This window comes from Pseudochrobactrum lubricantis, assembly GCF_041929865.1.
GTDB classification, from domain to species: domain Bacteria; phylum Pseudomonadota; class Alphaproteobacteria; order Rhizobiales; family Rhizobiaceae; genus Pseudochrobactrum; species Pseudochrobactrum saccharolyticum.
Genome location: NZ_JBHEEE010000001.1, coordinates 115,344 through 346,029 on the forward strand (window position 1 = coordinate 115,344; position 230,686 = coordinate 346,029).

Consider the following 230,686-nt stretch of genomic DNA (forward strand, 5'->3'; position numbering starts at 1 on the left):
AAAGCACCAGCGGATCAGGCAGAAAATCGGCAAGCCGCTCACCGGACAGGCGCGACAGCGGCCCCTCCCGCTTGCCGGTTTTGGTCGCAACCGCAACTGGTTTCGGTGTACTGAAAAACGCCAGAGCAATCACCAGAATAAAAAGCAGCACACAGCCTGCCGCAGCAAGGGATACGGAAACGCCCCAATAGCGCAGCAGTAAAAACAACGGCAAGATTATCAGTAAAGAGGACGCCGATTTACGCAGAGCTTTTAGCAATCTCTGCTCGCTACTCTCCTGTCTCCGCTCTCCGTCCGTATCTGATGCCATTATGTTTGAAACGCCGCCTTGCTGTTTCTGACCGGTAACCATAGATCTGAATGCCGCCTTTATGCCTGCCCTGTTGCAGCCTGCTATGTTCTATTCCAACAGATGCGCATATTATCTTTCCGATAGCAGCACAGTTTCACAGAATACATTTATTTTGCTGATTACAAATGTTTTTCCGGAAAAGCGCATAGTCCGCCCCGAAAGAACATCCGGACTATTTATGATTTATATTGCGGTTTTGTGACAATCCGGCCGGATGATTAAGCCTTCCTGTGCATAATGCGCCGGTAAAGTCTGCACAGTTCTTCTGTCGTCCTCAACGTGTTTTAACCCGCTCTCAATACGGCTAGGAAAATGCGGTGTTTTTTCCCAGTGATGGGGTGCAGTGAACATTTGATAAAATGCCCGCCATGATGCAACGGACAGTAGAAGCCAATATAAAGGCACGCCCCAAAGATAAAAATACCGGCGTTTTTCTTCATAACGCAGTGTCTTCTGACACAGCAAATGAAAGCTCAGATAAGCTGTCAGCAAATTCAGACCATTAAACAAAACCGCAGCCACAACCGACTGGTCGTGATAACCGGAGATTGTTAGAGCAACACCCCAAATCAGACTGACCAGCATAAAGGGATGCAGCAAAGCGGATAGCAGCAAACCTGTTGTATATAACAAGTAAAGGCTGAAACGTGCTGCACCTAACTGACGGCAGGTATGCACAGGCGAGCGCATATGCACCAGCCATGTCTGCATCCAGCCCTTGAACCAGCGGGTGCGTTGCGTTTTCCAGTCCTTATAATTTTCCGGTGCATCTTCAGTCGTCGGACGATTAATCACATCCACTCTGTAACCGAAGCGTGCCAGTCGCATCCCCAGATCGGCATCTTCCGTCACATTATAGCTGTCCCAGCCACCGACTTTCTGCAGCACTTTGCGCCGGAGATGATTGGATGTTCCGCCCAAAGGCATTACGGCACCACGACGGCTGAGCCATGGCAAAAGCCCGCGAAATAATCCTGCATATTCAAAAGAAAAATAGCGCGTCAGATAGTTACAGCTGAAATTTCCGATCACCAGCGGCGCCTGAAGACAGGCGAGATCACTGCCACTACGCCGGAACGCCTGCCATGCCTCCAGCAACTGATCGCGATGCGGCCTGTCCTCCGCATCATAGACGACAAGATATTCGCCACGGGCAAATTGCAGTGCATAATTCAGGGCTTTGGGTTTGGTACGCGGGCCAATAGAGGGTACTTTCAGAACTTCAAATTGCGCAGGTAATTTAAGCCGTGACAGCGCTGCCAGAGTTTCACTGTCATCAGCCTCGCAAATCAATTTGATATCCAGTTTTGCAACCGGCCAGTTCAAGGCACTGAGCGCCTGTATAAGCTGCCGCACAATCCCTGCCTCCTTATAAAGCGGCACCAGCACAGTATAAACCGGCAGATCATGAAGCCGGTATGGTGCCAGCGGCCTGATATGCAGCGGCCGTGCATTCCACGCCGCCAGAAGGCGAATGGTTACGCAGGCAAAGAAAAACAATGTCATGCTCCAATAGAGAAAGGCCAGACGGAAGCCGCCCTCCGTCAGAAACATCCATAACAGCCCGATAAGTAAGCCTGCGAAACAGAAACCCTGCCAGCCGTTCAGTACCAGACTGGCGGAAAGATGTGCGGGTGTCATTTTTTGTGCCCGTCCGGCAGCGGCTTTGCCATAACGGTTATGCAATAATGCCACCAATACAGAGGGCGGACAGAGTCTTAAACGCTCACGCATTTCAGGATATTGCCGCAAGTAGAATTTCAGCATCGCCAATTCCCGAAGATCCGGTGCCATATAAAGCAGGCTTTGACCTTTAGGCCCCGCAATTAATATATGGCGGATACTGTTGAGACGAGCCGGTCCGTCAAAAGGGCGCAACAAAACCTCTTCCGCATCCGGCGCATCATCATAAGTCAGCCCCGTCTCTTCAGCCCAAAGCCTGTAAAGTGCCGCTTCAGAAATTGCACCTTTGTACACGAGTTCATCATTAAAAGACGTATTATGCCGTGCAGCGCTGGCAAAGGCCGCAATAATATCCGCTTTACCCAATCCCGCCGCGACAAGCCGGACCGAGAATGCTGCACAGAGTTTTATAAAGCTTTGTGTAAACAACAAATGTAGTGTCATTCCGCCCCCGCGAATATTTAACCAAAATCAACTCAATTAAATTAGAAGCAACAAAACAAAACTATTTTGAAATTTACGATAAATTAACAATAATAATCATTTTAAAAAAATATCAACTGTAAAAAATACAATATACAAATCATTCAATTTCAATAATACCAACATTAATTATTGTTCAAAAAATAAATTTATTATTCACGCGGGTTCTGCTTTCTATAAAGAGGAGAAAATTTTATACTGAGCAAAATCCGGACAAACCAACAGGAGCTGCAGTCAGCCAATGCGCAATGATGTTCTTTCCGCCCCGCTCAAACGGGCGTTAAAATATTGCGCAGCCGTCAGCTCTGCGATCCTGCTGATACTCGCCTCCGGCATCTCGGCATCCTACGCCGCCCCGCCCTATCTTGCGGGAGATGACCAGAAACCGGCAAAACCGGATATTTCACAAAGAGCGCAGATACGTTTCCTGACCGGCACAGATTTTGCACCTTTCAACAGCCTCTCCCCGCAAGGACGGCTGAGCGGCTATCATATTGATCTGATCCGTGCGCTTTGTCAGGAATTGGCGATCACCAGTCGTTGCCTGATCGAAGCCCGCCCGTGGAATGAATTGCTTCCCGCCTTGCAGAAAAACGAAACTGATGCGCTGATTGCCGGACTGACACCGGATCGGGAAAAACGCACCACACTCAGCTTCACCCGCGCTTATTTCAGCTTGCCAGCCCGTTTTGTGACAGTGAAAACATCGGAACTGGCCGATAAAAACTTTTCACCTGACGGGAAAACAGTCGGTGTTCTCGCCGGTTCCGCCCATGAAGCCTTGCTGAAAACCTATTTCCCGAAAGCAAAAACCAGTCCTTATAGTAGCAGTGAGCTACTCTATAAGGATCTCAGAGATGGCAAAATTCAGCTGCTTTTTGGCGATGCAATGAGCCTGTCGCTCTGGATGAACCCAAACGCGACATCAGGCAAGGATGCCGCCCCGGACGGCTCCTGCTGCCGCTTTATTGGCGGCGCCTATCCGGCACCGGAGTTTCTCGGACAGGGAATGACGATTGCTTTGCGCAAGCAAGATGCGGATCTGCGTCTCGCCTTCAATAATGCACTCAATGCATTGGAGCGCAAAGGTGTGCTGGACGACCTGTATCTGCGCTATTTTCCGATCGATTTCTATTAAATAAAAATGAGCGCATCTCAAAAAAGATGCGCTCATCATCAAATTACAATTTGCGGAAACGCACGCGCGCACTGCGCTCAATTGCAGCAACGCTCAGCTCGTCAAGATTCCACAGATCACGCATCAGCTGCAGGAATGCCAGCTCTTCCTGTTCAACATGCAGGTCGGCTGCGGCCACTTCAACAGCCAGCGCATAGGCTGTTTCATAAAGTTTTTCCGGCAGGGCCTGATGGGCAATATCCAGAATACGATCCAGACCATCATCTTTGGTCAGCAATTCATAGCAACGTTCGGCAATTTCCGGCACTCTTTCATCATCAAAGCCGGTAAAAACCGGCAGGCGATGCACAAGATTTCCGATGGAGGACAATTCCGCATCTGTCATCCGCGTATCCGCAGCTGAAACTGTTACCATAATATAGATCAGCGCATCTTGCGGCGTGATTTTCATTTCCAAGAACTCCTGCATCGGCTTTTTTATGACTTTGAAACTATTCCACAGGGCTTAACAAGTGTTCAACTGCATTTCAGCCTGAGGATAATGCACACAACCCCCATCATTTTTGCATTACACACCCGCGCTTGCAAAGAAAGCGCATCATATCCCCCAGCGCTTGTAAAGAAAGCGCAGCACATCATTGACGAAACCCGCATCTCACCATAGACCTGTCTGTCCGTACCCGTAAAAAGTGCGGATATTTCAAACCAACACCTCCTATCAGGAAAGATATTATGACAACCGACCGCTCAAACCACATCGACCTTGCGCCCGACCTGATTGCGGCAGCAGCACAGGCGAAAGCGTGGCCCTTTGAAGAGGCTCGGAAAATCATAAAACGGTACGAGAAAACCGGCTTTCCCGAAGTCGTGATTTTCGAAACCGGCTATGGCCCGTCCGGTCTGCCGCATATCGGTACTTTCGGCGAAGTTGCACGCACATCCATGGTGCGCCATGCATTCCGCGTTCTGACCGAAGATAAAGTCAAAACCAAGCTCATCTGCTTCTCGGATGATCTGGACGGCATGCGCAAAATTCCGGAAAATGTGCCGGATCGTGCCGCGCTTGAACCAGCTTTGCAGCTGCCGCTGTCGGCTGTGCCAAATCCGTTTGGCGGCAACTATAAGAGCTTTGCGGATCACAACAACACCATGCTGTGCCGCTTCCTCGACACTTTCGGTTTCGATTATGAATTCGCCAGTGCCACGGAATATTACAAATCCGGCCGCTTTGATGAAGTGCTGCTGCGCGCTGCCGAGCGCTACGACGACATCATGGCCGTGATGCTGCCGACACTGGGTGAAGAACGCCGTGCCACTTACAGCCCGTTCCTGCCGATCTCGCCAACTACAGGTCGCGTGCTTTACGTGCCGATGAAAAAGGTTGACGCCAAAGCAGGCACCATCACCTTTGACGATGAAAACGGCGTGGAAACAACACTGCCTGTCACCGGCGGCAATGTAAAACTGCAGTGGAAGCCGGATTTCGGCATGCGCTGGGCCGCGATCGGCGTTGACTTTGAAATGTTCGGCAAAGATCACCAGACCAATCAGGCGATCTATGACAAGATTTGCGAAATTCTTGGTGGTCGTGCGCCGGAGCATTTCGTCTATGAATTGTTCCTCGATGATCTCGGCCAGAAGATTTCCAAATCCAAAGGCAACGGTATCAGCATTGATGAATGGCTGACCTATGCCCCGACCGAAAGCCTCGGCCTCTATATGTTCCAGAAGCCGAGAACAGCGAAGAAGCTGTATTTCGACGTGATTCCGAAGGCGGTGGATGAGTATTTCACCTATCTGGCAGCCTATGAAAAACAGGATTGGGCGGCACGCCTGAACAATCCGGTCTGGCATCAGCATTACGGCAACCCGCCAAAGGTTGATCTGCCGGTGCCGTTTGCCATGTTGCTGAACCTTGTCAGTGCATCCAATGCGGAAAATGCCAGCACATTGTGGGGCTTTATTTCCCGCTATGCACCGGGGGCGACACCGGCCACCCATCCGGAGCTTAACGCTCTGGTGGAATATGCCATCCGCTACTTCAATGATTTCGTGAAGCCGAGCAAGAAATTCCGTGCACCGGATGAAGTTGAAAGCCAAGCTCTGCGTGATCTGGATGCAGCACTGGCCGCACTGGACAACAGTGCAGACGGCACGACAATCCAGAACGCCATTCTGGATGTGGCACGCGTCATTGAACGCTATCAGGATCACAATAAGAAGAGCCCTGACGGCGGCCCTGGTGTGTCCGTCTCGTTCTTCCAGATGCTCTATGAAGTGCTGATCGGACAGGAACGCGGCCCGCGCTTTGGTTCATTCGTAGCGCTTTACGGCATTGATGAAACACGCGGTCTGATTGCCGAGGCACTCAAGCGCGCCTGAGACTTTAAATAAAAAGAAAAAAGCCGCGCTTCTCAGAAACGCGGCTTTTTTTATGCTCTACTGCTGGGGTGCAGGTGGAAACGGTAAATCCGGCGCGACCGGTTGTGCCGGCGTGGTGACTTCAGGCGCAGTTATATCAGGCACCGGATTCTCCGCAGGCAATGATGGTGCAGGCACAATACCAGCCGGATTATCTCCTGAGTTTTGCGGCATATCCGTTACCGGCTTGCGGCCAAAAACACCAAGCAGCATTTTCTCAGCCTGTGTCTGGCTGTCTGCATATTGGCCGCCGAAAGTAGCGCGCGCCCAGCCATTTTCCACCAGCCAGCGTGCAACATCCGTACCCGCCAATGTACAGCTTGTGCGGATCAGCTCCTGATTTTGCTCAACACCATCCATATTGCAGCTGACAGCACGACCACGCAGCCATGAACGAAATGCTGTGCGTGCCTGCATACCACATTGCCAGACGTCACCATTCACATCGGAACAGGATGCATCCGGCTCGACAATATCAATGCCGTTCAGCTCGATCGTGCGATTACCCACTGCCAGTCTGCCTGCAGCCAATGCCACAGGACGATAGAACAGACCGCCTGCGGCCGCCTGTTCTTCAGTCATTGTCTCAGATTGTGTTGCCTCAGGTGTTTTTTCCTGCACCGGCGTAGCCAGCCCCAGATCGCTCAAAGGCGGGCGCGGCTCTACGCGTTCCAGAGGCTTAGTCTGCATTTCGCCGGAAACATCAGGCAAAGGATTATCCGGCTGTGTATTGTTTTCTTCGCCTTCTGAAGAACCGGCAAGAGTACCGGACGGCAAACGCTCCGGCGGCATATCTTCCGGCAAATCGAAATTTTCGACAACAATACCGGTTTCACCGCTGCCTGATTCACGATCAAGCGCGCCGTAAAACGGGGCAACATAGGCGGCAAATAAAGTAGCACCAACACTGAAAGCAAGGATCGGCGGCAGGATTGTCCGAAGGGTCGCCGGTTTACGCATACTTACTCCTGTTCATTGTCATGCTTCTTCTGCTGCGGATTAATAGATTTTTCGCCTGCCAGCAATTGTGCAAATGTCATCACATCCATTGCAGTGACTTCCAAAATCTTAGCCAGAGATTCCGTTGACGGCCAGCGCGGCCTGCCATCCGCCGCAAAGCGTTTGGACTTATTAAACGTCGTCGGGTCAAGCCCGGCACGCCGTGCCAGACCGGATGGCGTCAATTGCGCCCGCTTTGCCACATTATCAATGGCTGACCAGAGTTCTGCATGGGTAAACATAAGTCATCCGAAGGAATAAAATCCTCATAAGTATAACTCAGCTCATACATCAGAACATCAACAAAAACGAAAATGGCGCAGAGATATCCGCGCCATTTTATCATTCCCGATCAAAACTGCGTGTTAGAGCATTTCCGGACGCAAAACCGGTTCCCACTTTTGCTGGAAATGCTTTAAGCAGCTTTATCCGCAGCCTTATAGGGATTGAAACGCTGATAGAAAGTCTCACCGCTCTCGGCCATATCGGTCAGGAGTTTTGGTGCCTTGAACTGCGTTCCGTAATCCTTCTGCAACTTCTTCGCCAGTTTGACGAAAGCTTTTGCGCCCATACCATCGATGTAAGACAATGTGCCACCGGTATAAGGTGCAAAACCGAAAGCGAGAATGGAGCCGACATCGGCTTCACGCGGATCGGTCACAATACCTTCTTCCATCACACGGGCAGCTTCCAGAGCGATAGTGACGAGAAAACGCTCTTTCAGCACTTCCACATCCACCTTGTCCGTATCCTGCTGCGGATAGAGTGTGCTCAGCTCAGGCCACAGATGTTTCTTGGCAGGCCGTGCCGGATAATCATAGAAGCCCTTGCCGTTCTTGCGGCCAAGGCGGTCATATTTATCCACCAGCGTATTGACCAGTTCGACATGGCGCGGATCAACGGCCTTGTCACCCAGATCAGCCAGCGTTGCCTTGAGAATTTTCTGCGACAGATCAATCGCTGTCTCATCATTGAGTGCCAGCGGCCCGACCGGCATACCGGTCATTTTGGCGGCATTCTCGATCATCGCAGGCGGCACGCCTTCCACCAGCATATTATAGGCTTCAGACATATAACGCAGCACGCAACGATTGACGTAGAAACCGCGTGTATCATTGACGACAATCGGCGTCTTCTTGATAGCGCGCACATAATCCAGTGCTGTTGCCAGCGCCTTTTCGCCCGTCTTCTTGCCCATAATCACTTCAACCAGCATCATCTTATCAACCGGCGAGAAGAAGTGCAGACCGATGAAATTCTTCGGGCGCTGTGAGACTTTGGCAAGACCGGTAATCGGCAGGGTCGAGGTATTGGATGCAAAAATTGCATTCTGCCCCAGCACCGCTTCCGCCTGTTCGGTTGCCGCCTGCTTGACGCCGCGATCTTCGAACACAGCTTCAATCACCAGATCGGCACCATCAAGCGCCGCATAATTGGCAGAAGGCGTAATCAATGCCAGCAGCTTGTCTTTATCTTCTGCTGTCATCCGGCCTTTCTGCATTTCCTTAGCAATCAGATCGGCAGAATGCGCTTTGCCTTTTTCTGCTGCTTCCAGATTACGGTCGATCAGCACCACCGGAATACCGGCTTTGGCAGTGACATAAGCAATACCAGCCCCCATGAAACCAGCGCCGATAACACCGATTTTCTTGAATTTGGTCGGCTTGATGCCTTCCGGACGGCGTGCGCCCTTGTTCAACTCCTGCAGGGATACGAACAGTGAGCGGATCATCGACTGCGCTTCAGTGGTCTGCAGAATATGCGTGAAATAGCGCTGCTCAATCTTCAGGCCGGTATCAAACGGTACCAGCAGACCTTCATAAACGCATTTGAGAATGGTCAGTGCCGCCGGATAATTGCCGGAAGTTTCACGACGCAGAATAGCCGTTGCTGCAGGCCAGAGATTAGCACCGGCTGCGGAATAAATCGCACCACCCGGCAATTTAAAGCCCTTCGCATCCCAAGGCTGCACCGGTTTCAGCCCGTTACGGATCATTTTCTTGGCGGTTTCCACCAGCTTCTTCGCCGGAGCCACCTCATGCACCAGTCCCATGCCTTTAGCGCGAGCGGCAGTGAGACTGGAACCGGTGGTCATCATCTGCAGAGCGTCTTGCTGATTGACCAGACGCGGCACGCGCTGCGTACCACCGGCACCCGGGAACAGGCCGACTTTAACTTCCGGCAGTGCCAGCTTCACGCCTTCCGCATCGGAAACCACACGGCCATGACAAGCCAGCGATAATTCCAGCGCCCCGCCCATGCAGGTACCGTTGATTGCTGAGACCCAAGGTTTTCCGCAGGTTTCCAGCTTACGATACAGGCCGGTCATACGTCCGACATTGTCAAACAGGTTCTGGACAGCTTTGTCAGCATCCTGCTTCTGCTCTTTTTTGAAGCGCGCCAGCATTTCCTGCATCATGGTGAGGTCGGCACCACCGGAGAATGTATCCTTGCCGGACGTAATCACCGCGCCTTTAATCGTGCCATCTGCCACAACCTGATCGATAATCTGGTCAAGCTCTGTCATCACCTCAACAGTCAGCACATTCATGCTTTTGTCAGGCATGTTCCATGTGACAACGGCAATACCGTCAGCGCCGGTTTCAACTTTGAAATTCTTGTAATTTGTCATTGGACTACCCTCCCTCACACACGCTCAATGATGGTTGCCGTGCCCATACCTGCACCGATACACAGGGTAACCAGTGCCGTCTTGAGATCACGCCGCTCCAGCTCATCGAGCACAGTGCCGAGAATGATTGCACCGGTTGCGCCCAGAGGGTGCCCCATGGCAATCGCGCCGCCATTCACATTGATTTTATTGTGAGGAATATTGAAAGCCTGCATATAGCGCAGCACCACAGCCGCAAAAGCTTCATTCAGCTCGAACAGATCAATATCCGAGAGCTTCATCTTGGCGCGATCCAGCAGTTTCTCTGTCACATCCACAGGGCCTGTCAGCATCAATGCCGGATCGGAGCCGATATTGGTGAAAGCGCGGATACGGGCGCGCGGTTTGATATCCAGCATCTTGCCCGCACGCTTGGAACCGACCAGCACACCCGCCGCACCATCAACAATACCTGATGAGTTACCGGCATGGTGAACGTGATTGATGGTTTCGACTTCCGGATGCGCCTGAATGCCGACAGCATTAAAGCCACCCATTTCCCCCGGCATCACAAAAGACGGATTAAGGCCGGACAAAGCTGCCAGATCGGTCGTCGGACGCATATGTTCGTCATGATCAAGAATAGTCAGACCATTGACATCTTTCACCGGAATGACGGAGTTTTTGAAATAACCCTTTTTCCAGCTCTCGCCTGCACGGCGCTGGCTTTCCACCGCATAAGCATCCACATCTTCGCGGGAGAAGCCATATTTTGTGGCGATCAGATCAGCCGACACACCCTGCGGCATGAACCAGCCCGGAAAACCAACCGACGGATCCATATACCAAGCGCCGCCGGACATCCCCATGCCGACGCGTGACATGCTTTCCACGCCGCCGGCAATCACCAGCTCGTCTGTGCCACCTGCAATTTTAGCGGCAGCGAGGTTAACCGCATCAAGACCGGAAGCGCAGAAACGCGAAATCTGCATGCCCGGTGCTTTAAAATCATATCCTGCTTCAAAAGCGCTTGATCGCGGAATAACCGCACCGGCTTCCCCCACCGGATCGACACAGCCGAAAATAATATCGTCTACTTTTGCAGTATCAATGCCGTTGCGATCACGCAGAGCTTCCAGCACTTTGGCACCAAGACGCACCGCAGGCACTTCATGAAGACTCCCGTCTTTCTTGCCGCGGCCGCGTGGAGTGCGCACATGATCATAAATAAAAGCATCAGCCATAGTTCAATTAACTCCCAATTTTTTAGTAACTGATCCAAAAGTCACCATGCCTTGGCTCACAAATGGCGATTTCTGCGCTTCCGGTGCTCATGTACCTAAAAGTACGACTTAAGCTCCGGTTCTCGAAACCACCATTTTCGCTCCGGCCTGCCGCTTTTTGATACAGCTACTCAAACCTTTTAACGGTGGCTTAAAAAGCATCTTCCGGCAGTGTCATCATCGTATCGGCACCAGTCTGAATGCGTGCTAAGCGCAATTGCGTTTCCGGCATGATACGCTCCATATAGAAACGGGCTGTGACAAGTTTAGCCTCATAATAGGCTTTGTCACCAGCACCGGCATTCAGCTTTGCCTGTGCGGCTTTCACCATTTTCGCCCACATATAACCGAAAGCGACCAGACCAAAGAGATGCATATAATCTGTTGAGGCGGCACCGGCATTATCCGGATTGGTCATTGCATTCTGCATCAGCCACATGGATGCGCCCTGCAGATCATTCAGGCCTTTTTTCAGATGTTTTGTGTAGAAAGACAGCGCTTCATCGCTGCGGTTTTCTTCGCAAAAATCGCCGATTTCCTTGAAATAGGCCATCAAGGCACGGCCGCCATTGGCAGGCAGTTTGCGCCCCACCAGATCCAGCGCCTGAATACCATTGGCACCTTCATAAATCATGGTGATACGGGCATCGCGCACATATTGGCTCATGCCGTTTTCTTCAATATAGCCATGACCGCCAAAGACCTGCTGCGCCATAACCGCATGGTCGAAACCTTTGTCGGTCAGCACACCTTTCAGCACCGGTGTCAGCAGCCCGACATGATCGTCGGCCAGCTGGCGCGCAGCTTCATCAGCAGAGTGATGGGCGATATCGGATTGCAGCGAGGTTGAAAGCAACAAGGCACGACCAGCTTCGTTAAAAGCGCGAATGGTCATCAATGTGCGGCGGATATCCGGATGCACGATGATCGGATCAGCTTTTTTGTCCGGATATTTCGCACCGGTCAGCGCCCGTCCTTGTAAACGATCGCGCGCATAATCAGCAGCATTCTGATAGGCGGTTTCGGCAATCGACAGACCCTGCAGCGCCACACCAAGACGCGCTTCATTCATCATGGTGAACATGGCACGCAGGCCTTTGTTTTCACCACCGATCAGGAAGCCTGTCGCGTCATCATAATTCATCACGCAGGTTGAGTTGCCGTGAATACCCATCTTTTCTTCAATAGAGCCGCAAGCCACACCATTGCGCGTGCCTGCTTCGCCATTGGCATCAAGATTGAATTTCGGCACGATGAACAGCGAAATACCTTTATTACCTTCCGGTGCGCCTTCAATACGCGCCAGCACCAGATGGATAATATTATCAGTCATACCGTGTTCACCGGCGGAGATGAAAATCTTCGAGCCGGTAATTTTGTAGGAGCCATCCGCCTGCGGCACAGCTTTGGTGCGCAGCAAGCCCAAATCCGTACCGCAATGCGGTTCGGTGAGGTTCATGGTGCCTGACCAGCGGCCTTCAATCATCTTGGGCAGATAAGCCTGCTTCTGCTCATCGGTACCATGCGTAATAATCGCCGCGATCGCACCCTGCGTCAGACCCGGATACATCATCAGCGCCATATTGGCCGATGACATATACTCACCAACAGCCGTATGCAGCAGATATGGCAGCCCCTGACCGCCGAATTCCTCCGGCGCGGCAAGACCAACCCAGCCACCGGCGCAATATTGGTCATAAGCCTCTTTGAAACCCTGCGGCACTTTCACAGAAGCATCGGGCAGACGTTCGCAGCCCTCACGATCCCCGCTATAATTGACAGGGAACAATGTCTGCTCGGCGAGCTTCGCGCCTTCCTGCAAAATAGCTTCAATCGTGTCTGCGCTCATTTCCGCATAAGACGACAGATCATTACGGGACTGGACGCCCAAAACATCATTCAGAATAAACTGTGTATCCCGAACCGGCGCGCGATAGACTGGCATGCACTTCCTCCAAGTTTGACGTCGGCAGATGATTGCTCTGCCGGAATGCGGGCGGAGGTACTCATGAAGACGCCACCTCTCCCGCGCGTTGTCATTCAAACATTCAGAACACAGACTGATCTGCATTCTGTGGTGCCGTTCTCTTTCTGCCCTGATACGACCGGACTCCTCTCCGGCAGTATCTGCTCGCTTTCCCATGCTACCTTAACAGCCTATCACGGGAGCTGTCTGACAGTATGCACTCTTGCGTGAAAACCGTCATTTTTATGAGACAGTAAAAAACTTTACGGCACCTTCGGACTCCAGCCTAATAAATTTTGACGTTTGCGTAAACGTCAAAAATAAAAATTCGTAATTTAAATTCCGCATTCTGCCACCGGCTGCACCAAACAGAGACCTCTGAAAAGGAAATACTGTTTAAACACCCCAAAACTGCTGCTCGATTCTTCAAAAATGGGTTTTTTGAATGAAAACCACAGTTTTTCAGAAAATAAATTTAGAATTCACACAGAAAAACAGATACATTTTTGCAACATAAGTAATTGTAAAAACCAATAAACAATATATAAAGAAAATCTAAAATATACTAAATCAATATAAAATTACTTTATTCTAAAATAATTTAACATTTTGATTTTCAATCAGTTAATACATTTTAAGTGTATTCACGCGTCCATTATTATGGAAAAACAAGATATTTCAGCAACCTGGCAAATATTGGTTAGCAATTCTTAAACTATAATTTTAGGGTGTTCATTAATTTTTTTACCAGTATGGTCAGTTCAAATTCTTTAACGAACGGACTTTTGATATGAAAAAAATCGTAGCCCTTCTCGCCATGACTATACTGTCCGGTCAGGCTTTCGCGGCAGACGCTATTGTTTCCGCTCCAGAACCAGCACCGGTTCAGGATTACACAACATTCAACTGGTCTGGCGCGTATATTGGTGCGCATGCCGGTTACGGCTGGGGTAAAACACGTGATGTGGATCATCCTAAGCCTGCAGATTCCCCTGAAAAAAAACTGAAAGGTGGTCTTGGCGGCTTGCAAGCTGGTTACAACTGGCAGTTTGATAACAACATTGTTCTCGGTGCAGAAGCTGATGTAACATTTGGTGCCATTAAGAAAAACTGGGATGGCACAGCTATTAATAAAGATAGCCCGTACTATACACGCGATAAGATTGGTACACACGGAACAGTTCGTGCGCGTCTCGGCTACGCAGCAGATCGTTTCCTCCCATATGTAACGGGTGGTCTCGCTTGGGCTGACGTAAAGCACACTCTCGGTTGCTATGATCGCAGTGCAACACTTTCAGGCACAGGTTATGCCTGCACTACAGGCTCCAGCGGTAATAAACCTGCCTTTAATACTGAAAAATCCAAAACTTCTGTAGGTTATACAGTTGGTGCTGGTCTTGAATATGCGGTAACTGACAACTGGACTGTAAAGGGTGAATACCTCTTTACAGATCTTGGCAAAAACAAAGTTACAATTGTAGACCCTAACTACCCGAATGCTCATTCAGAACGTAACTTCAAAACTCGCTTCAATGAAGTACGCATCGGCGTAAACTACAAGTTCTAATCTGCAGATCGTTAACGATCACAAGCGGAACTTAAAGCCCTGCCTCTATGAGGCGGGGCTTTTTTTATTAAATGAAAATTGCATTACATAAATCAGCATATCCTTAAAAACATAATCGTTTCAAAGTCCGCCTGCCACCCTTGCGGATATCCTGAGCACCAGTGTCTCTACCGGTTAATGAGAATGCACTCATTCTCAAACAAAGATAAAGTTAAGAATTATCACCAAAATTAACCGCTTATTTACCACGTTTCGACAAAACTGTGTCTGAGGCAAAATCTGTGTTTTGTGTGGTGCCTTGCAACCACCTCAACAAAGACCCTGCTTTGATCCGCCAGCAAGACCTGCAGGCGAAAACAAACGGACAATCTGACCAGCTCCTTTAAGGCGCACAGTTTGAAAAGTGTAAACGGCGATGACAAATCAGCGGTCTCCTCTCGATAATCTGAATATGCGCCGTGAGCGCCGTCCGCTTGCGTCGCTTGAGGAATTGAACCGCACTTTGTCCGCCCTTGAAAATCATCTTGTCGAGCGGCGCGAGGCGGAAGACTTTTCCCGTCACACACAGGCTGCCGATGAAACGGCATCACCTGATGCTCTTGAATTTCTTCGCAATGATCCGGCAGTTGCACCACGGGCAGCATCTGCACCGGCTTCTGCGGACAATCCGCACAAGGAAGCTCTGGCTGCCATTGCCGACGAATTACAGCGTTTGCGCGCCCGTACAGAACTGAGACAGGCAGCAGCAATCAGCGAAAAACTGCATCTGTCTGATACAGGTGTGCAGCACAATCCGGTACGCCTTTCCGCTGCCGACCGCTTTATCGCAGGCACCAGCAATCTGTCCGCCAATAACAGCCCGAATACCGATGCAATTATGCGTCGTGATTTTGAAGAACTGAAGCGGACTGTTGAGACTCTGGCACGGGAAGAATCCCTGCGCCGTATGAGCCATCGCTGGGATGCGCTGGATGAGCGCTTTGACAATTTTGAACAGCAGCAGACTGAAAAATTCCATGCAAGCCAGTCGGCACATATTGATCCGGCTCTGGATGCGATCACGACACGCCTCGATGATTTGCGCCATACCATTGAACAGCTGCCGGACAATCAGAGCCACTCCCTGCGTCAGCTGGACGAACGTCTGGATGAAATCAGCCGCGCAATTCTTGCGACCAGCTATCATCGCCAGCAGCCGGAGCAGGAAAACGCAGTTTTTGAAGAACTCGACCGCCGTTTTGCCGATCTGACCAGTCATCTGGACGAGCAATATCGCAACAGCGCCCATAAAACCGCGCTGAATGATGACCGCTTTATTCAGGCGCTGGAAAACCGCCTCGATCTCATTACCCGTCAGGTCTCGGAACAAACCGCTGTTTTGCAGGCTGTGCCTGCAGCACCGGCTGCCGATCAGCAGCTGATGCGCAATCTCGAAAAGCAGCTTGGTTTTATCACAGAACAGCTCAGCAAGCCGGAAAGCCTGCTGCCTGAACTGGCAGAGATCAAGCCGCGTCTCGATGTGATTGAACGCGCCATCGACATTAACCGCGACACAGTTCTGAGCGCTGCCCGTGAAGCCGCAGAGGAAGCCATACGTCAGGTTGTAGACAAAGGCCCTTCCCGCGACACAGATTTTGCCCGCCAGCTTGCCGATGATCTCAAGGCGCTGGAACAGCTGACCCGTGATACGGATGAGCGTAACAGCCGTACCTTTAACAAGGTACATGATACATTATTGAAAATCGCCGAGCGTCTTGGACAGATTGAAAAAGACAATCTGCAGAAGCCACCTTTTGCGCAGCCTTCGCGTCCTGCAGCTCAGTCGCGCGACCAGAATAATGCAACACGCTTCACCAGCCAGTTCTCTATTCCCGAATGGGGCAATGATCCGGAACCAACAACAGGCAATTCTTCTCGCAATGCAGCATTTTCCGCCGTGCCGTCACCGGCTGCGGCGGCTATTGAAGCTGCACGTGCCGCTGTCAAATCCGCTGCCAATCCTGCACCGGAGAAAATGGCTGCAGATACAGAGGCCGAAACAACCGGTACAGCACGCAAATCATTGCTGAGCGGTCTGGCTCAGGCTGTGCGCCGTTCCAAGCCAAACATCCCGACTTCGGCAACAACCGATGCTTTTGAGATTGAAGACGCGGATCTGATGACACTGGATACGCCGCCTGCGGCAAACCGTATTCCGGTCAAATCCGAAGAAGAAAGCACCGATCAGACCCTTGCGGCAATGCCGGATCTCAACGCCATTATCCGCCGTGTTCGCGATGAACAGCGTGGCCGCGGGCCGGATCATAATCCCTCCTCCGGCAAATCCGATCTTATCAGCGCGGCACGCCGTGCGGCGCAAGCTGCAGCGGATGAAACCGGACGCCTGCGCGATCAGAACCTGAGCGACGGTACTCTGGGCGGCGACATCACATCCGATGAAGACCGCACGACTGCTCCAGACAAGCCAAAGCGCTCCCTGCGCAAGCCGCTTCTGCTGGCTATCGGCGCCATCATCATTGCTGTAACCGGCTTGCAGCTTGGCAACAGCTATCTGACTGAAAAGCAGGACAGCGTTGTTCCGCAATCACCGGATTTGGCCAGTGTGCAGCCTGCACCGGTTAATACCGCTCCGGCTGTGATTGAAGACAAGAAACCTGCTTTGCCGACAATCACCACGCTTGATAATCCGGCGCAGTCGGAAGAGCAGACTGCATCCACGCTTCAGATTGCCAGCCTGAACCATGGTCCGGTTTATGACGGTACAGAAGCGCAGCCGCTTGGGTCACGCGAATTTCCGACAGAGCCTCTCTCTGCCAGACCAATGACCGGCAGCACGCAGGCCGTTATCAAACCTGTTGTCATTAATCCGCCGGTAGCAGCCGCGCCGGACATGCAGCCAATGCCGGAACTGCCTGCAAACAACACGCCGGTTCACACGGCTCAGGCTGAGACAACAACACCCGATCAGACGACAACGCAAAGCCTGCCACAAAAGAGCGAAGCTGCTGCAACGGCGAAACTGACCGCAGTGCCTGTAGTGCCGAAAGAAGCCGGACCAATTGCCCTGCGCAATGCTGCTGAAAGCGGCGATGCCCGTGCTCTTTATGAAATCGGTATGCGCTATACAGACGGCCGCGGTGTTGCCAGCGATTTTGCGGAAGCTGCCAAATGGTATGCTCTGTCTGCGGAACGCGGTTTTGCACCTGCCCAGTACCGCCTTGCCAATTTCAACGAAAAAGGCCTTGGTATGCCGCGCGATGCGATCAAGGCAACACAACTCTATGAACAATCCGCTGCACAGGGCAATGCCAGCGCTATGCATAATCTTGCCGTGCTCTATGCTATGGGGCCGGACGGTAAGGCAGATCATGACAATGCCGCCAAATGGTTCTTCCGCGCTGCAGAACTCGGCGTAAAAGACAGCCAGTATAATCTGGGTATTCTGACCGCTAAGGGTTTGGGTCGCACGCAAAATCTGGAAGAAAGCTATAAATGGTTCGCATTGGCTGCCAATGCCGGTGATACGGATGCGGCTGACAAGCGCGATCAGATTGCAAAATCCCTCAAGCCTGAACAACTGGAGCGGGCAATCAACCTGACAAAGCTCTGGAAGCCGAAGGACATGATTGAGGATGCCAACTCGGTCAGCATTCCGGATGCCTGGGCTGATGACAAAGCTGTCACTACAGCTTCCGTCGATATGAAGAAAGCCGTCCGTAATATTCAGCTGATCCTGCAGAAAAACGGTTATGATGCAGGCACGGCAGACGGCGTTATGGGCAACAAGACCAGAGAAGCGATTTCCGCTTTTCAGAAAGCCAATGGCATGAAGCCGACCGGCGAAGTGGATCAGAAACTGGTTGAAGCACTGCTCGCCAAAAACAGCTGATTTGCACCGGCAACAATCAGCAATAACAAGAAATCATACCCCTTTGCCGTGCTGGCAGAGGGGTATTTTTATGGCCGTTGCGTATAAAATTGCGGCCTAACTGCAACACCTGCCGCACACAATCTCTAGTGACCATTCAGGCTGACGGTTTCGCATCATCTTATGCACAGTGATGGTTTGACTTGGCGCGGCCAAAGGCGCAGAAAATTAACAGTTTTTTGCGACGATGGGTGTGTTGCATTCAAAAAGCACGCAAAAAACGACATCAGCATATGTATTTTCAGGTTTAACGCCGCAAATGGCGGTTAAACTCAGAATTCTGTCAGGTCACGAAGAATAACCGCCCGCCGCCATCGAAAAGCTGCAAAGTCTGACGATAGGCCGGGTATTATTTTCGGGAGAACTCTGCGGGGAGCTTAGCTGTACACCGGATAAAGGGATACAGATTTCAATCTCCGGCAGTGTCATAATAATGGTAGTGGGTCGTGGGTATTTATCTGCCAATAGCAGAAATTTCAGTCAACATGCTGGTTCTTCTCGGCATGGGGGCGGCTGTCGGCTTTTTGTCAGGTCTGTTCGGCGTTGGCGGCGGATTTCTGATTACTCCTCTGCTGATCTTCTACAATATACCGCCCGCTATTGCTGTTGCCACTGGCGCTAATCAGGTTATCGCCTCCTCCGTTTCCGGCGCGCTTACGCATTTCAAACGCCGGACGCTGGATTTCAAGCTTGGCATATTGCTGGTGATCGGCGGTCTTGTCGGTTCTCTGATCGGTATTTACATATTTTCGCTGTTGCGTGATCTCGGTCAGCTCGATCTGATTATCTCCCTGCTTTATGTGGTCTTTCTCGGCTCTGTCGGCGGTCTGATGGCCGTTGAAAGCTGGCGCACCCTGCGCCGCAACAAAGACGGCAAAGCACCGGATGTCCGCCGCTCGGGGCAACATAACTGGATTCACCGTATGCCGTTCAAGGCGCGTTTCCGCGCCTCGATGATCTATGTCAGTATTATTCCGGTACTGGCCATCGGTTTTTGTATCGGCCTGCTCTCATCCGTTATGGGTGTCGGCGGCGGTTTTATCATGGTTCCGGCGCTGATTTATCTGCTGCGCGTTCCGACCAATGTGGTTGTTGGTACATCGCTGTTTCAGATCACTTTTGTGACCGCATTCACAACGGTGATGCAGGCAACCAATAACCATACTGTTGATATTGTACTGGCCTTTTTGCTGATGGTCGGCGGCGTGATCGGCGCGCAATATGGCGCAAGAGCAGGACGCAAATTGCGCGGTGAACAATTGCGTATGCTGCTGGCATTGCTGGTTCTGGCCGTTGCTCTGCGATTGGCTTTCGGCCTGTTCATTCAGCCGGATAATCTTTTCTCCATCGGCTTTGCGGATGAGTAAGATGAAACAGATCATCCGCAAAAGCTTACTCGCAACCGTTTTGCTCACCGCACTGATACCGCTCCAGAGCGGTAATGCCGCGACACGGATAAAAGAGCGCGGACAGGAAATGGCTGCGGTCACCAATCTGCAGGACCCGCAGCAATTGCCGGAAACAATTGAGATCGGCCTTTCGACAGAAACGATTGCCATTGCCTCCAATTTCAGCGGCACCAATCTGACGATTTTCGGTGCGCTGGACAATGCTGATCCGCTGATCCGTAGGCAAGGACGTTACGATATTATCGTGGTGCTGGAAGGCCCGCAGCGTAATCTCGTCGTTCGTGAAAAATCACGTTATCTCGGTGTCTGGGTCAATGCGGATTCAGAAACATTCACATCTGTGCCGCTTTCCTATTCTCTGGCATCCACGCGACCGCTGCAGGATATTACCGACGAGAAAACCTATCGCCAGCTTTCGCTCGGCGTCAATTATTTCGCGCTGAACCCTGAATATGGCACGCTGACAGATCCGAATGCTATGCGCTTCGGGCAGGAGTTGCGCGATCTGAAATCCCGTCAGGGACTTTACAGCCAGAAAGTCGGCTCGGTCGAATTTGTTTCGCAAACCTTGTTCCGCGCAACACTGGCGCTTTCAACCAATGTGCCGGTCGGGCGGCATAAAGCCCGTGCGCTGCTGTTCCGCCATGGCGTGTTCATCGGGGAAGCCAATACCCACCTCAATATTGTCAAAGCCGGTCTCGAACAGCAGATTTTTGAGGCGGCGCATCAATATAGCCTTGCCTATGGTTTGTTTGCTGTTTTTCTCGCCGGTCTCACAGGCTGGCTCGGACAATTGTTGTTCCGTAAAGACTAGAGCATTTCACAGTCAAGTTGGATCAACTTGACGGCAGTGATAATGCGACCAAATAAAGAATTTAGAGCGAGCGCTATGATCCAATCTGGGCGTAAACCGCTCTAATTAGTCAGGTCGTAAAAAACGCGGATGTACAGTGAATATCCGCGTTTCACTGCGCAAATGCACGTCAAAACCACTCACATCAAACAGCCCGCGGAATGCCTTATCCAGCACATTAAGGCTACCCGTATAGGCACCAAATGCCGGCATGATCAGGCGGCACCCATTATTGACAAAACAAGAGCGCCGTACACTGCGCCCCTGCCGGATAATCTTTGCAGCGGGGTGCAAATGACCTGCCACCTCACCGGCATTGTCACCCGCAAGCGGCTCGTGCCTGAAGATCAGACCGCCAAGCCTGAATTGCGCCATGCTCTCCCCTTCAAGCCCCGCCGGATGCACCGGATCGTGATTGCCTTCAATCCATAACCATTGGCGGCTTTTCATCATTTGGCGAAGCAAACCGGATGCCTCATCCGCCAGTCGCGATGCTCCCTGACAATCGTGAAAACTGTCTCCGAGACTGATGACACATGTCGGCTGATAATCATCAATGATGGTCTTGAGCAGCTCTAATGTGACCAGCGTATCATAGGGCGGCAGCATCATGCCGCGCTTAGCAAAAAACGACCCTTTTTCCAGATGCAGATCAGACACCACCAGCGTCCGGTATGACGGCAGGTATAATGCCCCGCGCGGATCAAGATGACACAGCGTATCATTGATGAGAATATCCGCGCCGCCCTGATGCGCCTGCTTAATCACACTTGTCAATTTTCCAGTGCCTCACGGGTCATGTCTTCCAGCAAATCGTCATCTGTTCCGGCAACCCGTTCTTTGCCGATTTCCAGCATCACAGGCAATGCCAAAGGCGAAATATGCGGCAGGTTACGATGAACAATGTGATCGCGTACACGCTGCAACATTGTTCCGAGACGGGCAATGTCCAGCAGCCCCGCTGCTGCCTCTGCCCGTGTAGCCTGCAGTAAAATGTGATCCGGCTCGTGGCTGCGCAACACATCATAGATCAGATCGGTGGAAATCGTCAGCTGCCTGCCGGTCTTTTCCTTACCCGGATGACGCCGTTCAATCATGCCGGAAATCAACGCACAATTGCGGAAAGTGCGTTTTAGCAAATAGCTTTCATCCAGCCATGCTTCCAGATCATCCCCGAGCATATCCTGATCGAACAATGCGTCCAGCGATAATTCACCATCTTCCATCATCGCGTTCAGATCACGCGCCGCCCACAGCCCCAGCGAATAATCCGTTGCCACAAATCCCAGCGGCCGTGCACCTGCCCGATCCAGCCGTCGCGTCAGCAACATCCCCAATGTCTGATGCGCCAGCCTGCCTTCAAACGGATAGCACACCATATAAAACCGGTTCTGGCGCGGAAAAGTTTCGACCAGCAGTTCATTCTGTGCCGGTAACAGAGAGCGGTCACGCTGCAATTGCAGCCAGTCACGCACCTGATCCGGCAATTGCTGCCAGCTCTTATCATCCGCCAGCATCGCACGGACTTCCGAGGCCAGATAGGTTGAGAGCGGAAATTTCCCGCCCGCATAGACCGGCACTTTCGCATCCTCGCCGGAGGCCTGCGACACCAGACATTCATTGTCGCGGATACCTTCAAATCGCACAGTCTGACCTGCAAAAAAGAACGTATCGCCTTGTGTCAGCGTTTCGAGAAAATACTCTTCGATACGCCCTAATATCCGCCCTCCGCGCATGGAGCTGGCGGCGCTTCCTGCAAGTTTGCGCCCCTTACGGATCATGCGGATATTCAGTTCCGGTGCTTCAACAATCGTACCGATATTGAGGCGATATTGCTGGGCAACTTTGCCATTGCTGACACGCCAGCGCCCGTCCGGCATCGGGCGGATTTTTGCAAACCGCTCATAGACACGCAGCGCATAGCCACCGGTTGCCACAAAATCCAGCACACGGTCAAACTGATGACGGGATAAATGCCGATAGGGTGCTGCCGAGCATATTTCCGCGTAGAGCACATCCGCATGAAACGGTTCGGCACAGGCCATGCCGAGTATATGCTGCGCCAGCACATCCAGAGCCCCGTCGGCCAGAGGCGGTGTATCCTGCACCCCTTCCACATTGGCCACCAGCGCCGCATTGCATTCCAGCACTTCAAAACGGTTTGCAGGCACCAGAACCGCACGGCTTGGCTCATCCATACGATGATTGGAGCGCCCGATACGCTGTGCCAGTCTACTGGCACCTTTCGGCGCACCAATATGGATAACCAGATCGACATCACCCCAGTCGATCCCCAGATCAAGGGTCGAGGTCGCCACAACTGCACGCAGAGCATTGCGGGACATTGCCTCCTCCACACGACGGCGCTGTGTGGCATCCAGCGAACCGTGATGCAGGCCAATGGGCAAGGTCAGCTCATTGATACGCCAGAGCTCCTGAAAAATCCGCTCGGCCTGCGATCTGGTATTCACGAAAATCAATGTCGTGCGGAATTGCCGGATCAGTTCATAGACATCGCCGAGTGCATAGCCGGCACTGTGACCGGCCCATGGTATCCGCTCACCGGATTGTAATATGCTGATCTCCGGCTTTGCTCCGCCCTGCACAGTAACCAGTCCGGCCAGTGCAGGAGTATCGCCCTGCGCAACCAGCCAGCGACGCAGATCATCCGGCTCTGCCACTGTTGCCGACAGGCCGATTGTCTGTATCTGCGGTGCAAGATTGCGCAGCCGTGCCAGCCCCAGTGCCAGCAACTGCCCGCGTTTTGAAGTAACCAGCGCATGCAGCTCATCAAAAATTACAAAACGCAAATCCGCAAAGAAATCTGCCGCATCTTTGCCCGCCAGTAACAGAGCCAGTTGCTCCGGTGTGGTGAGCAATATATCCGGCGGTGCCAGTTTCTGCCGCTGCCTTTTATGGGCAGGCGTATCCCCTGTGCGGGTTTCAATAGTTACCGGCAGCACCATTTCCGCAACCGGCTTCGCCAGATTGCGCTCAATATCAACGGCCAGCGCTTTGAGCGGCGAAATATAAAGCGTGTGAATACCGGAACGGCGCGGCTGATTACGCACACCGCTCTGTGCACGCAATGTCAGATCAGTCAGTGCAGGCAAAAAACCGGCCAGCGTTTTACCGGCTCCTGTAGGTGCAATCAGCAATGTGGACTGCCCCGCCAGACTGCGCTCCAGCAATTCACGCTGGTGTTGGCGCAGCTGCCAGCCCTTATCCGCAAACCACTGTGCAAAGACAGCGGGCAGAACATCTTGACCGGAAGATTTATCGGCAGCGGATATTGGTTTCACAGGGTGAATGTAGGGTGCATCCCGACAGGTGTGAAGTCCCGTTTGTGCTTAAAGCGTCATGGATTGATCTCTGTTCAGACAACAGAAAACCGAAACTGTACCGGCTCAGCATTTTTGGGCAAGAAAGACATAACCATCGAGATATTCTCCGCGATCAAGACGCAGAGCAATGCGCTGATAATCCAGCAATTCAAAACGACTGACTTGTAATAAATTTTCGATATAGCGGGCAGAATGGGTAAAACGCAAAGACGGCTGCAAAATCATATCATCACATGAACCGTCTGAACTCTGCGCTTCAGACCGGTCATGTGTTTCCACCGAGAAGGCAAACACCCCTCCTCTCCGTAAACATTCCGCTGCCAGAGCAAAAGCGCGCTCCAGCTGGCCGATATAAATAAACACATCGGCAGCAAGGATCATATCCGGTTGTGGCAGGGCCTCATCGACCAGATCCGTCTTGCGGCACTGATTTACATCTGTCTTAATCAGCCTTGTATAGATCTGCTTCTCATCCGCCTTTTTCAGCATGGCTTCTGAGAGATCCGCACCGCTCAGCAAACCGCTGCGCTGATGGATTTCCTCTCCCATCAGACCGGTGCCGCAGCCCAGATCCAGTACATGCTGATAGCTGCGCTCCGGAAAATGTCTGGTAATCAGTTCCGCCAGTTTTTGCGGCCCGCAATATTGCAGCTTATCGACCAGAGATTCCTCGAAATCCGGTGCATAGGCATCAAACAGTGCCTCAATATAGGCAGGCGGTGCTGCATCCGGCGTTTCGCCAAGACCGCATTGTGCCAGCTTCAGTCCCGCGCCAAAACGGTCTTCAGGATCAAGCTTCAGCAGCTGTCGCCAGAGAGCCACAGCTTCATCTGTTTCGCCCGCATTTTCATGCATTTCGCTGAGCATAAACAGACCCGCAGGCCATTGCCGGAATTGGGATGTCAGATAATCAAGCGATTGGCGCATCAGGTCGGCTGCTGCGGAATGGTCTCCCGCCTCAGACATCATGACCGCATAATGAGCACGGTGATCCGCTATCAGATCACCGGAAGAGAAAAATGCCCGCGCCATTCTTACCGCATTTGTTGCAGAGCACGCGATATGCAGTGATGCGGGGCATTTGACAAGATATTTTTTTTGCAACCCGAACGGATTTCACACAGCCAAAACAGGTTCAATTTTAGTGCTCACGGCAAACAGTCTGCCGCATTGATCCGCACCGGCTATGGTCTTGTTTAAAGCTGCATCCGGCCTATGTTATTTCCATGCGTCCCGAAGAGCTGCTGCACCCTGCCCCTGAGGGGCTCTATTGTCCGGCCGGTGATTTCTATATCGATCCGGTGCGACCGGTTGACCGCGCGCTGATTACCCATGGCCATGCCGATCATGCCCGTGCAGGCAGTAATCATGTGCTGGCTACAAACCAGACGCTGGATATTATGCGCATCCGGTTTGGCGAGCATTATGCGCGCACCAGTCAGATCGCTGATTACGGAAAATCGCTCAGTATCAACGGTGTTACGGTCACCTTTTATCCAGCGGGCCATGTATTAGGTTCCGCACAGATTGCGGTGGAATATCAAGGAACCAGAATTGTCGCCTCCGGCGATTATAAACGTGTTGCGGACAAAACCTGCACACCCTTTGAACCCGTGGCCTGCGATGTCTTCATTACCGAGGCTACTTTCGGTCTGCCGGTTTTCCGGCATCCGCAACCAAGCGATGAAATTGCCAAGCTGCTGCAATCCTTACAGCTTTTGCCCGAGCGCAGCCATATTGTCGGCGCCTATGCGCTTGGCAAGGCACAGCGGGTCATCAGCCTGCTGCGTCAAGCCGGCTATGATGCCCCCATCTATCTGCATGGTGCCTTGGAGAAGCTTTGCCAATATTACCAGTCTCAGGGTGTTGCCCTCGGAGAACTCCGTCCTGCAACTTCAGAAACAGTACATCAAAAAACAGATTTCGCGGGCAGCCTGATTATTGCCCCGCCCGCTGCAATGGCTGACCGCTGGTCAAGACGGTTTCCTGATCCTGTCAGCTGTTATGCCTCCGGCTGGATGCGTATCCGCCAGAGAGCCAAACAATCCGGCATTGAATTGCCACTGATCCTTTCCGACCATTGCGACTGGGATGAGCTGACCGATACAATCACGGAACTCTCCCCTTCGCAAGTTTGGGTGACACACGGGCGCGAGGAAGCTCTTGTACGCTGGTGCACTCTCAACTCCATTGCAGCGAAACCATTGCATCTCGTCGGCTATGAAGATGAGGCAGATATATGAAAGCCTTTGCCGCATTGCTCGACAGGCTGGTGCTCACGCCGCGCCGCAATGAAAAGCTGCTATTGCTGACTGAGTATTTCCGCGCGCAACCTGATCCTGACCGCGGCTACGCACTAGCCGCGCTGGCAGGCACACTTGAGTTAAACAGCGTAAAGCCCGCACTGTTGCGTGCACTGACCATGACACGCGTCGATGGTGAATTATTCGCCTATTCCTATGATTATGTCGGCGATCTCGCGGAGACGATTTCTCTGATCTGGCCTGCAGCCGATAATGTGCAGCTGGTCAATGACTTGTCCCTCGGCACGATTATCACAACACTCCAGCAAACATCGCGCAATGCCGCGCCGCAACTGGTTGAGACTTTGCTGGATGCGCTTGATGTCTCTGAGCGATACGCTCTTTTGAAACTCGTCACCGGCGGCTTACGGATCGGTGTTTCCGCAAGGCTGGCAAAGCAGGCACTTGCGGATTTCGGTCAGGTTGAACCCAGCGAGATTGAGGAATTGTGGCACGGGCTGACCCCGCCCTATCTCAGTCTGTTCAGCTGGCTCGACGGCAGCAGCAGCAAACCGGAAAATGATAATCCGGCACCGTTCCGTCCCGTCATGCTGGCAACACCGCTGGATGAGGTTGAAACAGAGAAACTCACACCGGAGGATTTTGCGGCAGAATGGAAATGGGATGGTATCCGCGTACAGGCCGTCAGTGAAAACGGGGTCAAAAAGCTTTATTCCCGCAGCGGTGATGATATTACCCATGCCTTTCCCGATATTGTCTCAGCCATCCGTTTTGAAGGCGCTCTCGACGGAGAGTTGCTGATCCGTCATGCAGACGGCAAAACAGAGCCAGCCTCTTTCAATGCCTTGCAGCAAAGGCTGAATCGTAAAACCGTCACTGCCCGTCAATTGCAGGATTATCCTGCCTTCATCCGTGTCTATGATCTGCTGCATCGCGGCAACCGTCTCACCGGATCGGATTTGCGCAATCTGCCTTTTGCGCAAAGAAGGCAGCATCTGGAAGACTTTATCAAAGAGCTTGATCCGTCTTATTTTGATCTTTCGCCACTGCTCACTTTTCAGACATTTGCCGAGTTGCGGCACCTGCGCAACCACCCGCCTCATGCCGTGATTGAAGGGCTGATGCTCAAACGTACGGACAGCGTTTACAGTGCAGGGCGACCAAAAGGCCCGTGGTTCAAATGGAAACGCGATCCCTATATTATCGACGCGGTTCTCATTTACGCCCAGCGCGGTCATGGCAAGCGTTCAAGCTATTATTCCGATTTTACATTTGCAGTCTGGTCTGATGCCAGTGAACAGGCACAGTTACTCCCCGTCGGCAAAGCCTATTCCGGCTTTTCCGATGAGGAAATGAAACAGCTCGACCGTTTTGTACGGGAGAATACAATTCAGCGTTTCGGGCCTGTACGGGCTGTCAGGGCAGACCGGCAGCACGGGCTTGTTGTAGAGGTTGCCTTTGAAGGATTGAACCGCTCCACTCGCCATAAATCAGGACTGGCTATGCGCTTTCCGCGCATTTCCAGACTGCGCTGGGACAAACCACCTGCAGAGGCTGACATCATACAAAATCTGATGCAGCTGCTGCCGGATAATGCTCCGGTCAATTGATTATTCTACGGTTTTAACCCGGATTGTATAAATATCGACGCTTTTGCCGGTGCCGTTAATATCACTGGTCAGGACAAGACGACCGGAACTGTTTGCCGACGATACTTCAGGAACCGGAAGATCAAACAGCAGACTGCTTTGCTGGTCGGTCACATCATAGCGCTTGCGTCCGCAATCGCCCAGAGAGCCCAGATCGCAGCTGACAGACATTTGCACGGTTCCGCCGTCGTCGCTCCGCACCATGACTTCAAATGTCGCCTGCTTGCCTTCAAGCTGATCCAGCACACCCTGACCAATGTCAAAACTGGCCGTATCTGTTGCAGTCGGCGATTTAATACGGACATAACGGGCATTACCGGAACCGCCGATTTCAGCGGTAGCTTTTCCCTGAACAGAAATACGATCCGGCTGTGCAGGAGTAAAAATCGTCACCCAGTCTTTGCTGTCAGCCTCATTACCCTGCATCGCAGGACCGGCATTGCCGGATTGCGAAAGCGGTGCGTTTCCTACCGGCCCGATGGTGACAAAACTATTATAGAGCGACCAGCCGATCAAACCGGCAGTCACCAAAAATGCCAATGGCAGCGCCAGAGAGAAAATACGGGATTTTTTGCGTTTTTTAGGTTTTGCAGGTTGGCTGAGCCCCTGTTCATAACCCAGATCAGGCTCGGCCTCCGCTTTGCTTTTACGCTTACGGGAGCCCTTACCCTCAGAGCGTACATCACTATGATCAAGATCAGGAACGCCCAATCCGCCATCATATTGCGGCGCAGGAGCAAGCATTTCCTCATCAGAAACACGGTTCGCATTCGCACGCATTTCCTGTTCGATATGGGAAATTGCGGCCTTCAGCTTCTCGCGCCGCTCAGCACGTTGCGGGTCTGAAAGCTGGGCATTCGCGGCCATAGCGCGTTCATGCGCGCTCCAGACGGATTCATAAATCCGCTGGCGCATAGCCGGATCAGACGAATCCGCTTTGGTCAAAGCGTTGCGTATTGCACTTTCGATGCCCTGCAAAATTGTCCCTTCCTACTACCGGCTTGATGCGCTGTTACTCTTATTGATGCACGAATAAGCAGACCAACGCATTAACTTATTTTTAAGTCTTATGAAATCCTAACTATCACGGGGATATAAAAAGATTATATACGATCTTAACATATTGTTCCACAAAGACTATTTGTGCAAAAAACCTCTATTTCCGAAATATGCCGCACCAGCGCATCTTTAGTAAAATTGCCGGCATGGCATAAACATGTTCATTCTGCATATTTCACAGTAAATATTACATATAAGTCAACCGCCAAGCTTCACTGAACTAAAATGATGCGGTTTTTTATATTTTGCCTTTGACATCCTGCAATCCTTACCAGCAATATACCGTTTACGTTTACGTCAATTACGGGACTGCGACATGGCTCTACCGGATATTCTCAAAAACAATCTGCGCTTACCGGCAATCGGTGCACCGCTTTTCATCATCGCCAATCCTGCACTGGTTATGGCGCAGTGCAAAAGCGGCATTGTCGGTGCATTTCCCGCGCTGAATGCACGCACCGCCACACAGCTGGATGAGTGGCTGGCAGAGATTACCGAAGGGCTTCAGCAATATAATCAGGAGAATCCTGACCGGCCCGCCGCCCCTTTTGCCGTCAACCAGATTGTGCACCGCTCCAATCTGCGTTTGCAGCAGGATCTGGAATTATGTGTCAAATATAAGGTTCCGGTTGTTATTTCCTCTCTCGGCGCAGTGCCGGAAGTGAATGCTGCAATTCACTCCTATGGCGGAGTTGTTCTGCATGATGTTATCAATAACCGCCATGCCAATTCAGCCATCCGCAAAGGCGCGGACGGCCTGATTGCTGTCGCCGCAGGTGCCGGCGGCCATGCGGGAACACTGTCCCCTTTCGCGCTGATTGCTGAAATCCGCGAATGGTTTGATGGTCCTGTCGCCCTGTCCGGCGCTATTTCCAGCGGGCGTGCCATTCTCGCAGCACAGGCAATGGGCGCGGATCTTTCTTATATCGGCTCGCCTTTTATTGCGACCAAAGAAGCCAATGCCGTTGATGCCTATAAGGACATGATCGTGCAATCCAGCGCGAAAGATATTGTCTATTCCAATTATTTTACCGGCATTCACGGAAACTATTTGCGCCCGTCCATTGAAGCCGCAGGAATGGATCCGGATCACTTACCGGAGGCTGATCCGAGCAAAATGGACTTCCATAAAGCCACCACCGGCGCTAAAGCCTGGAAAGATATCTGGGGTTGCGGTCAGGGGATCAGCGCAGTCAAAGAAGTGCTGCCCGCCGGAGAGTTGGTGGAACGCTGGATTGAGCAATATAAAAAGGCAAAATCCGCGCTTTGCCAAGCTCAATAAGATCGTCAATTCGCTTCAGAAAACAGTACTATAGCTGAGATTTACTCCCTGATAAAATAAACAATCTTGTTCATTTTATCAGGGAGTTTTAAACTTCGAGAATGGCATAACGGAAACCGCTTCTTTTTGCTTTTGCGCCTTGCAATCAGAATGAGATTTCGCTATCACGCGCCCGAACAGACTGCATAAAATTATTGCATTCTGTGCGGGAGCATCTCCCTGCCGCTTTAGCTCAGTTGGTAGAGCACATCATTCGTAATGATGGGGTCACGTGTTCGAGTCACGTAAGCGGCACCATAAAATTAATAGCTTGCCTTATATTTCAATATTCTAAAACTAGCCCAGTAATCAGGGATTATCCGTGATTGTTAGGGGCACTAATAAACTGCCTTACAGAAATGCCCGAAACTGTTCGGGCAAATCAAGCCAGCTCTTATAGCCACAAAAACCCGAATTATGTTCAGATGCAGGTTAAAGGAACTGTGCCATCTTCGAACGCAAAGCACTTCACCGTCAAGTGGTTCAACTTGACGGTGAAATGCCCCAATACATCAATCTCTCTGAAAGTAGAGTGATTAGAAACGATAGTTCAAGCCCACTTTGATGCTGTGGTTTTGTAATTTATTTTCAGCTTTACGACCGTCGATTTTTGCGCCCGTACCACTTGAACTGACATTATGAAATCCGTTGAAACCTGGCGGGCATGCTGCAGGCCTGTTAACCCGACCGCATCGAATACGCTCATCATAGGGGGCAACGACACCTGAAGCTGCACCGTCGAAATTGAATGTTTTGGAACTAAATCTTGTGTAGTTATAATCAGCCTTTATCGACCATTTATCACTCAAAGCATATTCCATACCAGCGCCGAGTGTGAACCCGAGACGGGTTACCTCTTCCTGTTCAGAATAATTGAATTTCGTTCCTGTTCCACCCAACATAGACGATGTTGCACCGGTTGAAATATATTGATCCCGCGTCTGCACTTCATTCATCAGTGCTATTCCGCCCGTACCGTAAACAAACATCCTGTTGAAGGCGTAGCCAAATTTTGCCTTGGCAGAAGCCGCGACATCATACTGATAGTCCTGCACTGACTGGATGGTGCCATCCTTATAATCTGCGGATTCAGTTGAATAGGTTGTTTGATTGCCTGAAAAGGTTGGCTTTGAAATATCTGCTTCAAAGCCTGCAACAAAGCCGTTTGAAAACTGGTGATTATAACCTGCCTGCAATCCAAAGGACGCACCGGAGAGATCGAGTGCGGCCGATTCATTGGCGGCATAGGCATTGGATGTGCCATTCAGGGCTGTTGTTGTGCCGCTGAGTTTCGACCAGTCCGTGCCAATATTCGCCCCGACAAAGAAGCCCGTCCAGTCCGTGGTCATAGTTTCTGTTTCGCTTGTTGAGGTCAAGCCTGAGAACAGTGATCCGTCGCCACTATATGCCCCCTCAAGGGATGGCTTGATTGTGAGGTCAAACCGGAAAGTGCGTCCGGGCGCAGGCATCAGCGAGGCACTCAGCGCATCCATATAGTAGCGGTCAGTAACATTATCGACCGAGAAACGCATATGTACGTTTTCGTTCGGCTCATAGGTTGCATAGACATCAAGCAACACATAGGGATTCCAGCTGCCGGGGCGGATATTCGTTAAACCGGTTTCAACTGTACCATCACCGAGACCTTTCACCATACGCTTTCCGACATAGGTCATACGTCCGCCAAGGGTCAGTTTGTCGTCCAGAAAACGCCCCCCTAAATGAATGGCCACAGTATCCTTTGGCGGCACTTGCTGAACAGCAAAACTATTATAGATGCCTCCCGGCGCACAGGTTGAATGGCGTGCAGACATTACCCCTTCTGGTGCACAGAACATGACATGGGTATAATGGTTCCAGGCAAGTCCTCCGAAATACTGGCCAGTGTCATATTCTCCGGACACTTCGAAACCACGCATATCAGCATAGTCGAGATTGATGCGTCTCAGCCCACCGGTGCCTTCTGCCCGGGTGATGTAATCCTTGACGTGGTTGTCGAAATAAGCGGCATGTAGCCTGAGCTTATCGCCAGCCAAGAAAGCATCATCCGCCATGTAATTCATACCCAGTTCTACAGTGCGATTGCGCTCCGGACGGATAGGATTTTCATCAGGCTGTACTGTAAAGGACAGGCTGGTGAGGGATTCAAAAATGCTTGGCGATCGCAGAACACTGCCAGCCTTGGCATAGAGTTGCAGATTATCAACCGGCTCAATTTTGATAGTGCCAAGCGGCGACCAACCCGATGCTTCAGTCTCCAACGGTGAACCGAATATCAGATCACCGGCATTTGAGAGCTTTGGTGCACGATCAAAGGAATGAAAACGGGAGTAACGCAAACTTGGCGAAAGTGTCAGCCAATCAAGAGGCTGCCAGTCCATTGTGGCAAAACCGCTCCATTCCTCGCGATTGCCCATTCGTGGTGCGGGCGTAGTGCCAGCTGTACCGGCTGATGCAAATTCGTAGCCGCTCGGCAGGCCTACATTCTCTCTGGTGAAAGATGTGCCATAGTTCAATGAAAAATCACCAAGGCTTGTTGCGAACAAAGACGTATTGGAAAGCGTCGCACCCCAGCGTGTCTGGCCTGTATAATAATCAACGAGCCCGATCGGGTAGCCTGATGAATACAAAGATGAATTGATACGCAAATCCATTTTTGTGAGAAATGTATCAAGCCGTACATCAAAGAGGTCACTATCATCAGGCTTCCAGCCATAGCGGCCTGTATAAGTGTCCAGATCAATTTTATTAAGAAAGCCCTGATATGGCACACCGCCAAACAGAGATAATTGGGTTGGCATAATCTCGCCGTATTCGCTGAGATATTTGGTATAGCCAAGCTCCAGCGAATGTCCGCCATCCCAGCGAAAATTCCCTTTTAACATCCAGGATGTATTATCTGTCGATGTATTCAGCACTTCTTCGCCAGGGCGGAATTTGCTGAGGTCGGCATCATATCCATGTGTGCCCGCGTGGTAATTTCCGGTTTTACGTCGGGCATAGGCTGCGACTATATCGAAATTCTCGGATGTTTTTGCAATGGCAACGCTGCCATTACCTGATGTCGGGACAAATGCGCCGGGGCGATCCAAACCAGTATCATTATTGCTGCCTTGTCCCGCAGGCGTGCCGAGAGCAGGAACTGCCGAACTATTGGAAACAAAGCCTCCTTTGAGATGTGCACCAAAAGTCTCACCGGGCAGAAGAATATCCTCCGCCTTGATTGTGCTGATGCGTACCACACCACCCGTTGCGCCGGTGGCATCTGCACCGTTGCTTGGCCCTTTTTCAATAGCCATGCCACCAATGAAATCAGGATCAATATAAGAGCGTGATTGCGATCCGTTATAACCGCGATACACAGACACTTCCTGCGAAGCGCCATCCACGATGACCGGTACGCGCCCTTGCCCCTGCATACCGCGGATATTGACATCAACTCCGCCGGAGTTGCGCGATTCTCCGTTCAGAACGCCCGGAATGCCGGAAAAAATATCCCCCGGTGATGTGCCACGCCGTGCTTCGATCTCATCAGCGGATATATAGGCGCTTGATCCTGGCGTTTGATATGGTGCGTCCGCAGCGCTTATACCGGTTCCGCCCGAAATTGTAATTGTATCAAGGAGAACAGTACCTTCATCGACAGCGCCGAGACGATTACCGGACGTTTGAGCCGGATTGATTATCAGTGCGGTTGAAGCGCCGCTGAACCGATAGGTCAGATTTGTTCCTTCAAGAAGTTGCCCCAGCCCGCTGGCCGCTGAATATGTGCCCTGCAAGGTGTTTGAGCGGATGTTTGATGGTAACGCTCCGTCAAAGGCAACATCTACACCGGTGACCGCAGAAAAACGGACTAAGGCCTGTGCCAATGGTTGTGGAGGAATGGAGAAACTGTAAGGTGTTGTCGCCTGAGCAAAAGCATCTTTCGCCCCATATGGTACCAATGCAAGATATAATGCCGATGCAAGCAGTGTGGTTTTGAAGACCTGCTGGATTTTCGAGCCGGATCCGGTTCGTGTTACTATTGCCAGCATAAACGTCTCCTTCAAAAGATTTCGGCCATGTTAAAAGGCGCCTCTATCTATAAGGACGAAGAGCTGGTCGAAAAATCCCGGTCAAAAAATGGAAAAAATAAAATAATTTAAAGCGGACGAATAAGGGTGAGTAATGGCGTCCAGTTTTCGACGCGGACCGGCAGTACCTCGGCGAGTTTTTGCGTGAGTTGATCCGTTCTTTCAATATTGATGATCAGAGTTACCGGTCTTTGTGCCAATGCAGCATCGGTGACGATGATTTTTCCGCGCTGCCATTGTTCCAGCTCTTTGACAACCTCGCCAAGCGGACGGGAAATAAAGACAAGACGGCCATCAAGCCACGACAGCCTCGTATCAAGCTCAGCTGGTTCCGGAATGCTGAGATTGTTCCCTCGACTTCGCACCGCATAACGCTCTTCAACCTGTACGGACTGCGAAGGGGTCTCCACTCTGACCGAGTGCTCAGAGACGACGACACTTACGCCGTCATCTTCGTGGCGAACGGAAAAAGCAGTGCCAAGTGCTGTGGTGTTCACATGCATCGCGCTGACCGTAAAGGGACGTGTATTATCCGGAGCAACGTCGAAAAACGCCTCGCCGGCGATAAGTTTCACCAGACGCTTCTGCTCTGTGAAATGAACTGAAACCGAACTCGCTGACGACAGTCGCAGCTTCGATCCGTCAGGCAAAACTGCGGCTTCCACCTTACCGGTTGCACTATAATAATCGGGCCGGTTTACACTGAATTGATAGTACCCACCACCAGCTAAAAGCAATGCGAGGCCTGTAGCGCCACCCTTCAACAGTTTTCTCCGGGAAAGCTGCGTTTGTGACAGATCCGGCACCATGCCTGCACCGCTCCACAACTGTTCAAGCCGGGAGTATGCTTGCGCATGGCGGCTATCAACCTCCAGCCAGACTCTGAAACCTGCCAGTTCAGCCTCTTCAACATGTTCTTCCAGAAGCAATGCAAACCAATGTGCCGCTTGATTGGAAATATTCTTTTCTTCTGACTTAGACACAATTCACTTCCGGCAGATAAGATATCAGAGCGTTGAACAGAGGCCGCTTAACGTGGACGCATCCTGAAAGTATGAAGCGGTTTTCCGGCAAGACACGCGAAACAAAAAACGTCGGTCAGAAACGATCAAAAGATGATTTTTCAGCCTGCAAATTTTTAAGTGCTGTCACCATGTGATTGAATGCTGTTTTAGGTGAGATACCAAGCTGCACACCGATCTGAGCATATGTCATGCCCTCGATACGATACAAAATAAAGACCTGCTGTGCGCGTGGCGGCATGTTCGCGATAATCTTCTGCAATCGCAGGAGCTCTTCACGAGAAATGAGATGCTGTTCGGCAGATGGCGCATTATCCTGAACCCACTCAAGCTCTTGCACATCGACAATGACGGGAGCGAGTTGAAGTCGTCTGCGATAATCAAATGCAATATTCCGGCCGGTGCGTATAAAGTAGCCTTTGAGATCTTGGACATCGCCAAGAATGCCTTTTCGCTCCCACAATCTGACGAAAGTGTCCTGCACAAGGTCCTGTGTTTCCACACGGTCTTTAAGGCAGCCGTCAATGACCTTTGTCAGCCTTGTTCGTACGGAGAAAAACACCTCAACGAAATACGACCCATCCTTCTTGTTATGATCGACGGTTTGCAAGCGAGACTCTCTGAGGCAGATGGGTTTCAATTAATTGTTGAGTTATATAATCATGTTTTTTTCGGAAATTGAAGCCGTTTTCTGCTATTCGAAAAGTTTAATCACGAGCAGGAGTTATAAAGCACGGATATCTCGGCTTAACCGCTGCCTTAGGCATACCGGACATTCATACATCTTCGAAGCGGCGGGCGCCAAGTGACGGATACAGTGCCGAGACGGTTCTTTAGCCCCCGAAATAGCGTCGTCTGCAGTAAAATAGCGTTGCCTTTTCGTCGTTCTCACGAATATTGATGACCCGCCCGAAGAAGACGCGGTGCGTCGCCTGCTCAATGGCATTGGTGAGCTCGCATTCGAAACTTACCGATGCGTCGGCCAGTACCGGCACACCCGTGAGACCTTTTTCCCATTCGCCAAACACAAACCGATCCGCAACTGGCGTCTTGCCGCCAAAGACATCCGAGATCTCCTCCTGACCCGGCGTCAACGTGTTCACGCAGAAATGGCGCGCGTTGTCAAAAGCCGGAAAACACGAGCTTGTCCGATTGATGCAGACAAGAAGCGTTGCCGGAGTGTCGCTGACGCTGCAGACTGCCGAGGCGGTAAAACCGTAGCGCTTGCCGCCAAAAACAGTGGTGACGACGCTTACGGCTGAGCCGAGCCGCGACATGCCATTGCGGAATGCCGCCCTGTCCACGATTTCCAGAGGTTGATCAAATATATCCATTCGGTCCCCGTATCGGGTTGAAGTGTGGGAGATGGCCGCTAGAGCGTTTTACGTCCGGATTGGATCATAGCGCTCGCTCTAGATTCTTTATTTGGTCGCATTATCACGGGCGTCAAGTTGATCCAACTTGACATAATCAAGAAGTCAAGTTGATCCAACTTGACTGTGAAATGCTCTAACGGCCAACTCCGGAGTGCGGATTTCGTGAAACCGCGTATTTGTTCACTGAACAAAAGACATTGCTTGCAGCACGAGAGCGCCGTGTGCCAGACTTGGCACACAAAACTCGCCCTAACACTTTAAAATGAGAGCATAATTTTACCTTAAACTGATCCAGGTTTAAGGAATTATGCTCTAGGCAGTGAGTTCTCTGCGGACGATTTCTGCGCCCGCGCTCAAGGCCTGAAGCTTACCCATAGCGATGGGCCGGGAGAGCGGGGCCATGCCGCAATTGGTGCAAGGATAAAGCTTGTCAGCATCAACAAATTGAAGCGCTTTTCGAAGCGTTTGAGCAACTTCCTCAGGCGTCTCGATGGTATTGGATGCCACGTCGATGGCGCCGACCATCACCTTCTTGCCGCGGATAAGCTCAATCAGATCCATCGGAACGTGGGAGTTCTTACATTCCAGCGAGATCATGCCGATGCTGGATTGCTGCAGCTTGGGGAATGATTCCTCGTATTGCCGCCACTCTGAACCAAGCGTGCTCTTCCAATCCGTATTGGCTTTAATGCCGTAGCCGTAGCAAATATGCACGGCAGTCTCACATTTGAGACCTTCGATTGCGCGCTCCAGCGTAGCGACGCCCCAGTCATTCACCTCATCAAAGAAGACGTTAAAGGCAGGCTCGTCGAACTGAATGATGTCGACACCAGCAGCCTCCAGCTCTCTGGCTTCCTCGTTAAGGATTTTGGCGAATTCCCAAGCCAGCTTTTCGCGGCTCTTGTAGTGGGCATCATAGAGAGTATCGATCATGGTCATGGGACCCGGCAGGGCCCATTTGATCGGCTGCGTGGTATGCTGACGCAAAAATCTGGCGTCCTCGACGAAAACCGGTTTCTGGCGCGACACAGCCCCGACGACAGTCGGTACGCTCGCATCATAGCGGTTGCGGATTCGCACGGTTTCGCGCTTCTCGAAATCCACGCCGTCGAGATGCTCGATGAAAGTCGTCACGAAATGCTGACGCGTCTGTTCGCCATCGCTGACGATATCAATGCCTGCATGTTGCTGGTCGGCCAGTGACAGCCGCAAGGCGTCCCGCTTGCCTTCCAATAATTCCTCGTTCTGCAGTTTCCATGGCGACCAGAGTTTTTCAGGCTGAGCGAGCCAGGAGGGTTTAGGCAGGCTGCCTGCGGTCGATGTAGGGAGAAGTGTTTTCAAGATAGGTGACCTCTGTTTCGTTGCAGTCAGGCGACGTCGTAAGCGGACCATTGGTCGAGAACGGTCCGGTATGGTTTGATGAAGTTTTCCTCGGTGAATTTGCCCTGCTCCACAGCCAACCGGCTGCGCTCTTCACGATCGTAGACAATGCGTGTCAGCGAATAATCCCCGTGCTTCAAATTCGGCTGGTAAACCGCGCCTGCAGCAGCGTTGGCATTATAGATTTCAGGCCGATAAATCCTCTGAAACGTCTCCATCGTACTGATGGTGCTGATCAGCTCGAGATTGGAATAATCGCCAAGCAGGTCACCGATAAAATAGAAAGCCAAAGGCGCAACGCTGCCTGCCGGCATGAAATAGCGAACCTGCATCCCCATTTTTGCGAAATACTGATCTGTCGACGAGGATTCATTCTGCCGGTATTCTGTGCCCATTATGGGATGATGATTGTCAGTGCGATGATAGGTCTTGCTGGTCGAAGCACTGATGCAGATGACGGGCGCTTTGCCGAAGTGGGATGCATATGTCTCTGAGCGCAGGAAAGATTTGAAAAGTTTTCCATGCAGATCGCCGAAATTGGCCGGAATGCTGAATATGGGCTGGTTCTGATTGTGCTCGGGAAGAACAATACTGAAGTCGTAATCACGCACATAGGACGAGAAGTTGTTTCCGACGATACCGTCGATGCGCTCATTGGTTTTCTGGTCGACAATAGTTGTTTTAAGGATTTCAATCAGCGGGAATTCATCGCCAGCAATCCCCAACGTGACGGAAATAATGTCCAGCTCGACCGAATAGCGATCACCTTGGGGATTATCCCAATGCGCCAAGGCATTGAACCGGTTGTCGATCATCCGCAAGGTGTTGCAGAGGTTCTCACGACGACGATCGCCTCTGGCCAGATTGGCAAAATTGGTGGTGATGCGCGTGTTTTCCGAGGGAAGATAATCCTCGTTAAACGGAACGCTCTTGATAGCGAAATTGAAGTTCTGCGACATATTCTGCCCCAATGGAGTTGGGGGGCATGGGTCTGCGGACACATAGCAGTACAGGCCGCGATGCGGCCTCCGCTACGGCACACTGGGACACCCCGCCCGTGGACGTTCTTTCGCCAAGGCAGGTCTCCTGGCTCACGGGTCATCGCTTCCGTCCGTCTTCCCGGGTTAAATCCCAGTGACATGCTGGACGCCAGCTCGCCGCTTACAGTTGCGGGGGCAGCGCCGGCTTTTCCGCATAATACGGAGCACCGGCTTCCCTCTTAGCTCCGGCACGCTGCAGGCAACGACCGGAGAACCTAGGCATCTCTACCTAGCTGCAATCGCAACGAAGTGTCAAGCGCATATAAAGATATTTTTATATCTCCAAGTCTCAAAGTGTGAGCACACCTGCGCGAGCGAAGACCATTCAGGACTGAACCATTGCAAGCCAAAACGACGTCAGGAGAAAAGCAGACAGCCCGCACATAAGCAGCACCAGATTGGCAATGCCTTATGATCCGCCGCAGCCGCTATCCACCCGATGCAATGACTCAGGCTGTCTTGCTGTAATACCGATTTCCGCTGCGATTGATTTGGTCGTACAGAATGAGAGGGATAGACTATCCTTAGCCCCGATTATGACGGCATCACAAAACTTGCATAGCCATCGCCAAGCGTCTTGTTAAGGAAACGCGCATATTGATCATAGACATGATCTGCGGCCGTTATTCGCCCAAAAACCGGCGCTTCAAAAACCCTTATCGGGATGAGTGCCAAAGGCACGGATACCGGCGTCAATTGTGCGCCCTGTCCTGCTCGCAGTGTCGTGAGAATACCATACATTTCACCCGCAATACTCGGGCGCGAAAGCACCGCCATGCGGTACTGTCCGGACGTATTGGTCACAAGATAAACATGACCTGAGAGATGCGGAACGGAGACACATCCGTGCTGCGAAAATGACGCGTCGGTGCGCTCACGTTCTTCAAATTTCAGATGTGTGCTTCCGGCATCCCAGACGATATCCGTGCAATAAGCAAAAATATCGCTGCTATTACCAAAAGAAGGACGAAGCGTGAGAAATGTTCCCTCAAGCCAGGAAACGGCAGCGCGTGAATAGGCACCAAGTTCTTCCGCCGCATGTCCGTTGGCAGCGGCTGGCTTTGGCTTTTCTGTTTCCGCCTGATCGCGCAGTTCAAATCCCATCGCCTGCTCAAGCCGGATGATCGTCGCAAGCGTGAAAGGCCTGTGCCCTGAGAGCGCTTTTTCAAGTGTCGAGAGGCTGATACGTGCCTCATCAGCCAGATGCTGACGGGAAATCCTGCGGCGTGCGATCTCCTCGCGTACACGTTCAGCAACGCGGAGATTTAATTGCTCGGACAAAACCGCATCGGGCTGAGACATGAGAACTTCCTGAATCCGTACTTTCCTTCACAATTCCACACATAAGCGGAGCCTGCAAGGTGGCTTGCGGCAAAGTACGGACAAAACTTGGCAAAGCTTACGCTGGTGAGGAAACAGCACTCCGGCGCAAATTGTCTCCAGTTATCCGACAGATACAGGAGCTTATAATGTCGCCTGCCATCAGACACTCTCACAACAACGCAAGGGCAATCAGCCTGTCTCAGTTCTGCAAATTCATCTGGTTTGTGAATATGCTGTTACTGCCAATCCTGGCCGTTGTTCTTTCGCTTCTCAACGTAGCTTCCGCCCGTGCTGAACAGCCAGCCTATGTAACACCGAATGCGGTGCAAAGCGGCAGCCTGCTGCTGCAAAGCGGTGAAGCCGGCCAATATATCGAAGCACCACGACTTGCCAGTGATTTCAACATCAATGTCAGCGGCCCCACCGCCCGCGCCCGTCTCAGTCAGGTTTTTGAAAATCCGACCAATGGCTGGGTTGAAGGGCTTTATGTCTTTCCTCTGCCTGAAGATAGTGCGGTCTACTCCCTGAAGATGATCGTTGGCGACAGGGTTATTGTTGCCGATATCAAGGAAAAACAGGCAGCACGCGAAATCTATGAGAAGGCGAAAAGCGAAGGCAAGAAGGCTGCTCTCATCGAGCAACAGCGCCCCAACATCTTCACCAATGCGGTTGCCAATCTTGGTCCGAATGAAAAACTTGTCATTCAGATCGAATATCAGCAGGCCGTTCGCCTGAGTGACAATCACTTTTCTCTGCGTGTGCCGCTTGTTGTTGCACCGCGCTATAATCCTGAAAACAGAGACCCGATTGTTGAAACCGCAGATATTCAGGGCGGCTGGGGGCAGCAGAAAACAAAACCAGCGCAAGGTTCAGACAACGGAGCCATTGAAACACCCCTGATTATGCCGAATGAAGACCGCATTAATCCGGTGACAATCACTATCAATCTCAAAGCCGGTTTCCCCGCTGCCAATATTAAGAGCCTTTATCATCCTGTTAAGATCGATCAGCATGGCGAACTGGCCTCAACAATTACTCTGGATGGCAAGGCCACGGCCGATCGTGATTTCGTTCTCGAATGGCTGGCTGCTGAATCCGAAATGCCTACTGTCGGCCTGTTCCGTGAACATGTTGGCAATGACAATTATCTGCTGGCCTACATAACCCCGCCGCGCATCAAAAGCCCTGTGAATGAAACACGGGAAATCATCTTTGTTATCGACAATTCCGGCTCGATGGGTGGTACTTCGATCAAGCAAGCCAAAGCCAGTCTCGATTATGCCCTCTCCCGCCTGAAACCTACTGATCGTTTCAACGTCATTCGTTTTGATGACACGCTGACCAAGTTTTTCGATGACTCTGTTCCTGCCACAGCGCTCAATATTACCAATGCACGCGACTATGTCTCTGCACTTGAAGCGGTTGGCGGCACAGAAATGCTGCCTGCTTTGCACACAGCCCTTGATGACAGCCACCAAAAGAATGGCTTGCGCCAGATCGTGTTTCTGACCGATGGCGAGATCAGCAATGAACGACAAATGCTTGATGTCATTGCATCCCGCCGCGACCGCTCCCGTCTCTTCATGGTTAGTATCGGCTCGGCGCCCAACACCTATCTGATGAACAAAGCGTCTGAACTTGGCCGTGGCACCTTCACACATATCGGCGCGGTGGAAGAAGTTGACCAGCGCATGCGTGAACTGTTCGATAAACTCGAAAGTCCGGTTGTTACCAATGTAAAAACCAGTTTCTCACAGGAGGGTATCAGCCTGACGCCGGGTCTGCTTCCTGATCTTTATCAGGGTGAACCATTGGTGCTCGCTGCACGTACCAAACAGGTCAGCGGTACGATGACAGTTGAAGGCACAGTCGGAAACCGTCCATGGACAGTGACCCTGCCGCTTGATGCAGCCAGTCCGGCGGAAGGTATTTCCAAGATCTGGGCACGTCGCAAGATCGACGATGCTGAAGTGGACATGAAGCTCGGCAAGATCACCGAGCTGGCAGCCGATACGCGTATCCTCAGCCTCGCATTGGAGCACCATCTGGTAACACGTCTCACAAGTCTTGTTGCCGTCGATCAGACACCTAGCCGCCCAGCAAATACCCCGCTCACCCGCGCCGACATTCCTTTGCAGCTTCCTGCCGGTTGGGACTTTGAGACACTGTTCGGTATTCGTGCAGACCGCAGCGTGCTTGATCATGCCGATGCAGGCAAAGAGCAGATATTGGCTCGAGGCAAGAACCGTGCTGCCGCACCGAATATTCCGGCACCCGTCATGTCACTGCCGCAAACCGCAACTCCGGCAATGCTGAATATGCTTCAGGGATTAGGCATTATGTTTATCGGGTTTCTCATCTTCTGGTTGGCACGTCGCAAGGAGAATGCATGATGGGTATTCTTGTTGCAGAAGATACAAAGGCAAAGGGGCGCACTTTCGTGCGCTCCCCACTCATCTTTCTGTCGATTGCGGTGATGGCCTGCGGCTTTATTCTTCTCAGTCAGGGGCTGTGGATCCATGCAAAAGCCTATGCAGCTCAATTCCTGCTTGAGCGTGCTTTCGCCCAGAGTATTGCAACAGGTGAAAAGGTTAAACCGTGGGCATGGGCGGATACATGGCCGGTAGCACGTATCGAAGCGCCACGTCTGGCTGCATCAGCAATCGCTCTCAATGGTGCAAGCGGACAAGCTCTGGCTTTTGGGCCCGGTCATCTCCAGAACACACCCAAAGCCGGGGAGACAGGAGCGGCAGTTTATGCCGCCCACCGCGACACGCATTTTGCTTTTCTTAAAGATATTGAGAAAGGCGATCTTCTTCGCATTACCCGCACTGACGGCAAAACTTATACCTATCGTGCCACGCAAATGAGTGTTGCGCGTTGGAATGAGGCGCAGATCGATATTCACGCAGCGGGTTCTCAGTTGGTTCTTGCAACCTGCTATCCCTTTAATGCGGTTACACAAGGTCCGTTTCGTTATCTCGTTTATGCCACTTTAATCCAGTGATTTGAAATTGCTGCAGACAAGCAATTTTCATGGGGATACCGCACGACCCTGACATTTATGTTTCTTGAATGAACGATGGGATCTGTTCACAGCACAACAATGTCCCGTGATTTCAACAAGTTGTAATTCTCCTGAGACTTTGGCAAGGTAAGGTATCAACCATCTGATCGGGTATTGTCGGCGCAGGTCAGGCTAAAATCGACTGGATGTCGCCGGGTACAGAAATGGGGAACCTCTCCCGCCTTCTCAAATAACTTAGCTCTTGAGCATAATAAACCTAATCTGCCCTTCCTTCTCACACCCCATATTTCTGTCGATCACAACCGCTTGTTTCAAGTTCAAGAGCTGGTTTTAAAGAGGTAATGTTACCGTAACAGTCGAATTCTAAACATCACTCCAATTCGATGCTTCACCTAAAAGCAGGTGACATAAAGATGGAGATGTTCTTTGAAAAGAAAATTATCAAGAAAATTCTATGAAAAACCATTCGAAATTTTCGTAATATTCATCGGAATTTGCCTTGCAAATATTGTAAACAATCACAAGATTTCCACGCCATCATACGAAATCACAGACAAATCCATTTCAACAAATGGATTAAGTCTATGATTTACAAAAAGATCAGATCCGCAATAAATTTTATGCTTTTAACGATCATACCCGTATCTTTACTATGGGGGCCAATCGCCATAGCTATAATATCGAGAATAAATTCACTTTGATATTAATCGCTTAACCTGCGGGGAAGGTCAAACTCACGACCAATCCCCCGCCAGTCGCATCGGATAATGCCACCGATCCATTATGGGCGCTCATAATCTGGGACACAATTGCCAGCCCCATCCCCGCCCCTTCAACCGCAGTACCCGCCCCTCTCACAAAAGGCTTCAGCATACTGCTCCGCTCTGCATCGGAAATACCCGGCCCCCTGTCAGTAACGCGCAATATGCAAGGATGAAGCACTTCGATCACCAGCATTTCTGTTCCTTGCGCATGGCACAGCGCATTCATGATTAAATTATCCAGCGCCACCCGAAGAGCCGCCTCTGAGCCCGAAATGATTATCCGTTCTTCAGGTGCTTTGAACTCAATCTCCACGCCCTGCCTGAGAGCAGCCGGAACATGCTCAGCAACAATTTGACGAGCTGCATGCGCGAGATCAACCGGAGCAAATGCCAATGACTGGCCGGACAACCGCGCCAGTTGCAAAGAAGTCGTTACGATTGAAGCCAGACGCGCCGTATCCCGTATCAGAACATCGCGTATTGCCGGCTCTTCTATCTTTTCAAGTTTTATTCTCAGCTTGGTCAACGGCGTTCGCAACTCATGCGATGCACTGGCAAGAAAAAAACGCTGCGCTTCAAACGCATCATCAATACGCGACAGAGCCGTATTAAATGCAGCAACCATCGGCTTTAATTCCGAGGGAGTATCACGATCTGAAATACTGCGGCCATTGGGCAGACCGTCAATCTTCTCTGCAGAGTTTACAACCCTTCTTACAGGTGATGCGATAACACGCTTAACCGCTATCGCCGCAATCGTCGCCGTAGCGACCAGCACAACCCCAAGCAAATGATACAAGCCCTGAGAGCCTATCCCCCATAATGCAACGAAAATTGTTTGCACTCCGGTAAATGAAACACCGCCCAGCACAACAAATGCTTGAGGATTGGCGTCATCAACAAGGCGCAGGCCTTGATAGGTTACTTCACCCGTTGTGTAATGAAACTGAAATGAAGATATTTGATCAGAAACTGTATTAAGTGCCTTCTGAACAGACGGGGGTACAACCCCATGGGTTATCGTCTGAGTTCCGTCACTCAGCAAATACCAAAAATCCGGTTGCTGCTCTGCAGAAACAATAATATCGGCAGATATGCCGCCAATATTAAGTTTTAACTGACCTGAGGGCGTATAGGACTTACTGGACTGCAGTAGTTTTCCCAGAATATCCAGAGGTACAGTTTGCCGGCCCTCCGTATCCGAAGATAACAATAAAAACGTGAGTGTTAATATTGTACTGATTGTCATCATCAGCGCCATGCCGATAACAAGCATAACGACAACCGGAAAAGCGATGGAGCGCATGAATTTCATTCCTGCACCATCATGTAACCTATACCGCGTATAGTGCGTATTGTTACGTTGCACTTGGCTTCCCGCAGACGCCGCCGCAGTCTCGACACATGGGAATCTATGACATTAGAGCCCAGTTCATCATCAAGGCCATAAACGGAAGCTTCCAGATTATCACGCTGGACAACACGTCCCGCCCGTCTGATGAGCGCCTCTAAAATAGCAAGCTCACGTCTTGGCGTATTCATAATACTCCCCTCAACCATGGCGGAACGGTTGATAAGATCGAATGATAAATTGCCGAACTGCGTGCATCCGGTCTCATCCAGATTATATCTGCGAAGCACAGCCCGCGCTCTTGCAATAAGCTCCATTGGTTCAAATGGTTTACTGATATATTCATCCGCACCTTTATCCAGAGCCGCAACAATATCAGCAGGATCATCTAATGCTGTTAATATCAGGGTAGCTGGTCGCGGCCGAAGCTGCCGTAAAGTGGGCAGCAGAGACAGACCGTCACCATCCAGAAGATGACGGTCGATAATTGCCAGATCAAATTTGAAAGCAAGCAAAGCAGATTCTGCATCTGCAACGGTGTCAAATGTGTCCGCAACACCAATGGATGCCTCCATCATAGCCTTCAGCGAGGCCGCCAATTCACGATCATCTTCTACTATCAGAATATGCATGAGCCGCCATTGATATGATCAGAGTCAAATTGATTGCACATTGCGAACACCAACACTTTTAGCATGTTTTCAGGGCCGCTTAGCTGACCACATTAAAAACGTGCCAGTAAAAACGGACAACCGGAACTAGAGAAGATCCCCGCGGGAAACACCATATGCCGGAGGCGGATATGCCCTTCTCAAATGGTCTTTGTCGGACATATCCAAGCGCTGCACACATTGCGCATAGGCATCTGTTCCGGGAAGAAATCCGTATTCGTTACAACGGCCTCTATAGTCTGTTGTCTCGCAGCCCATCAGCGCCATCAGGAGACCTATCGCAAAATAATTACGCATAATATCCTCAATAAGTTTATATATGTCAGCACATGACCAATCCGGCCTGAACATTACGGCAACGTTACGTGGCAGGTGCCAAGCTATAAATAGTCATGCCGGTCAGGGAGTTGATTGCGCAGACAGGCTGTTTTGTTTTGGCGCAGAGAGGGATTTAGAGCCTTTATCCGTCCATGACGGAGGCGCTCCCAATGAAGCGCCGATCGCCCCCAAAACACCCGGTTGACGGCCGAAATTCTCGCAAAGAACCGATCCCGGCCTTCCGCCCAGTTTTGTGCGAATTTCATATCCGGACGGCAAACGAAGGTCAAAATTACCCGGCTCTTTACCCTCGATAATCAGTCTGGAAAATTCAGAACCAAAAGCCGCAGCCAAATCATAGGCATCCCCCACCTGCGACACACGCGCCTCACTGGTGAATGAGTTCGCCCCCTTCGACCAGACGATTGCCGCAACCTGAGCACCTTGCGGATCCGTAGCCTCCGCCTCAACAGCCAGTCCGCCCAACCCGAACGGCAATCGCGGAACCCCTACAGGTAAGGCAATGGCTGTACCGATAGAAATCGCCTTTGCAGCGCCCGCAATACCAGACTTTGTAGGCACAACATCGGTAATAACGGTACGGATTGTGAGATCAGCCGGCTCACCGGTAGGAACAATTTTATATTTTTCACTCAGAGTGTAGCAAACAGCGCGATCAATCGCATTTGCCAGCAGGGTTCTGTCCTGTACTTTATCAACGCGCCGTTCAGCAGAATTTATAAAGGACGTCGGAAATATACTTACGGTTCTTACTTTTTTTAACACGCCAAAATTCAAGTAAAGTTTTTTCTTGGCAAACTTTCCTTTCGGCTCACTTAAATTACTATAGGAAGTAAGAGTACCCCCCTCTTTTAAGGGAACACTCGCACAACCACTTAACAGGACGATAATCGGAAAATATTTTATCAGATTTGATGTATTTTTTTGTAACGCCCAAGTTATTGTTTTTCCGAAATTTATTTTGTTGCTCCGCACGACCGGTAACCCCGCTTTTAAACAGCAATTCGGGGAGCAACCTGACCTTTGTACCTTGCGGCAACATTACGCAAATTATAACAATGAATTTTCTTTGAGTGATTTCATTACAAATATCGTAATATTACGGTAATGTTCCGATGTTCTTTTTCAAAAAAATTGAACAGGTGCACAATGTACATAGCTCTTATGCTAATCATTCTTACAGTATATTTAATAATTCTGACCGGAATATTGTTAATAGCAATTTGAAAATTCCAGAGCAATAAACAGTTTATCCTCAATTTGCTTACAGATCTGCGTATTGCGCTCAATCATATTGCTCTATCGCTCCAGTTGCCGCCGCTTCTCAACCAAAAAATCAACGAAAACGCGCAGTTTTGCAGGCATCTGATCCCGTGAGGGAACATAGAGGTTGAAACCATCAAAGGGCGGACACCAATCTTCCATCACGCGTACCAGAGCGCCGGATGCAAGATGCTGACTGACAGCAAAGTCCAGATGCATCACCAGACCTATTCCCTGAAGCGCAGCATTCAGCATGACATCATCATTATTCGTGGCGAATGTTCCGGCAGGCTGGAACAGCCTTTCCTCCCCTGTAAGCGGATCGGTCAGTTCCCAGCGGAATACAGCTCCGCTACCCGACAGACGAAAACCGAGGCAATTATGCTGTGTCAGATCCCTGAACACTCTCGGCGGAGGATTAGCTGCAAAATAAGCAGGTGAACCAACCACGGCAAGAGAAACCGGCGGGGTGACCGGCACAGCAACCATCGTGTCTGTCACACTTTCACGCAGGCGAATACCCGCATCACAACCTTCCCGAATAATGTCCCCTAACCCGTCATCGACAAATAACTCAACGCGAACCTCAGGATACCGGCGGGCGAACTCTCCGAGATACGGCTCAATAAAATGATGCGTGACAACCCGCGGTGCGTTCAGCCGGATTTCACCGCTTGGCTTTTCGCGTGCCTCACCGACAGCGACGACCGCATGTGATATCATTGCAAGACCCGGTTCGATCTGGGAAAGTAATTTCCGGCCGTCATCTGTCAGCGATACCGAACGTGTCGACCGGTTAAGCAGACGAACGCCGAGCTGCTGCTCTAACATTCTGATCGTTTGCGACAAAGCCGATGGCGAAATACCGATACGACCAGCCGCACGAGTATAGTTCCCTTCGCGGGCAACCTCCGCAAAGGCAGCAAGAGCAGGCAGAAGATTACGATCCATTATACGCTCATTATGAATTACAGCTTCAAACTGATTGAAGGATGCCCCCATTTTTCCGTTAGGTCGAGTGGATTATGTTAAATTCATGAAATGAATATACGGAGCAAAATAATGAAGAAAATTGCAATCCTTGGCGCAAGCGGTCAGATCGCACAGTATGTGATTGATATGCTGGCAGAACGCGGCGACACAGAGATGACGCTGTTTCTTCGCGATGCGATGAAGCTTGGTCGGGATATTCCTGACAATGCCCGTGTGATTGAGGGCGATGTTCACGACACTGCCAAGCTGAGAGATGCCGTGAGCGGTCAGGATGTGGTTTATGCGAACCTTGCCGGAGATGTCGACGCGCAAGCCGCAGCCATTATCACCGCCATGAAAGATACCGGTTCGCGGCAGCTGATTTTCTGTACAACGCTTGGTATTTATGACGAAGTACCCGGCAATTTCGGCGCGTGGAACAACCGGGAAATCGGTGAATATTTACCGCCATATCGCAAGGCTGCCGATCTCGTCGAGGCATCAGGTCTGGATTATGTTGTTCTGCGCCCTGCCTGGCTGACTGATGCAGACGAAGTCACCTACGAAACAACTGAGCGCCACGAGCCTTTTAAAGGCACGGAGATCTCACGCAAAAGCGTGGCAGCCGTGGTCGTAAAACTAGCCGAAACGACCGGTGCACTTGGCAACCGCAATATCGGCATTAACAAACCAAACACCGGTGGTGACAAACCTGCCTTCATGTAAACCGGCCAGTGAGAATGTCACTCGCCTCCGGAATTAAGGAGATCACATCATGGAAACCGTGAAAATCCGCAATCACGATATGTATTGGGATATCGCCGCCGATATCCACTTCCCGCCGCATTTCGACCAAACGAAGAAATATCCGGCCATCATCAGCGCACATCCGATCGGAAGCTGCAAAGAACAAACCTCGGGCAATGTCTATGGTGCAGCGCTGGCCAAAGAAGGCTTTGTTGTCATCGCCTTTGATGCAAGCTTTCAGGGTGCAAGCGGCGGCGAACCGCGCTTTATCGAAGACCCGACACTGCGTGTCGAAGATTTCCGCCATGTTACCGATTATCTGGTGACGCTTCCTTATGTCGACGAAGAACGCATTGGTGTACTCGGCATTTGTGGTGGCGGCGGCTATTCAATCAATGCTGCAATGACTGAGCGCCGCATCAAGGCGGTTGGCACCGTTACCGGCGCGAATTATGGCCGTCTGATGCGCGGTAATTTCACTGCCCTTAATCCGATCGCCGCGCTGGAAGCAATGGCCAGACAGCGTACAGCTGAAGCGCGCGGCGCAGAGCTTCATGTTGACAATCTGCTTGCCAATTCTGTTGAGGAAGCCCGCGCTGCAGGCATCACTGATCGCGATCCGCTGGAGGCAACTGATTATTACCGCACACCACGTGGTCAAAAGCCCAACGGTCTGAACCGCTCGCTCCTGTCGCATCAGGCAGCAGCAGTGGGCTGGGACGCCTTTCATCTGGCGGAAGTACTCCTGACGCAGCCGCTTTGCATTGTGGTCGGTGATAAGGTCGGCGCATTCGGCGCCTATCGCGACGGCTGCGAGATTATTGAACGCGCGGCCTCCAAACAAAAGGAGCTTGTGGTTCTCGAAGGCTGGTCGCATTACGACCTGTATGACAAGGAAGAACCGGTCAGACTGGCACTCGCCAAGCTCGTTCCGTTCTACAAGAAAAATCTCTAAGCACGCTCAGGCGGCTTCTAACGTCACAATCCTGATGAATGTTACAATCCGTGCTCAGCAATATAAATCCTTGGAATTTTGAAAAATACCGCAGAAACAATACGGGCAGCTTTCGCTGCCCGTATTGTTATTATCCGTATAGTGATCCGGCTCAGAACTTGCCGATAAAATTCACAAACATGCCACGGTCATCAAGGCTCAGGTCACGCAGATCATCCGAAAAGCGGCCGAAATTATAACCGGCACCAACTTTGAAATTCTCGCCCACATGACGATAAACCGCTGCCAGCGCGCCAAAATCGGTAGTTTTGGCTTCCGGCATATGCATCACACGACCTTCAAGCAGCAGATCCCACTTTTTAACAACATGCAGATCGGCACGGATAACACCCAGATGGGCGGATGAACGCTGCCAGTCCTTGTCAAATTTATGATCATTTTCTGCCGGACGGTATTTCACGTCACCAATACGGAAACCGTATTTGGCACCGACTGAAAGCCACGGCACCAGATCATAGGTAAAGTCTGCCGACAGAATATGGCTGCGCTGTGCAGGTGCATAGCGATAGTTGGAAACACCGCTGCCCAGTTGACCATTGCCCGGCATGTCATAGAGCCAGCTATATTTGAACAGCGCGTTCAGGCGGTCATTTTCCACCGGACGATAGGCATAACCGAATGAGGCTTCGACATAATCCGTGTTCTGGAACGAAGTGACATCCGATTTCGTATCCGAGAGAACCGCATCCACACTGACCAGTGCACGCCAGTCCGGATTGGTTTTCCATGAATAGGCACCGGCCAACAGATAGGTGTTCTGGTCACGGGTATGATCGTCTGAGCGCTCGACACGCACTTCACCACGCAAACGACCGGTAATGCCGCGCTCCTCGTCCTTATAACCGATGGCCAGCGACGGCGCATAACGGTCAAAGTCAGAATATTCAATGCCAGAGGAATTTGTGGTGTCGTCGCGGACACGGCCACCTTCAAAACCACCGTCAAATGTCCAGACATTATCCGGCGTATAGACCACACCATAAGTGTGTGTCAGCGCGCTGCGTACACCAAACAAGTCATAATTACCTTCCGAATAGGCTGAAAGCACATCATTCATACGGCGCTTCACACCGCCGACAATGGCACCCTTATCACGGCCGATCAGATCATAGCTGCGATTGAGATCAAAGGCTCTGTCCGGATCAAGACGATAACCGACATAGTAATGGTCGTCGGCATTCGGATCATAGGTCAGAGCGGCCAGACCGCCGAGACCATTGGTGCCATAGGAGATCTCTGCCTGCGTGCCGATTGTATCGGTCAGTTTCAGTTCTGTACCAACACCGATACGATCATTACGTTTGATATCACCGGAGCGACCGGCTGTTACCTGCCCGAAGACATAATAAAGGTGATCATCATCCTGACGGTAATCAATACGCATACCTGTATCTACGCGGGAACCGTCATAGCCGGTTTTGCCTGAGCGGATAGCGGTCGGTGACATCAGTTCGGTGTAAGTCACACCAAATGACACTTTCCAGTATTCGTCAATCTCATGGCTGACGGAAGTCTTGCCTTCACGCTTGATCTGACCGTCCGCATCCCAGAAATCATCATAGATGAGTTTCAGACGGGTTTTGTCCGTCACATCCAGATCGGCATGAGCACCCCAGAGGCGTTTATCGACACTGGTATTGTCGAAAAGACTGGAGAAACCGGCTTCTTTTTCTTCATAATAGCCGCCGATTTTGCCCTGCACGCCGTCTTCCTGAATGTCGGCCAGATCAACCTGACCTTTCAGGCGCCATGCCAGAGCAGTGCGACCTTTATTACCTGTCGCAAGGGTGTTGCTATTGGTCAGACCACCATCAGTGGAGCGGGTAAAGCCAAAGCCCTGCCCGTCAGAACCGGCCACTTCTCCCTCGATGAAAGTGGTGTCGGAATGGCGCACACGAATATCAACGCCTCCGGCCTTCTGATCAGCAGTGCCCGTGGTTTCCTGATAGCCAGTCACACCCACACGCACATTTTCATTCAGCCATTGCTGGCCACGGCCACCAAGGCTGTAGCCGTCGAGATCACCGGCAACCGGCTCAAACTCATATTGTGCCAGGACATAGGTTTTGTTGCCGCCCAATGCACCGTCACGCACCGGATCAGATGTACCGGCAGAGGATGAAAGCGGACGGTTGAGGATCAGCACGCCCTGCATATAATCAAAGCGGTAATCTTCTCCGGCTCTGAGTGTACGGCGCTCAATAACGCGACCGGTTACTGAATCGCGGAACTCAACCGTAATGGTTTCAGAACCTTCAACAATATTCTGGCGGCGCATGAAATAAGCCGAACCACCGGTTGCCAGATATTCCTCATATTGCGGCAATGTATCCGGTTGGGCAGCATATAAATCAACTTCGGTTTTACGCTCGCCAAAGCTTGTTGTTTCTTCCGAACGGTAAACGCCCTGCGCACCATAAAGTGCCCGGTCAGAGCGCATAAACTCTGTGCCGGTGATGCGGGTTTTGAAATTACCCCATACTGCACGGCTGTCACCATGCTCTAAACGGACATAGAATTTACCATTGGTCGGTGCATCTTCCAGAAAAGTGGAATCGTCACCATAGACCGGATAATAATCATCCGGATCAAGCTTGCGCAGCAGATGACGCGGGTTCTGCTTGCCGAAATTACGGAACATCTTATCGAGTTCGTCATCGGTTGTGTCAGCAGCAGCCGTCAGCAGATACTCGCCTTTGATTTTACCTTTAAGATAAAATGCCAGACGGCCATTAGTCGTGGTGCTGTCATATTCACCCGGACGCACAGCTTCAATACCGCTGTCGCCGTTGCGCTTGCGAAGCGTAATGTCGGCCAAACCGACATAGAACCAGTCATTATCCGGAATATTAATATCGCGGTTAAAAGCCAGACCGTCGCCCTTCAACCCGTCATTAATGCCGACATCAATATCGTGATCGCCGGGACGCAAAATACGCTGCACCACGAATTTCTGTTGGCCGTCAACCGGAATAGTTTCGCCAAAAGCTTTGACCTTATAGCCATCCGGTACATTGGTGCCGTGAACTGTTACCGCACCGCCCTGCACGCGAATATTGCGGATTGCAGTTCTGTCTTCGCCCATCCCCGGCGCAACAGCTTCCGCACGATCGCCCAGAATGTCTTTCTTTTCGCTACGGCGCAAAGTCAGCGCTTCGGTTTCATCAAACCGGCCTTTTCCATCATAAACACGCAACACATAGGCATATTCACGCTCATCGCCTTGCACCGGCATCACCCATTGCGCTTTGGCATTGGTTTTCACCGGTACAACGGCTACCGGTTTATCGACGGATTTGCCGTCGCCGATTGCAAAAATGCGGATTTCCGAACGCTCAATAAAAGCCGGATAGTTGGTGGTTGCCAGAAACTCGACAGTTTCATTGGCGCTGTAACTACGGCGTACCGGCATGGTGGAAACATTGAGGATCGGCGATGCATCCAGACCATCAAATTTGATCTGAATATCAACGCCACTCAAATCCACATCGGTTTTGCGCTCACGATCAATCTGACGTGGTGCTTGCGCTGTTGGTTTGGAGGCACTGGTTTCAACCGTATCACCATCCACACTGATCATGAACGGAATATTGCCCGCATCGGCAGCAATACCTTTTTCGGTATTTTCGCCGATTGTCAGATGACGCAGCGAGCTGTCATCCGACATTTTACCGCGCAAGTCTGAACCTTCAATGGTTTCAGTCTTGGTTTGCGCCAAGACTGAAACGGTTGAGAACTGGCCTGTCATCAGTGCGGAACTGGCCAGAAGAGCGAGACGGGAGAAAGAACCGAGTTTGAACTGAGACATTTTCATAACCTTAAATTGCGTGGCGGTTTTCACTGAGCGGCTCATTTGCTCACCTCCACGCGTGTCTCGATTTCAAGCGGGTAGTTATCTCCTTTGCGCTTCCACAGATCAGCGATCTGCTTGCGGACATGTTTCATGCGCTGTTTGGCCAATGACTGTTCATTGCCTGCCATTTTGTAGCTCAGACGCAGAACCGAGATTTCCTGTTTCAGGATTTCCACGAGCTGTGGCAGGTTGTCAGCCCACTGCTTTTTCAGCTCGACGCGGTTTGCTTCAAAAGCTGCATCCTGAAGGTCAAGGCGAACAACACGGCTGATCGATGCACCAAAGTTCAGCTTGGTCATTTTACCGGCAGTCAGACGGACAACACGCGGGTTTTCAGTCGTCAGACGATAGCCTGTCGGCAGCGTGCGGGTATCAAGCTTCATGATGAAATTGGAACCGATGCGCTGATCCGGCATCGCTGCACAAGGCACATGGAAACGGCCATATTCGTCCGTTGTGATCAGCCAGCCTTTAACGGTTGCAACACGCACACCGGCCAGACCTTTTTCACCTTCATCCTGATAACCATTGCGGTTCTTGTCATCAAAGACAGTGCCGATGATTTCACCACAATCGAAAACAGGTTCAGACATGATCTCGACAATCGCCTGTGCATCAGGTGCAACCGGCTTGCCGTCCTTGTCCGTTACGGTGGCAATATTGATGTGCTTGCCGGGACCTGCCGAGCTCAGAACCAGCAGTTCAAGACGGATCTCTATCGTGCTGTTTGCGCCCATCGGCTGTCTATCAAAGCTGAGACGACGACCACTGATCTCCGGCTCAGTTTTTTCACCATTGACTGTAGCCGTTCCTTCAACATAGCGGAAACCGGAAGGCATAGTATCGATGATATTCAGCAAACCTACATTGCTCGACGAAGTGTTCTCAACCTTGATGATATAAGGTACGCGGTCACCACGACGAACCTGATGCAACAATGCCTGTTTGGTGATTTTTACCAATGAAGGCTCAGTTGCAGGCAGGTCGACTACCTCGTTATCTTCCTTGGACTCATATGGCTTACCATTGCGCTGGTCACCCTTGGCCAAGGCAATATTGGTCAGCGTTTCCGGAAGACCGGCAGTTGCATCAATATCAGCCTGTGACAGCACATAAGTTGCTTTGAAAGTCTGGCTTTCACCCGGTTTCAGGGTCACCGGTGCCGGTGTGATTGCCGACAATTTGTTGACACCGGTTTTACCTGCAAATAGCGGACCTTCATCCTGCACAGTCACATTATTGAGCAGCGCATTCCCCTTATTGGTAACATCGAATGTAAATTCGAGTGTCTCACCAACTTCCGGATAGCCGTTGCCGTTAGCGTCGTTCCATTCACCCTTTTTAATGATTTCCAGCTCAGGCAGCGGAGGCATAACCGGCACAATAGTCGGCTCGTCTGTATCCACTGTCGGCCCTGAAGGATCTTCAATGTCTTTCGGCGTGGTCGGATCGCCATAGGTGCCCTTCACTGTTGCCTGATTAACAACCTTTTCGGCGTCAATATCCGCTTCAGTAATGGCGTAAGTGGCTGTGAATACCTGCTGCTCACCCGGCTGCATTGTGCCAATGGTGAAGCTGTTTGGCGTGATACCTGCCAATGGATCATTCAGAACCACATTATTCAGCACCATATTACCGGTATTATGGACAGTGAATGTATATTCAATTTCCTGTCCGGTTTCTGCCGGTTCGGTCAGCTTGGAGTTCGCTTCCTTGACGACAGCAATGCCTGGCTTCTGCTCCAGCGGAACTTTGATTTCCTCTGAAACATCCGGTGTTACCGGTTTCTTGGTCTTATCGGCAGGGTCAACATAGTCACCGGTAACAGTGGCCTGATTGACGACTTCACCTTTTTCAATATCGGCTTGTGTGACTTTATAGGTTGCTGTCAGCGTGACCGCATTCGCATCCCCCGGCAACAATGTCGCAATGGTGAAAGGCATATCCGGCACGAGACCAACAAGCGGATCTTCCACAATGACATTGGTCAGTGTCAGATTGCCTGTATTGGTGACGAGAAAGGAATAGGTGATGACTTCACCTACCTGTGTCGGTGAAGAGAAAGCATGGGTTTCCGATTTGACAATCGTCACCGATGCCGAGGTTTCCAGCTCCACAACGGTTTTATCGTCATTGGTCAGATCAGTACCGGAAATATCCGTCACATCATCCGGCATACCGTTTACACTTGAGCCAAACACCTGTGCCGTGTTTGCAAAAGTACCCGCATCAATATCAGACTGTTTTAATGCATAAGTTGCAGTGAACGTATCTTCATTGACTTCACCCGGCTCCAACGGACCAGTCCAGCCGGACTGATTGACGACCTGCACATCGGTAACCAGATCAACAATGCGGATCTTTTCCAGAGTCACATTGCCGGTATTGTGAACGGCAAAGTTGAACTTGATAACGTCACCAGCCTTAGCAGGCTTCGGCAATGAAGACGCTTCAAGTGTTTTGACCAGCTTGATCGAAGGATCACGATCCAGTGGTGTATCGGTGCTGCTGTCATCCGTTACCGGTGTCTTGTCACCGTGCTCAGGAATACCCTTAACATCGGCGGTGTTTTCAACCTTACCGGCATTAATATCGGCAACCTTCAGCTTATAAGTACCGTAAACAACAGTCTGAACTTCCGCGTCATTGTCTTTAGCAGCGTTGACCGGCTGCAGAATCAAGTTTTCCAGACGAGTGACATCAGCTGTGTCGATGACAACGCCGTCGAGATGATCGGTCAGAACCAGACCATTAAGCGCGACGTTACCGGTATTGCGGATAGTGAAGCTGTAGCGAAGTTCATCACCGATCTTTGCCGGATTGCTCAGACCATCAAGAATAGCCACCTTCTCAAGGCTGATCGAAGGCTTATGTGCAAGAGGTGTTACAACTTCATTAGAATCCACCGGCGGTTGCGGGCCAGTCGGGTCTTCAAAATCAGCCTTGGCAGTGTTGACCACCTTACCATCATTCAGATGGTTCTGCTGGATTGGTGCTTTAACAGTAAATGTACCACTTTCACCCGGTGCCAATGAAGCAAGAGATGCCGGTGCGATAACTGCACCCACCAGCGGATCGCTGACTTTGATATTATAGAGAGTGACATTGCCCTCGTTGGTCGCCGTCACAGTCCATTCCAGCATATCACCGGCATAGGCTGGTTCCGGCACAACCGAGCTTAATGCCTTTACAAGCGTCAGCTTCGGATCGCGATAGGTCGGAACTTCTACTTCTGAAGGCGGTGTGGTGATCTTCTTGTCATCAGGACCATAAGTGCCGGTGGCCAGTGCTTTATTGACGACTTTGCCGGCATTAATATCCTCTAATTTCAGTAGATAATAAGCCTCAACAGTCTTCGTTGTTTTCGGTGCAAGTGTACCGATGTTAAAGACACCGCTATCCACCACACCAGCCAATTCATCTGTAATCACTACATTGTTCAATGTCGTGTTACCGGTATTGGTGACTATGAATTCATAGATAACTTTATCACCGACATTTGACGGGGTCTTAACCTCTGACTGCTTCAGTTTCTTCTCAAATTTCAGAGAAGGTTCACTCAATGGCAGGTCAAATTTATCTGTTGAAGTAACCGTTTGCGGTGTGCCGCCAATGTTACCCCAAGCACCTTCAGTCCTCGCTGTATTTTCCAGCGTACCATTATCAATGTCTGCCTGTTTGACGACATAGGTCGCTTTAAAGGCCGTATCATTACTGGCGCCAACGGCGAGTTCTGCAATCTTTGTATTCGCAGTCCAAACCAGACCAGTTTTCGGATCGGTTACAACCACATCAAACAGTGGTGTTTTACCGGTATTGGTAACTTTGAATGTATATTCAATCACGTCACCGGCTGTAATCTCACCAGTTCCGCCAATGCGTGCACCGGTTTTTTCCAGTTTAATCGCTGCTTCCGGCACAATATTAACGATGGTCGGCACATTCCGGTTCGGATAGTTTTCACCACCGGCTCTGTTGTCTGACTTGTCCGCAATGCCGGTTTTACCGGAATATTCACCGACTGCTGTAACGTCTGCCTGATTGGTCAGAACAAGCGGATTGGCTTTCCATGGTTTTTCCGGATTAACCCGCACGACTACAGTGGCAATCAGCGTTGCATTTGGCTGCAGCACGGCATTACCAACGATCAGCGTATTGGTTGCCCCATCAAAAGCAGACGACAAAGTGCCGCTGTTCGTGCTGACGGATGTAACCTTGTAGAACCCTGGCTGCGGAACATCGTCCGCTGATGGAGAACCAAAATTCTGTGCGCCACCATTCAGAACATCCGTCAGCGTGATGTCTTTCAACGGTTCCTGACTGAGGTTTTTGGCCGTGAATGTATATGTGACAGTATAAGTACCATCACCCGCTGAAACAGGTGCATTGGCTACCTTGCTCAGGCCAACCGAAGGCGTGACGTGGAGTGTGAAGTTATTTTCAACACTCTTGGAATCTTTTTCAATGACAACCGAACCAAGGGTTGTGTTGTTCACTGATGAGGTCTTGCTACTATTATAATCATTGATACCAGGCACAGAAACACCGGTTTGGTATTTGCTGCTGTTCGGCACATTGCTGTAGCTGACCTGATATTCACCGGCAGGAACGCCTGTGAAATTATAATTACCATTGCTATCCGTGATTACTGTAAAAGTAAGCTTCTCATTATCATGCTGAGCTTTACCAGTCAGAGTAACGGTCACACCGTCGACGCCGGCATCTATACCAGTATTGAAATCAGCTTTTTCGTTGAAATCGACGAAGATTTTACCGCTTACCGAACCACCGAGAACAGTTTTAACACTATCGCTAGATGTATTATTCGCTGAGTTTTTGTCGAAAGATTTTGTCGTGACAGAAGCGGCATTGGTCATTGCCTCTGCCTTCATATCTGTAATCTTGGTGGTAAGTTTAATGACTGTTTTTTCCGCCGGTTCCATATCACCGAGTTCACATCTGATCTGACGTGTACCGATAACACCGAGACACGAACCACCTTTACCGCTGGTAATCTCAGGAACTTCAGTCAGCACCATACCTTCCGGCAAAGTGTCTGTGAGAATAACTTCTTCAGCAACTTCGAGGCCGTCACCTGACAGACTTTCAACCGTAAGCGTCCAGGTAAAACTTTGACGCAGGTCAACAACCGGCTCGTTGGCTTTTTTGACAACGCTGACATCGGACTTCACACGAACAGTGGTTGTTTCATCATCCGCATTATTAGCCGGATTACGGTCATAGTTTTTCGCTGTTTCGTCTGAAGTTATTACAACTTTATTCTGATAAGTGCCGCGTACCAACGACTTCATTTGGACTTTGAATTGCACTTCAGTACCGGCTTTAAGCACCGGAATAGAGCAAGTAAGCGTTCCGCCTGCCTGCCCAGCATTCACATTTGCTGGTAAGCAGGTAAGGCCTGCGGACTGACCCTCTACTTTATCATAGGAAAAACCGGACGCCGGAAATGTATCAACAATATTGACATTATACGCATCCGACGGGCCATCATTTTTGGCTACAATCAGATAAGTTGTATTGGTGCCTTTTTCGACCGGATCATGTTGCTTACCATCAACCGTATCGGTTTTAGTCACCAAAAGATCAAGTGCAGGTGCAAGGATTTTCACCTTAACGCTGGCAGCATTGTTGGTCTTGTCTGTTTCTTCAGTCGTGGTGCTGACCGTTGCATTATTGACAAGCTCATCTTCAACCTGACCGGTTGAAGGCTTAACTTCAATAGCCACTTCTTTCTGGGTGCCGTTTTCGAGACGCGCCCATGTACAGGTGATGGTGTTATTGGCGGAAGTGACGACCTCACCTTCCTTGAGGCTTGTCGAACAGATTGCGCCATTTTCGGTAATACCAACGAAACGAACACCGACTGGCAACTTATCTTCAATAACAACATTGTCCGCACCGCTCAGACCGTTATCATTGACACGGGCAGCAATAGTATAAACCAGACTCTGCCCCGCAGGCGCACCAGTCTTTTCAGACGAGCTGGATTTAATAACCGTTACATCTGTCAGTGGTTCAACAGTGTAATCAACCGATGATTGATTATTAGATTGATTACCGTCCGGCGTTTCGGTGGAGTAAACAACAGCCGTATTCTTTTGCGCACCTTCGTCACCGGCAAATGTACTGATCTCAATGAACGGATAAGATTTACCCGCTTCATGAACCGGCAGACTTGCAATTGTACATTTCAGCTGAACTTCCGTAGCGCCGCTTGAAGGCTGCGTACAAACGATACCACTTGAGCTTGTCACTGCGATGGTTGCCTGACCACCCAATGGGCCGCCGACAATATTTTTCAACGTATCATCAATAACAACACCAGTTGCCAGTGCTTTGCCGTGATTAATAACTTCAAGCTTAAATTTAAGCGGATCACCGGCTTTGACAATTGCAGGTGTCAGAAGCGTCTTCCTGATCTCAAGATCAGCCAGAGTTTCTTCTTTTTCAGAACCAGCATTACCGCCGATTGAGTCAGTATTATTACCCAAGAGGTCTGATTTTTCTGCACCCTTAGGCCCTGAAACGGTCATCGAATTGGTAAACTTACCACTCTTCTCCATTTTCACGGTCAGAGTAACAGGTCCGGCAGTAGCACCCGGTTTCAACGGTTCTTCAGATGTATATTGATCCGTCTCGCAAACAAAATTACGGGGCCCAGTCATCGGCAATGCAGAACAAGTCCAACCGTCTGGTACAGCAACATCTGTTACCGTCATATTTTCAGGCAAATGATCGGTTATGGTCAATTTGCCGTCAAAGCCGGAATTACCAATATTCTTGCTTTTTAACGTATATTGATATTCTTCGCCGACAATGACCAAACCGTAGTCCGGCCCACCTGTTTTATCAGCTTCCAAATCAAAATATGGGTCAACAATACTCGCACCACCGTCATTGATGATGTTATTGCCCACATAGTCCACGTCTTCATTCTCAGATGTTATTGTCGCTTGATTATAAACAGGCGCACCGGCTCCCTTACCGTCATGGGTTGCCTTAACAGCTGTAGTATTAATTTTGATCGGTGCTTTATAGTTGCTGCCAGCGGAATTGGTATATTCACACACCACTTCTCTGCCGGTTAAAACACAAGCCCAACCGGTGCCAGCCAGATCTCCAAAACCAACAAATTCATAATTTTCCGGCAAGACATCTTTAATCGTTGCCTGTGAAGGCTCGTCACCGGCAAATTGTGGCGTCAAAGTAAATTCAACCGGAGAACCGGTTAGAATAAGACCTTGCGGTGAACGCACCTTGCTCAGACTCACATCCGTACCGGCAAGAACCTTCATATTTGCAAGTGCTTTATTATTTTCAACATTCGGATCAAGCGGCGAATTTCCAATCACTTTCGCATCGATCATAATGTTGGAGCTGTTTCCGACTGTTACCTGTCCGGAAAAGCCAAAATCCAGAGACTGGCCTGGTTCAATTTCCTGTTTGATTTCACAAGTGACAATATTGCCCGACAATGTGCAGCCATTTTCCATCGGCTGGTCCATCACAATACCTGCAGGGACAGGGAAGGTAAGTGTTGAACCCTTTGACGGATACGGGCCTTCATTTTTAACAGTCGCGGTAAAGTTAACTTTGCCACCGCCCTTAACTTCAGCAGGAGCATTCAATGTCAGGGCTAAGTCAGCGCCTTTGTTAACAGTAATGCTGCGGTTCTGTTCAGCGCCGTTCTTGGCAATTTTACCATTAAAAACGACAACACCCTCTTTCTGAGGGCTCAAACGGATTTTAGCGGTTACGCTTTCCTGCGGCTGAAGTATACGCACTTCACAGGTAATTATCGCATCGTTAGTCAGCTCTACACCAATGGCTGGCATTGGGGCGCAACCGCTGAAAACGTCCTTATCAACATCAAGGCCGTAAAACTTAACCGATGCTGGGATCGTAAATGCAACGCTCGTCGGCGTGGTCGGGAAATTATCACTGTTATTTACAGTCGCAGCAAACTCAATCTCAGTACCGGCCGCCAGCGGACTTTGTTTGTCAGCATTAATATTGAGTGTCCAGCCTGTTACGCTTTGCGCATAAACGCCAGACAGAGAGTTGAACATGGCAAAAATCGCCATGATAAACACTGTAAATAACCGTTTCATTTCGTCCCTAAAACCTATGCTTACACATCGGTCGGGACATAAAAGAAAGCGCTGCTCACCCGTGTTTAACAAAAACACAAGCGCGCAGAATCAATTACCCGCGAACTGAAAGTTCGCGGGTAATTAAAACATATTCGATTAGGCCCCCACCTTGATGAGGGGCACTACATGATTCGAAATAGTTAACCAATAATTAATTGATATTTTTGAATAATTTTTCCATGACGTGACTCTTAAGCACAAAAACGAACCTAAATGGAGGTTCTGTTGCATGGGAGACCGATCTCGCAAAGAACGCGATCATCCGCGACAAACGAATGGTTGGCGCAAAAGATAACGGACAGTACACTGCTGATTGAAACCACCCTGCTCAACCCCGCCAATGCTGGCAGGGCGTAAACCTCCCTCCCCGCATATAGTTTTAAGGGTTACTGTTTTGCGGGCAGGTATTCTCAGGCTTGCAGACAAGTCCCGTCTGCGCCAGCAGATCAGCCACCCCGTCACGCGCTCCCAGCCCCTCGGGATCGCAAAGATATTCCATGTGATCACTCAAATATCCGGCCATTGGTGCGCGCCAGTCCGGTGAAGTTTCGACCATCTGCTCAGCCGTATAAAGCAGATATTCGACATATGCCCCGTAAGCGGTGAGTTCTGTTTTTTTGCTGATCGAGCAATAATCAGCACGCGCCAGTTCTGGCTTTTGCACCGTCAGGTTCAGAAATTCTCGATATATTTCGCGCGCGGTCTGATCCCGCTGTATCAGGTCGGCCTGACCGACCTGATATGGAATAATAATCAGTGCTGAAAGCGCGGCAAAGGCCGTAGCAATTCCGCCCAAAGCGGCCAAGGGTTCAGTATTGCGCCGTAACCAGTTCCACATATTCAGACCTTGGGTTGTTCATGGGTTGCACAATGGATACCACCGCCAACCTCCCCTACCGGATCGATATTCAGTGTAACAATCTCGCGACCGGGATATAATTTGCCAAGTATAGCAGCAGCCCGCTCGTCGGCCTCACGATCTCCGAATTCCGCAGCAATCACCCCGCCGTTACAAACATAATAATTTACATAAGAAGACACAAAATCGCGGCTCTTCGAACGAATATCGTATGGCTCAGGCAAAATAACCATGTCCAGTTTACGCCCTTCGGCATCAGTCGCTGCGGCCAGAATGTCATGCGTCTCGAAGGAGGCAACCGACCATGGGTCTTCAGCGTCAATTTCATCGCCCATCTGGATCAGCAACTGACCCGGCTTAACGAAACGGGCAAGTGCATCAATATGATAATCGGTAATATCTGCACCAATAATTCCGGGTGCCCAGATCATCTTGCGCGCACCCATCGTATCCAGCAGCATCTTCTCAATTTCAGCTTTGCTGCCCCGATTGCGATTGGCATTGACGAAGCTGCTTTCATGAGCGATCAGCGTGCCGTGGCCATCGGTTTCAACGCCGCCCGCTTCCCCGACCAGACCTGCATCAAAAACCTGCAAGCCTAATCGTTCGGCTATCTGTGCAGCGATCTTACCGTCTGCACTGTGGGTCTGCTTGTTCCCCCAACCATTAAAATTAAACTGTGTGACGGCCAGTCCACCTTTTCCATTGACGACAAATGAAGGACCGGAATCGCGACACCATAAATCGTCAGTCGGAATGTCCCATAGCTCTACTTTCTGCGATACCAGCTTGCGAACAGCACCGTGATGCTTTGCTGCAGCCAGCATCACAACCGGCTCAAACTCTGCGATCGTATTGGCGATTTTCGCAATCGTTTTCTGAATATCATCAAGAAAATCAGGATCATCATAGACAACAGGATTAACCGGCCACTGCATGAAAGTGCGCTCATGCGGTTCTGTTTCTTCCGGATACCAAAAACCCGCAGCACGCGCTGATGCACCTTCCGCCTGCCCCCGACGCGCTTGCATCGACAGACCAACGGCAGCGGCGGCAGCACCCAGTAAAGTTTGACGGCGTGTCATCATCTTATCACCATGAAAATAAAAAAGGAAAATCGATATTTTAGAATGTATTTACATAAAGTAGAGCACCCTTAAGCGCTGTCAACGGATGTTGAACACATTCACGCATATTGCAGGGATATTTTTTGACACTGTGTCGGGTTCAATGCCGCACCTTCGGCGAGAGATGACGCAGTGACGGGTAAACAGCACATCATATTTTTACGTCAGATTGTCGTGATAAAACAGCAGCGAGACAATGAATGTCAAAGCACCAATCATAGCCAGAATAACAAGCTGGCGGGCTGTAACCGGCTTTTTTACGCATTGGCTGGCAATCAGCAGAATGACTGACCAGAGACAAGTAAAAAGCAGCAGGCACAGCGTATAGACAAATCCGGACAGGTCATATCCGCCACCGCCGATTGACGGATATTGCGGGGGTGCAGGATTGAGCAACAGATTTAAAAAGGCTGTGACAAGTATAAAGAATGCCAGAAGACTGAAAAACACCGTATTTCTCAATAGCATCCCCTTATTCCAGATATTCAACGCGGCTGTATGACCGCGTTGAATATACTCGCAGGTATCACGCGTCTAGGCCAGCTTCGGAATGGCATCCAGCAGCATCTTTGTATAAGGCTGCTGAGGGGCTTCGAAAATTGTTTCAGCCATACCTTCTTCAACAATCTTGCCGTGATGCATAACGATAATGCGGTCACAGAGGTGGCGCACAACGGACAGATCATGACTGATAAACAGCAATGTCAGGTTCAGTTCTTTGCGCAGCCGCAGGAGCAGATTGAGAATTTGCGCCTGAATGGACACATCAAGTGACGCCACTGGCTCATCGCAGACAATCACTTCCGGTTTCATCGCCAAAGCACGGGCAATGGCAATGCGCTGCCGCTGACCGCCGGAAAACTGGTGCGGATAGCGGTCTGCAAAGGCCGGATCAAGGCTCACCGCTTTCAGCCACTGTGCCACATAGGCACGGGCTTCGCTTTTTGTGGTCAGACCATGGGCAATGGGGCCTTCAGTAATTGACTGGCCGATGGTGCGGCGCGGATCAAGCGACGCAAACGGATCCTGAAAGATCATCTGAATTTTGGTCGTCAGTTTGCGTCCGTGTACATGGTCAGACATGACAGGCTGGCCGGATAGACGGATCTCCCCCTCAGTCGGCTGATAAATCCCGCAAACCATGCGGCCGAGCGTTGATTTACCGGATCCGGATTCTCCGACCAGTCCCAGCGCCTCCCCTCTGGCGATGGTCAGGTTGACATGATTGACGGCGATGACAGGTTTGCGTGGTTTGAACAGGCCGATTTTCTGGCCAAGCCTGCCCCAGACATCGCTTTTCCATTCAAAGCGTTTGACCGCATTGCGAACGGTCACAAAATCCGGTTTGACTTCCGTTACCGGTGTCGCGATTTGAAAAGATGTTTCTTCTTCATCTGTCGGCTTGCCCAGCATTTGCCCCGGTTTGGAGCGGGATGGCAGAGCATCCAGCAGACCTTGTGTATAAGGATGGCTTGGTGCTTTCAGCACTTCTGAAGCGGGGCCGGTCTCGACAATTTTGCCCGATTTCATCACGGCAATACGTTTTGAAATTGAGGCGACAGTTGCCAGATCATGGCTGATCCAGATCATCGAAATGCCAAGTTCGGCAACCAATGCTTTTACTTCTGTCAGAATTTCCGCCTGCACCGAAACGTCGAGTGCTGTGGTTGGCTCATCCGCAATCACCACTTTCGGATTGTGCAGCAGGGCTATTGCAATTGCCACGCGCTGGCGCATACCGCCGGAAAACTGATGCGGGTAGAAATCAACCTTATGTTCCGGATCAACGATACGCACACGGCGCAAAGCTTCCACACATCGTGTGCGGGCATCGCTGTCCGAAATAGTTTCATGGGCGCGTAGTGCCAGTGTCATCTGATCGAGAACGGTCAGCACCGGATTGAGTGTCATCATCGGGTCCTGAAAGACCATGGAGATTTCACGGCCACGCAATTTGCGCAACTCGCTTTCGCTCAAACCGACAAGCTCATGCCCCTCCAGTTTAATGGAGCCTTGCACGATGCGTCCCGGTTTGTCGATCAGCCCGATCAGAGAAAAACCGGTGATGGATTTACCGGAGCCGGATTCACCCACCAGTCCCAGAATTTCCCCGCGATCGAGATAGAAGGAAACACCATCGACCGATTTGACCGTACCGGCACGGGCTTCGAAATGCGTATGCAGATCAGTGACTTCAAGAAGATGAGCTGTCATTTGTTCAGCCTCGGATTAAGCTGGTCGCGGATCTGATCGCCAACGAGATTGATCGCCATGATGAGAATGATCAGTGCAATGCCCGGATAGATCGAAATCCAGTAGCGGCCGGACAGCAGATATTGAAAACCGTTGGAAATGAGCATGCCGAGAGATGGTTCTGTCGGCGGCAGGCCGACACCAAGGAATGACAGCGTTGCTTCCAGTGAAATCGCCGAGGCGACCTGTACTGTTGCCACAACAATGAGTGGCGGCATAGCATTGGGCAGAATATGACGGGTGACAATGAACCAGCCGCTCATCGGCACAGAAAGTGCTGCCTCGACATAGTCTTTATGGCGTTCTGCCGAGGCGGCGCCATGAGCGGTACGCACAAAATAGGCATATTGTGAAAAGACCAGAGCGATAATCAGCTGGCTTTTGCCCTGTCCGAGAAGTGCTGCCACCACAAAGGCCAGCAGAATGGCCGGAAAGGAAAGCTGCAGGTCGATGACGCGCATGATGAAAGCTTCAAAACGACCGCCGACATAGGCTGCCGTTGAGCCGACCAATGCACCAATGGCAAAGGCAATCGCACCGGCGAGCAGGCCCATTTCCAGCGAAATGCGCAAGCCGTAAAGAATGGCGGAGAAGAGATCGCGTCCCTGTCCGTCGGTTCCCAGAATATGGGTGTAACCGCCCTGACCGATATAACCGGGTGCACGGCGTCCGTCCCGCAACACAAGGCTGGAAAGATCATACGGATCCTGCGGTGCAATCAGCGGTGCGAAGACGGCCAGCAAAATGATAAGCAGCACTATAAAAGCGGCAACCATAGGCACCGGATGGCGTTTGAATTCTGACCAGAATTGTAATGATCTGCTGTTGAGCAATGACATTATTTGCCACCTCCCTGACGCATGCGCGGATCAAGCACGGCATAGGACAGATCCACAATCAGATTAATCGTGATGAAAAGCAGGGAAACCAGCATCAGATAGGCCACCATCACCGGACGGTCGAGTGAGGTGATACTGTCAATGATCAGCTTGCCAAGACCCGGCCATGAATAGATCGTCTCAGTAACAACGGCAAAAGCAACGGTTGAGCCAAGCTCCAGACCAAAGACGGTCACAAGCGGAATAGAGATCAGGCGCAGCACATGACGGCGCAGAATTGTGCGCTCGTTAATACCGGCGGCTCGGGCAAATTTAATCGTGTCGGTCAGCATGATTTCACGCGTACCGGACGCAGCCAGTCGTATCATCAGCGACAGTTTGAACAGCGAGAGATTAATGGCGGGCAATGCCAGATGATGCAGACCGTCAAGTGTCAGGAAGCTGACAGGAACACCGAGTACGGAAATTGTGGCACCGCGTCCGCCCGCGGGCATAATACCAAGCTGCACAGCAAAGACCATAATCAGCATCAGCCCGATCCAGAAAGTCGGAACGGAAAAGCCGAGGATAGACAGCGCCATAATAATTTTAGATGCCCAGCTATCCGGCTTGTAACCGGCATAAATACCAAGCGGAATACCGATGAGACTGGCCATGAACACAGCAGTCAGCGCCAGTTCGGCAGTCGCAGGCAGGCGTGATGCAATCAACTCAGAGACAGGCATATTATAGACGAAGGAGCGCCCCAAATCGCCATGAAGCAGATTGCTCATGAATTGCAGATATTGCTGCCATACCGGCAGGTCCAGCCCGTATTGGGCGATCACCCTGTCACGGATTTCCTGTGTCGCATCCGGTGAGATCAGTACATCGACAGGATTGCCGATGACAAAGACCCCCATAAACACCAATAGCGACATGACAAGCATCACCAATGCTGCCTGCCATAAGCGTCTGACAATAAATGCAATCATCAGCTATGCTCCCCCAAAAGCGGATAGTGGACAGTTTCCTCCCACCGTATCCGCTTAACTATTTCTAATGCCGGACGGGATTTCTCCTGTCCGGAAATTTATGATTATCAGTGCCAGCCGTTTTCCAGTTCAAAGCGGGTTTCACGCACAGCAACATCCCAGATCGCCAGCATGTCAGCATCCGGACGTTCAAAAAGGCCGTGATAATTGCCTTCGCAGCTCTCCAACAGCGCACGTTTGCGACCGGCGTCAACGCGTGCCATAGCGCCGAAATCAATGCGCTCTACCGCATGTTCCGGCTGCTGAACGCCTGCAAGACGTGTCCACGGAAAGTTTTCCATCCATGAGGCGTGCGAAGCGCGGCTGTCGATTTCCAGCACTTTGCCCATGGTTTGTGGTGCGCGCCACCAATCGTGCATTTTGACGCTGGCATCGCGGTTGCGATTCAGCCACTCAGACACAACAGTACCGGCAGGCGCATTGCCGCCATGTCCGTTGACGATCAGGATTCGGCGGAAACCGGCGTGGTAGATGCTGTCGAGAATATCTTCAATCACGCCAATATAGGTACGCAGGCTCAGGGATACCGTGCCCGGGAAGTCGGTGAAACTGGATGCAAGACCATAAGGGAGCACGGGAAATACCGGCACGCCCAGTGGTTCTGCGGCATCCAGCGATACTTTTTCAGCCAAAATCATATCAGTGCCGAGGCTGATGCGGGCATGTTGCTCAATGCTGCCGATCGGCAGGATACAGCGGTCGTCCTGTTTGACGCGCTCTTCAACCTGCGCCCAGTGCATGGCGTTAATATGCATGTGAAATTCCTCTCATTTCGAATGTGTTCCCGAGTCTGCGCTCATGGGTTTCTGAAAACTATTATCCATGAAAATATTTCGCAGACAAGTTCCAATTGGAACAAAAATTACGTTTGACATCCTTAAAACAAGCTATATCTTGTTCTGAATGGAACTTAATTGCTAAACTGTCACGGGGAGAAGTGATGGAGGAACGCGTAGCAATCGCTCTGTTAGAGGGGCGCGCGGGGCGTAGCGAGGCGGCGGACAGCCGCATCAGCGAAAGCGATATTCTGCATACAAAATTATGGGAAAATCCGTGCTGGCTGTCCTTTCGGATCAACTATCTGGCACTGCATTATAACAATCCGATCTACGGGTTGATCGGTACTGATCATGATCTGCTGCGGCCGGAATTTGTGGTGCTGTATTCGCTGTTTCTGCGCGACCGCACGACTTTGTCCGAAGTGGTTGCCGGTTCCGGCTTTCCGAAAAACACACTGAGCCGCGCCACTAAAAAGCTGACCCGTCTGAAATTGGTACAACGCGAGGGTGACAGTGATGACCTGCGCCGTGTTGTGCTGTGCCTGACCGATGAAGGGCGCGCCATTGTTGAAGCGAAAATGACGCCGATGCTGGAGCGCGAACGCCTGATGCTGGAAACACTTAGCCCTGCTGAGCGCATGATGCTTTCGGAATTGCTGACCAAACTGGTGATCGCCTCCCGCGAATGGCCGGAAACAATTGCCTCCGATCTGCCGGAGCGTGATGAAGAGTTTGAACAAGACTAATAAATGGGGACTGGACTATTCACATGAAAAAAACACTGCATGCTTTAATGCTTGGCACAACATTGCTTTTTAGCGCCGGACAGGTTTTTGCCGCCGATCTGGTCATGGCAATTAAAGCCGGCCCTGCCTCAATGGACCCGCATTTTACGGCGACCGCTGCCAATGCCGAGGCAACGAAACATATTTTCGATACGCTGATCCGCTCAGGCAACAATCTTGAGCTTGAACCGTCGCTGGCCGTGAGCTGGCAGGCACTTGATGATACGACATGGGAATTCAAACTGCGCGAAGGCGTGAAATTCCATGACGGTTCAGATTTTACAGCGGAAGATGTGAAATTCTCCATTGAGCGCATTCCGCATGTAACAGGGCCAAATCCGGCAACAATTTTTGTGCGCCGTGTTAAATCGGTAGAAGTTGTTGATCCGCTGACTGTGCGCGTGACCACAAATTCTGCAGCACCGACTTTGCCGAATGATTTTATCCGCCTGTTTATCACTTCACACAAAGCAGCAGCTGCCTATTCAACACAGGAAACCGCAGCGGAAGGCTTCAATACCGGTAAAGCCACGATCGGCACCGGCCCTTATAAATTCGTTTCATGGGCACCGACACAGGATCTGGTTCTGGAGCGTTTCGACGGTTACTGGGGCGGATCACAGCCATGGGATCGCGTTATCCGCAAGGAAATCCCGAATGATGCTGCCCGCGTTGCCCAGCTGAAAGCCGGTCAGGTTGATGTTATTTCCAAAGTGCCTGCCTCGGATGTCCCTGTGCTTGAACAGGATTCATCGCTGACGGTTGTCAAAAACGAGAGTATCTATATCAGCTATCTCGAATTTGATTTCCGCGAAAAAAGCCCGATGGTATTTGCCAAGGATGGCAGCAAGCTGGATAAAAACCCGTTGCTTGATCCGCGTGTGCGAGAGGCTTTTGATCTGGCAATTGATCGCGAGACCATTGTTGAATTTGCACTGGAAGGTATGGCAGCCGTACCGACACAATTGGTGACCTCCAATATTTTCGGCTATGACAAGTCGTTGCAGGCACCGGAATTCAACATTAATCGTGCAAAAGAGCTCCTCACAGAAGCCGGTTATCCGGATGGTTTCAAAATTACACTGAGCTATTCGAATGACCGTATGCCGAATGAGCTGGGACCTACCGTCGCCCAGATGCTGGCAGCTATCGGCATTACGGCGGATGTGAACGGTGTTCCGGCAGCGGTGTTCAATCCTGCGAAAACCCGCGGTGAATATTCGCTCTATATGGCGAGCTGGGGTACATTGACCGGTGAGGCTAACTATATGCTGTCATCGCTGATGCATTCCAATGAACCGGCAAAATCGCTGGGTGCGTTTAACGTGCGCGGCTATGCCAATCCGGAAATGGACAAGCTGATTGAAGATGCAGCCGCAGCGATGGATGCAGATGAGCGCCGCACTTTGCTTGAAAAGGCGAATAATCTGGTAGCAACGGATCGTCCTGATCTGCCGCTGGCGATCCAGCTCAGTGCATGGGCTGTGAAGAAGGACAAGGTGGAGCTGACACCGCGCGCTGATGAAGACACGCTGGCGATGAATATCAAACCAGTAAAATAAATGAATAAAAAAGGCCGGTTTAAACCGGCCTTTTTTATTAGGACTCTGCAAATAAATGACTTTTGTATATTACACTAATTGCCCCATCGGCATTAATGCACCGCGCTGCATCACCACCTGAGAGGCAACAGCATGTCCGGCTTTGACAGCCCCCTCAATGTCTTTACCGCTCAACAGCGCTGCCAGAAAACCGCCATTGAATGAATCTCCGGCACCGGTTGTGTCCACCGGTATGAGTGGCTCAATATCCGTGATCTGACGCATGCCACTGTCATCGGCAATCAGCATTGTGCCGCCACCGTTTTTAACCACAACGACCTGTGCACCGGCAGCGCGATAGCGGGCAGCACAATCCTCTAAACTGCGATCACCGAACATTGCCGCTTCATCATCAAAACTCGGTAAAACAATCTGCGCAACCGCTGCTGCCTGCATAATTGTTTCGCGCAAAATATCGTGGTTTTCCCACAAACGCGGCCTGATATTGGTGTCAAACACCACCGTTTTTCCGGAGCGGGCAGCATCCCTCAAATGAGAGATAAATACTGCCCGCTGCTCAGGACAAAGAATAGCCAGCGTGATCGCAGAAAAATATATGATATCGGCATCGGAAAAAGCCTTGGCGAGCAATGGCTGATTGACCGCCAGCAGACGTGCTGCCGACTGGTTGCGCCAATAGGTAAAATGCCGCTCGCCGTTCTCAACTTCGATCAAATAAAGACCAGCCTGACGCTGCGCATCCTCCTCAATATAGTCAGTACCGATCCCGTTCCGGTTCAGAAAATCTCTCATCTTGGCAGAAAAACTATCCGTACCGATACGGGTAAAATAGGACACATCCCAGTCCTGCACAGGCAGGCAAGCGCGCGCATACCATGCGGTATTTAAAGTATCGCCTGCAAAGCCAAGATGAAACTCACTGCCTCCCAGTGAGGACATTTCAATCATACATTCACCGGCAGACAAAAAGAGCTTTTTCTTCACCATTCCCCCGTCATGCTATTTGTTTGTCAGGTCGTTGCCCCGAGCTGCCATGGCACAAATTCATTGTCGCCATAGCCGTAAATCTCGCTCACTGTCTTGCGGCCGGAAGCAACAGCGATAATCTCCTCAAAGATGCGTTCGCCTGCCTGCTGAATACTCTCTTCACCGGTAACAATGCCACCGCAATTCAGATCCATATCTTCCTTCATATGCTCGTACATATCTGAATTGGTTGCGATTTTAATACTTGGCGCCGGTTTGAAACCCGAAACCGATCCACGCCCTGTGGTGAAACAGATGAGGTTACATCCCCCTGCCACCTGCCCTGTTACAGAAACCGGATCATAGCCCGGCGTATCCATAAATACGAAACCCGCTTCATCAATCGTTTCGGCATATTCATAAACTTGACGCAGCGGCATAGAGCCGCCTTTCGCCACGGCACCGAGCGATTTTTCAAGGATTGTGGTCAGCCCGCCCAGCTTATTGCCATGTGACGGATTATTATTAAGCTCATCGCCGTTGCGCTGCGTGTAGTCACGCCACCAGTCAATCCGTGACAAAAGCTTTTCAGCAATGTCCGGCCGCGCCGCCCTGCGGGTCAGCAAATGTTCAGCACCGTAAATCTCCGGCGTTTCCGACAAAACGCTGGTGCCGCCATGTCGCACAAGCAAATCCGATGCATAGCCGAGTGCCGGATTTGCGGAAATCCCCGAATAGCCATCCGACCCGCCGCATTGCAAACCGAGTTTAAGCTGCGACAAAGGCTGTTGTGTGCGCTGCGCCGCATTCACAACCGGCAACATAGTTTCAATCGCTGCAATCGCCGCTTCAATTGTCTTCCGTGTGCCGCCATATTGCTGGATGGTCAGCGTCTGCAAACGCTCGCCTTCTTCCAGCTTATAATGCTCAAGGATCGGAGCAATCTGGTTGGTTTCACAACCCAGCCCGATCAGCAACACGCCGCCGAAATTGGGATGACGGGCATAGCCCTGTATCGTGCGGGTCAGAACCCGATAGGCTTCCGATTGCGTATTAATCCCGCAGCCGCCCGCATGTCCGAGCACCACAACCCCGTCAATATTATCGTAGTCTTTCAAGCCGCCCATGCGGTTGAAATGATCCGCCACATATTGCGAAACAGTGGCTGAACAATTCACCGTCGCAATCACACCAATATAATTGCGCGTACCAACCCCGCCTGCACCGCGGTCGAAACCCAGAAAGCTGCGTCTTTCCGCTTCCGGAAACAGTTCCGGCTCCGCATAATCAACACAGAATTCATGCTCGTGCTGTGACGGCAGCATTGCCAGATTATGCAGATGCACATGCGCACCCGCAGCAATATCCTCTGTCGCGACACCAATCACATTGCCGTATTTGCGGATTTCCTGCCCTTTTGTGATGGGTACAAGTGCAACTTTATGCCCTTTGCCGATCAGATTAGCAGCTACAAGTTCACCACTGCCGACAGGTTCTCCGGCGCGGATTGTCACCCGAGCAACCGCCACATGGTCAGACGGATGAAGGACAATAACCGGACTGTTCTGACGGGTCATAGCTCACCCGCCCGCCTTTGCCGGACATAAAGCACCGGCATCCAATGCGGTGATCACACCACGCAATTCTGCAAGCCCGCGCAGCCGGCCGATAACCGGATAACCCGGTGTCACCTGTTTTGCCAGATCATCCAGCATACGGTGACCATGATCAGAGCGGAAAATAATCTTTGATCCGCTATCCCGCTTGCGGTCTTCCTCGACCAGCGCCCGCAGCAATGCAACCATATCCATGTCGCCTTCAAGATGGGCGGCTTCATAGAAGCTGCGTCCGTCACCCTGTCGCGTGGTTGCCCGTAAATGCGAGAAATAGATACGTGATGCAAAACGGCGCGCCATTGCAGGCAGATCAGTATCCGCCCGCACACCAAGACTGCCGGAACAGAAACACATGCCATTGGCCGGTGATGGCACCGCATCAAAAATCGCGGCATAATCGGCTTCATTTGAAGCAATGCGCGGCAGTCCGAACAGGGAGCGCGGCGGATCATCCGGATGCAGGGTCAGGCGCACGCCCAACTCGTCCGCAACGGGGGTCACTTCTTCCAAAAAAGCGATCAGATTTTGCCGCAGTTTATTGGCATCGACATGGGCATAGGTTTCCAGCTTGTCGCGGAAAGCCGGTATCGTCAGCGGCTCGGTTGTCGAACCCGGCAAAGCACTGGCAATATTGAAAATCAGCTGATTAATCTCAGCCTCGCTCATCGCCTCATAGGTTGCGCGGGCAGCAAGACGGTCAGCTTCAGAGTAATCCTGTTCCGCATTTTTACGCTGCAAAATATGCAGATCAAAAGCAGCAAAACGATCCTGATCAAAACGCATGGCAGTCGCGCCAGTTGGCGTTACATAGTCCAGATCGGTGCGACACCAGTCCACAACCGGCATAAAATTATAACAAATGACTTTAATATCATGTGCCGCCAAAGCCTCCATTGAGGCAATCCATGCGGCGATATCCTGTTTTGCAGCACCGCCTTCACGCTTGATCGCATCTGAAATCGGGATGCTCTCCACCACAGACCAGACAAGCGGGGTGCGGTCAGAAGGGGTATTTTCAATCAGCGTCTTGCGTTCTGCAATCTGGCTGGACGTCCATGCCTGTCCGATCGGCACATCATGCAAAGCAGATACAATATCTGTCGCTCCGGCCTGACGTACAGCATCCAAAGGCACACCGGCATCCGGCCCGAACCATCTCCACGCTTGACGCATTAACCCCTCCTCCGAATAAGTTTTTATATTTTATGATTTTGAAAATCTGCGGCAGCAGACGAACGCCTGATCAGACAAAGAAATCCGGATGGCTTTTCCGCAACTCGTCAATATCCGGCAGAACCGCGCTGAGATGATGCTTCATCGCCTTTATCGCTTCCGGTGCATCTTTAGCGGCAATGGCATCCCTGATAAGTTTATGTTCGCGCAAAACCTGATCCATACGCCCCAGCACCGGAACGGTCATGCGCCGTGCACGGTCGATCTGGATTTTCACAAGCTTCAAATGCTGCCAGATACCGGGATAACCGGCGATTTCCGCAACCGCCTCATGGAAAGCATCGTCTGCCTCATGAAACAGCCCCAACTTTTCACGGCTGGCATGGAATTGCTGCATATCAATCAGCTCATCCAGCTTAGCGACGGCTTCCGGTGTTGATGATAATGCCGCGCGTTCCGCCGTCGCTCCTTCCAGCGCCTGACGGATCACCACAGATTCCGGTATCAGATCAACCGGAATGCGCGCCACGAAAGTGCCGGATTGCGGGAAAATATCGACCAGCCCTTCTTCAGCCAGACGAATAAGCGCCTCACGCACTGGCGTGCGACTCACACCGAATTGCTCAATAAAAGTTTTCTCGTTCAGCGCCGTGCCAGGCAGCAGCTTCATTGCAACAATATCCGCCTGTAATGCGCGATAAATCAGCTTTGCTGCGGTTTCACGTCCTGCGGCAGGCCGCCTTCCTGAGGATATCTGCCCGAATGTCGGCTGCGTGTTCAATCTTGTTCTCCTGCCTGAATCTCAAGTCTTCAGGTCTTGTTTATCCGCTCGCAACTGCGATCCGAAACAAAAAATCCATGCGCTGTTGACATACTAATATATTATTATTTACTGTTCGCCAAGCGCCGGATGCAAATTCTGTACAAGACGGATCAAAAACCGCGGACAGAAAAAGCCGGACAGCAATGACGGGAAACAGGCCTCAAAGTCTGTCAGGGAGGAAAAGACCAGCAATGGCACTCAATCCGGATCGCCTTCTGCCTGCGGAGGCAGACAACCGCGCCATAGCGCGACGCTTGTTCGCATCGGTCGAAAAACTGCCGATCATCTCCCCGCACGGGCATACCGAACCGTCATGGTATGCGACAGATGCCGCTTTTCCCGATCCGGCAACCCTGTTTGTCAAACCCGATCATTATATCTGCCGTATGCTCTACTCACAGGGCATTCCGCTGGAGCAATTAGGCATTGCCCGTCTGGATGGCACAGCGGTGGAAACTGACAGCCGTACCATCTGGCGATTATTTGCAAAACACTGGCCTCTGTTTCGCGGCACACCGTCCCGCCTCTGGTTTGAACATTCTCTGGAGAGCGTTTTCGGCATCACAGAACGTCTCAGCGAGAACAATGCCGACCGGCTTTATGATCTGATTTCCGAGAAGTTGGCGACACCGGAAATGCGTCCGCGTGCGCTATATGACCGCTTCAATATTGAGGTGATCTCCACTACGGATTCCGCCAATGACCCGCTAACACATCATGATGCGATCCTTAGCTCAGGCTGGCACGGACGCGTTGTCCCCGCCTACCGGCCGGATGCAGTGGTTGATGCATCCCGTCCTGATTTTCAGAGTGAACTGGAAAAATTTATAGAACTGACAAATAATCCTATGACCTATCAGGGGTATTTGCAGGCGCACCGCAACCGCCGCGCCTATTTCAAGGCACGCGGCGCGACATCCACCGATCACGGTCACCCGACTGCACAGACAGCCAACCTTTCGGCAGGGGAAGCGGAAGCGCTGTTTGAACGCATCATCAAACAACCGGTCAAACCGGAAGATGCAGAACTGTTTCGCGCGCAGATGCTGACCGAAATGGCGCGCATGAGCATTGATGACGGGCTGGTCATGCAGATCCATCCTGGCTCATACCGCAATCATAATCCTCAAATTTTCTCTGCTTTCGGTTTTGACAAAGGTGCGGATATTCCGAACCAGACCGGTTATGTGAAAGAGCTTAAACCTCTGCTGGATGCACATGGCAATGATCCGCGCCTGACGCTCATTCTGTTCACGCTGGATGAGACGGCTTACAGCCGCGAACTCGCACCGCTGGCAGGGCATTACCCTGCCCTCAAGCTCGGCCCCGCATGGTGGTTTCATGACAGTCCGGAGGGGATCAGACGCTATCGTGAACTGACAACGGAAAGCGCCGGTTTCTACAATACTGTCGGCTTCAATGACGACACCCGCGCTTATCTCTCCATTCCCGCCCGCCATGATATGGCACGCCGTGTGGATTGCGCTTTCCTTGCCCGTCTTGTTGCTGAGCACCGCCTTGATGAGGAAGAAGCCTATGAAGTCGCTCATGACCTCAGCTACCGGCTGGCGAAACAGGCTTATAAATTATGACCGGAACACTCAATTCTCTATCCGATAAAACCCTGGCCGATCTGCCTGCAACTGTGGGCAAACCTGCCTATGACCGTTCTGATCTGAAAACAGGGATTATCCATTTAGGTATCGGTGCATTTCACCGTGCGCATCAGGCGGTGTATACAGAAAATATTCTGCAGGATGACCCGAGTTGGGGCATTACCGGTGTTTCTCTGCGTAGTCCCGACACCAGAGATGCGCTCGCCCCGCAGGAGTATCTCTACAGTGTTGCCGTGCGTGATGGTGCCGGTGAAAAACTGCATGTTATCGGCTGTCTCACCGATATTCTGGTCGCACCGGAAAATCCGGAAGCCGTGCTTCAAGCCATGTGTCAGCCGGATATCCGCATTGTCACGCTGACTGTGACCGAAAAAGGCTATTGCTACGCCCCCGCCAGTCGCACGCTGGATGAGAGCAACAGCGATATTATCCATGACCTGAAACACCCGCATGCACCACGCTCTGCACCCGGCTTTCTGGTCGAGGCTATCAGGAGAAGACACGCATCAGGACTACAGCCTTTCACAGTTCTCTCCTGCGATAATCTGCCAGCCAATGGTGAAACACTGAAGCGTGTGACTGTCCGGCTTGCCGAACTGACCAATCCGGAACTTGGCAGCTTTATCGCGGAACATGTTGCATTCCCGTCCAGTATGATTGACCGCATTGTACCGGCAACCACCGATCAGGATCGTGAAAGTGTCAGCCGTGCTTTGAACATGAAAGATCAATGGCCGGTCTGCACAGAACCGTTCAGCCAATGGGTGGTTGAAGATCATTTCCCTTCCGGTCGCCCTTCATGGGAAAAATCCGGCGCAAGTTTTGTCCGCGATGTCGCCGCTTTTGAGCTGATGAAGCTGCGTCTGCTCAACGGCAGTCACTCCACACTTGCCTATCTTGGCTTTCTCGCCGGTCATGAAACCGTATCCGCGACCATGGCCGCAGCCGGCTTTAAAACATTCATCCGTGCCATGATGGATGAGGAGATAACGCCGACACTGCCCGCTCTGCCGGATTTTGATCTTTCAACCTATAAAGACCAGCTGATTGAACGGTTCTGTAATCCGGCTCTGCATCACCGGACTGCGCAGATTGCTATGGACGGCTCGCAGAAACTGCCGCAGCGCCTGCTCAATACAATCCAGAACCGTCTTCTGGCCAGTCAGTCTTTTGACCGCCTCGCACTTGGTGTCGCCGCATGGATGCGCTTTGTGACCGGTAAAGATGAACACGGACAAGCTATCGACATTCGCGATCCGCTGCGTGATCAACTCTTACAGGCAACGGCGGGGCTCACCACTGCACAGGATATACTGAGTGCATTGCTGGCTTTTGACAGTATTTTCGCGCCCGAACTCGCCCAAAATGCACGTTTCAAAGCCGTCACTTTACAGCAACTTGAAACATTACTGACAAACGGCGCGGCTAAAACAGTTCAGGATTTCAGGTCCGTAAGTACCAAGGCGTAAAAACGGGATATTTTTTGCTTGCCCTGCAAAATTGATAGACTAATATATTAAAATAAAAGAACGGCCTTTCTGAGGAGGCAGGCCGTACAACCAATAAAATCAACGGGGAGGAACAGTCATGCATTTCACACGCAGACAGACATTGGGTGGTCTGGCAGCTCTTGCTACACTTCCGGCAACAAAGCTCTGGGCACAGAGCAAACTGGCACTGCCGACATCGCCGGTCGCAATCAACATTGTTGATGTCGCCGGCAATCTGGCGCTGACCCAGAAAGCAATTGAAAATTATGCTGCAGCTAAGCCGGAACTGGTTTCAAAAATTACTTTCACCAAAGCACCGGCACCCGAACTTCCGGGCAAGCTGAAAGCGCAGCAGGCCGCCAAACGTCTCGATATTGATCTGGTATTGACCGGCGCAGATGCGCTGGCTGCCGGACTGGAAATGGACCTGTGGGTCAAGCTGTTTCCTGACCACACCGCAGCCTTACCTGACCTGCAATCCATTTATCTGGAACCGGCATGGCGCATGCAGGCCTTTGCCAAGGATCACGGCGTTGCAGTCGTTTATTATCCGTCGGGACCGCTGCTCGAATATATGCCTGAGCATGTGAAAAAAGTACCAAGCAATGCGGAAGAATTGCTCGCATGGGCGAAAGAAAACCCGAATAAATTTGCCTATGCCCGTCCGGCCAATTCCGGCCCCGGCCGCACCTTCCTGATGGGACTGCCATATCTGCTCGGCGATACAGACCCGCGCGATCCGGTCAAAGGCTGGGATAAGACATGGGCTTATCTGAAAGAGCTGCATAAATATGTTGAATATTACCCGACCGGCACCGGCGCTCTGATGAAAGAGCTTGGCGAAGGCACCCGTCATATGACTGTGACCACAACCGGCTGGGACATCAATCCGCGCGTGCTTGGCGTCGTGCCTAAAGAGGCAGCCGTTGCCAAACTGGATGGCTTCCATTGGGTTGCCGATGCGCAGTTCATGAGCGTGCCGAAGGGTGTCAGCGATGAAAAACTCGCTGTTCTGCTCGATCTGATGAGCTTCCTGCTCACCCCTGAGCAGCAGGCTTATACCTATGATGAAGGCTATTTCTATCCGGGTCCTGCGGTCAAAGATGTACCGCTCTCCATGGCACCGCAATCCAGTCAGGATGCCATCGCGGAATATGGCCGCGCAGAATATGCCGACTGGATCGCCAATAATCCGGTGGAGCTGCCGCTTGATCCGGATGCCATGGTCGTTGCGTTCCGCCGCTGGGACGAAGAAGTCGCCAGCCAGCCAAAATAAAACCGGTAAACGACGGATGTCATCTGCCTTTCAGGTGACATCCGGCAATGAGGTATTCCATGCAACTTGCGTCACTACCCTTTGAGGAAATCCGGCTTGAAAAGCTCAGCCGGTCTTTCGGAGCTCATCAGGCATTAAAAGGCATCTCCCTTTCGATCAAAAAAGGCGAGTTTATTGCCCTGCTCGGCCCGTCCGGCTGCGGAAAATCCACAGCATTGAACTGTATCGCCGGACTGCTCGCGACAACGGGTGGTGGTATTTTTATTGATAAGACCCGTATCGACACCCTGAAACCGGAAGATCGCGGTTTCGGCATGGTGTTTCAGAATTATGCGCTGTTTCCGCATATGACTGTACGTCAGAATGTCGGATTCGGCCTGAAAATGCGCGGCACCCCCAAAGCGGAAATGAACAGCCGTGTGGAAGCCGCCATTGCCATGGTACGCTTGCATGGTCAGGAAGACAAATTGCCGGGGCAGCTATCAGGCGGCCAGCAGCAGCGTGTTGCCATTGCCCGTGCCATTGTGATTGAACCGCCTCTGGTTCTGATGGACGAACCATTGTCCAATCTTGATGCCAAGCTACGCTTGGAAATGCGTGCTGAAATCCGCCGCATTCATAATCAGCTTGGTGCCACAACAATTTATGTGACCCACGATCAGGACGAAGCGCTGTCGTTAGCCGACAGGATTGTGGTGCTTCGCGATGGTGAGATCCGGCAAGTCGGTTCCCCGGTCGAACTTTATGAACATCCGGATCATCTGGATGTCGCTGAGTTCATGGGCTACCGCAACCGCCTCTCCGGTAAAGTTATCGCCGAACAGAACGGCAAGGTGACACTCGATATCGGCAATGCCCATATATCCGGCACCGCACGGGTGCCGCTGACCGTCGGGCAAAATGCTGTTCTTGCAGTGCGACCGGATGATGTGAGCACGACAGCCGCAGACGCATCAACCATCCAATCAAATATTCTGGCTAAAGTTGAGACTATTGAATATCGCGGCCGCGATTTTGTCGGCACTGCCAGTACAGATAATGCACATGAACTGGTGTTTCACGCTTCAGCGAATGCAGCACCGGGCAGCGCTATCGCGCTGGCTATCGACCCTGCCCGTGCTCTTGTGTTTCCGGCGTGAGGTGACACATGAACACCTCTTCCGATCTTGAAAAACTGTCATTACGACAAAGGCTCGCCGTCAAAGGGATCGACGGTACAACCATGCTGGTTCTGCCTGCGGTTATCTTCCTGCTGGGGGTCTTTATCTATCCGTTCATCTATGGCTTGCTGCTCTCCTTCACCCCGCAAGAGGGGGAAGGTATGTTTGCCAATTATATCAAATTCTTCTCCGATCCGTTTTTGTATAAAACCATCGGAACGACATTGTGGCTGGCCATCCCTGTCACGCTGATCAGCCTGCTGATTGCTGTGCCGGTGGCATTCCGTGTCCGGCTGATGCGCCGTCAGCGCCTGCTCACCACCATTCTTGTTCTGCCGGTCACATTAGGCACGGTACTGGTGGCCGAAGGCTTGCTCAATTACCTTGGGCCTCAGGGCTGGTTTAGCCGCACGCTGATGTTTATCGGCCTTGTCGACAGCCCTTTAAAGCTGACCAATAATTACTGGGGCGTCTTCGCATCGCTGATTATTACCGGCTTTCCTTTCACCTTTTTGCTCACTTTGTCTTATGTCACCGGCATTGATCCGGCGCTGGAACAGGCGGCAGCAACTCACGGCGCCAAAAGCTGGCAGCGCTTCCGCCACGTCCTTCTGCCGCTGCTGATGCCGGGACTGGCAATTACCTTCTGCCTGTCCTTTGTGCTGGCCTTCGCAGTCTTCCCCTCCGCCGTGTTGCTTGGTGCTCCGGCAGGGCCGACACGCGTCATTTCCATTGCCGCCTATCAGGCAGCCTTTGAGCAATATGATTATTCAATGGCATCCGCTGTTGCCATGATTATGGCCACTGTGCAGCTCGCTATTGTCGCGGCAGTCCTTGGCATACGCAGTCTGTTTTATCGCGGCGCGACCAGCGGAGGTAAAGGCTAATATGATCAGAGATACCTCTATCGGATCCAAATTATGGATCACCGCCGTCTGGGTCATTGTTGCCTTTTTTGTCATCAACCTGCTGGCAATGATCGCAACAGTCGTGCTCTCGTCCTTTTCAACGCGCTGGCTCGGCACATGGCTGCCGCAGGCACTGACAACACGGTGGTACTTCACTGCATGGCGGGAGTTCCAGCTCGGTGATGTGCTGATTGTCACCTTCCAGATTGTCTTCACAGTTGTGGCTCTGTCCGGTCTGCTCGGCGTTACGGCAGCCTATGCGATGGCGCGCCGCAATTTCCCCGGCCGCAATCTGGTGATGCTGCTGTTTCTGCTGCCTTTGCTGGTACCGCCAATCACCTTTGGTATTCCGCTGGCAACTGTGCTCTATCAGGCAGGTGTCGGGGGGACATTCTGGGGCGTTGTGCTGGCCAATCTGGTGCCGACTGTTCCATTTGTTATTCTGGTGATGATCCCGTTCATCGAACAGATTGATCCGAAAGTGGAAGCCGCCGCCCATGTCTTCGGTGCGAATAAATTCCAGCTGTTCCGCTATGTACTGATGCCGATGCTGTTACCCGGCATTCTGGCTGCATTGCTGCTGGTGCTTGTCCGCACAGTTGCCATGTTTGAGCTGACATTCCTCACCGCAGGACCAACCAGTCAGACCCTTGTTGTGGCGCTCTACTATTCCGTTTTTGCCTCGGGTGTACGCTCAGTCCAGTCTATTGATGCCATGGCAGTGATCTATATGATTACAACTCTGGTATGGCTGCTGCTGGCACTGCGCTTTGTCAATCCGACACAGATTGTTGCCCGCGCCAAACAGTCTAACAATTAAAAATACACCCGCCGTCAGAGCATATGATCTGACGGCGGGTTTAGAGCGGTTACCGTTAAAATTTAAACGGTAAAATCGCTCTAACTCTTTGTTTCAACACGTATCTTATCTGATCGAAGCGGGATTTAGAAATCAGTCCGGTGGACTGATTTCCCCGCGAAGGCGCTTCACACTTTTCGGGATACGCTATAATTCTCCCGCTGCAATGGCGGGTAAGTTTCCGAGAGCGCTCTCAATCAACGGACGAATAGCGCTGTGCAAAATGTCCTGATTTTCGGTTTGCACCATAATCACATCGGGCAGTTTTAAAGCACCAACCAGCCCTTCTGCCTGAAACTGACTGCATAGCTGAGTAAAAACAGCCTGATTAGAAGTAAACGGCCCTGTCAGATACACTCTGTCAGGAAACAAAATGCGGCACATATTGCCCAGTGCCCGCGCCACAAGACGCGTTGCCAGCTGCATATCAGCATGATCTGCAAATGATGCATCCTGCAAATATCCGCCGATATCCTGCTCTTGCCCCAAACCTATCAGCTCATCCAGCCCCAGTTGCTGCAACAAGACCGGCAAAGCAACGGCTGTTTCCAGACAACCTCGGTTTCCGCAACCGCAAGGGCGATCCTGTAATGTATCGAAACGCCAATGGCCGATCTCACCAAAAGGCCCCTGATGGGCAATGCTGGCGACATCGCGGGAACAATAGGCAAGCCCGATCCCCCAGCCCCAATGCAATAATGCGGCTGTATTGACCGGCGTAGTCTCTGCTTTGAAATGTACATCCAGCTCGATATCCAGCTGGCGGAACAAACAGACAAGCGGCGTAACAGGGTTCAAGGCTTCAGCGAGATTAAAATCCCGCACCTGCGGCCAGCGGGATGTAATCAGCCAGACCCGTTTTTTAACATCAACAATACCGGCCACGAGAATTGTCGTGCCGACATGCACCATCATATCCGGTTGTGAAGCCCGCAATGTCTGTATCATTTGTTGCAGAAAAACCGTCATCTGCTGATTATCCGCATCATCATTCAAACGCTTTGTCTGCGAGGCAAGAATATTACCCTGCAAGTCCAGCAAAGCGCCTTCCACCAGATAGCTGGTCATTTTAATAACAGTGAAACCGACCCGCTTTGCATTCAATCGTACAAGTGTTCCGGGGCGCCCGCGTCCGCGCCTTTCCGCCACGTCTTCCGTTACAAAACCATTATCCAGCAAATCCGCGATAATGCGGGAGGTTGTCATGGATGTCAGATCAAGCGCTGCCGCAAGGCTGGCGCGGGACTGTCCATCCGCCTCCAGCAGACTACTGACAACACGGGCACAATCACGCTGATGCGCATCGGAAAAGCGGAGATTCTGAAAATTCTGCATAGCAACTCATCCCATATTATTATTTTGAATAATATTATTCAAAAATAACTTGCAAGCCTAAAATGAAGGTGTATTCTTTTAATCAGGAGGAGGCAGAGGTCATTGTCAGCTTAAAAAAGCGACATTACCGATCAGCCTTACAATCAGAGCTTTGCAGCCTGCGTCATGCGCGGGAATGCTGATGCTTTGCCTTTTAAAACGGGGAGAATGGCGTGGAAATACGTGTTTTCGACACGAAACAGCAATTGGGAGAGGCCGCGGCAAAACGTGGTGCGGAGGCCATCAGATCGGCACTGCGCAACAAGGGGAAAGCCTCAATTATTGTTGCTACCGGTGCCAGCCAGTTTGAAATGCTGGAAGTACTGATCCGCGAACCGGATATTGACTGGTCCAAAGTCACCGCTTTTCATCTGGATGAATATGTCGGCATGAAAAAGAGCCATCCGGCAAGCTTTCGCCGCTATCTGATTGAGCGCGTTGTTGAACCGCTCGGCGGTAAAGTCACACTTCACGAAATCAACGCCGAAGATAATCCGGAAGCAGAAACCGTCAGGCTCAGCGAGCTGATCATGGGTGAAACCATTGATGTTTGCTTTGCCGGTATCGGCGAAAATTGCCATCTGGCTTTTAATGACCCGCCTGCCGATTTCGAGACTGAAAAACCTTATATTATTGTTGATCTGGACGAAGCCTGCCGTCGCCAGCAAATGGGTGAAGGCTGGTTTGCCACACTGGAAGATGTGCCTGCTCAGGCTATCTCCATGAGCATTAAACAGATTATGAAATCGTCCCTGATCATTCTATCCGTGCCGGATCAACGCAAGGCGCAGGCTGTTAAAAATGCCCTTGAAGGATCAGTAACGCCGCTTCATCCGGCATCCATCTTGCAGAACCACAACAACACTGTGGCTTTGCTCGACACACAATCAGCATCGCTTTTATCATGCGCACCAAAGGCTTAACTGATCTTCAGGTTAACGGCTTTGCCGGTGTTGATTTCAACTCCGGTAAGCTTACCGCATCTGAACTCGACCATGCATTAGAAGCTATGCGCGCGACAGGTGTCACAGCCTGTTTGCCGACGCTTATCACTGCGGCACCGGATGTATTGCTGCAGCGTATTCAAGTGCTGGATAATGCCATTCAGCATAGCAGACTTGGCCGTCTGATGTGCTTAGGCCTGCATATTGAAGGGCCGTTTCTTAATCCGCAACAGGGTTTTGCCGGATGCCATCCGGCTGGCGTTATGACACCACCATATGCCAACCTGATTGATAATTTGCAGGCGCGGATCACCACACCGATCCTGCTGGTGACGCTGGCGCCGGAACTCTCCGGTTCTGAAGAATTTATTGCAGCGATGAAGGCCCGCAATATTCTCACAGCTATCGGCCATTCTGATTGTAGTTTTGAGACTGCGGCTCAAGCAGCCTCGGCCGGAGCCAGTCTTTCCACCCATCTCGGCAATGGCCTGCCGCAGCATATGCCAAAGCTGGATAATCCGCTGTTTGCCCAGCTTGCTGAAGATCGCCTCACCGCCTGCTTCATTGCCGACGGGTTCCATATTCCGCCGCAAGCGCTCAAAGTAATGATACGGGCGAAGGGGATTTCATGCTCCGTTTTGGTAACCGATGCGGTTTCCGCAGCAGCGGCGGAGACAGGCTTTTATCATTTCGCGGATATGCGGATTGAGCGCCATGACAATGGCATGGTCAAAAATCCGAATGGCGCCGGTCTTGCCGGTTCAACGCTGTGTCTCGATCAGGCCGTGCGCAATCTTGTGACATGGGGCATTGCCTCCTTTGATGAAGCAGTGCGCATGGCATCCGGTAATGTTGAGGCACTTCTGGCGCCTGTTCTCGCTGCCCGAGGCATTAAGCAGCCTGTGAGTTTCATCGAATGGACATCTGATCTGTTTATACGGAAAGCAACCTTTCCGGAGCATGACGCATAAGCATCAAAACCGCTTTACCTATAAAAATAAAAAAGGGGAACAGGATGAAAATCAATGATCTGAGAATGAACCGGCGCGTGCTGATTACAGGTGCATCTGCCACCGCATTTCTGGCTGGAAGCGGCTTAAGTTTTGCTCGCAAAATGCCGCTACCTGCCAAACCGGTCGAAGTGAAGCTGATGGATGTCGGCGGGGCTTTGTCGCTCGTCCAGCCTGCGCTTGAACTTTATGCCGAGCGCAATCCGGATAAGGTTTCCCGTATTGTGTTCCTGAAAGCACCGGTGACCGAACTGGCCGGCAAGCTCAAAGTACAGCAAAAGAGCAACCGCGTTGATATTGATCTTGTACTGACCGGCAGTGACGGTCTCGCAGCCGGTCTTGTCGAAGACACGTGGATGCAAATCCTGCCGGAATTTAATGAAACTTTCCCTGATATTGAGGCCAATTACGAGCCCGCAGCCCTGAACCTGCATAAAATTCAGGGTGCCGGTTACGGTGTGGTTGTCACCTATTACCCTTCGGGCCCGCTGCTCGAATATGCACCGGAGCGTGTGGCAAAAGCACCGGAAAGTGCAGAAGAACTGCTGGCCTGGGCAAAAGAAAATCCGGGCCGTTTCCTCTATGCCCGTCCGACAAATTCAGGCCCTGCCCGCACCTTCATGATGGGGCTGCCTTATATTCTCGGTGACAAAGACCCGACCGATCCGATCAACGGCTGGGAGAAAACATGGAGCTATCTCGCGGAACTCGGTGATTATATTGATTATTATCCGGCGGGTACCGGCGTAACTATGAAAGAGTTCGGCGAAGGTTCACGCGATATTATCGTGACCACCACCGGCTGGGACATTAATCCGCGTGCGGTCGGCATTGTGCCGGAGACAGCGAAAATCTCCACACTGAAAGGTTTCCACTGGGTTTCTGATGCCTTCTTCATGTGTATTCCGAAAGGCGTGAAAGAGGATGTTCTGGCGGTGACGCTGGATATTATGGCCTTCCTGCTCACACCGGAAGCACAGGCCTTTGCCTATAATGAAGGCTCGCTCTATCCGGGGCCTGCGGTGAAAAATGTGCCGCTATCCATGGCACCACAGCATAGTCAGGACATTATCAAGCAATTCGGCCGGCCTGAATATGATGATCTGATTGCCAATAATCCGATTGAGCTGCCGCTGAAACCGGAAAAAATGGTGCAGGCTTTCCGAAAGTGGGATGAGCTGGTCGGCGCACGCAAATCATAACCATTACACCTTCACCCCCAGACTGCGGAGCCTGCAGCCTTGTGTATCTATTCGATATACAGCGCTCTAAAGCTCCGCATTTTTTCCGGTTAAAGCGGATAGCATTATGACACAGATCCCGCAGGTTGCTCTTATCGGTGCCGGTTATCGCGGCAATGCCTATGGCGATATTGCCCTGAAAAACCCGCATCTTATGAAATTTGCCGCCGTCTGCGATATCAGACCGGATGCGGTTGCTGCATTTGCCAGCAAGCATGGCATTGCGCCGGAGAACTGCTTTTCAGACAGTATCACCATGCTCAACGCGTTCAAAAGTATTGATGCAGTTGTGGTTGCCAATCTCGACAAGGATCATGAAACTATTGCCGTTGCCGCTCTGGATCGCAAATTCAACGTGCTGCTGGAAAAACCGATGGCTTCCACGGTTGAAGCCTGTCAACGCATGGCGGAAGCCGCCGATCGTAACCAGCGCTTTCTGATGATCTGCCATGTGCTGCGCTACACACCGTTCTTTGCTAAAATCAAAGAGCTGATTGAAAACCGGACTTTCGGGACTGTGCAAAGTATCCGCGCTTCCGAAAATATCGGTTATTATCATCATTCGCACAGTTATGTGCGCGGCAATTTCCGGCGCTTAGAAGACGGCAGTCCGCTAATCTTGGCGAAATGCAGCCATGATATGGATATTCTGCACTGGCTGACGGATGAAACGCCTTTACGTATTTCCAGTTTCGGCAGCCTGAAACAATTTACTCCGGAAAATGCCCCGCAAGGCGCTGCGAAACGTTGTCTCGATGGCTGTCTGGTGGAAATGACATGCCCATATTCCGCACGCCGGATTTATCTGGGTGAACATACCGGCTGGCCGGTTTCCATGATCTCCGTTGACACCAGTCTTGAGGCACGCACGCAGGCGATCCGTAACGGGCCTTATGGCCGCTGCGTTTATCACAGCGACAATACAGTGGTTGACCGGCAGATTGTCGGTATTGAATTTACCAATAATATTACAGCCAGTTTTGAAGTTCATGCCTTCAACAAGCGCACCGAACGCCATATTCATATCGGCGGCAGCGAGGGAGAACTGACCGGTTGCTTTGAAGACGGCAGTCTGGCGATTAAATTCTTTGATGACCGGCCGGATATTACAATTCAAATTGAAACACTTGCCGGTGATCATATGGGCGGCGATCTGCGATTGATGGAAGATTTCGCCACTGCGCTACGTGCTCCTTATGGACATGAAATCAGAACCGCCGCTCAAAAATCAGTCACAAGTCATCTGATGGCGCTGACTGCAGAACAGGCCAGAGTGAGCAGACAGGTCATTGAGTTGTGAACTCCGCATGTGCTTGATCGCGCGAGGATAATATATTCAGATCATAATTATCTATGTTACATGAAGCATGTATTCCGGCATTGTATTGTCGGAATTATTGCGGAGGAAGCATGATGATTTGCAGAGTGATCAGTATAAGCCGGATCAAAAAAGAAGCTGTGCGCTTACTGGTGCTGCTACTGTCGGTTTTCACAGTCACTCATTCTGCTCTATCCCAAAATTTACCTCCCTATCAGGAACTGAGTACCAGACACATATGCGAAGCCACATCAGTGATGGCTGCTCCGGGGAAATCCCCTGCCCATATGTTGAAATCGGGCGAAGAGGTTCGGTTAAAGGACGTCACTTTCGGGGCAGATAATCTACCCTATTTTGCAATCGACTATGCAACCGGAACAGGCCTGCAACGTGCAACAGGTTTTGTGCCTGTAGAAAAAATCAGTCATTTTTGCGATTTCACCAAGCGTTCTGACAGCGGTCACAGTTTTCAGGCTCCTCCCAATACCTGCCATCTGATCGCGGTTAAAACAGACACGCTAACAGCTTTGAACAAGCAAGCCGTCCCTCTGAAAGAATATCGCCCGTCCATGGCCGCTTACCGATTGGCTGACGGTCAATATGCGCTTTCACTTGGCCTGCTGAATATTCGGGCAAGCGGGAATATTTTGGGGCGCGCCAGTGATCTTCCCGAAAACAGCGAATGCTCAACAGGCACCGAATTCATTGAAGCATTAGTAAAAAATGAAAAGGAATTTTCAGAGGGAGAGAATGATCGCTTTGCCTCTGTCTCCGACCGTCTTGCTGCTGCCCGCAACTTGATGGAGCAGACAGGAGATGCAGCTAATCTTAAGAAAGCCTGCGATCTGGGATTGAACGAAGCCTGCAGCAGCTATGCTGAAGCGATCTACAATATAGAAGATCCGGACGGCACTTTACCCGCAAAGGTTACACATTACGCTCTGATGGGCTGTATGGGCGGAGACATACGCGGCTGTCAGCTGGCGATCAACCGCACAGACAATACATTGGAGAATGCGCAGTTTCGCGCGGTCGAGGGCGGCACCGGCAATGCTGAAGATCTTGTACTGCCTGAACTTGCCAAGCCGGGCTGCGACGCACGTCAGGCTGTGAGCTGCATTCTGCTTGCCCGCGGCACCGCAACTTATACAAAGCCTACGCTTGCAGAGGCCGCATCGAATTTTACCGCGAAACTCACAGCATGCAGATCCGGTATTGCATGGGCTTGTGAAGAAGTTCCTGATGCCTTCGGATATGTTGTGCAAGCCCGTGGTGAATATACATCTGCAACAGCCGACGAGAATTATTCACTCGGATCATTGACCGAAGAAATTTGTACGCCCGGCCCGAAACAACCCAATATTGTGCACTGTAAACCCGCTTATTATAAATATCGGGATTTTCTGCAGGCAAACAAAACGCCGCCACTCACGGATACAAGAATTGCAAAAGCAAAAGGTTTGCTTGAACGCGGCTGTATCGCGGGTGATCCGGCAGCCTGTGCGGTACAATCCAAACTAACTGATCACTGGTCTGCTGAAGACCGGAATGCGGCAGCTGCCAGAGCAATCAAGTTGTGCGCCGGACAGTCTGACAAGGACAGCATTTGTGACAATCTTGGTGTTGCGCTTGATCCAAATCTCGAAACGGCAAAACCTGCCCAGCGCACACTCTACGACACGCTTGTTATGACATGCATGACAGACAAAACGTCCAACGGTCCGCAGGCGTGCAGCGCTGCGGTATCCGCCTATGCTTCTCTGGAAAGCACGGATCAGGTACACAATATTGAAACAATGCTGGCGAATGCGTGTAATAATGAAAATATCAATGGCTGTCAGACATTAGCATCGCTTATCGCTACAAAAGCGCAAAATAATCCGGAGACAAATCAGTCACCTGAGGAAAACAAAAGCGTCACTCTGTTATCCGTGCTGCGTACCGGTTGTCGCTTTGATGACAACCCCGCCAGTACCTGCCTTTCCTTAGCAGATAGTTTGAGCTCTGCCGGTGAAGTTAACGCCGCGATGGATGTCTACACCAAGACGTGCGGATATCAGGTTACTCACGCCAACGAAAGACTTGCGGATGTGCGTATTTGCTATGATGCAGCCAAATTCGCACTAAGTCAGAAGACCCGCTATGCCAGTGCACTGCAATGGTCGGAATTTGCCTGCAATTCTGCCGATCTGGGGCTGTCTCCCTATGCATGCAAACTGGCCGGAAATATCTATGCCTCAGGACTTGGTATAGAAGCAGATTTACAAAAAGCCGCTATAGCCTATCGGAACGGATGTTTTCATCCTTACATGAAGACGACAGATGGCGAGGCCTGCCTCAAATACGGAAATATGTTGCTGGAGGCGCATGATAACCCCGACAGCGCAGCCTCTGTAACACCTGACGATCTGCAAAATTCAGGTGACATGATATCAGAAGCTTCCAGAGCCTATGACATGGGCTGCATGGACAATATTGAGCAGGCTTGTCAGGCAAACCGGAAATTGCTGACCGACTGGAGCAAGGGACTATATTCCCATAACCGCGTGCAGTGCCGCGTTGAGGATGACCGTGGGTCTGTCTATTCCGACAAGATATGCCGTGAATTTTCATTCTACCAAGCTGACGGGCAACTCAAAGAAGAACGCCGTCAGATCAGGCTCGAAGTCTATGTATGGCCCGACGGTGACCGCAGCGTCGTCTATCAAAGAGATGGTACGTGGTTACTCAACGAGGTAACAACAGCCGGACTTCGCCATGTCGATGCAACAAAATGCTGGCGCAATCCGGTTTCAAAACGAAGCTTCTGTGTCAGTCCCCTTCAGGAGTAAGGTTTTTCGTTTTTGCCCGATGCAAATCTCACAGAGAATGTCGCTTCAGCTCCCGAACACAGACCAGCCCATGCGGCGGCACAGGATTTCCAAAGCCCGTGTGCCAAGCAGCGAGTTGCCGTGCTGGTTCAAGCCCGGTGACCACACAGCAATGGATGAAATACCGGGAACGATAGCGAGAATACCGCCACCGACACCGCTTTTGGCTGGCACGCCGACACGAAATGCAAAATCGCCGGAGCCGTCATAGTGACCACAGGTCATCATCAGCGCATTGATACGCAAGGCCCGTTCCACACTGACAATACGGTGGTTGCTGACAGGATTGCGACCGGATGCAGAAAGAAACAGCCCTGCCCGCGCCAGTTGCTCACAGGACATCGCCAAGGCACATTGGTGGTGATACACACCCAGAACATGAGGAGGCAGATTGTCGAGATTTTTGTTGGCTTTCAATAAATTGGCCAGCGCCGCATTATTGAAGCCGGTGCGGTCTTCTGCTTTTGCCACCACTTCATCAATATAAATATCGTCGTCTTCAGCGATGGATTGCACAAAACGTACAATCTCGCCGATCGTTTCACGCGGCTGATGCGAGCTCAGCAAAATGTCCGAGATAACAATGGCACCGGCATTGATGAACGGGTTGCGCGGCAGTCCTTTTTCCAACTCAAGCAAGACACTGGAGTTAAAAGGATCGCCTGAAGGCTCGCGGCCGACACGCTGCCAAATGCCATCCCCTCTTTTGCCCAGAGCCAGCGCCAGAGCAAACACTTTGGAAATACTTTGGATAGAGAATTTTTCCTGAGCGTCACCGGCAGAAATCAGCGTGCCGTCATGAAGCATAATGGATATGCCGAATTTCGCGGGATCAACCTGTGCAAGAGGCGGAATATAATCAGCGACTTTGCCACGGATACCGGTATCTTTGATTTCAGCCTCGATTTCATCGAGTACGGCGCGCAAACGCTGTTTCAACTATTTTACACCTTTGAGATACCGCTATTGCGTAACCAACAGTCATGAAAGCAGCGGTGACCGGTTTACACCGCATCACCGCCCGCTTGTGAGCCAGAATGGCTAAACAATGCCAGCCATTCTGTCCATTCTCAAATGCGCGATCTTTTAACGTTTAACGTCAAAATTACGGGTTTCCGGCATCATAAACATTGCCACAAGCGAAATCACACTGGTTGCAACCACATAATAAGCCGGTGCCACAGCACCAAAAATGCCGATCAGCCATGTGATAATAAACTGTGTGGTGCCGCCAAACAATGTCGCACCGATCGCATAGATCAGGGAAACACCGGTGGCACGCAGAGCAATCGGCATCATCTCAGGGATTGCCACAAGGCTTGCAGCACCTGTCATCGAGGTGAGCAGTGTAATCGCAGCGGTTACAATCAGCAGCACAGTCGCATCTTTGGATTCCGACAGCCAGAAGAACAGCGGGATAATAACGATCATCAGCACGATACGCGGCCAGATCATCACGCCTTTACGGCCGTATTTATCAGCAAGATAACCGGCAACGAGGGCGAAAATGAAAGTCATCGTACCGCCAAGCACTGTACCGGCCTGCGCCAGTGTTGCCGGCAGTTTCAGGGTCTGAATGGCATAGGTGGTCATGTAGTTGCCTACCTGTGTCGACACGGTGGTGGAGATCATCACCAGAATACCAAGTACCAGAAAACGGGTGTGATCAGAGAAGACCGAAGTCACAATCTGCGTACCGGTTTTATCGCTCGGCTTTTCCAGAGTTTCCGGCAAAGCGCGGCGGATATAAAGCGCAATCGGAATAAGTGCCAGCGAGACGAGGAACGGAATACGCCAGCCCCATGACACCAGATCTTCATGCGGCAGATACCATGACACCAGCACGCCCATCAGGCCACCGGCAACAACGGCGATACCCTGACTGGCAATCTGCCAGCTGGCATAAAGGCCGCGCTTGTCGCGTGGTGCAGCTTCAATAAGCATAGCCGATGCCGGTCCGACTTCACCGCCAAGTGCCAGCCCCTGCAACAGGCGGCACAGCAGAACGATGATCGGCGCGGCAATACCAATGGTTTCATAGCTTGGTGTTGCGGCGAGACCCAAGGTACCGACGGTAATCAGCGTCACGGTCAGGATCATTGCAGCGCGACGCCCTGCTTTATCCGCGAAAGCACCAATCAGAACGCCGCCAAGCGGACGGGTGAAAAAGCCCACACCGAAAACCGCAACCGAGGCCAGAAGGCTTGCTGTTTCACTGCCGAGCGGGAAGAAGGTCTGCCCGATATAAACCGCGAAAAACGAATAGACGATGAAATCGTAAAATTCGAGGGCGTTACCGGCAACGGCCGCAGCAATTGCCTTGACCGGTGGTTTTTCAGACTGGCCGGACAGATCGTCCGAAGCCGTATGCGGCGCGTGCATAACAGAAGCGCTCATGGTTATCCTCCAACAGATATAATAGTTTTAGTCTTTACGGCCTGTGGTGCCGTTCAGAAATTCCTCCGTCAAGGCCACCCAATAGGCGGCTCCCTCAACGATATTCGCGTCATTAAAATCGAAGCCGTCATTATGCAGCGCACGGCTCACAGGGCCCGGCTGATCGCCGTTTCCGAGGAAAATATAAGAACCCGGACGTTTTTCGAGCATGAAGGCGAAATCTTCACTGCCGGTCATCGGGGTGGTCTGCGCAACAAAATTACCCTCAGCGGCAAAGCGTTGACCGACCTCACGTGCAAACTCAGTTTCTTCAGTGGAATTCTGCAAGGCAGGATAGCCGCGAACATAATCAATATCGGCTTTAACGCCGAAACTCTGTGCCTGCGTGGCGACCAGATCACGAATACGGTCTTCAAGCAGATCGCGGACTTCCGGCTTGAAACAGCGCACCGTCAGTTCGATCTGTGCAGTCTCAGGAATGACATTATTCGCCATACCTGCCTGCATAACACCGACGGTAACGACAGCGGCATCCAGCGGATTAACATTTCGTGCGACAACAGTCTGCAAAGACATTACGATAGCAGCGGTTGCAACAATCGGATCAGCCGTTGTATGCGGCTGCGCACCATGGCCGCCGCGACCGGTGATCTTGATGGAAACACTGTCGGACGATGCCATCATCGCCCCGTCATAAAATTGCAACTGGCCTTGCGGGGAACCCGGCATATTATGAATACCAAACACGGCATCGCACGGAAATTTTTCAAACAAGCCGTCAGCAACCATACGGGCTGCACCGCTATCAGGCCGGCCATATTCTTCAGCAGGCTGGAAAATCAGATTAACAGTACCGTTGAAATTGCGGCGCTCGGCCAGCGCTTTTGCAGCGGCGAGCAGCATTGTTGTGTGACCGTCATGCCCACAGGCATGCATCACACCACTATTGACGCTGGCATAAGGCAGACCGGTTGCTTCCAAAATCGGCAGCGCATCCATATCCGCACGCAGACCAATGGCCGCTGAGCCGTCACCGCTGCGTAACTGGCCGACAATACCGGTCGTGCCGATATTGCGCTCAACCTTATAGCCCCATTTTTCCAGCAGATCAGCGACAATGCCACCGGTTCTGATTTCGTTAAATGCCAGTTCAGGGTGCTGGTGCAGATCGCGCCTCAGCGCAACAAACTCCTCAACATCGCGCTCAATCAGCGTTCTGATGTTTTTCATGACTCCACCCTCCTAGACTTAAAAACCATTACCGATGTTAGCTACGAGGTGCATTTTCATTTGTCCAATGCATAGTAAATTTGATAATCATGCATAACAGGCATACCAGTTTAGGAAAGTTTCATGAACATTCAGCAATTACGACATTTTATTGCGCTTGCTGAGAAAGGCTCTTTCACACGGGCAGCGGAACATGCGCATCTCACCCAACCGGCACTGTCGCGCAGCATTGCGCAACTGGAAGCCGAGCTGGGGATGAAGCTGGTTGATAGAATCGGCAAGCGCTGTGAAGTCACGGCTTTTGGCAATGTGGTGCTCGACCATGCACGCCGCGTATTATTCGAGACAGAAGAGCTTTATCGTGTGGTCAAACAGCAGCATGAAGGCAGTGCGGGAAGGATCAGGATCGGACTTGGGTCAACACCAAGCGCCCTGCTCACAGCGCCGCTTCTGAGCCGGTTTTCAACCACCAATCCGTCTTTGCATATTCTGCTGATGCGCGGTTCCATTCCGCTGCAGGTGCAGGCATTGCGGGAGAGAACTCTGGACATGCTGGTCGTGGAGATCAGAGGTGTGACGATAACCGCAGATCTGCATATTGAAATGCTGCCCGCATTGCGCACAGGTTTTCTGGTCAGTCAGGGGCATCCCTTGCTGCAAAATCAACAAGTCAAATTTTCTGATCTGCGGCCATGGCCATTGGCAACCACCATCCTCGCACCGGAGCAGATACGCAATATGGTCGCGATCTACGGGCCGGAAGCCCATCCCGATGAGAGCGTAACTTTCCACTCCGACGCGATTGACGGGTTGCTTCAGACTACATTGAGCAGTCAAACCATTTATTACGGCGTTATCGCACCGGCACATGAACTGATAACATCAGGACAACTGGTGGAAGTTCCTGTGCGTCCGGTTTCAGACACGTCGCAATTCGCCATCATTCGTCTATCCGGCCGTTCCCAGCCGCCGATGTTCCCCATTCTGCGTAATCTCATTCGCGAGAGAATGGAGGAATGGAGTGCGATTTGACGGCTTTACCGCCATCAGCAGCTCCGGTTCTTGACCATGCGCTTATTATTCTCCAGTAACAACACATACAGACAGTGCCGGAGCATCCCGTGAAAACCATTGCAATTGATTTTGAAACTGCCAATGAGCAACGTGGCAGCGCCTGTTCTGTCGGTCTGGCATGGATTGAAGATGGTCAGGTCGTGCGGGTTGAAGAGCGCTTTATCCGGCTGAAAACTATGCGTTTTTCCTCTTTCAACATTGCCATCCACGGCATTCGTCCGGAGCATGTGGAAGATGCCGGAGAATTTCCGGAAGTGATGGATGAATTCGCCGATGATTTTACGGGAGCAACAATGATTGCTCATAATGCTGCTTTTGATTTCAGTGTCTGGCGTGCATCTCTGGATCAATATCAGCTGAGCTATCCCGAACTGCATTATCTGTGTTCCGTCAAAATGGCACAAAAGGTCTGGCCGCAATTGCCGTCACACAAGCTGAATATTCTTGCTGATTATCTTGGGCTGAGCTTTCATCATCATAATGCTGCGGAAGATGCTGCGATCTGTGCTCAGGCAACAATCGCTATGGCACATTCTATAGGTGCCGCCACATTGGCGGACATGCCGCGCATGATCGGTATGCGTGCCGGACGTCTCTTTGCCAACGGATATGAAGCCTGCACCAGCCGCAAGAAATAATGATAGAAGTGCATATAAAAAGGTGGCGAACCACCTTTTTATCTCTCAGATACGTTTTGCAAGAGCGTTCTGCATGTAATCGGATCCACTGCACCCGCTCTATTTCTTTGTTTTAACGCATGTCTTTATCCCAAAACCGGTGCCCACTTTTGGGAGACATGCTTTAGCTATTACCACCGGCAGCCAGATAACGTTCAGCCAGTCGTGCCCAGAGGGCAGAACCAACCGGCAGATTTGCATCATTGAAGTTATATTTCGGATTATGCAGCACGGCTGAATCCATGCCATTGCCAAGACGCAAGAAACTGCCCGGCTTGTGCTGGAGGAAATAAGAAAAATCCTCGCTACCCGGGATCAACGGACAGGTTGAAACCTTGGCATCACCGATCAGCTCACGCGCAACTTCCGTCGCAAAAGCGGTTTCCGCATCGGAATTGACCACCACCGGATAGCCCAGCTCATATTTGATCTCAGCTGTTGCACCATAGGCTGCCACATGCTGCTCAGTCAGTTCGCAAACGCGCTTTTGCAGCAGCTCACGCACGACCGGTGAGAAAGAGCGGATGCTCACAGCCAGATCAACATCATCAGGAATAACATTGGATGCTTCGCCGCCGTGAATTGTGCCGACAGTGATCACCGCTGTTTCAGTCGGATCGACATTGCGGGCAACCACAGTTTGCAAAGCCATCACCAGACTGCAGGCGACCATCACCGGATCAACGGTCAGATGCGGGCGGGAGGCGTGGCCGCCTTTGCCGATGACTTTGATATAGGCCGTATCAGCCGCGGCCATCATCGGGCCGGAACGGGTGAGAATAGTGCCTTCCGGCGCACCCGGATGATTGTGCAGGCCGAAAATCGCATCGCACGGAAAGCGCTCGAACAGACCGTCCGCGATCATTGCCTGTGCACCGCTGATTTCACCGGCTTCTTCAGCAGGCTGGAACACCAGTGTCACAGTGCCGTTGAAATTCTGTGTCCGTGCCAGATGTTCAGCCGCACCAAGCAGCATGGTTGTATGGCCGTCATGACCGCAGGCATGCATTTTACCGGCCACTGTACTTGCATAAGGCAGGCCGGTTTTCTCCAGAATTGGCAGCGCATCCATATCGGCACGGATCGCAACGCTGCGACCTCCGGTACCGACAGTCAGCCGGCCGACAACACCGTGACCGCCGACATTGCGGGTAACGTCATAGCCCCAGCCTTCCAGCTTTTCAGCGACATAGGCTGCGGTCTTTTCTTCTTCGAAAGACAATTCAGGATTGGCATGGAGATGATGGCGTATTTCTTCCAATGCGCTGCGGCGTGGTTCAAGATCGGCGATACGGGCGAAATTATCGGACTGTGTCATGGTCTGCTCCCGTCCTCATAACGGGATCTCCTGTAATATTTATCGGCAGGCATGCTGCATTGCGGTCAGAGACTCAAACTACTGCACTATATATGCAAAACACGCCGGTTTTGTCTCCGGCGTGTTGTTTTTTATCAGATAAAACGACTGAGGAAGCTGCGGGTACGCGGATGCTGAGGATTTTCGATCACCTCTTCCGGTGTACCCTCTTCAACCACCTTGCCGCCATCCATAAAGATCACACGATCAGCAGCTTCACGGGCAAAGCCGATTTCGTGGGTTACCACGATCATCGTTTGCCCCTGATCAGCAAGGCTGCGCATGGTTGTCAAAACTTCACCCACCAGTTCCGGATCAAGCGCTGAAGTCGGCTCATCGAACAGGATGAGTTTCGGCTTCACTGCCAGTGCACGGGCAATCGCTACACGCTGTTGCTGACCACCGGAAAGCTGGCGCGGATAGGCATTGATCTTGTGGGACATACCGACTTTCGCCAGCAATTCCTTGGCCGTTTCTATAGCCTCGCTTTTGCTGCGGCCATGAACTCCGACCGGAGCCTCAATCACATTCTGCAAAACAGTCATATGCGGATAGAGATTGAACTGCTGGAACACCATGCCGATCTGGCTGCGCTGTTTGGCGATAGCACGGTCTGACAATGGCAGCAGGCGGTCGTTTTTATATTTATAACCGATCTGCTGCTCATCGACAAAAATCGAACCTTTGTCGATGGTTTCAAGCCGGTTAATACAGCGCAGGAAGGTGGATTTGCCCGAACCGGAAGGCCCGAGAATGACCACGACCTCGCCGGAGCGTACTTCCAAATCAATGCCGCGCAGCACTTCAATACCGTGAAAGGCTTTGTGCACATTATGGGCATGAACAAGAGGTTTTTGCATAGTGGTGCTCTTATCCATCATGCATTCTCCTGTATCTGAACCGGTGCTTCGTCTTTGACCGCATCGCCGCGTTCACCACGGTTATAATGACGTTCAATCGCACTCTGCCCGACATTCAGCACGGATGTGATCAGCAGATACCATACAACCGCCACCAGCAGCATCGGGATAACCTCGAATGTGCGGTTATAGATCGACTGAACGGAATAAAGCAGATCGGCCATGGCGATAACACTGACAAGTGATGTCGCTTTAATCATGCTGATCAGCTGGTTCCCTGTCGGCGGCACGATAGAGCGCATGGCCTGCGGGATAATGATACGACGCAAAGCGCGTGCCCGTGTCATACCGAAAGCGGCTGCGGTTTCGCCCTGCCCTTTATCAACAGACAACAGACCGCCACGGATAATCTCCGCCATATAGGCGGCTTCATTCAGCGCCAGACCGACAATGGCAGCAGTCAGCGGCGTGATGAGATCATTGGTATTCCAGCTGACAAGTGTCGGGCCGAACGGGATAGCCAGCGAGATTTTCGGAAACAAGGTTGAAAGATTGTACCAGAAAATCAGCTGCACCAGCAGAGGTGTGCCGCGGAAGAACCAGATGAACAGATTGGACAGCGAGCTTGCCAGCCTGTCCTGCGACATGCGGGCAATTGCCAGAATAAGGCCAAGTGCAACACCGATAATCATCGCCACAACAGTCAGACTGAGGGTGATATACAGCCCTTCCATCACCGTGGAATCAAAGAAATAAGCGGCAACGACCGGCCAGCCGAAATTCGGATTATTGGCGACAATAATACCGAAATCCAATGCCACACCAAGAACAACAGCCCACAGGATCACACGTTTCAGCGGAAAGGGTGCGCGCGCACGGGCGACGTCGAAACGTTCGACATCACCCACGGCTGCGCCTGAACCACGCAACTCACTCATTGTGCGGTCTTTCCGGCGAGATTGATACCGGCCTTGTCAATCATGTTCTTTTCCAGACCCCATTTTTTCATGATCGTGGCATAGGTGCCGTTGTCGATCAGCATCTGGATACCGTCACGGAATACTTCGCTCAGCGGAGAGTCTTTCGGCAGAACTGCGCCCTGATACAGGTCATCAAAGCCGTTTTTCTGGCCGGTTGCAGCCAGTTCAAGCTGACCATTGGACTGCTGAACAAAATAGGTCAGAGGTGCCTGTGATGAGAAGAACGCATCGGCACGGTTAGAGCGCACAGCCAGAATGGAGCTTGGCTGGTCATTATAAGACTGCACTTCAATCGGCTTGCCGTCTGCGGTGCATTTCTCATTCTGCTCCTTGATCACTTTTTCAGCCGAACCGCCAGCCATTACAGCAATGCGCTTACCGCAGGCTGTATCCAGCGATGTGATGCCTTCCGGATTGCCGTGCTTCACCGCGAAAACCACATATTCACGCACCCAGTCGACAAAATCATTGGCACCCTGACGGGACGGAAAGTCACCGTTCGGCCCAAAGCCAAGCTGGTAACGTCCGGCAGAAATACCGCTCAGAACCGATGGCAGGCCGCTGACTGTCGAATGGGTGATTTTGATACCGAGCAGCTGACCGAGTGCATCGGTCATGTCCGTCGCAGCGCCGTTCACGTCCTTACCATTGATGATCTGGTAAGGAGGGAAGGAACCGGAATTCACATCATTAATAACGCCGGCCTTGATGATGTCTTCCGGCAGACGGGCGCGCAGCGCCTCATTCAATGCCTGTTCCGGAATTTTCACATCCTCGGCCAAAGCCTGTTGTGCAAAAACGCTGCCAAATACAGCAGCTGCCAGTATAGTTTTTTTCATCTCACTCTCCCAATAGTTCAGAGCATTTCCAGCTTATCTTCCATGACAGGAAATGCTCTGTCTGTTTGTTTTTACGCGTATCTTATCCGAAAACCGCTTCGCACTTTTCGGGATACGCTTTGGCTGGCGCAATCACGCCTTGTTCGCATAAAACGGAAACAGTTCTTCAACGCTCAGTTTGCGCTGCAAAATACCCTGCAAATGCAATTCCTCAGCGAAATCATTGATCATCGCCTCATTGGCGGCGATACCGCTGACATTCCAGTTTTCCGGCAAATCCTGTGCACATTTCAGCAATTCATCGAGCATCCAGGGCGTGGTTTCCGCATATTTGCGGCGCTTTGCTGTCCACACACGCTGGCTTTCATCCAAGAGCTCGCTCAGCTCCTGCGCCACCCATGGATGTTCTGCCAGAATTTCCGGCTTGATACCCATCAAATGCATGCCCGGCACGTAACCGACATCATTATAATAGGCCAGCTCTGCACTGCGGAAATCGGCCAGCACCTGACGGAAACCGGAATTTTTGCCAAAATAACCGTCCGGCATAAAGGGTGTGAATACCGCATCCAGCACACCCTCGCGCAGGGCATCCATCATCGGCTGCTCGCCCGGCATGGCTTCAATCCGGCCTGCACGGCCAAAACCGTCCAGACGATCTGTAACCGGATGTGCTTCTGTCAGGCGGCCTGCATACCAATAGGCATCCTCAACCCCGATACCATGACGGCGCAGTGCTGCACGTGTCCATGTATTGCCGGAATCACGCCAGCCGGTGACGCCGATCTTCTTGTCTTTCAGCTGTTCAAAACCGGTAATACCGCTGTCTGTACTGGTGATGATGCAACGATGACGGAAACCGCGCATGATGAAATGCGGAATGCCGGTAATGCTGGTATCACCCTCATCACGCAAAGAAACGTAACGGCTGAATGACATTTCGGACGCTTCATGAGCCTCGTCTTCTCCCGGATGAGAAACCAGCGTGCCCACACGATCTACAATCACATCAAGCTTTTCAGAACGCACATCGCCCAAAGCCAGCGGCGTCAGATAATCCCAGTCACGCACAGCGATACGCAATTTAACCGGCATAAATATTCCCTCAAAATTTCCTCTGTACAAATGAAGTTAAATGTTCAAATTGAACCGATCAAACGTTATTATGTTACTGAACATTAAATTGGATAAATAGTTATGGTGCCTGATTTCTCCAGCGAGTGGTTTGCCCGCCACCTTGAAGACCGCACGATGCGCGGCATTGCCCGCGACATGGCAGGATTAATCAGACGCGGCGCCTTGCCGGTCGGCACTAAATTACCGCCGATCCGTGATCTGGCTTATGTTCTGGGGATCAGCCCCGCCACCATCTCCGAGGCCTTGAGCGAATTGCGTAAGCTCAAAATTATCAATGGCAAAGGCCGCAACGGCACATGGGTCAGCGGCGATCATTTTGCAGCAAAACCGGCACGATTGATGAGCTTCGGCAATTACGGCGATGATGTGCTGGATCTTTCAATGGCCATACCGGACACAGCTTTACTGCCATCGCTGGAACAGGCTTTGCGCCATGGTGCGCAGGCGGATGGTCTCAACAGCTATCAGCGTGTACGTATATTACCTGAGCTTGAAGAGGCCGTGCGCCGCGACTGGCCTTATGAGCCGGAAGCCTTTCTGGCCACCAATGGCGGCTATAATGCCACTTATACGCTTATTCATGCCCTTGTAACGCCCGGATCGTCCATCGCCATTGAAGATCCGACAGCCATGCGCCTTCTTGATATTCTTGAAGATTTCGGTGCTAAAATCATTCCTGTCACCTGTGACGATCAGGGCCCGCTCCCCTCTTCTCTGGCATCTGCTCTGGAGCAGAAACCTGCCGCGTTTCTGTTTCAACCACGGGTTCATTCCGTGACCAGCCATTGCATGAGCAAAGAACGGCTGATGGCATTGGGTGATGTTCTGGAAAGGCATGATACACTCATCATTGAAGATGACGGTGTTGCCGATATTGCCATGGCTCCACGGCAGACACTCGGCGCACGTTTTCCTGATCGGGTGGTCCATATTCTGTCTTATTCCAAGACTTTAGGTCCTGATTTGCGTCTGGCAGTTCTCTCCGGCTCAGCCAGCCTTGTTGAACAAATCCAGTCTTATCGTAGCTTCAGTTCCGGCTGGACAAGCCGCATTCTGCAGTCAGCAGTGGCGTGGTTGCTCAAGGATGAGGCAACTCAACATAGTCTGGAACAGGCAAAGCAGATTTACCGGCAGCGTGCCAGCCGTTTTCAGCAGGCATTGGCCGCTCACGGCAAAAACATTCCGGACAATCATGGTCTGTGCTGTCTGATGCCGGTAGAATCCGAACAATTTGCACTGATTACGCTGGCCGCCCGCAATATTGCCGTGGCACCGGGTTCCAAATTCTCCGTCCGCCCGCTGGCAGCCGTGCGCATTGCAACCAGCACATTACAGGATCATCAGGTAGAGGATGTCGCGCGTGCTGCATTTCTCGCCAGCAAACCGGCTTAGTAACGGCCGGATTTTACTATACTCATAAGACCTCTGCTCTCTGACATTCAGCAAAGGTTCATAAAACGTGAACTAACCATTTCCTCATATCGCCGAAATTTGCCATAAATCAGCAAATAATAAGCACCGGCAATTAAGTGTTATTTCGATCGGGAATTGACGAAATGCAACCTATGCAATTTCTGCCTTCCTAAGGAGAGGGATTATGAGTTTTCGTTCTAAACTGCTCGCAACAGTTGTTTTTCCGGCTTTCTCGGCTTCCATCATGATGCAGCCTGTTCAGGCCGGCACATCAGAAGCCCCGATCATCCTCGCACAGGAAAACAGCGAACAGCCGGCTGACGATCAGATGCTGCGTCAGCAACAGGCTGAGGAACAACAACGCGCAGCCGAAGAGGAAGCGCGACGGGCAGCTGAAGAGCAGCAAAGAGCTGCTCAGGAAGAAGCTGAGAGACAGGCCGCAGAACAGCAACGTGCCGCCGAGCAACAGCGTGCGGCCGAAGAAGAAGCCAGACGCGCAGCTGAAGAGCAGCAAAAAGCCGCTCAGGAAGAAGCTGAACGACAGGCTGCAGAACAGCAACGTGCCGCCGAGCAACAGCGCGCAGCCGAAGAAGAGGCAAAACGCGCAGCCGAACAGCAGCAGAAAGCCGCTCAGGAAGAAGCTGAACGACAGGCTGCAGAACAGCAACGTGCCGCTGAACAACAGCGTGCCGCCGAAGAAGAGGCAAAACGCGCAGCCGAACAGCAGCAGAAAGCCGCTCAGGAAGAAGCTGAACGACAGGCAGAAGAACAAAAACAGGCTGCAGAACGGGCACAGCAGGACGCTGCGGAACAGCAGAAAAATGCTGACCAGCAAAAAGTTATAGACGAAGAAGCAGAAAAGCAGGCCAAAGAGGCAGCAGAACAATCCAAGCCCAAGGAAAGCCCGGAGCCGAATCCAGCGCCAGAACCAAAGCCTGACCTTAAACCGGAGCCTGCGCCTCAGCCTACTCCATCCGAAGAAACACCTCCTGCACCAACCGAACAGGAGCCTGTAAAACAACCGGAAGAACAGCCTGCTCCTCAGACAACACCTGAGCAACCTGCCCCTCTGCCGCCTGCGACGGATGAAAAGCCTCAGGAACAAGAGGCTGAACCGGCCAAACAGCCGGAGCAGCCGGTGCAGCAGCCACAGCCGGAGCAGGAAGTTCAGCAGCCTGAAAACACACAGCCTGCCGAACCGAAAGCTGAAATTATTGACGAGCATACACCTGAGCAAAAACAGGAGATTGCCAAAGATCCTGCCAGCACAGATGAAACCATTGTTCTGCCCGTTGAAAACGGAGCCGCCATTCTTGACAGTGATAAGGATGCGGATAATTTCGGCGGAAACCAATCCAGAGAAGAGCGCCGTAAACAGCGTGAAAAACAGCGTGCAGCCGAGGAGCAGAATACGCCCCCGCCTGTGAATGATGCCGCTGCTCAGGTTGAAATTCCGGCCACGATCTCTGAAAATCTGCCGCAGCAGATTGAAGCCAACCTCAAAGAAGAAGGCACGCGCATCAAAGATGCACCAGCCTTTGTGGTTCCGGACACTACAAATATCATCAATAATACGGTTGTGAATAATACCGTTATTAACAACACGACAATCAACAATATCACCAATGTGAAAGTCGTTGAGGAAGTTGATAACCGCATCATTCTGGAGACGGGCGACCGCATCTTCGTCCGTGGCGATGATCGTCCCCGCCTGCGTCGTGATGCCGAGCGTTCCTATTATGATGAATTGCCGCGCGGCCGCCTGCGTGAAACCATTGTGCGTCCCGGCGGCTACGAGATCGTAACCATCTATGACCGTTACGGTGATATTCTGCAGCGCTCACGTATCGACCGTGACGGCAATGAATATCTGATGATCTATGCACCTGAATATGATGACACTCCGCGTGCGGCGATCTTCGATGTCGGATATGATCTGCCGCCGATGCGGCTGACCATTCCTGTCAGTGACTATATTATTGATGTCGCTGCAGATCCGGAACGTGACTTCTATGACTTCCTTGCTCAGCCGCCTGTAGAACGGGTTGAACGTGTCTACACGATTGATGAGGTTCGTCACTCCGCGCGTCTGCGTGACAAGGTGCGCCGTATCGATCTGGATACAATTCACTTTGCCACCGGCAGTGCCGAAGTTTCACTGTCGCAGGCCAAAACCCTGCGCAAAGTTGCAAGCGCAATGCAAAAAGTGCTCGCCAAAGACCCTGGTGAAACCTTCTTCATTGAAGGGCACACAGACGCTATCGGCTCTGACCGCTCAAATCTCGTGCTGTCCGACCAGCGCGCGGAATCCGTGGCCAGCCTGCTGACAGAAGTCTATGACATTCCGGCAGAAAACCTTGTAACGCAGGGATATGGCGAACGCTTCCTGAAAATCCGCACGCAAGCTGCCGAGCAGGAAAACCGCCGCGTTACCATCAGACGCGTGACACCATTGGTCCGCCCGGTTGCACGCAAATAAAATGCAAAAACAAGCCGGTCAGGCGTCAATTCCTGACCGGCATTCTGAAATTTACACCGCATCCTGCAAGATTCTACAGTAGTAAGAGCGACCACAACCCGTAAACTTTAGCCAGTAGATTTCACACTGACAAAGCTAAGCGGGATAAACGCCATGACTATTAAGAGTCTTCTTCTTGGCTCTGCTGCTGCATTTATTGCGGCAACCGGAGCGCAGGCCGCCGACGCTGTTATTGCGCCGGAACCGGAAGCCGTGGAATATGTGCGCGTTTGCGATGCTTACGGCGCGGGCTATTTTTACATTCCCGGCACAGAAACCTGCTTACGCATCGGCGGCTATGTTCGTTACGATGCATCTTTTGGCGATGATCCCTACACCGGCAGCAAGCTCGGTTATGTTGATGCGAATGGCGACCATCAAGACACTTGGGATAAACTCGCACGTTTCACTCTGCGCACCTATACCACTTCGGAAACCGAACTGGGCACGCTCAAAACTTTTACTGAAAACCGCTTCAACTTCTCAAATGGTTCACAGGGCGCCCATACGCTGAATTATGCTTATATACAGCTTGGCGGCCTGCGGATGGGGCTGGATGAATCCGCATTTCATACTTTCACCGGATATCTCGGCGACATCATCAATGATGATGTGGTTGCAGCCGGTTATTACCGCACCAATCTGATCAGCTACACTTTTGCCGGCGGCAATGGTTTCTCAGCCATCATATCGCTCGAACAAGGCGGCGATAAAGGGCAAGATAATTATTATGATGATGCCTCCGGTGTTTGGCTGCAGCGCGATTTCAACAACCGTATCGACAGCTATATGCCGCATGTTGTTGGCGGCCTGAAATTTGAACAGGGTTGGGGTGCTATTGCAGGCACTGTCGCCTATGACTCCAATCTTGAAGAATGGGCCGGTAAAGTTCGCCTTGATGTGAATGTAACAGACACACTCTCCCTGTGGGTGCAGGGCGGTTACGCTTCTTATGAAGAGAATACCGGCATGTATGGAAACTGGGGTGGGGACTGGGCTGTCTGGGGTGGTGCGCAGTACAAAGCAACCGACAATGCGACTTTCAACATTCAGGCTGCTTATGAAGATTGGGGCAAAACTGCTTTTGCTGCGAATGTCGCCTATCAGCTGGTTCCGGGTTTCACCATCACTCCGGAATTCAACTACACCACATGGAAAAAAGACCATCCTGTTCGTATTCTCAGTGGTGAAAAAGATGCTGTCGGCGGTGTGGTTCGCTTCCAGCGCTCCTTCTGATGAACAGTATTAAGGAGATTTTTCAACGATTATTCTCCTTAACAGACGTGGATATTTAATAGTTGTTCTGACCTCCAGTCTTTGAAAAACTAATAATGAAAGCCACGTTGGGAAGACACGGTGAAAAGGAGACTTTTCACCGTGTTTTTTTGTATCTGCCCCCTGCCGATCATTTATCTCCGGTGAGGCATTTATTAGCCGGATACAAACATATAGATTAACTTGATTATTTAAGTCATATTTACTACACAGCATAAAATTTCTGACAGAATCCTTTATGCGGCAGCGGTAGTTTTTGACCTGATAATGTGGAACTTCACCTCCCTTTTTAGAAATTACAGCGCAGAACTGCAACGTTTCCTGCGTCGCCGCGGTGCTGCCCAGGATGTGGCGGCAGACCTGACACAGGAGACTTTTCTGCGCCTGATGACCTCAGCACGTAAAAATAAATTTGCAACCCTGCCCGATAATCACAAAGCCTATCTTTTCCGTGTGGCGGCAAATTTGCAGACCGACCATGCCCGCAGCCAGAAACTGAACCCGTTGGCAGGCCACACCGCCGCATTAAGCGAAACATTTGCCGATCCCGCACCGTTGGCCGATGAAATTTTGATCAGTGCTGAATTCATGCGCATACTCGAACAGGCTTTGTCGGAAGTGCCGGATATTCCGCGTCGGGTTTATCTCATGCGTCTTGACGGCAAAACATTTGCTGACATTGCCCGTGAATTGCATCTGCCGCTGCAAACTGCCTATAGCCAGATGAACCGTGTAATGATCCATCTGCAATATCGCATCAGTCAGGCGGAAAACGGCCCGACAGGTAAACGCGCATGACCACCAAACCAGATATCAGCGACAATGAACACTGGAGCGCGGAGGCCGAACAGGCACTCGATCCGGTGATGCGCAGGACAATCGACTGGTTTACAGTGCTGAGTGACGGACAAGCCGATGAAGAGACAATAGCCGCGCATCAGCGCTGGATTGCAGCCGATCCGCACCATGCCGAGGCCTATAGAAAAGCGGAAATACTCTGGGCAGGTACAGCGCAGATGCACCGGATGCAAAAGCGCAAGACAACGCGCCGCATGAACCGGCGCAATTTCGGCAAGCTATTGTTGCTCGCCGCTTTTGGTGCAGGCAGCTATGGCGTGATGAAAACAATCGCATCGGATTTTCAAACCGCCAGCGGTGAGCGCCGTCTTGTGGCTTTAGCGGACGGTTCGCAAATCCATATGTCCGGCGGCACTGCTCTGTCCGTCAAAATAACAGAGACGCAGCGCATTATTATCCTGCATCACGGAGAAGCTTATTTCAGTGTTGCACGCGGTCAGGCGCCTTTCAGTGTTCAGGCCGCTTCCGGCCGTGTGACGGCTCTTGGCACAAAATTCAATATTGCTTTGCTCAATGATCTGGCTGAAGTTCTGGTGACATAACATGCTGTTCGCATTGATTATGCTGCACAATCCGTCACGTTGCAGCGGGGACAAAAACTCACTTATGAAAAGCAGCAGATCAGCGCCCCACTGCCTGCGGACGACCAGATTGATCTGTCATGGCTGGAAGGACGGCTGGTTTTCATCGACAAGCCTTTGAGTGATATTGTTCAGGTGCTCAATCGCTGGTCGGCAGAGCAGCTGATATTAATGGATAGCAGTCTTGCACAACGTCCGGTGACACTGGTCATCAATATTCAGGACATTGATACGGTGCTGACACAACTCACCCAAACTTTGCCGATTAAAACCCGCCATATACCGCTATGGGGCACGCTGATTTATAGCGCCTAGAGCGCCGTGTGCCAGACTTGGCACACATAGGTCGCTCAAACACTTTTAAATTAGCGGAAAACTGCTTTTTCAAATTATTTTTTAAAATATGATTATTTTTATCAGAAAATCACAAAAGCTTTCCGTCTTACAGTCAGAACCTGTTTGCTGATCTGGAGAAACGGAATGCCATTGCCGGTAAAAAGCGGAAACCTCAAAAAGCGTATGATTTTGCGTCCGCAAATCTGGGCCTGTTCTGTGGCGATTGCTGCACTCATCATGCCTGCGGCTCATGCACAGCAGCCTGAAGCAACTGCGACGGCTGCCGCAGAAGCAAAACGTGACTTTTCGCTTGCTGCACAACCACTGTCTTCCGCGATTGTGCGCTTTGCAGCGCAAACCGGCACGAATATTCTTGTTGACGGCACCCTGCCCGCCAATATCCGCACCGCACCCGTGCGAGGCAAGCTGAGTGTCGATGCGGCACTTGCACAAATGCTCAGCGGTACAGGCTATTCCTATCGCCGCAATGATGCGCGCTCTTTCACCCTGATCCGTCCCGGCACACAGAATGCAGCAAAGGCAGGTGATGCGGATGTGCAGCTGAATGTGATTACCGTCAGCACCGGCACGCCGAGTGTCAGCGGTCTGGTTGCCGGCAAAGATGCTCCTTATGAAACAACTGCGGCGGTAACCTCCATTGATGCGGCTACACTTCAGGAGAAGAATGCCGGTAATATTAATAATGCCCTGCGTGCATCCGCAGGCACATTTACCCGCAAGGCAATGTCCGGTGCCGGTGTTGCGGTCAATATACGTGGCATGGAGGGCTATGGCCGTGTGAATATGATGATTGACGGTGCCCGCCAGAATATCCGCGTGATGGGACATGGCGTGTCCGGCGGCTCTGCTTTTGTCGACAGTGATCTGCTCGCTGGAATGGATATGGGGCGTGGCTCTCTGGGTGGTGCTGCCGGTGTCGGCACGCTGGGCGGGGCGGCCAATTTCCGCACTCTGGGTATTGATGATGTGATCTTGCCCGGCAATTCCTATGGTGCCATGTCGACCATTAAATTCGGTAATAATGCCTATGACTGGTCAAGAATGGCTGCAGCCGGTGCACGCACGCAAAATGGTATCGGTTTTATGGGTGCTTTCAACCGTCGCGACTCCGGCGCACCGAAAAGCGGGGTGGATGAAAAAGGCCGCCGCCTGATCAATCCCAACCAGCAGGAAGATCTGAAGTCCGGCCTTGCCAAATTGGAATTTGGCAATGGTGAGGATCACAAGCTGCTGCTGGGCGGTGTCTGGTATAATAATAAATCCACAATCCGCAGTGAACCGCAGACCTATCGCAATCAGACTTATACGGCGCGTTATGATTTCACGCCCGATAATGACCTGATCGATCTGACCGTTAACGCCTATTATAATGATGCGCAGGTCAGATTTACGGAAGGAAATTATGCAGGGCAGTTCACCCGCGATAAGGGTATGGGGATTGATGTCACCAATCGCAGTCATCTGGATCTGACCAATGATATTGCGCTGAAACTGACCTATGGCGGCGCATACTATCATGATGATGTGACCAATGGTCAGTCCTGGGGCACAGGCGGCCCCGGAGACGGCAAAATCGGCATTGGCAGCCTGTTTACCGATGCTACTTTCTCCTATGGCATGTTCGATCTGACAACCGGCTTCCATTATGACACATTCCGGCTGCAGGGTGATGTTGCCAGAAAACGCGGCAGCGAAACCGTGCTAGAAGCAATCGACCGGTCTGACAGCAGCCTCAACCCGCGGGTCACACTGGCTGTAACACCTGTGGACGGCATCCAGCTCTACAGCACCTATGCGAAAACCTTCCGTCCGCCGACTGTGACTGAAACTTTCTTCCCTGGCGCACATGGCAAGACACCGAACCCGACCAGTCCTAATCCTGATCTCGAAGGCGAGACCAGCAAGGGTTGGGAATTCGGTGTGAATGTGCTTGAAAAAGATGTGCTGGCTTCCGGCGATGCCCTGCGCATGAAAGCCAATTATTTCAGCAATGATGTTGAAAATTACATCACATCGGGCCCTTACTCGATGAAGAATATGCCGATGCTGAAATTCATCAATATACCGGGTAAAACCCGTATCAAAGGTTTTGAACTGGAAGCCAATTATGACAGCGGTTTTGCTTTTGCCGGTATTTCCTACTCAAAAACCAAAACAGACCTGCCTTATGGCATGTGGTCGGACGGTTTTGGAATTGGCGAGCTGAACGGTCTGCCGGACTATACTGTGACCATTAATGCCGGTTTCCGCGCATTGGATGAAAAACTGACAATCGGTGGACAAATCCGCCGTGTTGGCAAGACCAAAGCGGTGAAACCGCCGATGGGACCTCAGCTGATTGATGTTGAAGGCTATATGCTTGCAGATGCCTATGCTTCCTACAAATATAATGAAAATGCGACCTTCTTTCTCAATATTGAGAATATCACCAATCAGGCTTACAAGCCTGCGCAATATATGGATGCACAAAAACTCGGCCGTGGCCGCACGGTTATCGGCGGCATGACACTGCGTTTTTGATCCGCATAAAAACATACGGAGCGCTGATGATACTTCAGCGCTCCGCTTAGAGCATAATTTTAAAGTGCCAGAGCGAGTTTTGTGCGCCCCTTGTGCGTCCAACGGGGGCACGGAGCTTTAGTGTGCAGTACCGACATAAAAATATGTACCGGCCATTGCACCGTTCAATCCGCAATAAGGCACAGTGCCGGAAGGCCCGTTTTCCGTGAGTTTCAAGACTGAACCTGCACGGGTCAGCTCTATCGTCCAGCCATTATCGACAGCAACTTTTCCTTTTGCTTCGCCGTCAGGCTCGACAACACCCTCAGCATTGCATGTCCAATAGCCTGTGACCTGTTCAGTGCCATTGCCGTCGAATGTAAGCTTGCCCGCTTTATCGGCAGAGATTGTGAGCAGCGCATTATTGTTACGCCATGTACCCTGCAATCCCGCCGGAGGTGTTGGCTCAACAGCACTGAGGATTTTCTCCCTGTTGGTCAGCGTGAACTCAAGCCGCTCAGTCAGCCTCTCCTGCGTTTGTGTGGTCAGAGTGAAAAGTTCATCTCTGTCTGCAATGAACTGCCGCTGATCATTCCTCAGGGCTGCGGCCGCTTCATTGTCCAGCTTCTTCAGCAATTCCGCATAGGTTTCAGCGAGTTTCTTATCAGCTGCAGCAATCACCGCAGATGCACAAATAGCCTTCTCGGCATCACCGGATGCTTTTGCACAATCAAAGGAAGGCGCCGCCTGAGCCGTCATCAAACCTGCGGTTAAAGCCGCCAGCACCCAGCCGGATTTATGCATCAAAGAAATCAGCATTATGAAAGCCTTTCAGTGCAAATATGAACCGGTCGTCTGACCGAATATCAACAACCTATACAAAAATGAATTTCCATAAAACCGCATCAGCGCATCACAATAGATTACACAATTTCATCAGCAACAATTTTGACATCGAAACAATAATTGCGAAATTATATCTTCCGGCAGTTTTTGTTGTTTCCTGTTGCGCCAGATATAAAAACAATGCTCTTTATGAGCCCTGTAAAATTTACGCCAACACAATAACATTATTGGAGTCGCGGTTATATGAGATATCGCAATATTACCCTCATTTGCGGTCTGGCTACTTTCCTGACCGTTCCGGCAGTTGCAGTCTCTGCTCACCCCCTGTTTGAAATAACAGCCGTAAACCGTGATGTCGTTCCCGCCGGTGTACCCGCAGCCTTTGAAGTTGCATTCCCGAAAGCTGCGCGCAGTGAGGCCAAAGTCACAGTCGGCAGTGATAATTTCCTTTTTGTGCCTTTAGCATTCATCCCGTTATCTGATACCCGTGTTGCCCTTGTAAGTACCGGTGCCAATGAATGCACCAGTCAGGCCTGTTCAGGTCTCAATGCTGTCCATTATCTGGACCATGATGCAGGCGAACCGCGATATCCCTATACATCTCAGGGTGAGTGGCTGAATGTCGGCATGACAGGCGTTGTCGGTAATCCCGCAGACAGCTGGGGATGGAGCGCAGATATTGCTGACGCGCCGGTTCTCTACACGGAAGGCGGTGGTGGCGGACAGGGACTTTTCTGCTCATTCGGCGTTCTGACCGAACTTGGCGCATCCGGTCCTGTTGAAATCGCACGCATCCCAGTCGCTTTCTCCGATGCCCGTGATGAAGCAACAGCCAAAGAAGTTACCAGCATGATTACTGCCGCTGAAAAGGGCAAAAGCATTACGGTTTCCTACAAGAGCGGATCAGAGAATTTTCAGGAAGTCTATAAGCGCGGCGCAGACGGGCGCTTCACCCTTGAAGGTCAGAGCCGCGTTCCTTCCTGCTGAACTGCCGGATGAAAACACCCGCAAACCGGCCGGAGGGGACTTCCCCTTCGGCAATTATATTGACCGCAATACAAAAATAATGTCTTTTTATATAAGCAATACTTAAAATCCAACATTCGGAACGGAGCGTCTATGGCAGCAGAAGGGCTTGGACAAACACTCGGACCGGCAGTGGTACTTCTCGCAGCAGGTGTGGCGGCTGTACCGCTTTTTCGCAGACTTGGTCTGGGCTCTGTACTTGGCTATTTCGCTGCCGGAGCTCTTGTCGGACCATCCGTTCTGGGACTGTTTACCGACCCTGCCACAATACTGCATTTCTCCGAGCTCGGCGTTGTCATGTTTCTCTTTGTCATCGGACTGGAGATGCGCCCAAGCAAACTCTGGACGATGCGGCATCAGATTTTTGGCCTTGGTCTGGCGCAGGTTCTCGGCTGTATTGCCCTGCTCAGCGGTGTCGGAATGCTTCTCGGTCTTGCGCCCGTCACAGCCCTGATTGCCGGAGCGGGTTTTGTCCTGTCATCGACAGCCGTCATCATGTCCATGCTACAGGAGCGTGGCGAGATCGCGACGCCTGAAGGACAAAAAGCCGTTTCCATTCTGCTGCTTGAAGATCTGATGATCGTACCTCTGCTGGCACTGGTGGCTTTTCTTGCACCCCAGCAGCAGGAGGCCAGCGGCCTGACTGGTATCGCAATTGCCGTCGGTGCCATTCTGCTGCTGATCGCTGTCGGACGATGGTTGCTTGATCCGTTTTTTGCCTTGCTGGCGCGCGCCCGTGCCCGCGAAGTTCTGACTGCCGGTGCCTTGATTGTCGTGCTCGGCGCCGCATTGCTGATGGAAGCCAGCGGCCTTTCCATGGCAATGGGTGCCTTTCTGGCTGGCGTAATGCTTTCCGGATCAAGTTATCGCCACCAGATTGAAAGCGACATTGAGCCTTTTAAAGGGCTTTTAATGGGACTGTTTTTTCTTGCCGTCGGCATGTCGCTCGATCTCGGCATTGTCGCAACCGACTGGCCGACGATCCTTCTGTTTCTCATTGCCTATATTCTTACCAAAGCCGTCGGAATTTACAGTGTTGCACGGCTTTTCGGATCAAGTCACCATCATTCACTGGAACGTACCCTGCTCTTTGCGCAGGGCGGTGAATTTGCTTTCGTGCTCTACACTTCAGCTTTCGGCAACGGCCTTATCGATGCCCGCGACAATGCGTTGTTTTCAACGGTGATTATTCTGTCCATGGCCGTCACGCCGCTGATCCTGCTGGCAGGCGCAAGATTTATGAAACAGGAAACCGCTTCCCTCGACGGCGTTGAGCCGGTTTGCAATCTGAAAGGCAAGGTTTTGCTGATCGGCTTCGGGCGTTTTGGGCAGATCGCATCGCAATTGCTGCTGGCACATCAGACAGAAGTCGCCATCATTGAGTCCGACCCGAACCGTATCCGTGAAGCGCAGAAATTCGGTTTCAGGATTTTCTATGGCGACGGTTCACGGCTCGACATTTTACATCATTCCGGCGCAGATGAAGCTGAAATCATTATGATCTGTATTGATGATCCCAAAGTGACCAATCACATTGTTGATCTGATTAAACAGCATTTTCCCGTTGCAAAACTTCTTGTACGATCGTTTGACCGAACCCATTCCATTGAATTGCGCAAGGCCGGTGTTGATTTCGAATTGCGCGAAACTTTTGAATCTGCACTGCTTTTCGGTATGGAAGGGCTGCGCCAGCTCGGTCTTGATGACGAAAGTGCGGTTGATACGCTTTATGATATCCGCAGCCGCGATGCCAAACGTCTGACAGAACAGGTTCAGGGTGACATTCTTTCCGGACGCGAACAATTGCTCACCGGCACTCCTGTGCCGGAACCGCTGACCCAACCGGCAAGAACAAGCACCACAGAAGATACGCCTCAATAACCGTCAGCATACATCAGACTTCACCGGAAGCCCGCTGCGGTTATTTTCACTTCCCGCAGGTTCATATTCATCTGGTTTTGAAAACGGGCAACCGCCGCATCACTGAGACGGCGGATCATCACTTTGTCACCGCGTTTGAGCGCATCAATATAGGCCGCATGCTGGACAAGAAAATTCAGCATTGAGGTTTCTGCGAGCGCCTGACGCTCATCATTACCCAAGCGGGAAAATCCCGGATTATTGCTCAAGGCCTGCCGGACTTGCTGCCGCACAGCACTCGCTTGCTGCTGATTATTATCGCTGCCATTGGCCATCATCCAGTTCAGGATCAGATAGGCAGCAATGGCATCAACCACATCGCCGGAGCGAAATCCGTCTGCCTTAACAATACTGACCCAGCTGGCGACCGGATTACGTTTGCGGAAGATTTCCCGCACTTGCTGTCCGGCCTGACGTCCCGATGTTTTTTCCACGAAATCCGTAAATTGTCTTTGCACCCGTAACGATACAGCCGGAGATACACGATAGGTTGTGGAAACCGCTCTTTGCTTGCTTTTCCTCTGCGGTGCAGGGCGCTCCCGCGCAGAGGGCATCATGTTATCGCGCATGGACTGATGCATCTGTCCGAGCGCATCGCTCGCCGCAAAATTCTGGAACAAATAATCCTGCGCCATGCCGGAATTCGGCACACCGAGGAACAGGATAACCGCCCAGCAGAGGCGTTTGCTACTCATGCAATCTCTCCGTATCACGTTGAGGAAAGCTCAGAATATTCAGACCATGGTAGCAGATGATTTTTCTGTGTCCATAAAGTGGCCGAAGCTTCATAAAAATCTATGGCCGCGTCTTTGATTAACGTCAGTTGAAACAATAAGTGTAATGTCACCACCGGAAAGCGCTGATATTGAATATTTTAGTCAATGGAACAATTTCACCTATTTCATGAGTTGAAACAGCTATGACAATCATTCGCAAAATACCGGTACTGAAAATCATTATTACAATTGCAACATTGTATAGTGCGCCGGTTTATGCGGCCAATATCACATTGGACAGTTTCATCGGTGCAACAACTGACATTGATGCTGCAAAGCTTGAAAAACTGGCCGTTGCGGTTGAAGCAAATCTTCCGGAAACAGCCAATCATTTGCAGAGCAATCTTGGCGGGCGCAAAGCCCTGCAACAATACGCATCTGCTATGCTGACACATGGGCAGGCAGAGCGTTTGGGCAAGCAATGGACGGGACTTATTGCGAATAGCGCTATGCTGGACAAGGCTGAGAAGAAAGACGGCAGCGTATGGTTTCCCCATGCAAAAGATGCCGGTTTCTTTGCCGGTGGCATTGCCGCAGCGCTCAGCCAATACCCTCAGACGACCGGAAATTTCAGCACCGGAGCCGGTCTGACTGCACCGGCAGCAGGGCAGGATATTGCGGAATGGTTCTCCCAATCTGTATCTGCGCTGTCGCGTCCGGCGCGTGCTGCATTCGACCAATCCCTGCGTGCCGCTGCCGTGCACTGAATATGTTGTTCGGGGAAAAGTTTAAAGATGACAAATATTTATCCCGCTTATAGAAGTGCGTAACAGCAAATTCCGTTACCATGAAAAGCGAGTCCGGATATGGCCTTCGACATCATTCTTTCTCAGGGCCGTATTGCCGACCGTACATCGGGCGCAATTCCCGGTGCCGCCCTCACCGCCGCTATGGTTGGGGAGCTCATCCCCGCAACGGCCACCACGGTCGGAACACCTTCACCGGCCAAAGAGGATGACTGGTCAGAGAGCCTGCCTCAGGCACATGACACATTAACTGCTATCAGCAATGCCGTGGCAAACAGCCTTCGCCAAAACCGGATACCGGTTTTGCTTGCCAATACCTGTTCAGCAAGTCTCGCCAGTCTGCCTGTGGCTGCCCGCGAACGACCGGACAGTGTGGTTCTGTGGATCGATGCCCATGGCGATTTCAACACCCCTGCCACAACCGGCTCCGGCTATCTTGGCGGCATGGTTGTCGCTGCGGCCTGCGGCCTGTGGGACAGTGGCTCCGGGAGCGGCTTGCGGCCGGAACAAGTGATTATTGTCGGCGGACGGGACATTGATGATGAAGAAGCTGCATTGCTGCAAAAAGCCGGTGTCCGCGTTATTCCGCCATCAGAAGTAACACCGGAAGCCATTATGAAAGCCACCGGCGATGCACCGGTCTGGATTCATGTTGACTGGGATGCGCTTGAACCGGGCTTTGTGCCTGCCGCTTATAAAGTGCAGGACGGCTTGCTGCCGGAACAGCTCCGCGCATTATTTGCAGCGCTGCCGCGTGAGAAAATTGCAGGGATTGAACTTGCGGAATTTGAAGCATCGGATGACGATCAGGCCAATGCCGCAGCGCTCGGCATCCTGAAAGAGATTGTCACTCCTTTATTCACAAAAGGGTAATGTCCAACCTGCTGACTACTCACAGGCAATCTCAGGGCTTAGCGATGACGCGCCGTCGCTTCTGATCGTGCTGCCTATGAATACCTGTATGAAAGCGCAGTTCCGGCAATTGCGCTTTCACTGACATAGCCTGTGCCGCCAAATTACGCGCCACCTCTGCACAGGCCTGTTCATAGTCAGCCGCTTCCAGCCATATTTCCAAGAGTTTCTGGCCGTGCTGTACAGTCCGGTAATCGCTGATGCCGGCCTTGGCTGTTGCCATCGCCTGCCGGATAAGATCAGACGGGATCATGCGCAATGTGCCGTCTGCTGTGCGCCAATAGAGAATATCATCGCAGCGCCCCTCAATCCGCTTCAGACGAAGACTGGCACAACCGCACGGACAAGGCTCTTTATCGGGGATTAATATATCCTCGAGACGATATTTCAGCACCGGCTGTGTCTCGCGCGTCAGATCTGTAATGATTGGAGCAAATGCGCCGCTGGCTTCATCAATGATATCACGCTCAATATGCATATAGGCTTCGTTAAGATGCAGATTACCGGCGCGGCAGGTCATGCCCAGAACACCTTCCGTGCATTGATAGACCTGATCGACCCGTATGCCAAACACCGCTTCAATCGCGCTTTTGTCCTCCGGCGACAGCACTTCCGCCACGGAGATAATACAGCGCGGGGCGATATTGATTATCCGCTCCTTCTGCGCCTGTGCCAGCAGACCAAGAATTTGTGCCGGTGCGATCAGCACTGTGGGTTGCTGATCCGCCAGTCTTTGCAAATGGCTGTTAAATGATTGTAACAGATCATAAAATTCAAAACTGATCAGCGCATTGCCCAGCCGCTCATAGAGCATATTATTGGCGCGCAGAAACAGGGACACACGCTGCCGCTGCAGAAATGACGGTGAAAAGCGCCCCAGCATCAGCGCAGCCCATAATGCCCGCTCCCGCTTGTTCGAGGCAAAAAGCCCGCGTTGTCCCGATGTGCCGGTGGAAAGCCCCACAGCAATATTGCGGATCATCGGTGCGAAATCACGCTCCTGCTCAGAGGTCAGCGCAATATGCAGTGCTTCTTCCTTAGTGATACCGACGGTGTTGATATCAGTGAAATGCTCCATCATCAGAGCTTTATTCATCAACGGCCAGTCAGACAGCGGCTTACCGGCATAAGGTGCATAAAAAGGAGAGCGCGGCATGATATTGCGGCGCAAATGCTGAAACGCCTTTTGCTGATGCTGCGAAATCGCCTCACGGGATGCAAAACCTTTGCCATATCGGGCACGGAGAAAGACGGTAAGCGGGTTCATCCTCTCTTCTCGCAACTGTTCAGAGGATAGGCTTCCATGCAATGCGAGGCCATAATCCGCACCTGCGGATTGGCCAGATGAAATGCGCGCAGCTTTGCAAAGGTCTCGATAAAAGCATTGCGGTCGCCAAGACGGCGTAAAGTCATATCCGGCGGCAACCGGTTTTGTCTCAGTGCTTCAAGGCTCCAGATCGCGTCCGCCACCAGAAAAATTGCGCCTTGTGTTGTGGCAGGCAGAAACAAACCTGTCTGACCGAAGCCATGCCCCGGAAGTTCCACAACCAGCGCCGACTGATCGCCCAGAAGGTCATAACCATTGCCGAAAGCCTCAAGCCCGTAAGTTGCAAGACTGACGCAAGGCAATGACTCGACGGCCTGCAAATTAAGAGACTGTAGCTTATCGCGGATGAGCGCCGGACATCCCGCCTGTAAAGTCGCAAAACGGGGTGCGGCGAGTTTCTCAATCGCCTGACGCGATGTTATCACCGGCGGCATTACAGGCAGATCGAACAGGCCCGACACATGATCGGCATGAAGATGCGAAAGAAAAACAAGATCGGGCTGAGCAATGCCACGCTTTTGTAACTGTTTTGGCAGGCTGTCATCAGCATCAAAGGTAACGGGTGTCAGCCAGCGGTAAATCCGCTCGGGAAAAGGTGCCGTTGCCTCTCCGAACAGCTTTCCGTACCCCGTATCAAACAGAATTGTGCCGCGTACCGGATGGCGCAGCACTGCAATACCGGCAGGAAAACGCCCGATACGCCACGGTGCACCGCGCTGCGTCATCGCCAGCGGCCCGCTGCAATAGCCGACATGAAAAGATGTAAAATCCAGAATGGTTTCAGAGATTGCCGGCATAATCTTTAATACCATCCTCAATCGCCACGGCTGGTCTGTATCCCAATTTTACCTGCGCTTTACTGATATCCAGTGTCAGACTGCGACCGAGCGATGCCACCGCCTGACAGGTCAGCACCGGCTCGCGGTCAGGTGCGAAAATGCGATGCAAAAATTCCAGCCCTTTGGCCAGCCGCATGGCATTACCATAGGAAATATGAATTTCACGCGGATGAGCATCATTTAATGCACAGACCGCTGCCAGCAATTCCGAGAAACGGTAAGCCTTGCCGGACGTGATATTGAAAACCTCACCGCAGGCATTTTCACTGAAACCGGCCAGCGCCATAGCCTGTGCTGCATCGGACACATGAGTAATATCGATCCGGCTTTGCCCGCCGCCGATCATTGGCACCCGCCCGCGGCGGATTGCCTGCAACAAACGCGGCATCAGTGAGCGGTCACCGGTGCCGTAAATCGCTCTGGGACGTAACGCACTGGTGCGCATAGCTCCCTGCCGGTCTGCGGCAAGCACCAGACATTCCGCTTCATATTTGGTACGGGCATAATGACTGGGAAAAATTGCAGGCAATTCCGCATCTTCTGCCAGATTAAACCGGTCTTCTCCGTTGGCATAAATACTCGGTGAAGATGCGAAGACAAACCGCGCCACATCCGCTTTGCGTGCAGCATCCAGCAGGCGCTGTGTCGCGGTTACATTGATCGCCTGAAATTCCTCCGCTTTACCCCAAGCTGTTGAAAGAGCGGCGCAATGAAAGACAATATCAACCTGCTGAAAGGCTTGCACCGGATAATCGGCGCGCAGGTCAAAAGGAATAAACTCAATCCCCTGCGCTTGCAGCAATTGACCGGCATACGCATCACGCCCCTGTGCCAGAACCTGATGTCCCTGCGCAGACAGATATTTTGCCAGAGTGTTGCCGAGGCATCCTGTTGCCCCTGTCACAAGTATCTTTGCCATTAATACCGCAATATTGTTCCGCCGATAGAAATCCCTGCCGAAGTACCGGCAAGCAAGACCAGATCATTGCGCTTAAGCCGTTGTTCCGTCACCGCCATATGCAGTGCCATCGGAATGGATGTGGCGATCTGATTGCCGAAACGCGAAAATGTCTGAATAACCTTATCCGGATGAAGTCCGATCCGTGCCAGCCCGTGTGTCAATGACGGGCCGCTCGCCTGATGAGGAATGATACAGTCAATATCAGCAATATTCAGCGCACCTTGCGCGAATAAACGCTTCAAAAATCGTGGCAGATAACGCGCTGTTACGCGGAAAGCCGCCTGCCCGTTCATGCGAAAATAAGAAGCATCCGCTGCCGCCACCGGATCAACCGCGGCTGATATTCGTGTGCCGCCACCAGCGAGAACACAGGCATCGCGCCCTTCCGAATAGGTTTCAAATCGGCTGGCAAGCAGACCTTCCCCGTCGGCTGTCAGCACAACGGCTGCTGCACCATCGCCAAAAATGGCGGCAACATCCGGCTCATTCCAGTCCAGACCGACTGAGGCAATATCTGCGGAAAAGATCAGTACATTGCGAGCAAGCCCCAGTTGAATTTTCATAGCGGCAAGATCAAGCGCCTGAATAAAACTGAGACAGGTTGCATTCACATCATAAGCTGCAATACCGGATTTCCCCAAACCCAGCCGGTGCTGAACCAATGTGGCCGTTGAAGGAATAACCTGCTCCATAACCCCGCAGGCGCCAAGGATAAGATCAAGCTCCTGCGGCGCAATACCGGCAGCATCCAGTGCCTGCAATGCGGCCTGCTCAGCCATGAAAGAACTGGTTTCCGCACCTTGCGCCACATAGCGGGCATTGAGGCCAAAGCGGTTTTCCACAGTACCGGACGGCCAGTCCAGCATCGCATCAATTTCCGTGGAGAGAACACATTTTTCAGGCAGATAAGCGCCGGTTCCTGCGATTTTCAACCCTGGTTTCAATCCGGGATTTCCCGCACCATTTTCAACGATGGCCATTGATACTCGCATTTAAATTATGGTGTTCCTTAACGGGGTCGCATGATAGCCGGCCTCCGTCAAGAGACGTTTTGTAACGGAGTTTAGTGACAATGACGGCAAAGTCAGGCTATTTAACGGGTCTGTGTTTCAGCGAAAGAGCATGTTTCGCAGACGGGAAATGAGCGGGAGACCGGATGAATTCGCTGTATTTGCGCCTTTGGGCTATGCTGACCGGCTGGGGTGCTGTCGGGCTGATTTACAGCCTGACCAGCAGTCAGGATCAGGCATCGGCCATCATGCTGCAACCGTCAGCGATTGATTTGTGGTTTGATTTCGACCCGAATGCTATCTGGCTATACTTGTCATTTTTCCCGCTGGTGGCGCTGGCATATCTGTTTTGCCCGCAAACACGGCTGATCTGGCTGGCGAGATCCATGCAGCTTTCTGCCTTAGGCGCAGGGATCATTTTCACTTTCTGGCCGACAACAATGCAGTTTCCGCCGGTTACACAGGATACATTCAGCGCCTCGGTTCTGAAATTACTGATCCAATATGATTCATTGCAGAACTGCCTGCCATCCCTGCATGTGACGCTCACAATACTGGCAGTCTGCGCGCTTTGGCAAAGAACGCATATTCTGCGCAGCTCCGTTATAGCGCTGTGGGGCGCAGCGATTACAGTGTCTATTCTGCAATTACATCGCCACCAATTTGTAGACCTGATCGGCGGAGCGGCTCTGGCTATCTGTGCAGGCCTGCTCACGCAACGGGTGCTGAATATCAGAGCGGAAATGGCTGTGAGGCGCGCCACATGATCGCTATTACCTTTCCGATTTTTCTGCTGATTATCCTTGTGCTTAGTGAAATGATTATCCTGAGCAAAACGGGCAAGGAAAAAGTCGACTGGCATGATGTGGTGTTCAACCTGAATTCCGGCCATCTGATGCTCTGGCTGTTTCGTGGTCTGGAACTTGCCTGTTACGGTTTTATCGTTGCAAATTTCAGCCTGAATATTGTGTCGGAGTGGTCACCGGTCTGGCTGTGGCTTTTTGCTATTCTGATGTGGGATTTCTGCTTTTACTGGCTGCATCGTCTGCATCATAAATTCGCGCTGCTCTGGGCCGTGCATGTGGTGCATCATCAGGGAGAGCATTTCAATCTGTCGCTGGCCGTGCGCAATTCATGGTATTCCTCCCTCGCCTCCATTCCCTTCTTTATTCCAATGGCACTGCTGGGCGTTCCGCTATCCGTCTTCATTACGGTTTCGGTGCTGCATTATGCCATTCAGTTGATGAACCACAGCGCTCTCACACCAAGACTTGGTTTTCTGGAATATATTCTGGTCACACCGGCACATCACCGCATCCATCATGTGGATGACAGAGCCTATTCGGACTCGAATTATGCAGGAAGTTTTGTGTTCTGGGACAGGCTGTTCGGCACCTATCGTCCAGATCTGCCTGAAACAGATTTCGCCTATGGCGTAAAAGGCAACAAATCTTCTCAGAACCCGTTTATTGCCAGCAATGAGCCTTTCCGCCAATATTTGCAGGCACGCAGAGAGAAGAAACAACAGAAAGCGCCGGATTTTGTCAGTTCCGGTTTTATTATCTTAAGCGGCGCGGTCATCCTGTTTGCGCTCGTTACCGGCTATATCTGGCTCTATGGCTATCAGCTCAGCCAATCTGTCACAGAACAGGCTTTGCTGTTCATTTTCCTCGCAACCGGCTCCATTGCTTTAGGCGGTATCAGTGAGGGCAGACAATGGGCAGTTCTAGGCTGGTTTGCGATTACATGGCTGATGCTGCTCAGTTTTGCCCTGTATTTTCAATGGCACGGCCTGTTCTGGATGATTTTTATGGCTGCCTTAGCCGCACACAGTACCGCAGTATTATTAGGCTGGGGACGCATTGCCGTAATCCACAGCGCTGACACCCTGAAATAATCTCTGCAACCTATCCGGTAAAACATCCGTCTTAGTCGCATTGACTCTCCGGCGAAGAAGCCGTATCGAAAGATGATTAATCGTTTAATCAAGATCGTCTTATGTCCGATTCCCTGCAACCAAAACAAACGGTCAATCTTAGCGATGTCGCTAAGGCTCTTGGCGTGTCAGTTGCAACGGTGTCCAATGCCTTGTCCGGCAAAGGACGCGTATCGGCCAGTCTTATCTCCCGCATTAAAACTAAAGCTGCCCAGATGGGTTATGTCCCGAGCCATACAGGGCGGGCTTTGCGCACAGGGCGCAACAGCGTGCTGGGTCTGGTCTTGCCGGATATTGCCAATCCGCTGTTTCCGCAGATTGCACAGGCGATTGAAGCAGCGGCTGCGGCTGCCGGTTATGGTATTCTGATTGCAGACTCGCGCGGCGATGTCAGTCTGCAGACAGAGGCGATCAACCGCTTGATTGAATATGGTGTCGATGGTCTGGTGATTGTACCGCGCCTTGGCACCCGCATTGCGGATCTGGATATTCCTGTCGCGGTGATCGACAGCCCTTCCACACCGGGCAACACGGTTGCGGCGGATCACTGGCAGGGCGGCGAACTGGTCGGCCAGCATCTGGTGTCCGGCGGACACCGTAAAGTGCTGCTGATCGGTAAAAATCCGGCCTCTATCGTGCAGAATGACCGCTTGGGCGGTATTCGTGCAGGATTAGGCAGACAGACAGACATTGATGTTCTGTGGATTGAACATCACGAGGCTGAATTCGGCAAAGGTGCCCATCTCAGCCTGAATGAGAAAATTGCATCCGGCACAACGGCCATTGCCGCCGTGTCCGATGTGCATGCCCTGCGTGCGATGACCGAGCTGTATCACAGCGGGTACCGCGTGCCGGATGATGTCAGTGTTATTGGTTTTGATGACCTGTTCTGGGCGTCAGGCATTACGCCTGCACTTTCCACCGTGCGCATGGATTTGCCGCGCATCGGTGAGATTGCCATTGCCTCACTGGTACAGGTGATTGAGAGCAAAAGTGAAAATCGCAAAGGACCGGTGCCGACTTTCGGCACATCCCGTGTGCCTATGACACTGATTGCCCGCCAAACATGCCGTTCTATTCTGTCTGATCACTCATCAGAGCATTTCCAGTATCAATGAAAACATCAGAAATGCTCTGTCTCTTTGTTCTTATCGCATTATCCGGACGAAAAACCGGTTCCCACTTTTTCTGGAAATGCTCCAACTCCGCAAAAGGACTTTAAAAGTGCTGAAGAAACTCATCGCCGCATCCACCATGGCGCTTCTGACCACAGCGTCTTACGCCGCTGACAAGACCCTGACCATCTCGGTTTACGCTTTTGCGCAGGATGATTTTAAAGAAATCCTCTACAAGCCGTTTGAAGAAAAATGCGGCTGTAAACTGGTTGTTGAAACCGGCAACAGCGTAGAGCGTCTGGCTAAAATGGAAGCCAACAAAGCCAGCCCAGTTGTGGATATGGCTGTTGTTTCCATGGCGGATGCGCTGCAAGCCTCCCGTGCCGGTCTGATCGACAAGATCGACACAGCCAAGTTGTCCAACTTTGACAAGCTCTACGACATTGCCAAAGACCCGAACAAAGACGGCATGAGCGTTGGCTACACCTTCTACGCGACATCCATCGTCTACCGCACCGACAAGATGAAAATCGAGTCCTGGGCAGATCTGCTGAAGCCTGAATATGCACCGCATATTGCTTTCCCGAATGTGACCACCAATCAGGGCCCGACAGCACTCTATATGCTGGAAAAATCCCTCGGCCATAATGAAGCTGATCTGAAAAACGCCATTGCTGCGGTTGGTGAGAAATCCAACGATATCGTAACTTTCTACGTTAAATCCTCGCAGCTCGTTCAGCTGATGCAGCAGGAAGAAATCTGGGCAGCGCCAATCGGCCGTTTCTCCTGGGCGCCTTTCACCAAGCTTGACCTGCCGCTCGGCTGGGCAACACCGAAAGAAGGCCAGACCGGCGGCATGAATGTGATGGTTGTTGCCAAGGATTCCAAGAACCGTGATCTGGCGCTCGAATTCATGGACTTCTGGCTCTCCACCGAAATTCAGACCAAGATTGCTGAAAAGCTGGTCGACAGTCCTGCCAATAAGGAAGTCAAGGTTTCCGACGAAATTGCCAATAATCTCACCTATGGCGAAGAAACCGCTAAAAGCCTTCAGCTCATTCCGTCCGATGTCGTTCTCGATAACCGTGACACATGGCTGAAAGAATGGAACGCCAAAATCGGCCAGTAATCCGGCCACAATAACAGCAGCTGCCCGTAACATTTTCAGTTCACGGGCAGCTTTCTTTTTTGATCTATGCCCCCGCCTCCAGCTAGAGCGCCGGGCGCCCTCTCGGGCGCACAAAGGTCGCTCTAACACATTATATTTACACCATAATTCCTTAAATTGTTTCAAATTTAAGGAATTATGGTGTAGGCCACCTGTCTTATAGGAAAGCTTATGTTCAACAACCGCACCGAAGCCATGTGGCTGGCCTTGCCGGCAGCGCTTTTCGCGGCACTTGTCTTCCTCGTCCCTGTTATTCTTCTGCTGTCTGAAGGTTTCAGATCGACAGAAGGATGGACAATTGCCCCATGGATTGATTTTTTCTCCGAGCCGATGAACCGCACCGTGTTCTGGCGTACCCTGCGGCTGGGACTGGAAGTAACCGTTGTCGCCGCGATTATCGGCTATGCTACTGCATGGGCGATTGTCGGCCTGCCTGCCAATTCTAAAGGCCGCATGATCGGCCTGATTATGCTGCCGACGATGATCTCGCCGGTTGCCCGTACCTATGCGTGGATCGTTATTCTCGGCCGCACCGGTATTATCAATCAGGCCCTGCAGGCTGTGGGCTTAAGCGATGCGCCGCTGCGTATTCTGTTCACCGAAACCGCAATTTTCATCGGTCTGCTGCAGCTCTTCCTGCCGCTAATGGTGATCTCGCTGATCAGTGCGCTGGAAAACCTGCCCAAAGATGTGGTGCCTGCAGCCCGTGTTCTCGGTGCCAGCTGGTTTACCGTTTTCTGGAAAATCATTCTGCCGCTGACCAAAGAAGGTCTGGTTGTCGGCGGTACTCTGGTTTTCACCGGTTCGCTCACCGCCTATATCACACCGGCCATTCTTGGTGGCTCCAAGGTTCTGATGCTGGAAACACTGCTTTATCAGCATGTAACCGTATCCAATAATTTTGCTGCGGCCAGCGTTATCGCACTCATTCTCGTCGTGATGAGTTTCGCCGCTAATATTCTTCTGAAGCGTATTGCGACAGTGAAGGGCAAAAAATGAACTCGAATTTGCTTTCACGGCTGATTAATCCGGCCAATCTGGTTCTCTGGCTCGTCATTGTCTTTCTGATCGGCCCGTTCCTCATCATCGTTGCCGCCTCTTTCTCGGCAGGCGACACACTGGCATTCCCGCCGCAGGGCTTCTCGCTAAAATGGGTTTATAAGGTCTTTACCATCGAGAGCTTCCAGCAGAGCTTCGTCACCTCCATGGTTCTGGCGGTCGGCGGAACTCTGGTGGCCTTGGCACTCGGTGTTCCGGCAGCCTATGCGATGGCGCGCTATGACATGCCGTTTTCTGAAACCGTGCGCACGATTGTCTCTTCGCCGATCATTGTGCCGGGCATCATCGTCGGCCTGGCACTGCTGCGTTATTTCGTGGTGCCGGTTGGCATGTCCATCACGTTGGCGCTGTTTCTGGCGCATACGGCACTGGTGCTGCCTTACGCAGTGCGCGTGGTGTCTGCCAGTCTCAACAATCTGCGCTCAGACATGGAAGAAGCGGCTGTGCTGCTCGGTTGCTCGCGCGCCGGTGCATTCTTCCGTGTGGTGATGCCGAATATCAAAGGCGGTATTCTTTCCGCTTTCATTCTCGGCTTTGTCACCAGCTTCAATCAGGTGCCGGTGTCACTGTTCCTCTCCGGCCCCGGTGTGCGCACCCTGCCAATCGATATGCTGGGCTATATGGAAATCGTGTTTGATCCTTCCATCGCAGCCCTCTCCTCTCTGCTTGCTTTTCTGTCCATGGGCATTGTCCTTCTCGCAGAACGTTTCCTAGGATTCTCCCGCTATGTCTGATCAAGCCTTTCTTACTCTCGACCAGCTGACACTGCGTTACGGCAACACCACGGCCGTGGATAAACTCAATCTCACAATCAACAAAGGTGAATTGCTGGCGCTGCTCGGCCCTTCGGGCTGCGGTAAAACCACCACCATGCGTGCGATTGCAGGCCTGATGGACGTGGCAGGCGGCACCATCCGTCTGGACGACAAAGACATTACCCGTGTTGCTGCCAATAAGCGCGAAATCGGGCTGGTGTTTCAGTCCTATGCGCTGTTCCCGCATCTCACCGTATTTGACAATGTTGCCTTCGGCCTCAAGCTCAAAGGTATCAAGGGTGATGAACTGCGCCAGAAGGTTGAAAGCGGTCTGAAATCCGTTGGTCTGGCCAAATTTGCTGACCGTAAGCCGCCGGAATTGTCCGGTGGTCAGCAGCAGCGTGTTGCCCTTGCCCGCTCGATGGTGATGGAACCGAAAGTGCTGCTGCTCGATGAGCCGCTGTCCAATCTGGATGCGCGTCTGCGTCTCGACATGCGCACCGAATTGCAGCGCGTGCAGCAGGAAACCGGCGTCACCATGATCTTCGTGACCCACGATCAGGCAGAAGCGCTAGCGCTCGCTGACCGTATCGTGGTGATGCGTGCCGGTGCGATTGAACAGATCGGCACACCGGAAGAAATCTACAATCATCCGGCATCGCGCTTTGTGGCTGACTTTGTCGGCTTCGAAAATGTCTATGCGATCCGCGACGGCAAACTCTATTCCGAAACTGGTGAAGTGCCGCTCAATGCACCATTGCCGAAAGCTGCCGGTCTGGCGTTCCGCCCGAAGATCGTCACGCTTGGTACCGGCCCGCTCAAAGGTATTGTGCGCGGCGCCGCATTTGCCGGGAACACCCGTGAATATGTGCTGGAAACACCATTCGGCTCAGTCAAAGCCGATGTTGATGCCGCTCTGCCTGCCTATGCACTGGGCGATGAGGTTGCCTTTGATCTGCCAATTGATCAGGCGGCAATTCTGGAACGGGAGTAAATTTCAGCATGGGTGTCTGGATTGATACGGATATGGGCTTTGATGATATCGCCGCCATACTGGTGGTGAAACATCTGGGTCTTGAAATCGACGGTGTGTCTCTCGTTTTCGGAAATACGGAACTTGGTCAGGTCTGCCGCAATGCGGCTGGTGCGACACAGGTTTTCGGCTGGGATTTTCCGATCTATCGCGGACGGCACAAACCGGTTCTGGCGGAGATTGAAACTGCCGCCGGAATTCTCGGTGAAACCGGCATTCCGACACTCGGCCTGAATTTACCTGTCTGCGAAGACAATACACAGGGCTGTGCCTTCACCGCCCTGTGCCACTGGCTGGAAAATACCTGCGGCACCAAGCGTGTTCTCGCGCTCGGCCCCCTCACCAATATTGCCGCACTGGCACTGGCGCGCCCCGATCTGGCAGCACGGATTGACGAGCTGGTCTGGATGGGCGGCGGCGTAGGCAAAGGCAATCACACGGCCTCAGCCGAGTTTAACGCTCTTGCCGATCCGGAAGCACTGGCAATTGTACTTGCCCATGAGCTGCCGCTGAAAATGGTGGAACTTGATTTCTGCCGTAAAACTCTCGCCACACCGGATGATGTGCATCCGATCCGCGCAGCCGGTGGTGCCAATGCCGCTTTGATTGCCGATATAACCGGCGGCTTTATCAATATTGCGATCTCGCGTGGCCGCACGGCCATGGCGCTTTATGATCCGGCAGCCGCTGTGGCCTTCGCCCGTCCTGATCTGGTGCGTTTTGACAGGGCGTTCATTGGTGCGGAACTTTGCGGCTCGATGACACGCGGCCGCACCGTGGTAGAAACCCGCTCCAGCCATGCCGCCTTCAACGCGGCCTATGCAGCTGACGGCGATGCGGAAGCCATTCTCGGCATTATTTTCGATGCCCTCAGAACAGAGGCAGCCAAATCATGACACATGCAGAACCCTTTGATCTGAGTTCTCCTGAACTGCGCCTTAGAGCAGCAGCCGCGGCACGCGGTGCAGAAGCTTTTGACAGCCTGATCATCAACGGCACCGTCATTGATATGGTGACCGGCGAACATCGCCGTGCCGATATCGGCATCACCGGCGCTCTGATTGCCTCCGTTCATGCACCGGACAGCCGCAAAGATGCGGCCAAAATCATTGATGCCAAAGGCGGTTATATCACGCCCGGTCTGATCGATACGCATATGCATATTGAAAGCTCGATGATCACCCCTGCCACCTATGCCAATGCTGTGGTGCCGCGTGGTGTAACAACCATTGTCTGGGACCCGCATGAATTCGGCAATGTACATGGCGTAGCCGGTGTTGACTGGGCAATTGCTGCGACCCGTGATCTGCCGCTGCGCACGATTATGCTGGCACCTTCCTGTGTGCCGTCCGCACCGGGGCTGGAACTGGCCGGTGCAGATTTTGACGCTGATGTGCTGAACAATCTGCTGGCGCGGCCTGAAATCGGCGGTATTGCCGAGGTCATGACCATGCGCAATGTCATTGACGGCGAGCCGCGCATGAGCGCCATTGTCCATGCGGGACTTGCAGCGGGCAAGCCGGTTTGCGGTCATGCACGCAGCCTCACCGGCTCTGATCTCGCGGCCTTTATGGCAGCGGGTGTGACTTCCGATCATGAGCTGGTTTCCGGCCAAGATCTGATGGAAAAACTGCGTGCCGGTCTGACGATCGAGATGCGCGGTTCCCATGACCATCTGTTGCCGGAATTTGTGCAGGAACTGAACCGCCTCGGCCATCTGCCGCAAACTGTTACCCTCTGTACGGATGATGTGTTCCCTGATGATCTGCTCAATGCCGGTGGTCTTGATGATGTGGTGCGCCGCCTCGTGCGCTATGGCATGAAACCGGAATGGGCTTTGCAGGCGGCAACACTCAATGCAGCGCGCCGCTTTGGTCGTGATGATTTGGGGCTGATTGCAGCAGGTCGCCGTGCTGATATTGTGATCTTCGACAACCTGTCCGATTTCACTGCGCAGACCGTGCTGACCAATGGTACCGTAGCTGCTGAAAACGGCATTCTCGCACATGCCCTCACCAGCACCAGCGCCGGTGATTTCCTGCAATCCATGAAGATCGGTGCTTTAAGCGCCGATGATTTCCGTATTCGCAGCGATGCCAAGCGTGTTGTTGTGGCAACCATTGACCGCCCGCGCTTTACCCAATGGGGACAAGCGGAAACGGACGTTGCCAATGGTTTTGTAGTGCCGCCGCAAGGTGCAACTATGATTGCCGTTGCTCATCGCCATGGTCGTGCAGAGGCGAAACCGCGCGTTGGTTTTCTGCGCGAATGGGGCAGCTGGCGCGGTGCTTTCGCCACCACCGTTTCCCATGACAGCCATAATCTCACAGTCTTCGGCGGCAATGAGGAAGATATGGCACTCGCAGCCAATGCCGTGATCGCTGCCGGTGGCGGCATGGCTGTTGCACTCAATGGCAAAGTCACCGCCCTGCTGCCACTGCCGGTCTCCGGTCTGGTGTCCGAGGCATCGCTGGCCGATGTCGCCAAGCAATTTGCAGCTTTGCGCACAGCTATGGATGATGTGGTGGACTGGCAGCCGCCTTATCTCATTTTCAAAGCCTGTTTTGGTGCAACACTGGCCTGCAATGCCGGCCCGCACCAGACCGATCAGGGCATTGCCGATGTTAAAACCGGACAAGTGCTGGCTTCCCCAATCTTGCTAGAGCGTGTCGCGTTTAATCTCACTCATGGCGCTCGCCCTAGTTTTTCTTAATTGTCGCATGTTCGCGAACGCTAAATGAGTCCATTTAGCTGCGACATGCTTTAGTGACAGAGTAATACCTATGACTGACCCTATCCTCGACGATATTGCTTTTCTGACCGAGCTGCGCCGCGATCTGCATGCGCATCCTGAACTCGGTTTTGAAGAAGAGCGCACCTCCGATATTATTGCCAAACTTCTGGAAGAGGCAGGTATCACCATTCATCGCGGTCTTGGCGGCACAGGTGTGGTCGGCACTTTGCAGATCGGTAACGGCACCCGCACCATTGGCCTGCGCGCCGATATGGATGCGCTGGCCATGCCGGAAATGGCGGATCGTCCTTATAAATCAAAATTCACCGGTAAAATGCATGCCTGCGGCCATGATGGCCACACCACGCTTCTGCTGGGTGCAGCCCGCGCTTTGGCCAAAAGCCGTAATTTCTCCGGCACTGTGCATTTCATCTTCCAGCCTGCAGAAGAAGGGCGCGGTGGCGCCAAGCGCATGGTTGAAGAAGGACTGTTCAATCTGTTTCCGTGCGATGCGGTCTATGGCCTGCATAATATGCCGGGTCTTGATACAGATGAAATCGCTGTGGTTGAAGGCCCGCAACTTGCCTCTTCCGACAGCTGGCGCGTCACCTTCCGCGGCACCGGCACCCATGGTGCAAAACCGCATTTCGGCAAAGATCCGGTCACGGCAGCCGCAACTTTCATAGCCTCATTGCAGACAATTATTGGTCGCGTGGTTGACCCGCTGCAACCGGCTGTCGTCAGCGCCTGCTCCTTGCAGGCCGGTGATCCGAAGGCGCTCAATGTTATTCCGGATATTGTGGAAATCGGCGGCACGGCCCGTGCTTATACCCCGCATGTCCGTGACCAGCTTGAGCAGGAAATCGGCCGCCTCGCACAGGGTACTGCGATGATGTATGGCATTACTGCCGAGTATGACTTCATTCGCCGCATCCCGCCGGTCGTCAACAATGCCGACGCCACAGCACGTGCATTGCGTGCCGCGCAGGATGTATTTGGCAGCAAAGTGCGCACCAGCTTCCCGCCTTCCACTGCGGGTGATGATTTCGCCTTCTTCGCCGGTGAAGCTCCGGGTTGTTATGTCTGGCTCGGCAACGGCCCTGCTGTCGACGGTGCCCTGCACCACAATACCGCCTATGACTTCAATGATGATGCCATTGAACATGGTGTACGTTTTTGGACGCGCCTTGTGGAGCAGGAATTGTCGGGAGACCATGATGCAACCGCATGAATTCTGGCAAAAACTCTATGCGCCTGAAACATTTGATGTGCAGGGCGTGCATGAGACTTTCTTTCCGGCAACGCTGGATGACGGTCGTCAGCTGCAACTGCCGATCCGTCCGCTCTCGGATAAACAGCACGCGCTGGCATCGCTGATCGTCAATCAGGCGGCCTTTGATGTGGTGGATGCTTTGTCCGATGATCTGGCCGCTAAACTCAAGGTCTTTGAGCCGGATGTGATTGTCGGTCTGCCGACGCTGGGTCTGACCCTTGCCAGCGAAGTGGCACGTAAACTCGGGCACAGCCGCTATGTGCCTTTGGGGACATCGCGCAAATTCTGGTATGAAGAAGAATTGTCGGTTCCGCTGTCTTCCATCACCACACCGGATCAGATCAAGCGGCTCTATATCGACCCGCGTATGCTGCCGCTGCTCGATGGCTGCCGCATTGCTCTGGTGGATGATGTGATCTCCAGCGGCACGTCGATTGTAGCAGCGCTCAATCTGCTGAATTCCCGTGCACTCAAGCCGGTCGTTATCGGTGCAGCCATGCTGCAAACCCAGCGCTGGCATGCGCCGCTTGAGCAACTCGGCGCAGAATTTGCCGGGATGACACGCGGCTGTTTCACCACACCGATGCTGAAGCACGGCGAAAACGGCGGCTGGATAATCGCCACATGACAAGACCATTTACAGGTCAGATGCATTCACAGGCTCAGTCAGCAACAACATAGCCGGACTGTAAGTTTCAGGATCAAGACGCCTGGTCAGGATTGCCGCAATAGCAATGCTGACCATGTGCCATTTCCAGCCTGCAGCAAAACTTCCGGTCTGCTCATGCAGCACGGAAACAATCAAAGGCGGCAGAGCTGCCAGCAAAAAGCCCCCGCCCTGCATGACTGCGGAAAGCGCTCCGGCCTGTAACGGGTCAGGAATGTGCTCCAGAGCCACCACCAGCAGCAGTGAAAAACAGCCCCCCAGTCCGGCACCGACAAGCGCAACATAAAGAAACGGAGCGCTTGCTGGTGCAAAAGCAAAACCGGCAAATCCTGTAAACTGCATCGCAAGCGCCAACCGCAGCCATGGTCTGCGATCCCTGCTGTTGCCCTGTGCCAAAGCAGGCATAATCAGCGCGGAAACAGCCTGACACAGTGCCATAACGGCAAGCAGACTACCGCTCGCCGTAACACTCCATCCCGCTTCCTGATAATAAGGCGCAAGCCAGGCTATGACGGATGAATAACCGCCATTCACCAGCCCGAATGCAATCATCAGCAACCATGTCCGTGGACGGGAGAACAATTTTGTCAGGCTTTTACCGGTCTGAACTGAAGAAGAAGCAGGAAGTACCGCCCATACCAGAACAGTTGCAAGAAGTCCCAAAATTGCAAAATAACCGAAGCCTGCCTGCCATGTTCCGGTCAGCTGCACAATAACAGGTGACAATTGCGCGCCAAGCGCGCCGCCTGCCAGTAGCATAGCGGAATAAAGCCCCATAATATTGGCAAAACACTCGGGAAAACGCTGCTTGATAATTGCAGGAAAGAGAGCCTGCACCGCCGCAACACCAAGGCCGATAATAGCTGCTGTCATCAGCAATGCAGGCCCTGTGGTTACAGTCAGCCGCATCAAAGTGCCGACAGTAATACAGGTCAGCGCCGCAAGAAGAATACCGCGCATCTCACCCGTGCGTAACAATGCGGGACCGGCAAATGCCACGCAACCCATCAGCGCCATAGGTATCAGTGTCAGCAGCGCCATACCGTGATGGCTCAATCCGGTTGCGTGACTGATATCTTCTGCGAGAGGGCCGATAGCCGCAATAAAGGGCCGGAGATTAAGCGCCACAACAATAACAGCCATCAGGAAAAGATAATTTCTGCCCTCCTTCATATTCATCTTTCTCCTGATCGTTTTACCTGCAGGCATAGTGAAACAGGCAGCCGCGCACCACGCTCACAGCGCCCTGAAAACTGCCTGCTTTACCGGTATCTTGTCTTATATGTCAGCTGATACGTGCGTAATGTTCAAAGCCGACGCTCTTCAGCGGAATTGCCTCATGCTGATAGCCGACCGGACGGATCGGGCTTTTGAGTTCACGGGACAAGAGCTTGCGCTCACGACGCTTCTCCGGATGCACAATCGGCACCGCATCCAGCAAACGCCGCGTATAAGGATGTGCAGGTGAACTCAAGACAGCATCACGCGGGCCGATCTCGATAATCTCCCCCAGATACATGACCGCGATGCGATCGCTGACTTTTTCAACCACCGCCATATCATGGGAAATGAAAAGGATGGAAATGGCATATTCCTCCTGAATTTCCTCCAGCAAGTCCAGAATTTGCGCCTGAATGGACACATCCAGAGCGGAAACCGGCTCATCGGCAATAATCACCTTCGGGTTCAGAGCCAGTGCGCGGGCAATGCAGATACGCTGCCGCTGACCACCGGAAAACTGATGCGGATAGCGGTCTGCCTGTGCTTTTGTCAAACCAACCCTGTCCAGTAATTGCAAAACCCGTGCCTGTATTTCAGCGGCCGTTCCCAGACCGTGAATATGCAGCGGTTCTGCAACGATCTGCGCAACTGTCATACGCGGGTTCAAAGATGCATAAGGATCCTGAAAAACCATCTGGATACGTTTGCGTGTTTCACGCATATCCGAGGCATTCATGTCTCCCAGTTTACGTCCCTGCAGCCATATTTCACCGCTATTGGCCTGTATCAGTTGCATGATCGCTTTGCCGGTCGTGGATTTACCGCAACCGCTTTCGCCAACCAGTGATAGGGTTTCTTTTTCCCGTAATTCGAAGGAGACATTCTCCACGGCGTGAACATTGGCAACAACGCGCTGAAACATACCTTGACGCACAGAAAACCGTGTCACGAGGTTGCGCACACTCAGTACAGCATCCGATGTATTCTCAATGGCAATGGCATCATTACCGCGCATTTCGCCAAGTTTAGGCGCAGCATCCAGCAAGCGGCGGGTATATTCATGCTGCGGATTGTTGAAAACAGCGTGAACCTCCCCCCTTTCAACAATTGCTCCGTTCAGCATCACCACAACCTTGTCGGCGATCTCGGCCACAATGCCCATATCATGGGTAATCAGCAGAATGGCCATGCCGGTTTCCTGCTGAATAGTTTTCAGCAGAGCCAGAATTTCCGCCTGCACAGTCACATCCAGTGCTGTCGTCGGTTCATCAGCAATCAGCAAATCCGGCTTGCACAGAATGGCCATGGCGATCATCACACGCTGGCGCATACCGCCTGAGAGCTCGTGGGGATATTGTTTCAACCGTCGCTCGGCTTCCGGAATACGCACCTGATTAAGCGCCTCCAATGCGAGGCGCCCTGCCTCAGCCTTGCTCACCTGCCGGTGCCGGATAACAACTTCAGCCAGTTGCGCCTCAATTGTCAGAACCGGATTGAGCGAAGTCATCGGCTCCTGAAAGATCATGGCAATCCGGTCACCACGCAGCGCCTGCACCTGCTTTTCATCCATCGCGTAGAGATCAACAGCCTGTCCCGTTTTGTCATAGAGCAATGCCTGCCCGCCGGTGATTGTGCCGCCCATAAATCCGACCAGCCGCATCACCGATTTGGCCGTTACCGATTTGCCGGAGCCGGACTCACCGACCAACGCCACGATCTCCCCGCGCCCGATGGCAATATCTATGCCTTTCACCGCAAAGGTTGAGGCATCCATACCCTTAAACTGTACGGCAAGGTCAGAAATTTCGAGCAATTTTTCGGTCATCATAATCTCCGGCAAACAGGCTTTTATGGTCTCAGCAAGCGGCGTAAGCGCGAATTTCCACGGCGCAGTCACGCCGTGCCGCATGTCCCGTTACAACCGACAATGCCGGAACACCTTCAGGATCAATCCAGTCATTCCACACTTCGCAAAAAGCGTCATATTCGCTGATATCGAACAGCCAGACCTGCACCATCAAAATGTCTTTGCGCGATGATCCGACACTCTGAAAATAGTCATCAATGATATTCAGGATTTGCAAAGACTGGTCTTTGACATCTCCCCCTTTATCCGGTGCTGTCAGACAAACCGAAGCCAGTTTGTCGGATGCTTTTCCGAGACATATTCTCGGCTGATGTCCTGCTCCGTCGATCCGGCCAAGCTCTCTCAGTTCCATAGGGTTCTCCAGTTCTTAAGGCTTGAGTTCGGTCTGTGTTTCAGCTGCGATAAGCAATCACAACAGCTTCCACGAGCACATCGGAACGGTAGAGTTCTCCGCTGACGCAGGTACGTGCCGGCGGGTTGGCAGGGTCAGCCCATTCATTCCACACAGAATTCATGGCACCGAAATAGCGCATATCTTTCAGCCAGATATGAACAACGAAAATGGATTTGTGATCGGAGCCTGCGGTTTCCAGAAGCCGGTCGATCTTCTGCAGCACTTCTCTCGTCTGCTCTTTAATATCGCCGCTTGTGTCGGTTGCATGCACACCGGACAAAAACACCATATCATTATGAACAACGGCCATGCTTTTCAGAGCGCCATCAGTCTTTGAGATTTCAATACGTTCGACCAAAGTAGTTGTTCCTTCTTTTTAAGTTGCAGAATTTTTGGATAACGAAGTTCAGATCATCTCGTACTCAGACGAGGATCAAAATGCGTCCTGAGAACATCACCAAGCAGATTGATCGCCAAAACTGTGGTGAAGATGCAAAGGCCCGGGAAAAATGCCATCCACCAGGATGTGCTGATGTAAGAGCGGGCATCTGCAAGCATTCCGCCCCATGTCGGTGTTGATGCAGGTACACCCAGCCCCAGAAAACTGAGACTTGATTCAGCAATAATCGCTGTCGCCATGGCGAAAGTACCGACAATCAGGGATGACTGGATGAGATTAGGCAGAATATGTTTCCACAGGATGTGACCGTCCCGCGCACCGAGTGACCGTGCAGCCACAACAAAATCCCGCTCGCGCAAGCTCAGCGCCTCGGCGCGTGCCAGACGGCAATAGGGAATCCAGCGTTGTGAGGCGAGCGCGATAATCAGAATGCCCAAGCTCTGGCCAAGGAAAGCGACAATGGAAATCGCCAGCAGCAAAGGCGGGAAAGCCCAGACGACCTCCAGAAATTTCTGAATGACAGAGTCAACACGACCGCCGTAATAGCCGGAAACCACGCCGAGTGTGACACCAACCAGACCGGAGAAAATAACCACGGCAACGGCAATAATCAGCGAAACACGCGAGCCGTAAATGATACGGCTTAACAGATCCCGACCGACATGATCCGTGCCGAGAAAATGCGGGCCGGTCGGTTGCGGCGGCATCAAAGCCAGCATCAGATCCTGCTTATTCGGATCAAACGGTGCCAAGAATGGTGCAAAGAGGCTTGCGATCAACAACAGGCTGACAACACCCAGCCCGAAAGCAGCTTTCGGCGTTTTGACAATCTCTGTGAGTTTTTCTGTACTGAAGCGGAAAGTCATCGGCGTTACCTCAGACGGATACGCGGATCGACAATCGTGTAAATCATGTCAATCACGAGATTAATGAAAACGAAAAGCGAGGTGTAGACGAGGACAAGGCCGGTAATCAGCGGAAAATCGCGGAAAGTTATGCCCTGCAGCAGCAGATAGCCGATGCCGGGCCACGAGAAGACCGTCTCGACAATGATCGCGCCGCTGATGAGTGTGCCGAATTCAAGCCCGATGATGGTGACAACGGAAATCAAAGCATTGCGGAAAGCATGGCGCCACAAAACGACACGTGCCGACATACCTTTGGCGCGGGCGGTCATGACATAATCTTCCTGCAGATTTTCCAGCACGGATGCACGGGTAATCTGCATGATGATGCCCGCCATATTGGTGCCTAATACGATAACCGGCAATGTCAGATGTCGTACCGCATCCCAAAGCGCATCCAAGCGCCCTGCAAGTAACGCATCGATTGTCAGAAAACCTGTAATAGCCGGAACATCCATACCCCATGTTGCACGCCCGCCCGATGGCAGGAGGTTAAACATACCTGCAAAGAGCAGGATCAGGAGAATACCAAGCCAGAAATTTGGCAGGCTGATGCCGAAAAACCCGCCGATTGAGCCGATCGTATCGACAAAGGAGTTCGGCTTGCTTGCAGCCCAGACACCAAGTGGCAATCCCAGAATGACGGCAAGCAGTGTGGAATAGATGGCAAGCTCAATACTGGCCGGCAAACGCTGTAAAATGAGATCCATGACAGGTTCGCGATAGCGGAAGGATTCTCCCAGATCTCCCATCAGTGCATTCTTGATAAAGGTCAGATACTGAATATAGACAGGCTGATCGAGCCCCCAGGCAATACGGATATGCTGCCGGATCTCTTCAGTTACCTCATCGCTGACCAGCATATCCACAGGATCGCCGGGTGCGAGTTTTATCAGTACAAAAATCAAAAGTGTCACCATGAAGAGCACAGGAATTGTGCCCAACACGCGCTTCAGCGTATAGCCCAACATGGAAAATCCTCGGGAATTGACCGGAGCATGCCACGGCGAAGCGGAAGTAAACTTCCGGCTGCGGCATACGCAATATTAAAAAGACGGGTACATAGTCTGATCAGTGCAACCGGATCGGCAGGCTCCCGAAACCGGACAGGAATATCCCTTATCCGGTTTCAGAAAATCCGCATCGGAAATCAGCGCAGGTGGATTTCCCAGCCGTTCACGCGGTCGGCTTTGCTCGGTTTGAAGTCGATGCTTTTGGAAACACCCCATGCCAGACGGTGCAGCCAAAGGAAACAAGCCGGAGCGTCTTCCGTGATTGTCACCATGGCTTTATTCAGCATGGAGACCCGTTTGGTGAAGTCAAATTCTTCACGCTCGGCCTGCAGCAATTTATCGACTTCCGCATTGGAATATTTCAGACGCGGTGATGCACCGGTTTCAAAATATTGCGCCAGCGCAGGGGACGGATCCAGCATATTGCCGCGCCCCATATAATAGAATGGTGTGTCGCCGCGCTGTACATTCGTCCACAGAGTTGCCCATTCCGGTGTCTTCAGCGTTGCTTTAAAGCCCGCCTCTTCCAGCATCGGAATAATCGCTTCTGTGATCTGGCGGTCTGCAATATAGCGTCCTACCGGCGTGTAAAGATCAACCGCAGCACCGGTTGCACCTGCCTCTGCCAGCAAGCTCTTTGCTTTTTCCGGATTATAATCAAACGGTGTCTTGTAATCAGCGTCATAGCCAAGCTGACCTGCACCGACCGGTCCGTTCAGCAAGGTTGCCTGATTACCGAGAATAGCGCGGGCAATACCCTCACGGTTGATTGCATGACATACCGCTTTACGTACCCGTGCATCATCCCATGGCTTGGTCTCAGGGCTCATGGCAATGAACATAGCTTCTGCGGAATCGACCATTTCAACTGTCGCATTCGACATTTGCTGCACGCGGTTAATCAGTTGCGGCGGAATTCCCTGCGCGATCTGCACCTCGCCATTGGCCAGCGCGGTCACACGCTGCTCCGGCTCGGTCATCATCCGGTAGAGAATGCGCTTCGGATTTGTCTCACTGACCATCGGATGGCCATCCACGCGCTCAATCACAATATGGCTGCCGATACCGACTTCCACCAATTTATACGGGCCTGCACCAATCGGATGCTGACGATCAGCTTCCTGTGCGCCGTATTTGTCATAGATGGATTTGGACGTGATCTGCATGAATGCCAGATAATTCGGCAGTGTGGAGATTTTTTGCGTTGTTGTAATCCGCATACGCAGATCATCAAGCGCTTCAACATTTTTAATATACTGGACAGAGGCCTGCGACATGCTCTGCGGGTCGTTACGCGCGCGCTCCATCGAATGGATCACATCTGCAATGACAACCGGATCGCCGTTATGACGCTTCTGATCCGGCCGCAATGTCAGAATCCAGTTCAGGTCATCTTCAGGCTCAAGGCTCTCCGCTAAAAACGGAACAAATTTTGCCTGTTCAAAATCCCAGCGTGTCAGGCAGCCATAAATCTGACACCAGATCGAGCCGATCAGCACAACGGAATCCGCATAGGGATTATAACCCGTAACACCTTCGGTAATCGCAACAGTGATCTGATCAGATTTCTGAGCCTGTGCCGGTGATCCCGCAACACTGACAGCCAGTGCAGCTCCCAACAGCAGGGCCTTTTTAATTCCCTTAATCATCTTTCCCCTCCTCTTTTTATGTCATGCGTGACAAGAAGTAGTTTTTTTTAAATAAGTAAGCTATTACTTACTTTCTTGTCAATTGCCCTCATTGCAAAATACGTAAATATACGATCTGAAATGTCAGAGCGTCGGAGGATTACAGAATGAGTAAAGTGGATATGAACACTTCCAAAGCTGTGCGCTCGCGCAATGCACAAGCCACAAGCCAGGCTATTCTCGAATCAGCCATTGTTGAATTTTGCGAATATGGCCTGAGCGGCGCCAGTACATCGCGTATCGTCGAGCGTGCAGGCTGTAATATCCGCATGCTCTACCATTATTTCCAGAACAAAGAGACACTGTATAAAGCGGCTCTGGAACAGGTTTATAATCAGCTGCGCGGCAGGGAAGCTGAGCTGAGCATACTCGACCGCGACCCGATGGATGCGATTAAAACCCTGACCGCATTTACCTTTGATTATATGCGGGACACCCCTGCCTTTATCAAACTCGTACTTGGCGAAAACCTGTTGCAGGGAGAGTTCATCCGTACCATCCCGAGCATACCGCGCTCGTCACGCCCGTTTATCCAGTCGATCCAGACACAACTCGACCGTGGGGTTGCAGCCGGAATATTCCGCTCGGGGATCGATGCCACCCAGCTTTATATTTCTATCGTCTCTCTCAGTTTCATGTATCTTTCCAGCCAATATACGCTGTCTGTTACTTTTGGCGTCGATATCTCCTCAGAGGAGAATATCCGCACACGCCGCCTTCACGTTGTGGATATGATTGAGAAATATCTGAAGCTAGGCGCGGAATAAGCCTTATGAAACAAAAACTGCCGTCAGATCGCTAAAATCTGACGGCAGAATAAAAAGCGTAAGCCGTATTTACCAGTCCATGACAACTTTGCCGGAATTACCGGAGCGCATGGCCTCGAAACCGTCGCGGAATTCATCAATCTTGATACGGTGCGTAATAACCGGAGACAGATCAAGCCCGCCCTGCACAAAGGCGATCATCTTGTACCAGGTCTCAAACATCTCCCGCCCGTAAATGCCTTTCAGATTGAGCATTTTGAAAATGACCTTGTTCCAGTCGATTTCAAAACCGGCAGGGGCGATACCGAGAATAGCGATCTTGCCGCCATTATTCATCTTGTCGATCATATCGCGGAATGCAGGTGCAGCACCGGACATTTCCAGCCCGACATCAAAGCCTTCTGTCATGCCGATAGACTTCATCACATCATCAAGATTTTCTCTTGAGGCATCCACCACATAATCAATGCCGACTTTTTTGGCGAGATCCAGGCGCACCGGATTGATATCAGTGATGACAACCTTGCGCGCGCCCGCACGTTTGGCGACCATTGCCCCCATGATGCCGATCGGGCCTGCACCGGTAACCAGCACATCTTCGCCGATCAGATCGAAAGACAGAGCCGTATGCACGGCATTGCCGAAAGGGTCAAAAATAGCGGCGATTTCATCCGGCACTTCATCGGGAATTGCCACCACATTATATTCCGGCAGGCAGATGAACTCTCCGAAAGAACCCGCGCGGTGCACACCCACGCCCAGCGTATTGCGGCACAGATGGCCACGACCCGCACGGCAGTTACGACACTTGCCGCACACAATATGCCCCTCACCCGAGACGCGTTCCCCGACTTTATATTTGGTCACAGCCGAGCCGATCTCTGCGATCTCGCCCATAAATTCATGACCGACAACCATCGGCACAGGCACGGTGTTTTGCGCCCACTGATCCCAGTTCCAGATATGCACATCCGTACCGCAGATTGCGGATTTTTTGACCTTAATCAGCACATCATTCGGGCCGATCTCAGGAACAGGGACGTGCTCCATCCACAGACCCGGTTCTGCCTTTGCTTTCACCAGGGCTTTCATCATATTCGTCATTGGAGTTCCCTCAGATAATGCCTAATTCACGGCCGGTTTGTTCAAAGACCGCAATAGCTTTGCGTACATCCTGCTCCGAATGGGCTGCCGACATTTGTGTACGGATACGCGCCTGACCTTTCGGCACCACAGGGAACGAAAAGCCGGTCACATAGACACCTTTTTCAAGCATTCGCGCGGCCATTTCCTGTGCCAGCGCCGCATCACCCAGCATTACCGGAATGATCGGGTGGCCGTCTCCGGCAAGTGTAAAGCCGAGTTTCGTCATTTCACGGCGGAACAATTCTGCATTCGCAGCGAGACGCGCGCGCAGCTCCGCACCGTTTTCGATGAGATCAAAAACTTTCAGTGATGCCGCAGCAATAACCGGCGCGAGTGTGTTGGAAAACAGATAAGGCCGTGAGCGCTGACGCAGCCATTCCACAGTTTCAGCCTTGGCAGATGTATAGCCGCCGGATGCACCGCCAAGCGCCTTACCGAGCGTGCCGGTGATAATATCAACCCGTCCTTCAACGCCGCAATATTCAGCAGAGCCGCGACCATTTTTGCCGACAAAACCAACCGCATGGCTGTCATCGACCATGACCATTGCATTATATTTGTCCGCGAGATCACAAACGCCCTGCAGATTGGCAATAATCCCGTCCATCGAGAACACGCCGTCTGTGGCGATCAGTTTAAAGCGGGAGCCTTCCGCCTTCTTCAGCTCTTCTTCAAGCGCGGCCATATCATTATTGGCGTAACGGAACCGCTTGGCCTTCGACAGGCGGATACCGTCAATAATCGATGCATGGTTCAGCGCATCCGAAATAATTGCGTCTTCTTCACCGAACAGCGTTTCAAAAAGCCCGCCATTTGCATCAAAACAGGAAGAATAAAGAATAGTATCTTCCATGCCGAGGAATGAGGAAATCCGGTCTTCCAGCTGTTTATGCTCTTCCTGCGTCCCGCAGATAAAACGCACCGATGCCATGCCGTAGCCATAACGGTCGAGCGCCTGTTTCGCAGATTCTGTCAGTTCTTCATTATCCGCCAGTCCGAGATAATTATTGGCACAAAAATTCAGAACGCGATCTCCCGAGGCCACTTCGATTTCACCGGCCTGTTTGGAGGTAATAATACGCTCGGTCTTATACAGGCCGGATGTTTTCAGGCCATCCAGCTCGGAACGGAGATGTCGAAGAAAATCATGTGTCATGCTTAAAGCTCTCTCACAATTATACCGGCATCTGCCCTGCATTTTATCAGTTTTTTCCGATGCAGGGCAGACAGAATGCAGATCAGTTATTGACCGGTTGCATAGCCATTTTTGCAAAGTCCGGTCAGGTCAGACAGGGAAAGCGCATCCATATCCAATGCGTTTAAAAGGTCATTTTCAGCGGTAAAATCCCGTCCGTACATTGCTGAGAAGATTTTAACGCCTGCCTCATGCAGTTCAGCCGGCTTACCTGCAAGGCGAGCCAGTCTGGCAGTCATCACCAGACCGAACGGCACATCTTCCGTGACATAGCGGCTGTCCGCAGTGGTCGGGCCGGAACCGCCATTGCCTGCGGCATGCATTTCCTGATTCATCTGTGAAATCGAGCTGACAGGAACATGGAATGAAAGATGGAAATGCTCGAAGATTGTCCGCACTTGCAGCCCCAGAGCCGTAGCAACATTGATGCGTTCCTGATCCAGATCTTCCAGAAGACGCCCGACATTCGGTGTTACATTCTGCCCCTGGCTCCAGCTTTCACCGCGTTCCATACGGGTCATATTCCCCAGTGCAATACCCATATGGTTTTGTGGATTGAGATTGGACAAAGCGATAGCCAGCAGGCTGCCACGATCCACGAAACGATCCCCGAAAAGTGTCTGGCAAAGTGCCAGCCCTTCTGCGCTGCGAGATTCCGGCACTGTCGCAAGATCAATACGTTTGCGCACAGTATTTACATTCACTTCCGTCTGGCTCAGCTGCCGGCCTGAGACAACCGTTGTTCCCCACGCAATAACCGGAACGCTGATATCACGCACAGCCAGAAGGCGGGACAGATAGAGCGCACCAAAGGAGGCATGGGAGCTGATGATAACGCTCTGCTCCGCACGGATATAAGGTGCCACAGCATCCAGCACCGCCTTGTGCCCATAGGCAGGCAGAGCCACCACCAGCACATCAGAACCTTCTGCCAATGTACGTGCATCAGCAGCCACCTGCGGCCGGAATGTGCCGGTCACAGCACCGGAGGCAGTCAGCGCTTCGCCTGCAGCCAGCGCCTTTGTGCGCTCCCCCGATGGTGACCAGAGAATAGCTGTGTGGCCTGCCTGTTCCAGAAATGCTGCCATACCAAACGCGATTGATCCGGCGCCAATAATCCCTACCCGCATAGTTTTCTGTTCCTCACTCATAATCATTCAAATTATTCTGCGGTTGTTCCGCATTTTGTTATTTGGGTCGTAAATTGCTGCCAAAGCCGCCATTCACACCGGCAAAGGCAACGACCAGAAAAGCTTTGGCAGGCTGGCTGCCGATACTGGTCAGGCAATGCGGCACCTCTGCCGAATAACGGGCTGTCTCGCCTGCCCTGACCACCGTTTGCGACGCTGTGTTGGAAACGTGGATTTCACCCTCAAGACAATGCAGATGCTCCATTGTTCCCGGACTATGCGCCTCACTCTCCAGCTTACCGTTAAGATCAAAGTTCAGGAGATACCATTCGATCAGCGCAATCATGCCGGCCGGTGCCAGAATCTGCAAAGTACAGGTACCGTCCGGACTGCGGATCGTAGGCGTCAGATTGCCGGGCAGCAGGTGAATCTGATCTGTCCGCTCATTGGTCACGCCGCCCATAAGGCAATCCAGATTAACCCCAAGCGCCTGTGTCAGATGCCACAGCGTGCCATAGGTCGGATTGGCATTACCGCGCTCGATCTCGGAAAGAATGGAACGCGATACGCCTGCCATAACGGAGAGATCTGCCAGTGTAAGTTTTCGCTCTTTACGCAAAGCCTGCAAACGAGGCCCGATTTCCGGTGGTGTCAGCTGCTTCATTTGCTCACTCCTCAAACTATGCCGCAGACCTATTCCTCTACAGGCTCTCCCAATGTATGCATCAGTCTGTTTGCCCAGCCGAAAAGCGATGCAGACAGAATGAGATCAAGGATTTCATTCTGATCCAGCCCCGCCTCAGCCAAAGCCTGCATGTCGGTTGCGTCCGCCTGCGGCGGGCAGGCCGACAGGCGAACTGCAAAATTGAAAATTGCTTTCAGCCGCGGTTCAATATCCGCATTCACACCATCACGAAAAATGGCGGCAATGGTATCCTCTTCCTTTGCCAGCTGATTATAGCGGCTTGCATGTACCGCCGCGCAATAGATACATTGGTTTACAACCGAGGCTCCCACTGCCCCGATTTCCCGCTCCGCACGGGACATGCCGCCGCGATTATACATCACGCCGTTAAACAGCGGAGACCGGTGCTTCAGCGTTTCAGCATCATGCGCCAGCACCAGAAGATAGTCCGAAACCTTGGTGTTGGACGGCGTGACTTTCAACGCATCCAGCTGTTCAGGCGTTGCATCCGCCAGCACAACCGGCGTCACATAGGGTTTCCAGACCGGCACTGTTGTCGTGAATTCATGAATGGTCTTACCCATGTAAACCTCTCATCAAACGCAAACCGGCTGCAACGCGGATCTGATAGCTGACAAATGCCAGAAGCTCCGAAAGCCGTACAATATCAGCGTCATTCACACCGGCCTGACGCAGCTTTTCAATATCGGCACCCGTGGCATCTTTAGGAGAGCGCGTCACAATATCCGTATGCCGGATCAAAGCCTGCAAACGCTGATCGTCACCGCCGCTGAAGCTCAGATCAGCGATCAGAGCCGCTTCTGCAGCATTATCCGCCTGTTCCAGCAAAGTTGTGAAATGCTGTGTCAGCGCTTCGTCCTGATTATGTCTGGCAACTCGCACCGCAATGGCAGCGCGTTCGGCACGGGACAACCCGCCCGCATCAGCAGGCATTAAGGCACTGTCATGGGTTTGCTGTGTCAGCGCCAGAATATCCGCACGGCCTGCCAGCACCTCACGCAGAGGATCTGTGGCTCCGATACCGGCGGCACTGATAAGAATATCCGCAGTTTCCGTCATTATACCTTCTCCGCCTGTTGCGACTGTATCTGCTCTGCATCCGGTAAAGGTGAAGCTTTCCACTCATCGCCCTGCAGTTCCGGCGTGCTGTAATCCAGCAAGGCCAGCCAGTGCTGCTCAAAATTTTCCTGATAAAGCCGGGCTGCAATCTCACGAGCGAGAATGGCCGCGCCTTCGCTGATGCCCGGAATATCGCCGCTCAACTTGCCAAAACTGGCCGCCGCACCAGCATTGAAACTGTAGATATTAGCCAGCCAGGGAGCCGTGCCCGCCTCTTTCTCGCGGAAAGAAAAGTCGGCGGAAAGATAAGGATGATTGCCGAGTTCTTTATTTTCCTCACCGGCCGGAGGTGTATAGCAATCGCGCCAGAGCAGGATTTTATCCGCATAGGCTTCCAGTTCTTTGCGTGCCAGCGGGTCAACGGTGAAGCCGGTGCCAAGGATCAGGAAATCCGTAACCAGCCGGCTACCGTCCTGTGTTGTGATAATGAGTTCATCACCGCTCTGCTCGACCGATTTCACACCGGCATTAAAATGAAAATGCGCATTGTCATGACGGCTGACCCGCAGCGTTGAGCCGCGCGGTGCAGGGGTCTGGGTGCGCAATGAATAATTCATGATCTGCCAGCGGCGTGCATCATCCAGCTTAGAAAAAGCGGCCGTAAAACCAAAGGAGCCAATACCCATCAGCTTGTTGATCTGCGGCATTTCCTTTCGGCGGATGAGATGGCGCACTTCTTTGGCACCGGCTTCCAGCGCTTCAGCGGCATTATCCACCGCAGAGGCTCCCACACCGACCACAACAATCCGTTTGGAACGCAGCGCCTGAAAATCAATCGCATCAGAAGAATGCGCCCAGAACTTCCTGTCCAGCCCCGCTACAAAATCCGGAATATTGGGATGCCCCATACCGTCACGGCCAGTCGCCATGACAATTTTGCGCGCCAGAATTGTCGCCTCTTTGGCACCGCTGCCCGCCAGTGTCAGGCGCATCAGCGACCCTTCCGGCAGGATGGATTTTACCTCGACATTATTCTCAACCGGCAGAGACAGAACTTTCCGGTACCAGCGCAGATAGTCCATCCACATCGGGCGCGGGATTTTATCCATCTCAGCCCATGCATCATTGCCGAATTGTGCCACATACCACGAGCGGAATGTCAGCGAAGCAATACCATAGGCAGGACCTGTCAGCTGTTTTGGTGAGCGCAGTGTTTCCATACGTGCATAGGTCAGCCACGGGCCTTCAAAACCTTCAGGACTGCGATCAAAAATACGAATATTACGGATACCGCCTGCCAGCAGTGAAAATCCGGCAACGAGCCCGCACATACCGCCGCCGATAATCACGACATCATGCACTTTCTCTGCACCATCAGTTGTTTCCACCCAGTTTGCAGGCGGATAACACAGACAGGCCAGATCATCGCGGACACGATGTTCCAGCTCTTCAAGAGTGGAAGCGGCAACGTTAAGCGGTGCCTGCACGTTATATTGCATAACTCATTTCCATCCGGTTTTCTCAGATAATGATGAAGTTCCGGTCACATCAGAGCGACCGGAATGATCTGCATGACCTCAGCTCGAAACAGGCAGGACTGTTGCGCTTTCCGGCCTCCAGCTGACCCAGATGTCATCCCCGACTGAAGAGGTGATATCTGCCGGATGACTGAGCGCATTGAGAACGGTACCGCCGTCCACCTCAACAAAGACGGATGTATGATTGCCTTTAAATACCAGCTGACGGATGCGGCCCTTCAGACGGTTCTGACTTTCCGGTGCTGTTTCTGTGCAGCGGATCGCTTCTGGGCGCAGAGCAATGAAATAGCCGTCCTGTGTTGAAACGCTCGCAGTGCCGCGCGGAGCCGTCAGAATATTGTCATTCCAGTTCAGCTTCAGCATATCATTTTCAACGCCGGAAACCTGACTGCGCAGCAGATTGGTTTCACCGATAAAATTGGCAACAAAAACGCTCTTCGGTGCACGATAGAGTGTATGCGGATCACCCATCTGTTCAATGCGACCTTTGTTCATCACAATAATCTGGTCAGACATTGTAAGTGCCTCTTCCTGATCATGCGTAACAAAGACAAAGGTCTTGCCGGTTTTTTCCTGAATGGATTTCAGTTCGATCTGCATCTGCTGGCGCAGTTTTGCATCCAGTGCCGAGAGCGGTTCATCCAGCAGCAAAACCTGCGGATCCGGTGCCAGCGCACGCATCAGAGCCACACGCTGACGCTGACCGCCGGAAAGTTCTGATGGCAGGCGATGTGCATAATCCTGCAACTGTACCAGTTCCAGCAGCTCGGTCACCCGCTTGTGAATAAAGTGCTTGTCGCGGCCTTTTAGCTCCAGACCGAAGGCAATATTCTTAGCAACGGACATATGCGGAAACAGCGCATAATCCTGAAACACAATATTCACATCGCGCTTATTAGGCGGCAGCTTTGTCACGTCTTTGCCTGCGATGATGATGCGGCCGGATGTCGGTGTTTCAAAGCCGCCGAGCATACGCAAAGTGGTGGATTTACCGCAACCGGAAGGCCCGAGCAATGTGATGAACTTGCCTGCTTCAATGGTCAGGTTAAGCTCTTCCACCGCAACAAAAGAACCATAGCTTTTTGTTACATTCTCAAATTTAACGATCGGTTCCATTAGCGTGTCCTCGAACGGCGGGTTTTATATTCTGCATAGAGGCCAACGGCTGCGGTCACCAAAAGGACAAGCGTTGCCATGGCATTGATTTCAGGAGACATACCGCCCTGCACTTTGGCGAAAATCAGCATCGGGAGCGTCGGCTTGTAACCACCCAGAAAGAAGGTGCGCACAAAGTCATCAATCGACAGCAGCACGCAAAAGATCATACCGCCCATGATTGCAGGCCAGAGATAAGGCAGTGTCACCCGGAAGAAGGCCACAACGCTGTCTGCACCGAGATCACGCGCCGCATCCACCAGATTGCCCGGCATTGTGCGCAGCCTTGTCAGCACCATCACCACCACAAAAGGCACGGCGTGTACTGTGTGCCCCAGAATAATGGCGGCTGTGCCGGTCGGCATATCAATCGACGAGATGAAAATGCGCATCGAAATCGCCGAGATCATCCCCGGCACCACCGCAGGCAGACAGGCAAGCGCAAAAATAATTGCCTGACCTTTAATCCCTTCCGCCACAATCAGCATGGCAATCCATGTGCCGATAGTCGTAGCCGCCAGCGTGGTCGCCGCAGCAATCAGAACGGAATAGATAACAGCTTCGAGAAACTGCTTGTCCTGCATGACCTTGACATACCAGTCGAAGGTCCATTCGCTGATCGGAAAAGCAATGAAACTGGCATCTTTAAAACTCATCGCCATCATCAGCATCAGCGGCAGCATCAGATAGATGACAAAGGCCCAATAGGTTGCTGTCAGAGCCGTGCGCGGTGCATCATGAAACAGGTTACGCATCAGATCACCCTCCGTTTACGGCCGCCGACAAGGCGCATGAAAATTCCGGCTGCGGTTAAAGCGGTTACCAGCATGATGATGGCAAAAGCCGCGCCTACCGGCCATTTATTGCTGGCGCCGTGGAAGAAGCCGCTGATGGTTTCAGGGAACATCACCGTACCGGGCCCGCCAAGCAGCATCGGCGTGGCGAAAACACCGACTGTTGTGAGAAAGACCAGTGAGCAACCCGAAATAATGCCTTCCTTGGACAAAGGCAGAATAATTCTGCGGAATCGTGTCCACGGGCCTGCACCAAGATCGGCAGCGGCATCGAGATAGGAGGACGGGATTTTCTCAATCGCGGAATAAAGCGGCAGCAACATATACAGGCATACGAGATAGATCAGGCCGAATGTCAGGGAGAACGGGCCGTAAAGCATCTGGATCGGCCGGTCGATCAGACCAATTTCCCGCAGAAAAACATTGAGCGCACCACGGTTTGCCAGCAGCATAATCACCGAGAATGTGCGGATCAGCTCCCCTGCCCAGAACGGGACGAGCAGCAGCAGCAGTGCTTTGGAGCGACCCTCCGGACGCACAATTTTCGCAACATAATAGGCGACCGGATAAACCACGATCAGGGTTGCCGCAGTTGCAAAAAGTGAGAAAAAGAAACTGCGGATCAGGGGTGTGAAGTAAATCGACTCCTGAAAGAAGATCGCATAATTATCCAGCGTATATTGCGGCTCACTGCCCGCAGGCAGCGGATATTGCGACATCAGGCTGATTTTCAGCATCTGATAAATCGGCCCGACATGCAGAAAAATGAGCCAGAGCAGAGGAAAACCTGCCAGCAGGATCACGCGTCCGTAACGCGAATTGACCGCGGCTCCCAATGTTTTCTGATACAAGCCGGAATTCATGACTTTTGCTATTCGTGTCGAATAGCGCGGCATTTCCGCTTTTTGGCTTATACCAATATCGTCCCTGATAGAGGTGTCAGACATATAGCTTTCCTGTTCAGCCCTGCGACGCATGTCGTGCTGTTTCATCAGACAGTCATTTTACGGGAAGGATGTTTGCGCCGGATCGGGCGCAAACATTCATTCAGAACACAGAGCCGTCAGGCGGCTTTGACCTCGGCAGTCGCACGGTCAACCAGTTCGTTTTTCATATCGCGGTTGACAGAGCTGAAGAAGATAACCCGCTCAAGCTGGTTCTGCGGCAAGGTTGCTGCCATTTTCTCACGGTCATTCAAAAGATCAGCCACACCGTTGATGGTGGAACTGTAACCGGACTGACGTGTCATCGATGCACCGACTGCCGGATCTGCCAGAACTGCATTGAGCAGCTTATAGGCATTTTCCTGATTAGGTGCATTATTGACGATGTTCAGCGTATAAACGAAGCCGAATGTGCCTTCTTTCGGCGCAGAAAGCTGGATCGGATGACCTTCCATAATCAGCTTGGCAACCGGACCTGACCAGGAATGCGCCAGATAAATATCTTCATTGATAAACATCTGCTGCACTTCGGAACCGGCATCGTAATATTTACGCACCATATCCTTGTGTTTAATCAGGAGATCGCGGGCATCATTGGTGGCCTTTTGTGCAAGCTCACGATTATCCGTATAGCTGACAAAATCACCGTCATAGCCAAGATATTGCATGGCCAGTGTCAGGAAGTCGCTGACGATATAAGAGGTCTGCCCCTTATATTCCGGATCAAACATGATCTCCAGACTGTCCGCTTCCTTAACGTAATCGGTATTGCGTGCAAGCCCCTCATAGCCGGCCAGAATTGGCAGCCCCCAGAGCTTGTCCTCAACGCGCGCCCATTTGGCATCCTGATAGACAGAATTGAGGTTTTTCCAGTTGCTGATTTTATCTGTATCAATTGCAGAAATCAGCTTGGACTGGATGAACTGGCTATAGCGGTGCCCTGCAACCGTTACGATGTCGGTTGACGGATTGGCGCCTTCTGCAGTCAGCAGGTTATATTGCTTGCCCTGATCGTCTGTCAGACGAACGCGCACTTCAATACCGGTATCCTTCTGGAACTTGTCCAGAAAGTCCTGCGGCAGAAATTTGTCATAGGTTGTAACATTCAGAACGCCGTTTTCAGCCCATGCCGGACGCGGTCTGATGATATATGGTGACGACAGCACAGCTGTCCCTGCCGCAACCAGCTTCAATGCTGACCGGCGGTTAACCAGAAGAGTCTTCCTCATTATGTTCCCCTGAAGATATTTGTTTTTTATTATCAGGCGCAGATCAGGCTCACCCACAGGATCAATTGAAAATACTTCGCCGCTTCCCTTCGGCAGAAATATCGGATCTGGTGGAAAAATTTCCGCTAAAATGGATAATTCCGATAAAGCAGAAATATGTCAAGGGCTTTATTATAAAGAAATAATTTTTAGCATTATAATCAACGACTATAAACAAAGGCCCTTAAAATGCAAAGCAAATCAAAATTGCATTTGATTTAACATCATAATTTTATTGATGAATTTTTCCAGAGAATATTTTTTAGTTATGCCTGATTTACGCAGGGAAATTGACAATTCTGCTCTGTGCAACCCAAACTGAAAAATCTTTTATAGCGGATTTTTTCCGCTGCTTCCGCTTCTGCACAGCTCAACAATGAGACCGGATAATTCTCGCAGAGAGAATCTCCTGACCTGCATGCGCCATTTCGACGCAAATTAAACCATCTGTACAAAAATCTAACACAAACGCCCTGATGCCGCCGATTGCAGGGAAAACGGTTGCAGGCAGGCAAGTTATTGAATTGCAGTAAATTTTATGCAGCACGCCGGGCAAGTACAAAAAACGGTATCATGAGTTACAAGCCTGATCCGCTGTCCGGCAGCATTCCCGCGAAAAGGGGTTGGGTTCCCGCGACCGATACTATATGAAGCCCTTACAACTTTAGATCTAACTCAATTAGGCAATGCTTCAATTGCTAATTGTCCCGATCTTAATCACTTCGTATTAATTTATTCAGTTTATACGTTCCTGTGTCACGGCATCGGAACAAAGGTTCACACGAATGCAACTCTTCTCCGCAAAGATCCTCGCGGGTCACCGTAATCGCATGCCTTTCAAATCCACAACACTCGCTCTTACAGCCGTTCTGGCTGGCAGTCTGGCCATTGCCGGATGCAGCACTGGCTATAATGTTGCTGAAACACAGGCAACATCTGTCACCAAAGTCGGTTATGGCCTGCCTGCAAAAACCACTGCCATCGCCAAAGCAGATGATATGCAAGCCCCGCGCACGCAACGTGCACCGCGTGTTGCTGCTACCAAAACAGTGGCATCTTCAAAATCAGTCAGAGTGGCTTCCGCAAATTATCTGGGACGTGCGCCTTATATCTGCACACCAAGTGGTTTCGGCAGCAAAACACGCTGCTTTAACAGAAGCTGACGGCAAACAAGATATCTGCCGCCAGCTTCATAGTCAGTTGGATGCCATAGCCGGCATCATGCGGTCCAGTTGTCTGCTCACATAATCACCCCGGCGGAATTTGGTGATTTCATCACCTTTTCTTGCCGGTGCGTGTTTGAAAATATACCAGTCACCATTCGGCTCTTTTCGTTGATAAATAACGCCGTTCTTTTCGCGGTGGCTGAAGCAGGTTGTTGCCGGAAAACTGGTACCTTTTTCATACCATGTCGCACGGAAACATAATTTTCCGGGATCGGTGATAAACCAGATCCCCTGACCGGCAGAAGCATTGCTGCCCCTGCCGGACCATGCCTTGAATTGCCGTTTTGACACGGCAAAATAACCGGCGCCGTCTTTCCACATCCATGAATTATGGCTGTAAATCCGGTAAATTTCGGAACTGCTGAGTGGCTTAGCCGTGTCTGCACCTGACGCTGTCTGAGCCGCTGCCGGAGCTGCAAGACCAGCGGAAACGCTCAAACCCAATCCGCCGGCTACCGCTATTATAAGTGTCATTGCACGAAACATTGACATAATCGCCTCCCTCACGCTCAGACAGCGTGGTTCAGTTGGTTGGTGTATTCACAACGCGCCATTCAGGCTTCCCGAAACCGTTCGCCCATGGATAAACTTCACGGTCATTGAAATAAACCACGGTTTTCAGTTCAGGAAATTCCGGATGAGCCTTGGCAACATTCTCAGCCCAGTTCCGGTCATATGCGGCATCGCCGTCATAGCCCAGCTCGGCGACCCAGATCGGTTTGCCGAAGCCTTTTACACGGTCATAGCCCGGTGCAAGACGTTCAGAGAAAGTCTGATCCCCGCCCTTGGTTGCACGGTCGTATTTTTGGTAACCGAAGACGGAAAGCCCAACAATATCAACATAGTCATCGCCGGGATAAAAGGCCTGAAGCCCCTCATTGCCTTTTGGTGACCACATATATTTGGCATTTGGCAGACTTTCTTTGCATACACGCACCATACGCTGATACGCCTTTACATATTCATCGGGCTGCCAATGCGCCCAGGTAAACTGGTTATCCGTTTCATCCATTTCCTGCGCCCAACGGATGATAACCGGACTTTTCAGTTTTGCCGCTTCTGTGCAGACCTTTGCCATATACACATCCCGCTCCCCTTTCAGAATGCTCTGCAAAAGCTGCGGTGAGGAAATACGCCAGTCCGGCGACCACGACCATGGTTCGACTGAAATCAACAATGTGCGGCCGCGTTTGAGCGCGTAATCATCGGCAAGTGCCAATGACCCCAGCTCAACATCTTCCCATGGCAGAAACAGATGTTCGATTTTGGAATTCTTGTCATCACCGAAATCGCCATGCGGGTCATAAGCACCAAAGCCTATAGAGGATGGTGTTATCACCGGACGTTTCGTGGACGGCTGATCCTGAGTTGCTGACATCTCGTTAGGGATACCAAGCGGAGTGCTGCTTGCGGCGTGAGCAGTACCGGACAACATGACCCCGACGAATGACAATGCAATAATTTTGGATATCCTATCCATTGCCTTTCTCCTGCGTTAATTTGTACCGTTCGGAGCCTGTGCAGAGAACGGTTGCTGTTTGGCATCTGCCTGTTGCGTGAACGGCTGCAGCTTTGCCAGCTGAGCGCTCACCGTGTCTTCAGCAATGAGTTTTTTGAACTCATCACTGTCTGCGGCCTTGGCATGTTTAAAAACATACCAGCTGCCGGAAGGTTCTTTTTTCTGATAAATCGTGTCTTCATAAATACGGTGGCGGAAACAGGTCTTATTGGCCTGTTTTGTCTGTACGCCATGCCATTCAGCTTTCAGACACATCAGCCCCGTATCACTCAGCACCCACCGCCCTTCAGCCCAGCGGGTATCATTCCCTGAGCCTGACCAGCCGATAAAGGTGCGGTCTTTTTCCTGCATACGGCCTGCGCCGTCCGGCCATTGCCAGGTTTTATTCCGGTAAAGCACATAGAGCTCTGCAGCGGACATTGCTCTTGCCTGTGCGGGCACTTTGACCGGTTCTGCGGCACCGGCCGGTATAACGGGCACACCCGTCATTGTCAGTGCGGCCAGCATAACACTAAATCTGCGTAAGCCTGCACCATATTTCTGAATTCTGGTCTTGTTGTTATCTCTGCTCATAGCCTGCTTCTCCCTGCTGTTCCGGCTTTTCCATCATTGCCGGTGTGAAGCCTGCCTCTTACGCCCCCTCCTGCCGTTACAGCAGACTTTGCTTCCTTCTCTGCCAGAGCGGCAGAATGTGTTTCCTTGTTATTTCGGGCCGGTTTACCAATCATCGTGATACGGAAACCCGCTGCTTCTGCACTTTCCTGAGAAACTGCATTGCGCAGATCAACAAGAACGGGTGCGTTCATGAGTTTTCTCAAGCGGGTCAGATCCAGCCTGCGGATACAATCCCATTCTGTCACGATGACAACGGCATCCGCATTGCGTGCACATTCATAAGGATCATCAATCAAAGCCACATCATCCAGCATCTGCGCGGCATTCGGCATTCCCACCGGATCAAAAGCGCGGATTGTTGCCCCGAAACGCTGCAAAGTCTCGATCAGAGGAACCGACGGTGCCTCACGCATATCATCCGTATCCGGTTTGAATGTCAGACCGAGAACCGCGATGGTCAGCCCGTCCACATCACCGCCGACAGCATCAAGCACTTTCAGCGCCATTTTGCGTTTGCGTGCTTCATTCGCCGTTACAGTTTCTTCGACAACCCGCAGGGCTACGCCGTAATCCTGAGCGGTGCGCAACAGAGCCAGCGTATCTTTCGGGAAGCAGGAACCGCCATAGCCGGGACCTGCATTCAGGAAGCTGGAGCCGATGCGCCGGTCAAGACCAATACCCAGCGCCAGATCACTGATATCACTGCCTGCCAGTTCGCACAGGTCGGCCAGTTCATTCATGAAGGTAATCTTGGTCGCCAGAAATGCATTAGCGGCATATTTAATCAGCTCGGATGTGCGCCGCCTGGTAACCACAACCGGCACATCATGCGGTGTAAAAACATCGCGATAAAGCTGCATCAGCACGGTTTGTGCATGCATATCCTCAACACCGATCACTACACGATCCGGCTTCAGAAAATCCGGGATGGCTGCGCCTTCGCGCAGGAATTCAGGATTGGAGGCGACCGAATAGCTGCCACGGCGGCGCACCGAGCCGATAATCTTGTCAACCGCATCGCCGGTGCCGACCGGCACAGTGGACTTCACCGCGACCACTGCACCTTCCGCCAGATGTGGTGCGATTTCCTTGGCAGCCATATAGACGAATGACAGGTCCGCATCGCCGTGACCGGCGCGCGCCGGTGTACCGACAGCGATAAACACAATATCCGCATCTTTGACCGCTGCTGCCAGATCACAGGTGAAAGACAAACGTCCCGCCTGATGATATTTGCTGACCAGCCCGTCCAGCTCCGGTTCGTAAATCGGCAGGATGCCCTGATTAAGTCCGGCTATTTTTGCAGCGTTCTTATCGACACAGATAACGTCATTGCCCCAATGTGCAAAACAGGTGCCGCTGACGAGGCCGACATATCCGGTTCCTATCATCGTGATTTTCATGATCTGCAACGCCCTGAGGCGCCTCCCTGTTATAATTTCCTAGAGCATGTCAGTTTTGACTAAATCCGATGAAATGCTCTATCTCTTTGTTTTTGCTTGCATCTTATCCGAAAACCGCTTCCCGCTTTTCGGGATACGCTCTAATCTTCCGATATGTTTGCTGATGTGTCTGAGCGCCAATGCGGGCTGAATGTGGTTATGCGCAGCGATTGTCCGCCGACACCGGCACCGGCTGCCGAATAACGTTCTTCGAAAAGCCGGACATGTTTTGCGCCCAAGGCAAGCACTTCGAGGCTTTCACGTCCCCGTTCAAAAGTTGCAAATCCGGGCAGAATGATAAGGGTCAGAATGGTCGCCAATAGAACCGGACGATAATAGCGTGTGGTCATACGCACTTTGTTTTCCACACTGTGCCGGACAAGCACCACGATCATCAGCACCGCATAAATCACACTGTTGAAAATGGCGAAGAGATAAAATCCGCGGCTTTCACCGGCATCAGACACCAAAAGCACAGCAAAAACAGAACCAAGCGCAATGATTGCATAAGGCACCAGAACCCTGAAAGGCAGTGGATCAACCTCGGATGTTCCCTTCGGCGTGACGCGGAAGTCAACAAAAGATCCGGTCATCCAGTCGCGCAATGCCGCAAGTGTTCCTGCCAGTGCCCAAGGCCAGCGGGCAAGCAAAAAGAGTATGCCTTCCCAGCTCAGAATTTGACTATTTACAGGTCTGAATGTTCCGGTTGCCCGCCAGCGATAGGCGAAAACCAGAAGGATCAGCGACATCGGCAGAAAATGCGTCAAAAATTCAGGATATGTGACAGCAACAAAAGGCTTACCGCGAATGAGCGCAATAACCGGCATGGCAAAGAGTGTTGCAGTCAACAGCGAAGACAGCGGATACCAAAATTGTGAGAACAAAAATGAAAACCGCAAACGGGGTGTCAGGCGCGGGATCAGATCCGGTGAATATTGCAGCAGGATCATTACAATGCTGCGTGCCCACTGAAATTCCTGCGTAATCAGGTCGCCGAAAGTGCGCGGGCCATCGCCATGCGCAATGGCATCAATCGCATGGACACCACGCCAGCCATAGGCATTCATCATCAGCGTTGTGGAATGGTCTTCAGCCAGTTCCGGTCCGAGCCCGCCGATTTCCCTGAGAGCCACAGTACGCACGGCATAATGAGAACCGATACACATCGGTGCGAAACCGCCGCTATAGCCTGCTTGCAAGCATCCATGAAAATTCGCTTCTGCAATGAGACGCCCGCGTGCCGACCAGCTTTCCGCAGCATTGCGGTCACAAATACTGGGTGCGGAAACATAACCGACAGCCGGGTCGGCGAAAGGCCGCAACATCTGCCAGAGATAATCCGGTTCAGGCACATGATCGGCATCAAGCTGCGCAACAAAATCATAGCGCTCATAGCCGTAATGATCATAGAAAAACGCGAGATTGCCTTCCTTGCAGCGTGTACGGCGCGGCCATGTCTGCCGGTGATAATCGGCGCGGCCTTTGCGTGTCGATACGAAAACTCCGTGTTCACGGCACCATGCCAGTGTTTCCGGTGACGGATCTTCATCCGCAAGCCAGGTATCATGCGGCTGTGTCTGCGCCAGCATCGCCAGCAGTGTTTCAGCAACAATGGGAAACGGCTCTGACGGCGCTTTGGTCACAACCATAGCGATCCGGCTGTTCTGCGGTATACGCAAAGCACCGACAGGCTTTACCGCAAAGTAAAACATGACCAGAAAATAAGCAGGAATCAATGTTAACCATGCCAGCGCCGCGGTTGTGATAATCGTTCCGAAAGTGCTCACATGATGCTCAGGCTGCAGCCACCAGACCCAGAAATAGATGAAAGCTGCCAGCCATATGGCAACACCGGCAATATATTCTGTCCGTCTGTAGCCCTGAAATACGGATACCAGCAGCGGTTCACCATTCAGAGTGAAGGACTTCTGTCTGTTGATGGCAGGACGTGTCATGATCTCGCCTCCAGTCCGAAGAAAGGAGCCGCAGTCCGGACGATTGTTTCCAGATCCGAATATTGCGGTTCAAAACCAAGCATATGGCGCGCAAGAGCGGGATCGGCATAAAGAGCCGGCGGGTCACCTGCGCGACGCGGACGAATAATGATGGGGACCGGACGGCCGGTTACCTTGTCGATCGTATTGAGAATTTCGCGGATAGAGGAGCCGCGTCCTGTCCCGAGATTGACAGCAAGATTGTCACCGCCACCAGCAAGATAATCGTAAGCCAGAACATGGGCGCGGGCGAGATCAGTGACATGAATATAGTCCCGCACACAGGTGCCGTCCTCAGTGTCATAATCATCTCCGAAAATCTCAAGCTGTGCGATTTTTCCGGCTGCGGCCAGCAGCGCGCGGGGGATGAGATGGGTTTCCGGATCATGCCACTCTCCCAGCTCACCTTCCGGATCAGCACCGCAGGCATTGAAATAGCGCAAAGCCACATAGCGCAGCCCGAAAGCCGAGGCATAGTCAGCCAGCATATGTTCAGCAATCAGCTTGGTCTGACCATAAGGACTGACAGGGATCTGAGCGGCAGTTTCCGCAACCGGCAAATTTGCCGGCACGCCATAAGTGGCGCAGCTCGAAGAAAAGATCACCTTATCCAGCCCTGTCTCGCGACAGGCATCCAGTAAAGACAAAGTTCCGCAGACATTATTACGGTAATATTTTGCAGGGTCTGTAACGGATTCCCCGACATAGGCGGACGCAGCAAAATGAATAACAGCAACCGGCATATAACGCAGGATCGTTTCCGTCAGCAGCATCGTGTCCAGAATATCGGCCTGAACAAGAGGGCCATAGCGCACGGAAGACCGGTGCCCCGTGGACAAATTGTCATAAACAACCGGCTCAATGCCCCGGAATTTCAGAAGCTTGGCTGTATGGCTCCCGATATAACCGGCACCGCCCGTAATCAGAATGCGCTTTGCTGTCATCTGGCCATCTCCCGTAATCTGTTGCCGGAGAGGCTCAGACGGCTGTCAAAATAGGTGATCGTCTTTTCCAGACCTTCGGTCAGCTGCACCTGCGGCTGCCAGCCCAGTTCACGCATTGCAAGCGAGATATCAGGACGCCGCTGACGCGGGTCATCGACAGGCAGCGGATGATGAACAATACGCGAGCGTGAACCTGTCAGATCAATCACGATCTTCGCCAGTTCACCGATCATAAACTCACCGGGATTGCCCAGATTAATCGGTCCTGTCACCGATGCATCAGCCGCCATCAGACGGACAAAACCTTCGATCAGGTCATCCACATAGCAGAAGGAACGGGTCTGGGTGCCGTCACCGTAAATCGTAATGTCCTCGCCCTTCAGCGCCTGAACAATAAAATTGGAAACCACACGTCCGTCGTCCGGTCGCATATTCGGACCGAAAGTATTGAAAATCCTGACGATTTTTATTTCTGTGTCATAGGCTTTGTGAAAGTCGAAAAACAGGGTTTCCGCACAGCGCTTTCCCTCATCATAGCAGGAGCGCGGGCCGAACGGATTGACATTGCCCCAATAGGTTTCAACCTGCGGATGAATATGCGGGTCGCCGTAAACCTCTGATGTTGACGCTTGAAAAATGCGGGCATTATAGCGGGCAGCCAGTGTCAGCAGATTATACGCGCCCAGCACACTGGTCAGCGTTGTATGTACAGGATCGGCCTGATAATGCGGCGGTGATGCGGGACAAGCGAGATTGTAAATCTCATCCGCTTCCAGATCGAACGGCTCAACAATATCATGATCAATAACACTGAAAGTGTCATAACCAAGCAGATGCATAATATTCTGCTTGCTGCCGGTCGAGAAATTATCAACGCAGATAACCCGATGGCCTGAACGGAGGAGACGCTCACAGAGATGCGAACCGAGAAAACCGGCTCCGCCTGTAACAATAATCTGCTTATGTAATATATCCGACTGAACAGCATAAAGCTCACGTACAGGTGTTCTGCCAGACTGATTACCAATATGTTGATTAAGTTCACTCATCTTCAACTCCATCAAATTTATCTTTAAATCTGCATTGATGTAAAAAGAAATTTAATGAAATTACTTAAGTAAACCTACTAAAAATACTCAAAGTATAAACGGAATTTTAACAAAATTACTTTCATATACTATATACCGCTCTGTCAGAGGATTGTCGTTATCGCTGCATCCTGAAAATTATCATTTCGTACATTTCTTATTTGATATGATAAGATATTGCTTGAGGATGATGTGCTGAGAGATTTCACAGGCTTTCACTGCTAAGAAATGCAGTGGACGGGAGGAACCGGATGCATAAGCAGTCTGACACTCCGGAAGGAAACCCTGACCGGCTGAGAGCTGAAGCAACATGGCCGCAGGTTGAGCGCCGCCGCTTTCCCCGCACCGGTCAGGATGTTCTTGAGCCGGTGATCATTCCTTCAACCGCACCGCCTTTACCGTCGCTGCATTTTTCCACGCAGGACCTGCCTCCCGAAGAGCAATTCGAGGCATGGCGCGCTTATATGCGACCGATTATTGATGTCCGTTTGCCGGACAATGTTCTGCCTGAGGACGGATTTTTTGCGTGTCATACTGTCTGGCATTTCGGGAAAATGCTGTTTGTCCGGCAACAGAGCGATGCCTATAGTTACGCCCGCACGGCTGCACAATTGCGCTACAGCCCGATTGATCACTGATATCTGGGATTAAGACGCAGCGGACAGGCATGGACGGAGGTTGACGGCAAAGTTATTAAAACCGGCTCGGGTCGCGTGGCTTTCCGTACACTCGGACACCCCTATCGGGGGCGCTGCACCAGTTCTGAAATTGTGCTGCTCTATATGCCTTACAGCCTGTTTTCCGGCGAGGCCGGTCTATTCAAGTCTGTCAATAATTCCATCCTGTCAGGAACGCTTGCCACGCTGCTGGCGAATTTTCTGGCTCAGGTTGAAACACATCTGCCCTCGCTGACACTGGATGATCTGCCTGGTATTGTACAAACAATCAGGAATATGATTGTGAACGGCGTTGAGCCCTGTGTCCGTCCAGACCATGACCATCCAGGTCAAATCGGCTTCGGCACCATGGAACGGGTGCATCACTACATTCATCACAATCTTCACGATCCGCAACTCACAGCAGAGAAAATCTGCCGGTCGGTCGGCATATCCCGTACGCGGCTTTATCAGCTGTTCGAGTCCCATGGCGGCGTTCTGAATTATATCCGCAAACAGCGCCTGCAAGCGGCCTATGAAACATTGCAGGATCCGGCCAATCAGGACAGAATTCTCGACATTGCCCAAACGGCCGGTTTTGATGTTGCCGCAAATTTCACCCGCGCATTCACCAATGAGTTCGGCGTCAGCCCGAGCAAAGTGCGCAAAAACCTATCCGCACCGCATCCGGAACCGACAGATTTTCCTGTCCCGAACAGCAAACAGGTCAGTTTTGAGAACTGGCTGCGCAATCTCGACCTGTAATAAAAGCAACGAGAGAAACAATACGACAATAACAGGCCGGTTGACTGACAGATATACTGACTATTCTGGTTTTTTATTCTGTATTTCTATGCATCGCACATCGCCACCGGCCTGTTCAGAATATAAAAACCGGACCATCCGCTTTACCCTGAACAGCATTATTCAGGAGACGGTTTTACAAAACATCCTCCCAAGATATTTTGAAAACTGCACGATCCTAAGCCCCAAGATCAGGCCGAATGGCGGAGAGGTTACGCAACGGATTGCAAATCCGTTCAGCTTGGTTCAAATCCAAGGTCGGCCTCCATTTCTGACCAATATCAGTCATAATATTGGTCAGAAATGGCTCTCTCCTTACGCCCAGAGAACGCAAATATGATTTCGATAAATACAGTTCTGACCGGTTCCGTTGCCCCGCTTGGCCCCCGCGAAGCCCCCAGTGCAATTGCAAAAACCCCGTCGCAGGGCAAGAACTGGCTCGGCACAGAAGGTTTCACCAAGGATGCACAAGGCGATCGCAAGCATCACGGCGGGCCGGAAAAAGCTGTTCATCATTATGCCTATGAACATTATGCGGTCTGGAGGCAGGAAATCGGCGAGCGGGATGTCTTGCAACAGGCAGGCGCGTTCGGTGAAAATATTTCGACCACCGGCCTGACAGAAGAGACTATTGCAATCGGGGACATATTTCAGGCTGGCGATGCCATTATTCAGGTCAGTCAGGGGCGTCAGCCCTGCTGGAAGCTTAATTTCCGCTTTGATACCGGTGACATGTCCCTGCGTGTGCAACGCAGCGGCCGAACCGGCTGGTATTATCGTGTTCTGCAGGAGGGCTTTGTTGAAGCCGGCGATACATTACGGCTGATTGAGCGCCCCTCACCTGACTGGACCATCCGCAAGGCATGGCATATTTTATATGTCGATACGCTGAACTTTGCAGAACTGGCTGTGATGGCTGATCTTGAACATCTTGCGCAGAACTGGCGCGATTATGCCGTTAAGCGACTGGCTACACGAAAAACGGAGGACTGGTCACGCCGTCTGCAAGGCTGACCGGCGTCTGAAGCCTCTCTTCCGCTCTAATATGGAACAGGCAGTATCCTGCCTTTATCAATTCAGGTCTGTGATGAGAAAAAGTACTGCACTTGCAATCGAAGTCTCTGCCCGCGAACGGGAACCGATTTTTCTGGCCTTAGCCCGCTCTATTATCGGCGAGATTGAACGCGGCCGCCTCAAACCCGGCGCGGCTTTGCCCGGCACACGTTCGCTGGCGCAAACACTCAAACTCAACCGCAATACTGTTGATGCGGCCTATCACGAACTGACAATGCAGGGCTGGCTTTCAGCTGAACCATCGCGCGGCACCTTTGTTTCCCATGACCTGCCGGACGTTTCCGGCTCAGGAAAAACAACAACGGCCGGTAAACAGCCCTCTCCCGTGAACAGCAATCTGCCGCTTTTTACGCTCAAATTTTCTGACGGCGCACCGGATGCGCGCCTGCTGCCGACAACCGCCTTTGCGCAGGCTTTCCGCCGTGCACTGACAAGCACCAATTTCACCCATGGCGGCTCCTATAGTGATCCGGCAGGCAATAAATCACTGCGGGAAAATCTTTCAGCCTATCTGAATGTCGAGCGCGGTCTGGTGGCAACTGAGAAAGATATCCTCATTACCAGAGGCAGCCAGATGGCGCTGTTTCTGGCTGCAAAAGCAATCATTGAGCCCGGCACAAAAATTGCCGTTGAGCAACCGGGTTATCCTTTGGCATGGTCGGCATTTCGTGCAGCAGGCGCAGAAATCTGCGGCATAGCGGTGGATGAAGGCGGCATTGATGTTGATGCTCTTGAGGCACTTGCCCGACAAGACCCGCAGCTCAAAGCCGTTTACCTGACACCGCATCATCAATATCCGACAACCGTCACACTCGGAGCCGCAAGACGGCTGCGCCTGTTTGATATTGCACAGCGTTACGGTCTGGTCATTATCGAGGATGATTATGACAATGAATATCGCTATGACGGCCGCCCTGTCCTGCCACTAACCGCGCGTTCCGGCAAGGAACTGCCGGTTATCTATCTCGGCTCCCTGTCCAAGGTTCTGGCTCCGGGCATTCGTATCGGCTATGCCGTTGCACCGGCGAATATTCTCAGGCGGATGATCCGGCACCGTGAGGCGATTGACCGGCAAGGCGATCTGCCGCTGGAACTTGCCCTAAGTGACCTGCTCGCTGACGGCACTATCAAGCGCCATGCCCGCAAAGCCCGCCGGATTTATCACGCAAGACGCGACTTTCTCGCCGGACAGTTGCAAAACCTGCTCGGCGATGACGGCCGGTTCTCGCTTCCGGCCGGTGGTCTGGCCATCTGGTTCAGACTCAATCAGGGGTTTTGTGCACAAACATGGTCTGAAAATGCTGCCCGCTCCGGCCTCTCCGTCTTGCCCGGTGCACATTTTGAGCTGGATAAAAGCCGTGCCACACAGGCTTTCCGCATTGGCTTTGCCAATTCAAGTGAAGCCGAACTCGCACGGATGGTGCAGATATTGGCGCGGTCAAAAGCCTGATATAACAAAGCCTTCGGCTCCCTCTCTGTTGAACCTGTTTCATGCCGCTGTTCCCATCCGAACAGCGGCTGAATTTCATTCTGCATCGTAGAAATTTATTTCTGTGACACTTCGATGAAAAAGATTTTCATTTTGAATCTTTTTTGATAGGATTTTTTTCGGGAGAATAATGAGGGGGAAAGATCGGTGAATCTACCGGCGCTTATTGAAGCACAGTGGTCACGCCTGACAGCCAATCAGCAGAAAATTGCTGATTTCGTGCTGACGAACCCCTTTCCGGTTGCCACAATGGGCATTGAAGAGCTGGCAACAGCCACCGAAACCTCCACCGCCACCATCACACGTTTTGTCAAAGCTCTCGGCCTGAACGGTTTTACCGAATTTCGCGCCCATGCTGTGCAGGGTTATCAATCCTTGCTGAAGCCGGTTGAAAATATCGACCGCGCCCGTCACATTCCGCCGCGCCGTGTGATTAAAGACGCCTTCAAGAATGCCCTTTCACAGGTGCAGACTGTTGCAAAGCAAGCGGATAATCCGGTCTGGGAAAGCGCTGCCATGCGTATCCAGAACGCCCAGCGCATTGCATTCTTAGGCTTTGGTGTCAGCGGCAATCTGCTCCAGCTTTTTGCCGACAGGCTGCTGCCTTTCAGCCGTGCGCAGGTCATGCTGACCGGTGAGAACGGCATGGAACGGGTCGCTCTTAAAATCGCAGGCCTCGGCCCTGAAGACCTGCTGATCGCCATGGCATTGCCACGCTATTCACAACACACAGTCGATTTTATGAAGCTCGCCCGTGGTCGCGGCACCTATTGCATCGCGGTTACAGACGGAGCGCATTCTCCGCTTTGCGCCCTCAGCCATGAGCAGATTTTCATTCCGGCGGATCATCCGGTTCTGCACAGTTCCGGCATTGCCGCACTTGCTGCTTTTGAAACTATTCTCGCCGTTCTGGCGGCCCATCATCAGAGCGTGTCCGATGCCGTATCGATGACACGCTTTCTCATGCCCTATTTTTATGCGGATGATGAACAGCATCCGCAGTCCAAAACGAGGACCACGGATGTCAGTGAAGCCGAGTAACCCGCAAACAGCACCGGTTATCCGCGTTGAAAATATCAGCGTTGATTTCAAAGGTGATGAAAGCACATTCCGTGCGGTTAAAAACCTGTCTTTCGAGATCAAGGCCGGAGAAACACTGGCTGTGGTTGGTGAATCCGGTTCCGGCAAATCCGTAACCTCGCTGGCAATCATGCGTCTGGTGGAAAGCGGCGGCGGCAAGATTACCGAAGGCGGCATCCACTTTACCGGCAATGACGGTGTTACCACCGACCTCACCAAACATTCCCTGAAGGCGATGGAAAAGATCCGCGGCAATGATATTGCCATGATCTTTCAGGAACCGATGACCTCGCTCAATCCGGTCTTTACCGTTGGCGAGCAGATTGCAGAAGCTGTGCGCCTGCACCAGAATTGCTCTGCTTCAGAAGCGCGTGCAGAAGCACTGCGCATGCTGGAAAAAGTCCGTATTCCCGATGCGGCACGCCTGCTTGACCGCCACCCGCATCAGCTTTCCGGTGGTATGCGCCAGCGCGTGATGATTGCGATGGCACTGTCCTGCAAACCGAAACTGCTGATCGCGGATGAGCCGACCACAGCGCTTGACGTGACCATTCAGGCACAGATTTTGCGTCTCATCCGCCTATTGCAGGAAGAGATGGGCATGGCTGTGCTGTTCATCACCCATGATATGGGTGTGGTGGCAGAAGTAGCCGACCGCGTTCTCGTGATGCGTCACGGTGAAAAAGTCGAAGAAGGCACTGTAGAGGACGTTTTCAAGTCGCCGCAGCATCCTTATACCCGTGCTTTGCAGGCTGCTGTGCCGCGTCTTGGTGCGCTGAATGGTGAAGACCTGCCGCGCCGTTTCCCTATGCTCAAAACCGATCATGCAGACGGTAAGCCTGCTGAATTTGAAGTCTCCCCGCCGCAGGACACCATCAAATCCGACGAACCAGTGCTGAAAGTGCGCGATCTCGTCACCCGTTTTGATATCCGCCGTGGTTTCTTCTCCAAGCTGGCCGGTCGTGTACACGCGGTTGAACAGGTCAATTTTGATCTGCGTCAGGGCGAAACTCTGGCACTTGTCGGTGAATCCGGCTGCGGAAAATCCACCACCGGCCGCACTCTGATGATGCTGCAGGAAGCCACATCCGGCTCGGTACACTATCGCGGCAAGGATATTTTCAAGCTGAGCGGCGCTGAGAAACTCGCCGTTCGCCGCAAGATCCAATATGTGTTTCAGGATCCGTTTGCCTCGCTCGATCCGCGCCTGACCGTCGGCTTCTCTATTGCCGAGCCGCTCATTACCCACGGCCTTGCCAAGGGCAATGAGATTGAGGAGCGGGTTGTGCAATTGCTGCGCGATGTCGGCATGCAGCCGGAACATGCGCGCCGCTATCCGCATCAGTTCTCCGGCGGCCAGCGTCAGCGTATCTGCATTGCCCGCGCTCTGGCCGGTGATCCGGATATTCTGATTACGGATGAGGCTGTGGCCGCACTGGACGTTTCCATTCAGGCGCAGGTCATCAATCTGATGATGGAATTGCAGGAAAAACGCGGGTTGTCCTATATTTTCATCAGCCATGACATGGCCGTGGTTGAACGCGTCTCGCACCGTGTTGCCGTGATGTATCTCGGACAGATTGTTGAAATCGGCCCGCGCCGTCAGATTTTTGAAAATCCGCAACATGCCTATACCCGCCGTCTGCTCTCTGCGGTGCCGATTGCTGATCCGGCACGGCGCGACCGCAACAGACCGCTGATTGAGGGCGAAATCCCAAGTCCGGTGCGCAAGCCCGACGATATGCCTGTTGTCAAACCATTGGTTGAGGTGGAACCCGGCCATTTTGTAGCCCGCCACCCGATCGGTGATTTTAAATAATAAGTGGAAGGAGAGACTAATGAAACTGAAATCAATTCTGCTGTCATCGGCATTAGCTGCCGCTGTCATGCTTCCGGGCACCGTATGGGCGAAATCGCTCACCGTTGCTGTTCAGGACAACCTGACCGGTCTTGACCCTGCTGTGGTCAATGACACCCTGTCCCAGACCTCGCTGCGTCTGATCTATCAGGGTCTGTTCGGCTTCGACAAGGATATGAAACTGATCCCGCTTCTCGCTGAAAGCTATGAAGCCAATGAAAATGCCACCGAGTTTACAATCAAACTGCGCAAGGGCATCAAATTCCATGACGGCACAGATTTCAATGCTGCTGCCGCCAAGTTCAACATCGACCGTCTTGCCAATCCGGATAACAAACTGTCCCGCCGCAGTCTTGTTTCCATGGTTAAGGAAGTACAGGCCGTTGATGATTCAACCATCAAACTGACCCTCAAAGAGCCTTTCGGTGCCATGGTTGCCTCTCTCGCCCATCCGGGCGCGATGATGATTTCTCCGGCAGCGCTGGAAAAATTCGGCAAAGATATCGACCGTAATCCGGTCGGCACCGGCCCGTTCACTTTCAAACATTGGGCTGCTGATACACTGGAAGTCGTGAAAAACGACAATTACTGGAAAGAAGGCATGCCGAAAGTTGACGGCGTGACCATCTGCTCCGTTCCGGAATCCGGCGCCCGTTTTGCGATGTTGCAGACCGGCGAAGCTCAGTACATTCCGACATTCCCGACTGAACTGATGAAGGCAGTCGAAAACAATCCGAATGTTCAGGTCGAAGCGACACCGTCGATCGTCGAAACCTATGTCGCCATGAACAATCTGAAGAAGCCGTTTGATGATCTGCGCGTGCGTCAGGCTCTGAACTATGCCGTTGATAAAGACGCTTTCTGTAAAGTTGTTTCCAATGGTTACTGCTCACCGGCAGATTCCATCATTCCTTCGGCTCTGGCATTCCATGTGAAGGCCGGTGACTACACTTTCAATCTCGACAAAGCCAAAGAGCTGATGAAAGAAGCAGGCCTCGAAGCCGGTTTTGAAACAGAAGTCTGGGCTGCCTCCAATACCGGTTCCCTGCGTGCCGCGCAGTTCATCCAGCAGCAGCTGGCGCAGATCAATGTAAAGGTCAATGTCGTGCCGCTTGAAGCCGGTGTTGCCGCGCAGAAAGTCTGGGGCGTTGATAAGCCTGAAGATGCAACTGTGCAGCTGTATTACGGCGGCTGGTCTGCTTCGACCGGTGATGCTGACTGGGGTATTCGCCCGCTGCTTTACGGTCAGAGCTTCCCGCCTGCAATGTTCAACGTCGCATATTATAAAAATCCGAAGGTTGATGCTGCGATTGAAGCAGGTATTGCAACTGCAGATCCGGCAAAACGTGCTGAAGCCTATGCGGAAGTGCAGAAGCTTGCTTGGCAGGATGCACCGTGGATTTTCCTTGGTGTAGGCCAGAATATTGCTGCCAAGAGCAAAAGCCTGTCAGGCGTTTATATGCTGCCTGACCGCGGCTTCCTGCTCGAAGATGCCGCTTTTGCTGAATAATCGCATCTGAAAGCGAGTGCTGACCGCTATTTGACGCGTATCTTATCCGAAAACCGCTTCGCACTTTTCGGGATACGCTTAATACGGTCAGCACAGTTTTTCAGAAAGGAAATCCATGTTTGCCTATCTGATCAAACGGCTGTTGGCCACTGTCCCTGTCATTGCGATGGTGATGGTCTGCGTTTTTGCCTTCGTGCATATGTTGCCCGGTGATCCTGCCCGCCTTGTTGCCGGCCCTGAAGCCAGCGCTGAAGATGTCGCCGTTGTGCGCTCCTCGCTCGGGCTTGATAAACCGCTGCCTGAACAGTTCGTCCGCTATTTTACCCGCGCTGTGCAGGGCGACTTCGGCATTTCGCTGAAAACCCGCCGCACTGTTGCGGAAGAAATCGGCGCCCGCCTGATGCCGACCGTCTGGCTGACCTTGTTCGCCATGCTCTGGTCAACGGCTCTCGGCCTGCTGATCGGCGTTGTCTCCGCTGTCAAACGCGGCAAATGGCCTGATTATGCGGGTATGATTATTGCGGTTTCCGGTATTTCCTTTCCGCCTTTCTGGCTCGGCCTGCTACTTATCAACCTGTTTTCCGTCCATCTCGGCTGGTTCCCGACCGGCGGCTACGGCACATGGCAGCATTTTGTCATGCCGTCCTTTACGCTCGGCGTCGGTGTTGCGGCAGTTATGGCACGTTTCACCCGCTCTTCCTTCATCGAAATTGCCCGTGAAGATTATGTCCGCACTGCGCGCGCCAAAGGTGTGCCGGAACGCCGTGTGATCTGGAAACACTCCCTGCGCAATGCGCTGATCCCGATCATCACCATGGTCGGCCTGCAATTCGGCTTCCTGCTCGGTGGTTCGATTGTGGTTGAGAGCGTGTTCTCATGGCCGGGTCTCGGCCGTCTGCTGGTCGATTCAGTGTCCTATCGTGACTATCCGGTCATTCAGGCGCTGATCCTGCTGTTCTCGCTGCAGTTCATTTTCATCAATATGCTGGTTGATGTGCTGTATGCTTTCGCAAATCCGGAGATCCGCTACAAATGAGTGCGACAACTGTTGTGGTGGAACCCACCGAAAAAATGCGCAAGCCTTTGGCTGAATTCTGGCGCCGCTTTAAAAAACAAAAAGTGGCTATGGTTGCGCTTATCTTCATCATCACACTGGTGTTGATGGCTATCTTCGCGCCGTTTGTTGCCCCTTATGATCCGACAATTCCGGATTATAATGCTGTGCTGCAAGGGCCGAGTGCCGCCCATTGGGCAGGTACGGATACCTATGGCCGCGATATTTTCAGCCGTATCATCTGGGGCGCACGGATTTCACTGTCCGTCGGCTTCCTGTCCGTGACACTGGGTGCTCTGGTGGGCGTCTCGCTCGGCATCATTTCCGGCTATTACGGCCGCTGGATTGACTCCGCCGTGATGCGTCTGTGCGATCTGCTGCTGGCCTTTCCGGGTATCCTGCTGGCGATTGCCGTTATCGCTATTCTCGGACCTGGCATCACCAATGTGATCTATGCGGTTGCGATCTTCTCGATTCCGGTTTTTGCCCGTCTTGCCCGCGGTACAACTTTGCAGCTCAAGCGCACTGTCTATGTGGATGCCTCGCGTGCCATCGGGGTTAAAGACCGAGTGATCATGCTGCGCCACATTCTGCCGGGCACACTGCCAAATGTGATCGTCTATTTCTCCATGCGTATCGGGACATCCATTCTGACTGCGGCATCCCTCTCCTTCATCGGTCTGGGCGCACAGCCGCCAAGCCCTGAATGGGGTGCCATGCTGGCAGACGGTCGCTCCTATATGGGCGTTGCCGACCATTTGACCCTGTTTCCGGGCATTGCGATTTTCGTAACCGTTCTGGGTTTCAACCTGTTTGGTGATGGTCTGCGCGACGCATTGGATCCGAAACTGCGCTCTGACTGATGAAGTTACGCCGTCTCAATTGAGACGGCGTTCTCATGACAGCTTTCAATATCTGAGGAATACCATGTCTGAAACTACTCCTGTAATTGCACTCCACGGCGGTGCAGGCACGATCCTGAAATCCAACATGACACCGGAACGGGAAGCCGCCTATCATGCAGGTCTCAAAGCCTGTCTGGAAGCCGGCCTGAAAATTTTGCATGAAGGCGGCAGCGCACTTGATGCAACCACTGCAGCCGTTATGGCGCTGGAAGACAATCCACTGTTCAATGCCGGTCGCGGCGCGGTTTATACCACTGATGCTACCCATGAGATGGATGCTGCCGTGATGGACGGTGCGACCCGTGCCTGCGGTGCGATCACCGGCATTTGCGGCCCGCGTCATCCGGTGCTGGCAGCCCGTGCAGTCATGGAACAGACCGAGCATGTGTTCCTCGCCGGTAACGGTGCCAAGCGCTTCTGTGAAAATGCCGGTCTGGAAATGATGGAGCCGGAATGGTTCGGCACCCAGCAGCGTCTGGATGCGCTGAAAGCGGAAATGGAACGCCGCCGTCTTGGTCTTGCGGATGATGGTGATCCGGCACGCAAACACGGTACAGTCGGTGCGGTTGCGCTCGATAAAAATGGCCATATTGCTGCTGCGACTTCCACAGGTGGCATGACCGCGAAAACACCGGGTCGCGTGGGCGACAGCCCTGTGATCGGTGCCGGTACATGGGCGGATGACAAAACCGCTGCAATTTCCGCAACCGGTCATGGCGAATATTTCATTCGCTGGGCGGTTGGTCATGAAATTGATGCGCGCATGCGCTGGGCAGGCCAGAGCCTTGCACAGGCTGCAGGCGATGTAGTGCAGGAACTCGGTGAACTCGGCGGCTCCGGCGGCCTGATCGCCGTTGATGCCAAAGGCAATATCGAACTGCCGTTCAACAGCCCCGGCATGTATCGCGCATGGTGCGGTGCGGATGGTGTCATCCATACCGGTATTTACGGCAAAGAAGACTGATCTTCCTACTCAGTTCTGAAGAGACAATCCCCCGACCAGTAATGGTTCGGGGGATTTTTTTGCTCGTCGTTTCTATCATTGATGAAATTGCAGCGTATTTTTTTCAATGGCCGCTCTGGATCGTCTCCCCGAATTCTATTACTTTGCAGTCAGCCTAAAATTACAGGGTCATTAGAGCGCCGTGCATCCCATTGGGCGCACAAAGGTCGCTCTAAGATTTTAAATTATGCAGCAGCTGAAAGAAGTCATTTCGGTGCCACATCAACAAGACCCTCAGAGCGACAGCCACCTACCGGATATTCCATTTTTCACGCAACTCGGCATTCTTCGCAGACTTCTGAACTCATCGGAAGAGTTTCTGAAACTGGCAGCCATGTCTGTTACGCTGTTGCTGATTTTGCTGGCAACCGCCTATGGGCAGGTAACGCTCAATCAATGGAATGTACCGTTTTATAATTCCATTGAGCAACGGGATGTGCCGGAATTTATCCGGCAGTTGCAGATCTTTGTCTTCATTGCTGCCGGATTGCTGGTGCTCAATGTTGCACAAAACTGGTTCCAGCAAACGCTTTCCGTGGTGATGCGTAAAGCCATTGTCAAAAACCTCCTTGATTGCTGGCTGCATGGCAATAAGGCATCTAAACTCGATAAGACCGGTTTTTATGCGCAAAATCCCGACCAGCGCATCCATCAGGATACAAGACAGCTGGCGGATTCAACCACGGGGCTGACAATCGGCTTCATTCAGTCTTCTATTCTGTTATTCAGTTTTATCGGCATCCTGTGGAATGTGTCGGAAGGTTTTGTATTCCGCTATAACGGCTACGAATTTTCACTGCCGGGCTATATGGTCTGGGCGGCCATTCTCTATGTTGGTCTTGCGTCTGCCCTCAGCCGTTTAGTGGGGCGCGGGCTGGTCAAACTGAACGCTGCCCGTGAAGCGCAGGAAGCAGAATTCAGAACCGCTCTTGTTAAGATTATTAGTGAAAACGATAATTACCCGATGGCCAATGAGAGCGAACGGAAAATCGGCTTTTTGCGCGGCAAATTTCAAGGCCTGTATTCCAGCATAAAAAAGCTGATCCTCATGGAGACCAATCTCACATGGATTTCATCAGGCTTTGGCTGGATGGCCATTGTGGTGCCGATATTGGCTGCCGCCCCGATCTATTTTTCCGGCGGCTTGAATTTCGGCGGGCTGATGATGACAGTCGGCGCGTTCAATCAGGTCTATTCGGCTCTGCGCTGGTATGTGAATAATTATCAGGCCATTGCGGAATGGCGCGCGCATCTGCTGCGTATTACCGGCTTCCACACATTGTTACTGACCGAATAAAAACAGGCGCGGTCTTCTTCCGCGCCTGTAACATTCATAACTGTGTTCGTATGTTTAATCAGCGTTTAGCCGCTGCTGCGCGTTTCAAAATCTCAATCACCATCTCCGAGGCCTTGTTCAGTGAAGCCACCGGCAGGAACTCGTAGATCGAATGGAAATTATGCGCACCGCAGAACAGGTTCGGGCAAGGCAGACCTTTTTCTGACAGAACTGCACCGTCATAACCACCGCGCATCGGAATGGCATAAGGTTCGACACCAATAGCTTTCATCGCTTCCAGAGCCAGTTCAACCGGATAGAAATTATCGCCCTTCAGGCCTTCGGCAGCATTGGGATACATCGGACGATATTCAACCGATACTGTGCCCTCACCATGCAACTGATTAAAACTTGCGGCAAGCGTGTCGATAAAGTTACGGCGCTTATCATAGCCCTCTACCGTAAAATCGCGGATATCAACCACGATTTTGGCAGATGCCACGCTGCCCTGAATAGCTTTGACCCAGTAATAGCCTTCACGATTTTCCGTATGTTCCGGCCTTTCACCCGCCGGCAGCATACCAATATATTGCTGGGCATAGAGAATAGCATTGCGCAGCTTGCCCTTGGCCGACATCGGATGAGCAGGCTGGCCGCGGAAAGTGATGTGGAACTCACCGGCATTCCAGTTTTCATAGACAATTTCACCCACTGCACAACAGTCCAGCGTATAGGCGAAATCCGCATTGAGGCTCGGTACATCCAGTGCTTTCGCGCCAAGCAGACCGATCTCTTCATCCGGCACAAACACGACTTTAACCTCGCCATGCTCAATCTGCGGATTATCCTGCAACACCTGCATCGCATGCATGACTTCAGCGATCGCTGACTTGTTATCCGCACCCAGCAGGCTGGTGCCGTCTGTCACGATAATACGGTCACCTTCATAATTTTTCAGCTCCGGAAATTCCTCAACGCGCATCACAATATCAAGCGCTTTATTGAGGACGATATCCCCGCCCTGATACTCCACCACATGCGCCTTGGTATCAGTGGTATATTCACCGCTGGTATCCATATGGGCGACCCATGCGATCACCGGTGCCTGACGGCCGGCATCTTTGATATTGGACGGCAATGTACCAACCACGATGGAATGATCTCTCATTTCCACGTCCAGTCCCAGATCACGCAGCTCGCCTGCCAACAGATTGGCGAGTTCAGTCTGACCGCTGCTCGACGGCAATTTCCCCGCATCGGATACGGCTGTGGTATTAATACGGGTATAGTTCAGAAAGCGTTCAACAATATCCATCGGATTCTTTTACCTCATACCAAGGCGGCTCAAGATGCTAACGCATCACGCCTTGAAAATGTTCAATCACCACACGGGCTTAACCAAAGTCCAATGAGTTTTACTCAATGAACTTTGGTATCAGCTTACAGTTTCATTTCATCTTGCAGAAATGGCGCCGGTGACGGCGCCATTGATTTTGAAACAAGTGCTCACCAAAAACGGGTAAGATCGTGTTGCTTATTCTTCGATATCAACATCTTCAAAGAGATAACCGCCGAAAGGATCGATACGGAAATCTTTGACTTTCTTGCTGACCGGCTGTTCCATTACCTGATGGGCAATCGTCAGCCACGGAGCCTGTTCTTTAAAGATCACCTGCGCCTGCTCGTAAAGCTTGGTGCGTTCTGCCTGATCCGTGGTCAGTTTCGCTGCCTGAATAAGCTTTTCGAAATCAGCATTACACCAGTTGGCACGGTTACTGCTGCCGACAGCTTCACAACCCAGCAAAGCTGCAAGGAAGTTGTCCGGATCAGCCATACCACCGGTCCAGCCGAGCATGACTGCACCGTCACGGTCTTTTTCCAGCGAGCGTTTCAGATACTCGCTCCAGTCATAGGAGACGATCTCAGCTTTAACACCAACTTTTGCCAGATCAGCCTGCATTGATTCCGCTGCACGGCGGGCATTCGGCATATAAGGACGCTGCACCGGCATTGCCCAGATCTTCATCGAAAGATCTTTAACACCGGCCTCTTCAAGAAGCTTGCGCGATGCTTCAATATCATAGGCATCGTCTTTAACGTCTTTATTATAGCCCCAAACACCCGGAGGCATTGCGTTGACCGCAACCATACCGGTTGAACCGAATACGGCATCAATGATCGCCTGTTTGTTGATCGCCATATTCAGCGCTTTACGCACGCGCACATCGTCGAATGGTGCAACAACAGTGTTGTACGCCATGAAAGCAATGTTCAGGCCTTCTTTACGCTGCACTTCAAGCGAGGTATCCGCTTTCATCTCATCAATATCCGCTGGGTTCGGATAAGCGATGATATGGCATTCGCCAGCCTTCAGCTTCTGATAACGCACGGAAGCATCTGGTGTGATCGCGAAAATCAGATTGTCGATCTTCTGTTTGCCACCCCAGTAATCAGGATTGGCCTGAAAACGCACAGCGCTATTTGCCTGATAATCCACATATTGATACGGGCCGGTACCAACCGGCAGCTGGCTCAGCTGATCGGTTTTGCCTTCTGCCACCAATTGATCCGCATATTCTTTGGACTGGATTACAGCAAAGGTTAGCGACAGCGAAGCAATCATTGTTGCTTCCGGACGGTTCAGCACGAACTTAACCGTATAATCGTCGATCTTCTGGATTTCTTTAATCAGTGTCGGGAAAGAATAGGCACCATATTGCGGCCATGTCCCCTTGCCGTAAAACGGATTTTCTTTGTTACCCTGACGGTCAAAGCTGAAAATCACGTCATCCGCGTTGAATTCGCGGGTTGGTGTGAAATAGCTGGTCGTCTGGAATTTTACGCCTTTGCGAAGAAAGAAAGTATATTCCTTACCATCTTCCGAAATTTCCCAGCGCTCGGCCAGACCCGGTTCCAGTTCTGTTGAACCGCGCTTGATTTTAATCAGACCGTTGGACACGTTACGCGCCGAAGCGTCATAAGTTGCACCTGATGTGGTGGTTGCCGCATCAAAATTGTCCGGTGCCGCTTCAGAGCAATAAATCAGTGTTTTTGCTGAAGCCTGAGCAGAGGCCATTCCGCCGAGCAGCAAAGCAAGTGCTGTCGCCGAAAGCGCCTTTTTATAAATATTCATACTGGTATTCCCCATTCCATCCGGCAGACAAAACCTCTCTGTTCAAGTAACCAACAGAACTGCCTTGCCTGTTCATTTTACGCGCATCCCGAAAACTGTTTCACAGTCTTCAGACTACGCTCTTAGTCCGGTCACAAAGTGATTGATGACCGGAGTTAAGTGATTCCGTATCGTGATAGTGGAACGATCTCTGCCCGAGTGCCATTGATAATTTTGAATAAAATCACAATCATCCCAACTAAATCAGGGGAGGCTCAGAACCGGTGAAACGGGAGACCGGCTTGTCGCCATTCGAATGATGCTTTCACTGATGCGATCCATTCCGGCAAAAATACTCGATCTTTTTACTTTGCGCATATGTTATCCGATCGAAGCGGGATAAAAAAACAGTCCAGTGGACTGTTTTTCCCGCGAAGGCGCTTCACACTTTTCGGGATACGCTCTAGGTATAGACACGCCGGTTCCGGCATTCTTTCAACAATGTCGGTCAAACCGGAAGATAACATGTCTGTTAAAAGTATTTTCTTCACCCTGCTTGCAACCGGCACAATCTGGGCGGGCAGTGCACAAGCTGAATGGCAGGCGATTGAGAAGGTGGAAACCTATTCTGTCTCCGGCACAACAGGCCCCGAGCTCTATGCTTCCATCGGCCAAAAAGGTCCGCAGATCGGCAAAAACAGACGCACCATTGCACATACAAATTTCACCCTGCTCTGGTCGCGCAAATATAAAACCGATGATGGCAACTGCACTTTGGTTTCCGCCAAACCAAAACTGACAATTACATATACATTGCCTAAACCGGCGCAAAAGCTACCGCCGGAGACTGCCGCGCTCTGGGCAACATTCTATGCCGGCATTGAAAAACATGAACATATTCACGGCGATTACATCAAAGAAATGGTGCAGAAAATTGAAACGGCCACCGTCGGGATGTCCGTTGCCAATGATCCGAAATGCACCAAATTCAAAACAGAGCTGAATAAAGTACTCTCGGAACTGTTTCAGGAACAGCGCCAGCGCGGCCGCGATTTTGACCGTTCAGATATGGCACAGGGCGGAAATATTCATCAGCTGATCCTCGGGCTGGTCAACGGCCACTGAATCACGACCACTTTATACATCCGTCAAAACTGACCATTATGCTTATTCTCAGCCTGAAACAGTGTTCAAAAGCGCTGTTTCACGCCCGTTTCGGCACATCAGTCATCCATATTGGCAAATAATGCCGTCTTTTTGAGCATTATTGTGCCTGTACTCTGCCATTTCGTCACTGTAGTTATCAGCGCGCAGAAAGAGGAGGTTGTCTGCAACGGAGGATATTCCAGACCCGCATGCTGTCTTTATACAGCCCGTATCAGCATCAAACTATGTTGAACGGCAGCTTTTGATGTAATCAGCACTTGTAAGCGGGGCCAAGGAATTTTATCAGCACTCAATAATAAGTTGTAATACCCCTTCACCTTCCCAGTCTGAACGGGTAAACGAGCATAGCACGACACTATCCGTAAAGGATGCAGCGCGTGTCAGGATCAAACGGAGCAGGCAATTGAAAAATCATTCTGATATCTGGGATATCGTTGAAGAGAAAAGCCCTGCCTATTTTGATCTGAGTGATACAGTCTGGGACAATCCTGAAACCAATTACGAAGAATATAAAGCCAGCGATGCCCATGCGCAGATGCTGATGGATGAAGGTTTTCGCGTAGAGCGCGGTATTGCCGGTCTGCCGACCGCCGTTATGGGCGAAGCCGGTGAAGACGGCCCTGTCATTGCTATTCTCGGTGAATTTGATGCCCTGCCCGGCCTGAGCCAGATTGCCGGTCTGGCAGAACCGCAGGAAATTGAGCGCGGCGGCCATGGTCATGGCTGTGGACATAATCTGCTCGGCTCGGGTTCGCTCCTCGCAGCCTCTGCGCTGAAAGACTATCTGGCAGAAAACGGTATCAAAGGCCGCGTGCGTTATTACGGCTGCCCTGCGGAAGAAGGCGGTTCAGCCAAAGGCTTCATGGTTCGTGAAGGCCTGTTTGATGATGTGGATGTCGCCTTCTGCTGGCATCCCGCTCCTTTTGCCGGTGTCAATGATCCGGTTTCTCTGGCCTGCAATGAAATCAGCTTCCATTTTACCGGCCGCGCAGCCCATGCCGCATCCGCCCCGCATCTCGGCCGCAGTGCGCTGGATGCCGTGGAGCTGATGAATGTCGGCGTCAATTATATGCGCGAGCATATGCCTTCCAGCGCCCGTATCCATTATGCTGTTACCGATACCGGCGGCATTGCACCGAATGTTGTGCAGGCCAAAGCCACTGTGCGTTACCTGATCCGCGCGCTCAGCCTGCCGGAAATGCAGACATTGCTGGAACGCGTTCGTAAAATTGCACAGGGTGCAGCCCTGATGACGGAAACCTCCGTGCGTGATGAGATCATCAGCGGTGATGCCAATCTGATCGGCAATTCAACCCTTGAACAGCTGATGCAGATCCAGCTGGAACGTCTCGGCGCACCTGTTTTTGACGAGCAGGACACAAAGACTGCCCGCGAATTTCAGGACACTCTGAGCAAAGAAGATATCTCGGATGCTTTCCGCCGCTTTGGTGTTGAGCCGAAAGACGGCCTTGCCCTATGCGAAGAGGTCTATAAGCCGTATAACGGGGATAATTCCCTTGTCGGCTCTACCGATGTGGGCAGTGTAAGCTGGGTGGTACCAACTGTGCAAATGCGCGGTGCGACCTGCGCAATCGGCACGCCGCTGCATTCATGGCAAATGGTGGCGCAGGGTAAATTGCCTGCCGCCCATAAAGGCATGGCACATGCAGCGAAAATCATGAGCAGCACCGCTGCAGAATTGTTCCGCAATCCGGAACATATTACAGCGGCCAAAGCAGATCATAAAAAACGCCTCGGCGGTACAGTTTTCATCAATCCGATACCGGATGATGTGCAGCCTGCCCTCCCCGTGCAAAAAGCATAGTCAGCGGGCTACAGGAATCCATTATGACAACCATTTTTCTCATCTCTCCTTCTATTCACACGCAGTTTCGGACGGAAAACCAGTTCCCACTTTTCCTGAAACTGCTCTAACCGGCCAAGGACATTATGAAGCAACTCAGCTTTTTTGAAATCCTCAGCTTCGGGCCTGACGGCTGGGGGCAAGTTCTGCTCACCGGCGCATTAATGAGTGTTGCCCTTGCTGTGACCGGCTTTTTGCTCGGCGCAGTCATCGGCGTGTTCGGTGCCTGGGCAAAAATCTCAGGCGGACGGATTACCCGTACCATCGCGGATGGTTATACAACCATTATCCGCGGCATTCCTGACCTGCTGATTATCTATCTGTTTTATTTCGGCGGCAGTGCAGCGATTACCGCGATTGGTAAACTGTTCGGCGCTGAAGGTTTTCTCGGCTTTCCGGGTTTCCTCGCCGGTATGTTGGCTATCGCCATTTCCTGCGGCGCGCATCATACGGAAGTTTTCCGTGGTGCGTTCAAAGCCGTTGCCAAAGGCGAGCTGGAAGCAGCAACCGCCTGTGGCATGGGTCGCTGGCTGAAATTCCGCCGTATCATTGCGCCTCTGTCGCTGCGTCATGCGCTGCCGGGCCTTGGCAATGTGTGGCAGGTATCGTTGAAAGAATCCGCTCTGGTTTCCGTGACCGGCGTTGTGGAACTGCTGCGTCAGGCACAGATCGGTGCCGGCTCAACCGGACTGCCATTCAACTTCTTCCTGATTGCCGGTGCCCTCTATCTGCTGATTTCGTCTGTTTCAGGCGGCATTCTGCAGTCTGCTGAGCGCTATTTCTCCCGCGGCGTGAGGAGAGCCCAATGAGTTTTGAATTCTTCGCTGAATCTTTTGTCGCCATGCTGGCGGGTCTGCCTCTGACCCTGAAACTGGCTGCGACTGCGATTGCACTGGGCGCCTGTCTTGCTCTGGTCATCGCGATGATGCGCCTGTCCGGCAATGTTGTGCTGGACTGGATTGCACGTATCTATGTGTTTGTGTTCCGCGGCACGCCGCTGCTGGTGCAGATTTTCATCATCTATTACGGCCTCAGCCAGTTTCCGGCGATCCGTCACTCTTTCCTGTGGCCGATCCTGCGTGAGCCTTACTGGTGTGCGGTTATCGCTCTGACGATGAACACTGCCGCCTATGCCGGTGAAATCATCCGTGGCGGTCTGCTGTCCGTGCCTCATGGCCAGATTGAAGCAGCCAAGGCCTGTGGCATGTCCCGCTTCACCGCTTTCCGCCGTGTGGTCATGCCGCTTGCTATCCGTCAGGCACTGCCTGCCTATGGCAATGAAATGATCTCGATGGTCAAAGCCACCTCGCTGGCCTCGATCATCACGCTGATGGAAGTGACCGGTATTGCTGCCAAGCTGATTGCCGAGAGCTATCGCGCGATTGAAGTTTTTGTCGTTGCCGGTGCAATTTACCTGTCCATCAACTTCATTCTGACCCGTCTTCTGCTGCTGGCTGAATACCGCCTGACGCCATATTTGCGTCAGCCTGTTCCTGTCAGCGTACCGGCCAATATTCCTACTGAAGGAAAAGCATCGTGAGCAATACAGTATCCGCATCCGCACCGGTCGCGCTGAAAGTCGAAAACCTGCGCAAAAATTTCGGTCAGGTCGAAGTGCTGAAAGGTATTTCGCTCGAAGCCCGCGAAGGTGAAGTAATCTCCATTCTCGGCTCTTCCGGCTCGGGTAAATCCACATTGCTGCGCTGCATCAACCTTCTGGAAACACCGACATCCGGTACGGTCACCATTTCCGGTGAAACCATCAAGATGGCGCAGAACTCCAAAGGCGAAAGCTATCCGACCGACAAGAAACAGGTCTCGCGCATCCGCTCGGAACTCGGCATGGTCTTCCAGAGCTTCAACCTCTGGTCACACAAAACCATTCTGGAAAATGTAATTGAAGCGCCGATCTATGTGCAGGGGCGCAACCGCGCTGAAGTCATTGAAGAAGCGGAAGCACTGCTGGCGAAAGTCGGTATTGCCGATAAGCGCAATTACTACCCTTCACATATGTCCGGCGGTCAGCAGCAGCGTGCAGCGATTGCCCGCGCGCTGGCGATGAAGCCAAAAGTAATGCTGTTTGACGAACCGACTTCCGCACTTGATCCGGAACTGGTAGGTGAAGTTCTTCGCGTGATGCGCGGACTTGCTGAAGAAGGCCGTACAATGCTGGTCGTGACCCACGAAATGGGCTTTGCCCGTGACGTTTCCAACCGCGTTATCTTTGTACATCAGGGTCAGGTTGAAGAAGACGGCGCACCGTCGGAAGTCTTCACCAATTCCAAGTCAGAGCGTTTCCGCAAATTCATCAGCCACGAAAATGCGGCTTAAAGCATTTCCAGCAAAAGTGCGAAGCGTCTTCGCGGGGAAATCAGTTCGCTGGACTGATTTCTATTCCCACTTCGATGCATAGGATAATGCGTAAAGACAAAGAGACAGAGCGGCTCAAAAGTTCAATCCTGAATGGAGCCGCTCTAAATGAACAAGAATAATTGTAAACAGGGTGCTTCTATGAAAATCAGCCTCATCACCAAATCGCTTCTTGCTTCTGCAATGCTGCTCGGCGCCGTATCGGCCAGCGTCACTGCACAGGCTGAAGAAAAGAAATGGACCAAAGTAACCATCGCAACTGAAGGTGCTTACCGTCCATACAACTTCACCAAGCCGGACGGCACACTCGACGGCTATGAAATCGAGCTGAGCAAATATCTCTGCGATCATATGAAAGTGGAATGCACGCTCGTTGCAACACCATTTGACAGCATGATCCCTGCTCTCAACGCCGGTAAATTCGACGCGATCATGGCTGGTCTGACCGCCACTGCAAAGCGCGAAGAAACCATTGATTTCTCGGTTTCTTACGGCCTGACACCACAGACTTTTGCAACGCTGAAAGACAGCCCATATGCGAAACTGCCGCATACCGGCGAAACTCTGTTCCTTGCCAATGAAGATGAAGCCACGAAGAAAGCCATCGGCGAATTTTCGACTTCAATCGAAGGCCGCACTGTTGGTGTACAGACCGCTTCGCTCGGCCTGACACTGCTCAACACCTATTTCAAAGATTCCGCTGATATCCGCGAATATAAGACAACTGAACAGCACGATCTGGATCTGAAGTCCGGCCGCGTTGATCTGGTTGTAGCGTCGCTGGCCTATCTGGCCGATGCTGCGAAAAAGCCAGGCAATGAAGATATCGTTCTGACCGGCCCTTACTTCAAAGGCGGCGTTCTGGGTCGCGGCGTTGCCGTTGGTCTGCGCAAGAACGAACCAGAACTGCAGAAGAAGTTCAGCGAAGCGATTGAAGCTGCAAAAGCAGACGGCACAATCAAAAAGCTGTCCGAAAAATGGTTCGGTTTTGACGTAACTCCATAAGTTACAGATACAATTTGAAATCATGAATGTGGCCGCGATTTTCGCGGCCACATTTTTTTATCGTGAGCAAAAGCAACAAGACCATGCTCAAATCCGGTCATCGCATAAAGACATGATCTGATCTGAAACTTTGATGATCCGCTCTGCGCAATATGATTGGACGGCAAGGCTTTGTATCTGTAGAAGCCTTTGTTATTCAAACATTTCTCATCCTGCATCCGGATCACGACTATGCCTGTATATGAACTCGCCGCACTCGGAGCCGCGACTTGCTGGGCGTTCACAGGTATTATTTCTGCCATTCCCGCCGGTCATGTCGGCGCATTGGCTTTTAACCGTGGCAGGCAGGTTTTCGTCACCGGATTATTGCTGATCTATGTGCTGATTTCCGGCTCATGGCGCGACCTCAGTTGGGACAGCGCAGTTCCGCTGCTGCTCTCCGGCCTGATCGGGATTTTCGTCGGCGACTCTCTGCTGTTCACCGCACTGAACCGCCTCGGCCCCCGCCGCTCCGGTATTCTGTTTGCGCTCAATGCACCGATTGCCGCCGTGCTTGGCTGGATACTGCTGGATGAAACATTATCGCCTATGGGTGTGCTCGGCATCGCCGTCACGATATCCGGTGTGTTGCTGGCCATTCTGTTTGGCAAGCGCCGTGCGCAAATCCATGAATGGGAAAAGATCAAAGGCCCGCTCTGGATCGGTGTCGGGCTGGGGCTGGCGGCGGCAACCGGTCAGGCTATCGGCTCCATTATCGCCCGCCCTGTCATGGCCAGCGGGATTGATCCGGCATTGGCCTCGCTGTTGCGTGTGGGTATTGCCGCCTGCTGCCTGACCGTGCTGACACAATTGCCGTTTCCGGCGCTCAAACCGAAAAAGCCTTTTACGCTGAAGATTGCCTTCCTCACCGCTTTGACCGGCTTTCTCTCGCTGGCACTGGGCATGACTTTGCTGCTCTTTGCGCTCTCCGGCGGTAAGGTCGGTATTGTTTCCACCATCTCGGCCACAACACCGGTGATTATTCTGCCGCTGCTATGGCTGCGTACCGGTGAGCGCCCCGCCAATGGTGCATGGCTTGGTGCTCTGCTGGTGGTAGCCGGAATGGCGCTGATTATGCTGCGCTGAGTGAGATACTCACTCAGCCGCCTGCTGCTGATAATGATGGCCGGACACCACACGCACCGCTTCAGAAACCGCCTGCGCAATGCGGTTCTCAATCAGCGCATTGCTCAGTTTACCATCGGTAAAATCACGATCCGAGACATAGATTGCAGTCGGCAGTGCAAAAGCCTCAAAGAAACCGAACAGCGGGCGCAGCTGATGCTCGACGATCAGTGAATGACGGTCACCGCCGCCGGTTGCAGCCAGAATGACCGGTTTGCCACGCAGTAATTTCGGATCAAGCAGATCGAAGAAATGTTTGAACAGTCCGGTATAGCTGCCTTTATAGGTCGGGGTGCCAACAACCAGCAGGTCAGCAGCGGCAATTTCATCCACAATGTCAGAAGCCTGCTTGTCGAGCTGCGACGGCCAGCGTGCAGCAGGAAACGACGCTCCCAGATCGGCTATATCATAAACGGATGAAACACCGCCGAGGGACAAAGCTGCCTGTCCGGCAATATGTTCAACAAAGCCACGGGTTTTTGACGGGCTGGTCAGGTTACCGGAAAATCCGGTTATGCGGGGCGCACTCATAGTCTTTCCTCAGAACTCTCAGAATTTTCATGTGTCAGCGGGGGCGGCAAAGGAATCTCCCCCGTAAAAACCGGCACGCGATAGCCGCGCTGCACAGCTTCTCGTTGCGCGATTTGCAGATACCAACGCCGGACGGAGGGATAATCATTGAGATTGATTTTATGACGTTCAAAACGCGACACCCACGGCCAGACTGACATATCGGCAATGGAATAGTCCCCTGCCAGATAATCTTTGCCGTTGAGATGCTGCTCCAGCTTCTCGTAAAGCCGCTTGGTTTCACTTGCGAAAAGCGCGGATGCTACCGGTGCCACATCGGGATGATAGGTCAGGAAATAATGCGCATGGCCAAGTGTGGGGCCTAAACCACCAACCTGCCAGAACACCCATTCCAGCACCGCATAGCGCTCAGCGCCTGATGTTGGCAGAAACCTGCCGGTCTTCTCTGCGAGATAAGTCAGGATTGCACCGGATTCCAGCAATGTCAGCCCGTTTGAATGATCTACAATCGCCGGAATTTTAGAGCCCGCACTGATCTTGCGGAAACTATCAGAGAACTGCTCGTCTTTGGTCAGGTCAATTGCATGCGCCTGATAAAGCAAGCCAAATTCTTCCAGCGCAATGGAGGTTTTCAGCCCGTTGGGCGTAATCCATGTGTAGAGATCAATCATATCAGTCAAACATCAAGTCGGGCATCAGGTCGGGCATCGCATCGGATGTTTGGCGGTTTGTTATATTACGTCCGGTCACATCTTCCAGCCCGTCAAAAATCTCCCGTAGCCGCAGCACAATTTGCTCAACACGCGGATCAGCCACACTATAGATCATCGTCTTGCCGTCGCGCCTGCAGGCAATGGCACCTGCCTCGCGCAGAATACTCAATTGTTGCGACAGGCTCGGCTGCGGAATACGTAGTTCCGCTTCCAGCTCACCGACCTGCGCTTCCTGCTCCATTAGATAACAAACCAGCGCCAGCCGGTTTGCATTGGCAATCAGCTTGAGCAGGTCACTTGCTGTGGTGACAGAACGGCATAAACGGGCTGCAACCGGCTTGGTCATTAAACCTCTCATTATAACCACGCGCAAACATTCTATAAAAAAATATATTGATAACTGATATTAATCAATATGTTATAAATTCAAGCGTTAAAAATTATGACCTGCGCACATGCCAAAAACTAGAATAATCCGTTATAAAGCCGCACAAAATTAGAACAGCCCGCTTTGGCTTTCATTTTACAAAAACGTAAATTGTATCTCAGTACCACAGGCGGATAATTCCGGTTTCTGCCTGTCTTCTGAAAGGGCAGTTTATGAAAATCGGTGTTCATCCCAGCAATCTGCATCTGCGTATCGCACAGGTCTGGCCTGATGCCTTTGCCGCACTCGATGGTGAGTTTGTTGCCTACCGAGAAGGACGCGACACCGGCAGACTGATTACAGAAGGCAAGATTGATTTTGGCGGCACCGGCTCAACCCCGCCGATCACTGCAGCTTTGGACGGGTTGCCTGTCAACTATATCGCCGCCTCCGCACCGCGCCCTGCCAATGGTGCCATTCTGGTGCGCGCTGACAGCCCGATCAAATCCACATCTGATCTGAAACACCGTCGCATCGGGCTGGTGGACGGCTCTTTCCAGACCTATTATCTGGCACGCAATCTGGAAGAGGCCGGTCTCAGCCTCGCCGATATTGAACGCGTCGAACCGGAGGTCAATGACGCCCTGCCCGCCCTGCTCGACGGTCGTGTTGATGCGTGGATTGCTATGGCACCGCGGCTGGAAAATGCACTTGAGCGCGATGATATCCGCCTGCTCTCACGCTGCGGCTCCACTATTCCCAACCGCTCTTTGTTCTGGACGCTGGAAAGCAGCGGGTTTGATGCCGCAACCCGCCTGAAAATTGCGCAGGAACTGGCACGGATAGGCCGTGAAATCACTGCCGATCCGCATCAGGCCGCCCGCAGGCTGGTGGAAAGCGGCGCAACGGAAGCCAGTTTGCAAGGCTGGGAAAAGGTAATTGCCTCACGCGATTTCACTGTCATTCCGGCGGATGAAACCATCCTCACAGAACAGCAGACAGAAGCAGAAGTTCTGCATCGTCACGGGCATTTTGACCGCCTTGCGCAGATTTATCCGCAGGCTGCCTGATCGCACCCATCACCGCAATTTACGAATACGGACAATGATATGAATATTTTCTGGTATATGTGCGCACCTGACGGTGCCTATCCGTGGAAGCCTGAAGGTTCCCGCAAGGTTGATCTCGGCTATTACAAGCAGCTTGCCATGGCATATGACCAGCTGGGCTATACCGGCGCACTCTTTGCCACCGGCGCCCATGATGTATGGGGATTGGCCAATTCGCTGCTGCCCTATACGGAGCGACTGAAATTTCTCGTTGCCATTCATCCGGGTCTGATTGCGCCGACTTTGCTTGCCAAAATGGCAGCGAGTTTTCAGGAATTTTCCAACGGCCGCCTGCTGGTTAATGTGGTATCGGGTGACGCTAAAATGCTCGGTGCCTATGGTATGAACATTCCCCATGATGAACGCTATGATATGGCCGATGAATATCTGACCATCTGGCACAGACTGTTTGCCGGTGAGAGTGTGGATTATCAGGGCAAATATTTCACTACAACCGGTGCCAAACTGGCACTGCCGGTGAGTGATACGATTGCCCCGCCGCCGCTCTGGTTCGGCGGCTCCTCCGATAAAGCGCTCGATGTTTCCGCCAAACATACCGACACTTACCTGTCATGGGGCGAAACACCGGAGCAGATCGGAGCCAAAATCGCCAAGGTCAAAGAACGTGCCAAGCAATTCGGTCGTACTATGCAATATGGCATCCGCCTTTATGTAATTGTGCGCGATACGGATGCCAAAGCATGGGAGGCCGCCAATGATCTCTATGCTCAGATGGATGCCGCATCCATTGCCGCCAATCAGCGCTTTGTTTCCAACACGGATTCCGTTGGTCAAAAACGCATGAGTGCTTTGCATGGCGGTGTTAAACCTGAAAACTTACGTGATCTGGAAGTTGCACCAAACCTCTGGGCGGGTATCGGCCTTGTGCGTCCGGGTCCGGGTACTGCCATTGTCGGCTCGCCGGATACGGTGATCCGCACACTGGAGGCCTATCGTGAAGCCGGTGTGGAAACATTCATCCTCTCCGGTATGCCATTGCTGGAAGAAGCCTATCGTTTCGGGGAAACTGTGCTGCCGCGTCTTGATGTTTCAACAGAAGTAAAGCAAGCAAAGAATTACACATGGTCAACACTGTTTGACCGCGACCTCTCCAAGGCAGTTCCGGCTTGACGATGAGTACAGTGAAGACCTATCCCGCGATCGCAATAACACCGGTGCAATCCTTTGCCAGAACAATGCTGACCAGCATTGAAAATCTGCTGGGTGCAATCTGTGCAGCGCTCCTTGCCGCATTGCTGCTGATTGTGCTGACAACAGTGGTGCTGCGCTACGGCTTCAATACCGGTCTTCTCGGCTCTGAAGAACTGGCGACATGGCTCTATGTTGCATTGATTGCTTTTGGTGCGCCGCTGGCCATCAATTCGGCACTGGCAATGCGGCTTGATCTGGTGACATCCCGCCTCTCGCCTTCGGGTCAGCGTGGCGCGGCTATTATTGCGGACACTTTCACGCTGATGAGCGGGCTGATCCTCAGCTTCGGCAGCGCGCGAATTGCTGTGCTGCTCGGCGGTATTTCTCCGACACTCGGCCTGCCGGAGTGGATCAGGTTCGGTTTTCTCGGTCTCGGCGGGTTCTTTATTCTGATTGTGCTGGGGCTACAGCGCATCAGCGAGAATAAAATACCGGATCTGCTGATTGCCGGTCTGCTGGCAACGGCGCTCTATATCGCGGTCAGTCATATCCATATTGATACGGATTTAAGCCCGAGCATTGTACTGGGTCTAATTGCTCTGGCCGGACTGCTGGTTGCTGCACCTTTGCCCCATGCATTTCTGGCCGCCGCCTATATTGCCATTGCCTTTGGCAGCACCTTGCCGGAACCGGCTGTGGTGTCTTCCACCGTGACCGGTATTTCCAAATTCCTGCTGCTGGCAATTCCGTTCTTTCTGCTGGCGGGCAGCCTGCTTACCGCCGCAGGCATTGCGCAGAAAATCGTGCAATTTGCCTCATCACTTGTCGGCCATCGCCGTGCCGGATTGGCGCAAACCACATTGCTGACCAGTGTACTGTTTTCCGGTGCTTCCGGCTCTTCTGTCGCCAATGCGGCCTTCGGCGCTGCAACCTTCCAGCCGGAACTGGTAAAGCGCGGCTATCCGCCTGCACAGGCCGGTGCAATTATTGCGGCGACTTCCGTGCTGGATAATGTCATCCCGCCGTCTATTGCTTTTCTCATTCTCGCAGCGGCAACCAATCTCTCAGTCGGCGCATTGCTTGTCGGCGGTTTTTTTGCCGGTGCGATCATGGCTCTCTGCCTTGCCGTCGCCATTCATCTGACCGTGCGTGAACAGGCAACACAGCCGCGTGCCAGCGGACAGGAACGCCTGCATTCAGCCATCGGTGCCATCCCCGCTTTCGGCCTTGGCATTATCGTTGTGGTCGGCATCCGCATGGGCGTTGTCACCACCACAGAGGCCGCTGCTATTGCTGCGCTCTATACACTGGTTATGGCTCTGATCGGCAAAGTCGGAACTGCATCGCTCTATGATATTTTCAGGCAATCCGGCAAAGAAGCCTCTGCTATCGGCTTACTTATCGGCACGGCCAGTCCTTTCGCTTTCCTGCTGGCGGTGGATGATATTTCCGGCACGATTTCCGATCTGGTCAACGGTCTTGGCGCGAACCCGATCATCATTCTGATTGCCATCAATCTCGTATTGCTGGTTGTCGGCCTTGTGCTGGATATTGGTGCTGCCATTTTGCTGTTCGGCCCGATCTTTCTGCCAATTGCCGTTGCTGCCGGTATTGATCCGGTGATGTTCGGCGTCATTCTCGTGGTCAATCTGATGATCGGCGGGCTGACACCACCGGTCGGTATGCTGGTCTTTGTGGTCAGCGGTGTTACCCGCCTCCCCGCCACGGCTCTTTTCAAAGCCATGACACCCTATTTCATCGCTCTGCTGTTTTCTCTCGTCATTCTCGGCGCATGGGCTCTGCTCATCTGACCTGCTCTCATAAGGATCCTCCCGCTATGATTACGCTTAACCGCCGCCATTTTCTGCGCACAGCCACGCTCGGCACTGCCACCGCCCTTGCCATGCCTGCCCTCATCCGCACGGCGCAGGCTAAAACCGCTATCACTATCGCCTCGCTATTTGGCGACGATAAGCCGGAAACCAAAATCTGGTTGAAAATCCGTGATCTCGTGGAAGCAAAACTGCCGGGACAGTTCCGTTTCAACATCGTCAAAGACAGTGCTTTGGGTGGTGAAAAGGAAGTAGCTGAGGGCATCCGCCTCGGCTCAATTCAGGGCAGTCTCTCCACCGTTTCCGCGCTTTCCGGCTGGGTGCCGGAACTGCAAATTCTCGACCTGCCATTCCTGTTCAAAGATGCTGACCATGTGCTGAAAACCGTGCAGGGCGAGACCGGTAATGATCTGAAAGAAAAGCTCAAAGCGCAGAACTTTATCGCTACCGGCTTCATCAATTACGGCGCGCGGCATTTGCTGACCAAAGAAGCCGTGACCAAGCCGGAACAACTCAAAGGCAAGCGCATCCGCGTTATTCAAAGCCCGCTGCATACCAAGCTCTGGAGCAATTTCGGTACCACGCCAGTGGGTATTCCGATCACGGAAACCTATAATGCACTGGAAACCGGCGTTGCCGATGCGATGGATCTGACAAAATCAGCCTATGCGAGCTTCAAGCTCTATGAGGTTGTGCCGTTTGTCACCGAGACGAGCCATATCTGGGCGTCGGGTGTGGTCTATTTCTCTGCCAATTTCTGGAACGGTCTCAATGCCGAGCAACAGCAGGTGCTGCAGGAAGCATCACAAGAGGCCACCGGCTATTTTAATCAGCTGATCGTTGATGATGAAGCCGCAGCGATCACCACGGCCAAAGAGCATGGTGCGCAGGTTCTGCAGCCGGAAAACTACGACCAATGGCAGGCCGGTGCAAAAACCGTCTGGGATGATTTTGCACCGGTTGTCGGCGGTATCGATCGCATCAATGCGATCAAAAATCTTTAATCCAAGGGTCAGCTAGCCATCCCCCTCCTCAGCCGGAGGGGGACGTTAGAGTTTTAACTCTCAACCTGATATTTCTTCAGCATTTCAGCGGCACTGATTTCATCGGTGATGAAAACCGTCGGTTTCAGCAGTTTCATCGCACCAAGCAATGCCACCACTTTTTCCGGCCCGCCGGAAGTGAGGATACGCACCGGTGCTTTTTGCAACTTATCCATGCTGACCGACATCACGCGCTCATGCACCGGATCGGAAACGATCTCGCCATTGCGGTCATAGAAATGGAACAGCATATCGCCGACTGCGCCATTCTCGATCAAAGAGCGCTTCTGCGCTTCATCAATCAGACCAACGCGATAGGATGTGCTGCTGGCCGTTTCAATGCCGCCGATGCTGAGCAGCACCATATCCAGATCATCAGCCATTTCGAAAACATCTTTCAGGCCGCAGCGTTCAACCAACGCCTCGCGCGTTTCCTGACTGTCAACCAGTGCCGGAGCGGGAATCAGATAGCCCTCGCCCTGAAAAATCTGCGCGAATTGCCAGGCAAATTCCGGCGGATTGAACCGGCGCGGCTGTGCAATTCCGCCGAGAAGCGAAATCACTTTAAGATCATTAAGACTGCGCGCACCGATATGCTGCAAAGTGCCGGATAATGTGCGCCCCCAGCCCACACCAATGCGCATACCGTGCTGTACTTTCTCGGAAAGATAGGCACCGGTTGCAGCGGCAATCGGCACAATCGGGTCAGTCTCCGGCGTTGACAGCGGTGCAACGATTGCCCGTTCCAGCCCGAAGGTCTGCTCCAGCATTCTTTCCAGCGCAGTCAGACCGGCCAGCTTGCCTTCAATCGTGATCTTCACCTCATTGCGGGCACGGGCTTCGGCCAGCAGCCGCACAATCGTTACACGACCGACACCAAGCACATCCGCAATGTCATTCTGAGTCATCTGCTCAACATAATACATCCACGCCGCGCGGGTGCGCAGCCGGTTGGTTTTATTCTCGCTGGCGACGCCTTCTGATCCGACGATAAATTCCGGTGTTTCCTGAACATTACCCGATTTGCGCTTTGTGCTTTTCAACCCAATTCCCCGAATATTTTGCACATACTTATACGACCTGCTGAAAGACTGGCCGATAAGCAGGTTTTTCTGCGCGCAGCTTATTGCTTTTTCAGCCATGAAGAAACAATAATCCCGTCATCATTTCGGGTTATACCCGCATCATGCGCGCAGGATGAACGACCATGCATCAGGACATTCCGAACGACATCGCCGTCAGTATCAAAGACAAGCTGCGAGGCCTGCGTTATGCCCTGCGCCGTACCCGTCACGGCCAGAATGAGGCTGCGGAACCGGCAATCCTGCCGGATATTGTCCTCAACCGTGCTGCACATGTTGCGGCAACAGTGATGGATAAAGCATTCAGCACCGCTGAAAATATCTCGATTTCTCTGGTTTCCGACAATCCGTCCATTCATGACACTGCGCCGGATGTGCAGGGTTTGAGCTTCTATTTCACAAGCGGGCAGGAAGGGCAGCGCGCGTTTCATCGCGATATGTATTATCTGACCAAGGCCGTGTTACGCCGCAACAAAGCAGAAAATGTGCTGATTCAGGAAGCCGTTTTCATGTCGGTCTATAATCATATGAAACAGCGCTATAGTGCGGATATTGCCCGCCTGCATGACCCGAAAACTGATGTGATCCAGCAGACTGCCAGACTGTGCACGGCGCTGTTTCAGGAAATATTGCGCCAGCAGCCGGTGCGCCAGTCCAGCAGCCTGTCCGAACAAGCTCTGATTTCAGGCTTTGCGGCCATTAGTCTGGCCTGTGGACTGGCAACGGCCAAACCGGTCGATATGGAAAATATTGATAATCTGGAAAGCGCCCTGCTGGCAGTGGAAGCACGCGGCGAGCGTATTCTTGAAAGCTTGCAGAACAAGGATGAAGCGGCTCTGCAAAAACTGTTTGCCACACTGATTTTTCATCTGCCGTAAAGACAAAAACACCGCTGCAACATTGCGTTTTGCAGCGGTGTTTATTTTTATTTTAGTTCAGAAATCAGCTTCTTTGCCCGCGGGATGGAAGCGGGGCTCATGCTCAGTTCTGTCAGCCCCATGCGGATAAATTCTGCAATCAGATCCGGTCGTGCTGCCGCCTCACCGCACATTCCCACCATAATACCGGCTTGCACGCCCGCTTTTGCAGTCATCTCAATGGCAGCCATTACCGCCGGATGTGAAACATCATTCAGCTTGGCAACGGTTGGGTTAAGCCGGTCTGCAGCCATAACATATTGGGTGAGATCATTGGTGCCGATTGAGAAGAAAGCGGCCTCCTGTGCCAGCTGTTGTGCAGCAAAAACAGCAGCAGGTGTTTCAATCATCACACCAAGGTCAAACTGACCGCAAGCCTTGCCCTCACTGAGCAGTTCTTGTCTGCATGTCTCAATCAAAGCTTTGGTTGCGCGGATTTCCGCCACATCCGAGATCATCGGCAGCATGACTTTAAGCTGACCATGCACGGCAGAACGCAGCAGGGCACGCAATTGCGGCTTGAAAATATCCGGCCGGTCAAGACACATTCGGATACCGCGCCAGCCGAGAAACGGATTCTCCTCCTGCGGAAATTCAATACCGGCAATCGGCTTGTCACCACCAATATCAAGCGTGCGTACAATCACAGGATAAGGTGCAAAAGCCTTCAGCAACGCTGAATAGGTTTCTGTCTGCATATCTTCCGATGGCAGATGCATATGTTTCATGAACAGCAGTTCGGTACGGAACAGGCCAACGCCCATTGCACCGGCAGCCTGCGCCACCTCAATCTCTTCCAGCGCACCGAGATTGGCGGCAACTTCAATTACTGTACCATCGGCCCGCTGCGGGATCATGGTACGATAGGCTTCCAAAGCCTGTTTTTCAGCCTTCGCGTCTGCAATACGCTGCTTGAAATCCGCGCAGATTGCTTCATCCGGATCCGGCGCGACACGGCCTTTACTGCCGTCAACAGCAATCTGCTTCACATCTTTCAACTGATGCACCGCCTTACCCAGACCGAGCACCGCCGGAATACCATGAGTGCGGGCAATGATCGCCACATGGGAAGTTGCGCCGCCATGGCCACAGACAATCGCACCGATCTTTTTCAGCGGTGCGCGGGCGAAATCCCATGCACCGATATCTTCAGCAATCAGAATAGCGCCATCCGGCAAGGCTTCCAGACTGATATCCTGCTGCCCCAGAAGCGCCAGACAAATCTGACGGCCAACGGCCTGCACGTCATCAGCACGGGCGTTGAGATAAGGGTCATCAATCTCTGAGAACTGACGGGCAACGGCTGCACTGGCACCGAGCATGGCGGAGAGCGCATCCAGCCCGCCACGGATCAGTCCTGTTGCTTCATCAAGCAAAGTCTCGTCCGCAGCAATATCCTTCAATGCCGCAATAATACCGCGATCGCTCTCGGCAAGATTATCCGCTTTCAGCTCCGCATCCATACGCTGCTGAACATGCGCGACAGCATCATGAAAACGGGCAAGTTCTGCGGATATTTCAGAGGTTTTCAACGTGCGGTTATCAGCAGAGATTTCCGGCGGGAAAAACGGATAGGCCTCACCAATTGCCACGCCTTCACTGGCCGCAATACCGGCTATAAAACCGGTCTCTTCCGGCTCTGCCACCGTAACAGCCGGAACTACTGGTTCAACAGATGCAGGCGCGCTCGCAACAACAGGAGCATCCGCATTTTCATCCAGACCCGACAGCGGATTTTCCAGATAGCCGATCAGCGTTTCCAGTGCCTCAATCGCATCTGCACCTTCGGCTCGTACGGTCACCGTGTCATTTTCCTTGACCCCGAGCAGCATCAGCTTCACAGAGCTTTTTGCGCTGACACTTTTGTCCGCTTTAGCAATCTCAATGTCCGATTCAAAGCTCTTGGCAAGCTTCACAAAGCGGGTAGCCGGCCGTGCATGTAAACCTTCATGCACCCGTACGATTGTCGAGCGTTCCATGCTATACCTGTTTCAGTCGTCTAAATATTATGCGTGAATGATAATAGCGGCGCCGGCCTGCAATTGTGCCACCAGCGCCTGCGTATCCACTTCGGAAGCGCAAATTTCTCCCGGACGCTCGGTGCTTTCAGAACCGTTGAACGAAATCACCACATGGCCGATATCCAGCACTTTTTGCCACGCGCTGGAGCCGACAGAAGTGATAGTCGCCTCAAGAGAACCGATGCTGATCTTTGCGCCGGTAGCAGGGGCTTCTGCAGACGGTTGGTCTTCCACCGCATGAAGCACAGAAACCTCAGCCAGCTCTGACGGAGAGCCGTCAGCAAACAGGATAACTACGCCGCCTTCAGCCAGATCCGCCACTTCAGGACCCACAGCGGTAATCCGCGTTTTAAGAGAAATTGTCATAATGGCGGAACCTTTCAATCTGTCATTCAAATTAGTATTAAAAGAGCGGTCAGTCCCTGGCGACCAGACCGCTCTTTGTATTGTGTATTTTAAAGAACCATCAGGCTCACAGCCCATGCAATCAGCACCGAAACCGGCCCCATGATCTGACGGCTGATGAGAACCGCAGGAACACCGATCTCGATGGTTTTCGGCTTGGCTTCACCCAATGCCAGACCAACCGGCACGAAGTCACAACCGACCTGCGTGTTATAGGCAAACAGTGCAGGCAGAGCCATTGCCGGAGCAATTGTACCATTGGCAATTTGCGGCCCGATAATTGCCACACCAACCACCTGCGCAATCACCGCACCAGGTCCGAGAACCGGCGACAGAAACGGCAGACCGCAGATTGCGGAGAGGATCAGCAAGCCGATAATATTATTGGCAAGCGGCCCCAGCGGCTGTGCGAGAATATCGCCGATACCGGTATAGAGGATGAAACCGATCAGCATGGTAACGAAAGCCATGAACGGCAATACGTTACGGATAACCTGATCGATGGTACGGCGACCGGCATTAAAGAATACGCCGACAATACCGCCCATTACACGGCCGACACTGCTGATAAAGCCGATCAGACCGCCCTCAGAAGGCTGTTCAACCGGTGCAGCAGCAGGTGCCTCAGCCTTGGTCTGTGCCGCAGCGGCAGCCGCCGGTGCGGAACCATCTGCAAGGGCAATATTTTCAGACTTCACACCCGACACATAGATATCTTCGGTAATATACTGTGCCAATGGTCCTGACTGACCGACCGGCATCACATTAACCGTCGGAATGCGTTTGCGCGGATAGACACCGCAACGTGCCGTGCCGCCGCAATCCACGATTACAACAGCCATTTCGCTTTCAATCGGCGGGCTTTTAAAGCCGTCAACCGCTTCAGCACCGGTCAGGTCTGCAATCTGACGGGCAATCGGGTGAATACCGCCACCGGTGACAGAAACAACCTTGTTACGCTGTTCGGTCGGCTGAATGGTCAGCGGGCCGCCCCAGCCGCCGGAACCCGGATTAATTGTTACGGATTTATAGGTTTTTGCCATGTTCCCCTCCCGCCCCTCAGAGCTCAATGCCCTGACGGCGCGCCATAATGGCGGTAATACGTTCTGTCAGCATACCTTTGAGCAGGATCACTACGAGACCGACCAGCGCATACCAGATGGCCACAGTGATATGATAACCGCCCGGCACTGCGCCCTTCTTTTCCAGCTCCAGCAGAGCCACAAGAATGCCGCCCCAGACGAAATACTCGCCCGGATTGATATGCGGGAACAGACCAAGCGGCGGATGCACATAGGAAACCGCAGCATCGTAAAATGCAGGCTTATGCTTTTCTGCGAGAAACGACCCGAATGTATAGGCCATCGGATTGGTCAGGAAGAAAACAGAAAGTAAAGGCAAAACCGTATAACGGGTCAGCGCGATACGTCCGGCACCGCGCGCCAGACCATGCACGCGCTTTTCTCCCACCAGTTCGGTGATCGCGTAGAAAGCGGTCATCAGCACGATCAGTGTCGGAATGATGCCGGTAACAAAGCCGGTCAGAACCTCGCCACCCTTCTGGAACACACCAATAAAGTGTTTACCCAAAGCGGTAAGCCAGCCGAGCTGTTCTTCCTGCTGCACATTTTGCAGGCGTTCACGGAACTGATCGACAGTGATATTGCCGCCGGTTGCAGCCGCTGTTCCCGTATCGGTGCTGGCCTGCGCCAATACCACGAGATCATTGCCACTTTGCTGCACCGCCATTTTGCTGTGCAGCCCTGCGTTTAACACTGCGTCGGATACCAGCCCCCCCGCATGATGCAGGGATTGCATGGTGACGTCGGCATGTTGTGCCAACATTGCTGTAATTGACATATTACCTCCCTGATTGCCGCACCGGACATGCGGCCTCCCCTACTCTTTTTTAGTTCAGGCTTCCGCTATCTTCAGACCGGTTAATCCGGTCTCTCCGTCAGACGTATCAGCCAGCCTTTCGGCCTGCTCGATTGCAGAACGCACCGCATGTGCCACAGCCGGCTGAAATACGTCCTGTTCCAGCTGCTCCCGCAATTGGGTCAGTGTCAGCCCTTCAAAAGCATCACGACGGGTGAATTTGGCAAAGACTGTACGACCGCTCATCTCCAGCAATCTGCGCACAACCAGATCACGATCCACCACGATCAGAACAATAACGCCCTTACCGAAACGCCCGCGCACATGGCCGGCACCAACATATCCGTCTTTGTATTTATTGCTGATGCCCTTCATGACATCGGTATAGTGACGCATCTGGAACCAGACACCCAGCGACTGGAAACCCCAGAGCAATGCCAAAGCTAATAATGCCCATTGCCATATCGCCATACGATATCCTCCCGACTGCCTCTGAACCCGTCATCAGCTCATTCTCCCGAGTGAATTAGAGAACATTTGTTTTTTTCAATGTCAATATGTATAATTCATTACACGCAGGTCAAAGCGAATGGACCATGACATTTCTCCTGTCATCGCTTATGATTACTGTCAATAAAGTGCCCGCATAAAAGACCGATACAAGAAAGAGCTCATGATGGATCTGCTATTCAAAAACCAGATGGCAAATGTGCCTGATTTACGGCACAGGCTGCGTCAACTGCGCTGGTTTCGGGCGACTTTGCGTAAACATGCCGGTCTGATTACCGAAATGACCGGTATGCGCTATGATATTGATGAAAAACGCCTGACGGAAGCCTTTCTCAACTGGATCGAGCTGGTCAATCAGAACAAGCATTATGCTGCTGTTGACCGCAAGGATTTCATTATTTTTGCCGCCGGTCTGGTTCTTAAAGAACTGATCCGCCTCAGCCCCGCCAGAGCCGTGAATGCGCCGGATAAAGTTCTGACCGGCGAGATGGAAAATTTGAACGAAATCATCCGTTTCTGGCCGGAAGGTTTTCTCTATACCAATTACTGTATTTGTGCGATTGCCGCGATACAGGAACAGGAATTCGGCATAAGCCCCGATATTGACCAGAGCGCCAATGATCTGCGCACCTGGTGGACGTATAAAGAAAATGCGTCTGAAATGCCGGGTTTTGCCATCGCCTTTCTCGACAAGTTTTTGGGACAGGAACCCAATTGGGTGATGCCGGATTTTGCCTCGGCACGCGCGGCAGTGCAGCGTGCACTCGGCGCAGACAATCCTGCCGTTGCACTCACGCAGCCATCACAGAATTAAAATTAAAAATCCCCCGCAGGATGGAAAGGAAAGCCTTGCATCCGGCGGGGGTGGGATCAGAAAAACAGGCTATACAGAGGGAACGGTATGCAGCCTGTTTTCTGCAATTTTATTGTGCTGCCCTGCTGCACTCGCCAATGATACGCAGCACAGCATCACGCTGCTCCAGCTGAGGCATATGTCCGCAATTGCGGAACACATGCACACCAACTTCTCCCGGCAGGCCATGGGCATGAGCCACGGGAATAATGCGATCCTGCGCACCGAAGATCAGCCGTACAGGAATTACCAGCCCCTCAAGGCTTGAGCGGATTTCAAATGTCTGCGTATTGTCCGCACATAAATGCGCCGCCATACCGGCCTGCGCTTCGCGCAATTCCGTATCCTGTGCCTGCGCAACCGTCGCATTGATGAAGGCTCTGGAGAGCATATTCTCATCGGCAAACAGTTCTTTCAGCCAAGGTACAATGCTTGCTTCACTTTTGGCCTGTACCAGACCATTGAGGAATGCACCATTGATCTGCGGGCCGAGACCGGCAGAGGAAATCAGCACCAGCGAGCGCACATCAGCAATGCCGCGCGCGGCTGTGACAGCCGCAACAGCGCCACCCATCGAATGACCGACCAGAATACAGGCTTCAACTCCATGCGCCGCCAGTGTTGCTTCCACACTGGCCGCAATCGCATCAATACTCTCCGGCACGTAGCGCGGTGAGCCGCCATGGGCTGGCAGATCAAGCGCCAAAACCGGATTGCGTAAAGTACCGCCGGCCAGCAGCATGCGCCAACTATTGAGATCTGACGCAAAGCCATGGATCAGCACAATTGGCAACTGCCCGCTTTCACCTTGGCGCAACCAGACCGCATTGAGCGCAGCTTGCACCGGTGATGTGAGTACCGGACGAGGTGCAGTGGCCTGCACCGGCGAAGCAACAGGGGTCGCAGCCGCCAAGCTGAACTCTATGTCTTTCTTCTGAATACGGCCTTTAGGACCGGAACCCTGTACCGCACTCAGATCAAGACCTGCATCTTTTGCCAGCCTGCGCGCCAGCGGTGTTGCACGAATGCCTGCAATTTCAGTCTGTGCAACCGGCGCGGGGGTAACAACCGGCTGCACAGCGGGGGCTTCAGAGACTGAAGGCGATATTTGCGGTTCAACAGCCGATTCTGAAACCGGTTTGCTGGCAGCTTTCCGCTCCTCGCCTTCAGCATAAATCCATGCAACAGCCTGACCGACCGGCACAACTGCGCCTTCCGCAGCAGACACATCGCCGAGAATGCCGGATGCCGGTGCATCCACTTCCATAGCGGCTTTGTCAGTTTCAATCTCAAACAGCAACTGACCTTTGGTGACCGTATCGCCATCCTTGGCGTACCAGCGCGAAATCTGGCCGGTCTCCATATCCATATCAACTTTAGGCAGGATGACTTCAACCGCCATGACTAGCGCGCCCCCTTCACAAGTTCACGGGCGCTTTTGAGAATATCCGGCACCTGCGGCACCGTTGCCCGTTCAAGATCAGGATTATAAGGGATTGGTGTTTCCGCACCGCCAAGACGAATGATCGGAGCATCAAGATAATCAAATGCATCGCTTTCAGCGACAAGCGCACTGATTTCAGCGCCGATACCCAATGTCTTAACCGCCTCGTAAACGCACATCAGTTTCGAGGTTTTCTTCACACTGGCAATAATGGTTTCGCGGTCAATCGGGCGCACAGAACGCAAATCAATCACTTCAACATTGATGCCTTCTTTGGCTAGTTCAGCAGCCGCATCCAGCGCCTTATGCACCATAATTGCCGAGGCAACGATGGTCAAATCTGTACCTTCACGCACCACTTTCGCCTTGTTAAGCGGCACGGTGTAATAACCTTCAGGGACTTCGCCCTTCATTTTGTAAAGCAGCTTATGCTCGAAGATCATCACCGGATCAGGATCTTCAACCGCTGCCAGCAACATGCCCTTCATATCATAAGGGGTGGAAGGCTGGACAACTTTCAGACCCGGCACATGGCCCAGCCACGCCTCAATGCTCTGGCTGTGCTGCGCTGCAGCACCGGTGCCGGAACCGGCAGGAAAGCGCATTACCAGCGGCACGGAAACCGCACCGCCCAGCATGTAACGGATTTTTGCCGCCTGATTAACGATCTGCTCCATTGCGAGCGCCGCAAAATCAGAGAACTGGAATTCAAAAATCGGGCGCATACCGGTCAGCGCTGCACCGACGGCAACACCGGCACCGCCAAGCTCGGAGATCGGCGTATCCATCACGCGGTCTTCACCGAAACGATGCACCAGATCGCCGGTGACCTGAAAAGCACCGCCATAAACACCAATATCTTCACCCATCAGGAAAACGCGTTCATCGCGCTCCATGGCGATTGCCATCGCTTCCTGAATAGCCTGCGAATAACTCAACTCACGGATTGTCGTGTCCATTTTTCTATCAGTCCGTGTATACGTCGCGTGTCAGATTGGAGAGATCCGGTGACGGGCTGTTCTTGGCGAACTCGATAGCGTCAGCGATCTCTTTTTCGACATTGGTGCGGATTGTTTCAATTTCGGCATCATCAATGAGGCCGTAGGTTTTCAGATCAGCCTCAAAGCGGGCAATCGGATCACGATTGGTTGCCCAATCCTCGATCTCTTCCTTAGTGCGGTAGCGGTTACGGTCGCTCTTGGAATGGCCGCGCAGACGATAGGTCTTATTCTCGATCAGGGTCGGGCCTTCACCGCGGCGCGCCCGCTCAATCGCCTCATGGGCAGCTTCGGCCACATCAGAGAGATTATTGCCGTCCACAATCACCCCCGGCATATTATAGGCGGCAGCACGGTCAGCGATATTTTCAACTGCTGTCGAGCGTTTGGTCGAGGTGGACATGCCATAGCCGTTGTTTTCACAAACAAAAACCACCGGCAGTTTCCAGACCGAGGCCATATTCAGCGCCTCGTGAAACGCGCCTTCATTATTGGCACCGTCACCGAAGAAGGAAATAACGACCTTGCCGTTTTTCTGTTTCTTGGCCGACAGAGCAGCACCGACAGCAATCGGAATACCGCCGCCGACAATACCATTGGCACCGAGATTACCCTTTGAAACATCAGCAATATGCATGGAGCCGCCGCGACCCTTACAATAGCCGGTTTCCTTGCCGAAGAACTCGGCAAACATACGGCCAATGTCAGCACCTTTGGCGATACAATGACCATGGCCACGGTGGGTCGAGCCGATCATGTCATTTTCTTCCAACGGCAGGCATATACCCATAGCGCTGGCTTCCTGCCCGATGGACAGATGCATAGTGCCGTGAATAAGACCGCGCGTGTAGCTTTCTTCCGCGCCTTCTTCAAAACGGCGGATCAGATACATTTTATGCAGCGCTTCTTTCAGCTTTTCCGGTGAATATTCACGGAAAGCAAAAGGCAGATTGCGCAAATCACCCTTCGCGCCATCGTCCGTCTGAGCCTTTTTGACCTGAGCCATCAAAGTTTACTCCTCAAGGCACTCATCAGAACGGGGGTCTGATGAGGCCATATATCAAATTCAAAAATGTCAGGCGCCGTAGACCAGTCTGTCCTGACGGGCGCGCAATTCTGCGATCTTGGAACCTGCAGCCACAGCGGCATTGGCATAGGTGATCAATTCACCTTTTTTGATCGGCGCAGTAACGATACCGCCCTGCAGCAAACCACATGGAATGGCTTTAGCGGCGCGGGCTTCACCGGCAGTCATGATCCATGCGCGGTAGCAATATTCACCGATGGCATCGAGGGTTTCACCGATCGCCATATCCTTCTTGGCCACAGCTGCGACTTCCGCCACAGGCTTATCCAGCGGCACCATATCCGGCTTGCCATAGAGCACGACGCGGGCGCAGGTCAGCGGCACTTCCAGCGAGGTCAGGTGATAAGGACGATGGAAGGTGAAATACGGACCTTTGCCCATTTTCAGATCTTCCATACGCTCACTAATACGCGGATGGGACATGTCCGCAACAACAAACACGCCCGGTGCCACGCCCTTGCCGATCGTATAATCAACCACGCCCACACGAGAGAGCACGCCACCATCTTTTTCAGGGATCAGGGTTGAGGACAGCTGATCGAGCGTTGCAGCCGGACCATGCATACCGGCTTTATCCGGCACCAGACCGGTGGCATTGGCGATTGCCGCCATTTCCACCATGGTTTTGGAACCATCAACAAATTCCACCAGCATGCGCACATTCATATTACGGCGAATTGCTTCTTCCATATAGGCGTCCGGCACGGCATCAATATTGAGCGGATTGTTCTTGCCCTTGCCGGCAGCAACAATCGGGTGTCCCATAGCAGACACGAATTCAATCAGCTCCATACAGGAAGACGGCTCGTCACCGGCACCAAGCGAATAGGTGACGCCGAGGCGGTCCGCTTCGCTTTTCAGATAAGCGCCGATGGTCACATCTGCTTCAACATTCATCATGACGAGATGCTTGCCGTGCTCCATGGCACGCAGACCGATTTCCGCGCCGACGGCTGGCACGCCCGTCGCATCGATCACCACATCAATCAGATCATTCTCAAGGATCAGATCGGCATTGTCAGTAACAGCAACTTTGTGCGCTTCCATAGCGGCTGTCAGGTCGGATGCAGTATTAACCTCACGGCCATGACCACTTTCCTGAAAAGCAATATCAACAGCTTTCAGCGCATTCGGCACACGCAATTCGGAAATAGCACCAATCTCGATACCGGGCATATGCGCAACACGGGTCACAATATCCGTACCCATTTCACCTGATCCGATCAGGCCGATACGAATTGGCCTGCCGCTATCAGCACGGGCTTTCATATCGCGGGCAAGCCCTGTCAGCGCAACATTGGTGGTCATGAGTTCCTCCTGAGAGCGTTTTGGGTGCTTGACGCTCTGTCTGATTTTATCAGTTCTATAATCGGGTATTGAACATTTGTATTCAAGTCAATACCTCTGTTCAATTCATCTGCAGTAAAACAGTCGCAGGTGACGGTACAAAAGCGTAAAACCACGCCGCAGCAGCGTCACGAAAACCAATGCGCAGCATCAGGAAAAAATTCTGAGCTGCGTAAATTTCTGTATATTTTCCGCTAAAAACACGGCTTATTAAGAGCGAAATTCTTCAGGTCACATTTGCCCCCGATTGACTTGGATATAAATTTCGCAGATACACTTTGGTATTAACTAAAAAACAAATGTTGCATCACAACATAATAACGCTCTTACATATCCCGGGAGGCTTGGAGATATGAATGAATTCCTGAATGGCTTGAAATCCGCGATTGATACACTGGGGCCAACAGTCCTGCTGCCAATCGTGATCTTTATTATCGCCGTCATCCTTGGGGCAAAGGTCGGCAAAGCATTTCGTGCCGCCGTCACCATCGGCGTTGCCTTTATCGGTATCAATCTGGTGCTTGGCCTGATGTTCACCTCAATCGGTGAAGTGGCTCAGGCAATCGTTACCAATACCGGCATCAAGCGTGACATTGTTGATGTGGGCTGGCCTTCCGCCGCGGCCATTGCCTTCGGCTCTTCCGTCGGCCTGTGGGTTATTCCGGTCGGCATCGCCGTCAATATTGCATTGTTGCTGATGCGCTGGACACGCACACTCAATGTTGACGTGTGGAACTTCTGGCACTTCGCCTTTATCGGCTCGCTCGTTGTCGCGGCGACTGACAATCTGGCCTATGGTATTGCCATTGCCGCTCTGGTTGCCGCGCTGTCGCTGCTGTTTGCCGACTGGTCAGCGCGTGCCGTTCAGCAATTCTATGATGTGCCGGGCATTTCCGTTCCGCATATTGCATCGGCGCAAATTCTGCCGATTGCCATTGTCGTAAACTGGGTTCTCGACCGCATTCCGGGCATTAACAAAGTCAATATCAGCACAGAAACCATTGAACGCCGCTTCGGTGTTTTCGGGGAACCGGTGGTGCTCGGTCTGATTATCGGTCTGGTTCTGGGAACCATCGCTTTCTACAATGCCGGTGATTTCGGCACGGTACTGGCTAAAGTTCTCGGCACCGGTATGACACTGGCTGCTGTAATGCTGCTGCTGCCGCGCATGGTGAAAATCCTGATGGAAGGCCTGTTGCCGGTATCTGATGCCGCGCAGGAATTTGTGCGCAAGCGCACCGGCGACCGCGAATTGCTGGTCGGTCTTGATTCAGCAATCCTGATCGGCCATCCGGCTGCGATTTCTTCATCGCTGATCCTTGTGCCGATTGCAATCCTGCTCTCGGTTATCCTGCCGGGCAACCGCGTTATCCTGTTTGCTGATCTTGCGGTTATTCCTTTCATCGTGGCGCTCACCGCCCCGCTTTTGAAAGGCAATGTGTTCCGCATGGTTATTGTCGGTACAATCACGCTGACAATCGGTTTCTATGTGGCTAATGCTCTGGCACCGCTATTCACCAGCGCCGCCGTCTCTTCGGGCTTCAAACTGCCAGATAATGCCTTGCAGATTACTTCGGTGGTCGATGGCTTCCTGTGGATTCCATATGTTATCATTGAAGCAATTCAGTGGCTTGGCGTTGCCGGTATCGGTGTGCTGGCTGTAGTTGTGGCTGCTCTGTTTGTACTCTACCGCCGCAATACGCTGGCCTGGGAACGTGCAGCCGGTGCCGCTGATGAACCTGCAGATCAGGCCGCAGCCTGATAATCATCTCAAGCATTTACCCCGTTATCGCGGGGTAAATGCACAATATTCATAGTGAACGGAGAAACAGGATGGCTATCAGCCTCTTCAATTCCCTAACAGCTGACGCAATTCTGCTCGGCGTTGAGGCAAAAACCAATGAGGAGGTTATCCGTCTCCTGGCCAGCCGGTTGCATCAGCTTGGTTATGTCAAAGACAGCTATGCCGATGCGGTTGTGAAACGGGAACAGTCTATGCCGACCGGCCTGCCGCTGGAGCGCACTGACAATGTGGCTGTGCCGCACACTGATCCTGAGCATGTGCTGAAAGCAGCAATTGCCATGGCCACGCTGAAAACACCGGTTGATTTCGCAAATATGGAAGATCCGGATGAAACAGTCGGCGTCGGCACCGTGTTCCTGCTTGCCATTAATGACAAGGACAAGCAGATTGAAACACTGCAATCCATTATGGGCGCAATTCAGTCACCGGAGATTCTCGACGGTCTGAAACTGGCACAGACAACAGACGACCTTAAAAAACTACTCGGTTAAATAATATTATAAGGAGCGACCTCATGGCTAAACAGAAAACTATTCTCTTTGCCTGCGGCACCGGCATCGCCACCTCAACAGCGGTGAATGCCACTGTAACCGAGGAAATGAAAAAGCGCGGCCTCACTTTCAATGCTCAGCAGGCCAAAGCTACGGAAGTGCCGTCTCTTGCAGATAATGTGGATTTCATCGTCTCCACCACACCGATTTCAGCATCTGTGACCAAACCGGTCATCAAAGGTCTGGCCTTTCTGACCGGCATCGGCAAAGACAAGGTTCTGGATGAAATTGAAGCCGAATTGCGCAAATAATTCACGCTCCGGAAACAAAAAAGCCGCTCAGTTTTGAGCGGCTTTTAGTTTTTTAACCGAACGGTTGCGTCATGCTGAATGACGGCTCGGTGAACCATTCAGCACCCTGTTCAGTCATATAGAAATGATCTTCCAGACGGATACCGAATTTTTCCGGCACAACAATCATCGGCTCGTTGGAAACGCACATACCTGCCTGTAAAACAGTCTTATTCCCGCGCACCAGATAAGGTGCCTCGTGAATGGTCATGCCAATGCCGTGACCGGTACGGTGTGGCAGACCCGGCAATTGATAATCCGGCCCCAGACCGTGGCGCTCCAGTACTGCCCGTGCTGCATCATCCACGGAGCCGCAGGTTGCACCGATTTTAGCCGCTGCAAAAGCTGCAAGCTGCGCTTCTTTTTCAATATCCCAGATGTGCTGCTGCTCAGAGGTCGGCGTGCCGAAAATATAGGTGCGGGTCAGGTCGGAATTATAGCCCTGCACCAGACAGCCGGTATCCACCAGCACCACGTCATTTTCGGCCAGCACATCATCCTGCGGCAACCCATGCGGGAAAGCCGTTGAGCGGCCAAATTGCACTGCGCAAAAAGTGCTGCCATTGCTGCCGATAGCCTTATGCGCTTCATTGATGAATGTGCGCACAGTACTGGCTTTGATACCCACATGCAGAATACGGGCAGCGCGACGATGCACTTCCAGTGTCATCTGCATGGCCTGTTTCATGAGCGCGATTTCTGCCGGTGACTTCACGCTGCGACAGCCATCAATAATTACCGTTGCATCCTGCAAGGTGACGGAAGGTGCAGCTTTACCGATACCGCTGGCCATGCCGAATGGCAGCGCCGGATCAATAGCCAGAACCTTGCAATTCTCGTCCTGCAGAATTTGTGCCACCAGCTCAGATGGGCTTTCATGCTCTTCCCAGAGGCGGATGCGCGCATCCATAACACGCACGGCTTCCAGCGACCCCGCTTCAAAAGCCGGACAGACCAGATAGGGTTCGCCTTTCAGCGGCAGTATCATCGCCACCAGACGTTCGATCATGCCCCAACCGATACCGGTGAAATAATTGAGGCTGGTGCCTGCGCCGACGATCAGCGCATCTGCACCGCTTTCCGCCATCAGCTTGCGGGCTTTTTCAATACGCTCCAGCCGCTCAGCGACTGATATTGCCGGTGCAATATCTGTCCAAGGGCGAATTGCGCTCAGCTCTGTAGCGTAATCAGAACCACCAATCATCAGTCAGACCTTCCGTCTCTTTCAGAATTTGCAATCTCATATATCAGCTTCATATCGCTGAATATAGCAAATTTCTTTTCTTTAATTGCAAACAAAGACGGAAATTATTGACAACATATTTGTAGACAATATTAGCGAATTTTTCTAAGCTGAGCCGACTCCACAACAATAAACGGGGGAACATGAATGGATTTTGATTTCACGCGTATGGATCCGCAGGATCGCTACCGGCTGCTGACAAATTTTGTCGGCCCGCGCCCGATTGCTCTGGTCACAACCCGCGCGGAAAACGGGCAGGACAATGCCGCCCCGATGAGCTTTTTCAACGTCTTTTCTCATGATCCTGCGATTGTCATTCTCGGTATTCAGACAAGGCAGGACGGGCGGGAAAAGGATACTGTACTCAATATCCGCAGAACACAGGAATTTACCGTGAATATGGTGGATATGGCGCTTTCCGATGCCATGCTGGTTTGCGGCCTCGGCTTTGAGCCGGATGTTGACGAAGTGGCAATGGCCGGCCTGTCATCGCAGGAAGGTGCGCAGGTTTGCTCCCGCTGGCTGCCTCAATCGCCGTGCTCCATGGAATGTCGGGTAGAACGGCTGATTGATTATGAGCGCCGCGTCATCGTACTTGGCGAGGTTGTGCATATGCATGTGCGCCGCGACTGTCTGGATGATGCTGGCCGTTACGTCAATCCGGACACTTATCAGCCAATCGCCCGTCTGCATGCCGATAATTACATCGCTTCTGATAACCAGTTCGTTCTGAAATCGCCGGGATTAGCTGCGTTTCAGGATCGTCTGACCAATAAAGGCTAAGCCCTTGCGCATACTCCTTATCAATCCGAACTCCACCCAGTCCATGACCGATCAGGCAGAACGCAGCGCCCGCCGCGCAGCTTTGCCGACCACTGTCATTGAAGCAATCAATCCGGCAGACACCCCGCGCAGTATTGAAGGTCATGCCGACGAAGCGATGGCCGTACCTTCCATGCTCCAGCTCATCCGCGAAGGTGAAGCGAAGGGCTTTAATGCCTATGTCGTTGCCTGTTTTGATGATCCAGGACTGGATGCCGCGCGTGAAGTGGCCGGAGGGCCGGTTTTCGGCATTTGTCAGGCCGCTGTGCAGGTTGCCATGACCATTTCCAAACGCTTTTCCGTCGTTACTACCCTGCCCCGCTCCGTGCCGATTATTGAGGATCTGGTGCAGGAATATGGCGCAACCCATCATTGCCGCCGCGTGCGCTCCATTGATATGCCGGTGCTGGCTCTGGAAGACGATGCCTGCCACACGGAAGAAATGCTGGTGCAGGAAATTGAACGCGCCAAACGCGAAGACCATGCTGAGGCAATTGTACTCGGCTGTGCCGGTATGTCTGAACTGTGCGAGCGGCTGGAGCAGCGCTGCGGTCTGCCGGTGATTGACGGTGTAACCGCGGCTGTCAAACTCGCAGAAGCCTATGTCAGTGCCGGATACCGCACTTCCAAAGCCGGTGCCTATGATTATCCCCGTGTGAAATAAACCATACCCTCCACCGCTAATAAAAGCCTCCGGCCAGCAATGTCCGGAGGCTTTTTAATGGGTAAAAAACAAAAGACGACAGAGTGACCTCTGCCGCCTTTTGCCGGATGGTGCCGGATATCCGAAGACATCCGGCACGGAGGGTTCTTCTAAATTTAAACCTCAGATTTCACCAATGCGATGACAGGCAACGCGACTGCCGTCATCATAGGCTTTCATTTCCGGTTTTGTTGCCGAGCAGCGGCTGTCGGCAAAGGCACAACGCGGATGGAAAGTACAACCCGAAGGTGGTTTCAGCGGACTTGGCACTTCACCGCCACCGATGACACGGTCACGATGCGGTTCGGCAATATTCGGGATCGTTTCCAGAAGCAGGCGTGTATAAGGATGTTTCGGATCGGAAAACAGGGTTTCCGTGTCCGCTTCCTCAACAATCCGCCCCAGATACATCACCGCAATACGATCCGACATATGGCGGACAACGCTCATATCATGGCTGATGAACAGGAAGGTCAGGCCAAGCTCGTCCTGAAGCTTGCGCATCAGATTGAGAATTTGCGCCTGTACGGAAACGTCCAGTGCCGAAGTCGGCTCATCGCAGACCAAGAATTCCGGCTCACCGGCAAGTGCACGGGCAATGGAAATACGCTGACGCTGACCGCCGGAAAATTCATGCGGGAATTTCTTGCCGTCCGATGGTGCAAGACCAACGATTTTCAGCAATTCTTCCACACGGTCATTGATCTCGGCTTCAGTCTTACGCAGTTTCAGTTCACGCAGCGGTTCAGCAATAATGCTGTGCACCCGCCAGCGCGGATTGAGGCTGGCATAAGGATCCTGAAAGATCATATGTGCCGACAGCGGCGCACCGTTTTTGGACGGTGCAAAACGGATTTCGCCATTGCTCGGACGGTAAAGACCGGTCACCAGACGCGCCACAGTGGACTTACCGCAACCGGATTCACCAACAAGGCTCAAACACCCGCCCTGCGGCACGCTGAAACTGATATCATTGACCGCATGCAGCATCTGGCGCGGTTTGCGCTCGATCACACGGTTGAGCCACGGTGCGGAAACATCGAAGCAAATGCTTAAGTCTTTAACTTCAAGCGCGGCAGGTGACTGTTTCATAGCAATATCATTCATCAGGCAGCTCCCGCATTGAGCCAGCAGGCACTGACACCTGATCCGCCGGCAACCGGCATCAGATCAGGCCGTTCCTTATGGCAACGGTCAAAGGCTTTCACGCAGCGCGGATTGAAGGCACAACCGCTCGGAATAGCATCGAGACGCGGCATGGAGCCGTCAATCTGGTTGAGCCGTTCCACACGTTTACCGAGCGCTGGAATGGAGCTCATCAAACCACGCGTATACATATGGCTCGGATTTTTCAGCACGGTTTCAACCGGTCCGTTTTCCACCAAACGTCCGGCATACATCACCGCCACACGGTCAGCAGTCTCGGCAATCACGCCCATATCATGGGTCACCAGCATTACCGCTGTGCCATGTTCTTTGCAGAGACGGCGCAACAGCGAAGTGATCTGCGCCTGAATAGACACGTCGAGCGCGGTTGTCGGCTCATCCGCGATAATCAGCTTTGGTTCTGCGGCAAGCGCGAGTGCAATCACTACGCGCTGGCGCATACCGCCGGAGAACTGGTGCGGATAATGATTGATCCGGTCTTCCGGTGCGGGAATACCCACTTCTTTCAACAGCGAAATCGCCCGTTCCAGCGCCTGTGTGCGATTTAAGGCTAAATGCTGGGTAATGGTTTCCACCAGCTGCGATCCGATTGTGAAAAGCGGATTGAGTGAGGTCAGCGGGTCCTGAAAAATCGCACCGATTTCACGGCCGCGGATTTTCTGCATTTCCTTGTCACTGAGATTATCAATCCGGCGGCCATTGAGCAAAACTTCACCACCAGCAATGTGTCCCGGCGATTCAAGCAAGCCCTGCACGGCCAGACCGGTCATGGATTTACCCGCACCGGATTCACCAACCACGCCGAGAATTTCTCCCGGCATGATCGACAGGCTGACATCGGACAAGGCAGTCAGTGTGCCGCGTCTGCCCGGAAAATCCACCCGCAGATTTTTGACCTCAAGGGTCGGTTTATTGGATGAGGTATCTGCCATATTATGCTTCCTCTCCATGTTTGCCTGCCAGCGGATAGCTCGGCGGGAAAATCTCTGATACCGGCGGATTATTGTAGGAACGCTCAGGATATTTGGCGATCAGGCCGTCATATTGCGCCTGTGCCTGTGCGCGTGCTGCCTGCATATCAATGCCTGCAACTTCACCGTGACGCATCGACAGACGACCATCGACAAACACGGCTTTGGTGACTTTGCCGGAACCGCCGGTGACCAGCGTGGTGATCGGGTCGATGCTTGGTGCCATGAATGTATCATCAAGGCCAAACACAGCAATATCTGCCTTGGCACCCGCCTGCAGGCGACCAAGATCATCACGATCCAAGGCTTTGGCACCGCCCAGTGTCGCTGCATCAAACAGATTAGCGCAGCGGATGCTCTCCGGCGTACCGTCATTGATACGGCAGGTAATCAGCCCGATCAGCAGATTCATCAGCATATCGGGCGGTGTGGTGTCGGTGCCCATAGCAATATTGATGCCACGCTTTTTCACACTGGAGAACGACTTCAGCGTGCTGCCGCCACGGGCTGAAACCAGCGGACAATGAATGATCGACACATTATTTTGCGCGTATAGCGTCAGGTCTTCATCTGTAGCATTGGTGGCATGAGGAGCAATAATCCGGTCATTGAGCACACCAAGGCTGTTGAGCCAGACCGGTGCAGTGGTGCCGTGAAGGCTACGCACGGTTTCCACTTCCATCAGCCCCTGCGCCATATGCAGACGGATTTTGCAATCCAGCTCACGCGCCACATCCTGCGTGCGCTTCAGCAAATCAGCGGTGCAGGTTTCCACACGATCCGGTGCCAGCATACCGCGCACCAGATCACCATAACGGCCATTCTGACGGGCGATATAATCAGCTGCATCTTTGAGGCCGGCAAATCCGCGCTCTTCATTAAAGACCGGTATAATCTTACCCGGTTCCGCCAGCATCATGCCGCCGGAACGGTAAGCAGGGCTTAAGTAAACACGCAGACCGAGATCACCGGCTGCATCCGCTGCCGCATCAAATTCCGCAACGGTTTCGCCCCATTCACGGTAAAATAACGAGGCAATCGGTGCCGCCGTGGTGATGCCGTTTTGCAGCAGCTGACCGAAAGCAAAACGCTTCTGGAATGCCAGCTCGTCCTGACTGTACATTTCATAAGGGCCGCTCTCGATATAGGATTTCGGCCAAACACGGCCTTTCGCCCAGCCCGGATGGTGGTCAATACCGAGAATGGTTGTATCGAGATCAGACAGCGCATCGAGGTCAATCAAACCCGGACTGATGAGCGCATTGCCCAGATCAATGCGGCGGGCAACCTCACCGGCAAAATCGTGACCAACGAACAACACGGTACCGTCTTCGATCACCACTTCACCGTTTTTATACAGGCGATGCTGGCCATCAATATGCCCAAGCACCCATTGTGCTGTGAGCAGTGTGCGCCCCTCAGGACGCGCACCCAGTTTCAGGCTTTCAAGTGCAGTGAATTGTGTCTTGTCAGTCATGGCATTTCCACCACTGCTTTACCGTTACGTGCAGCAACGCGGCCGCCTTTAATCACCAGCGGGCGTGGTGCCACATCAACAACGGCATGAGCCAATGTCTGGCCAGTGAGCAATGTCATGTCAGCCTTGCAACCAACATCCAGACCATAGCCTTCCAGCTGCATCACATCAGCGCCGCCCTGCGAACAGATATACAGCACATGCTCCAGATCCACGTCACGACGCAGACCGTTTTTCATGCCGATCACTTTGGCACGGTCGATCATATCCGGCTGTCCCCACGGGCCCCATGTGTCGCGGATACCGTCACAACCGGCACCCATGCGGATACCTGCTTCTTTGAGGCGCAGCACAGACGGAACCGGAACAGAAGGTGCGCCGGTGGTGAGAATGGCAACATCCAGCTCTGCCAGCTGCTCAAGAAGGCTCGACACGCGCAGATAATCATTCGCACCGAGTGTGAAAGCATGGCTGATCGCGACTTTACCCTGCATGCCATTGGCACGGATACGCTCGAAAATCAGTTCCATGGTGAAAGCACCGAGCTCACCCAGTTCATGCAGGTGAATATCAATCGGCTTGCCATGTTTTACAGCAAGCGCAAACAGCGCATCCAGCTGTCCTTTCGGATCACGGTCGATACCGCAAGGATCAATACCGCCCAGCACTTCACAGCCCTGTTTCAGCGCTTCATCCAGCAGTTCCAGTGTACCCGGCATTACCATCAGACCAGACTGCGGGAAAGCCACAATTTCGATGTCGATCAGGTCTTTGAGTTTCTCGCGGGTTTCAAACACGCCTTCGAGAATTTTCAGACCATGGGTCGTATCAATATCCACATGGCTGCGGATATGGCTGGAACCGTGAGCGATCAGGCCAATGGCATGGCGCATCGACTGAATATGCGGATCGAGACCGATTTCAAGACGCTTTTCACGTTCAAAATCAATACGCTCACGCAAACTTGCCTGTTTGCCGTTCACATGCCAGTCGAGACCCCAGTTAGTTTTATCCAGATGGGTATGGGCATCAATCAGACCAGGGATAACAATATGTCCCTGACCGTCTTCAACAGCCACACCTTCCGCACTGAGATTGGTTCCGTACTCAGCGATACGACCATTACGGATCAGAATATCGGTGACAGCACCTGCCTGCGGGCGCACATTGCGCAACAAAAGATCAGACATAAATTTTACCTCAGTTTTGGATTAAGGGCATCGCGCAGCCAGTCGCCGAGCACGTTGACAGAAACAACGAGCAGGCAGAGCTGCAGAACAGGGAAAACGGTGATCCACCACAGGCCGGAGAACAGGAACTGGTTGCCCAGACGGATCAGTGTGCCAAGGCTCGGCTGGCTCGGCGGCATGCCGATACCAAGGAAGGAGAGCGTGGCTTCAGTGAGAATTGCCATACCAAAATTCAGCGTCGCTGCCACAAGGATCGGCGTCAGCGTATTCGGCAGAATGTGATACATCATGATGCGGCGTGCAGGCACCTTGAGCAGACGTGCAGCCTGCACATATTCCTTGGAGCGCTCAACAATGGTCTGCGCACGCACGGTACGGGCATATTGCACCCAGCCAGACAGTGTGATCGCCAGTACCAGAACACCGGCAGCCGCATAATCACGCAGGTCGGCAGGCAGCATCTGACGCACCACTGCGCTGACCAGAATAGCGATCAGAATGGTCGGGATTGAGAGGAGCACATCACCGATACGCATCAGCAGATTGTCGATGATACCCTGCATATAACCGGCGATCAGACCAAAGCTTAAGCCCACGATCAGCGACAGCACAACGGAAGCCACACCGATCAGGATGGAGATACGCGAGCCATAAAGAATGGCGGAGAGAATATCGCGTCCCTGTGTGTCTGTACCCAGCAGATAAGGCCACTGACCGTCAGCACTCCAGATCGGCGGCAGTTCGGAATTCCACAAGTCAAGCTGTGCCGGATCAAACGGATTTTGCGGTGCAATCAACGGCGCGGCAAAAGCTGTCACGATCATGAAGAACAGCAGAAAGGCTGCAATCATTGCCGGTTTATTACGGGTGAATGACCACCAGAGATCACTGTCACGCATACGCTGCCAGCGGCTTTGCGGTTTCACAATCGGGGCGTTTATTTTGTCTGTCATGTCTGCCCCTTAACGTGTAGCGGCGCGCAGGCGCGGATCAATCACAGCATAGGTGATATCAACAAGCGTATTCAGCGCAACAAAGATGAAAGAAACAATGCAAAGATAGGCGGCCATCACCGGAATATCGATGAATGTCACAGCCTGAATGAACAGCATGCCCATGCCCGGCCACTGGAACACGGTCTCGGTAATCAGCGCAAAAGCGATCAGCGAGCCGACATTCATCGCAGTCATAGTCACAACTGGCATTAAGCAGTTGCGCAATGCATGGCGGAAATAGATGCGGTAACGCGGAATACCACGGGCGCGGGCGAATTTGACAAAATCGGAACGCAGGGTTTCCAGCATTTCAGCACGTACCAGACGCATAATCAGCGTAATCTGATAGAGTGACAATGCAATGGATGGCAGGATCAGCGCCATGCGTCCGGAATGGGTGAGGAAGCCTGTCGACCACCAGCCGAGCTGCACGACATCGCCGCGACCAAAGGCAGGCAGCAAACCAAGACTTACCGAGAAGACGAGAATAAGCAGAATACCGACTACAAAACTCGGCAAAGACACGCCGATAATCGAGGCGAACTGGAACAGTTCCGTATACCATTTGCCACGATGGATGGCCGTAATCACCCCCATCGGAATACCGATAATCAGCGACAGCAGCGTGGCGACAATCACCAGCTCCATCGTTGCGGGAAAGCTCTCGGCGATCAGCCCCAGCACTTCCTGACCGTTACGATAGGAAATACCGAAATTGCCCTGAACAGCATCGCTGACAAATCGCGCATATTGCGTGATAAAACCGTCATTCAGCCCCAGACGCTCGCGCAGATTGTCACGGTCGATCTGGCTCATCTGTTCATTGGCCATCAGTTCAACAGGATCGCCCGCAAAACGGAAAATCATGAAAGCCAGCAATGCCACGGCGAGCATAACCATCGCCGCATTTGCCAGTCGCTTGATTATAAATACAAGCATTCAGTTCCCTCTCCCAAGGATAATCATGCTATGCCGCAATCTGTATGACCGCGGCATAGCTAAATTCGTTATTTCTTCAGAACAGTCAGCCAGTGGCGCGGCTTGTTATCAGCCTGCTGGACAACGCTTTCCACTTTGTCGGTGAGAACCCATGCAATCGGCTGCTGGTGCAGCGGCAACTGGATGATTTCTTTTTTGACGATTTCCAGTGCCTGTGTCTGCAAGGCCAGACGCTTCTCACGATCCATTTCCGTGGAAGCTGTTGTCACCAGCTTGTCCAGTTCCGGATAGGACCAGCCGCCCCAGTTGAACACACCGGCCACTCCGGATTTGGTCTGGATGACCTGCATCAGAATGGAATAGCTGTCGAGCATCGGCTCATTCGCCCAGCCGAGAATATAGGCATCGGCCTGACCGGCTGTACGCTTCGGTGCCTGTACAGCTGTCGGCCCGATATCCAGCGACGGTTTGAAACCGGCACGGGTCAGCATGGAAACCATGCCGTTGCACAGTTCTTCTTCATTCAGATAGTTTTCATAAGTGCAGACCAGCGTGAACGGGAAGCCTTCCGCGCCGTTTTCCTTCAACAGCGATTTCGCTTTGTCCACATCATAGCCGTAGAGCGTATCCAGCTCCGGCACATAGCCCGGAATTTCCGGTGCAATAATCGTACCGGCATTGCGGGATTTATCACGCATAATGCGCTTTTTAATCAGATCCATATCCAGCGCATGGGCAAAAGCCTGACGCACGCCCAGCTTGTTGAACTGGTTTTCATCACCGTTGTGCAGCTTCTCACGACGCTGGAAACCGACAAATACAGTGCGCAGATCGGTGCGCTCCATCAGGCGCAGACCCGGAGCTGATGCCAGACGCGCCAGATCCTGTGTCGGCGCGGATTCAGAGAAATCCACATCGCCGCCAAGCAGCGCTGCTACGCGGGTTGCAGCAGAGGTAATCGGGGTGAACTCGATCTTGTCGATATTATGCTGCGGCTTATCCCACCAGCCTTCATTTTTCAGCAGGATGGTTTTGCTGTCCGGCACGCGGCTTTCCAGCTTGAACGGGCCGGTACCATTGGTGTTATAGGTCGCATAACCTTCCTTCTGCCCGCCCACATCGGTCGGCAGCAGGGAATCGTTTTTCACCAGCCAGTCTTCATCAAACATATGAATATTGGTCAGGTCGTTGAGCAGCAGCGGATAAGGGCCTGTCAGCTCGATATCGATTGTATAATCGTCAACAATTTTAGCGGATTTATAGGCCGGCAGATTACCACGCAGCGGCGATGTCGGATGGCTTACACGGGTGAGCGAAGCCAGAACGTCTTTAGCGGTGAAATCCGCACCGTCATGGAACTTCACATCTTTGCGCAGATTAAAGCGCCATGTGTTCTCGCCGACAACTTCCCAGCTGGTTGCAAGGGACGGCTCGATCTTCAGATCGGCATTATAGCGCACAAGCCCTTCATAAATGTGGCTGAGAAAGGCAATCGTATAGCTGTCGCCGTAGGAATAAGGGTCCATCGAATAGACATCATGCGCTGCGCCCCAGCGCAAAGTCTCAGCAGAAGCAATATGCGCGGTATGACCTAATGCGAAAGCCATCAGACCCGCGAGGATCGATTTTCTGAATTTCATGAATTTGTTCCCCAAAAAAGACAACCGGCTCTTCACTCTTGATGGTGTTTTGTCCGGACGGGGAGAGTGTGTGGAATTCAGATTTCATTGTCAACTAAATTGTAGACATATTTTTTTACAAAATATTAGAGCAAACAGATAATATCGGGGAAAACCCGATCCAAAAACAGAAACAGCGCCTGCAAATGAACCTTGCAGGCGCTGTAAATATCGAAATTCAGCAAATATTATGCTTATTTAGCAATACGCGTCAGCCAGTGGCGCGGCTTATTGTCGGCACGAATGGTGACATCTTCCACTTTTTTGGTCATGCCCCATGCCATCGGCTGCTGATGCAGAGGAATCATGATCACTTCGGATTTAACAATGCCGAGTGCCTCGGATTCCAAAGCCAGACGCTTGTCACGATCCATTTCCAGCGCTGCTTTTTCCGTCAGCGCATCGAGTTCAGGATAAGACCAACCGCCATAGTTTGCCACACCGGCAGCGCCTTTGCGCGATGACAGAACCTGCACCAGAATGGAATAGGCATCCAGTGTCGGCTCATTCGCCCAGCCGATCATGAACATATCGGATTTACCGCTGGAGCGTTTCGGTGCCTGAACAGCACGCGGCCCGATATCCAGCTTCGGCTTCAGACCGACACGGCTCAGCATGGTGACGATCACCGAGCAGACATCCTCTTCATTCACGCTCTCATCATTCATGCAGAGATAGGTGAATTCTGTGCCGACAGCACCGGCTTCTTCCAGCAGTTTTTTAGACAGTTCCGGATCATATTTTGTCGGGATATCCAGCTCTTTCGTATAGCCCGGAATTTCCGGTGCAACGACAGTACCGGCCGTATGGGTCATGCCGCGCATGACGCGTTTTGCCAGCAAATCACGGTCAATCGCATGGTCAATTGCCTGACGCACACGAATATCGTTGAAGAAATTGTCGCGGCCGTCGTTCAGCTTTTCCTTGCGGTTAAACACCAGATTGATGGTGCGCAGATCAGGGCGCTGCTCCACACGGATATCCGGTGTGCTTTCCAGACGCTTTACATCCTGCAGCGGCACACCATCTACCAGATCAATCTCGCCGGAAAGCAGGGCTGCAACACGGGTTGCAGGCGAGGCAATCGGGGTAAATTCAATACGGTCGAGATTGTGCTTCGGTGTATCCCACCAACCATTATGTTTGACCAGAATGGTCTTGCTGTCCGGCACACGGCTTTCGAGCTGGAACGGGCCTGTACCATTGGTGTGGAAGGTTGTGTAACCTTCAACCTGACCGCCAACATCGGTCGGCATTTCAGAATTGTTTTTCACCAGCCAGTCGCCGTCAAACATGAAAATATTGGTCATGTCGTTCAGGAAAAGCGGGCTTGGCGACGAAACTTCAATATCAACGGTGTAATCATCAACAGCCGTTGCGCCAACAAACAGCGGAATATTGCCGCGCAACGGTGAAGACGGATGGCTGACACGCTTCATGGAAGCAAGAACATCCGCGGAGGTGAAATCGGAACCATCCTGAAATTTCACCCCTTCGCGCAGCTTGAAGCGCCAGACCTTATTGTCGATCAGCTCCCAGCTGGTTGCCAGCGCAGGCTCAACAACGAACTCAGGCGTATAGCGCACCAGACCTTCGTAAATATGGTTCAGAAACGCCAGATTGGACGTGCTGCCATAGGAATACGGATCCAGCGAGAAAATATCGCGTGCACCGCCCCAGCGCAGTGTCTCAGCAAAAGATGCAGTGCTGATACAGGTTGCAACCGTACAGAATAATAGTTTTTTCAGTAGTGAAGTCATAGTCGTCCCTCTCGCCGACAGATAACAGCACCCTCCTTTTCCTCAGACGGGAGAGTGCCGAACAGGATTGAGACGATGTTTTATGCAGACATAATTGTCAACATATTTGTCATCAAATATTTTAAACAATATAAAAAACTCCGGCAGGCCTGCGGCTTACCGGAGCTAAAAATCGCGTAATTAAAAATGGAAATCAGAGCAATGCGGCGCGCAGACTGGAGGACTGATCTTTGTCATCTTCCAGTTCCAACTCACATTCGACACGGTCGAGATGTTCAATCACGGCTTTGATTGCCGTTTCCGTATCCCCGCGCGCAATATGTTCGACAATTGCCTGATGCTCATCCGGCCCGCAATTATGCAAATGGCGTGAGCGATAAACGGCCGTAATCAGCGATGTGCGCGAGATCAGATCTTTAACAATACCATAGAGGAAAGATGACCCTGCAAGCTCTGCCAGCAACAGATGAAACCCGCCGGAAAGCCGGATAATATCCGTGCGATTGCCCTGCCGGTCAGCATTGCGCTCTTCTTCCACATGGGCATTCAGCCGCTGAACATGCTCTTTATTGATATTCTCGCACAGGCGCTCAACCACACGATGTTCAATAGCGCGGCGGGCATAGAACACATCCCGCGCTTCTTCTACCGATGGCTCTGATACAAATGCACCGCGATTGGCCTGAATTGTCACCAGCCCTTCGCGTTCCAGTGTTGCCAAAGCCTGACGGATACGCGCACGGCTGACATCAAAAATTTCCGCCAGCTCTTCTTCTTTCAGCCGCGTGCCGGGCTTCAGCCGCCGCTCGGCAATCGAGAGCCATATCCTGTCAAATATCTGACTTGCCGGCGTAGCCTGGGCACTTTCTGCCTTGGACATGGAAACTCCCGTTATTTCACTTATCTCTCAATTCGTATCAGGCATGCATAATCCTGCCTGTTTAATTATTTTCAAGAGAATGTCGACATGATTGTTCTGAATATTGCTGCTGAATGTCTGACAAATAGGTGTAAATATCAAGAAGGTAAAATAAAAGCCCGCGATCAGAGATCGCGGACCATATAGTTTCAAGCAAAAAGCGGCTGATTAACGCTCGATTGTACGGTTCCAGCGGCTGTTCCATGCCTGACGGTTTTTATTGACCGCATCCCAGTCCAGAACATTTGCAGTTTCCATGTAACCACGGAATGCTGTGAGCTTGGCAGCTGCATCTTCAGTGCCGGCCTTAGCATTGATGTTCGAAGGAATGATATTTCCATTGTCCAGAGCAAGGCTCTGGGCATCGGCGGACAGCAGATAATGTGCCAGTTTCTGGCTCAGTTCCGGCTCACTATTATTGGCAATCACACACTGGGTAACGGCCAGCACGACGGAACCTTCTTTAGGCTGCGCATATTCCACCGGAATACCTTTGTCCTTCAGATTGTTCACGCCGGTTGGTGTCAGCGGGAAAATAGCCGCTTCGCCGGTCTGCACCATTTCAGAGATTTTGGCCGAGCTAGGAATGAACTCGATCACATTCTTGCCGATGGTGTCGGAGAATTTCTCAAAACCCGGCTCAACATTGTTTTCATCGCCGCCCTGAATGCGGTTAAACATCAGGAATGCGTGAAGGCCAAAGCTGGAAGCTGAAGCGGACTGAAACACAACCGCATTGGCGAATTTAGGGTCAGCCATATCCATCCATGAGGTTGGAGCTGCCCAGCCTTTTTCATCAAACAGCTTTTTATTATAGGCAAGACCGGTCATGCCCATATCAACGCCGATGGCCATATCGTCTTTCAGACGCGCTGCCGGCTGGATTTCTTTCAGCACCGGATCATCAGAGATCGGCTGGCAAAGATTGCTGCCGATAGCGCGTACCATCACACCGTCGTCCAGCAGCATGACATGCATCTGCGGATTGTCTTTGGCAGCGGTTGCTTTGGCCAGAATATCGGCTGAAGTGCCCGGAACCACAACAACTTTAACATTATTGGCTTTTTCAAACGGCGGCAGAACATGCTCGGTATAAGCGCGTTCAAAATTGCCGCCATTCATGCCGATATAGAGTGTCTTGGTTTCTGCCTGTGCAGCTGTTGCAACAGCAGCGGCACCCAATGCCTGAACGGAAACCATTGTCAGTTTAGAATTCATTTCGTGCTACTCCCATTATGAAGATTAAAGATTGCCTTATCCGCCCGTTCTCAAGCAGAAAGGTTATGAAAACGATCAATGCTGAAAGCCCCGATCGGTATGTTGCTTTGGCCTTGTGTTACCAGATCACACAGCACCGCCCCCACAGCTGGTGCGGTCTGAAAGCCCGCTCCGCAAAAACCAAAAGCATGAAAAAGCCCGTTCACCTTGGAACTCGCGCTGATAACCGGATTGCCATCCGGCATTTCAGCCTCAGTGCCGGACCAGAAGCGGATAACATGGGCATGTTCCAGATGCGGAAACAGCGCAATTGCCCGCTGCATAACAGATGAGGCGGCAGTCACCGAAGGTCGGGAATAGTCCGGATTATCCAGCACAATTCCGCGCCCGCCGCCCATCACATAATTACCGCGCGTCACCTGACGGCCATAGAAGCTGCCGCCCTCTTCGCCCATGCTCATTGGCAGGCGATAAGGCAGCGGCTCTGTCACCACCATTGACGGATAGATTTTTTTGAGCGGAACGCTCTCACCAAACTGGCTGGCAAACTGATCCGACCATGCACCGGCCGTATTGACCAATTGGCGGCACCGGATTTCCACGTCCTCACCGGCCTGCAACACAAAACCACTGCCGGTACTGACAGCCTGATGCACCGGCATATGTTCCAGCACCGTGGCACCGGCAGCGCGGGCTGCACGGGCAAAGGCCGGAGAAACCAGACGCGGATTAGCATGGCCATCATCATGGCAGAGTGATGCTCCGGCAACATCGCCGGTCAGCCACGGGAAACGTGTTTTCACGGCCTTGCCGCTGATGAGTTCCAGCTCCAGACCATGCGGACGCACACGCGCCGCATAGGCTTCGAGCTTGGCGAAATCTTCTTCCGTGCGTGCCAGTTTCAAATGACCACTGCGCTGATATTCACCATCAATGCCGATCAATTCCGGCAAACGAGCCCAGATTGCATGAGACAATTCCGCCAGCGGCAGCTGTTCTACGCCGCGCCCCTGACGGCGCACACCGCCATAATTGACACCGCTGGCCTGCGCGCCGCAGAAGCCCTTATCCAGCAGGATCACCGACAAACCGGCCTTGCGTATCGCCAGTGCCGCAGAACTGCCGACCAGACCGCCGCCGATAATGGCTACATCCGCTTCCAGACGTCTGGTCATGATACCACCTCGTCTTCAGCCGCCTGCTGCATCGCACCAAAACCCAGCGGCACCGGCTTCACCGGCGCCTGCGCACGCAGCCGCCCGATTTCAGATGCATCAATATGCAATTGCGATGACAGTAGTTCCGTGGCTGCAGCCGTACACATCCGCCCCTGACAACGCCCCATACCGACACGGCTCAGCGCTTTCAGACGGTTGATCTCGCGAATACTGCCGCCGCTGATTGCATTGAGTGCCTCGCCCACGGTGATTTCCTCACAGCGGCACAAAGTGACCTCAGGGCTGACAGTCTCAAACCAATCGCGCGGAAACGGAAAAGCCTTTTCCAGCAGGTCGCGTTCGGTGATGATCTTTTGATGCGCTTTTTGCAGTGCATTAATGCGCGCTGCATCAACGGGAAGTCCGCGCTTCTGCACCAAAGACAAGGCGGCCATTTCACCGGAAATTTCCGCTGCATCGGCACCGGCAATACCGCTGCCGTCACCGGCAAGGTAAATGCCCTGCTCGCTGCTCTGTCCCTGTGCATCACGCACCGGCAACCATGCTCTGTCGCGGCTGTTAAATTCAAAAGCACAACCGGCGAGATCCGCCAGCTGTGTTTCAGGACGCAGCGCAAAACCATAGGCCAGCGCATCGCAATCCAGCGTTTTAACACCGGATTTGCCTTGAATATGATAGCGGATACCCTCAACATGGGTTTTACCGACAATACTGTCAGGACGCGCATTATAAATGGTTTTCACACCGGCAAGACGCAATTGCATGGCATAGAACATGCCCAATGCCACAATGCGCGGTGCATGGAGTGCCAGTTGTGCCAGATGCAATTTGGCTTTGAAAGGTGCCGTATCCAGCACCGCCACAACTTTGGCACCGGCTTTCATATATTGCCATGCCACCAGATAAAGCAGCGGCCCCGAGCCCATGAAAACCAGCTTGTTTCCGATGGTCACGCCTTGTGCTTTCAGTGCCGTTTGCGAGGCACCGAGCGTATAGACACCGGGTGTTGTCCAACCTGAGAATGGCAGAACACGATCCGTCGCGCCGGTCGCCACAATCAGTTCGGAACATTCAATCCGGCGATAGCTGCCATTGGAAATCACATCGAGAAAACGTGTGTCGCCGCTTGGCGAAATATTCCACACCAGCGTTTCCGGATGATAATCAATCGCCGGTCTCAGCGCTTCAAAAGTCTCATGCAGCGCTTTGGCTTTTGATGCTTCCGAACCGTAGCGCTTGGCATAGGAACGTCCGTCATCAATCAGCGGCTGGCGATAAATCTGCCCGCCTGCCCGCAAACCTTCATCCAAAACAACAGGACTCAAACCAGCCTTGACCAATACTTCCGATGCACGAATACCCGCAGGCCCTGCTCCGATAATCACCGGCTGTAAATCGGCTTTGGCCATCATCACACTCCGGCGTCCACAGGTATGGCTGTTACAAAACGCATACCTTCCTGCAACGGCGTGGTGCAGGCACGAAGGCGCTGCCCCTCTTCCGTCATAACATAGCAATCCTGACAGGCACCAATCAGGCAGAAACCGGCACGGTTCTCACCGGTGAACTCGGTTTGGCGCACATGGGAACTCACCGCCATAATAGCAGTCAGCACCGTGTCGCCGAGGCGTCCGACCTGTGCAACGCCGTTCAGTGAAAAGCCTATTGGCTTTTCATCCTGACGGTAGCGGCGGTGAAATTGCCCGCCGCTATGTGAAGTTTGCGTTTGAGCACTCACTGCGGATCAGCCTTTTCCGACCAGAATACGATCCAGACCAAACAGGCGATCCAGAATGACCATCGCAACCGTTGCCACAAGGATCATCAGGGCAGAGACCGCAGCCATCATCGGATCAATCGATTCACTGGCATACATATACATGCGCACCGGCAGAGTGACTGTTGACGGCGAGGTCACGAAGATCGACATTGTCAGCTCGTCGAAACTATTGATGAAAGCCAGCAACCAGCCACCGCTCACACCCGGCAACAGCAATGGCAGGGTGATGCGTTTGAACACTGTCCATTCACCGGCACCCAGTGTGCGGGCGGCATTTTCCGCATTGCGATCCATACTGCTGAGCGAAGCCAGCACCAGACGCAGCGCGTAAGGTGTGATGATAATCGCGTGCGTTGCCACCAGCCAGAAGAACGAACCGCTCATACCCATCAGCGAGAACAGACGCAGGAACGCAACGCCGAGCACCAGATGCGGAATAATCAGCGGCGACAGGAACAGCGCATTCAGTGCATCGCGCCCCGCAAAATCATAACGGGTGATTGCCAATGCTGACGGCACCGCCAGCAAAGTGGAAATCGTCGCCGCAAGGAAGGCCAGTTTCAGACTGTTTCCGAAGGAGGTCATGAAATCATTATGCTTGAACACGGCTTCAAACCAGCGCAGCGACAACCCGTTCCAAGGCATTGTCAGCGTGTTTTCCGGTGTGAAAGCAACAAGGCAGACTACCACCATCGGCGCCAGCATGAAGATGACAACAAGGCTGTGAAAAATCAGAGCAACAGGACCATTTTTCTGCATGATATTACCCCAGCTTCCGTTTGGCCTGACCTTCAATCATACGATTATAGGCAATCATGATGATGAGGTTTGCGACGAGAACAATGATGGCAATGGCAGCACCGAGCGGCCAGTTGAGCTCAATCATGAACTCGTCATAGACAACGGTTGCAGCCATTTTCAAACGGCGGCCACCGAGCAGGCCGGGAATAGCAAAAGAGCTTGCCGACAAGGCAAAAACGATCAGGCTACCGGAGAGAATGCCGAGCATAGCCTGCGGAAACACGATACGGCGCAGCGCCGTAAAGCGTGATGCACCAAGTGTCAGCGCTGCGGCTTCCACCGTCGGGTCGAGTTTCTGCAACACTGTCCAGACCGGAATAACCATGAATGGCAGCATGATATGCACCAGACCGATAACAATCGCGGTTTCGGTATAGAGCAGCTGCACCGGCTCCAGCCCGACTGTTGTCAGCGCACCATTGATGAAACCATTACGGCCAAGGATCATGCTCCAGCCGAAGGTACGTACCACAACCGAGACCAGCAGCGGGCCGATAATCACCAACAGGAAAATCGAGCGCCAAGGAGAGCGCATATTCGAGAGAATATAGGCTTCCGGCACGCCGATCACCACGGCAATCACTGTTGTGATCAGCGCAAGACGCAAAGTGCGCCAGAAAATCGACAGGTAATAATCATCCTGCAACACTTGCGTATAATTGTGCAGGGTGAAGGTGTTTTCGATACCGGTGTCGTAATTATAGCTGTTGAACGACAGAATGACTGTCAGCGCCAGCGGCAGCAGCACAAGACCGATGAAAAGCAAAGTCGCAGGCCCTGCCAGAAACAGCGGAGCAAAGCGGCGTTTTGCCTGAGATGGGGCGGCAGAGGTTGCGCTCATGGTCAGGCCGCTCCGCCTGCAAGCATCCGGCAATCTTCATGCTGCCAGACCAAACCAACTGTTTCGCCTTCTGCCGGTGGCGGTGTGCCAACATTTGGCAGCGACACAGACAATTGTCCGGCAGGTGTTGCAACCGTGACAAACCACTGGCTGCCCATAAAATAGCGGGCGGCAACAGTACCATCCACATGACCGGCACCGGCTGCGGTGAGGTTCAGTTTTTCCGGACGGATGAACAGAGAAACCTTGTCGCCGCTCACAGGTTGCTCCGGTTTGAAGCGTATTGCGGTATTTTCAATCGCCAGCATATCCGCTTCAACCTGCGCACTCAGGAAGTTGGACTTGCCGACAAAGTTGGAAATGAAATCATTCCGCGGATGCTCATAGAGCTTATAAGGCATATCAACCTGCGTGATATTACCCTTCTCCATCACCACAATACGGTCGCTAATCGACAAAGCTTCCGCCTGATCGTGGGTCACCATAATGGTGGTAATGCCCACAGCACGCTGAATGCGGCGCAGCTAAAACTGCATTTCTTCACGCAGCTGCGCATCAAGATTGGACAAAGGCTCATCCAGCAGCAGCACCGGCGGATTGATCACCAGCGCACGGGCAATCGCCACACGTTGACGCTGACCGCCGGACATCTCACGCGGATAGCGGTCGGCCAATGCGGAAAGATGCACAAGAGCCAGCGTTTCTTTCACGCGTTCATCACGCTCCGCTTTCGGCACTTTGCGCATTTCCAAACCAAAGCTGACATTCTGCGCAACGGTCATATGCGGAAACAGTGCATAGCTCTGAAACACCACGCCAAGCTGACGCTGAGCCGGAGCCGTATAGGTAATATCGCGACCATCCAGCGTGACAGAACCGGATGATGGCGTCACCAGACCGGCGATCATCTGCAATGTCGTTGTCTTGCCGCAGCCGGAAGGACCGAGCAGAGAGATAAATTCACCTTTTTCCACAGCCAGATCGAAATCTTTCACCGCTGTGAATTTTCCATAAATTTTGGAAACCTGTTTCAGGTTCAAAAAGCTCATGCATACCTCCCTGAGCAGTACCGGCATTTCTGCGCTGCGGGTTATCCGGCCGTTTACCGCTCTCTCAATCGGCCTGTTTCATGGCTGCCTTGTAACAAGGGCATGCGGGCAGATTTCACTTAAAGCGGAATTTATCCAATAATTGACAGAAATTTTGCGAATTAGACAAATTCTATTTTCTATTCTGAAATATTTTATATAGTTTAATCCATAATACGGAATTATTCCAATTCAAGAGTCGCGCAATGAGTGAAAATACGAAATCCCCTGTGAATACGAGCCTCACAAAAGCCATCCAGATTTTAAAAGGACTGGCCGCTCATTCACGGGACGGAATGCGGCTAATTGATCTGGCACGCGAGCTGGAACTCAGCCAGCCATCCACGCATCGCCTGCTCAAAAGCCTGATCAGCGAAGGACTGGTTGAGCAGATCAACGACACAAAATCCTATCGCCTCTCACTGGATTTTTTCTGCATGGCAGCGCAAACCCGCCAGCGTGATGGTATATTGGATTTTGCCCGTCCGGCACTGCTACGTCTGTCAGCTACCTTTAACGACACTGTATTTCTGCTTGTGCGCAGCGGTTTTGATGTCGTGTGTCTCGACCGCGTGGAAGGCCCGTTTCCGATCCGCTCTTTCACAGGTGATATCGGCGGAAAAGTTCCGCTCGGTATTGGTCAGGGCAGCATCGCCATTCTGGCTTTTCTGCCGGAAGAAGAGCGCGAGGCGATTATCCGTTTCAACATGCCGCGCATTCTCGACCGCGCAGCGATTGATGAAGTTGATCTGCGCATTATGATTGACAGTGTAAGACAGACCGGCGCTGCCCATATGAATTTTGAAATGATTGAAGGCATGGCAGGACTCGGCGTGCCGGTGCTGGATCAGAACGGTACAGCCGTTGCGGCACTGAGTATCGGCACACTGGCCTCGCGCCTGACAGAACAGCGCCAGCGCACCATCGCTGATCTTTTGAAAAAAGAAGCCGCGCTGATTTCCAGCAAGCTCAATCCGTTTGATGCGACATTGCGCTATCCAAGTCAGGCGCTGTCGCGATAAATCATTCACCGCTGTATCCTTGCCAGATGCAGCGGTACTACCGGCCTCAGCCGGGCAATTCTGGTGCATCCTGCTGCTTTCGCCGCAATGCAACCTCTCTGAGCAACCAGTCGAGGAAGTCCTTTGTCACCGGCTTTGACCGGAACAAGTCCTCCTGACATACAAACTGGTAAGTCTCCTGCGGTTCAAAGCAATGTTCCGAGACCAGAAACATCTGGCCGGTTTTAAGCTCCTGCTCAACCAGCGCCTGATCGATCAGCGCCACACCCTGTCCCTCTTTAACCGCCTCCAGAATAATATGCTGATCGTCAAAAATCAGATCCTGCTGACTATGACCAAGCATCAGGCCAGATGTGGCAATCCAGCTCTGCCATTCCGATACGGAGCGATAATGCAGACGGTTGCTGCATAAAAGTTCTGTTGCACTCTTATATTGATTACGGATGGACGTCCCGCAAACCGGTACCAGCCTTTCACGCAGCAATTGTTTTGAGAATTTTCCGGCCACACCACCCAGACGATAATCGATCACAATATCCGGCTGACCAGATGCAGGCACATTGGTATCGAGATGGGACAGATGCAGCTGCAGACCCGGATGCTGCGCCAGAAATTCAGAAATGCGCGGCGCAATGATTTTCATCGAAAAGAACGGCCCCACTTTCACACGCAACACCTTCTGCGCCGTGCGCGGGCTGATATGGCGGATTGTTCCGGCCAGATCGTCAAAGGCACGCTGACAGGATGTGAACAGCAGACTGCCTTCCTGTGTCAGTTCCACACCATGCTGTC

General features: G+C 52.2%; 189 protein-coding genes, 2 tRNA genes, 2 pseudogenes and 1 riboswitch (2 of these 194 only partly in view). Of the genes and pseudogenes, 84 read left to right on the top strand and 109 right to left on the bottom strand.

Annotated elements, in window-relative coordinates; all coding sequences use genetic code 11:
- Nucleotides 1–310, bottom strand: the start of a protein-coding gene (locus JNC80_RS00545; RefSeq protein ID WP_376709157.1) for an ATP-binding protein. The gene continues 998 nt to the left of window position 1, outside the view; only the first 310 of its 1,308 coding nucleotides appear in the window; its start codon is at nucleotides 308–310; its stop codon lies beyond the left edge, outside the window.
- Between the two features lie 225 nt (nucleotides 311–535).
- A complete protein-coding gene (locus JNC80_RS00550; protein WP_376709158.1) occupies nucleotides 536–2,479 on the bottom strand; it encodes a glycosyltransferase family 2 protein in 1,944 nt (647 codons plus the stop codon).
- Nucleotides 2,480–2,759: 280 nt separating this feature from the next.
- On the opposite strand from JNC80_RS00550, the gene JNC80_RS00555 reads away from it, so the two are divergent.
- Nucleotides 2,760–3,656, top strand: a complete 897-nt coding sequence (locus JNC80_RS00555) for a transporter substrate-binding domain-containing protein (RefSeq protein WP_376709159.1) — start codon at nucleotides 2,760–2,762, stop codon at nucleotides 3,654–3,656.
- 43 nt (nucleotides 3,657–3,699) lie between these two features.
- Here the strand turns inward: JNC80_RS00555 and JNC80_RS00560 are convergent, their stop codons facing one another.
- A complete protein-coding gene (locus JNC80_RS00560) occupies nucleotides 3,700–4,107 on the bottom strand; it encodes a tellurite resistance TerB family protein (RefSeq protein ID WP_028233671.1) in 408 nt (135 codons plus the stop codon).
- A 281-nt stretch (nucleotides 4,108–4,388) separates the two neighbouring features.
- On the opposite strand from JNC80_RS00560, the gene JNC80_RS00565 reads away from it, so the two are divergent.
- Nucleotides 4,389–6,038 carry a lysine--tRNA ligase gene (locus JNC80_RS00565; RefSeq protein WP_376709160.1) on the top strand — a complete coding sequence of 550 codons (1,650 nt, stop codon included), beginning with the start codon at nucleotides 4,389–4,391 and terminating at the stop codon, nucleotides 6,036–6,038.
- A gap of 57 nt (nucleotides 6,039–6,095) precedes the next feature.
- On the opposite strand, the gene JNC80_RS00570 is transcribed toward JNC80_RS00565, so the two are convergent.
- From JNC80_RS00570 to JNC80_RS00590, 5 genes and pseudogenes are all read right to left on the bottom strand, one after another.
- Nucleotides 6,096–7,037 (bottom strand): thermonuclease family protein, encoded by a 942-nt coding sequence (locus JNC80_RS00570; protein ID WP_376709161.1) that lies wholly within the window; start codon nucleotides 7,035–7,037, stop codon nucleotides 6,096–6,098.
- Nucleotides 7,038–7,078: 41 nt separating this feature from the next.
- Nucleotides 7,079–7,318 (bottom strand): annotated as a pseudogene (locus JNC80_RS00575) (helix-turn-helix domain-containing protein); the annotation flags it as partial.
- A 173-nt stretch (nucleotides 7,319–7,491) separates the two neighbouring features.
- The gene (locus tag JNC80_RS00580) at nucleotides 7,492–9,708 is read right to left on the bottom strand and encodes an FAD-dependent oxidoreductase (RefSeq protein ID WP_376709163.1); all 2,217 of its coding nucleotides are present in this window, start codon (nucleotides 9,706–9,708) and stop codon (nucleotides 7,492–7,494) included.
- A gap of 14 nt (nucleotides 9,709–9,722) precedes the next feature.
- Nucleotides 9,723–10,931 carry an acetyl-CoA C-acetyltransferase gene (locus JNC80_RS00585; protein WP_376709164.1) on the bottom strand — a complete coding sequence of 403 codons (1,209 nt, stop codon included), beginning with the start codon at nucleotides 10,929–10,931 and terminating at the stop codon, nucleotides 9,723–9,725.
- A gap of 190 nt (nucleotides 10,932–11,121) precedes the next feature.
- Nucleotides 11,122–12,915: an acyl-CoA dehydrogenase C-terminal domain-containing protein gene (locus tag JNC80_RS00590; protein WP_376709165.1), complete on the bottom strand. Its 1,794-nt coding sequence runs from the start codon at nucleotides 12,913–12,915 to the stop codon at nucleotides 11,122–11,124.
- Nucleotides 12,916–13,726: 811 nt separating this feature from the next.
- On the opposite strand from JNC80_RS00590, the gene JNC80_RS00595 reads away from it, so the two are divergent.
- The 4 genes from JNC80_RS00595 (at nucleotide 13,727) to JNC80_RS00610 (ending at nucleotide 20,654) form a co-directional block, all read left to right on the top strand.
- Nucleotides 13,727–14,503 carry an outer membrane protein gene (locus tag JNC80_RS00595; protein WP_376709166.1) on the top strand — a complete coding sequence of 259 codons (777 nt, stop codon included), beginning with the start codon at nucleotides 13,727–13,729 and terminating at the stop codon, nucleotides 14,501–14,503.
- Nucleotides 14,504–14,918: 415 nt separating this feature from the next.
- Nucleotides 14,919–18,392 carry a peptidoglycan-binding protein gene (locus JNC80_RS00600; RefSeq protein WP_376709167.1) on the top strand — a complete coding sequence of 1,158 codons (3,474 nt, stop codon included), beginning with the start codon at nucleotides 14,919–14,921 and terminating at the stop codon, nucleotides 18,390–18,392.
- Nucleotides 18,393–18,877: 485 nt separating this feature from the next.
- On the top strand, nucleotides 18,878–19,798 hold the full coding sequence (locus JNC80_RS00605; RefSeq protein ID WP_075654347.1) for a TSUP family transporter: 921 nt from the start codon (nucleotides 18,878–18,880) through the stop codon (nucleotides 19,796–19,798).
- A gap of 1 nt (nucleotide 19,799) precedes the next feature.
- Nucleotides 19,800–20,654: a TIGR02186 family protein gene (locus JNC80_RS00610; protein ID WP_075654346.1), complete on the top strand. Its 855-nt coding sequence runs from the start codon at nucleotides 19,800–19,802 to the stop codon at nucleotides 20,652–20,654.
- A 105-nt stretch (nucleotides 20,655–20,759) separates the two neighbouring features.
- Here the strand turns inward: JNC80_RS00610 and pdeM are convergent, their stop codons facing one another.
- The 3 genes from pdeM to JNC80_RS00625 all read right to left on the bottom strand — a co-directional run bounded on the left by pdeM (nucleotide 20,760) and on the right by JNC80_RS00625 (nucleotide 25,069).
- Nucleotides 20,760–21,470, bottom strand: coding sequence for a ligase-associated DNA damage response endonuclease PdeM (gene pdeM / locus JNC80_RS00615; RefSeq protein ID WP_376709169.1), 711 nt, complete (start codon nucleotides 21,468–21,470; stop codon nucleotides 20,760–20,762).
- The gene (locus tag JNC80_RS00620; protein ID WP_376709170.1) at nucleotides 21,467–23,995 is read right to left on the bottom strand and encodes a ligase-associated DNA damage response DEXH box helicase; all 2,529 of its coding nucleotides are present in this window, start codon (nucleotides 23,993–23,995) and stop codon (nucleotides 21,467–21,469) included. The genes pdeM and JNC80_RS00620 overlap by 4 nt, the downstream gene beginning before the upstream one ends.
- Before the next feature lie 105 nt (nucleotides 23,996–24,100).
- Nucleotides 24,101–25,069: a methyltransferase gene (locus JNC80_RS00625; RefSeq protein ID WP_376709171.1), complete on the bottom strand. Its 969-nt coding sequence runs from the start codon at nucleotides 25,067–25,069 to the stop codon at nucleotides 24,101–24,103.
- A gap of 194 nt (nucleotides 25,070–25,263) precedes the next feature.
- Here JNC80_RS00625 and JNC80_RS00630 point away from each other — a divergent pair, with 194 nt between their 5' ends.
- Nucleotides 25,264–26,280, top strand: a complete 1,017-nt coding sequence (locus JNC80_RS00630) for a ligase-associated DNA damage response exonuclease (protein ID WP_376709172.1) — start codon at nucleotides 25,264–25,266, stop codon at nucleotides 26,278–26,280.
- Nucleotides 26,277–27,911, top strand: a complete 1,635-nt coding sequence (locus JNC80_RS00635; RefSeq protein WP_376709173.1) for a cisplatin damage response ATP-dependent DNA ligase — start codon at nucleotides 26,277–26,279, stop codon at nucleotides 27,909–27,911. Before JNC80_RS00630 ends, JNC80_RS00635 begins: the two co-directional genes overlap by 4 nt.
- Here the strand turns inward: JNC80_RS00635 and JNC80_RS00640 are convergent, their stop codons facing one another.
- Complete coding sequence (locus tag JNC80_RS00640) at nucleotides 27,912–28,928, bottom strand: hypothetical protein (protein ID WP_022711086.1); 1,017 nt, start codon at nucleotides 28,926–28,928, stop codon at nucleotides 27,912–27,914.
- 397 nt (nucleotides 28,929–29,325) lie between these two features.
- Here JNC80_RS00640 and JNC80_RS00645 point away from each other — a divergent pair, with 397 nt between their 5' ends.
- A complete protein-coding gene (locus JNC80_RS00645; RefSeq protein ID WP_376709174.1) occupies nucleotides 29,326–30,291 on the top strand; it encodes an NAD(P)H-dependent flavin oxidoreductase in 966 nt (321 codons plus the stop codon).
- Between the two features lie 221 nt (nucleotides 30,292–30,512).
- Nucleotides 30,513–30,588, top strand: a tRNA-Thr gene (locus JNC80_RS00650).
- A gap of 278 nt (nucleotides 30,589–30,866) precedes the next feature.
- Here the strand turns inward: JNC80_RS00650 and JNC80_RS00655 are convergent.
- The 7 genes from JNC80_RS00655 to JNC80_RS00685 all read right to left on the bottom strand — a co-directional run bounded on the left by JNC80_RS00655 (nucleotide 30,867) and on the right by JNC80_RS00685 (nucleotide 40,523).
- Entirely contained in the window at nucleotides 30,867–34,364 is a 3,498-nt protein-coding gene (locus JNC80_RS00655; RefSeq protein WP_376709175.1) for a TonB-dependent receptor domain-containing protein, read from the bottom strand.
- A 107-nt stretch (nucleotides 34,365–34,471) separates the two neighbouring features.
- A complete protein-coding gene (locus tag JNC80_RS00660; RefSeq protein ID WP_376709176.1) occupies nucleotides 34,472–35,386 on the bottom strand; it encodes a FecR family protein in 915 nt (304 codons plus the stop codon).
- A gap of 115 nt (nucleotides 35,387–35,501) precedes the next feature.
- On the bottom strand, nucleotides 35,502–36,035 hold the full coding sequence (locus JNC80_RS00665; protein WP_376709177.1) for an RNA polymerase sigma factor: 534 nt from the start codon (nucleotides 36,033–36,035) through the stop codon (nucleotides 35,502–35,504).
- A 223-nt stretch (nucleotides 36,036–36,258) separates the two neighbouring features.
- Nucleotides 36,259–36,759 (bottom strand): flavin reductase, encoded by a 501-nt coding sequence (locus tag JNC80_RS00670; RefSeq protein WP_022711055.1) that lies wholly within the window; start codon nucleotides 36,757–36,759, stop codon nucleotides 36,259–36,261.
- A gap of 354 nt (nucleotides 36,760–37,113) precedes the next feature.
- Nucleotides 37,114–38,142 carry a methionine synthase gene (locus tag JNC80_RS00675; RefSeq protein WP_151158481.1) on the bottom strand — a complete coding sequence of 343 codons (1,029 nt, stop codon included), beginning with the start codon at nucleotides 38,140–38,142 and terminating at the stop codon, nucleotides 37,114–37,116.
- Nucleotides 38,143–38,168: 26 nt separating this feature from the next.
- Nucleotides 38,169–39,140 carry a DUF1852 domain-containing protein gene (locus tag JNC80_RS00680; RefSeq protein WP_376709178.1) on the bottom strand — a complete coding sequence of 324 codons (972 nt, stop codon included), beginning with the start codon at nucleotides 39,138–39,140 and terminating at the stop codon, nucleotides 38,169–38,171.
- Nucleotides 39,141–39,240: 100 nt separating this feature from the next.
- A riboswitch (cobalamin riboswitch) is annotated at nucleotides 39,241–39,455 on the bottom strand.
- Nucleotides 39,456–39,755: 300 nt separating this feature from the next.
- Nucleotides 39,756–40,523 (bottom strand): helix-turn-helix domain-containing protein, encoded by a 768-nt coding sequence (locus tag JNC80_RS00685; protein ID WP_376709179.1) that lies wholly within the window; start codon nucleotides 40,521–40,523, stop codon nucleotides 39,756–39,758.
- A gap of 167 nt (nucleotides 40,524–40,690) precedes the next feature.
- Here JNC80_RS00685 and JNC80_RS00690 point away from each other — a divergent pair, with 167 nt between their 5' ends.
- Nucleotides 40,691–42,937: a marine proteobacterial sortase target protein gene (locus tag JNC80_RS00690; protein ID WP_376709180.1), complete on the top strand. Its 2,247-nt coding sequence runs from the start codon at nucleotides 40,691–40,693 to the stop codon at nucleotides 42,935–42,937.
- Complete coding sequence (locus JNC80_RS00695; protein WP_376709618.1) at nucleotides 42,937–43,551, top strand: class GN sortase; 615 nt, start codon at nucleotides 42,937–42,939, stop codon at nucleotides 43,549–43,551. Before JNC80_RS00690 ends, JNC80_RS00695 begins: the two co-directional genes overlap by 1 nt.
- A 732-nt stretch (nucleotides 43,552–44,283) precedes the next feature.
- Here the strand turns inward: JNC80_RS00695 and JNC80_RS00700 are convergent.
- The 4 genes from JNC80_RS00700 to JNC80_RS00715 all read right to left on the bottom strand — a co-directional run bounded on the left by JNC80_RS00700 (nucleotide 44,284) and on the right by JNC80_RS00715 (nucleotide 48,911).
- Nucleotides 44,284–45,642 carry a sensor histidine kinase gene (locus JNC80_RS00700; RefSeq protein WP_376709181.1) on the bottom strand — a complete coding sequence of 453 codons (1,359 nt, stop codon included), beginning with the start codon at nucleotides 45,640–45,642 and terminating at the stop codon, nucleotides 44,284–44,286.
- Nucleotides 45,643–45,647: 5 nt separating this feature from the next.
- Nucleotides 45,648–46,319, bottom strand: coding sequence for a response regulator transcription factor (locus JNC80_RS00705; protein WP_022711047.1), 672 nt, complete (start codon nucleotides 46,317–46,319; stop codon nucleotides 45,648–45,650).
- Nucleotides 46,320–46,757: 438 nt separating this feature from the next.
- Nucleotides 46,758–47,672 carry a DUF3313 domain-containing protein gene (locus tag JNC80_RS00710; protein WP_376709182.1) on the bottom strand — a complete coding sequence of 305 codons (915 nt, stop codon included), beginning with the start codon at nucleotides 47,670–47,672 and terminating at the stop codon, nucleotides 46,758–46,760.
- Nucleotides 47,673–47,996: 324 nt separating this feature from the next.
- Nucleotides 47,997–48,911 carry a LysR family transcriptional regulator gene (locus JNC80_RS00715; protein ID WP_376709183.1) on the bottom strand — a complete coding sequence of 305 codons (915 nt, stop codon included), beginning with the start codon at nucleotides 48,909–48,911 and terminating at the stop codon, nucleotides 47,997–47,999.
- Nucleotides 48,912–49,022: 111 nt separating this feature from the next.
- Here JNC80_RS00715 and JNC80_RS00720 point away from each other — a divergent pair, with 111 nt between their 5' ends.
- Nucleotides 49,023–49,658, top strand: coding sequence for an NAD(P)H-binding protein (locus JNC80_RS00720; RefSeq protein WP_376709184.1), 636 nt, complete (start codon nucleotides 49,023–49,025; stop codon nucleotides 49,656–49,658).
- 49 nt (nucleotides 49,659–49,707) lie between these two features.
- The gene (locus tag JNC80_RS00725) at nucleotides 49,708–50,634 is read left to right on the top strand and encodes an alpha/beta hydrolase (protein WP_376709185.1); all 927 of its coding nucleotides are present in this window, start codon (nucleotides 49,708–49,710) and stop codon (nucleotides 50,632–50,634) included.
- 151 nt (nucleotides 50,635–50,785) lie between these two features.
- On the opposite strand, the gene JNC80_RS00730 is transcribed toward JNC80_RS00725, so the two are convergent.
- The 9 genes from JNC80_RS00730 to JNC80_RS00770 form a co-directional block, all read right to left on the bottom strand.
- Nucleotides 50,786–54,547 (bottom strand): TonB-dependent receptor, encoded by a 3,762-nt coding sequence (locus tag JNC80_RS00730; RefSeq protein ID WP_376709186.1) that lies wholly within the window; start codon nucleotides 54,545–54,547, stop codon nucleotides 50,786–50,788.
- On the bottom strand, nucleotides 54,544–62,679 hold the full coding sequence (locus tag JNC80_RS00735) for a CLIPPER-2 domain-containing protein (protein ID WP_376709187.1): 8,136 nt from the start codon (nucleotides 62,677–62,679) through the stop codon (nucleotides 54,544–54,546). Before JNC80_RS00735 ends, JNC80_RS00730 begins: the two co-directional genes overlap by 4 nt.
- 421 nt (nucleotides 62,680–63,100) lie before the next feature.
- Nucleotides 63,101–63,559, bottom strand: coding sequence for a hypothetical protein (locus tag JNC80_RS00740; protein ID WP_376709188.1), 459 nt, complete (start codon nucleotides 63,557–63,559; stop codon nucleotides 63,101–63,103).
- Nucleotides 63,560–63,561: 2 nt separating this feature from the next.
- Entirely contained in the window at nucleotides 63,562–64,668 is a 1,107-nt protein-coding gene (locus JNC80_RS00745) for an agmatine deiminase family protein (protein ID WP_376709190.1), read from the bottom strand.
- A 198-nt stretch (nucleotides 64,669–64,866) separates the two neighbouring features.
- Entirely contained in the window at nucleotides 64,867–65,169 is a 303-nt protein-coding gene (locus tag JNC80_RS00750) for a hypothetical protein (protein WP_376709191.1), read from the bottom strand.
- Nucleotides 65,170–65,241: 72 nt separating this feature from the next.
- Nucleotides 65,242–66,921 (bottom strand): dipeptide ABC transporter ATP-binding protein, encoded by a 1,680-nt coding sequence (locus JNC80_RS00755; protein ID WP_376709192.1) that lies wholly within the window; start codon nucleotides 66,919–66,921, stop codon nucleotides 65,242–65,244.
- A complete protein-coding gene (locus JNC80_RS00760; protein WP_022711036.1) occupies nucleotides 66,918–67,799 on the bottom strand; it encodes an ABC transporter permease in 882 nt (293 codons plus the stop codon). The genes JNC80_RS00755 and JNC80_RS00760 overlap by 4 nt, the downstream gene beginning before the upstream one ends.
- Entirely contained in the window at nucleotides 67,799–68,773 is a 975-nt protein-coding gene (locus JNC80_RS00765) for an ABC transporter permease (RefSeq protein ID WP_022711035.1), read from the bottom strand. The genes JNC80_RS00760 and JNC80_RS00765 overlap by 1 nt, the downstream gene beginning before the upstream one ends.
- A 107-nt stretch (nucleotides 68,774–68,880) precedes the next feature.
- A complete protein-coding gene (locus tag JNC80_RS00770; RefSeq protein WP_376709193.1) occupies nucleotides 68,881–69,588 on the bottom strand; it encodes a creatininase family protein in 708 nt (235 codons plus the stop codon).
- A 185-nt stretch (nucleotides 69,589–69,773) separates the two neighbouring features.
- Here JNC80_RS00770 and JNC80_RS00775 point away from each other — a divergent pair, with 185 nt between their 5' ends.
- Together JNC80_RS00775 and JNC80_RS00780 are read left to right on the top strand one after the other, a co-directional pair.
- A complete protein-coding gene (locus JNC80_RS00775; RefSeq protein ID WP_225686647.1) occupies nucleotides 69,774–70,358 on the top strand; it encodes a MarR family winged helix-turn-helix transcriptional regulator in 585 nt (194 codons plus the stop codon).
- 23 nt (nucleotides 70,359–70,381) lie between these two features.
- Complete coding sequence (locus JNC80_RS00780; protein WP_376709194.1) at nucleotides 70,382–71,959, top strand: ABC transporter substrate-binding protein; 1,578 nt, start codon at nucleotides 70,382–70,384, stop codon at nucleotides 71,957–71,959.
- A gap of 69 nt (nucleotides 71,960–72,028) precedes the next feature.
- On the opposite strand, the gene JNC80_RS00785 is transcribed toward JNC80_RS00780, so the two are convergent.
- The 4 genes from JNC80_RS00785 to JNC80_RS00800 all read right to left on the bottom strand — a co-directional run bounded on the left by JNC80_RS00785 (nucleotide 72,029) and on the right by JNC80_RS00800 (nucleotide 76,495).
- Entirely contained in the window at nucleotides 72,029–72,946 is a 918-nt protein-coding gene (locus tag JNC80_RS00785) for a sugar kinase (protein WP_376709195.1), read from the bottom strand.
- Between the two features lie 23 nt (nucleotides 72,947–72,969).
- Nucleotides 72,970–74,502 carry a D-arabinonate dehydratase gene (locus JNC80_RS00790; RefSeq protein WP_376709196.1) on the bottom strand — a complete coding sequence of 511 codons (1,533 nt, stop codon included), beginning with the start codon at nucleotides 74,500–74,502 and terminating at the stop codon, nucleotides 72,970–72,972.
- 3 nt (nucleotides 74,503–74,505) lie between these two features.
- Entirely contained in the window at nucleotides 74,506–75,714 is a 1,209-nt protein-coding gene (gene uxuA / locus JNC80_RS00795) for a mannonate dehydratase (protein WP_376709197.1), read from the bottom strand.
- A gap of 70 nt (nucleotides 75,715–75,784) precedes the next feature.
- Nucleotides 75,785–76,495 (bottom strand): GntR family transcriptional regulator, encoded by a 711-nt coding sequence (locus JNC80_RS00800; RefSeq protein ID WP_376709198.1) that lies wholly within the window; start codon nucleotides 76,493–76,495, stop codon nucleotides 75,785–75,787.
- Between the two features lie 233 nt (nucleotides 76,496–76,728).
- On the opposite strand from JNC80_RS00800, the gene uxaC reads away from it, so the two are divergent.
- The 6 genes from uxaC to JNC80_RS00830 all read left to right on the top strand — a co-directional run bounded on the left by uxaC (nucleotide 76,729) and on the right by JNC80_RS00830 (nucleotide 83,807).
- Nucleotides 76,729–78,129, top strand: a complete 1,401-nt coding sequence (gene uxaC / locus JNC80_RS00805; protein ID WP_376709199.1) for a glucuronate isomerase — start codon at nucleotides 76,729–76,731, stop codon at nucleotides 78,127–78,129.
- Nucleotides 78,126–79,622 carry a mannitol dehydrogenase family protein gene (locus JNC80_RS00810; protein WP_376709200.1) on the top strand — a complete coding sequence of 499 codons (1,497 nt, stop codon included), beginning with the start codon at nucleotides 78,126–78,128 and terminating at the stop codon, nucleotides 79,620–79,622. Before uxaC ends, JNC80_RS00810 begins: the two co-directional genes overlap by 4 nt.
- A 118-nt stretch (nucleotides 79,623–79,740) precedes the next feature.
- Entirely contained in the window at nucleotides 79,741–80,919 is a 1,179-nt protein-coding gene (locus JNC80_RS00815; protein ID WP_116086744.1) for an ABC transporter substrate-binding protein, read from the top strand.
- A gap of 59 nt (nucleotides 80,920–80,978) precedes the next feature.
- Complete coding sequence (locus JNC80_RS00820) at nucleotides 80,979–82,058, top strand: ABC transporter ATP-binding protein (protein ID WP_376709202.1); 1,080 nt, start codon at nucleotides 80,979–80,981, stop codon at nucleotides 82,056–82,058.
- 8 nt (nucleotides 82,059–82,066) lie between these two features.
- Nucleotides 82,067–82,966, top strand: a complete 900-nt coding sequence (locus JNC80_RS00825; RefSeq protein WP_075654311.1) for an ABC transporter permease — start codon at nucleotides 82,067–82,069, stop codon at nucleotides 82,964–82,966.
- 1 nt (nucleotide 82,967) lies between these two features.
- Complete coding sequence (locus tag JNC80_RS00830) at nucleotides 82,968–83,807, top strand: ABC transporter permease (protein ID WP_022710252.1); 840 nt, start codon at nucleotides 82,968–82,970, stop codon at nucleotides 83,805–83,807.
- A 186-nt stretch (nucleotides 83,808–83,993) separates the two neighbouring features.
- On the opposite strand, the gene JNC80_RS00835 is transcribed toward JNC80_RS00830, so the two are convergent.
- Nucleotides 83,994–85,181, bottom strand: a complete 1,188-nt coding sequence (locus tag JNC80_RS00835; protein ID WP_376709203.1) for an ROK family transcriptional regulator — start codon at nucleotides 85,179–85,181, stop codon at nucleotides 83,994–83,996.
- A 212-nt stretch (nucleotides 85,182–85,393) separates the two neighbouring features.
- Here JNC80_RS00835 and JNC80_RS00840 point away from each other — a divergent pair, with 212 nt between their 5' ends.
- The 5 genes from JNC80_RS00840 to JNC80_RS00860 all read left to right on the top strand — a co-directional run bounded on the left by JNC80_RS00840 (nucleotide 85,394) and on the right by JNC80_RS00860 (nucleotide 92,564).
- Complete coding sequence (locus JNC80_RS00840; RefSeq protein ID WP_376709204.1) at nucleotides 85,394–86,143, top strand: glucosamine-6-phosphate deaminase; 750 nt, start codon at nucleotides 85,394–85,396, stop codon at nucleotides 86,141–86,143.
- The gene (locus JNC80_RS00845; protein ID WP_376709205.1) at nucleotides 86,125–87,135 is read left to right on the top strand and encodes an N-acetylglucosamine-6-phosphate deacetylase; all 1,011 of its coding nucleotides are present in this window, start codon (nucleotides 86,125–86,127) and stop codon (nucleotides 87,133–87,135) included. Before JNC80_RS00840 ends, JNC80_RS00845 begins: the two co-directional genes overlap by 19 nt.
- A gap of 59 nt (nucleotides 87,136–87,194) precedes the next feature.
- On the top strand, nucleotides 87,195–88,376 hold the full coding sequence (locus JNC80_RS00850; protein WP_116087215.1) for an ABC transporter substrate-binding protein: 1,182 nt from the start codon (nucleotides 87,195–87,197) through the stop codon (nucleotides 88,374–88,376).
- A gap of 106 nt (nucleotides 88,377–88,482) precedes the next feature.
- On the top strand, nucleotides 88,483–89,715 hold the full coding sequence (locus JNC80_RS00855) for a Gfo/Idh/MocA family protein (protein ID WP_376709206.1): 1,233 nt from the start codon (nucleotides 88,483–88,485) through the stop codon (nucleotides 89,713–89,715).
- 110 nt (nucleotides 89,716–89,825) lie between these two features.
- Entirely contained in the window at nucleotides 89,826–92,564 is a 2,739-nt protein-coding gene (locus JNC80_RS00860; RefSeq protein ID WP_376709207.1) for an SEL1-like repeat protein, read from the top strand.
- A gap of 45 nt (nucleotides 92,565–92,609) precedes the next feature.
- Here JNC80_RS00860 and JNC80_RS00865 read toward each other — a convergent pair whose 3' ends face one another.
- From JNC80_RS00865 to JNC80_RS00875, 3 genes are all read right to left on the bottom strand, one after another.
- Nucleotides 92,610–93,542, bottom strand: coding sequence for a glutaminase (locus tag JNC80_RS00865; protein WP_116086730.1), 933 nt, complete (start codon nucleotides 93,540–93,542; stop codon nucleotides 92,610–92,612).
- Between the two features lie 147 nt (nucleotides 93,543–93,689).
- Entirely contained in the window at nucleotides 93,690–95,000 is a 1,311-nt protein-coding gene (locus tag JNC80_RS00870; RefSeq protein ID WP_022709539.1) for an MFS transporter, read from the bottom strand.
- 27 nt (nucleotides 95,001–95,027) lie between these two features.
- On the bottom strand, nucleotides 95,028–96,230 hold the full coding sequence (locus JNC80_RS00875; protein WP_376709209.1) for a M20 aminoacylase family protein: 1,203 nt from the start codon (nucleotides 96,228–96,230) through the stop codon (nucleotides 95,028–95,030).
- A gap of 123 nt (nucleotides 96,231–96,353) precedes the next feature.
- Here JNC80_RS00875 and JNC80_RS00880 point away from each other — a divergent pair, with 123 nt between their 5' ends.
- Together JNC80_RS00880 and JNC80_RS00885 are read left to right on the top strand one after the other, a co-directional pair.
- A complete protein-coding gene (locus tag JNC80_RS00880) occupies nucleotides 96,354–97,262 on the top strand; it encodes a LysR family transcriptional regulator (protein ID WP_116086726.1) in 909 nt (302 codons plus the stop codon).
- Between the two features lie 89 nt (nucleotides 97,263–97,351).
- On the top strand, nucleotides 97,352–97,942 hold the full coding sequence (locus JNC80_RS00885; protein ID WP_376709210.1) for a 3'-5' exonuclease: 591 nt from the start codon (nucleotides 97,352–97,354) through the stop codon (nucleotides 97,940–97,942).
- A 163-nt stretch (nucleotides 97,943–98,105) separates the two neighbouring features.
- Here the strand turns inward: JNC80_RS00885 and JNC80_RS00890 are convergent, their stop codons facing one another.
- The 5 genes from JNC80_RS00890 to JNC80_RS00910 form a co-directional block, all read right to left on the bottom strand.
- Nucleotides 98,106–99,299, bottom strand: a complete 1,194-nt coding sequence (locus JNC80_RS00890) for a M20 aminoacylase family protein (protein ID WP_376709211.1) — start codon at nucleotides 99,297–99,299, stop codon at nucleotides 98,106–98,108.
- Between the two features lie 134 nt (nucleotides 99,300–99,433).
- Nucleotides 99,434–100,219 carry an amino acid ABC transporter ATP-binding protein gene (locus tag JNC80_RS00895; protein WP_376709212.1) on the bottom strand — a complete coding sequence of 262 codons (786 nt, stop codon included), beginning with the start codon at nucleotides 100,217–100,219 and terminating at the stop codon, nucleotides 99,434–99,436.
- Complete coding sequence (locus tag JNC80_RS00900) at nucleotides 100,216–101,136, bottom strand: amino acid ABC transporter permease (protein ID WP_151158515.1); 921 nt, start codon at nucleotides 101,134–101,136, stop codon at nucleotides 100,216–100,218. Before JNC80_RS00900 ends, JNC80_RS00895 begins: the two co-directional genes overlap by 4 nt.
- Nucleotides 101,133–102,017 carry an ABC transporter substrate-binding protein gene (locus JNC80_RS00905; RefSeq protein ID WP_075654301.1) on the bottom strand — a complete coding sequence of 295 codons (885 nt, stop codon included), beginning with the start codon at nucleotides 102,015–102,017 and terminating at the stop codon, nucleotides 101,133–101,135. The genes JNC80_RS00900 and JNC80_RS00905 overlap by 4 nt, the downstream gene beginning before the upstream one ends.
- 132 nt (nucleotides 102,018–102,149) lie before the next feature.
- Nucleotides 102,150–103,112 carry a substrate-binding domain-containing protein gene (locus JNC80_RS00910; protein ID WP_376709213.1) on the bottom strand — a complete coding sequence of 321 codons (963 nt, stop codon included), beginning with the start codon at nucleotides 103,110–103,112 and terminating at the stop codon, nucleotides 102,150–102,152.
- 102 nt (nucleotides 103,113–103,214) lie between these two features.
- On the opposite strand from JNC80_RS00910, the gene JNC80_RS00915 reads away from it, so the two are divergent.
- The 7 genes from JNC80_RS00915 (at nucleotide 103,215) to JNC80_RS00945 (ending at nucleotide 112,676) form a co-directional block, all read left to right on the top strand.
- On the top strand, nucleotides 103,215–104,546 hold the full coding sequence (locus JNC80_RS00915) for an aminotransferase-like domain-containing protein (protein WP_376709214.1): 1,332 nt from the start codon (nucleotides 103,215–103,217) through the stop codon (nucleotides 104,544–104,546).
- Nucleotides 104,547–104,751: 205 nt separating this feature from the next.
- On the top strand, nucleotides 104,752–107,046 hold the full coding sequence (locus JNC80_RS00920; RefSeq protein ID WP_376709215.1) for an OmpA family protein: 2,295 nt from the start codon (nucleotides 104,752–104,754) through the stop codon (nucleotides 107,044–107,046).
- A gap of 153 nt (nucleotides 107,047–107,199) precedes the next feature.
- Nucleotides 107,200–108,321: a porin gene (locus JNC80_RS00925; RefSeq protein WP_376709216.1), complete on the top strand. Its 1,122-nt coding sequence runs from the start codon at nucleotides 107,200–107,202 to the stop codon at nucleotides 108,319–108,321.
- A gap of 306 nt (nucleotides 108,322–108,627) precedes the next feature.
- Entirely contained in the window at nucleotides 108,628–109,158 is a 531-nt protein-coding gene (locus JNC80_RS00930; protein WP_376709217.1) for an RNA polymerase sigma factor, read from the top strand.
- Complete coding sequence (locus JNC80_RS00935) at nucleotides 109,155–109,760, top strand: FecR family protein (protein ID WP_376709218.1); 606 nt, start codon at nucleotides 109,155–109,157, stop codon at nucleotides 109,758–109,760. The genes JNC80_RS00930 and JNC80_RS00935 overlap by 4 nt, the downstream gene beginning before the upstream one ends.
- Nucleotides 109,761–109,799: 39 nt before the next feature.
- Nucleotides 109,800–110,114 (top strand): FecR domain-containing protein, encoded by a 315-nt coding sequence (locus JNC80_RS00940; RefSeq protein ID WP_376709219.1) that lies wholly within the window; start codon nucleotides 109,800–109,802, stop codon nucleotides 110,112–110,114.
- 165 nt (nucleotides 110,115–110,279) lie between these two features.
- The gene (locus JNC80_RS00945; RefSeq protein ID WP_376709220.1) at nucleotides 110,280–112,676 is read left to right on the top strand and encodes a TonB-dependent receptor; all 2,397 of its coding nucleotides are present in this window, start codon (nucleotides 110,280–110,282) and stop codon (nucleotides 112,674–112,676) included.
- 117 nt (nucleotides 112,677–112,793) lie between these two features.
- Here the strand turns inward: JNC80_RS00945 and JNC80_RS00950 are convergent, their stop codons facing one another.
- The gene (locus JNC80_RS00950) at nucleotides 112,794–113,474 is read right to left on the bottom strand and encodes a lysozyme inhibitor LprI family protein (protein WP_376709221.1); all 681 of its coding nucleotides are present in this window, start codon (nucleotides 113,472–113,474) and stop codon (nucleotides 112,794–112,796) included.
- A gap of 270 nt (nucleotides 113,475–113,744) precedes the next feature.
- On the opposite strand from JNC80_RS00950, the gene JNC80_RS00955 reads away from it, so the two are divergent.
- Nucleotides 113,745–114,488, top strand: a complete 744-nt coding sequence (locus JNC80_RS00955; protein ID WP_376709223.1) for a hypothetical protein — start codon at nucleotides 113,745–113,747, stop codon at nucleotides 114,486–114,488.
- A gap of 132 nt (nucleotides 114,489–114,620) precedes the next feature.
- Nucleotides 114,621–116,408: a monovalent cation:proton antiporter-2 (CPA2) family protein gene (locus JNC80_RS00960; protein ID WP_376709224.1), complete on the top strand. Its 1,788-nt coding sequence runs from the start codon at nucleotides 114,621–114,623 to the stop codon at nucleotides 116,406–116,408.
- A gap of 20 nt (nucleotides 116,409–116,428) precedes the next feature.
- Here JNC80_RS00960 and JNC80_RS00965 read toward each other — a convergent pair whose 3' ends face one another.
- On the bottom strand, nucleotides 116,429–117,142 hold the full coding sequence (locus tag JNC80_RS00965) for a DUF6683 family protein (protein WP_376709225.1): 714 nt from the start codon (nucleotides 117,140–117,142) through the stop codon (nucleotides 116,429–116,431).
- 224 nt (nucleotides 117,143–117,366) lie between these two features.
- Here JNC80_RS00965 and JNC80_RS00970 point away from each other — a divergent pair, with 224 nt between their 5' ends.
- Both JNC80_RS00970 and JNC80_RS00975 read left to right on the top strand, forming a co-directional pair.
- Entirely contained in the window at nucleotides 117,367–117,930 is a 564-nt protein-coding gene (locus tag JNC80_RS00970; RefSeq protein ID WP_376709226.1) for a hypothetical protein, read from the top strand.
- Nucleotides 117,931–118,029: 99 nt separating this feature from the next.
- Entirely contained in the window at nucleotides 118,030–118,842 is an 813-nt protein-coding gene (locus JNC80_RS00975; RefSeq protein ID WP_376709227.1) for an arginase family protein, read from the top strand.
- Nucleotides 118,843–118,873: 31 nt separating this feature from the next.
- Here the strand turns inward: JNC80_RS00975 and JNC80_RS00980 are convergent, their stop codons facing one another.
- From JNC80_RS00980 to JNC80_RS00995, 4 genes are read right to left on the bottom strand one after another with little or no spacing between them, the layout of a single operon-like run.
- On the bottom strand, nucleotides 118,874–120,148 hold the full coding sequence (locus JNC80_RS00980) for a F390 synthetase-related protein (protein ID WP_376709228.1): 1,275 nt from the start codon (nucleotides 120,146–120,148) through the stop codon (nucleotides 118,874–118,876).
- Nucleotides 120,145–121,005 (bottom strand): MBL fold metallo-hydrolase, encoded by an 861-nt coding sequence (locus JNC80_RS00985; protein ID WP_376709229.1) that lies wholly within the window; start codon nucleotides 121,003–121,005, stop codon nucleotides 120,145–120,147. Before JNC80_RS00985 ends, JNC80_RS00980 begins: the two co-directional genes overlap by 4 nt.
- The gene (locus tag JNC80_RS00990) at nucleotides 120,989–121,966 is read right to left on the bottom strand and encodes an NAD-dependent epimerase/dehydratase family protein (RefSeq protein WP_306401917.1); all 978 of its coding nucleotides are present in this window, start codon (nucleotides 121,964–121,966) and stop codon (nucleotides 120,989–120,991) included. Before JNC80_RS00990 ends, JNC80_RS00985 begins: the two co-directional genes overlap by 17 nt.
- Nucleotides 121,966–122,988, bottom strand: coding sequence for a 3-oxoacyl-[acyl-carrier-protein] synthase III C-terminal domain-containing protein (locus JNC80_RS00995; RefSeq protein WP_151158957.1), 1,023 nt, complete (start codon nucleotides 122,986–122,988; stop codon nucleotides 121,966–121,968). The genes JNC80_RS00990 and JNC80_RS00995 overlap by 1 nt, the downstream gene beginning before the upstream one ends.
- A 176-nt stretch (nucleotides 122,989–123,164) precedes the next feature.
- Here JNC80_RS00995 and JNC80_RS01000 point away from each other — a divergent pair, with 176 nt between their 5' ends.
- The 11 genes from JNC80_RS01000 (at nucleotide 123,165) to JNC80_RS01050 (ending at nucleotide 134,719) form a co-directional block, all read left to right on the top strand.
- Nucleotides 123,165–123,785, top strand: a complete 621-nt coding sequence (locus JNC80_RS01000; RefSeq protein WP_376709230.1) for a phosphatase PAP2 family protein — start codon at nucleotides 123,165–123,167, stop codon at nucleotides 123,783–123,785.
- On the top strand, nucleotides 123,782–124,915 hold the full coding sequence (locus tag JNC80_RS01005) for a sterol desaturase family protein (RefSeq protein ID WP_376709231.1): 1,134 nt from the start codon (nucleotides 123,782–123,784) through the stop codon (nucleotides 124,913–124,915). The genes JNC80_RS01000 and JNC80_RS01005 overlap by 4 nt, the downstream gene beginning before the upstream one ends.
- A 101-nt stretch (nucleotides 124,916–125,016) precedes the next feature.
- Nucleotides 125,017–126,072, top strand: coding sequence for a LacI family DNA-binding transcriptional regulator (locus JNC80_RS01010; protein WP_376709233.1), 1,056 nt, complete (start codon nucleotides 125,017–125,019; stop codon nucleotides 126,070–126,072).
- A 109-nt stretch (nucleotides 126,073–126,181) separates the two neighbouring features.
- Nucleotides 126,182–127,198 (top strand): ABC transporter substrate-binding protein, encoded by a 1,017-nt coding sequence (locus tag JNC80_RS01015; RefSeq protein WP_075654766.1) that lies wholly within the window; start codon nucleotides 126,182–126,184, stop codon nucleotides 127,196–127,198.
- Nucleotides 127,199–127,408: 210 nt separating this feature from the next.
- Nucleotides 127,409–128,236 carry an ABC transporter permease gene (locus tag JNC80_RS01020; protein WP_376709234.1) on the top strand — a complete coding sequence of 276 codons (828 nt, stop codon included), beginning with the start codon at nucleotides 127,409–127,411 and terminating at the stop codon, nucleotides 128,234–128,236.
- Nucleotides 128,233–129,030 (top strand): ABC transporter permease, encoded by a 798-nt coding sequence (locus tag JNC80_RS01025; RefSeq protein ID WP_075654281.1) that lies wholly within the window; start codon nucleotides 128,233–128,235, stop codon nucleotides 129,028–129,030. The genes JNC80_RS01020 and JNC80_RS01025 overlap by 4 nt, the downstream gene beginning before the upstream one ends.
- Complete coding sequence (locus JNC80_RS01030; protein ID WP_213596550.1) at nucleotides 129,023–130,045, top strand: ABC transporter ATP-binding protein; 1,023 nt, start codon at nucleotides 129,023–129,025, stop codon at nucleotides 130,043–130,045. The genes JNC80_RS01025 and JNC80_RS01030 overlap by 8 nt, the downstream gene beginning before the upstream one ends.
- Before the next feature lie 8 nt (nucleotides 130,046–130,053).
- Nucleotides 130,054–130,980 carry a nucleoside hydrolase gene (locus JNC80_RS01035; protein ID WP_376709236.1) on the top strand — a complete coding sequence of 309 codons (927 nt, stop codon included), beginning with the start codon at nucleotides 130,054–130,056 and terminating at the stop codon, nucleotides 130,978–130,980.
- Complete coding sequence (locus JNC80_RS01040) at nucleotides 130,977–132,797, top strand: adenine deaminase (protein WP_376709237.1); 1,821 nt, start codon at nucleotides 130,977–130,979, stop codon at nucleotides 132,795–132,797. The genes JNC80_RS01035 and JNC80_RS01040 overlap by 4 nt, the downstream gene beginning before the upstream one ends.
- 70 nt (nucleotides 132,798–132,867) lie before the next feature.
- Nucleotides 132,868–134,049, top strand: coding sequence for a M20 aminoacylase family protein (locus tag JNC80_RS01045; protein ID WP_376709238.1), 1,182 nt, complete (start codon nucleotides 132,868–132,870; stop codon nucleotides 134,047–134,049).
- Nucleotides 134,036–134,719: a phosphoribosyltransferase gene (locus tag JNC80_RS01050; RefSeq protein WP_376709239.1), complete on the top strand. Its 684-nt coding sequence runs from the start codon at nucleotides 134,036–134,038 to the stop codon at nucleotides 134,717–134,719. The genes JNC80_RS01045 and JNC80_RS01050 overlap by 14 nt, the downstream gene beginning before the upstream one ends.
- Before the next feature lie 9 nt (nucleotides 134,720–134,728).
- On the opposite strand, the gene JNC80_RS01055 is transcribed toward JNC80_RS01050, so the two are convergent.
- The 7 genes from JNC80_RS01055 to JNC80_RS01085 form a co-directional block, all read right to left on the bottom strand.
- Nucleotides 134,729–135,937, bottom strand: coding sequence for a cyanate transporter (locus tag JNC80_RS01055; RefSeq protein WP_376709240.1), 1,209 nt, complete (start codon nucleotides 135,935–135,937; stop codon nucleotides 134,729–134,731).
- 106 nt (nucleotides 135,938–136,043) lie between these two features.
- The gene (locus JNC80_RS01060; protein ID WP_376709241.1) at nucleotides 136,044–137,804 is read right to left on the bottom strand and encodes an ABC transporter ATP-binding protein; all 1,761 of its coding nucleotides are present in this window, start codon (nucleotides 137,802–137,804) and stop codon (nucleotides 136,044–136,046) included.
- 31 nt (nucleotides 137,805–137,835) lie between these two features.
- Nucleotides 137,836–138,198: a Rid family hydrolase gene (locus JNC80_RS01065; RefSeq protein ID WP_022709500.1), complete on the bottom strand. Its 363-nt coding sequence runs from the start codon at nucleotides 138,196–138,198 to the stop codon at nucleotides 137,836–137,838.
- Between the two features lie 40 nt (nucleotides 138,199–138,238).
- Nucleotides 138,239–138,598 carry a RidA family protein gene (locus JNC80_RS01070; RefSeq protein ID WP_022709499.1) on the bottom strand — a complete coding sequence of 120 codons (360 nt, stop codon included), beginning with the start codon at nucleotides 138,596–138,598 and terminating at the stop codon, nucleotides 138,239–138,241.
- 53 nt (nucleotides 138,599–138,651) lie between these two features.
- Complete coding sequence (locus JNC80_RS01075) at nucleotides 138,652–139,506, bottom strand: ABC transporter permease (RefSeq protein ID WP_376709242.1); 855 nt, start codon at nucleotides 139,504–139,506, stop codon at nucleotides 138,652–138,654.
- Nucleotides 139,507–139,511: 5 nt separating this feature from the next.
- Nucleotides 139,512–140,516 carry an ABC transporter permease gene (locus JNC80_RS01080; protein ID WP_376709243.1) on the bottom strand — a complete coding sequence of 335 codons (1,005 nt, stop codon included), beginning with the start codon at nucleotides 140,514–140,516 and terminating at the stop codon, nucleotides 139,512–139,514.
- 179 nt (nucleotides 140,517–140,695) lie between these two features.
- Complete coding sequence (locus JNC80_RS01085) at nucleotides 140,696–142,207, bottom strand: ABC transporter substrate-binding protein (RefSeq protein WP_022709496.1); 1,512 nt, start codon at nucleotides 142,205–142,207, stop codon at nucleotides 140,696–140,698.
- Nucleotides 142,208–142,353: 146 nt separating this feature from the next.
- On the opposite strand from JNC80_RS01085, the gene JNC80_RS01090 reads away from it, so the two are divergent.
- The gene (locus JNC80_RS01090; RefSeq protein WP_151158543.1) at nucleotides 142,354–143,013 is read left to right on the top strand and encodes a TetR/AcrR family transcriptional regulator; all 660 of its coding nucleotides are present in this window, start codon (nucleotides 142,354–142,356) and stop codon (nucleotides 143,011–143,013) included.
- A 69-nt stretch (nucleotides 143,014–143,082) separates the two neighbouring features.
- Here the strand turns inward: JNC80_RS01090 and tdh are convergent, their stop codons facing one another.
- The 11 genes from tdh to JNC80_RS01145 form a co-directional block, all read right to left on the bottom strand.
- On the bottom strand, nucleotides 143,083–144,117 hold the full coding sequence (gene tdh / locus JNC80_RS01095) for an L-threonine 3-dehydrogenase (protein ID WP_116086661.1): 1,035 nt from the start codon (nucleotides 144,115–144,117) through the stop codon (nucleotides 143,083–143,085).
- Nucleotides 144,118–144,127: 10 nt separating this feature from the next.
- A complete protein-coding gene (locus JNC80_RS01100) occupies nucleotides 144,128–145,315 on the bottom strand; it encodes a glycine C-acetyltransferase (RefSeq protein WP_075654271.1) in 1,188 nt (395 codons plus the stop codon).
- An 86-nt stretch (nucleotides 145,316–145,401) separates the two neighbouring features.
- On the bottom strand, nucleotides 145,402–146,484 hold the full coding sequence (locus JNC80_RS01105; RefSeq protein ID WP_376709619.1) for an NAD/NADP octopine/nopaline dehydrogenase family protein: 1,083 nt from the start codon (nucleotides 146,482–146,484) through the stop codon (nucleotides 145,402–145,404).
- Nucleotides 146,485–146,542: 58 nt separating this feature from the next.
- Complete coding sequence (locus JNC80_RS01110) at nucleotides 146,543–147,148, bottom strand: helix-turn-helix domain-containing protein (protein ID WP_022709491.1); 606 nt, start codon at nucleotides 147,146–147,148, stop codon at nucleotides 146,543–146,545.
- 29 nt (nucleotides 147,149–147,177) lie between these two features.
- On the bottom strand, nucleotides 147,178–147,753 hold the full coding sequence (locus tag JNC80_RS01115) for a peroxidase-related enzyme (protein WP_116086657.1): 576 nt from the start codon (nucleotides 147,751–147,753) through the stop codon (nucleotides 147,178–147,180).
- Entirely contained in the window at nucleotides 147,746–148,249 is a 504-nt protein-coding gene (locus JNC80_RS01120) for a CMD domain-containing protein (RefSeq protein ID WP_225686475.1), read from the bottom strand. The genes JNC80_RS01115 and JNC80_RS01120 overlap by 8 nt, the downstream gene beginning before the upstream one ends.
- Nucleotides 148,249–149,748 carry an NAD(P)-binding domain-containing protein gene (locus JNC80_RS01125; protein ID WP_376709244.1) on the bottom strand — a complete coding sequence of 500 codons (1,500 nt, stop codon included), beginning with the start codon at nucleotides 149,746–149,748 and terminating at the stop codon, nucleotides 148,249–148,251. The genes JNC80_RS01120 and JNC80_RS01125 overlap by 1 nt, the downstream gene beginning before the upstream one ends.
- 78 nt (nucleotides 149,749–149,826) lie before the next feature.
- The gene (locus JNC80_RS01130) at nucleotides 149,827–150,903 is read right to left on the bottom strand and encodes an ABC transporter ATP-binding protein (RefSeq protein ID WP_376709245.1); all 1,077 of its coding nucleotides are present in this window, start codon (nucleotides 150,901–150,903) and stop codon (nucleotides 149,827–149,829) included.
- Nucleotides 150,903–151,697: an ABC transporter permease gene (locus JNC80_RS01135; RefSeq protein WP_022709486.1), complete on the bottom strand. Its 795-nt coding sequence runs from the start codon at nucleotides 151,695–151,697 to the stop codon at nucleotides 150,903–150,905. Before JNC80_RS01135 ends, JNC80_RS01130 begins: the two co-directional genes overlap by 1 nt.
- On the bottom strand, nucleotides 151,697–152,683 hold the full coding sequence (locus tag JNC80_RS01140; protein WP_376709246.1) for an ABC transporter permease: 987 nt from the start codon (nucleotides 152,681–152,683) through the stop codon (nucleotides 151,697–151,699). Before JNC80_RS01140 ends, JNC80_RS01135 begins: the two co-directional genes overlap by 1 nt.
- Nucleotides 152,684–152,799: 116 nt before the next feature.
- The gene (locus JNC80_RS01145; RefSeq protein ID WP_022709484.1) at nucleotides 152,800–153,909 is read right to left on the bottom strand and encodes an extracellular solute-binding protein; all 1,110 of its coding nucleotides are present in this window, start codon (nucleotides 153,907–153,909) and stop codon (nucleotides 152,800–152,802) included.
- A gap of 824 nt (nucleotides 153,910–154,733) precedes the next feature.
- Here JNC80_RS01145 and JNC80_RS01150 point away from each other — a divergent pair.
- The gene (locus JNC80_RS01150; protein WP_376709247.1) at nucleotides 154,734–155,111 is read left to right on the top strand and encodes a hypothetical protein; all 378 of its coding nucleotides are present in this window, start codon (nucleotides 154,734–154,736) and stop codon (nucleotides 155,109–155,111) included.
- A gap of 33 nt (nucleotides 155,112–155,144) precedes the next feature.
- On the opposite strand, the gene JNC80_RS01155 is transcribed toward JNC80_RS01150, so the two are convergent.
- The 7 genes from JNC80_RS01155 to JNC80_RS01185 all read right to left on the bottom strand — a co-directional run bounded on the left by JNC80_RS01155 (nucleotide 155,145) and on the right by JNC80_RS01185 (nucleotide 162,659).
- Nucleotides 155,145–155,666 (bottom strand): DUF995 domain-containing protein, encoded by a 522-nt coding sequence (locus tag JNC80_RS01155; RefSeq protein ID WP_022709482.1) that lies wholly within the window; start codon nucleotides 155,664–155,666, stop codon nucleotides 155,145–155,147.
- A gap of 31 nt (nucleotides 155,667–155,697) precedes the next feature.
- Nucleotides 155,698–156,654, bottom strand: coding sequence for a glycoside hydrolase family 26 protein (locus tag JNC80_RS01160; protein WP_022709481.1), 957 nt, complete (start codon nucleotides 156,652–156,654; stop codon nucleotides 155,698–155,700).
- Nucleotides 156,655–156,669: 15 nt separating this feature from the next.
- Nucleotides 156,670–157,266, bottom strand: coding sequence for a DUF995 domain-containing protein (locus tag JNC80_RS01165; protein ID WP_151158548.1), 597 nt, complete (start codon nucleotides 157,264–157,266; stop codon nucleotides 156,670–156,672).
- Entirely contained in the window at nucleotides 157,263–158,711 is a 1,449-nt protein-coding gene (locus JNC80_RS01170; RefSeq protein ID WP_376709248.1) for a UDP-glucose dehydrogenase family protein, read from the bottom strand. Before JNC80_RS01170 ends, JNC80_RS01165 begins: the two co-directional genes overlap by 4 nt.
- 140 nt (nucleotides 158,712–158,851) lie before the next feature.
- On the bottom strand, nucleotides 158,852–160,705 hold the full coding sequence (locus JNC80_RS01175; protein ID WP_306401935.1) for a glycosyltransferase family 2 protein: 1,854 nt from the start codon (nucleotides 160,703–160,705) through the stop codon (nucleotides 158,852–158,854).
- Nucleotides 160,702–161,688 (bottom strand): UDP-glucose 4-epimerase GalE, encoded by a 987-nt coding sequence (galE, locus tag JNC80_RS01180; RefSeq protein ID WP_022709478.1) that lies wholly within the window; start codon nucleotides 161,686–161,688, stop codon nucleotides 160,702–160,704. The genes JNC80_RS01175 and galE overlap by 4 nt, the downstream gene beginning before the upstream one ends.
- Nucleotides 161,685–162,659 carry a UDP-glucuronic acid decarboxylase family protein gene (locus tag JNC80_RS01185; RefSeq protein WP_376709620.1) on the bottom strand — a complete coding sequence of 325 codons (975 nt, stop codon included), beginning with the start codon at nucleotides 162,657–162,659 and terminating at the stop codon, nucleotides 161,685–161,687. The genes galE and JNC80_RS01185 overlap by 4 nt, the downstream gene beginning before the upstream one ends.
- Nucleotides 162,660–163,027: 368 nt before the next feature.
- Here JNC80_RS01185 and JNC80_RS01190 point away from each other — a divergent pair, with 368 nt between their 5' ends.
- The 12 genes from JNC80_RS01190 to JNC80_RS01245 all read left to right on the top strand — a co-directional run bounded on the left by JNC80_RS01190 (nucleotide 163,028) and on the right by JNC80_RS01245 (nucleotide 175,506).
- The gene (locus JNC80_RS01190; RefSeq protein WP_376709249.1) at nucleotides 163,028–163,414 is read left to right on the top strand and encodes a hypothetical protein; all 387 of its coding nucleotides are present in this window, start codon (nucleotides 163,028–163,030) and stop codon (nucleotides 163,412–163,414) included.
- Between the two features lie 75 nt (nucleotides 163,415–163,489).
- Complete coding sequence (locus JNC80_RS01195; protein WP_376709250.1) at nucleotides 163,490–164,197, top strand: helix-turn-helix transcriptional regulator; 708 nt, start codon at nucleotides 163,490–163,492, stop codon at nucleotides 164,195–164,197.
- A 233-nt stretch (nucleotides 164,198–164,430) separates the two neighbouring features.
- Nucleotides 164,431–164,504 (top strand) — tRNA-Cys (locus JNC80_RS01200).
- A gap of 68 nt (nucleotides 164,505–164,572) precedes the next feature.
- Complete coding sequence (locus tag JNC80_RS01205) at nucleotides 164,573–165,250, top strand: MOSC domain-containing protein (protein WP_376709251.1); 678 nt, start codon at nucleotides 164,573–164,575, stop codon at nucleotides 165,248–165,250.
- Between the two features lie 73 nt (nucleotides 165,251–165,323).
- Entirely contained in the window at nucleotides 165,324–166,760 is a 1,437-nt protein-coding gene (pdxR, locus tag JNC80_RS01210) for a MocR-like pyridoxine biosynthesis transcription factor PdxR (protein WP_376709252.1), read from the top strand.
- 186 nt (nucleotides 166,761–166,946) lie between these two features.
- Nucleotides 166,947–167,840 (top strand): MurR/RpiR family transcriptional regulator, encoded by an 894-nt coding sequence (locus JNC80_RS01215; protein ID WP_075654260.1) that lies wholly within the window; start codon nucleotides 166,947–166,949, stop codon nucleotides 167,838–167,840.
- Nucleotides 167,821–169,698, top strand: coding sequence for a dipeptide ABC transporter ATP-binding protein (locus JNC80_RS01220; RefSeq protein ID WP_376709253.1), 1,878 nt, complete (start codon nucleotides 167,821–167,823; stop codon nucleotides 169,696–169,698). The genes JNC80_RS01215 and JNC80_RS01220 overlap by 20 nt, the downstream gene beginning before the upstream one ends.
- A gap of 19 nt (nucleotides 169,699–169,717) precedes the next feature.
- On the top strand, nucleotides 169,718–171,247 hold the full coding sequence (locus JNC80_RS01225) for a glutathione ABC transporter substrate-binding protein (protein WP_376709254.1): 1,530 nt from the start codon (nucleotides 169,718–169,720) through the stop codon (nucleotides 171,245–171,247).
- 115 nt (nucleotides 171,248–171,362) lie between these two features.
- Nucleotides 171,363–172,283 (top strand): glutathione ABC transporter permease GsiC, encoded by a 921-nt coding sequence (gene gsiC, locus JNC80_RS01230; protein ID WP_022710155.1) that lies wholly within the window; start codon nucleotides 171,363–171,365, stop codon nucleotides 172,281–172,283.
- The gene (locus tag JNC80_RS01235; protein WP_022710156.1) at nucleotides 172,280–173,164 is read left to right on the top strand and encodes an ABC transporter permease subunit; all 885 of its coding nucleotides are present in this window, start codon (nucleotides 172,280–172,282) and stop codon (nucleotides 173,162–173,164) included. Before gsiC ends, JNC80_RS01235 begins: the two co-directional genes overlap by 4 nt.
- A 64-nt stretch (nucleotides 173,165–173,228) precedes the next feature.
- Nucleotides 173,229–174,170 carry an isoaspartyl peptidase/L-asparaginase family protein gene (locus tag JNC80_RS01240; protein WP_376709255.1) on the top strand — a complete coding sequence of 314 codons (942 nt, stop codon included), beginning with the start codon at nucleotides 173,229–173,231 and terminating at the stop codon, nucleotides 174,168–174,170.
- Nucleotides 174,171–174,396: 226 nt separating this feature from the next.
- On the top strand, nucleotides 174,397–175,506 hold the full coding sequence (locus JNC80_RS01245) for an SbmA/BacA-like family transporter (RefSeq protein ID WP_022710158.1): 1,110 nt from the start codon (nucleotides 174,397–174,399) through the stop codon (nucleotides 175,504–175,506).
- A gap of 58 nt (nucleotides 175,507–175,564) precedes the next feature.
- On the opposite strand, the gene pepT is transcribed toward JNC80_RS01245, so the two are convergent.
- Together pepT and JNC80_RS01255 are read right to left on the bottom strand one after the other, a co-directional pair.
- On the bottom strand, nucleotides 175,565–176,800 hold the full coding sequence (gene pepT, locus JNC80_RS01250; RefSeq protein WP_376709256.1) for a peptidase T: 1,236 nt from the start codon (nucleotides 176,798–176,800) through the stop codon (nucleotides 175,565–175,567).
- A 219-nt stretch (nucleotides 176,801–177,019) separates the two neighbouring features.
- Nucleotides 177,020–178,618: an ABC transporter substrate-binding protein gene (locus JNC80_RS01255; RefSeq protein WP_376709257.1), complete on the bottom strand. Its 1,599-nt coding sequence runs from the start codon at nucleotides 178,616–178,618 to the stop codon at nucleotides 177,020–177,022.
- Nucleotides 178,619–179,122: 504 nt separating this feature from the next.
- On the opposite strand from JNC80_RS01255, the gene JNC80_RS01260 reads away from it, so the two are divergent.
- From JNC80_RS01260 to JNC80_RS01290, 7 genes are all read left to right on the top strand, one after another.
- Nucleotides 179,123–179,722: a DUF922 domain-containing Zn-dependent protease gene (locus JNC80_RS01260; RefSeq protein ID WP_376709258.1), complete on the top strand. Its 600-nt coding sequence runs from the start codon at nucleotides 179,123–179,125 to the stop codon at nucleotides 179,720–179,722.
- A 445-nt stretch (nucleotides 179,723–180,167) separates the two neighbouring features.
- A complete protein-coding gene (locus JNC80_RS01265; RefSeq protein WP_376709259.1) occupies nucleotides 180,168–181,589 on the top strand; it encodes a M20 family metallopeptidase in 1,422 nt (473 codons plus the stop codon).
- A 125-nt stretch (nucleotides 181,590–181,714) separates the two neighbouring features.
- Nucleotides 181,715–182,437, top strand: a complete 723-nt coding sequence (locus tag JNC80_RS01270; protein ID WP_022710163.1) for an ABC transporter permease — start codon at nucleotides 181,715–181,717, stop codon at nucleotides 182,435–182,437.
- Entirely contained in the window at nucleotides 182,434–183,168 is a 735-nt protein-coding gene (locus tag JNC80_RS01275; protein WP_022710164.1) for an ABC transporter permease, read from the top strand. The genes JNC80_RS01270 and JNC80_RS01275 overlap by 4 nt, the downstream gene beginning before the upstream one ends.
- The gene (locus JNC80_RS01280) at nucleotides 183,165–183,959 is read left to right on the top strand and encodes an ABC transporter ATP-binding protein (protein WP_075654253.1); all 795 of its coding nucleotides are present in this window, start codon (nucleotides 183,165–183,167) and stop codon (nucleotides 183,957–183,959) included. The genes JNC80_RS01275 and JNC80_RS01280 overlap by 4 nt, the downstream gene beginning before the upstream one ends.
- Nucleotides 183,960–184,139: 180 nt before the next feature.
- Nucleotides 184,140–185,003, top strand: coding sequence for a transporter substrate-binding domain-containing protein (locus tag JNC80_RS01285; RefSeq protein WP_075654252.1), 864 nt, complete (start codon nucleotides 184,140–184,142; stop codon nucleotides 185,001–185,003).
- A gap of 231 nt (nucleotides 185,004–185,234) precedes the next feature.
- Nucleotides 185,235–186,128 carry a DMT family transporter gene (locus JNC80_RS01290; RefSeq protein ID WP_376709260.1) on the top strand — a complete coding sequence of 298 codons (894 nt, stop codon included), beginning with the start codon at nucleotides 185,235–185,237 and terminating at the stop codon, nucleotides 186,126–186,128.
- 9 nt (nucleotides 186,129–186,137) lie between these two features.
- Here JNC80_RS01290 and msuE read toward each other — a convergent pair whose 3' ends face one another.
- The 3 genes from msuE to JNC80_RS01305 are packed head-to-tail and all read right to left on the bottom strand — an operon-like array spanning nucleotide 186,138 to nucleotide 187,757.
- On the bottom strand, nucleotides 186,138–186,698 hold the full coding sequence (gene msuE / locus JNC80_RS01295) for an FMN reductase (RefSeq protein ID WP_376709261.1): 561 nt from the start codon (nucleotides 186,696–186,698) through the stop codon (nucleotides 186,138–186,140).
- Nucleotides 186,695–187,369: a glutathione S-transferase family protein gene (locus tag JNC80_RS01300; RefSeq protein ID WP_376709262.1), complete on the bottom strand. Its 675-nt coding sequence runs from the start codon at nucleotides 187,367–187,369 to the stop codon at nucleotides 186,695–186,697. Before JNC80_RS01300 ends, msuE begins: the two co-directional genes overlap by 4 nt.
- A 1-nt stretch (nucleotide 187,370) precedes the next feature.
- Nucleotides 187,371–187,757, bottom strand: coding sequence for an ArsR/SmtB family transcription factor (locus JNC80_RS01305; RefSeq protein WP_075654248.1), 387 nt, complete (start codon nucleotides 187,755–187,757; stop codon nucleotides 187,371–187,373).
- A gap of 254 nt (nucleotides 187,758–188,011) precedes the next feature.
- Here JNC80_RS01305 and JNC80_RS01310 point away from each other — a divergent pair, with 254 nt between their 5' ends.
- The 4 genes from JNC80_RS01310 to JNC80_RS01325 are packed head-to-tail and all read left to right on the top strand — an operon-like array spanning nucleotide 188,012 to nucleotide 192,875.
- Nucleotides 188,012–188,848 carry an ABC transporter substrate-binding protein gene (locus JNC80_RS01310; protein WP_376709263.1) on the top strand — a complete coding sequence of 279 codons (837 nt, stop codon included), beginning with the start codon at nucleotides 188,012–188,014 and terminating at the stop codon, nucleotides 188,846–188,848.
- A gap of 39 nt (nucleotides 188,849–188,887) precedes the next feature.
- Nucleotides 188,888–190,018, top strand: a complete 1,131-nt coding sequence (locus tag JNC80_RS01315) for an LLM class flavin-dependent oxidoreductase (RefSeq protein WP_376709264.1) — start codon at nucleotides 188,888–188,890, stop codon at nucleotides 190,016–190,018.
- Between the two features lie 2 nt (nucleotides 190,019–190,020).
- Nucleotides 190,021–191,850, top strand: coding sequence for a TRAP transporter large permease (locus JNC80_RS01320; RefSeq protein ID WP_376709265.1), 1,830 nt, complete (start codon nucleotides 190,021–190,023; stop codon nucleotides 191,848–191,850).
- Between the two features lie 26 nt (nucleotides 191,851–191,876).
- A complete protein-coding gene (locus JNC80_RS01325; RefSeq protein WP_376709266.1) occupies nucleotides 191,877–192,875 on the top strand; it encodes a TRAP transporter substrate-binding protein in 999 nt (332 codons plus the stop codon).
- 53 nt (nucleotides 192,876–192,928) lie between these two features.
- Here the strand turns inward: JNC80_RS01325 and JNC80_RS01330 are convergent, their stop codons facing one another.
- Nucleotides 192,929–193,957: a sugar-binding transcriptional regulator gene (locus JNC80_RS01330; RefSeq protein WP_376709267.1), complete on the bottom strand. Its 1,029-nt coding sequence runs from the start codon at nucleotides 193,955–193,957 to the stop codon at nucleotides 192,929–192,931.
- A 164-nt stretch (nucleotides 193,958–194,121) separates the two neighbouring features.
- Between JNC80_RS01330 and JNC80_RS01335 the strand changes: the two genes are divergently transcribed.
- Complete coding sequence (locus JNC80_RS01335) at nucleotides 194,122–194,874, top strand: hypothetical protein (RefSeq protein ID WP_376709268.1); 753 nt, start codon at nucleotides 194,122–194,124, stop codon at nucleotides 194,872–194,874.
- A 47-nt stretch (nucleotides 194,875–194,921) separates the two neighbouring features.
- On the opposite strand, the gene ptsP is transcribed toward JNC80_RS01335, so the two are convergent.
- The 5 genes from ptsP to JNC80_RS01360 form a co-directional block, all read right to left on the bottom strand.
- Nucleotides 194,922–196,892, bottom strand: coding sequence for a phosphoenolpyruvate--protein phosphotransferase (gene ptsP / locus JNC80_RS01340; protein WP_376709269.1), 1,971 nt, complete (start codon nucleotides 196,890–196,892; stop codon nucleotides 194,922–194,924).
- A 27-nt stretch (nucleotides 196,893–196,919) separates the two neighbouring features.
- Entirely contained in the window at nucleotides 196,920–197,300 is a 381-nt protein-coding gene (locus JNC80_RS01345) for a PTS glucitol/sorbitol transporter subunit IIA (protein WP_121993897.1), read from the bottom strand.
- Between the two features lie 89 nt (nucleotides 197,301–197,389).
- Nucleotides 197,390–198,382 carry a PTS glucitol/sorbitol transporter subunit IIB gene (gene srlE / locus JNC80_RS01350; protein WP_075654241.1) on the bottom strand — a complete coding sequence of 331 codons (993 nt, stop codon included), beginning with the start codon at nucleotides 198,380–198,382 and terminating at the stop codon, nucleotides 197,390–197,392.
- A gap of 16 nt (nucleotides 198,383–198,398) precedes the next feature.
- Nucleotides 198,399–199,199: a PTS glucitol/sorbitol transporter subunit IIC gene (srlA, locus tag JNC80_RS01355; RefSeq protein WP_376709270.1), complete on the bottom strand. Its 801-nt coding sequence runs from the start codon at nucleotides 199,197–199,199 to the stop codon at nucleotides 198,399–198,401.
- A gap of 54 nt (nucleotides 199,200–199,253) precedes the next feature.
- Entirely contained in the window at nucleotides 199,254–199,688 is a 435-nt protein-coding gene (locus tag JNC80_RS01360; protein WP_376709271.1) for a transcriptional regulator GutM, read from the bottom strand.
- A gap of 205 nt (nucleotides 199,689–199,893) precedes the next feature.
- On the opposite strand from JNC80_RS01360, the gene JNC80_RS01365 reads away from it, so the two are divergent.
- Entirely contained in the window at nucleotides 199,894–200,541 is a 648-nt protein-coding gene (locus tag JNC80_RS01365) for a hypothetical protein (RefSeq protein ID WP_075654240.1), read from the top strand.
- A gap of 109 nt (nucleotides 200,542–200,650) precedes the next feature.
- Here JNC80_RS01365 and JNC80_RS01370 read toward each other — a convergent pair whose 3' ends face one another.
- The 4 genes from JNC80_RS01370 to JNC80_RS01385 all read right to left on the bottom strand — a co-directional run bounded on the left by JNC80_RS01370 (nucleotide 200,651) and on the right by JNC80_RS01385 (nucleotide 205,417).
- Complete coding sequence (locus JNC80_RS01370; RefSeq protein WP_376709272.1) at nucleotides 200,651–201,982, bottom strand: acetoin dehydrogenase dihydrolipoyllysine-residue acetyltransferase subunit; 1,332 nt, start codon at nucleotides 201,980–201,982, stop codon at nucleotides 200,651–200,653.
- Nucleotides 201,983–201,984: 2 nt separating this feature from the next.
- A complete protein-coding gene (locus tag JNC80_RS01375; RefSeq protein WP_022710184.1) occupies nucleotides 201,985–202,983 on the bottom strand; it encodes an alpha-ketoacid dehydrogenase subunit beta in 999 nt (332 codons plus the stop codon).
- A gap of 7 nt (nucleotides 202,984–202,990) precedes the next feature.
- Nucleotides 202,991–204,028 (bottom strand): thiamine pyrophosphate-dependent dehydrogenase E1 component subunit alpha, encoded by a 1,038-nt coding sequence (locus JNC80_RS01380; protein WP_116086585.1) that lies wholly within the window; start codon nucleotides 204,026–204,028, stop codon nucleotides 202,991–202,993.
- 69 nt (nucleotides 204,029–204,097) lie between these two features.
- Nucleotides 204,098–205,417, bottom strand: a complete 1,320-nt coding sequence (locus JNC80_RS01385; RefSeq protein ID WP_376709273.1) for an NAD(P)H-dependent oxidoreductase — start codon at nucleotides 205,415–205,417, stop codon at nucleotides 204,098–204,100.
- 391 nt (nucleotides 205,418–205,808) lie between these two features.
- On the opposite strand from JNC80_RS01385, the gene JNC80_RS01390 reads away from it, so the two are divergent.
- From JNC80_RS01390 to JNC80_RS01400, 3 genes are all read left to right on the top strand, one after another.
- Nucleotides 205,809–207,218 (top strand): PTS galactitol transporter subunit IIC, encoded by a 1,410-nt coding sequence (locus JNC80_RS01390; RefSeq protein WP_022710187.1) that lies wholly within the window; start codon nucleotides 205,809–205,811, stop codon nucleotides 207,216–207,218.
- 71 nt (nucleotides 207,219–207,289) lie between these two features.
- Nucleotides 207,290–207,751 carry a PTS sugar transporter subunit IIA gene (locus tag JNC80_RS01395; protein WP_376709274.1) on the top strand — a complete coding sequence of 154 codons (462 nt, stop codon included), beginning with the start codon at nucleotides 207,290–207,292 and terminating at the stop codon, nucleotides 207,749–207,751.
- 23 nt (nucleotides 207,752–207,774) lie between these two features.
- Nucleotides 207,775–208,062 carry a PTS sugar transporter subunit IIB gene (locus JNC80_RS01400; RefSeq protein WP_022710189.1) on the top strand — a complete coding sequence of 96 codons (288 nt, stop codon included), beginning with the start codon at nucleotides 207,775–207,777 and terminating at the stop codon, nucleotides 208,060–208,062.
- Nucleotides 208,063–208,114: 52 nt separating this feature from the next.
- Here JNC80_RS01400 and JNC80_RS01405 read toward each other — a convergent pair whose 3' ends face one another.
- Nucleotides 208,115–209,305: a M24 family metallopeptidase gene (locus JNC80_RS01405; protein WP_376709275.1), complete on the bottom strand. Its 1,191-nt coding sequence runs from the start codon at nucleotides 209,303–209,305 to the stop codon at nucleotides 208,115–208,117.
- Between the two features lie 186 nt (nucleotides 209,306–209,491).
- Here JNC80_RS01405 and JNC80_RS01410 point away from each other — a divergent pair, with 186 nt between their 5' ends.
- Nucleotides 209,492–210,127 carry a flavin reductase family protein gene (locus JNC80_RS01410; RefSeq protein WP_022710191.1) on the top strand — a complete coding sequence of 212 codons (636 nt, stop codon included), beginning with the start codon at nucleotides 209,492–209,494 and terminating at the stop codon, nucleotides 210,125–210,127.
- A gap of 4 nt (nucleotides 210,128–210,131) precedes the next feature.
- A complete protein-coding gene (locus tag JNC80_RS01415; protein WP_022710192.1) occupies nucleotides 210,132–210,830 on the top strand; it encodes an aspartate/glutamate racemase family protein in 699 nt (232 codons plus the stop codon).
- A gap of 162 nt (nucleotides 210,831–210,992) precedes the next feature.
- Here JNC80_RS01415 and JNC80_RS01420 read toward each other — a convergent pair whose 3' ends face one another.
- From JNC80_RS01420 to JNC80_RS01495, 16 genes and pseudogenes are all read right to left on the bottom strand, one after another.
- On the bottom strand, nucleotides 210,993–211,976 hold the full coding sequence (locus tag JNC80_RS01420) for an ABC transporter ATP-binding protein (RefSeq protein WP_075654231.1): 984 nt from the start codon (nucleotides 211,974–211,976) through the stop codon (nucleotides 210,993–210,995).
- Nucleotides 211,976–212,968: an ABC transporter ATP-binding protein gene (locus JNC80_RS01425; RefSeq protein ID WP_022709820.1), complete on the bottom strand. Its 993-nt coding sequence runs from the start codon at nucleotides 212,966–212,968 to the stop codon at nucleotides 211,976–211,978. The genes JNC80_RS01420 and JNC80_RS01425 overlap by 1 nt, the downstream gene beginning before the upstream one ends.
- Nucleotide 212,969: 1 nt before the next feature.
- Nucleotides 212,970–214,484, bottom strand: a complete 1,515-nt coding sequence (locus JNC80_RS01430; protein WP_376709276.1) for an amidohydrolase family protein — start codon at nucleotides 214,482–214,484, stop codon at nucleotides 212,970–212,972.
- Nucleotides 214,481–215,674: an amidohydrolase family protein gene (locus JNC80_RS01435; RefSeq protein ID WP_376709277.1), complete on the bottom strand. Its 1,194-nt coding sequence runs from the start codon at nucleotides 215,672–215,674 to the stop codon at nucleotides 214,481–214,483. The genes JNC80_RS01430 and JNC80_RS01435 overlap by 4 nt, the downstream gene beginning before the upstream one ends.
- Nucleotides 215,675–215,679: 5 nt before the next feature.
- A complete protein-coding gene (locus JNC80_RS01440; protein WP_075654227.1) occupies nucleotides 215,680–216,627 on the bottom strand; it encodes an ABC transporter permease in 948 nt (315 codons plus the stop codon).
- A gap of 9 nt (nucleotides 216,628–216,636) precedes the next feature.
- Nucleotides 216,637–217,608 (bottom strand): ABC transporter permease, encoded by a 972-nt coding sequence (locus tag JNC80_RS01445; RefSeq protein WP_022709824.1) that lies wholly within the window; start codon nucleotides 217,606–217,608, stop codon nucleotides 216,637–216,639.
- Nucleotides 217,609–217,676: 68 nt separating this feature from the next.
- The gene (locus tag JNC80_RS01450) at nucleotides 217,677–219,248 is read right to left on the bottom strand and encodes an ABC transporter substrate-binding protein (protein WP_370627037.1); all 1,572 of its coding nucleotides are present in this window, start codon (nucleotides 219,246–219,248) and stop codon (nucleotides 217,677–217,679) included.
- A gap of 233 nt (nucleotides 219,249–219,481) precedes the next feature.
- On the bottom strand, nucleotides 219,482–221,047 hold the full coding sequence (locus JNC80_RS01455) for an ABC transporter substrate-binding protein (RefSeq protein WP_116086565.1): 1,566 nt from the start codon (nucleotides 221,045–221,047) through the stop codon (nucleotides 219,482–219,484).
- 193 nt (nucleotides 221,048–221,240) lie between these two features.
- The gene (locus tag JNC80_RS01460) at nucleotides 221,241–221,927 is read right to left on the bottom strand and encodes a GntR family transcriptional regulator (RefSeq protein WP_075654225.1); all 687 of its coding nucleotides are present in this window, start codon (nucleotides 221,925–221,927) and stop codon (nucleotides 221,241–221,243) included.
- A 207-nt stretch (nucleotides 221,928–222,134) separates the two neighbouring features.
- Nucleotides 222,135–223,166 (bottom strand): ABC transporter substrate-binding protein, encoded by a 1,032-nt coding sequence (locus tag JNC80_RS01465; RefSeq protein ID WP_376709621.1) that lies wholly within the window; start codon nucleotides 223,164–223,166, stop codon nucleotides 222,135–222,137.
- A 68-nt stretch (nucleotides 223,167–223,234) separates the two neighbouring features.
- Nucleotides 223,235–224,359 carry an NAD(P)/FAD-dependent oxidoreductase gene (locus JNC80_RS01470; RefSeq protein WP_376709279.1) on the bottom strand — a complete coding sequence of 375 codons (1,125 nt, stop codon included), beginning with the start codon at nucleotides 224,357–224,359 and terminating at the stop codon, nucleotides 223,235–223,237.
- The gene (locus tag JNC80_RS01475; RefSeq protein WP_376709280.1) at nucleotides 224,356–225,774 is read right to left on the bottom strand and encodes an FAD/NAD(P)-dependent oxidoreductase; all 1,419 of its coding nucleotides are present in this window, start codon (nucleotides 225,772–225,774) and stop codon (nucleotides 224,356–224,358) included. The genes JNC80_RS01470 and JNC80_RS01475 overlap by 4 nt, the downstream gene beginning before the upstream one ends.
- Nucleotides 225,774–226,100, bottom strand: a complete 327-nt coding sequence (locus JNC80_RS01480) for a (2Fe-2S)-binding protein (RefSeq protein ID WP_151158583.1) — start codon at nucleotides 226,098–226,100, stop codon at nucleotides 225,774–225,776. The genes JNC80_RS01475 and JNC80_RS01480 overlap by 1 nt, the downstream gene beginning before the upstream one ends.
- Nucleotides 226,101–226,106: 6 nt before the next feature.
- On the bottom strand, nucleotides 226,107–226,901 hold the full coding sequence (locus JNC80_RS01485; RefSeq protein ID WP_022710884.1) for an ABC transporter permease: 795 nt from the start codon (nucleotides 226,899–226,901) through the stop codon (nucleotides 226,107–226,109).
- Between the two features lie 4 nt (nucleotides 226,902–226,905).
- Nucleotides 226,906–227,784, bottom strand: a complete 879-nt coding sequence (locus tag JNC80_RS01490) for an ABC transporter permease (RefSeq protein WP_075654219.1) — start codon at nucleotides 227,782–227,784, stop codon at nucleotides 226,906–226,908.
- 2 nt (nucleotides 227,785–227,786) lie between these two features.
- Nucleotides 227,787–228,833: pseudogene (locus JNC80_RS01495) on the bottom strand (ABC transporter ATP-binding protein).
- Nucleotides 228,834–229,078: 245 nt separating this feature from the next.
- On the opposite strand from JNC80_RS01495, the gene JNC80_RS01500 reads away from it, so the two are divergent.
- On the top strand, nucleotides 229,079–229,894 hold the full coding sequence (locus JNC80_RS01500) for an IclR family transcriptional regulator (RefSeq protein ID WP_022710880.1): 816 nt from the start codon (nucleotides 229,079–229,081) through the stop codon (nucleotides 229,892–229,894).
- A gap of 46 nt (nucleotides 229,895–229,940) precedes the next feature.
- Here the strand turns inward: JNC80_RS01500 and JNC80_RS01505 are convergent, their stop codons facing one another.
- A protein-coding gene (locus JNC80_RS01505; RefSeq protein WP_376709281.1) for a LysR family transcriptional regulator crosses the window boundary here: on the bottom strand, nucleotides 229,941–230,686 show its 3' portion. The gene runs 163 nt beyond the window's last position; the window shows 746 of its 909 coding nt (coding positions 164–909); its start codon lies off the right edge, out of view; its stop codon occupies nucleotides 229,941–229,943.

Bases quoted from the DNA above. Each gene is read 5' to 3' on its own strand.
- JNC80_RS00625 (WP_376709171.1), bottom strand. From the start codon at position 25,069: ATGGCGCGGGCATTTTTCTCTTCCGGTGATCTGATAGCGGATCACCGT.
- JNC80_RS01255 (WP_376709257.1), bottom strand. From the start codon at position 178,618: ATGAATATTTATAAAAAGGCGCTTTCGGCGACAGCACTTGCTTTGCTG.
- pepT (WP_376709256.1), bottom strand. From the start codon at position 176,800: ATGGATATTGTTGAACGCTTTCTGAACTATACCCGTATTAATACCACA.
- JNC80_RS00680 (WP_376709178.1), bottom strand. From the start codon at position 39,140: ATGTCGCAGAACTTCAATTTCGCTATCAAGAGCGTTCCGTTTAACGAG.
- JNC80_RS01490 (WP_075654219.1), bottom strand. From the start codon at position 227,784: ATGAGCGCAACCTCTGCCGCCCCATCTCAGGCAAAACGCCGCTTTGCT.
- JNC80_RS01120 (WP_225686475.1), bottom strand. From the start codon at position 148,249: ATGACGGAAACTGCGGATATTCTTATCAGTGCCGCCGGTATCGGAGCC.
- JNC80_RS01060 (WP_376709241.1), bottom strand. From the start codon at position 137,804: ATGACCGAAAAATTGCTCGAAATTTCTGACCTTGCCGTACAGTTTAAG.
- JNC80_RS00670 (WP_022711055.1), bottom strand. From the start codon at position 36,759: ATGGATATATTTGATCAACCTCTGGAAATCGTGGACAGGGCGGCATTC.
- JNC80_RS00600 (WP_376709167.1), top strand. From the start codon at position 14,919: ATGACAAATCAGCGGTCTCCTCTCGATAATCTGAATATGCGCCGTGAG.
- JNC80_RS00580 (WP_376709163.1), bottom strand. From the start codon at position 9,708: ATGACAAATTACAAGAATTTCAAAGTTGAAACCGGCGCTGACGGTATT.
- JNC80_RS01310 (WP_376709263.1), top strand. From the start codon at position 188,012: ATGAAAATCGGTGTTCATCCCAGCAATCTGCATCTGCGTATCGCACAG.
- JNC80_RS01170 (WP_376709248.1), bottom strand. From the start codon at position 158,711: ATGAAAATCACGATGATAGGAACCGGATATGTCGGCCTCGTCAGCGGC.
- JNC80_RS01220 (WP_376709253.1), top strand. From the start codon at position 167,821: ATGTCAGTGAAGCCGAGTAACCCGCAAACAGCACCGGTTATCCGCGTT.
- JNC80_RS00835 (WP_376709203.1), bottom strand. From the start codon at position 85,181: ATGCAGAATTTTCAGAATCTCCGCTTTTCCGATGCGCATCAGCGTGAT.
- JNC80_RS01140 (WP_376709246.1), bottom strand. From the start codon at position 152,683: ATGTCTGACACCTCTATCAGGGACGATATTGGTATAAGCCAAAAAGCG.
- JNC80_RS01465 (WP_376709621.1), bottom strand. From the start codon at position 223,166: ATGGTTTCCGTTCAGGCATTGGGTGCCGCTGCTGTTGCAACAGCTGCA.
- JNC80_RS01245 (WP_022710158.1), top strand. From the start codon at position 174,397: ATGCAGCAGCTGAAAGAAGTCATTTCGGTGCCACATCAACAAGACCCT.
- JNC80_RS01400 (WP_022710189.1), top strand. From the start codon at position 207,775: ATGGCTAAACAGAAAACTATTCTCTTTGCCTGCGGCACCGGCATCGCC.
- JNC80_RS01380 (WP_116086585.1), bottom strand. From the start codon at position 204,028: ATGGCTCAGGTCAAAAAGGCTCAGACGGACGATGGCGCGAAGGGTGAT.
- JNC80_RS01025 (WP_075654281.1), top strand. From the start codon at position 128,233: ATGAACTCGAATTTGCTTTCACGGCTGATTAATCCGGCCAATCTGGTT.
- JNC80_RS01455 (WP_116086565.1), bottom strand. From the start codon at position 221,047: ATGACTTCACTACTGAAAAAACTATTATTCTGTACGGTTGCAACCTGT.
- JNC80_RS01435 (WP_376709277.1), bottom strand. From the start codon at position 215,674: ATGTCTGATCTTTTGTTGCGCAATGTGCGCCCGCAGGCAGGTGCTGTC.
- JNC80_RS00730 (WP_376709186.1), bottom strand. From the start codon at position 54,547: ATGAGCCGCTCAGTGAAAACCGCCACGCAATTTAAGGTTATGAAAATG.
- JNC80_RS00955 (WP_376709223.1), top strand. From the start codon at position 113,745: ATGAGATATCGCAATATTACCCTCATTTGCGGTCTGGCTACTTTCCTG.
- JNC80_RS01425 (WP_022709820.1), bottom strand. From the start codon at position 212,968: ATGGCAGATACCTCATCCAATAAACCGACCCTTGAGGTCAAAAATCTG.
- JNC80_RS00740 (WP_376709188.1), bottom strand. From the start codon at position 63,559: ATGTGGAACTGGTTACGGCGCAATACTGAACCCTTGGCCGCTTTGGGC.
- JNC80_RS01115 (WP_116086657.1), bottom strand. From the start codon at position 147,753: ATGGGTAAGACCATTCATGAATTCACGACAACAGTGCCGGTCTGGAAA.
- JNC80_RS01360 (WP_376709271.1), bottom strand. From the start codon at position 199,688: ATGGCGATATGGCAATGGGCATTATTAGCTTTGGCATTGCTCTGGGGT.
- JNC80_RS00610 (WP_075654346.1), top strand. From the start codon at position 19,800: ATGAAACAGATCATCCGCAAAAGCTTACTCGCAACCGTTTTGCTCACC.
- JNC80_RS00975 (WP_376709227.1), top strand. From the start codon at position 118,030: ATGGCCTTCGACATCATTCTTTCTCAGGGCCGTATTGCCGACCGTACA.
- JNC80_RS01080 (WP_376709243.1), bottom strand. From the start codon at position 140,516: ATGTTGGGCTATACGCTGAAGCGCGTGTTGGGCACAATTCCTGTGCTC.
- JNC80_RS01160 (WP_022709481.1), bottom strand. From the start codon at position 156,654: ATGGATAGGATATCCAAAATTATTGCATTGTCATTCGTCGGGGTCATG.
- JNC80_RS00700 (WP_376709181.1), bottom strand. From the start codon at position 45,642: ATGCGCTCCATCGCTTTTCCGGTTGTCGTTATGCTTGTTATCGGCATG.
- JNC80_RS00725 (WP_376709185.1), top strand. From the start codon at position 49,708: ATGGAAACCGTGAAAATCCGCAATCACGATATGTATTGGGATATCGCC.
- JNC80_RS01475 (WP_376709280.1), bottom strand. From the start codon at position 225,774: ATGATGGCCAAAGCCGATTTACAGCCGGTGATTATCGGAGCAGGGCCT.
- JNC80_RS01190 (WP_376709249.1), top strand. From the start codon at position 163,028: ATGCATAAGCAGTCTGACACTCCGGAAGGAAACCCTGACCGGCTGAGA.
- JNC80_RS00930 (WP_376709217.1), top strand. From the start codon at position 108,628: ATGTGGAACTTCACCTCCCTTTTTAGAAATTACAGCGCAGAACTGCAA.
- JNC80_RS01135 (WP_022709486.1), bottom strand. From the start codon at position 151,697: ATGCGTAACCTGTTTCATGATGCACCGCGCACGGCTCTGACAGCAACC.
- JNC80_RS01175 (WP_306401935.1), bottom strand. From the start codon at position 160,705: ATGACACGTCCTGCCATCAACAGACAGAAGTCCTTCACTCTGAATGGT.
- JNC80_RS00935 (WP_376709218.1), top strand. From the start codon at position 109,155: ATGACCACCAAACCAGATATCAGCGACAATGAACACTGGAGCGCGGAG.
- JNC80_RS01325 (WP_376709266.1), top strand. From the start codon at position 191,877: ATGATTACGCTTAACCGCCGCCATTTTCTGCGCACAGCCACGCTCGGC.
- JNC80_RS01105 (WP_376709619.1), bottom strand. From the start codon at position 146,484: ATGCGGGTAGGGATTATTGGCGCCGGATCAATCGCGTTTGGTATGGCA.
- JNC80_RS01395 (WP_376709274.1), top strand. From the start codon at position 207,290: ATGGCTATCAGCCTCTTCAATTCCCTAACAGCTGACGCAATTCTGCTC.
- JNC80_RS00770 (WP_376709193.1), bottom strand. From the start codon at position 69,588: ATGCATATTAACGCCATGCACTGGGCGCAGGTTGAAGAGCGCGTCAAA.
- JNC80_RS00870 (WP_022709539.1), bottom strand. From the start codon at position 95,000: ATGAGCGCTTCTGTTATGCACGCGCCGCATACGGCTTCGGACGATCTG.
- JNC80_RS01420 (WP_075654231.1), bottom strand. From the start codon at position 211,976: ATGAATGATATTGCTATGAAACAGTCACCTGCCGCGCTTGAAGTTAAA.
- JNC80_RS01305 (WP_075654248.1), bottom strand. From the start codon at position 187,757: ATGACCAAGCCGGTTGCAGCCCGTTTATGCCGTTCTGTCACCACAGCA.
- JNC80_RS01225 (WP_376709254.1), top strand. From the start codon at position 169,718: ATGAAACTGAAATCAATTCTGCTGTCATCGGCATTAGCTGCCGCTGTC.
- JNC80_RS00900 (WP_151158515.1), bottom strand. From the start codon at position 101,136: ATGAGTGAGTTGCGTGGTTCAGGCGCAGCCGTGGGTGATGTCGAACGT.
- srlE (WP_075654241.1), bottom strand. From the start codon at position 198,382: ATGGCAAAAACCTATAAATCCGTAACAATTAATCCGGGTTCCGGCGGC.
- JNC80_RS00585 (WP_376709164.1), bottom strand. From the start codon at position 10,931: ATGGCTGATGCTTTTATTTATGATCATGTGCGCACTCCACGCGGCCGC.
- JNC80_RS00755 (WP_376709192.1), bottom strand. From the start codon at position 66,921: ATGACAGCTCATCTTCTTGAAGTCACTGATCTGCATACGCATTTCGAA.
- JNC80_RS00550 (WP_376709158.1), bottom strand. From the start codon at position 2,479: ATGACACTACATTTGTTGTTTACACAAAGCTTTATAAAACTCTGTGCA.
- JNC80_RS01205 (WP_376709251.1), top strand. From the start codon at position 164,573: ATGATTTCGATAAATACAGTTCTGACCGGTTCCGTTGCCCCGCTTGGC.
- JNC80_RS01000 (WP_376709230.1), top strand. From the start codon at position 123,165: ATGAATTCGCTGTATTTGCGCCTTTGGGCTATGCTGACCGGCTGGGGT.
- JNC80_RS00780 (WP_376709194.1), top strand. From the start codon at position 70,382: ATGAAAAAAACACTGCATGCTTTAATGCTTGGCACAACATTGCTTTTT.
- JNC80_RS01035 (WP_376709236.1), top strand. From the start codon at position 130,054: ATGGGTGTCTGGATTGATACGGATATGGGCTTTGATGATATCGCCGCC.
- JNC80_RS01090 (WP_151158543.1), top strand. From the start codon at position 142,354: ATGAGTAAAGTGGATATGAACACTTCCAAAGCTGTGCGCTCGCGCAAT.
- gsiC (WP_022710155.1), top strand. From the start codon at position 171,363: ATGTTTGCCTATCTGATCAAACGGCTGTTGGCCACTGTCCCTGTCATT.
- JNC80_RS00790 (WP_376709196.1), bottom strand. From the start codon at position 74,502: ATGACCCGTCAGAACAGTCCGGTTATTGTCCTTCATCCGTCTGACCAT.
- JNC80_RS00845 (WP_376709205.1), top strand. From the start codon at position 86,125: ATGCGCACCAAAGGCTTAACTGATCTTCAGGTTAACGGCTTTGCCGGT.
- JNC80_RS01365 (WP_075654240.1), top strand. From the start codon at position 199,894: ATGGATCTGCTATTCAAAAACCAGATGGCAAATGTGCCTGATTTACGG.
- JNC80_RS01065 (WP_022709500.1), bottom strand. From the start codon at position 138,198: ATGGAACTGAGAGAGCTTGGCCGGATCGACGGAGCAGGACATCAGCCG.
- JNC80_RS00895 (WP_376709212.1), bottom strand. From the start codon at position 100,219: ATGATGGATAAGAGCACCACTATGCAAAAACCTCTTGTTCATGCCCAT.
- JNC80_RS00880 (WP_116086726.1), top strand. From the start codon at position 96,354: ATGAACATTCAGCAATTACGACATTTTATTGCGCTTGCTGAGAAAGGC.
- JNC80_RS00920 (WP_376709215.1), top strand. From the start codon at position 104,752: ATGAGTTTTCGTTCTAAACTGCTCGCAACAGTTGTTTTTCCGGCTTTC.
- JNC80_RS01165 (WP_151158548.1), bottom strand. From the start codon at position 157,266: ATGAGCAGAGATAACAACAAGACCAGAATTCAGAAATATGGTGCAGGC.
- JNC80_RS00595 (WP_376709166.1), top strand. From the start codon at position 13,727: ATGAAAAAAATCGTAGCCCTTCTCGCCATGACTATACTGTCCGGTCAG.
- JNC80_RS00785 (WP_376709195.1), bottom strand. From the start codon at position 72,946: ATGGTGAAGAAAAAGCTCTTTTTGTCTGCCGGTGAATGTATGATTGAA.
- JNC80_RS00635 (WP_376709173.1), top strand. From the start codon at position 26,277: ATGAAAGCCTTTGCCGCATTGCTCGACAGGCTGGTGCTCACGCCGCGC.
- JNC80_RS00565 (WP_376709160.1), top strand. From the start codon at position 4,389: ATGACAACCGACCGCTCAAACCACATCGACCTTGCGCCCGACCTGATT.
- JNC80_RS00655 (WP_376709175.1), bottom strand. From the start codon at position 34,364: ATGCTGGCAATAGTAACACGAACCGGATCCGGCTCGAAAATCCAGCAG.
- JNC80_RS00735 (WP_376709187.1), bottom strand. From the start codon at position 62,679: ATGAAACGGTTATTTACAGTGTTTATCATGGCGATTTTTGCCATGTTC.
- JNC80_RS00910 (WP_376709213.1), bottom strand. From the start codon at position 103,112: ATGCCGGTTAAATTGCGTATCGCTGTGCGTGACTGGGATTATCTGACG.
- JNC80_RS00705 (WP_022711047.1), bottom strand. From the start codon at position 46,319: ATGCATATTCTGATAGTAGAAGATGATCGTGAATTGGCGGCCTCGCTG.
- JNC80_RS01405 (WP_376709275.1), bottom strand. From the start codon at position 209,305: ATGATTGGTGGTTCTGATTACGCTACAGAGCTGAGCGCAATTCGCCCT.
- JNC80_RS00570 (WP_376709161.1), bottom strand. From the start codon at position 7,037: ATGCGTAAACCGGCGACCCTTCGGACAATCCTGCCGCCGATCCTTGCT.
- JNC80_RS00965 (WP_376709225.1), bottom strand. From the start codon at position 117,142: ATGAGTAGCAAACGCCTCTGCTGGGCGGTTATCCTGTTCCTCGGTGTG.
- JNC80_RS01450 (WP_370627037.1), bottom strand. From the start codon at position 219,248: ATGAAATTCAGAAAATCGATCCTCGCGGGTCTGATGGCTTTCGCATTA.
- JNC80_RS01345 (WP_121993897.1), bottom strand. From the start codon at position 197,300: ATGACAATTTCTCTTAAAACGCGGATTACCGCTGTGGGTCCTGAAGTG.
- JNC80_RS01045 (WP_376709238.1), top strand. From the start codon at position 132,868: ATGACTGACCCTATCCTCGACGATATTGCTTTTCTGACCGAGCTGCGC.
- JNC80_RS00810 (WP_376709200.1), top strand. From the start codon at position 78,126: ATGACCGGAACACTCAATTCTCTATCCGATAAAACCCTGGCCGATCTG.
- JNC80_RS01320 (WP_376709265.1), top strand. From the start codon at position 190,021: ATGAGTACAGTGAAGACCTATCCCGCGATCGCAATAACACCGGTGCAA.
- JNC80_RS01100 (WP_075654271.1), bottom strand. From the start codon at position 145,315: ATGACACATGATTTTCTTCGACATCTCCGTTCCGAGCTGGATGGCCTG.
- JNC80_RS01125 (WP_376709244.1), bottom strand. From the start codon at position 149,748: ATGCAATATAACGTGCAGGCACCGCTTAACGTTGCCGCTTCCACTCTT.
- JNC80_RS01370 (WP_376709272.1), bottom strand. From the start codon at position 201,982: ATGGCGGTTGAAGTCATCCTGCCTAAAGTTGATATGGATATGGAGACC.
- JNC80_RS00820 (WP_376709202.1), top strand. From the start codon at position 80,979: ATGCAACTTGCGTCACTACCCTTTGAGGAAATCCGGCTTGAAAAGCTC.
- JNC80_RS00925 (WP_376709216.1), top strand. From the start codon at position 107,200: ATGACTATTAAGAGTCTTCTTCTTGGCTCTGCTGCTGCATTTATTGCG.
- JNC80_RS01145 (WP_022709484.1), bottom strand. From the start codon at position 153,909: ATGAGGAAGACTCTTCTGGTTAACCGCCGGTCAGCATTGAAGCTGGTT.
- JNC80_RS00765 (WP_022711035.1), bottom strand. From the start codon at position 68,773: ATGATTGCATTTATTGTCAGACGCTTATGGCAGGCAGCATTGGTGATG.
- JNC80_RS00830 (WP_022710252.1), top strand. From the start codon at position 82,968: ATGATCAGAGATACCTCTATCGGATCCAAATTATGGATCACCGCCGTC.
- JNC80_RS01460 (WP_075654225.1), bottom strand. From the start codon at position 221,927: ATGTCCAAGGCAGAAAGTGCCCAGGCTACGCCGGCAAGTCAGATATTT.
- JNC80_RS00630 (WP_376709172.1), top strand. From the start codon at position 25,264: ATGCGTCCCGAAGAGCTGCTGCACCCTGCCCCTGAGGGGCTCTATTGT.
- JNC80_RS01445 (WP_022709824.1), bottom strand. From the start codon at position 217,608: ATGCTTGTATTTATAATCAAGCGACTGGCAAATGCGGCGATGGTTATG.
- JNC80_RS01375 (WP_022710184.1), bottom strand. From the start codon at position 202,983: ATGGACACGACAATCCGTGAGTTGAGTTATTCGCAGGCTATTCAGGAA.
- JNC80_RS01430 (WP_376709276.1), bottom strand. From the start codon at position 214,484: ATGACTGACAAGACACAATTCACTGCACTTGAAAGCCTGAAACTGGGT.
- JNC80_RS00775 (WP_225686647.1), top strand. From the start codon at position 69,774: ATGGAGGAACGCGTAGCAATCGCTCTGTTAGAGGGGCGCGCGGGGCGT.
- JNC80_RS00950 (WP_376709221.1), bottom strand. From the start codon at position 113,474: ATGCTGATTTCTTTGATGCATAAATCCGGCTGGGTGCTGGCGGCTTTA.
- JNC80_RS00915 (WP_376709214.1), top strand. From the start codon at position 103,215: ATGGTGCCTGATTTCTCCAGCGAGTGGTTTGCCCGCCACCTTGAAGAC.
- JNC80_RS01075 (WP_376709242.1), bottom strand. From the start codon at position 139,506: ATGACTTTCCGCTTCAGTACAGAAAAACTCACAGAGATTGTCAAAACG.
- JNC80_RS00715 (WP_376709183.1), bottom strand. From the start codon at position 48,911: ATGGATCGTAATCTTCTGCCTGCTCTTGCTGCCTTTGCGGAGGTTGCC.
- JNC80_RS00825 (WP_075654311.1), top strand. From the start codon at position 82,067: ATGAACACCTCTTCCGATCTTGAAAAACTGTCATTACGACAAAGGCTC.
- JNC80_RS00905 (WP_075654301.1), bottom strand. From the start codon at position 102,017: ATGAAAAAAACTATACTGGCAGCTGCTGTATTTGGCAGCGTTTTTGCA.
- JNC80_RS00960 (WP_376709224.1), top strand. From the start codon at position 114,621: ATGGCAGCAGAAGGGCTTGGACAAACACTCGGACCGGCAGTGGTACTT.
- JNC80_RS01130 (WP_376709245.1), bottom strand. From the start codon at position 150,903: ATGGAACCGATCGTTAAATTTGAGAATGTAACAAAAAGCTATGGTTCT.
- JNC80_RS00555 (WP_376709159.1), top strand. From the start codon at position 2,760: ATGCGCAATGATGTTCTTTCCGCCCCGCTCAAACGGGCGTTAAAATAT.
- JNC80_RS01335 (WP_376709268.1), top strand. From the start codon at position 194,122: ATGCATCAGGACATTCCGAACGACATCGCCGTCAGTATCAAAGACAAG.
- JNC80_RS01500 (WP_022710880.1), top strand. From the start codon at position 229,079: ATGAGTGAAAATACGAAATCCCCTGTGAATACGAGCCTCACAAAAGCC.
- JNC80_RS01050 (WP_376709239.1), top strand. From the start codon at position 134,036: ATGCAACCGCATGAATTCTGGCAAAAACTCTATGCGCCTGAAACATTT.
- JNC80_RS00945 (WP_376709220.1), top strand. From the start codon at position 110,280: ATGCCATTGCCGGTAAAAAGCGGAAACCTCAAAAAGCGTATGATTTTG.
- JNC80_RS01260 (WP_376709258.1), top strand. From the start codon at position 179,123: ATGTCTGTTAAAAGTATTTTCTTCACCCTGCTTGCAACCGGCACAATC.
- JNC80_RS01055 (WP_376709240.1), bottom strand. From the start codon at position 135,937: ATGAATATGAAGGAGGGCAGAAATTATCTTTTCCTGATGGCTGTTATT.
- JNC80_RS00985 (WP_376709229.1), bottom strand. From the start codon at position 121,005: ATGCCGGCAATCTCTGAAACCATTCTGGATTTTACATCTTTTCATGTC.
- JNC80_RS00590 (WP_376709165.1), bottom strand. From the start codon at position 12,915: ATGCCAGTCTATCGCGCGCCGGTTCGGGATACACAGTTTATTCTGAAT.
- JNC80_RS01290 (WP_376709260.1), top strand. From the start codon at position 185,235: ATGCCTGTATATGAACTCGCCGCACTCGGAGCCGCGACTTGCTGGGCG.
- JNC80_RS00815 (WP_116086744.1), top strand. From the start codon at position 79,741: ATGCATTTCACACGCAGACAGACATTGGGTGGTCTGGCAGCTCTTGCT.
- JNC80_RS00970 (WP_376709226.1), top strand. From the start codon at position 117,367: ATGACAATCATTCGCAAAATACCGGTACTGAAAATCATTATTACAATT.
- JNC80_RS01300 (WP_376709262.1), bottom strand. From the start codon at position 187,369: ATGATTGATCTCTACACATGGATTACGCCCAACGGGCTGAAAACCTCC.
- srlA (WP_376709270.1), bottom strand. From the start codon at position 199,199: ATGTCAATTACAGCAATGTTGGCACAACATGCCGACGTCACCATGCAA.
- JNC80_RS00720 (WP_376709184.1), top strand. From the start codon at position 49,023: ATGAAGAAAATTGCAATCCTTGGCGCAAGCGGTCAGATCGCACAGTAT.
- JNC80_RS01150 (WP_376709247.1), top strand. From the start codon at position 154,734: ATGCAACTCTTCTCCGCAAAGATCCTCGCGGGTCACCGTAATCGCATG.
- JNC80_RS00560 (WP_028233671.1), bottom strand. From the start codon at position 4,107: ATGAAAATCACGCCGCAAGATGCGCTGATCTATATTATGGTAACAGTT.
- JNC80_RS01235 (WP_022710156.1), top strand. From the start codon at position 172,280: ATGAGTGCGACAACTGTTGTGGTGGAACCCACCGAAAAAATGCGCAAG.
- JNC80_RS01110 (WP_022709491.1), bottom strand. From the start codon at position 147,148: ATGAAGCAGCTGACACCACCGGAAATCGGGCCTCGTTTGCAGGCTTTG.
- JNC80_RS01030 (WP_213596550.1), top strand. From the start codon at position 129,023: ATGTCTGATCAAGCCTTTCTTACTCTCGACCAGCTGACACTGCGTTAC.
- JNC80_RS00860 (WP_376709207.1), top strand. From the start codon at position 89,826: ATGATGATTTGCAGAGTGATCAGTATAAGCCGGATCAAAAAAGAAGCT.
- JNC80_RS01485 (WP_022710884.1), bottom strand. From the start codon at position 226,901: ATGCAGAAAAATGGTCCTGTTGCTCTGATTTTTCACAGCCTTGTTGTC.
- pdxR (WP_376709252.1), top strand. From the start codon at position 165,324: ATGAGAAAAAGTACTGCACTTGCAATCGAAGTCTCTGCCCGCGAACGG.
- JNC80_RS00980 (WP_376709228.1), bottom strand. From the start codon at position 120,148: ATGAACCCGCTTACCGTCTTTCTCCGTGCCCGATATGGCAAAGGTTTT.
- galE (WP_022709478.1), bottom strand. From the start codon at position 161,688: ATGACAGCAAAGCGCATTCTGATTACGGGCGGTGCCGGTTATATCGGG.
- JNC80_RS00990 (WP_306401917.1), bottom strand. From the start codon at position 121,966: ATGGCAAAGATACTTGTGACAGGGGCAACAGGATGCCTCGGCAACACT.
- JNC80_RS00690 (WP_376709180.1), top strand. From the start codon at position 40,691: ATGTCGCCTGCCATCAGACACTCTCACAACAACGCAAGGGCAATCAGC.
- JNC80_RS01275 (WP_022710164.1), top strand. From the start codon at position 182,434: ATGAGTTTTGAATTCTTCGCTGAATCTTTTGTCGCCATGCTGGCGGGT.
- JNC80_RS00685 (WP_376709179.1), bottom strand. From the start codon at position 40,523: ATGTCTCAGCCCGATGCGGTTTTGTCCGAGCAATTAAATCTCCGCGTT.
- JNC80_RS01155 (WP_022709482.1), bottom strand. From the start codon at position 155,666: ATGTCAATGTTTCGTGCAATGACACTTATAATAGCGGTAGCCGGCGGA.
- ptsP (WP_376709269.1), bottom strand. From the start codon at position 196,892: ATGGAACGCTCGACAATCGTACGGGTGCATGAAGGTTTACATGCACGG.
- JNC80_RS01315 (WP_376709264.1), top strand. From the start codon at position 188,888: ATGAATATTTTCTGGTATATGTGCGCACCTGACGGTGCCTATCCGTGG.
- JNC80_RS00695 (WP_376709618.1), top strand. From the start codon at position 42,937: ATGGGTATTCTTGTTGCAGAAGATACAAAGGCAAAGGGGCGCACTTTC.
- JNC80_RS01440 (WP_075654227.1), bottom strand. From the start codon at position 216,627: ATGACAGACAAAATAAACGCCCCGATTGTGAAACCGCAAAGCCGCTGG.
- JNC80_RS00855 (WP_376709206.1), top strand. From the start codon at position 88,483: ATGACACAGATCCCGCAGGTTGCTCTTATCGGTGCCGGTTATCGCGGC.
- JNC80_RS00745 (WP_376709190.1), bottom strand. From the start codon at position 64,668: ATGATGACACGCCGTCAAACTTTACTGGGTGCTGCCGCCGCTGCCGTT.
- JNC80_RS01240 (WP_376709255.1), top strand. From the start codon at position 173,229: ATGTCTGAAACTACTCCTGTAATTGCACTCCACGGCGGTGCAGGCACG.
- JNC80_RS01470 (WP_376709279.1), bottom strand. From the start codon at position 224,359: ATGACCAGACGTCTGGAAGCGGATGTAGCCATTATCGGCGGCGGTCTG.
- uxaC (WP_376709199.1), top strand. From the start codon at position 76,729: ATGGCACTCAATCCGGATCGCCTTCTGCCTGCGGAGGCAGACAACCGC.
- tdh (WP_116086661.1), bottom strand. From the start codon at position 144,117: ATGACGAATATGATGAAAGCCCTGGTGAAAGCAAAGGCAGAACCGGGT.
- uxuA (WP_376709197.1), bottom strand. From the start codon at position 75,714: ATGCGTCAAGCGTGGAGATGGTTCGGGCCGGATGCCGGTGTGCCTTTG.
- JNC80_RS00760 (WP_022711036.1), bottom strand. From the start codon at position 67,799: ATGTCATTGCTCAACAGCAGATCATTACAATTCTGGTCAGAATTCAAA.
- msuE (WP_376709261.1), bottom strand. From the start codon at position 186,698: ATGAGTGCGCCCCGCATAACCGGATTTTCCGGTAACCTGACCAGCCCG.
- JNC80_RS00645 (WP_376709174.1), top strand. From the start codon at position 29,326: ATGGCTCTACCGGATATTCTCAAAAACAATCTGCGCTTACCGGCAATC.
- JNC80_RS00875 (WP_376709209.1), bottom strand. From the start codon at position 96,230: ATGAAAAACATCAGAACGCTGATTGAGCGCGATGTTGAGGAGTTTGTT.
- JNC80_RS01285 (WP_075654252.1), top strand. From the start codon at position 184,140: ATGAAAATCAGCCTCATCACCAAATCGCTTCTTGCTTCTGCAATGCTG.
- JNC80_RS01270 (WP_022710163.1), top strand. From the start codon at position 181,715: ATGAAGCAACTCAGCTTTTTTGAAATCCTCAGCTTCGGGCCTGACGGC.
- JNC80_RS01010 (WP_376709233.1), top strand. From the start codon at position 125,017: ATGTCCGATTCCCTGCAACCAAAACAAACGGTCAATCTTAGCGATGTC.
- JNC80_RS01020 (WP_376709234.1), top strand. From the start codon at position 127,409: ATGTTCAACAACCGCACCGAAGCCATGTGGCTGGCCTTGCCGGCAGCG.
- JNC80_RS00995 (WP_151158957.1), bottom strand. From the start codon at position 122,988: ATGGCCATCGTTGAAAATGGTGCGGGAAATCCCGGATTGAAACCAGGG.
- JNC80_RS01390 (WP_022710187.1), top strand. From the start codon at position 205,809: ATGAATGAATTCCTGAATGGCTTGAAATCCGCGATTGATACACTGGGG.
- JNC80_RS01005 (WP_376709231.1), top strand. From the start codon at position 123,782: ATGATCGCTATTACCTTTCCGATTTTTCTGCTGATTATCCTTGTGCTT.
- JNC80_RS01085 (WP_022709496.1), bottom strand. From the start codon at position 142,207: ATGATTAAGGGAATTAAAAAGGCCCTGCTGTTGGGAGCTGCACTGGCT.
- JNC80_RS01410 (WP_022710191.1), top strand. From the start codon at position 209,492: ATGGATTTTGATTTCACGCGTATGGATCCGCAGGATCGCTACCGGCTG.
- JNC80_RS01385 (WP_376709273.1), bottom strand. From the start codon at position 205,417: ATGACCACCAATGTTGCGCTGACAGGGCTTGCCCGCGATATGAAAGCC.
- JNC80_RS01040 (WP_376709237.1), top strand. From the start codon at position 130,977: ATGACACATGCAGAACCCTTTGATCTGAGTTCTCCTGAACTGCGCCTT.
- JNC80_RS00890 (WP_376709211.1), bottom strand. From the start codon at position 99,299: ATGACACAGTCCGATAATTTCGCCCGTATCGCCGATCTTGAACCACGC.